At 37.6% G+C, this 230,686-nt stretch carries 206 protein-coding genes, 9 tRNA genes, 2 rRNA genes, 2 pseudogenes, 5 riboswitches and 2 other annotated features (2 of these 226 running past the window's edge); of the genes and pseudogenes, 175 read left to right on the top strand and 44 right to left on the bottom strand.

Annotation, left to right across the window (positions count from 1 at the left end; translation table 11 throughout):
- From MY533_RS20165 to MY533_RS20140, 6 genes are all read left to right on the top strand, one after another.
- Positions 1 to 437, top strand: the 3' portion of a protein-coding gene (locus tag MY533_RS20165) for a M3 family oligoendopeptidase (protein ID WP_248717337.1). The gene continues 1,261 nt to the left of window position 1, outside the view; 437 of the gene's 1,698 nt are visible here — the last part of the coding sequence; the start codon falls outside the window, past its left edge; the stop codon is at positions 435 to 437.
- 235 nt (positions 438 to 672) lie between these two features.
- Entirely contained in the window at positions 673 to 1,752 is a 1,080-nt protein-coding gene (locus MY533_RS20160; protein WP_248717336.1) for an AI-2E family transporter, read from the top strand.
- Between the two features lie 12 nt (positions 1,753 to 1,764).
- Positions 1,765 to 2,388, top strand: coding sequence for an NUDIX hydrolase (locus tag MY533_RS20155; RefSeq protein WP_248717335.1), 624 nt, complete (start codon positions 1,765 to 1,767; stop codon positions 2,386 to 2,388).
- A gap of 841 nt (positions 2,389 to 3,229) precedes the next feature.
- Positions 3,230 to 3,694, top strand: a complete 465-nt coding sequence (locus MY533_RS20150; protein WP_248717334.1) for a hypothetical protein — start codon at positions 3,230 to 3,232, stop codon at positions 3,692 to 3,694.
- Positions 3,695 to 3,716: 22 nt separating this feature from the next.
- Entirely contained in the window at positions 3,717 to 3,908 is a 192-nt protein-coding gene (locus tag MY533_RS20145; RefSeq protein ID WP_248717333.1) for a hypothetical protein, read from the top strand.
- A gap of 18 nt (positions 3,909 to 3,926) precedes the next feature.
- A complete protein-coding gene (locus MY533_RS20140) occupies positions 3,927 to 4,538 on the top strand; it encodes an alpha/beta hydrolase (RefSeq protein WP_248717332.1) in 612 nt (203 codons plus the stop codon).
- 53 nt (positions 4,539 to 4,591) lie between these two features.
- Here MY533_RS20140 and MY533_RS20135 read toward each other — a convergent pair whose 3' ends face one another.
- From MY533_RS20135 to MY533_RS20125, 3 genes are all read right to left on the bottom strand, one after another.
- Positions 4,592 to 6,703, bottom strand: coding sequence for an MMPL family transporter (locus MY533_RS20135; protein WP_248717331.1), 2,112 nt, complete (start codon positions 6,701 to 6,703; stop codon positions 4,592 to 4,594).
- Positions 6,704 to 7,030: 327 nt separating this feature from the next.
- Positions 7,031 to 8,047, bottom strand: coding sequence for an inorganic phosphate transporter (locus MY533_RS20130; protein WP_248717330.1), 1,017 nt, complete (start codon positions 8,045 to 8,047; stop codon positions 7,031 to 7,033).
- A 19-nt stretch (positions 8,048 to 8,066) separates the two neighbouring features.
- Positions 8,067 to 8,687 (bottom strand): DUF47 domain-containing protein, encoded by a 621-nt coding sequence (locus MY533_RS20125; RefSeq protein WP_079562474.1) that lies wholly within the window; start codon positions 8,685 to 8,687, stop codon positions 8,067 to 8,069.
- Between the two features lie 500 nt (positions 8,688 to 9,187).
- On the opposite strand from MY533_RS20125, the gene MY533_RS20120 reads away from it, so the two are divergent.
- The gene (locus MY533_RS20120; protein ID WP_248719262.1) at positions 9,188 to 9,874 is read left to right on the top strand and encodes an ABC transporter ATP-binding protein; all 687 of its coding nucleotides are present in this window, start codon (positions 9,188 to 9,190) and stop codon (positions 9,872 to 9,874) included.
- Between the two features lies 1 nt (position 9,875).
- Entirely contained in the window at positions 9,876 to 11,195 is a 1,320-nt protein-coding gene (locus MY533_RS20115; protein WP_248717329.1) for an ABC transporter permease, read from the top strand.
- Between the two features lie 94 nt (positions 11,196 to 11,289).
- On the opposite strand, the gene MY533_RS20110 is transcribed toward MY533_RS20115, so the two are convergent.
- Positions 11,290 to 12,450, bottom strand: coding sequence for a class I SAM-dependent methyltransferase (locus tag MY533_RS20110; RefSeq protein ID WP_248717328.1), 1,161 nt, complete (start codon positions 12,448 to 12,450; stop codon positions 11,290 to 11,292).
- A 182-nt stretch (positions 12,451 to 12,632) separates the two neighbouring features.
- Here MY533_RS20110 and putP point away from each other — a divergent pair, with 182 nt between their 5' ends.
- From putP to MY533_RS20050, 12 genes are all read left to right on the top strand, one after another.
- Entirely contained in the window at positions 12,633 to 14,120 is a 1,488-nt protein-coding gene (gene putP / locus MY533_RS20105) for a sodium/proline symporter PutP (RefSeq protein ID WP_248717327.1), read from the top strand.
- 133 nt (positions 14,121 to 14,253) lie between these two features.
- Positions 14,254 to 15,540, top strand: a complete 1,287-nt coding sequence (gene hflX / locus MY533_RS20100) for a GTPase HflX (RefSeq protein ID WP_248717326.1) — start codon at positions 14,254 to 14,256, stop codon at positions 15,538 to 15,540.
- Positions 15,541 to 15,946: 406 nt separating this feature from the next.
- Complete coding sequence (locus tag MY533_RS20095; RefSeq protein WP_248717325.1) at positions 15,947 to 17,434, top strand: peptide MFS transporter; 1,488 nt, start codon at positions 15,947 to 15,949, stop codon at positions 17,432 to 17,434.
- Positions 17,435 to 17,909: 475 nt separating this feature from the next.
- Positions 17,910 to 19,055: a M20 peptidase aminoacylase family protein gene (locus MY533_RS20090; protein WP_132361512.1), complete on the top strand. Its 1,146-nt coding sequence runs from the start codon at positions 17,910 to 17,912 to the stop codon at positions 19,053 to 19,055.
- A complete protein-coding gene (locus MY533_RS20085) occupies positions 19,055 to 19,879 on the top strand; it encodes a GNAT family N-acetyltransferase (protein WP_248717324.1) in 825 nt (274 codons plus the stop codon). Before MY533_RS20090 ends, MY533_RS20085 begins: the two co-directional genes overlap by 1 nt.
- A gap of 22 nt (positions 19,880 to 19,901) precedes the next feature.
- Positions 19,902 to 21,008, top strand: a complete 1,107-nt coding sequence (gene menC, locus MY533_RS20080; protein ID WP_132361516.1) for an o-succinylbenzoate synthase — start codon at positions 19,902 to 19,904, stop codon at positions 21,006 to 21,008.
- Positions 21,009 to 21,375: 367 nt separating this feature from the next.
- A complete protein-coding gene (locus MY533_RS20075; protein WP_248717323.1) occupies positions 21,376 to 22,428 on the top strand; it encodes a YkvI family membrane protein in 1,053 nt (350 codons plus the stop codon).
- 426 nt (positions 22,429 to 22,854) lie between these two features.
- A complete protein-coding gene (locus tag MY533_RS20070; RefSeq protein ID WP_248717322.1) occupies positions 22,855 to 23,805 on the top strand; it encodes an ABC transporter permease in 951 nt (316 codons plus the stop codon).
- On the top strand, positions 23,798 to 24,751 hold the full coding sequence (locus tag MY533_RS20065) for an iron chelate uptake ABC transporter family permease subunit (RefSeq protein ID WP_248717321.1): 954 nt from the start codon (positions 23,798 to 23,800) through the stop codon (positions 24,749 to 24,751). The genes MY533_RS20070 and MY533_RS20065 overlap by 8 nt, the downstream gene beginning before the upstream one ends.
- Positions 24,748 to 25,509: an iron ABC transporter ATP-binding protein gene (locus MY533_RS20060; RefSeq protein WP_248717320.1), complete on the top strand. Its 762-nt coding sequence runs from the start codon at positions 24,748 to 24,750 to the stop codon at positions 25,507 to 25,509. The genes MY533_RS20065 and MY533_RS20060 overlap by 4 nt, the downstream gene beginning before the upstream one ends.
- Positions 25,510 to 25,558: 49 nt before the next feature.
- A complete protein-coding gene (locus MY533_RS20055) occupies positions 25,559 to 26,566 on the top strand; it encodes a siderophore ABC transporter substrate-binding protein (protein WP_248717319.1) in 1,008 nt (335 codons plus the stop codon).
- Between the two features lies 1 nt (position 26,567).
- The gene (locus MY533_RS20050) at positions 26,568 to 26,882 is read left to right on the top strand and encodes an antibiotic biosynthesis monooxygenase family protein (protein WP_132361528.1); all 315 of its coding nucleotides are present in this window, start codon (positions 26,568 to 26,570) and stop codon (positions 26,880 to 26,882) included.
- 197 nt (positions 26,883 to 27,079) lie between these two features.
- Here MY533_RS20050 and MY533_RS20045 read toward each other — a convergent pair whose 3' ends face one another.
- Positions 27,080 to 27,724: a hypothetical protein gene (locus MY533_RS20045; protein WP_248717318.1), complete on the bottom strand. Its 645-nt coding sequence runs from the start codon at positions 27,722 to 27,724 to the stop codon at positions 27,080 to 27,082.
- Positions 27,725 to 28,219: 495 nt separating this feature from the next.
- Between MY533_RS20045 and MY533_RS20040 the strand changes: the two genes are divergently transcribed.
- The 6 genes from MY533_RS20040 to MY533_RS20015 all read left to right on the top strand — a co-directional run bounded on the left by MY533_RS20040 (position 28,220) and on the right by MY533_RS20015 (position 34,423).
- Positions 28,220 to 29,122 carry a polyprenyl synthetase family protein gene (locus MY533_RS20040; protein WP_248717317.1) on the top strand — a complete coding sequence of 301 codons (903 nt, stop codon included), beginning with the start codon at positions 28,220 to 28,222 and terminating at the stop codon, positions 29,120 to 29,122.
- 12 nt (positions 29,123 to 29,134) lie between these two features.
- Positions 29,135 to 29,293 carry a competence pheromone ComX gene (comX, locus tag MY533_RS20035; protein ID WP_132361534.1) on the top strand — a complete coding sequence of 53 codons (159 nt, stop codon included), beginning with the start codon at positions 29,135 to 29,137 and terminating at the stop codon, positions 29,291 to 29,293.
- A 47-nt stretch (positions 29,294 to 29,340) separates the two neighbouring features.
- The gene (locus MY533_RS20030; protein WP_248719261.1) at positions 29,341 to 31,590 is read left to right on the top strand and encodes a sensor histidine kinase; all 2,250 of its coding nucleotides are present in this window, start codon (positions 29,341 to 29,343) and stop codon (positions 31,588 to 31,590) included.
- Positions 31,574 to 32,188, top strand: coding sequence for a response regulator (locus tag MY533_RS20025; RefSeq protein WP_248719260.1), 615 nt, complete (start codon positions 31,574 to 31,576; stop codon positions 32,186 to 32,188). Before MY533_RS20030 ends, MY533_RS20025 begins: the two co-directional genes overlap by 17 nt.
- 434 nt (positions 32,189 to 32,622) lie before the next feature.
- A complete protein-coding gene (locus MY533_RS20020; protein ID WP_248717316.1) occupies positions 32,623 to 33,522 on the top strand; it encodes a hypothetical protein in 900 nt (299 codons plus the stop codon).
- Between the two features lie 289 nt (positions 33,523 to 33,811).
- Entirely contained in the window at positions 33,812 to 34,423 is a 612-nt protein-coding gene (locus MY533_RS20015; RefSeq protein ID WP_248717315.1) for a phosphatase PAP2 family protein, read from the top strand.
- 409 nt (positions 34,424 to 34,832) lie between these two features.
- Here MY533_RS20015 and MY533_RS20010 read toward each other — a convergent pair whose 3' ends face one another.
- The 3 genes from MY533_RS20010 to thrC are packed head-to-tail and all read right to left on the bottom strand — an operon-like array spanning position 34,833 to position 37,507.
- Positions 34,833 to 35,516, bottom strand: a complete 684-nt coding sequence (locus MY533_RS20010; RefSeq protein WP_248717314.1) for a 2-hydroxy-3-keto-5-methylthiopentenyl-1-phosphate phosphatase — start codon at positions 35,514 to 35,516, stop codon at positions 34,833 to 34,835.
- Positions 35,517 to 35,543: 27 nt separating this feature from the next.
- A complete protein-coding gene (gene thrB / locus MY533_RS20005) occupies positions 35,544 to 36,458 on the bottom strand; it encodes a homoserine kinase (RefSeq protein WP_248717313.1) in 915 nt (304 codons plus the stop codon).
- A complete protein-coding gene (gene thrC / locus MY533_RS20000; protein ID WP_248717312.1) occupies positions 36,455 to 37,507 on the bottom strand; it encodes a threonine synthase in 1,053 nt (350 codons plus the stop codon). The genes thrB and thrC overlap by 4 nt, the downstream gene beginning before the upstream one ends.
- A 205-nt stretch (positions 37,508 to 37,712) precedes the next feature.
- Between thrC and MY533_RS19995 the strand changes: the two genes are divergently transcribed.
- On the top strand, positions 37,713 to 38,942 hold the full coding sequence (locus MY533_RS19995) for an MFS transporter (protein WP_248717311.1): 1,230 nt from the start codon (positions 37,713 to 37,715) through the stop codon (positions 38,940 to 38,942).
- 755 nt (positions 38,943 to 39,697) lie between these two features.
- Positions 39,698 to 40,564 carry a MurR/RpiR family transcriptional regulator gene (locus MY533_RS19990; protein WP_248717310.1) on the top strand — a complete coding sequence of 289 codons (867 nt, stop codon included), beginning with the start codon at positions 39,698 to 39,700 and terminating at the stop codon, positions 40,562 to 40,564.
- A gap of 87 nt (positions 40,565 to 40,651) precedes the next feature.
- Here the strand turns inward: MY533_RS19990 and MY533_RS19985 are convergent, their stop codons facing one another.
- A complete protein-coding gene (locus MY533_RS19985; RefSeq protein WP_248717309.1) occupies positions 40,652 to 41,452 on the bottom strand; it encodes a GNAT family N-acetyltransferase in 801 nt (266 codons plus the stop codon).
- A gap of 889 nt (positions 41,453 to 42,341) precedes the next feature.
- Between MY533_RS19985 and MY533_RS19980 the strand changes: the two genes are divergently transcribed.
- Positions 42,342 to 43,268, top strand: coding sequence for a manganese-dependent inorganic pyrophosphatase (locus MY533_RS19980; RefSeq protein WP_132361553.1), 927 nt, complete (start codon positions 42,342 to 42,344; stop codon positions 43,266 to 43,268).
- 37 nt (positions 43,269 to 43,305) lie between these two features.
- Here MY533_RS19980 and MY533_RS19975 read toward each other — a convergent pair whose 3' ends face one another.
- On the bottom strand, positions 43,306 to 44,685 hold the full coding sequence (locus MY533_RS19975) for an FAD-dependent oxidoreductase (RefSeq protein ID WP_248717308.1): 1,380 nt from the start codon (positions 44,683 to 44,685) through the stop codon (positions 43,306 to 43,308).
- Between the two features lie 126 nt (positions 44,686 to 44,811).
- Here MY533_RS19975 and MY533_RS19970 point away from each other — a divergent pair, with 126 nt between their 5' ends.
- The 3 genes from MY533_RS19970 to MY533_RS19960 all read left to right on the top strand — a co-directional run bounded on the left by MY533_RS19970 (position 44,812) and on the right by MY533_RS19960 (position 49,370).
- Positions 44,812 to 45,519 carry a DsbA family oxidoreductase gene (locus tag MY533_RS19970; protein WP_248717307.1) on the top strand — a complete coding sequence of 236 codons (708 nt, stop codon included), beginning with the start codon at positions 44,812 to 44,814 and terminating at the stop codon, positions 45,517 to 45,519.
- A 561-nt stretch (positions 45,520 to 46,080) separates the two neighbouring features.
- The gene (locus tag MY533_RS19965; protein WP_132361560.1) at positions 46,081 to 46,704 is read left to right on the top strand and encodes an FMN-dependent NADH-azoreductase; all 624 of its coding nucleotides are present in this window, start codon (positions 46,081 to 46,083) and stop codon (positions 46,702 to 46,704) included.
- 305 nt (positions 46,705 to 47,009) lie between these two features.
- Positions 47,010 to 49,370 carry a bifunctional 2',3'-cyclic-nucleotide 2'-phosphodiesterase/3'-nucleotidase gene (locus MY533_RS19960; protein ID WP_248717306.1) on the top strand — a complete coding sequence of 787 codons (2,361 nt, stop codon included), beginning with the start codon at positions 47,010 to 47,012 and terminating at the stop codon, positions 49,368 to 49,370.
- 29 nt (positions 49,371 to 49,399) lie between these two features.
- Here the strand turns inward: MY533_RS19960 and MY533_RS19955 are convergent, their stop codons facing one another.
- A complete protein-coding gene (locus MY533_RS19955) occupies positions 49,400 to 49,768 on the bottom strand; it encodes a DUF2500 domain-containing protein (protein WP_248717305.1) in 369 nt (122 codons plus the stop codon).
- Between the two features lie 752 nt (positions 49,769 to 50,520).
- Here MY533_RS19955 and MY533_RS19950 point away from each other — a divergent pair.
- The 12 genes from MY533_RS19950 (at position 50,521) to MY533_RS19895 (ending at position 63,440) form a co-directional block, all read left to right on the top strand.
- The gene (locus MY533_RS19950) at positions 50,521 to 50,826 is read left to right on the top strand and encodes a winged helix-turn-helix transcriptional regulator (RefSeq protein WP_142508525.1); all 306 of its coding nucleotides are present in this window, start codon (positions 50,521 to 50,523) and stop codon (positions 50,824 to 50,826) included.
- A 212-nt stretch (positions 50,827 to 51,038) separates the two neighbouring features.
- Positions 51,039 to 51,953, top strand: coding sequence for a UDP-N-acetylmuramate dehydrogenase (gene murB, locus MY533_RS19945; RefSeq protein ID WP_132361568.1), 915 nt, complete (start codon positions 51,039 to 51,041; stop codon positions 51,951 to 51,953).
- A 57-nt stretch (positions 51,954 to 52,010) separates the two neighbouring features.
- Positions 52,011 to 52,766 (top strand): exodeoxyribonuclease III, encoded by a 756-nt coding sequence (locus MY533_RS19940; RefSeq protein WP_248717304.1) that lies wholly within the window; start codon positions 52,011 to 52,013, stop codon positions 52,764 to 52,766.
- A 140-nt stretch (positions 52,767 to 52,906) separates the two neighbouring features.
- The gene (locus tag MY533_RS19935) at positions 52,907 to 55,270 is read left to right on the top strand and encodes a penicillin acylase family protein (RefSeq protein WP_248717303.1); all 2,364 of its coding nucleotides are present in this window, start codon (positions 52,907 to 52,909) and stop codon (positions 55,268 to 55,270) included.
- 261 nt (positions 55,271 to 55,531) lie between these two features.
- The gene (locus tag MY533_RS19930) at positions 55,532 to 55,903 is read left to right on the top strand and encodes an ArsR/SmtB family transcription factor (RefSeq protein WP_248717302.1); all 372 of its coding nucleotides are present in this window, start codon (positions 55,532 to 55,534) and stop codon (positions 55,901 to 55,903) included.
- Positions 55,884 to 58,010: a heavy metal translocating P-type ATPase gene (locus tag MY533_RS19925; protein ID WP_248717301.1), complete on the top strand. Its 2,127-nt coding sequence runs from the start codon at positions 55,884 to 55,886 to the stop codon at positions 58,008 to 58,010. Before MY533_RS19930 ends, MY533_RS19925 begins: the two co-directional genes overlap by 20 nt.
- 169 nt (positions 58,011 to 58,179) lie before the next feature.
- Positions 58,180 to 58,479 (top strand): late competence development ComFB family protein, encoded by a 300-nt coding sequence (locus tag MY533_RS19920; RefSeq protein ID WP_371873368.1) that lies wholly within the window; start codon positions 58,180 to 58,182, stop codon positions 58,477 to 58,479.
- Between the two features lie 864 nt (positions 58,480 to 59,343).
- Entirely contained in the window at positions 59,344 to 59,763 is a 420-nt protein-coding gene (gene mntR / locus MY533_RS19915) for a transcriptional regulator MntR (RefSeq protein ID WP_132361580.1), read from the top strand.
- A gap of 41 nt (positions 59,764 to 59,804) precedes the next feature.
- Positions 59,805 to 60,662, top strand: a complete 858-nt coding sequence (locus tag MY533_RS19910; protein ID WP_132361582.1) for a CvfB family protein — start codon at positions 59,805 to 59,807, stop codon at positions 60,660 to 60,662.
- A 377-nt stretch (positions 60,663 to 61,039) separates the two neighbouring features.
- Positions 61,040 to 61,954, top strand: a complete 915-nt coding sequence (locus MY533_RS19905) for a DUF1002 domain-containing protein (RefSeq protein ID WP_132361584.1) — start codon at positions 61,040 to 61,042, stop codon at positions 61,952 to 61,954.
- A 132-nt stretch (positions 61,955 to 62,086) separates the two neighbouring features.
- Positions 62,087 to 62,368, top strand: coding sequence for a GNAT family N-acetyltransferase (locus MY533_RS19900; protein ID WP_248717300.1), 282 nt, complete (start codon positions 62,087 to 62,089; stop codon positions 62,366 to 62,368).
- Between the two features lie 763 nt (positions 62,369 to 63,131).
- Positions 63,132 to 63,440 (top strand): hypothetical protein, encoded by a 309-nt coding sequence (locus MY533_RS19895; protein WP_248717299.1) that lies wholly within the window; start codon positions 63,132 to 63,134, stop codon positions 63,438 to 63,440.
- A 12-nt stretch (positions 63,441 to 63,452) separates the two neighbouring features.
- Here MY533_RS19895 and MY533_RS19890 read toward each other — a convergent pair whose 3' ends face one another.
- From MY533_RS19890 to MY533_RS19880, 3 genes are all read right to left on the bottom strand, one after another.
- Entirely contained in the window at positions 63,453 to 64,598 is a 1,146-nt protein-coding gene (locus tag MY533_RS19890) for an MFS transporter (RefSeq protein WP_248717298.1), read from the bottom strand.
- Between the two features lie 116 nt (positions 64,599 to 64,714).
- Positions 64,715 to 66,235 carry a succinyl-CoA:acetate CoA-transferase ScpC gene (locus MY533_RS19885; RefSeq protein ID WP_132361592.1) on the bottom strand — a complete coding sequence of 507 codons (1,521 nt, stop codon included), beginning with the start codon at positions 66,233 to 66,235 and terminating at the stop codon, positions 64,715 to 64,717.
- A gap of 485 nt (positions 66,236 to 66,720) precedes the next feature.
- Positions 66,721 to 67,371 (bottom strand): LytTR family DNA-binding domain-containing protein, encoded by a 651-nt coding sequence (locus MY533_RS19880; RefSeq protein WP_132361594.1) that lies wholly within the window; start codon positions 67,369 to 67,371, stop codon positions 66,721 to 66,723.
- Positions 67,372 to 67,876: 505 nt separating this feature from the next.
- Here MY533_RS19880 and MY533_RS19875 point away from each other — a divergent pair.
- From MY533_RS19875 to MY533_RS19860, 4 genes are all read left to right on the top strand, one after another.
- Positions 67,877 to 68,671: a helix-turn-helix transcriptional regulator gene (locus MY533_RS19875; RefSeq protein WP_132361596.1), complete on the top strand. Its 795-nt coding sequence runs from the start codon at positions 67,877 to 67,879 to the stop codon at positions 68,669 to 68,671.
- Between the two features lie 174 nt (positions 68,672 to 68,845).
- Complete coding sequence (yidC, locus tag MY533_RS19870; RefSeq protein WP_132361598.1) at positions 68,846 to 69,601, top strand: membrane protein insertase YidC; 756 nt, start codon at positions 68,846 to 68,848, stop codon at positions 69,599 to 69,601.
- Positions 69,602 to 69,659: 58 nt separating this feature from the next.
- The gene (locus tag MY533_RS19865; RefSeq protein WP_132361600.1) at positions 69,660 to 69,908 is read left to right on the top strand and encodes a hypothetical protein; all 249 of its coding nucleotides are present in this window, start codon (positions 69,660 to 69,662) and stop codon (positions 69,906 to 69,908) included.
- Positions 69,909 to 70,189: 281 nt separating this feature from the next.
- Positions 70,190 to 70,966 (top strand): M15 family metallopeptidase, encoded by a 777-nt coding sequence (locus MY533_RS19860; protein ID WP_248717297.1) that lies wholly within the window; start codon positions 70,190 to 70,192, stop codon positions 70,964 to 70,966.
- A 56-nt stretch (positions 70,967 to 71,022) separates the two neighbouring features.
- Here MY533_RS19860 and cls read toward each other — a convergent pair whose 3' ends face one another.
- The 3 genes from cls to MY533_RS19845 form a co-directional block, all read right to left on the bottom strand.
- Entirely contained in the window at positions 71,023 to 72,480 is a 1,458-nt protein-coding gene (gene cls / locus MY533_RS19855) for a cardiolipin synthase (RefSeq protein WP_248717296.1), read from the bottom strand.
- A gap of 187 nt (positions 72,481 to 72,667) precedes the next feature.
- Entirely contained in the window at positions 72,668 to 73,459 is a 792-nt protein-coding gene (locus tag MY533_RS19850) for a YwqG family protein (protein ID WP_248717295.1), read from the bottom strand.
- A 304-nt stretch (positions 73,460 to 73,763) separates the two neighbouring features.
- Positions 73,764 to 74,924 carry an MFS transporter gene (locus tag MY533_RS19845; protein ID WP_248717294.1) on the bottom strand — a complete coding sequence of 387 codons (1,161 nt, stop codon included), beginning with the start codon at positions 74,922 to 74,924 and terminating at the stop codon, positions 73,764 to 73,766.
- 611 nt (positions 74,925 to 75,535) lie between these two features.
- On the opposite strand from MY533_RS19845, the gene MY533_RS19840 reads away from it, so the two are divergent.
- Positions 75,536 to 75,673 (top strand): Lmo0850 family protein, encoded by a 138-nt coding sequence (locus MY533_RS19840; protein WP_166672133.1) that lies wholly within the window; start codon positions 75,536 to 75,538, stop codon positions 75,671 to 75,673.
- 61 nt (positions 75,674 to 75,734) lie between these two features.
- On the opposite strand, the gene MY533_RS19835 is transcribed toward MY533_RS19840, so the two are convergent.
- Positions 75,735 to 76,922, bottom strand: coding sequence for an FtsW/RodA/SpoVE family cell cycle protein (locus MY533_RS19835; protein ID WP_248717293.1), 1,188 nt, complete (start codon positions 76,920 to 76,922; stop codon positions 75,735 to 75,737).
- Between the two features lie 551 nt (positions 76,923 to 77,473).
- Here MY533_RS19835 and MY533_RS19830 point away from each other — a divergent pair.
- The 8 genes from MY533_RS19830 to MY533_RS19795 all read left to right on the top strand — a co-directional run bounded on the left by MY533_RS19830 (position 77,474) and on the right by MY533_RS19795 (position 86,745).
- On the top strand, positions 77,474 to 78,226 hold the full coding sequence (locus MY533_RS19830; RefSeq protein WP_132361612.1) for a hypothetical protein: 753 nt from the start codon (positions 77,474 to 77,476) through the stop codon (positions 78,224 to 78,226).
- Positions 78,227 to 78,804: 578 nt separating this feature from the next.
- The gene (locus tag MY533_RS19825; RefSeq protein ID WP_248717292.1) at positions 78,805 to 79,884 is read left to right on the top strand and encodes a D-alanine--D-alanine ligase; all 1,080 of its coding nucleotides are present in this window, start codon (positions 78,805 to 78,807) and stop codon (positions 79,882 to 79,884) included.
- 11 nt (positions 79,885 to 79,895) lie between these two features.
- Positions 79,896 to 81,263 carry a UDP-N-acetylmuramoyl-tripeptide--D-alanyl-D-alanine ligase gene (gene murF / locus MY533_RS19820; RefSeq protein ID WP_248717291.1) on the top strand — a complete coding sequence of 456 codons (1,368 nt, stop codon included), beginning with the start codon at positions 79,896 to 79,898 and terminating at the stop codon, positions 81,261 to 81,263.
- An 85-nt stretch (positions 81,264 to 81,348) separates the two neighbouring features.
- Positions 81,349 to 82,041: an alpha/beta hydrolase gene (locus MY533_RS19815; protein WP_248717290.1), complete on the top strand. Its 693-nt coding sequence runs from the start codon at positions 81,349 to 81,351 to the stop codon at positions 82,039 to 82,041.
- A gap of 351 nt (positions 82,042 to 82,392) precedes the next feature.
- The gene (locus MY533_RS19810) at positions 82,393 to 83,913 is read left to right on the top strand and encodes a degradosome RNA helicase CshA (protein WP_132361620.1); all 1,521 of its coding nucleotides are present in this window, start codon (positions 82,393 to 82,395) and stop codon (positions 83,911 to 83,913) included.
- A gap of 211 nt (positions 83,914 to 84,124) precedes the next feature.
- A complete protein-coding gene (locus MY533_RS19805; RefSeq protein ID WP_248717289.1) occupies positions 84,125 to 84,604 on the top strand; it encodes a PH domain-containing protein in 480 nt (159 codons plus the stop codon).
- Positions 84,597 to 86,063: a PH domain-containing protein gene (locus tag MY533_RS19800; RefSeq protein WP_248719259.1), complete on the top strand. Its 1,467-nt coding sequence runs from the start codon at positions 84,597 to 84,599 to the stop codon at positions 86,061 to 86,063. The genes MY533_RS19805 and MY533_RS19800 overlap by 8 nt, the downstream gene beginning before the upstream one ends.
- Positions 86,064 to 86,169: 106 nt before the next feature.
- Positions 86,170 to 86,745 carry a GNAT family N-acetyltransferase gene (locus MY533_RS19795; RefSeq protein WP_248717288.1) on the top strand — a complete coding sequence of 192 codons (576 nt, stop codon included), beginning with the start codon at positions 86,170 to 86,172 and terminating at the stop codon, positions 86,743 to 86,745.
- Positions 86,746 to 86,841: 96 nt separating this feature from the next.
- On the opposite strand, the gene MY533_RS19790 is transcribed toward MY533_RS19795, so the two are convergent.
- Entirely contained in the window at positions 86,842 to 87,462 is a 621-nt protein-coding gene (locus tag MY533_RS19790; protein WP_248717287.1) for a rhomboid family intramembrane serine protease, read from the bottom strand.
- Between the two features lie 64 nt (positions 87,463 to 87,526).
- Here MY533_RS19790 and acpS point away from each other — a divergent pair, with 64 nt between their 5' ends.
- The 27 genes from acpS to tsaD all read left to right on the top strand — a co-directional run bounded on the left by acpS (position 87,527) and on the right by tsaD (position 103,760).
- Positions 87,527 to 87,880 (top strand): holo-ACP synthase, encoded by a 354-nt coding sequence (gene acpS, locus MY533_RS19785; protein WP_248717286.1) that lies wholly within the window; start codon positions 87,527 to 87,529, stop codon positions 87,878 to 87,880.
- Between the two features lie 332 nt (positions 87,881 to 88,212).
- Entirely contained in the window at positions 88,213 to 89,331 is a 1,119-nt protein-coding gene (locus MY533_RS19780) for a LolA family protein (protein ID WP_248717285.1), read from the top strand.
- A 219-nt stretch (positions 89,332 to 89,550) separates the two neighbouring features.
- Complete coding sequence (gene alr, locus MY533_RS19775; RefSeq protein ID WP_248717284.1) at positions 89,551 to 90,672, top strand: alanine racemase; 1,122 nt, start codon at positions 89,551 to 89,553, stop codon at positions 90,670 to 90,672.
- 310 nt (positions 90,673 to 90,982) lie between these two features.
- Complete coding sequence (locus MY533_RS19770) at positions 90,983 to 91,246, top strand: hypothetical protein (RefSeq protein WP_049663444.1); 264 nt, start codon at positions 90,983 to 90,985, stop codon at positions 91,244 to 91,246.
- A gap of 4 nt (positions 91,247 to 91,250) precedes the next feature.
- Positions 91,251 to 91,601 carry a type II toxin-antitoxin system PemK/MazF family toxin gene (locus MY533_RS19765; RefSeq protein ID WP_049663446.1) on the top strand — a complete coding sequence of 117 codons (351 nt, stop codon included), beginning with the start codon at positions 91,251 to 91,253 and terminating at the stop codon, positions 91,599 to 91,601.
- Positions 91,602 to 92,086: 485 nt separating this feature from the next.
- Positions 92,087 to 92,488, top strand: a complete 402-nt coding sequence (locus MY533_RS19760; protein WP_248717283.1) for an anti-sigma regulatory factor — start codon at positions 92,087 to 92,089, stop codon at positions 92,486 to 92,488.
- 12 nt (positions 92,489 to 92,500) lie between these two features.
- On the top strand, positions 92,501 to 93,496 hold the full coding sequence (locus MY533_RS19755; protein ID WP_256469486.1) for a PP2C family protein-serine/threonine phosphatase: 996 nt from the start codon (positions 92,501 to 92,503) through the stop codon (positions 93,494 to 93,496).
- A 59-nt stretch (positions 93,497 to 93,555) separates the two neighbouring features.
- The gene (locus MY533_RS19750) at positions 93,556 to 93,891 is read left to right on the top strand and encodes an STAS domain-containing protein (protein WP_248717282.1); all 336 of its coding nucleotides are present in this window, start codon (positions 93,556 to 93,558) and stop codon (positions 93,889 to 93,891) included.
- Positions 93,888 to 94,358: an anti-sigma B factor RsbW gene (rsbW, locus tag MY533_RS19745; protein ID WP_248717281.1), complete on the top strand. Its 471-nt coding sequence runs from the start codon at positions 93,888 to 93,890 to the stop codon at positions 94,356 to 94,358. The genes MY533_RS19750 and rsbW overlap by 4 nt, the downstream gene beginning before the upstream one ends.
- The gene (gene sigB / locus MY533_RS19740) at positions 94,336 to 95,121 is read left to right on the top strand and encodes an RNA polymerase sigma factor SigB (protein ID WP_248717280.1); all 786 of its coding nucleotides are present in this window, start codon (positions 94,336 to 94,338) and stop codon (positions 95,119 to 95,121) included. The genes rsbW and sigB overlap by 23 nt, the downstream gene beginning before the upstream one ends.
- Before the next feature lie 146 nt (positions 95,122 to 95,267).
- Positions 95,268 to 97,436, top strand: a complete 2,169-nt coding sequence (locus MY533_RS19735; protein WP_248717279.1) for a Tex family protein — start codon at positions 95,268 to 95,270, stop codon at positions 97,434 to 97,436.
- 135 nt (positions 97,437 to 97,571) lie between these two features.
- On the top strand, positions 97,572 to 98,033 hold the full coding sequence (locus MY533_RS19730) for a SprT family protein (protein ID WP_248717278.1): 462 nt from the start codon (positions 97,572 to 97,574) through the stop codon (positions 98,031 to 98,033).
- Between the two features lie 89 nt (positions 98,034 to 98,122).
- Positions 98,123 to 98,199, top strand: a tRNA-Asn gene (locus MY533_RS19725).
- 1 nt (position 98,200) lies between these two features.
- Positions 98,201 to 98,272 (top strand) — tRNA-Glu (locus MY533_RS19720).
- Between the two features lie 36 nt (positions 98,273 to 98,308).
- Positions 98,309 to 98,384 (top strand) — tRNA-Asp (locus MY533_RS19715).
- A 5-nt stretch (positions 98,385 to 98,389) separates the two neighbouring features.
- Positions 98,390 to 98,464, top strand: a tRNA-Gln gene (locus tag MY533_RS19710).
- A 15-nt stretch (positions 98,465 to 98,479) separates the two neighbouring features.
- Positions 98,480 to 98,552, top strand: a tRNA-Lys gene (locus MY533_RS19705).
- A gap of 67 nt (positions 98,553 to 98,619) precedes the next feature.
- A tRNA-Leu gene (locus MY533_RS19700) sits at positions 98,620 to 98,705 on the top strand.
- Positions 98,706 to 98,731: 26 nt separating this feature from the next.
- Positions 98,732 to 98,808 (top strand) — tRNA-Arg (locus MY533_RS19695).
- Positions 98,809 to 98,832: 24 nt separating this feature from the next.
- Positions 98,833 to 98,906, top strand: a tRNA-Gly gene (locus tag MY533_RS19690).
- Positions 98,907 to 99,161: 255 nt separating this feature from the next.
- Positions 99,162 to 99,550, top strand: a sequence feature (most likely nonfunctional fraction of RNA operon).
- A 193-nt stretch (positions 99,551 to 99,743) separates the two neighbouring features.
- Positions 99,744 to 99,859 (top strand): 5S ribosomal RNA (gene rrf / locus MY533_RS19685).
- A 225-nt stretch (positions 99,860 to 100,084) separates the two neighbouring features.
- A tRNA-Asp gene (locus MY533_RS19680) sits at positions 100,085 to 100,160 on the top strand.
- 332 nt (positions 100,161 to 100,492) lie between these two features.
- Entirely contained in the window at positions 100,493 to 100,828 is a 336-nt protein-coding gene (locus MY533_RS19675; protein ID WP_248717277.1) for a hypothetical protein, read from the top strand.
- Positions 100,829 to 101,145: 317 nt separating this feature from the next.
- On the top strand, positions 101,146 to 101,595 hold the full coding sequence (tsaE, locus tag MY533_RS19670; RefSeq protein ID WP_248719257.1) for a tRNA (adenosine(37)-N6)-threonylcarbamoyltransferase complex ATPase subunit type 1 TsaE: 450 nt from the start codon (positions 101,146 to 101,148) through the stop codon (positions 101,593 to 101,595).
- Positions 101,592 to 102,299, top strand: coding sequence for a tRNA (adenosine(37)-N6)-threonylcarbamoyltransferase complex dimerization subunit type 1 TsaB (gene tsaB / locus MY533_RS19665; RefSeq protein ID WP_248717276.1), 708 nt, complete (start codon positions 101,592 to 101,594; stop codon positions 102,297 to 102,299). The genes tsaE and tsaB overlap by 4 nt, the downstream gene beginning before the upstream one ends.
- Positions 102,292 to 102,744 carry a ribosomal protein S18-alanine N-acetyltransferase gene (gene rimI, locus MY533_RS19660; protein WP_132364242.1) on the top strand — a complete coding sequence of 151 codons (453 nt, stop codon included), beginning with the start codon at positions 102,292 to 102,294 and terminating at the stop codon, positions 102,742 to 102,744. The genes tsaB and rimI overlap by 8 nt, the downstream gene beginning before the upstream one ends.
- Positions 102,744 to 103,760, top strand: a complete 1,017-nt coding sequence (tsaD, locus tag MY533_RS19655) for a tRNA (adenosine(37)-N6)-threonylcarbamoyltransferase complex transferase subunit TsaD (protein ID WP_371873367.1) — start codon at positions 102,744 to 102,746, stop codon at positions 103,758 to 103,760. Before rimI ends, tsaD begins: the two co-directional genes overlap by 1 nt.
- Positions 103,761 to 104,393: 633 nt before the next feature.
- On the opposite strand, the gene MY533_RS19650 is transcribed toward tsaD, so the two are convergent.
- On the bottom strand, positions 104,394 to 106,337 hold the full coding sequence (locus tag MY533_RS19650) for an ABC transporter ATP-binding protein (RefSeq protein WP_248717274.1): 1,944 nt from the start codon (positions 106,335 to 106,337) through the stop codon (positions 104,394 to 104,396).
- Positions 106,338 to 107,063: 726 nt separating this feature from the next.
- Between MY533_RS19650 and MY533_RS19645 the strand changes: the two genes are divergently transcribed.
- From MY533_RS19645 to tatC, 3 genes are all read left to right on the top strand, one after another.
- Positions 107,064 to 107,699 carry a redox-sensing transcriptional repressor Rex gene (locus MY533_RS19645; RefSeq protein WP_132364235.1) on the top strand — a complete coding sequence of 212 codons (636 nt, stop codon included), beginning with the start codon at positions 107,064 to 107,066 and terminating at the stop codon, positions 107,697 to 107,699.
- A 152-nt stretch (positions 107,700 to 107,851) separates the two neighbouring features.
- Entirely contained in the window at positions 107,852 to 108,037 is a 186-nt protein-coding gene (locus tag MY533_RS19640; protein ID WP_132364233.1) for a twin-arginine translocase TatA/TatE family subunit, read from the top strand.
- 18 nt (positions 108,038 to 108,055) lie between these two features.
- Positions 108,056 to 108,877, top strand: a complete 822-nt coding sequence (tatC, locus tag MY533_RS19635) for a twin-arginine translocase subunit TatC (protein ID WP_132364231.1) — start codon at positions 108,056 to 108,058, stop codon at positions 108,875 to 108,877.
- 101 nt (positions 108,878 to 108,978) lie between these two features.
- Here tatC and MY533_RS19630 read toward each other — a convergent pair whose 3' ends face one another.
- A complete protein-coding gene (locus MY533_RS19630) occupies positions 108,979 to 109,743 on the bottom strand; it encodes a CPBP family intramembrane glutamic endopeptidase (RefSeq protein WP_248717273.1) in 765 nt (254 codons plus the stop codon).
- A gap of 173 nt (positions 109,744 to 109,916) precedes the next feature.
- On the opposite strand from MY533_RS19630, the gene groES reads away from it, so the two are divergent.
- The 3 genes from groES to MY533_RS19615 all read left to right on the top strand — a co-directional run bounded on the left by groES (position 109,917) and on the right by MY533_RS19615 (position 112,326).
- Positions 109,917 to 110,201 (top strand): co-chaperone GroES, encoded by a 285-nt coding sequence (gene groES / locus MY533_RS19625; RefSeq protein ID WP_049667833.1) that lies wholly within the window; start codon positions 109,917 to 109,919, stop codon positions 110,199 to 110,201.
- Between the two features lie 285 nt (positions 110,202 to 110,486).
- On the top strand, positions 110,487 to 112,118 hold the full coding sequence (gene groL / locus MY533_RS19620; protein WP_132364227.1) for a chaperonin GroEL: 1,632 nt from the start codon (positions 110,487 to 110,489) through the stop codon (positions 112,116 to 112,118).
- A 52-nt stretch (positions 112,119 to 112,170) separates the two neighbouring features.
- On the top strand, positions 112,171 to 112,326 hold the full coding sequence (locus MY533_RS19615) for a hypothetical protein (RefSeq protein ID WP_248717272.1): 156 nt from the start codon (positions 112,171 to 112,173) through the stop codon (positions 112,324 to 112,326).
- Between the two features lie 32 nt (positions 112,327 to 112,358).
- On the opposite strand, the gene MY533_RS19610 is transcribed toward MY533_RS19615, so the two are convergent.
- On the bottom strand, positions 112,359 to 113,051 hold the full coding sequence (locus MY533_RS19610) for a hypothetical protein (protein WP_248717271.1): 693 nt from the start codon (positions 113,049 to 113,051) through the stop codon (positions 112,359 to 112,361).
- Positions 113,052 to 113,226: 175 nt separating this feature from the next.
- Between MY533_RS19610 and MY533_RS19605 the strand changes: the two genes are divergently transcribed.
- The 6 genes from MY533_RS19605 to MY533_RS19580 all read left to right on the top strand — a co-directional run bounded on the left by MY533_RS19605 (position 113,227) and on the right by MY533_RS19580 (position 119,939).
- On the top strand, positions 113,227 to 113,400 hold the full coding sequence (locus MY533_RS19605) for a hypothetical protein (protein WP_248717270.1): 174 nt from the start codon (positions 113,227 to 113,229) through the stop codon (positions 113,398 to 113,400).
- Positions 113,393 to 113,656 (top strand): hypothetical protein, encoded by a 264-nt coding sequence (locus MY533_RS19600; RefSeq protein WP_248717269.1) that lies wholly within the window; start codon positions 113,393 to 113,395, stop codon positions 113,654 to 113,656. The genes MY533_RS19605 and MY533_RS19600 overlap by 8 nt, the downstream gene beginning before the upstream one ends.
- A 231-nt stretch (positions 113,657 to 113,887) precedes the next feature.
- Positions 113,888 to 115,225: an AAA family ATPase gene (locus tag MY533_RS19595; protein ID WP_248717268.1), complete on the top strand. Its 1,338-nt coding sequence runs from the start codon at positions 113,888 to 113,890 to the stop codon at positions 115,223 to 115,225.
- Positions 115,218 to 115,949, top strand: a complete 732-nt coding sequence (locus MY533_RS19590; protein WP_248717267.1) for a hypothetical protein — start codon at positions 115,218 to 115,220, stop codon at positions 115,947 to 115,949. Before MY533_RS19595 ends, MY533_RS19590 begins: the two co-directional genes overlap by 8 nt.
- Before the next feature lie 218 nt (positions 115,950 to 116,167).
- Positions 116,168 to 117,457, top strand: a complete 1,290-nt coding sequence (locus MY533_RS19585; RefSeq protein WP_248719256.1) for a glycoside hydrolase family 18 protein — start codon at positions 116,168 to 116,170, stop codon at positions 117,455 to 117,457.
- Positions 117,458 to 117,707: 250 nt separating this feature from the next.
- Positions 117,708 to 119,939 carry an S-layer homology domain-containing protein gene (locus MY533_RS19580; protein WP_248717266.1) on the top strand — a complete coding sequence of 744 codons (2,232 nt, stop codon included), beginning with the start codon at positions 117,708 to 117,710 and terminating at the stop codon, positions 119,937 to 119,939.
- Positions 119,940 to 120,098: 159 nt separating this feature from the next.
- Here the strand turns inward: MY533_RS19580 and MY533_RS19575 are convergent.
- Positions 120,099 to 120,549: pseudogene (locus MY533_RS19575) on the bottom strand (transposase); the annotation flags it as partial.
- Between the two features lie 452 nt (positions 120,550 to 121,001).
- Here MY533_RS19575 and MY533_RS19570 point away from each other — a divergent pair.
- From MY533_RS19570 to MY533_RS19555, 4 genes are all read left to right on the top strand, one after another.
- Entirely contained in the window at positions 121,002 to 121,436 is a 435-nt protein-coding gene (locus MY533_RS19570; protein WP_248717265.1) for a MarR family winged helix-turn-helix transcriptional regulator, read from the top strand.
- A gap of 49 nt (positions 121,437 to 121,485) precedes the next feature.
- Positions 121,486 to 122,469 (top strand): ring-cleaving dioxygenase, encoded by a 984-nt coding sequence (locus tag MY533_RS19565; protein WP_248717264.1) that lies wholly within the window; start codon positions 121,486 to 121,488, stop codon positions 122,467 to 122,469.
- 75 nt (positions 122,470 to 122,544) lie between these two features.
- On the top strand, positions 122,545 to 123,162 hold the full coding sequence (locus tag MY533_RS19560) for a nitroreductase family protein (RefSeq protein WP_248717263.1): 618 nt from the start codon (positions 122,545 to 122,547) through the stop codon (positions 123,160 to 123,162).
- A gap of 61 nt (positions 123,163 to 123,223) precedes the next feature.
- On the top strand, positions 123,224 to 123,766 hold the full coding sequence (locus MY533_RS19555; protein WP_248717262.1) for an NADPH-dependent FMN reductase: 543 nt from the start codon (positions 123,224 to 123,226) through the stop codon (positions 123,764 to 123,766).
- A 166-nt stretch (positions 123,767 to 123,932) separates the two neighbouring features.
- Here the strand turns inward: MY533_RS19555 and MY533_RS19550 are convergent, their stop codons facing one another.
- The 4 genes from MY533_RS19550 to MY533_RS19535 form a co-directional block, all read right to left on the bottom strand.
- Positions 123,933 to 124,529 carry a biotin transporter BioY gene (locus tag MY533_RS19550; RefSeq protein ID WP_248717261.1) on the bottom strand — a complete coding sequence of 199 codons (597 nt, stop codon included), beginning with the start codon at positions 124,527 to 124,529 and terminating at the stop codon, positions 123,933 to 123,935.
- Positions 124,530 to 124,788: 259 nt separating this feature from the next.
- A complete protein-coding gene (locus tag MY533_RS19545; RefSeq protein WP_248717260.1) occupies positions 124,789 to 125,103 on the bottom strand; it encodes a DMT family transporter in 315 nt (104 codons plus the stop codon).
- Entirely contained in the window at positions 125,103 to 125,456 is a 354-nt protein-coding gene (locus MY533_RS19540; RefSeq protein WP_248717259.1) for a DMT family transporter, read from the bottom strand. Before MY533_RS19540 ends, MY533_RS19545 begins: the two co-directional genes overlap by 1 nt.
- A 65-nt stretch (positions 125,457 to 125,521) precedes the next feature.
- A complete protein-coding gene (locus tag MY533_RS19535) occupies positions 125,522 to 126,100 on the bottom strand; it encodes a TetR/AcrR family transcriptional regulator (RefSeq protein WP_248717258.1) in 579 nt (192 codons plus the stop codon).
- A 148-nt stretch (positions 126,101 to 126,248) separates the two neighbouring features.
- On the opposite strand from MY533_RS19535, the gene MY533_RS19530 reads away from it, so the two are divergent.
- The 3 genes from MY533_RS19530 to MY533_RS19520 all read left to right on the top strand — a co-directional run bounded on the left by MY533_RS19530 (position 126,249) and on the right by MY533_RS19520 (position 129,483).
- Complete coding sequence (locus tag MY533_RS19530) at positions 126,249 to 126,419, top strand: hypothetical protein (protein WP_248717257.1); 171 nt, start codon at positions 126,249 to 126,251, stop codon at positions 126,417 to 126,419.
- Positions 126,420 to 126,491: 72 nt separating this feature from the next.
- Complete coding sequence (locus MY533_RS19525; protein ID WP_248719255.1) at positions 126,492 to 127,658, top strand: endonuclease Q family protein; 1,167 nt, start codon at positions 126,492 to 126,494, stop codon at positions 127,656 to 127,658.
- A gap of 199 nt (positions 127,659 to 127,857) precedes the next feature.
- The gene (locus tag MY533_RS19520) at positions 127,858 to 129,483 is read left to right on the top strand and encodes an S-layer homology domain-containing protein (RefSeq protein WP_248717256.1); all 1,626 of its coding nucleotides are present in this window, start codon (positions 127,858 to 127,860) and stop codon (positions 129,481 to 129,483) included.
- 185 nt (positions 129,484 to 129,668) lie between these two features.
- On the opposite strand, the gene MY533_RS19515 is transcribed toward MY533_RS19520, so the two are convergent.
- Positions 129,669 to 129,956 (bottom strand): DUF2653 family protein, encoded by a 288-nt coding sequence (locus MY533_RS19515; RefSeq protein WP_132364200.1) that lies wholly within the window; start codon positions 129,954 to 129,956, stop codon positions 129,669 to 129,671.
- Positions 129,944 to 130,417, bottom strand: a complete 474-nt coding sequence (locus tag MY533_RS19510; RefSeq protein WP_248717255.1) for a hypothetical protein — start codon at positions 130,415 to 130,417, stop codon at positions 129,944 to 129,946. Before MY533_RS19510 ends, MY533_RS19515 begins: the two co-directional genes overlap by 13 nt.
- 258 nt (positions 130,418 to 130,675) lie before the next feature.
- Here MY533_RS19510 and MY533_RS19505 point away from each other — a divergent pair, with 258 nt between their 5' ends.
- The 11 genes from MY533_RS19505 (at position 130,676) to MY533_RS19455 (ending at position 147,212) form a co-directional block, all read left to right on the top strand.
- Entirely contained in the window at positions 130,676 to 131,692 is a 1,017-nt protein-coding gene (locus MY533_RS19505; protein WP_248717254.1) for a YdcF family protein, read from the top strand.
- 59 nt (positions 131,693 to 131,751) lie between these two features.
- Positions 131,752 to 133,038, top strand: a complete 1,287-nt coding sequence (locus MY533_RS19500; protein ID WP_248717253.1) for a tetratricopeptide repeat protein — start codon at positions 131,752 to 131,754, stop codon at positions 133,036 to 133,038.
- A gap of 544 nt (positions 133,039 to 133,582) precedes the next feature.
- Complete coding sequence (locus tag MY533_RS19495; protein WP_248717252.1) at positions 133,583 to 134,875, top strand: globin-coupled sensor protein; 1,293 nt, start codon at positions 133,583 to 133,585, stop codon at positions 134,873 to 134,875.
- Positions 134,876 to 135,102: 227 nt separating this feature from the next.
- Positions 135,103 to 136,491 (top strand): protoporphyrinogen oxidase, encoded by a 1,389-nt coding sequence (locus tag MY533_RS19490; protein WP_248717251.1) that lies wholly within the window; start codon positions 135,103 to 135,105, stop codon positions 136,489 to 136,491.
- Positions 136,492 to 136,616: 125 nt separating this feature from the next.
- A riboswitch (SAM riboswitch) is annotated at positions 136,617 to 136,715 on the top strand.
- A gap of 310 nt (positions 136,716 to 137,025) precedes the next feature.
- Entirely contained in the window at positions 137,026 to 138,873 is a 1,848-nt protein-coding gene (locus MY533_RS19485; RefSeq protein WP_248717250.1) for a bifunctional homocysteine S-methyltransferase/methylenetetrahydrofolate reductase, read from the top strand.
- Positions 138,866 to 142,297, top strand: coding sequence for a methionine synthase (gene metH, locus MY533_RS19480; RefSeq protein ID WP_248717249.1), 3,432 nt, complete (start codon positions 138,866 to 138,868; stop codon positions 142,295 to 142,297). The genes MY533_RS19485 and metH overlap by 8 nt, the downstream gene beginning before the upstream one ends.
- Positions 142,298 to 142,375: 78 nt before the next feature.
- Positions 142,376 to 142,876 carry a GNAT family N-acetyltransferase gene (locus MY533_RS19475; protein WP_248719254.1) on the top strand — a complete coding sequence of 167 codons (501 nt, stop codon included), beginning with the start codon at positions 142,376 to 142,378 and terminating at the stop codon, positions 142,874 to 142,876.
- A gap of 534 nt (positions 142,877 to 143,410) precedes the next feature.
- Positions 143,411 to 144,442, top strand: a complete 1,032-nt coding sequence (locus MY533_RS19470) for a Delta(5) desaturase DesA (RefSeq protein ID WP_248717248.1) — start codon at positions 143,411 to 143,413, stop codon at positions 144,440 to 144,442.
- A gap of 420 nt (positions 144,443 to 144,862) precedes the next feature.
- Entirely contained in the window at positions 144,863 to 145,870 is a 1,008-nt protein-coding gene (locus MY533_RS19465) for a sensor histidine kinase (RefSeq protein WP_248719253.1), read from the top strand.
- A gap of 16 nt (positions 145,871 to 145,886) precedes the next feature.
- Positions 145,887 to 146,498, top strand: coding sequence for a response regulator transcription factor (locus MY533_RS19460; RefSeq protein WP_132364182.1), 612 nt, complete (start codon positions 145,887 to 145,889; stop codon positions 146,496 to 146,498).
- A gap of 171 nt (positions 146,499 to 146,669) precedes the next feature.
- Positions 146,670 to 147,212 carry a methyltransferase gene (locus tag MY533_RS19455; protein ID WP_248717247.1) on the top strand — a complete coding sequence of 181 codons (543 nt, stop codon included), beginning with the start codon at positions 146,670 to 146,672 and terminating at the stop codon, positions 147,210 to 147,212.
- Positions 147,213 to 147,384: 172 nt separating this feature from the next.
- On the opposite strand, the gene MY533_RS19450 is transcribed toward MY533_RS19455, so the two are convergent.
- The 3 genes from MY533_RS19450 to MY533_RS19440 form a co-directional block, all read right to left on the bottom strand.
- Positions 147,385 to 148,359 carry a proline dehydrogenase family protein gene (locus tag MY533_RS19450; protein WP_248717246.1) on the bottom strand — a complete coding sequence of 325 codons (975 nt, stop codon included), beginning with the start codon at positions 148,357 to 148,359 and terminating at the stop codon, positions 147,385 to 147,387.
- An 80-nt stretch (positions 148,360 to 148,439) separates the two neighbouring features.
- The gene (gene fetB / locus MY533_RS19445; protein WP_132364175.1) at positions 148,440 to 149,192 is read right to left on the bottom strand and encodes an ABC transporter permease; all 753 of its coding nucleotides are present in this window, start codon (positions 149,190 to 149,192) and stop codon (positions 148,440 to 148,442) included.
- Positions 149,189 to 149,920, bottom strand: a complete 732-nt coding sequence (locus tag MY533_RS19440) for an ABC transporter ATP-binding protein (RefSeq protein ID WP_248717245.1) — start codon at positions 149,918 to 149,920, stop codon at positions 149,189 to 149,191. The genes fetB and MY533_RS19440 overlap by 4 nt, the downstream gene beginning before the upstream one ends.
- Before the next feature lie 110 nt (positions 149,921 to 150,030).
- On the opposite strand from MY533_RS19440, the gene MY533_RS19435 reads away from it, so the two are divergent.
- Positions 150,031 to 150,531 (top strand): methylated-DNA--[protein]-cysteine S-methyltransferase, encoded by a 501-nt coding sequence (locus MY533_RS19435; protein WP_248717244.1) that lies wholly within the window; start codon positions 150,031 to 150,033, stop codon positions 150,529 to 150,531.
- Between the two features lie 86 nt (positions 150,532 to 150,617).
- Here MY533_RS19435 and MY533_RS19430 read toward each other — a convergent pair whose 3' ends face one another.
- Together MY533_RS19430 and MY533_RS19425 are read right to left on the bottom strand one after the other, a co-directional pair.
- Entirely contained in the window at positions 150,618 to 151,913 is a 1,296-nt protein-coding gene (locus tag MY533_RS19430; RefSeq protein WP_248717243.1) for an ammonium transporter, read from the bottom strand.
- A gap of 14 nt (positions 151,914 to 151,927) precedes the next feature.
- Positions 151,928 to 152,269, bottom strand: coding sequence for a P-II family nitrogen regulator (locus MY533_RS19425; protein ID WP_248717242.1), 342 nt, complete (start codon positions 152,267 to 152,269; stop codon positions 151,928 to 151,930).
- 312 nt (positions 152,270 to 152,581) lie between these two features.
- On the opposite strand from MY533_RS19425, the gene MY533_RS19420 reads away from it, so the two are divergent.
- The 12 genes from MY533_RS19420 to guaA all read left to right on the top strand — a co-directional run bounded on the left by MY533_RS19420 (position 152,582) and on the right by guaA (position 166,272).
- Complete coding sequence (locus MY533_RS19420; RefSeq protein ID WP_248717241.1) at positions 152,582 to 154,042, top strand: nicotinate phosphoribosyltransferase; 1,461 nt, start codon at positions 152,582 to 152,584, stop codon at positions 154,040 to 154,042.
- Between the two features lie 22 nt (positions 154,043 to 154,064).
- Complete coding sequence (nadE, locus tag MY533_RS19415; protein ID WP_248717240.1) at positions 154,065 to 154,889, top strand: NAD(+) synthase; 825 nt, start codon at positions 154,065 to 154,067, stop codon at positions 154,887 to 154,889.
- Between the two features lie 232 nt (positions 154,890 to 155,121).
- On the top strand, positions 155,122 to 155,442 hold the full coding sequence (locus MY533_RS19410; protein WP_248717239.1) for an NAD synthetase: 321 nt from the start codon (positions 155,122 to 155,124) through the stop codon (positions 155,440 to 155,442).
- Positions 155,443 to 155,721: 279 nt separating this feature from the next.
- The gene (locus tag MY533_RS19405; protein WP_248717238.1) at positions 155,722 to 156,363 is read left to right on the top strand and encodes a nitrous oxide reductase accessory protein NosL; all 642 of its coding nucleotides are present in this window, start codon (positions 155,722 to 155,724) and stop codon (positions 156,361 to 156,363) included.
- Between the two features lie 60 nt (positions 156,364 to 156,423).
- The gene (locus MY533_RS19400) at positions 156,424 to 157,695 is read left to right on the top strand and encodes a right-handed parallel beta-helix repeat-containing protein (protein ID WP_248717237.1); all 1,272 of its coding nucleotides are present in this window, start codon (positions 156,424 to 156,426) and stop codon (positions 157,693 to 157,695) included.
- The gene (locus MY533_RS19395; RefSeq protein WP_248717236.1) at positions 157,692 to 158,144 is read left to right on the top strand and encodes a nitrous oxide reductase accessory protein NosL; all 453 of its coding nucleotides are present in this window, start codon (positions 157,692 to 157,694) and stop codon (positions 158,142 to 158,144) included. Before MY533_RS19400 ends, MY533_RS19395 begins: the two co-directional genes overlap by 4 nt.
- A complete protein-coding gene (locus tag MY533_RS19390; RefSeq protein WP_248719252.1) occupies positions 158,144 to 158,962 on the top strand; it encodes an ABC transporter permease in 819 nt (272 codons plus the stop codon). The genes MY533_RS19395 and MY533_RS19390 overlap by 1 nt, the downstream gene beginning before the upstream one ends.
- A gap of 242 nt (positions 158,963 to 159,204) precedes the next feature.
- Positions 159,205 to 159,882 carry an ABC transporter ATP-binding protein gene (locus tag MY533_RS19385; protein ID WP_371873275.1) on the top strand — a complete coding sequence of 226 codons (678 nt, stop codon included), beginning with the start codon at positions 159,205 to 159,207 and terminating at the stop codon, positions 159,880 to 159,882.
- A 239-nt stretch (positions 159,883 to 160,121) separates the two neighbouring features.
- The gene (locus tag MY533_RS19380) at positions 160,122 to 161,066 is read left to right on the top strand and encodes an AAA family ATPase (protein ID WP_248717235.1); all 945 of its coding nucleotides are present in this window, start codon (positions 160,122 to 160,124) and stop codon (positions 161,064 to 161,066) included.
- Complete coding sequence (locus MY533_RS19375; protein WP_248717234.1) at positions 161,063 to 162,244, top strand: DUF58 domain-containing protein; 1,182 nt, start codon at positions 161,063 to 161,065, stop codon at positions 162,242 to 162,244. Before MY533_RS19380 ends, MY533_RS19375 begins: the two co-directional genes overlap by 4 nt.
- Positions 162,241 to 164,427, top strand: a complete 2,187-nt coding sequence (locus tag MY533_RS19370) for a transglutaminase TgpA family protein (protein ID WP_248717233.1) — start codon at positions 162,241 to 162,243, stop codon at positions 164,425 to 164,427. The genes MY533_RS19375 and MY533_RS19370 overlap by 4 nt, the downstream gene beginning before the upstream one ends.
- A gap of 35 nt (positions 164,428 to 164,462) precedes the next feature.
- Positions 164,463 to 164,564: riboswitch (purine riboswitch) on the top strand.
- Between the two features lie 157 nt (positions 164,565 to 164,721).
- Positions 164,722 to 166,272: a glutamine-hydrolyzing GMP synthase gene (guaA, locus tag MY533_RS19365; RefSeq protein ID WP_248717232.1), complete on the top strand. Its 1,551-nt coding sequence runs from the start codon at positions 164,722 to 164,724 to the stop codon at positions 166,270 to 166,272.
- A 47-nt stretch (positions 166,273 to 166,319) separates the two neighbouring features.
- Here guaA and MY533_RS19360 read toward each other — a convergent pair whose 3' ends face one another.
- Genes MY533_RS19360 through MY533_RS19350 form a run of 3 tightly spaced genes read right to left on the bottom strand, consistent with a single transcriptional unit; the run spans position 166,320 to position 167,726 of the window.
- A complete protein-coding gene (locus MY533_RS19360) occupies positions 166,320 to 166,862 on the bottom strand; it encodes a DUF7010 family protein (protein WP_248717231.1) in 543 nt (180 codons plus the stop codon).
- A 10-nt stretch (positions 166,863 to 166,872) separates the two neighbouring features.
- Entirely contained in the window at positions 166,873 to 167,289 is a 417-nt protein-coding gene (locus MY533_RS19355; protein WP_248717230.1) for a hypothetical protein, read from the bottom strand.
- Positions 167,286 to 167,726 (bottom strand): LytTR family DNA-binding domain-containing protein, encoded by a 441-nt coding sequence (locus MY533_RS19350; protein ID WP_248717229.1) that lies wholly within the window; start codon positions 167,724 to 167,726, stop codon positions 167,286 to 167,288. Before MY533_RS19350 ends, MY533_RS19355 begins: the two co-directional genes overlap by 4 nt.
- A gap of 411 nt (positions 167,727 to 168,137) precedes the next feature.
- On the opposite strand from MY533_RS19350, the gene MY533_RS19345 reads away from it, so the two are divergent.
- The 18 genes and pseudogenes from MY533_RS19345 to purD all read left to right on the top strand — a co-directional run bounded on the left by MY533_RS19345 (position 168,138) and on the right by purD (position 188,248).
- Positions 168,138 to 168,806, top strand: a complete 669-nt coding sequence (locus MY533_RS19345) for an MOSC domain-containing protein (RefSeq protein WP_248717228.1) — start codon at positions 168,138 to 168,140, stop codon at positions 168,804 to 168,806.
- Positions 168,807 to 169,033: 227 nt separating this feature from the next.
- Positions 169,034 to 169,135: riboswitch (purine riboswitch) on the top strand.
- Between the two features lie 130 nt (positions 169,136 to 169,265).
- A complete protein-coding gene (locus MY533_RS19340; RefSeq protein WP_248717227.1) occupies positions 169,266 to 170,570 on the top strand; it encodes an NCS2 family permease in 1,305 nt (434 codons plus the stop codon).
- 658 nt (positions 170,571 to 171,228) lie between these two features.
- Positions 171,229 to 171,542: a sequence feature (16S ribosomal RNA rRNA prediction is too short), on the top strand.
- Between the two features lie 169 nt (positions 171,543 to 171,711).
- Positions 171,712 to 171,827 (top strand): 5S ribosomal RNA (rrf, locus tag MY533_RS19335).
- A gap of 235 nt (positions 171,828 to 172,062) precedes the next feature.
- Positions 172,063 to 173,276: pseudogene (locus MY533_RS19330) on the top strand (ISL3 family transposase).
- Between the two features lie 365 nt (positions 173,277 to 173,641).
- Positions 173,642 to 173,920: a hypothetical protein gene (locus tag MY533_RS19325; RefSeq protein ID WP_248717226.1), complete on the top strand. Its 279-nt coding sequence runs from the start codon at positions 173,642 to 173,644 to the stop codon at positions 173,918 to 173,920.
- A 432-nt stretch (positions 173,921 to 174,352) separates the two neighbouring features.
- On the top strand, positions 174,353 to 174,547 hold the full coding sequence (locus tag MY533_RS19320; protein WP_132363502.1) for an NETI motif-containing protein: 195 nt from the start codon (positions 174,353 to 174,355) through the stop codon (positions 174,545 to 174,547).
- 92 nt (positions 174,548 to 174,639) lie between these two features.
- Positions 174,640 to 174,738, top strand: a riboswitch (purine riboswitch).
- A gap of 200 nt (positions 174,739 to 174,938) precedes the next feature.
- Positions 174,939 to 175,427, top strand: coding sequence for a 5-(carboxyamino)imidazole ribonucleotide mutase (purE, locus tag MY533_RS19315; protein WP_132363500.1), 489 nt, complete (start codon positions 174,939 to 174,941; stop codon positions 175,425 to 175,427).
- A complete protein-coding gene (gene purK, locus MY533_RS19310) occupies positions 175,424 to 176,548 on the top strand; it encodes a 5-(carboxyamino)imidazole ribonucleotide synthase (RefSeq protein WP_248717225.1) in 1,125 nt (374 codons plus the stop codon). The genes purE and purK overlap by 4 nt, the downstream gene beginning before the upstream one ends.
- Before the next feature lie 13 nt (positions 176,549 to 176,561).
- Positions 176,562 to 177,857 carry an adenylosuccinate lyase gene (purB, locus tag MY533_RS19305; protein WP_248717224.1) on the top strand — a complete coding sequence of 432 codons (1,296 nt, stop codon included), beginning with the start codon at positions 176,562 to 176,564 and terminating at the stop codon, positions 177,855 to 177,857.
- A 171-nt stretch (positions 177,858 to 178,028) separates the two neighbouring features.
- Positions 178,029 to 178,739 (top strand): phosphoribosylaminoimidazolesuccinocarboxamide synthase, encoded by a 711-nt coding sequence (purC, locus tag MY533_RS19300; RefSeq protein WP_248717223.1) that lies wholly within the window; start codon positions 178,029 to 178,031, stop codon positions 178,737 to 178,739.
- A 2-nt stretch (positions 178,740 to 178,741) separates the two neighbouring features.
- Complete coding sequence (gene purS, locus MY533_RS19295) at positions 178,742 to 178,990, top strand: phosphoribosylformylglycinamidine synthase subunit PurS (protein WP_079562648.1); 249 nt, start codon at positions 178,742 to 178,744, stop codon at positions 178,988 to 178,990.
- Positions 178,991 to 178,992: 2 nt separating this feature from the next.
- On the top strand, positions 178,993 to 179,676 hold the full coding sequence (purQ, locus tag MY533_RS19290) for a phosphoribosylformylglycinamidine synthase subunit PurQ (RefSeq protein ID WP_248717222.1): 684 nt from the start codon (positions 178,993 to 178,995) through the stop codon (positions 179,674 to 179,676).
- Entirely contained in the window at positions 179,663 to 181,897 is a 2,235-nt protein-coding gene (purL, locus tag MY533_RS19285) for a phosphoribosylformylglycinamidine synthase subunit PurL (RefSeq protein WP_248717221.1), read from the top strand. Before purQ ends, purL begins: the two co-directional genes overlap by 14 nt.
- Complete coding sequence (purF, locus tag MY533_RS19280) at positions 181,873 to 183,297, top strand: amidophosphoribosyltransferase (protein ID WP_248717220.1); 1,425 nt, start codon at positions 181,873 to 181,875, stop codon at positions 183,295 to 183,297. Before purL ends, purF begins: the two co-directional genes overlap by 25 nt.
- An 87-nt stretch (positions 183,298 to 183,384) precedes the next feature.
- On the top strand, positions 183,385 to 184,440 hold the full coding sequence (gene purM, locus MY533_RS19275) for a phosphoribosylformylglycinamidine cyclo-ligase (RefSeq protein ID WP_248717219.1): 1,056 nt from the start codon (positions 183,385 to 183,387) through the stop codon (positions 184,438 to 184,440).
- Positions 184,440 to 185,009, top strand: coding sequence for a phosphoribosylglycinamide formyltransferase (gene purN, locus MY533_RS19270; RefSeq protein WP_248717218.1), 570 nt, complete (start codon positions 184,440 to 184,442; stop codon positions 185,007 to 185,009). Before purM ends, purN begins: the two co-directional genes overlap by 1 nt.
- A gap of 384 nt (positions 185,010 to 185,393) precedes the next feature.
- The gene (gene purH, locus MY533_RS19265) at positions 185,394 to 186,920 is read left to right on the top strand and encodes a bifunctional phosphoribosylaminoimidazolecarboxamide formyltransferase/IMP cyclohydrolase (protein ID WP_248717217.1); all 1,527 of its coding nucleotides are present in this window, start codon (positions 185,394 to 185,396) and stop codon (positions 186,918 to 186,920) included.
- A gap of 68 nt (positions 186,921 to 186,988) precedes the next feature.
- Complete coding sequence (gene purD / locus MY533_RS19260) at positions 186,989 to 188,248, top strand: phosphoribosylamine--glycine ligase (RefSeq protein WP_248717216.1); 1,260 nt, start codon at positions 186,989 to 186,991, stop codon at positions 188,246 to 188,248.
- 572 nt (positions 188,249 to 188,820) lie between these two features.
- On the opposite strand, the gene MY533_RS19255 is transcribed toward purD, so the two are convergent.
- Positions 188,821 to 189,270, bottom strand: coding sequence for a YgaP-like transmembrane domain (locus MY533_RS19255; RefSeq protein WP_132363478.1), 450 nt, complete (start codon positions 189,268 to 189,270; stop codon positions 188,821 to 188,823).
- 200 nt (positions 189,271 to 189,470) lie between these two features.
- On the opposite strand from MY533_RS19255, the gene MY533_RS19250 reads away from it, so the two are divergent.
- From MY533_RS19250 to MY533_RS19170, 18 genes are all read left to right on the top strand, one after another.
- Positions 189,471 to 191,192: an adenine deaminase C-terminal domain-containing protein gene (locus MY533_RS19250; RefSeq protein ID WP_248717215.1), complete on the top strand. Its 1,722-nt coding sequence runs from the start codon at positions 189,471 to 189,473 to the stop codon at positions 191,190 to 191,192.
- A 49-nt stretch (positions 191,193 to 191,241) separates the two neighbouring features.
- Complete coding sequence (locus tag MY533_RS19245; protein WP_371873271.1) at positions 191,242 to 192,297, top strand: DUF3048 domain-containing protein; 1,056 nt, start codon at positions 191,242 to 191,244, stop codon at positions 192,295 to 192,297.
- Positions 192,298 to 192,312: 15 nt separating this feature from the next.
- Positions 192,313 to 192,633, top strand: a complete 321-nt coding sequence (locus tag MY533_RS19240; RefSeq protein ID WP_004225717.1) for a YerC/YecD family TrpR-related protein — start codon at positions 192,313 to 192,315, stop codon at positions 192,631 to 192,633.
- Between the two features lie 110 nt (positions 192,634 to 192,743).
- Positions 192,744 to 193,433 carry a heptaprenylglyceryl phosphate synthase gene (locus MY533_RS19235; RefSeq protein WP_132363472.1) on the top strand — a complete coding sequence of 230 codons (690 nt, stop codon included), beginning with the start codon at positions 192,744 to 192,746 and terminating at the stop codon, positions 193,431 to 193,433.
- A 32-nt stretch (positions 193,434 to 193,465) separates the two neighbouring features.
- Positions 193,466 to 195,718 carry a DNA helicase PcrA gene (gene pcrA, locus MY533_RS19230; RefSeq protein WP_248717213.1) on the top strand — a complete coding sequence of 751 codons (2,253 nt, stop codon included), beginning with the start codon at positions 193,466 to 193,468 and terminating at the stop codon, positions 195,716 to 195,718.
- A gap of 14 nt (positions 195,719 to 195,732) precedes the next feature.
- Positions 195,733 to 197,739, top strand: coding sequence for an NAD-dependent DNA ligase LigA (gene ligA / locus MY533_RS19225; protein ID WP_248717212.1), 2,007 nt, complete (start codon positions 195,733 to 195,735; stop codon positions 197,737 to 197,739).
- A 147-nt stretch (positions 197,740 to 197,886) separates the two neighbouring features.
- Positions 197,887 to 199,020 carry a CamS family sex pheromone protein gene (locus tag MY533_RS19220; protein ID WP_132363466.1) on the top strand — a complete coding sequence of 378 codons (1,134 nt, stop codon included), beginning with the start codon at positions 197,887 to 197,889 and terminating at the stop codon, positions 199,018 to 199,020.
- Positions 199,021 to 199,841: 821 nt separating this feature from the next.
- Positions 199,842 to 200,129, top strand: coding sequence for an Asp-tRNA(Asn)/Glu-tRNA(Gln) amidotransferase subunit GatC (gatC, locus tag MY533_RS19215; RefSeq protein WP_010857153.1), 288 nt, complete (start codon positions 199,842 to 199,844; stop codon positions 200,127 to 200,129).
- Between the two features lie 24 nt (positions 200,130 to 200,153).
- Positions 200,154 to 201,617 (top strand): Asp-tRNA(Asn)/Glu-tRNA(Gln) amidotransferase subunit GatA, encoded by a 1,464-nt coding sequence (gene gatA / locus MY533_RS19210; protein ID WP_248717211.1) that lies wholly within the window; start codon positions 200,154 to 200,156, stop codon positions 201,615 to 201,617.
- A 1-nt stretch (position 201,618) separates the two neighbouring features.
- Positions 201,619 to 203,046, top strand: coding sequence for an Asp-tRNA(Asn)/Glu-tRNA(Gln) amidotransferase subunit GatB (gene gatB, locus MY533_RS19205; RefSeq protein WP_248717210.1), 1,428 nt, complete (start codon positions 201,619 to 201,621; stop codon positions 203,044 to 203,046).
- A 239-nt stretch (positions 203,047 to 203,285) separates the two neighbouring features.
- The gene (locus tag MY533_RS19200; RefSeq protein ID WP_248717209.1) at positions 203,286 to 203,846 is read left to right on the top strand and encodes a thioredoxin family protein; all 561 of its coding nucleotides are present in this window, start codon (positions 203,286 to 203,288) and stop codon (positions 203,844 to 203,846) included.
- 134 nt (positions 203,847 to 203,980) lie between these two features.
- Positions 203,981 to 204,895, top strand: coding sequence for a diacylglycerol kinase (locus MY533_RS19195; RefSeq protein WP_248717208.1), 915 nt, complete (start codon positions 203,981 to 203,983; stop codon positions 204,893 to 204,895).
- Positions 204,896 to 205,504: 609 nt separating this feature from the next.
- On the top strand, positions 205,505 to 206,851 hold the full coding sequence (locus tag MY533_RS19190) for a cytochrome ubiquinol oxidase subunit I (RefSeq protein WP_248717207.1): 1,347 nt from the start codon (positions 205,505 to 205,507) through the stop codon (positions 206,849 to 206,851).
- Positions 206,848 to 207,873, top strand: a complete 1,026-nt coding sequence (locus tag MY533_RS19185; protein ID WP_248717206.1) for a cytochrome d ubiquinol oxidase subunit II — start codon at positions 206,848 to 206,850, stop codon at positions 207,871 to 207,873. Before MY533_RS19190 ends, MY533_RS19185 begins: the two co-directional genes overlap by 4 nt.
- Positions 207,874 to 207,886: 13 nt before the next feature.
- Positions 207,887 to 208,009, top strand: a complete 123-nt coding sequence (locus MY533_RS22210; protein ID WP_256469478.1) for a cytochrome bd oxidase small subunit CydS family protein — start codon at positions 207,887 to 207,889, stop codon at positions 208,007 to 208,009.
- Positions 208,010 to 208,169: 160 nt separating this feature from the next.
- A complete protein-coding gene (gene rlmD / locus MY533_RS19180) occupies positions 208,170 to 209,543 on the top strand; it encodes a 23S rRNA (uracil(1939)-C(5))-methyltransferase RlmD (protein WP_248717205.1) in 1,374 nt (457 codons plus the stop codon).
- Entirely contained in the window at positions 209,543 to 209,731 is a 189-nt protein-coding gene (locus MY533_RS19175; protein ID WP_248717204.1) for a hypothetical protein, read from the top strand. The genes rlmD and MY533_RS19175 overlap by 1 nt, the downstream gene beginning before the upstream one ends.
- 274 nt (positions 209,732 to 210,005) lie before the next feature.
- Positions 210,006 to 210,983 (top strand): tRNA dihydrouridine synthase, encoded by a 978-nt coding sequence (locus MY533_RS19170; protein WP_248717203.1) that lies wholly within the window; start codon positions 210,006 to 210,008, stop codon positions 210,981 to 210,983.
- Between the two features lie 38 nt (positions 210,984 to 211,021).
- Here the strand turns inward: MY533_RS19170 and MY533_RS19165 are convergent, their stop codons facing one another.
- Entirely contained in the window at positions 211,022 to 211,945 is a 924-nt protein-coding gene (locus MY533_RS19165) for a GNAT family N-acetyltransferase (RefSeq protein WP_248717202.1), read from the bottom strand.
- A 164-nt stretch (positions 211,946 to 212,109) separates the two neighbouring features.
- Here MY533_RS19165 and MY533_RS19160 point away from each other — a divergent pair, with 164 nt between their 5' ends.
- Together MY533_RS19160 and MY533_RS19155 are read left to right on the top strand one after the other, a co-directional pair.
- Positions 212,110 to 212,247: a response regulator gene (locus tag MY533_RS19160; protein ID WP_248717201.1), complete on the top strand. Its 138-nt coding sequence runs from the start codon at positions 212,110 to 212,112 to the stop codon at positions 212,245 to 212,247.
- A 315-nt stretch (positions 212,248 to 212,562) separates the two neighbouring features.
- Positions 212,563 to 213,777, top strand: a complete 1,215-nt coding sequence (locus MY533_RS19155) for an MFS transporter (protein ID WP_248717200.1) — start codon at positions 212,563 to 212,565, stop codon at positions 213,775 to 213,777.
- 243 nt (positions 213,778 to 214,020) lie between these two features.
- On the opposite strand, the gene MY533_RS19150 is transcribed toward MY533_RS19155, so the two are convergent.
- Both MY533_RS19150 and MY533_RS19145 read right to left on the bottom strand, forming a co-directional pair.
- Positions 214,021 to 214,407, bottom strand: a complete 387-nt coding sequence (locus MY533_RS19150) for a transposase (protein WP_248717199.1) — start codon at positions 214,405 to 214,407, stop codon at positions 214,021 to 214,023.
- Between the two features lie 291 nt (positions 214,408 to 214,698).
- Positions 214,699 to 214,896 carry an alpha/beta-type small acid-soluble spore protein gene (locus MY533_RS19145; RefSeq protein ID WP_053483023.1) on the bottom strand — a complete coding sequence of 66 codons (198 nt, stop codon included), beginning with the start codon at positions 214,894 to 214,896 and terminating at the stop codon, positions 214,699 to 214,701.
- Positions 214,897 to 215,101: 205 nt separating this feature from the next.
- On the opposite strand from MY533_RS19145, the gene MY533_RS19140 reads away from it, so the two are divergent.
- From MY533_RS19140 to MY533_RS19115, 6 genes are all read left to right on the top strand, one after another.
- Complete coding sequence (locus MY533_RS19140; protein ID WP_248717198.1) at positions 215,102 to 215,596, top strand: YehS family protein; 495 nt, start codon at positions 215,102 to 215,104, stop codon at positions 215,594 to 215,596.
- Positions 215,597 to 215,858: 262 nt separating this feature from the next.
- On the top strand, positions 215,859 to 216,053 hold the full coding sequence (locus MY533_RS19135; protein WP_132363440.1) for a hypothetical protein: 195 nt from the start codon (positions 215,859 to 215,861) through the stop codon (positions 216,051 to 216,053).
- A gap of 213 nt (positions 216,054 to 216,266) precedes the next feature.
- Positions 216,267 to 216,352, top strand: a riboswitch (cyclic di-GMP riboswitch).
- A 108-nt stretch (positions 216,353 to 216,460) separates the two neighbouring features.
- Positions 216,461 to 218,203 carry a methyl-accepting chemotaxis protein gene (locus MY533_RS19130; RefSeq protein WP_248717197.1) on the top strand — a complete coding sequence of 581 codons (1,743 nt, stop codon included), beginning with the start codon at positions 216,461 to 216,463 and terminating at the stop codon, positions 218,201 to 218,203.
- Positions 218,203 to 218,955, top strand: a complete 753-nt coding sequence (locus MY533_RS19125) for an SDR family NAD(P)-dependent oxidoreductase (RefSeq protein ID WP_248717196.1) — start codon at positions 218,203 to 218,205, stop codon at positions 218,953 to 218,955. Before MY533_RS19130 ends, MY533_RS19125 begins: the two co-directional genes overlap by 1 nt.
- A gap of 24 nt (positions 218,956 to 218,979) precedes the next feature.
- Positions 218,980 to 220,476 carry a sodium:solute symporter family protein gene (locus MY533_RS19120; RefSeq protein ID WP_248717195.1) on the top strand — a complete coding sequence of 499 codons (1,497 nt, stop codon included), beginning with the start codon at positions 218,980 to 218,982 and terminating at the stop codon, positions 220,474 to 220,476.
- A 282-nt stretch (positions 220,477 to 220,758) separates the two neighbouring features.
- Positions 220,759 to 221,442: a hypothetical protein gene (locus MY533_RS19115; protein ID WP_248717194.1), complete on the top strand. Its 684-nt coding sequence runs from the start codon at positions 220,759 to 220,761 to the stop codon at positions 221,440 to 221,442.
- 173 nt (positions 221,443 to 221,615) lie between these two features.
- On the opposite strand, the gene MY533_RS19110 is transcribed toward MY533_RS19115, so the two are convergent.
- Both MY533_RS19110 and MY533_RS19105 read right to left on the bottom strand, forming a co-directional pair.
- Positions 221,616 to 223,310 carry a methyl-accepting chemotaxis protein gene (locus MY533_RS19110; RefSeq protein ID WP_248717193.1) on the bottom strand — a complete coding sequence of 565 codons (1,695 nt, stop codon included), beginning with the start codon at positions 223,308 to 223,310 and terminating at the stop codon, positions 221,616 to 221,618.
- A gap of 305 nt (positions 223,311 to 223,615) precedes the next feature.
- Positions 223,616 to 224,611 (bottom strand): M23 family metallopeptidase, encoded by a 996-nt coding sequence (locus tag MY533_RS19105; RefSeq protein WP_305883965.1) that lies wholly within the window; start codon positions 224,609 to 224,611, stop codon positions 223,616 to 223,618.
- A gap of 418 nt (positions 224,612 to 225,029) precedes the next feature.
- Here MY533_RS19105 and MY533_RS19100 point away from each other — a divergent pair, with 418 nt between their 5' ends.
- The 3 genes from MY533_RS19100 (at position 225,030) to MY533_RS19090 (ending at position 229,669) form a co-directional block, all read left to right on the top strand.
- Complete coding sequence (locus MY533_RS19100; RefSeq protein WP_132363512.1) at positions 225,030 to 226,925, top strand: PrkA family serine protein kinase; 1,896 nt, start codon at positions 225,030 to 225,032, stop codon at positions 226,923 to 226,925.
- A gap of 157 nt (positions 226,926 to 227,082) precedes the next feature.
- Positions 227,083 to 228,240, top strand: a complete 1,158-nt coding sequence (gene yhbH, locus MY533_RS19095) for a sporulation protein YhbH (protein WP_248717192.1) — start codon at positions 227,083 to 227,085, stop codon at positions 228,238 to 228,240.
- Between the two features lie 31 nt (positions 228,241 to 228,271).
- Positions 228,272 to 229,669, top strand: coding sequence for a SpoVR family protein (locus MY533_RS19090; RefSeq protein ID WP_248719249.1), 1,398 nt, complete (start codon positions 228,272 to 228,274; stop codon positions 229,667 to 229,669).
- A 300-nt stretch (positions 229,670 to 229,969) separates the two neighbouring features.
- Here MY533_RS19090 and MY533_RS19085 read toward each other — a convergent pair whose 3' ends face one another.
- Complete coding sequence (locus MY533_RS19085) at positions 229,970 to 230,134, bottom strand: hypothetical protein (RefSeq protein ID WP_248717191.1); 165 nt, start codon at positions 230,132 to 230,134, stop codon at positions 229,970 to 229,972.
- A 187-nt stretch (positions 230,135 to 230,321) separates the two neighbouring features.
- Between MY533_RS19085 and MY533_RS19080 the strand changes: the two genes are divergently transcribed.
- Positions 230,322 to 230,686: the start of a radical SAM/SPASM domain-containing protein gene (locus MY533_RS19080; protein ID WP_132363425.1), read on the top strand. It continues 511 nt past the right edge of the window; 365 of the gene's 876 nt are visible here — the first part of the coding sequence; the start codon lies at positions 230,322 to 230,324; its stop codon lies off the right edge, out of view.

Raw genomic sequence — 230,686 nt, 5'->3', positions numbered from 1 at the left:
TCCTTCCTTACGGTGTTGCAGTTGATGAGTTCCAGCATGTGATTTATGAAAATCCGAATATGACACCAGCTGAACGTAAAGCTGCGTGGAAGAAAATTGAGGAAACCTATTTACCACATCGTGACTATGATCATAACAGCTATCTAGAAGCAGGCGGTATATGGCAACGTCAAGGACATATTTATGCAAGTCCGTTCTATTACATTGATTACACGTTAGCGCAAATTTGTGCATTCCAATTCTGGAAACGTTCACGTGATGAGTTTGAAGCTGCTTGGAAGGACTATGTTCATTTATGTGGCTTAGGTGGCTCTATGTCCTTTACGAAACTTGTGAAAGAAGCAGGCTTAATTTCACCATTTGAGGACGGCTGTGTTGAATCGGTTATTGGTGATATTGAAGACTACTTAAATTCAGTAGAAGATATAAAATTATAAACTGTTACTTTATAGAGCATTAGTGAAAATTTGCGACACTCCTGTTGAAGGCAAGCTATGCAAGCCACCTCAGATGCTTTAGCATTTGGGGGGCTCGCAAAATAGCCTGTTGGAGGGTTGCGAATTTTTTAGTTTCAAAAACTCTTTTGTTTTGACAATAAATACTAGAATACTTGCGAAATGGTTAATATATAAGTAGTATTTTCAGTAACTGTGATAAAAGGAAGTGAAGAAAGTGACGAGGAAAGTTTGGTTTCAAGTAGGGGTAGGGATTTTACTTGCGCTACTAGTCATTAAATATTTTATAGAGATTCAATGGATTTTTTCGCCGCTAGTAATTATTTTAAAGGCTATTTTTATACCTTTGTTACTTGGCGGTGTTTTGTATTATGTTACGGAGCCGATTCAAAGATTTTTAGAGAAGCGTAAATTTCCAAGATGGGCAAGTATATTAACGATAGTCATTGGACTAATAGCACTTGTTGGTGGCTTTGGTTGGATCGTCGGTAATCCGATTGCAGTGCAGGTAAATAATTTAGTGAAAAATGTACCACAGATTAGTGCTAGTATTCAAGATGCAGCTGATTATGTGTTTAAAAACAAGGATAACTTCCCACCCCAGTTAAAAAACTTCATCGACAATATGGCAAATTCTGTGCAGGATATTGCCGTTGTGGCAAGTAAGGGGTTAGTATCGTTTTTACAATCAGTTGTATCTGCATCTTTATTAGCTATTTTAATTCCATTCTTCTTTATTTTTATGTTGAAGGATCATGAAAAGTTTGCACCATCGATTTATAAATATTTTAGTGGTGAACGTCGTGAATGGGTGAAGAAAACGTTAAGTGAAATTGATGGTGTTTTACGTAGCTATATTCAAGGACAGCTGCAAATTAGCTTTTTACTAGCAGCTATTATGTATGTCGGGTATTTAATTATAGGCCTAGACTATTCGTTGCTACTTGTTATATTCGCGTTCTTTATGAATATGATTCCGTTTATTGGACCATGGATTGCCTTTACACCAGCACTGATTGTAGCTATTATTCAGGATCCAGTGCTAGTCATATGGGTGTCTGTTGTCACACTTGTGGCGCAGCAAATTGATAGTAACTTTATTACGCCTAATGTCATGGGGAAATCGCTCGATATCCACCCGTTAACAGTTATTACAGTTATTTTAGCAGCAGGTAATATTGCAGGCTTCATTGGGATTATTATTGCTGTACCATTTTATGCAGTATTAAAAGTGATTGCATCCAATATTTATGATGAACGTAACGTGATTAAGAAAAAGGCTACGAAGTCGGTATAGGAGTCGGAAAAAATGGAACAAGAAATTGTGAAAGTTTTTAATGAGCAGCATGAACAGATTGGGACAGCAACGAGAGCTGAGGTACATGAAAAAGGACTATGGCATGAAACATTCCACTGTTGGCTTGTCAATGAGAACTATATCTATTTCCAAATCCGTAGTTCACAAAAAAAGGACTACCCGGGCTTGCTTGATATTACAGCGGCAGGGCATCTATTAGCTGAAGAGACAGTAGAATCAGGAGTTCGTGAAGTGAAGGAAGAGCTAGGACTCAATGTCGACGTACATGAAGTTGTTAAAATGGGCATGACATCTTGTAGCATCGTTTCGGAAAACATGATCGACAACGAATTTTGCCATGTCTACATATATCCATTTAAACATGATTGGGATGCTTTTGAGCTACAGTATGAGGAAGTGTCAGGGGTGGTTAGAGCTAAGCTAGATGAGGCAGAGGCATTCTTTTTAGGCAAAACAGCTACTCTTAATATCGAGGGTTATGAATACTTCCCTGATGGTCAACGAGTGAAAATTGTGCGCCCAGTAAGTACAGCGCAATTTGTCCCATACCGTGAACTATACGTTGCACATGTTATTCAGTTTGTAAAAGATAAAATGTTTAATAAAACGTTATGAATTGTGGAGGGTGACTGAAAAGCACACCATAAGAATTAAAAGATAAATCCGCTTCGCTTTCCGTGGATAAGGTATGAGTCATATCGGTGCGCTCTTGCTTTTTCCACAGGGAGTTTTAAGCGGATTTTTTTACTTTATAGGAAAAATGATTAGGCTCTGATTTCTTGTCTCATCATCAATTTTGTTAAAGAGTATGTCATGTATATAAGTTGTGTCCTACCTTGGTGCGCTGCCCGCTACGCTTTCGCGTAAAAAACATCCGTTGACCGGACGCCCCAGGGAAGCGTCCAGTCGGAACGGAAACCAACTCTGCGTTATAGTGATGTAATTTTCTAATTGGGTCTCTCATCGTAATTTAGGGATGACATTTTGTTAAAACATATGCTACGCAAATAAGTTGATTGGAGTGGAGATTGGGCGACTCCTCGGGGATTAGCAATAGAGGAACGAAGGCTAAAAGCATCACATCCTGTGATAACGCCTTCGTGACCAACATCGTGCTGCTGTCGCTACGTTGCACTCACGCTTTCGCGCAAAAAACATCTGTTGGCCCGAGACCCTGCAGCGCAGCGGATGTTTTCTGTGCGAAAGCGTAGTGTTAACGTAGCGGCAGCAACAAAAGCGGCTCATCGGACTCCCCCAGGAAGCTCTGCTCTGCGCGAAAGCGAAGCGTCAGCGGCAAAGCGCCCAATCGGAACGAAAATCAACCCACACAATCAATCTACACGTTATAGAAGAGGAAACATTACTTTTACTTTTAGAACTACCTATTTTACTTCGATATAACAGAAAAAATAAGTTATACTGTAAGGTAGATTGAATAGAAAAGGAGCATTTTTATATGCTAACATTTGAACAAAAGCAAGCCATCATCGACTCATTTCCTGAACTTACGAAGAAGGAAATTTCATTAAAACGCTTAAATTATCACTTTATGGATAGCCTTTACGAAAAGACCATTGTTGTGGAAAAGCTACACCCAAATGGCAACGGCTTCGTCTTTGTTGGTGATTTATTGCGCTATGAGGAAGAAGCAAATGATAAAGGCCTAGTCAATATTCGTGACTACGATGAACAACAGCTTCGTGAAATTATTGAAGATGCCATTCAATATTTATCAGAAGAAGTAGAAGAGCAAGAGCCAATCGAAGAGATTTGGCAAAATCGTGAAGGTGCTCAATTAATGCTAGCCTTTGAGCAACGTTCATGGAATGTCTATCATGGTGAAAATTTAGAGGAAGCCTTTGGTACACACGATGCTGCGAAAGAATATTTACTAGAAGAAGGTTTTCGTAAAAAGAAATAAGTAATTCGGGGGATAAGAACGAATGAATGGGAAAAAATTAGTGGGAATAGTTATTGTTGTTGTTATAGCTGCTTGTTTATTTTCTGTATTTACGATTACAAAATTTTATAAAGACCATGAGGAACAGCCAAATCGTGAAAATCGAGAAATTAATAAGTCAAAGAGCTTGAATTTAATTTTGCCACAGGCTACAATTATCTCGAATTCAAGATAATCGAGAGGTGGACTGTAAATGCAGCACGTTTTTCATAAAGGAACAGATGAAACAAAACCGATTTTACTACTGTTACATGGTACAGGTGGAAATGAACAAAGCTTAATAGGCCTTGCAAAGGAAATTGATGATACAGCAAGCATTTTAAGTGTCCGTGGAAATGTCCTTGAAAATGGTATGCCACGCTTTTTCCGTCGTTTAGCGGAAGGTGTTTTTGATATAGAGGATTTAATTTTCCGTACGAAAGAATTAAATGACTTTTTATTAGAAGCAGCACAGCAGTATGGATTTGACCGTAATCGAGTGGTTGCTATCGGCTACTCTAATGGCGCCAATATTGCTGCTAGCCTATTATTCCATTATGAGGATGCTCTGGCAGGTGCAATACTGCATCATCCAATGGTGCCTAGACGTGATATAGAATTGCCGACACTTTCTTCAATCCCTGTCTTTATCGGTGCTGGAACGAATGATCCAATGTGTACTGCTCAGGAATCTGAGGATTTAGAGGCACTTTTATCATCGGCTGGGGCAGATGTGACAACTGTATGGTTTAATTATGGTCATCAGCTAACGATGCCTGAGGTAGAAGCCGCAAAAGAATGGTACGACCGCATTTATTCAAAATAAAAAATCCGCAACCTTGGAGTGAGGGAGAGCTCACGAAAGGTTGCGGATTTTTTTTATTTTTGCTTCTTTGCGAAGGGTAGCCACCAATTCCAATCCCCAAAGAGCTTCATAAGACTTGGAACGAGCATGAGACGAATAATCGTTGCATCGATAGCGACGGCAATAGCTATACCAACTCCAATTTGCTTTACAGGCATTACATCTGTAAATGCGAACGCCCCTGTTATTACAATCATAATAAGCGCTGCTGACGTAATGATACGACTTGTAGAGGTTAGTCCGTCAATCGTAGCACGTGTATTATCTGCCCCTTTTAAATATTCCTCTTGAATACGTGATATTAAAAAGACTTCATAATCCATACTTAAGCCGAATACAAGACAAAATACTATTACCGGGATAATAAGGACAATCGTACCGGCTTCAATCCCCAAATGTCCATATTGGAAAATGTAGACGAGCATACCGAATGCTGAAGAAAGTCCGATAATATTCATAATAATCGCTTTTAGTGGGATTAAAATAGAGCGGAAAGCGAGCATTAAAATAAAGAACGTTGAAACGATAATAATGGATACAGCCAAGAAAATTTTACTAGAAATTTCATCGAAAATTTCTTGATTAAATTTCGCTTGACCTCCAAGAGCAAAATCGACGCCTAAATCTTTATCCTGCCATGTTCGAGCAAATTGTTGGGCGGTAGTTGATGAACCTGCTGCATCCAATGTAATTGGGATAAAGAGCTGCTTATCTTTAGAAAATGTATTTAATATTGGTTTTAATTGTTCTGCCGCTTGAGGATTTTTCAAAGAAGCCGACAGTTCCTCAGGGGACTTCATGTTAGCTGTCGTATAAATGGTTGATACATGACTCACTAAAGGGTCATCAAGTAATTGTTCTTGAATATTGAAAATCAGCTCTCTTGCCTCAAGATCCTCCCAACCTTCCTTACGTTCTGCTAGCAAATATAAAGTTGAGGTGTCGCCAAGTCCGAATGTTTTATCCAACTGATCATAAGCTGCACGTGCATCATATTTTGTTGGTAATGAATCCACCTGAGGAATTGTAAGTTTAATATCCTTTAACGGAACCATACCAATACCTAGTAATAAGAATGCCACAATAACGATGGTCACTGGATGTTTCATGACAAAGCCAGCAAAGCCACGCCAACGATTTGCTCCACCAGGCATTACACGTAATAAGCGCCATTTATTTAGGTTATCTCCTATTAGCATCATTGTAGCAGGAAGCAAGGTTAAGCCAGAAAGCACTGCAAGAAATACGACGATTGTGCCTCCTAAAGCGATATTGTGAAAAATTTCGACGTCAATGACAATCATGGCACCTAAGCCGATCATGACACAAACAGCAGAAAAAATGATCGAACGGCCAGCTGTCTCTATCGCTGTTTGAATCGCCTGTACAATGGATGTATGGGCACGTTCTTCACGATATCGATTAATAAACAGCAAGGCAAAATCTATGCTTAATGCAAGTCCAAGCATTGGTACTATATTTAACACAAAAATTGATAAATTGATATGACCACTAAACAAAGTCAAAATTCCAAACGCAGTTACAACAGTGACAATGCCGATAATGATAGGTAAGATTGAGGCTACGACAGTACCGAAAGCAAGTAATAGCACTATGATAGCGATTGGTAAGCCTATAGCTTCCGCTGATGCTAAATCCTTTTGACTTGCTGTATTGATGTCTGCTGAAATAACAGGACCGCCTGTAATGCTCACACCGTCATCCTCTATTAATGAACGGATGTCTGTCACAACGTCAGGTAGATGATCAACATTATTTTTCATATGAACCATGGCATAAGCTATACCATTCTTTTGTAAAGAAGCATCATCAAGTGGTGACTGGATGGAATGAATTTCCTTAACGTTCTCTAATTTTTTTAATGTATCTTGAATTTTCTTATCGTCGGCTGGATTGAAGACGACCAAAATTGTATCAGAAGGCAAATCAAATGTTTTTGCAAGCTCATTTGTTACGTAAGTATGATCGCCTTTAACAAAAAAGCCATCTCCATGAAGCTTACTTGGAAGCTGTATGGCAAACATAGCCATGGTAATAAAAATAACGAACCATAAGGCGACGATAGCTTTAGCATGGGCTGTTATAAAAGCTGAAAAAGTTTTCATTGTAGGTACTATCCTCCTTTTAGAATAGTGTAAAGGATGTGTTACATTTTGTCGTGTGACAATGTAAAGACTCCTGTCCAACAAGTGAACAGGAGTCTTAGTATGCGATCAAATTCAATTATGCCTTGGCGTAATTCCGTGACATCCGCCAGAGAATTTGGGCCAACGTGATGTTGGTCACTCAGTCGTCGCCACAGGACTTGGCGTTCCTAGACTAACTTCTCTATTTCAGCAGATGTCCGAAAGCTAAGCGCCAGGTGCAGATGTTTGAACCACTGATAAGTAGCTTAAATCCGCGTTCATCTCACTATCTAAAGGTAGAAGGAGTTAAAAGAATAACGATAACAAAAAGTAAATAACAGCTGCCATAACTGCAGAAATTGGCATTGTAATAACCCAAGTAGTGACAATTTTACGCGCCATCCCCCAGTTCACACCACGTACACGTTGTGCAGAGCCAACACCCATGATAGAGGAAGAAATAACGTGTGTTGTAGATACTGGTAGGTGAATTAATGTAGCACCGAAGATTACTGTTGCAGATGCTAAATCTGCTGCAACGCCGTTTACAGGACGGATTTTCATAATTTTACCGCCGACCGTTTTAATAATTTTATAGCCACCGATAGAAGTACCAAGCCCCATTGCAGTTGCCGCTGCAGCTCGTATCCAGAACGGAATTTCATCTCCCGAATGCAAACCCCCAGCAATTAACGCCATCGTCATAATCCCCATTGCCTTTTGTGCATCGTTCGTACCATGTGTAAAAGATTGAATTGCGGCAGTGAAAATTTGCATTGTACGGAAACCTTTATTCGTACGATATAAATTTAAGTTTTTAAACCATAATTTAAACAGTGTCATCATAATAAAGCCGGCGCAAATCGCAAGAATTGGTGATAGCACTAAGGCCATAATGATTTTCGTAAAACCGCCATAGTTTAGAACGTCGAAGCCAGTAGAAGCAACTGCTGCACCAGCAATGGACCCAATCAGAGTATGTGAAGAACTCGATGGAATACCGAAATACCATGTTAGTAAGTTCCAAATAATAGCGGAGATTAGTGCTGCTAAAATAACGACTGAGCCGGTCGTGTCTCCCTCAAATGCATTTAAAGAGAAAGGATCTACAATGTCTTTTGTTAAAGCTTTTGCAACACCGACAAAGGTAATAGCTCCGATAAAGTTCATCGTCGCAGCCATCATGATCGCTACACGAGGTTTCAATGCTCTAGTGGAAACTGAGGTTGCGATAGCATTTGCTGTATCATGGAAGCCATTGATAAAGTCAAATGTTAGGGCAAAGATAACGACCAGTACAGTTAGTATAATGATTGTGTTCATTGTAAGTGCCCTCTCCTAATTACGCGTTACGCATGATAATTGTTTCCATTGTATTTGCAACATTTTGGCAATGATCAGCGATGTCTTCAAGTTGTTCATATATATCTTTATATTTAATAAGTCGAATTGGATCTTTTTCATTTAAAAATAGTTGTTTAATGGACGAACGTTGCACCTCATCACATTCACGTTCATAGTCCTTAATAAGAATTGCGTGTGGGCGCATGCCAATAAGATTCTTTTTCTTTAACTCTTCTGTTGCTTTAACAATTTCATCAGCACTTTTTGAAATATAGCCTAGGAAAGTACGCATTGATTCATCAACCTCAGTTAGAGAGAACATTTCAAAATGAGCGATACAATGCTCCGTACCATCTAATACATCGTCCATACGAATGGCGAATTCTAGAATGTCTTCGCGTTCGATAGGTGTCATAAATGATTTGTTTAGCATCACGATTAGTTCATGAATGAGCTTATCACCAGCTGTTTCGTAATTTTTCATAGTAATGCTAATCTCTTTTAGGTCAGCCACACTGTTAATACGAAAATCATTTGCGTAATGTACGGCCTCTCTCATATTCTCGGCAATTTTATGCAAAGCTATAAAGAAAGGGTCTTGTTTTTTTGAGTTAAGCATGTAAATCGAATCCTCCTGGATATAAATAAATTGGCCTCTAAACTTTACTATCATAACAAAATCTTTAAATTATCTACATAAAATTCTTTAATTCTACAGAAAACTTTACAATCTTGTAATATACAATTTGTTCACAAAATAATAAAGTTATCGCTGTATTTGTTTTTATTAATACAGAAAAATGCCTTAAAGATAGGTTTTATAAAGAGATTTCTCTCTGTTTAATACAAAAAGATACTATTTGACCATAAAGTTTCGAAAAAATTTTCGAATGAATTGTAAAGCGAATGTAAAGAAAATGTTTTGCTTGTAGTTTCCATTTTCTTAAGAATATCTTCATTTTTATCCTTCAACTTTATTAAGATTTATATTCTACAATGGGGAAGTAAAGGCTCATAACCTAAAATTTAGGATGACTTTTGTAGGGAAGCAACTAGTAGGGACGTAAATTAACCCTACGTTATGAGTCAGAAGAAGGTGAAAGGGGAGTATATTTGAAGATGATTCAAGTCGAGAACTTACAACATACATTTTTAATTGGAAAGAAAGGCAAGGAAAAACAGGTTCCGGTATTAAAGGGTGTCAATTTTGAGGTGAAAAAAGGAGAGGTTGTTGCAATTGTTGGGAAAAGTGGCTCTGGGAAATCAACCTTATTACAAATATTAGCCGGATATATGAAATCTGAACAAGGATCTATTAAGGTAAACGGAATGGAAACAGCTCATCTCACTGAAGTAGAAAGTGCTGCATTTCGCCTGCAACAGTTCGGATTTATCTTTCAAAACTTTCAACTGATGCCAGGCTTAACGGCATTTGAAAACATTGAGTTACCCTTGAAGTTACAGGGTATCAAGAAAGCTATGCGTATAGAAAAGGTAAAAAAATTAATGGACAAGGTTGGGTTAACAGAGGTGGCAGACCATTATCCAAATGAATTATCGGGTGGTCAGCAACAGCGTGTAAGTATTGCAAGAGCCTTAATTACAAATCCTCCTATTTTGTTGGCGGATGAGCCGACAGGAAGTCTTGATTCGGAAACAGAGCAAGATATATTGCTGCTCATTCAAAGCCTAAACCGTGAGCTTGGCTTAACATTTGTCATCATTACTCACGACGAGGAAGTAGCGACGATAGCGCATCGACGTTTCCGCATGTACGATGGGGAACTTGTAAAGGAGGAAGCATAATATGTTATTTAAAGATCAACTAGATTTTGTTAAACAGCATATAAAGAAAAATAAATTACGTGTGTTTATGACCGTGCTAGCGGCAACAATGGGCTGTGCATTTTTGATTGTCCTCGCATCAGTTGGGTTTGGATTGCAGGATTCTTTACGTAATGAAATATTATCGGATGAAAAAGTGACGAAAATTCAAGTGCATGGGAATGATCAATTTACAGAGGAACAAATTAATGAAATAAAAAGTATAGATCATGTAGAAACCGTACTCGAAACGATTACTGTCAATGCATCCGCACAGTCAATTTTTGAGGATCGTGATACACAATCTGATTTATATGTTGCAAATATGCATGATTTTGAGCAAGTAAATGGCAAGCTTGCAGAAGGAAAGTATCCAACAAAACCAAACGAAATTGTTGTAGGCTACCATTTTGCTCAAACATTAGTCAATGATGCTGAGCGCAAAATTATTGAAGAAAAGAATAAAAAAGCTGAATTAGAAGGCACGTTTTATAATGGTAGTGAGGAAGGTTATAAGGACTCATTAATTGGTAAAGAGATCGAATTATCATTAATGCCACATACTGATGGGGCAAAAGAGACAGAAAAAATGAAATATACGATTGTCGGTGTTATGAAGAAGCCTTCCTATGACTGGATGATCAACAACTCAATTTATATGGGTACAGAGCAAAAGCCAATGCTAGCTACCAAGTTAGCAGCAACAGGTAATATTAAAGAGGATGACATGTTTTATTCGGAGTTTAATATTTTTGCTGACAGCATGGAAAATGTAAAGCCGATATTAGACAAACTAAAAGACAAAGGTTATAGCGTTTATTCAATTACTGAGCAATTGGATCAAATGAATGTATTTTTCCTAGTTTTAAAAATCGGTTTAATATTTGTAGGAACAATTGCTGTATTGATTGCCTCGATTGGTATTTTTAATACAATGACTATGGCGGTTACAGAGCGTACTCGTGAAATCGGTGTTTTAAAGGCAATCGGAGCAAGTCCAAAGCTTATTCAACGATTGTTCTTAATGGAAAGTACGTTCATCGGTATTATTGGGACTTTGATAGCTGTAGCTATTTCATATGTTATTAGCTTTGCAGCAAATGCTGCATTACCTTTAATTCTAGAAGCAGCAACAGGGGAAGATGCATTTAGTAAAAATGATATTACATTTTCACTTATTCCTTGGCAGCTCGTTCTTATTGCATCAGCGATTAGTATTGGTGTAGCGATGATTTCAGGCTATCGTCCAGCACGTAAGGCCACGAAAATTGACGTTATTCAAGCATTACGACAAGAACTATAATAGACAGGGCGGTCCAAAAGTTATTGGACCGCCCTTTTCATTTGCTTAAGTAAATTCAAAATACCCGCACTGCACTTACAAATAACGCGGCATTTTATAGGTAAGCTTGTAACTCCTTCGCTAAAAACGGCTTGGCATTTAGCATCTTTATAAAGGCATCATAGTTAGCTCGCTGTTCAGAGCTTGGCTTTTTATCTGTATGATAAGCTCGTATTAAAATGTTTTTCGGTGTATTTTCCATATCTATAAACTCTAGCAATTGTGCCTCATAGCCAACGAGTGATAAGATTTCTGCTCGGACTGCATCTGTTGCGAGCGCTGCAAAACGTTCGCGTACGAGACCGTGTTGAAGCATGATATCCAGTGCTGGTGTGTTAAGCTGACGATTTAGCTCATGCTGGCAACAAGGGACACTTAAAATAACGCTTGCTCCCCATTTCACAGCACGGGCTAATGCCATATCAGTGGCAACATCACAAGCGTGTAGAGTCACCACCATGTCCACAGCAGACTCCTCATTATAATCATTAATATCTCCTACTAGAAATTCGAGCTGCTCATAGCCTAAATCCTGTGCAATTCGTGAGCATTCTTCAATAACTTCCTTCTTTAAATCCAAACCAGTAACACGAATGTCTAAGCCCTTTTCGATTTTTAAGTAATGGTATAGGGCGAATGTTAAATAGGATTTGCCTGAACCAAAATCTAAAATACGAACTTGACGATCCTTTGGCAAATAGGTTAATGCATCATCAATAAATTCGATGAAGCGGTTGATTTGTTTAAACTTATCGTATTTTTGTTTCTTTATTTTTCCTTCTTCTGTTTGCACACCGAGACGAATTAAAAACGGGTATGGCTTATCCTCTGCCAGTAAATAGTTTTTCTTCCGATTATGCGCTAAATTAACTTGCTTTGGCGTTGAGGATTTATCAGATTTCCATAGTACTTTGTTCTTTTTTGATAGCTGTACTTGTATATTTTCATCAATAAAATCAATATGCGCTTGACGATAATCGTTAAAAAATGCTGCTAGTTTCTCAGGGAAATTTGCTAATAGAACATTTTCGTGTTTTAAAATACGTTCAAATTGATATTCAACTTGTATATGGTAAGTATCCTTCAGTAATAAAGGTTTTAGCTTTATACGCTTTACTTCGTTTGATTTCATACGAGGTTGACTGATCGTAGCAGTAACGAGTTGCTGCTGTAAAATCCGCTCCGTAAGCTGAGTTTTCATTTCTTCAAATGTCATACATTTCGCCTTCTTTATCGTGTTATAGATGGCACTAGTTTAACACATTTTATGAATTGCATTGCTATTATAAATTTTAGAAGTCGCTCCTTGAATAATTATAGGTTATCTTGTATATTTGTGGTATTTTAAATATAGGGAATTTTTAATAAAAAGACTCAAGGGGAAAAAGGGGGAAAAGTATGTCTGAAAACATGTATCAATTACTTGCGATTATTATTTATATGATCGCCATGCTAGGAATCGGTTGGTATGCATTTAGGAAAACATCAAATTTAACAGATTATATGCTAGGGGGGCGTTCGCTAGGCCCTGCTGTTACAGCGCTGAGCGCAGGTGCAGCAGATATGTCTGGCTGGCTATTAATGGGTCTACCAGGCGCGATCTATTTAGCCGGACTTTCCAAGGCTTGGATTGCCATTGGCTTAACAATTGGCGCATATTTGAATTGGCTATTGGTAGCACCGAGGCTACGTGTGTATACACAAGTTGCTAATGACTCAATTACTATTCCGAGTTATTTAGATAATCGTTTACGTGACAACACTAAGCTAATAAGAATTGCGTCAGGTATCATTATTTTAATCTTCTTTACATTTTATGTTTCTTCAGGAATGGTTGCAGGGGGTAAGTTTTTTGATAGCTCATTTGGCTATGAATACCATACTGGCTTATTAATTGTATCTGCTGTAGTTGTAGCATACACATTATTTGGAGGATTTTTAGCGGTTAGTTATACAGACTTTTTACAGGGACTTATTATGTTTTTAGCACTTATAAGTGTACCGTTATTCGGCTTGTTTTTGACAGGTGGAATTGGCGATACAATAGCATCCATTAAAGCTGTAAATCCGGAACACCTAAGCTTATTGTCTTCCAATGCAACTGCTGCAGTAATTATTTCATCACTTGCATGGGGACTTGGTTATTTTGGACAACCACATATTATCGTACGCTTTATGGCAATAAGCTCAGTAAAAGAAACAACGCAGGCTCGTCGTATCGGTATTGGCTGGATGATGTTAAGTTTATTCGGAGCGATTGCAACAGCTTTAGTAGGTGTGGCTTATTATGAACAAAATGCAGGTGAATTAAAGGACGCTGAAACAGTATTTATTGTACTTGGCCAAATTTTATTCCATCCATTTATTGCAGGTATAATGCTAGCTGCCATTTTAGCAGCGGTAATGAGTACCATTTCATCGCAATTAATTGTTACTTCGTCAGCGCTTGTGGAAGATATTTACAAAGCTCTATTTAATAAAACAGCCGATGATCAGCATTATGTCTTTGTTGGTCGTGTTGCTGTTTTAGTTGTAGCTATCGTTGCAGGGATTTTAGCATGGAATCCAGATAGTTCTATTTTAGACTTAGTGGGCTTTGCATGGGCTGGCTTCGGTGCAGCGTTCGGTCCTGTAATATTGCTGTCACTGTATTGGAGAAAATTAACGAATTACGGCGCGCTAAGTGGGATGGTAGCTGGTGCTGCAACTGCCTTTGTTTGGGGGAAAATAAAGTTCTTAGCTGATACATTATATGAAATTGTTCCAGGCTTCTTAGTATGCTTAATCGTTGCGGTTATTGTTAGTGCTTTGACATATAGACCGAATAAAGATATTGAAGACGAATTCAATCGCACAGAAGTATTACTAAAAGAAGAACGTAAGTAAACATGAAATGCGCCTTTTGCATAAGGGCGCATTTTTTACGATATATATGTTAAATGACACGAATTAGGACATTATATGGTAAGATGAAGAAAATTTGTCGTAGTAGCACCATAGTTTGGTGGGAGGTTTGTGGATGGATAGAATTAAAGAAGTAGATATATTGTTAGAAAAAGCTGTTTTAGTTGGTGTAAATCTACGGAATGATGAGCATTTTGATTATTCAATGGAGGAGCTAAAAAATTTAGCTGAAGCGTTGAATGTTGAAGTGGTAGGCATCGTCACACAAAATTTAGAGCGCATTACACCATCTCATTATGTCGGTACTGGAAAAATTGAAGAAATAAAAAACTTTTATGATGAAGCACAAGCAAATTTAGTCATCTTTAATGATGAATTATCACCTTCGCAAATCCGTAATTTAGAACGTGATTTAGAGACGAAGGTTATTGATAGAACGATGTTGATTTTAGATATTTTTGGACGTCGTGCTAAAACACGTGAAGCACAGATGCAAGTCGAGTTAGCGCAGTTGCAATATATGCTACCTCGTTTAGTCGGCTTGCATGCATCTCTCAGCCGTCAAGGTGGTGGCACAGGGGGTGGCTTTAAAAACCGTGGTGCTGGTGAGACAAAGCTCGAGCTCGACCGTCGGAAAATTGAGGATCAGATTTCGAAAATAAAGAAGGAGCTAGAGCATGTAAAGGAGCAACGAGAGACGCAGCGTAAACAACGACGTAAAAATGCGATCCCTGTCGTATCCATTGTCGGCTATACGAATGCTGGTAAGTCAACTATTATGAATCAGCTCCTTTCGAAAATAGGGCAAGAAGATCATAAACAGGTGTTTGAGAAGGACATGCTTTTCGCCACACTTGAAACATCCGTCCGTCAAATCGAATTATCTGATAAAAAGACATTCCTATTAACAGACACAGTTGGTTTCGTTAGTAAATTACCGCATCATTTAGTAAAGGCATTCCGCTCGACGTTGGAAGAGGCTCGTGATGCCGACTTACTGCTACATGTTGTAGATGTTTCCAATTCTGAGCACGGCTTTATGATGGATGTAACAAATGAAACGCTTAAGGCAGTTGGCGTTGAAGGGATTCCGACAATTTATGTGTATAATAAAGCTGATATAGCAAACGTTCCTTATCCTGTTATTAGTGGTGATAATATTTGGATTTCTGCGAAGCAAGGGATAGGGTTAGAGGAATTATTGCAAATGGTGCGTCAGCATATTTTCTCTGCTTATGTAACATGTAATATGCTTATTCCGTATGAACAGGGGAATATTGTCTCTTATTTAAATGAACATGCTTCCGTCTATGAAACAGCGTATGAAGAAAATGGTACGCTTCTAACAATAGAGGTAAAAGAAGCGGATTACGCAAAATTCCAACAATATGTCATTAAATAAGCAATCACATCATTGTTCTAAAAGCATGCTAGAAGCTCTCCCTGCTTCTAGCATGCTTTTTTGTAATCGTAAAGCAAATTTATATCGTTGTGAACGAAATTATAGATAATGCTAGCTTATTTGTTAATAAAATAAATAATCTGACTATAAAATATTTTAGAATAATTTTGCGGTAGTTTGTAATTCCGTGGATATAAAAAAGCGAGAAAATGTAGGAATAGCAACAGGTTTGCTATAATTCTATGAAAATCATTCTGAATTTAGAGAAAAGGTGTAATATTTCAACATTTTTTAAAACTCTTGAAAAAGTTTTTTAAACACTTTAGTATGGTGAAATAAAGTTTTTATCCTTACTATTGGGTAATAATATTATTATTGAATAATGAAATCGGGAGAGGATATTTTTATGTCTACTAAAGATGAAATTGTAAAATCCGTCCCTCAAAATGGCTTTGTTGGACACCCTAAAGGGCTCTTTACATTATTTTTCACTGAATTTTGGGAACGATTCTCATACTACGGTATGCGAGCAATTCTGATTTTCTTTATGTATTATGAATTGCATGAAGGCGGCTTAGGCCTAGATCGTGGACTAGCGAATTCCATTATGGCTATCTACGGATCATTGGTTTACATGTCCGGGATTATCGGTGGTTGGATTGCCGACCGATTACTGGGTACCCGTAGAACAATTTTTTATGGCGGCGTGTTCATTATGTTTGGACATTTCCTGCTAGCGTTACCTGGTGGCGCAAGTATTTTATTTGTTTCAATGTTCTTTATTGTCATTGGGACAGGCTTATTAAAACCGAACGTTTCAAGCATTGTCGGAGATATGTATGCTGATACAGATAGTCGTCGTGATGCAGGTTTTTCAATTTTCTATATGAGCATTAACATGGGATCATTCCTTGCACCATTAATTGTCGGAACAATTGGACAACAGTATAACTTCCACCTAGGCTTTGGTGCAGCGGGGATCGGGATGTTATTTGGTTTAATTATTTTTAAATTAACAGGAAAAAAATATTTAGGATTAGCGGGGTTACAGGTAAACAACCCGTTACTGCCTGAAGAGCGTAAAAAAGTCTTTACACGATTTGGGATTTTAGCGCTACTTATAATTATTGCTGGGGCAATAGGTATTAAAACTGGCGTACTAACAGTGAATGTTTTTGGTTTAATTATTACGGTGCTAGGTATCGCAATTCCAACGATATACTTTATTTATATGTATCGCAGTGAGAAAACAACGAAGGACGAGAAGTCTCGCGTGCTCGCTTATATTCCTTTGTTTTTATCGGCTGTAATGTTTTGGGCAATCCAAGAACAAGGGGCGACTATTTTAGCAACGTATGCAGATAGTCGTACACGATTGGATATTGGTAGTTTCCATATTCCATCTTCTTGGTTCCAATCGTTAAATCCGTTATTCGTCGTTACAATGGCTCCATTATTCGCCATGTTATGGATGAAGTGGGGAGATAAGCAACCATCTACACCTCGTAAATTTGCTTATGCATTATTCTTTGCAGGAATGTCATTCTTAGTGATGATGCTTCCAGCGTATTTATCTGGTGGTACAGATTTAGTAAGTCCATTGTGGTTAGTATTATCATTCTTTTTAGTTGTAGTTGGGGAGTTATTATTATCACCAGTAGGGTTGTCAGTTACTACAAAGTTGGCGCCAAAGGCTTTTGCTGCACAAACGATGTCACTTTGGTTTTTAACAAGCGCAGCAGCGCAAGCAATCAACGCACAACTTGTAAAAGTTTATGAAGTGGTGAGTGAATTCACATACTTCGGTTTCTTAGGCTCATTATCAATTGTTTTCGGGATAATAATTTTAGTACTTTCGCCAATTATTTCAAAAGCTATGCGAGGTATTAATTAATCAAATGATGCGAGTACAGTTATTCAAATAACTGTACTTGCATTTTTTTGTATGAAGAGAAATCTTGTTAATACTTTGCATATCACATAACGTGTAGTTGATTTTCGTTCCGGTTGGCGCTTAGGCGTTGCCGCAACGCTTTCGCACAAAGCCGATTTCGGACGCAATTATGCCAAGCCATAATTGATCAAATATCATCTTTTATCTTCGATGATGAGCCTTAAATTTAACTTATGTAGGCAGATCATTGTAGCCTTTAGCGAAAATCAGCATCTTCTAATTATTAAAAGTGGCTAAAAGATAAAATTAATCAATGTGCTTTATGTCTCGGTGCAATAAATTATCTACAATCTGAACGTAATTAACTGTATCATGTAGTTAATCTCCTAAACGTGACAATATGTTTTCTGTGTGAAAAGATTTCAATTTCGTTATAATAATCTTAATAGTATGAAAATTTAAGGGGTTGGATGCTATGAAGGAAGCTTTAAGTCGTTTGAGGCCAAGATTAATGGAGATTTTCACGTATTTACACGCGAATCCAGAAATAAGCTGGCATGAGGTAGAAACAACAAATTATATTGTTGATTTACTAACGCGGGAAGGTTTTTCACCAATACGCTTTAAAAACAGTACTGGACTTTATGTTGACGTAGGAAGTGGAAGTCCTAAAGTCGGTTTGCGTACGGACATTGATGCGTTATGGCAGGAAGTAGATGGTGAATTTCGTGCGAATCACTCCTGTGGCCATGACGGACATATGACGATGGCAATCGGTGCACTATTACTTTTGAAAGAGCTTGCTCCATCATTCAACGGTACAATTCGTGTGATTTTTCAACCAGCTGAAGAAAAAGGAACTGGTGCTTTATCGGTTTTAAAAGAAGGAATCATTGATGATTTAGACTTTTTATTTGGTGTCCATGTAAGACCTGTTCATGAGCTCGAAGACGGTACTTATTGTGCCGCATTGCATCATGGAGCCTCTCGAATGCTTGAGGGGGAAATCATTGGAGAAGATGCCCACGCAGCAAGACCGCATCTAGGCGTGAACGCCATTGAAGTAGGAGCAACTATTATCGAAGATTTAAGAACACTTCATACAGATCCAATGGTTCCTGTATCAATTAAGATGACCAAATTCCATGCTGGAGGAGAATCCGGCAATATTATTCCTGGAAGTGCAGCGTTTACTATTGATATACGAGCTCAGCAAAATGATGTAATGGATACCCTTGCACAGGGAATAAAAAGGGTTATTGATTCTTCTAAGATCTTGCATAAAGTGCAGATTGAATTACGTACAGTAGCAAATGTAGTAGCAGCTGAAGTAGATCCAACTGCTCAATATATTATGGAGCAGGCAATCGTGCAAGCAACTGGGTTGTCGAATTTAAGAAAGCCAGTTCATACACCTGGAGGAGAAGACTTTCATCACTATGCTGTTCAACGCCCGCATTTAAAATCTACGATGTTAGGATTAGGTTGTGGGGTGACACCAGGCCTACATCATCCAAAGATGAAATTTAAGCAGGCGAGGCTTGTGACGGGAGTTGAAATTCTTACAAGAGCGGTATTGTTAGCATTGGAGTCGGGGAACTCAAAGGAGGGATCAGCATAATGCTAGAGAAAGTACGTATTGAAAAAATAATAGCACCTACTGAAATTGCAGAAGTACAAATTTTGAACGAAGCTATATGGGGGAGTCAGGCTATTCCCTCACATCAATTGTTAGCAGCTGTACAAAATGGTGGATTAATCCTTGGAGCATATTTAGAAGAAAAGCTGATTGGCTTTAACTACTGCTTTGTTGGCTATCGACATGGAAAAATGTATTTACACTCACACATGATTGGCGTGGAGAAATCATATCGTGAACAAGGTGTAGGTGAATTATTAAAGCATGCCCAACAGGAATATGCAAAAGAACATGGGTTTCAGCTTGTGATTTGGCTATTTGATCCGCTAGAAGCGCGTATGGCTAATTTATCATTTTTAAAGCTCAATGCCTTTAGTTTTCAGTACGAAAATGATTACTATGGTCCGCTCGAGGATGACTTTAACGATGGGCTACCTTCAGATCGAATCGTTGTTGAATGGTGGATTGAACGCGATCGAGTGGAGGATTCCCTAGATGAACTAGAAGAAGAAGCTGACGAAATTGTACCGTGGTCTTTAACGGTAGATGGCTTACCGGTGCTCGATGTTGATGGTGAATTTCAGCAAGAGCAATCGTATTATAAGGAAGCCTATTTATTACCCATTCCTCAATTTTTACAAAAGATGAAAGTAGAGAGTCCTAAGCTTGCGGAGGACTGGCGTTATAAAGTACGTACTATTTTAACGACATTGTTTGCACAAAATTATGCAATTGTTCGAGTGAAAAAGAATAAGGAATATGTTCATAGCTATCTATTAGTCAGACGCTCCTTATTAGCTTTATAATAAGGATAAGGAGTGAAATCGTGTGAAACTAGAACAGATTACAGTGAGACATATAAAAATGCCTATGAAAGCACCATTTACAACGAGTTTTGGCACAATTGATGAAAAAGAGCTCTTACTTATAGAAGCAATAGATCAATCAGGAACTGTAGGATGGGGAGAAGCTGTTGCCTTTGTAGCGCCGTGGTATACAGAGGAGACGTTAACAACAACATGGCATATGCTTGAGGACTTCTTAATCCCCATCTTGTTACATAAAGAGGTCGGGCATCCAGATGAAGTCAGTGCTTTGTTCTCTGCTATTCGTCGTAATTGCATGGCGAAATCCTCTATTGAAGGGGCTATTTGGGATATTTATGCTCAACAAACGAAGCAATCACTTGCTCAAGCGTTAGGTGGAGTTAAGGAACAAATAGAGGTAGGCGTTAGCGTAGGTATTCAATCTTCCACAGATGCATTAATCGATTTAGTAAAAGGCCATGTAAATAAAGGCTATAAACGAGTAAAAGTGAAAATTAAGCCCGGTCACGATGTAGGAGTTATTCGTGCTATTCGTGCTGAAATGCCAGAACTACCATTGATGGTAGATGCTAATTCTGCGTATACATTGAACGATATGGATGTATTGCAGCAACTGGATGCATTTAATCTATTAATGATTGAGCAGCCGTTAGCAGTTGATGATATTGTCGATCATGCTAAGCTACAGCGAAAGTTAAAAACGCCAATTTGCTTAGATGAAAGCATCACCTCCTATGAAGATGCTCGAAAAGCTATAGAGCTAGGTAGTTGTGGTGTTATTAATATAAAAATAGGACGTGTAGGCGGTTTAACGGAAGCAAGAAGAATTCATGATTTATGTAAGGAACATAATATCCCTGTTTGGTGTGGCGGTATGTTAGAGGCAGGAATCGGACGAGCACATAATATTGCATTAACATCGCTCTCTAATTTTGTGTTGCCTGGGGATACTGCAGGCTCTAGTCATTATTGGTATGAGGATATCATTACACCTGAAGTAATTGTAGAGGATGGTTATATTCGTGTGCCACAAACGGCTGGAATTGGATATACACCTAATATGAAGGTAATTAATAAGCAAACAATCAGTAAGAAGGTCTATCAATAATAGGTTCATCACCAAAATGTTGAGGATGACTTTTGGTAAAACGTCTACTATGTAAATAAGTTGATTGGAGTGGGGGCTGGGGGCATCGTGTTGCTGCCGCTACGTTACACTACGCTTTCGCACAAAAAACATCGTGTTGCTGCCGCTACGTTACACTACGCTTTCGCACAAAAAACATCGTGTTGCTGCCGCTACGTTGGTACTACGCTTTCGCGTAAAAAACATCCCAAGCGGCTCATCGGACGCCTCAAGGAAGCTCTGCTCTGTGCAAAAGCGAAGCGGCAGCGGAAAGCGCTCAGTCGGAACGGAAATCAACCACACGTTTTGGTGATGACCCCAATAATAGGATAAACAGGGAGAGAACTGATTGAAAAAAAGTTTGCAAATCGGTGGTGCCTATGTAGGGATTATTGTCGGTGCGGGATTTGCATCAGGACAGGAAATCGTACTATATTTTACGAGCTATGGCTTTCAAGGGATTTATGGTGCACTTATTGCTACAGTTGGGTTTGCCTTAGTAGGAATGTGCATTGCTCAAATTAGCTCAAGATTACGAACGACATCGCACAAGGATTTAATTTATCAAATTTCAGGTAATGCTGTAGGTTTAGTGATGGATTATTTACTGTCGCTCTTCTTATTCGGTGTAGCAGTAATCATGTTTGCAGGAGCGGGAGCTACGTTACATCAAATGTTTGGACTACCCGTATGGCTTGGGAGCATTTGTATGATTGTACTTACTATAGCGACGGTTATGATGGATGTGAAGAGCATTATAAACGTTATTGCAATTGCTACTCCCTATCTGTTAGCCATTGTCTCGATAATAGCGATCTATTCATTAGCTACGATGGATTTAACCTTTGTCGAACAAGCTGTTATTGCACAACAAGCACAGGTAAGTTCTAAAAGCTGGTGGGTTACTGCCTTACTGTATTTGTCTTTTAATATCGGTGTATGTTTTTCTCTTTTAACTGTTATGTGTGGGTCTATACGCAATGAAAAAGTGGCAGGGCTGGGAGGTATTATTGGTGGGATTTTGCTTGGCGCTTTAATTCTACTAATTAACCTGTCTCTTCTTGCAAAAATGAATGTTATCGTTGGCATTGATATACCAATGCTAGCTTTGGCAAATGAAATTCATCCTCTTATTGGTCTATTGATGTCCTTTTCTTTATTAGGGATGATTTATAATACAGCGGTGGGGATGTTCTATTCATTTATGGTGAGATTTTTAAACCCTAATAAGGCCAGTTTTAAGGTAACTGCCGTTTTTATCGGTAGTTTGGCCTTTTTAGCAAGTCTCGCGGGTTTTACAACGCTTGTAGCTAAGCTATATGCTGTAATGGGATATGTCGGTTTTGTCTTAATCGTGTTAATTATTTTTGCGTGGCTAAAAGGCGGTCGACGAATAACTTAACTTTTTAGCACATCTCCCACTTGTACGGTGGTGTGATGAATGTGGTTTTAAGTCACTTTTTAGTGGTGTCCAAACATCCGCTTAAATAGAGGAACCTAAGAACGCCACATCCCCTGTGGTAATCTCCCATTGGCCCAAAGCCTCTAAACGCAATTATATAATTGGTAAGGTAATTGAGAAGGAATCAGTATTTTATTCTCAATTACCTTTTTATTTGTGCAAAAAATGTAGGGATTTTAACTTTAGAAATAACACTGATAGCAAATATCCCTTGAGAACTCTTGTTTTTACGGATTCTCAAATAAAGCGAGAATAATTCTCAGTTGTAGGTTGACTGAGAATAGAAACACGCTTATAATGAGAATCGTGAGTAATGATAATCATTTTCAATGATTACGAGCAAAAATGAATCTACCGGGGATTACAATGAAAAAAAGATATCTTTTTACAGCAACTGTTGTTCTGTCTATAGTTTCACTATTTATCGGTGTAGTTGATATAAAACCGAGTGATCTATTAGATTTTGAATCAGAAGAAACTAGACTATTTTTTATTAGTCGTATACCGAGACTTGTAGCAATTTTGTTAGCAGGTGCAGGTATGAGTATTGCTGGTTTAATTATGCAAAGCTTAAGTAGGAATAAGTTCGTGTCACCAACGACAGCAGGTACATTAGATGCTACAAAGTTGGGGGTACTAATTTCGATGATGTTTTTCACAAATGTCACGTACTTTCAAAAAATTTCCTTCGCTTTCATATTTGCTTTAGCCGGCACATTATTGTTTATGCAAATATTAAATCGAATAAAGTTTAAAGATGCGATCTTTATACCGCTTATTGGCTTAATGTTTGGGAATATCCTTTCGTCAATTACGACGTTTTTTGCGTATAAGGCGGATATTATCCAAAACATTTCTGCATGGTTACAGGGAGATTTCTCATTAATGATGAAAGGTCGTTATGAGCTTTTATACATAAGTGTACCCGTGCTGATTTTAGCTTACATTTATGCGAACCGCTTCACAGTGGCAGGAATGGGTGAGGATTTTGCAAAAAACCTTGGTCTTTCTTATAAATTCGTTGTGAATTTAGGTTTAGTGTTAGTAGCACTTATTTCGACGACAGTGGTGCTAACAGTTGGTGTGATACCGTTCCTTGGTTTAATCATTCCAAATATAGTTTCGCTGTTCAAAGGGGATAACCTTGCTAAGACATTGCCGCATACAGCATTACTAGGTATGTCGTTCTTATTATTTTGCGACATTGTAGGGCGTGTACTGATTTTCCCTTATGAAATTCCGATTAGTATGACGGTCGGTGTCATCGGAAGTGCGATCTTCCTAATTATGTTGTTTAGGGGGAGAGCATATGCGTAACCTTACAAAAATGTTGATTTTACTAGGTTTGGCAGTAGCATCTATTTTACTGTATATATTTTATGAACTTAATGGTAACTATCATTATGCGTTTCCACGCCGCCTTATTAAAGTGGTAGCGATGTCGTTAACAGGAATTGCAATTGCATATTCAACTGTAGTATTCCAAACGATTACACACAACCGTATTTTAACACCAAGTGTAATGGGGCTTGATGCATTATATATGATGGTTCAAACATTCATCTATTTCTTCTTTGGCTCTATGTCGATATTCGTTATTAACGCCAAATACAATTTCTTACTAGCTGTTTTAGCGATGGTTGTCTTTGCGGTAATATTTTATCGAGTATTGTTCAAGGAAGGAAAACGTCCGATTTATTTCTTGCTGCTTGTCGGTATGATTGTCGGAACGTTTTTAGGAAGCGTAACTACGTTCTTCCAAGTTCTAATAGACCCGAATGAGTTTTTAAGCTTACAAAGTAAAATGTTTGCAAGCTTCAACAATGTCAATTCAGATTTAGTATGGCTTGCTGGTGTTGTCATAATCATTACCTTTGTTTATGGCTGGCGTCACATGAACCAATTGGATGTAATGTCTCTTGGACGTGATACAGCAATTAATTTAGGGGTACCGTATGACAAGCTTGTACAGCGTATGCTCATATTATCTTCAGTATTAATTGCCGTTTCTACAGCTCTTGTTGGGCCTATTACTTTCTTTGGCTTAATCGTGGCAAATTTATCATATCAATTTTTCAAGACGTACAAGCACTCTGTGATAATCGCAGGTTCTTGTGTAATGAGTATTGTAGCTTTGGTCGGTGGACAGTGGGTGGTCGAACGTATTTTTAATTTCGATACAACACTAAGCGTTATTATAAACTTCGTAGGTGGCGTGTACTTCATCTACTTATTATTGAAGGAAAGTAGGTCAGCAGGATGATCCAAGTAAAAGAAATCTCTAAGTTTTTTGGGAAAAAACCGGTCATTCAAGATGTCAGTGTCGACGTTGCACCAGGGAAAATTACGTCTTTTATTGGACCGAATGGCGCAGGTAAATCAACATTGCTTTCAATGGTAAGCCGTTTACTTAATGCAGACACTGGAGAAGTATTACTCGATAAAGCAGATGTACGTCGTTGGAAATCGGATGATTTTGCGAAGCGAGTATCTATTTTAAAACAGTCAAACTATATGAATGTTCGCCTAACAATTCGTGAGCTTGTTTCATTTGGGCGTTTCCCTTATTCGAAAGGCAATTTGAAGCCTGAGGATGAGCTAAAGATAGATGAAGCCATTCAATATATGAATTTAGGGGATATTCAGCACAATTATTTGGATGAATTATCTGGTGGTCAACGTCAACGTGCATTTATTGCAATGGTTATTGCGCAGGATACAGACTATATTTTGCTTGATGAGCCGCTTAACAATTTAGACATGAAGCACTCTGTGCAAATCATGAAAATTTTGCGCAAGCTCGTTGATGAGCTGGGGAAAACAGTTGTCATTGTATTACATGATATTAACTTTGCTTCTGTATACTCTGATCATATTGTCGCATTAAAAAATGGACGTGTTGTTAAAGACGGTCCAACAAATGACATCATCAATTCTGATGCGCTTAAGGAAATTTATGATATGGATATCCCGGTTCAAGAACAGGATGGTTGTCGCATTTGTGTATATTTTAACTCTTAAAAAAATAATAGATGGAAATCCATCTAAAAAATAAAGGAGCAATTTTACAATGAAAAATTGGAAATTACTTACTGTGTTAATGGCAATGATGCTATTAGTACTAGCTGCTTGCGGTTCTAAAGACGAAGCAAAAAAAGAAGATAAAGGTTCTTCAACTGATAAGCCAGCTGAAGAGCAAAAGGAAGAAGCTACAGCTTACCCACTAACAATCCCAGCTATTAAAGATGGTGAAGATACTTTTAAAGAAGTAACGCTTAAAGAGCAACCAAAGAATGTTGTTGTATTTGACTATGGTTTCCTTGATACTTTAGATGCTTTAGGTGTTGAAGTTGCAGGTGTTCCACAAAAATCAGTTCCAAAATACTTAAGTAAATATGCTGGTAAAGATTATGTTAATGTTGGTGCTTTAAAAGAGCCTGACTTTGAAGCAATCTCTTCTATGAATCCAGACGTTATTTTCATCTCTGGTCGTCAAGCATCTGCTTACGATGAATTATCTAAAATTGCGCCAACTGTCTATGTAGGTGTAGATGATCAAAATTTCGTGGAATCATTCAAAGAAAAAACAGAATTAGCTGGTAAGATCTTTGGTAAAGAAAAAGAAGCTGCTGATGCATTTGCTGCATACGAAGCAAAAGTAGAGGAAGTTAAAGCTAAAACAACTTCAGCTAAAGAAAAAGCTTTAATCGTTCTAGGTTCTGAAGGTTCATTATCTGCATATGGTCCTGGTTCACGTTTCGGTGTGATCCATGATGTATTTGGTGTAAAACCTGCTGATGAAAAAATTGAAGTTTCTACACATGGTTCTAACGCATCATTTGAATATGTACGTGACACAAACCCAGATGTTTTATTCGTAGTTGATCGTGATGCTGCTGTAAATCCAGAAGGCGAGTCTGGTACAAAAGCTGCTATTGAAAACGAAATCGTTGGTGCTACTAACGCTGCGAAAAATGGTAAAATCTTTTATCTAGATCCACAAGTTTGGTATTTATCTGGTGGCGGTTTAACTTCTGAAACTCAAAAAGCTGAAGACGTTTTAAAGGCGTTTAAATAATATGTTTGTACAAATTAAACGTATTGTCGTTACGGAAGGGAATTCGGATAAAGTTGTTGAACGTTTTGGCGCCAAAGAAGATGGTCCATCATTGCTTGAGCAACAGCCAGGCTTTATCGATAAGCAAGTGCTTGTAAAAAAAGTACGACGTGGTGATGAGGAAGTGCTAATTGTGGTTCGATGGGAATCAGAAGAAGCGTGGAAAAACTGGGAGAAGAGTCCCGAACATATTGCTGGTCATAAAGCAAATGCGGGTAAACCTAAGCCTGATCATATCATCGAAAGCGGCCAAGAAGTTTATTATGTAAAAGGTTAATAATTAAAGGTGTCTCAAAATTCATTTGAGGCACCTTTTTCTTATGAATAGGACTACACATTATTGCATTGTCCGATAAATGCAATGATAGTCAAAGCGACGGAAAAAATCATAGAACTATTAAAATGGCATAAAGAACGATATTAAGGAAGAAGGGCAAGGTACAAAACTATATCTGTGCCATACCCAGTCTAGTATTAATGCTTAATGGACGTTCTATTCCATGAATTTAATGTTGTAGTAATATTTAGAGAAAAACCATTGTCATTAATGGAAACCCCGGTGAAAGTGGCCGTCGATTGTTGTGGTACCCAATTTGCTTTTTTTACAGCAGTAACGTCCCTTAAAGAGGACATTGCCATTTCTGAATTAAAAAGAAAAGTAGGTAAACCGACTGTTTCTCCGATTTTAATAGGATTTCCAATGGACGAAGTGCTAGAACAATTGCCTCTTGCATATATAATACTAAAGCTTGGTGACATATAGAGTACAGGTGTATGTATGTTTAATTCAGAGGTAAATGGACTTACTAAAGGCAATATAGACAGGCATTCTTCGGATACTCTTATAATTCCGTATTGTTCTATAAAACTGTCTAGCCTTTGCTGAAAAGCATCTTCAAATCCAGGAATATTGCAAATAAAATTTGAAAATGTAGATTTGCTTTTATACTCTGCTAATGTTTCTTTAAAAACCTGTTGCTCAGCATCAATAATAATTTGCTCAATATATTGTTGTTCTTTCGAAGGTTTTTTAATAGTGATTTCTTCTTCAGAGATTAAAATTGTACAGGAAAAATTAGCTGTAAGTAATAAAACGTTTTCATTTACTTCATTTTTCATTTCAATCACTCCCAGGTTTCGAGAATTTCCTTGTTAATAGATTATGCGAAATGGCACATCACGATAAACGTAGGGGATTTCCATTCTAAATAGGCATTCAATGTAACTCTAAGCCCGAGAAGCGGCCGTCTTCTCCCCAATCAACTTATATACATAGTATCCAATCTAGTTTCTCATGAACTTTATAACTCAAAGAAATTAGTATACGAACAGAATACAAATTGATCTTAGCTTACTATAAGCGTATCATCAGTGAGGACGCCATTTCAATGGTGAGTTTACGCCAAAAAATGGCGGTCAATCATATGACTCCGCCATTTATTTTACTATCCCTAAATAAAGAAATGGCGTGCTTTCTACAAATACCGCCACTTTTTGGCGGTATATTGTGCTAATGATACAATGTAAAAAATTCCCTGGTGATCTCAGTGTCTAGTATTATTTCCCATTAATCTGTATAATATTTATTAACATATTTAAGGGAGGAGAGGACTATTGCAGGAGCTTGACGAACAAATTAATGAAGCATTGGACATTCTAATTAAAAACGAGACATTGATCAGTCATGAATTACGGTCGATGCTAAAAAAATTTAAAGAAGAAAAAAAGGCAGTTGGCTATTCATTTGGTAAGCTTTGTTATTGGCATTATGAAGCGTTTACAGATTGTTTGAACGAGGACATTTATAATGTTGCCGCAGCTATCGAACTTTTAATTTTATCGTTTGATATAATCGACGACTTGCAGGACAAGGATTCTGACTATAGTTGGACTAAAACACCTGAATTATCATTAAATGTTGCTTTAGCTATGCTAGTTATGGCTTCTAGAACTATACGTAAGTCTACCTTTGAACACAAAAGTATTGCTATTCAAATACTGGAGGATTATGCATTACGAAGTATAAACGGTCAGCAATTAGATTTACTCAATACTTGTAGGGATGAGCAATCGTATATACAAATGATCGAACAAAAGTCAGGTTCTTTAACAGCAATGAGTTGCTTAATTGGCGAAGTGCTTGCAAAGGGAGCGATATCTTCTGAGATTGAGGAGTACGGGAAATATATAGGTATTATCCAACAAATTAAAAACGATATTCAAAGTTTAAAAACTTGGGGACCTAAAAATGATCTACTAAATAAAAGATATTCATTGCCTATTATTTATCTTTTATCACAGGGAAATGATGTTTCAAATTCTGTTGTAAACTATTATAATGATGATATAGATGCATTTTTAGATAATAATGCTACGGAAAATGAGTTGACAAATGGTGGCGCAATACGGTATGCAATTACGATTAAGAATGTTTACAAGTTTAGAGCATTAGATACTCTTGAAAATGTAGCTATAAATGAAGTATGTAAAGATTACCTAAAAAAACTAATAAATTAAGGAGAGGTTAATATGATTAATGTAATTCAACATCTAGAAAAAAACCCTGACTTAGTTGCACTCTTAAAAGAACAAAAAGCTTCATTAATTGGAGTTTCAGCTATGGAGCAAAGAGCGATACTTAATTCGTTTGAAGAAGACGTACGCTTAGAAAATGGATTTTGGAACTAAAAAAATTTAAACGTGTATGGTTTCTGCTTGCTGTAAGTACTTACATATTGCTGGGATCTTACCTACTGTACATTACTTACAGCAAGCATTATTTGGGTATAGATTTAAAAGAAGAGAATGGGGAATGGGTAGTAACTAGTTCGTACTCTAAACAATTAGAGGGCGGAATTCGAATTTCTGAAGGAGATGTTATTTTAAGTGTAAATAACCTTCATACAGAGGATATCCCTAATGTAAAACATGATCATTTATTACGTACGGCAAGCTTGCTAACAATTATGAAACCTAACGGACAAATAATGGATGTGAGCGTTAGTAGATTTGATTTACCAGAGCAATATTTTCATTACATATTGGTAATACCTTCTTGTTACTTTTTTTTAACATTAATTATTGTGTTTTACTTATATTTTAAACAAAAAAATACATCTCTTTTATGTTTACTTATTTTATTTATGCTCACTGTTTCCCTGGCTTATGTTAGCATTGGTGCATCCGGCAGTCTAAACAGTCTTGGTGTAATCGTTAATCGTGGTAGCATGTTACTATGCTTAGTGTTATTACTCCACTTCTTAAGGAATTATTACACATTTTTAAAAACAAATTGGTTGCTTTCTAATAATATAAAATTATTTTATATACTTCCTGTGATAGCGATGATATTGGGCGGTATTGGTATTATATACCCTGCTGTTAATAATTTACTTTCGAATATTGTACTAGCTATGTTCTTCGTTTTCCTTATTATCATACTTAGTATTTTATTGCTAAGCTATTTCAAATATAAATCGCCTCAGTTAAAAATTTTATTAATTAGTATAATGATTCCGTTTCTGCCATTCCTTTTTCTATATGCGCTCCCTTACATTTTATTTCATCAATATATACTTTCTGCTGAGATTAGTGCCCTTTTTTTATTGTTAATTCCGTTTAGTTTTATTTTTACACAGTTAGCAGATCGGCTATTTGATATCGAATATCATATTACTAGATTACGTTATTATGTAATCTTTTCATTGATTTTTACGTTGTGGTTTATAGTTGGATTGTATTGGATTGCAGGAAAATATTTAACGATGACCGTCATATCAGGTGTGTCATTCTTTACTTTTACATCGTTAGTTGTTCTTTTTTACATAAAAGAGAAAGTCGATTATCGAAAACGGAAAATTTTATTTTCGACAAAAGGGGATTATATACATCAGTTATATACAGCTGTAGATAAGGTTGGTAAAACAATAAAAATAGATAATCTTCTAGAAAAATTTGTGCAAGAGGTTTCTCTCCATCTTGAGCTCGAACATGTATTTGTATTAACTTATGACTATGACACAAAGCAATTTACATCAACGGTTGAGGGTAATGTTCCGATTAATCCAATGTTAATGGAAGATTTAAAATTAGGGGAAATTAAAAAATTTGATCAAGTCTATCTCGCTTTCCTCCATCAAGATGCTCATTATAAAAGAGCGTTAGTATTACGACATAATAATTCAATTTATTTGAAAGATGAAGAACTTCTATGGCTTGAATTGCTCTTATTATATGTAAATAATTTTATTGAAAATACAAAGATGGTAGAAGAGTTGTTAGAGGAATTAAAGCATATGAGGCAAGCAGATGATAGTCAATTGCCTTGGTTAAGCAAATTATTATGGTTAAGATTTGAAGAGGAAAAATATCAATTAGCTCAAGAATTACATGATACAAATTTGCAAGAGCAGCTCCATATTGCACGAGAAGTTGATGTCCTAGTCAATAGGAAGGATGTAACAGATATCCAGCCAAAACTTGCGAAAATTCATCAGCAGATGGTTACATCTTTACATGATTTAAGAGCTTATTGCGAAAATTTGAAGCCCCCATTATTAGATACATTAGGATTGAATGCTGCATTAGAAAAGCTAATTCGCAAAGTAATAGAAAGAGCTAGTTTTGTGTTAATTTATACGATCGATCGCCTTTATTTAGAGGATGAGCGTATGAATTTAATGATTTATCGACTATTCCAAGAATTACTCAATAACGCGTTAAAACATTCCTATGCAACAACAGTTGAAATTCATTTGCGGGAAATGGACGATGGTTTCGAAATTATCTATAGGGATGATGGTGTAGGCTGTAATATCGGGGATATAATTGTCGGAGAATCGATGGGAATTCAAGGTATGCAAGAACGTGTAAAGGCCTTTAACGGACAGTTTTACATCGATTCACAGGTTAGTAAAGGGATGTCTATTAGAATTACAGTAAAAGAAGGAAGTGATACACTTGATTACGATGCTCATAGTGGATGATCACCCTATTGTGTTAGAGGGGACAAAAAACCTATTTCAAGAAAATGAAGATATTATAGTTGATACAGAAAGCGATGCAACTCGTGTCATACAGAGAATTAAAAACAAACCATATGATATCTACTTAATTGATATAAATATGCCGTTAGAAAATGGCATTAATGTAGGACGTAACATTAAAGCTATCCAGTCAAATGCTTCAATTATTCTTTATACTGGTGATGATATAACTGATTATTATCCACTTATTTTAGAAAGGAAAATCGAAGGTATTTTAGCTAAAACAGCATCTAAGGAGCAAATTTTACGAACTGTTCGGGCCATTGCAAATGGTGAAATTGTTTTACCTCAAAATTTCTTGGATTTTCTGGATAATAAATTTCAATTGCAAAATGCCAAACTCGATATTCACTTAAATGAAAAAGAAAAGAAAATTTTAAGATTGATTGCGGAAGGGCATACAAATAAAGCAATTGCGATAGAGTTAAATATTCCTCAGCGGACAACCGAAAGATATTTAACTCAGCTATTTTCTTTACTGAATGTAGATTCACGGACAGAGGCAGTAAATCTTGCAGAAAGAATGAATTTACTATAGATTGTCTGTATGTTATACTAACTTTCGTTGGTATATTTTTCAATAAAAAGGGAGAGTTTGGGTGGTTTTCTAACACTATATATTTACCTAGTAAATCATACCTGAATTTTAATTCTAAATACCTATATTTTTAAAATTACACCGCCAAATTATGGCGGTGTTTTTTCTATGTCCGCCAAATCACGCCAAAAATCGGCCTAAAAACCGCCAAAAAATTGGCGTAAACCCAACGTTGAAATGTCGGTGTAAGTACTGGTACGCTTAAGATAATCGTGGTTAAGTAGATTTGCTATAGTAGGTAATACTATATAAGATTTCGTTTAAAATAAGAGCCTGGCTATCTATGAAGAAAGTAGAGATTGTAGATTTTTTAAAAGTTACTAGCTAGTCAACATACTTCACCATAAAACTTTATATAAAGGTAGGCGTGTATTTTGAAAGTAGAACTTGAAAATTTATTTTCTATAGATGAATCTAGTCAAGATCAAGTTATTAATGTTTATAATCGCTATGGTATTTTTATAGGTACACCTAAAATAAGAAAAAGAAATTTAAAGGCATCTTTTAATCCTATTTTTACATTAAATGAAGACGTGACATATGAACATGTAGCAGCACTCTACAAATCATTGGAACACGAATTAGGAATTGTTTCAATCGGAGAACGTTTTTACTTTGACTTTTCGGATAGCGAATATGAGCAAGCACCATTATTCACACTAAACTCAACTGGTAACTCACCTGATATGTTTATAGATGATAGAGGAACTTTATTTTCTATAAACACCCATTGCCAGCATTGTGGACTAATGGAAAAAGAGCAGCTTTCTCCATTAGTGATAGATACAACAGAAATGAAAGACCGTCATCTAGTTCATGTGAGCGGATATTGGGTTGCTTCACAGGAATTAGCGACATTAATGAAGCAAGAGGATATGAAAGGCTATGAACTGTTAGAAGTTATTCATCAAGGACCGAAAGAAGGGAAGCAAAAAGCTTTTCAAATTATACCTACACAAGTATTACCAGAGAGTAGTGCTGAAAGAGTTAAGTTGTATTTTGCGACAGAGCAACCTCCATGTCGTTGTGGATTAAGTGGGGTAATCAATGGTCCGGATATTTATAATCGTAAAGATATCACCAATATAGAAAATGATGTTTTCTTATCAGCAGAATGGAGTCATGACGGTAGATATTTATATCGAAAGACTTTGTTCAGTAGAAAGTTTAGAGAATTAATTTATAAAAACAATATATCTCGTGAAGTAAGAGGAGAGAAGGATAAAAACTTTGGGCCGAAGGATTGGTTATTCGATCCAGTATTATTAAAATAATTTAAACTAAAGATGAGGAAGTGTATATTTTGTTTAGAAAAATAATACCTATCGTTGCAATCTTATTTATCGTTGCATTAGCTCTTTCAAATTATTTTAATAGGGCAGAAGAAAAAACATTTGTCCTACCCCAAGAAAGAGGGGGCACATTGGGTTAGATAAAGATAACCAATCAGACATTTACGGGGAGATAATCTTGTGATAAAAAGTCAAATTCACCTCTAGTAGATGTAAATATGATATGATGTGAAAAATATAACAGCATATTGTTCCTGAGGTGAAGTATTATATGAAAAAATGGGCTTATCCTTTAGCGGTATTAACGCTCATTATCTTTTTTGTGTTACGAGTTACTTTGCAAAGTGAATTCATCAATACTTTTGATACAAAAATGGCAAATTTATTTTTCAAAAATCGTTTTATAGAATTTTTCCACTATATAGGAGAACCGACATTTGTAGTATCCGTAGCAATAGTCTTAATCGTGTATTTAGCGTGGAAAGCAAAAAATAACCGAGGTATATTATTTGTTCTGTTAACGGTTGCAGGTGGGAATGTACTTAACCAATTATTGAAAAAATGGGTGCAGCGGCCAAGACCTGAGATTGAAGAACAATTAACATCCTTTAGTTTTCCTTCTGGACATGCGATGACAGGTATCTTGTATTTATTTACAATAGCTTATATTTTTTCGGAGAACAATAGCAAGGGACGTAAGACATTGCTTTGGCTTGGGGCAATTGTTTTAACTGTATTTATTGGTTTGTCTCGAGTTGCTGGGGCCCGTCATTTTGCTTCAGATGTATTGGCCGGATGGAGTATGGGCTATACGTGGTTTATCATTTGTGTTATTTGGTATGAACGTCGGAAGAGACTTTTTAAAGCGAAAATTAAATCATGACTTTGAATGGGAGCCATCTAATTAAAGAAGGTTCCCTTTGTTATGTAGTAATAAGGGCGATATTTCTGAACATACCGCCCTTATTTCTGGCTCTTCTCCAAATGTTGTGGATGACATTTGGTGAAATGTATGCCAATTATATAAGTTGACCTTCGTTCCGACTGGGCGACTCCTTGGGGATTAGCAAGACCCTGCAGCGAAGCTAAGCGGCTCATCGGACGCCTCCAGGAAGCTCTGCTCTGTAGCGAAAGCGAAGCGTCAGCAACAAATGTTTTGACTGTGCGAAAGCGAAGCGTCAGCAACAAATGTTTTGACTGTGCGAAAGCGAAGCGTCAGCAACAAAGAGCCCAGTCGGAACGGAAATCAACAACACAGTATGGTTATGAGCTTTATTTCTTAAATCTTTCAATTACATTGAAACAATCTTTTCTGCTTCCAAAAGCTTTTTTACAGCTTCTAAGCAATCATAAAATGTTTCAAATGGCTTATAAGGAAGATGAAGGTCTTTACAGCGTTTAATAAGATGATCCCTGGCAAGTACTAAATCTGCCTGTTTTGCTGCCTCAAAATCAGAAAGTGAGTCTCCAATTACGATTTTAAAGTGATTACTCTGTGCAACTTTTCGCATAACGCTTGGCTTGCAACAACCGCAACCTTGAACATCAAATTTCGCACATTCTTCATCACAGCTATTCGGAAAAACGAGCTTAATTTGCTGTCCGGAAAAATCAGCACCGTTACAATATATCCCGGAAAATGGACCGTATTTTTTTAATAATGGCTCAATGAAAAAATCGACACCACCGCTAACAATATAAAACGGAATATGGTTTTCTTGTGCATAGCGAACGAAATCGCCAAAGCCCTCACGTATAATGGCCGTATCCAATAAATATTGGATCACAGCATTCTTTTGTTTAGTTGATAATAGCGCGAACATTGCTGAAATGCCATCTTTAAAGGTTATAGTTTGTTCCATCATTGCTTTAGCAATTTTTTCGGATTCCTCTGGAACAAATTGAGTCATTAGAGAGACGATATTATCTGTTTCTGTTATAGTGCCATCAAAATCACAGAAAATAATTGGTTTCAAGCTACTTCCCCCTTCATGAAAAAACGTCTACTTTTGCAGTAGACGTTTAAATTTTACTTGTACACCGTTTTCATCGGCTTTTGTTAAGATAATTTCATGCTCTGGAAATTGATTTTTCATGGCATTTACGAAATTTTGTGCAATAGCAGTAGGGATGATAGAAATCAGTGTAGGTCCTGCGCCACTTAGAGCTGTTCCAAATGCCCCATTAGCCTTTGCTGCTTCATGAATCTCTTTATATTGTGGAATTAGATTGGCGCGGAAAGGCTCATGGAATAAATCAGCCTCCATATAACGACCTGCACGCTCGAAATCACGAACCATTAATGAAGCAGCTAGCATATTTGCATTTGCAGAGGCCCTCACGGCATAGGTCCGATCAAATTTTTCTGGTAAAACAGAACGGGATTCACTTGTTTTAAGTTCGACATCGGGCACATACACAACGAAGGAAGCATCTAGATTATTAACATGAAATGTATCAACAACGCCATTATCATCCATTGAGGAAATTGTTAATCCACCTAATACCGAGGCTGTTGCATTGTCAGGATGTCCTTCGATTTGTGAGGACAAATTGAGTTTATCCTGTAAAGTTAAGCCTAAGTCACAGACTTGATTAGCTAGTTCAATTCCTGCAACGATGACCGCTGCACTGCTCCCTAAACCACGGGCTAATGGAAGTTCACTTGCCATTTCAACACGGCAGGTAGGTAGTTGCTTTCCGTATTGCTGCGCTATTTTTTGGGCAATGACGTATAGTAAATGCTCTTCCAGTTCAAACTCTTTAGGACCATTATTATCGAGGTGGATAATTTCCCAACTATCCTGTAAAGACACGGTTAACTTTAAATAAAGGGATAAGCCAAGCCCTATTGAATCAAAGCCTGGACCTAGATTAGCTGTGCTCCCAGGAACCGTGATTTCCCACATGTTACTCATAGTACGCCCTCGATATATTTTCGAATTTCTTCTTCATCGTTTTTAAGTGAAACAACATCTACTGTCGAGACATTCATGGCCGTATCAGGATCTTTCAATCCATTCCCCGTAAAAATTGTCACAACTTTAGAGCCCTTTGTAATTTTGCCATTTTCAACGGATTTAATAACGCCAGCTAATGATGCAGCTGAACCTGGTTCAACGAAGATTCCTTCAGTGCCAGCAATTAATTTGTAAGCAGCTAAAATTTCTTCGTCTGTAACTGAGTCAATAATACCACCAGACTCATCGCGTGCTGCTTCTGCAAATTTCCAACTTGCAGGATTACCGATACGTATAGCCGTTGCCACTGTCTCAGGATTAGCAATAGGTTCACCTTTTACAATTGCTGCTGCACCTTTAGCTTCAAAGCCGAACATTTTTGGTAAACCAGAACCCTTTGCTGCATCGTATTCTTTAAAGCCTTTCCAGTACGCAGTAATGTTACCTGCGTTACCAACAGGGATGCAAAGATAGTCTGGAGCTTTTCCTAAAGCATCTACAATTTCAAATGAGGCTGTTTTTTGCCCCTCGATGCGGAATGGATTTACCGAGTTTACAAGTGCCACTGGAGTTGTTTCACTTACTTGACGGACAATATTTAATGCATCATCAAAATTACCGTCGATTTCGATAATCTTTGCACCATACATTGTTGCTTGGGCAAGCTTACCTAGGGCTACTTTTCCTTTAGGGATAACGACTATGGACTGGATTCCAGCGCGAGTTGCATAAGCTGCTGCTGCGGCTGATGTGTTACCAGTTGAAGCACAAATAACGCATTTGCTACCTTCTTCAATCGCTTTTGCAACGGCAAACACCATACCACGGTCTTTAAAGGAACCAGTTGGATTTGCACCTTCAATTTTTCCATAAAGCTCAATGCCTAGTTTTTTAGATAGATTTACTAAATGTATAAGAGGCGTATTGCCTTCGTTTAAAGTTAGAGCAGGTGTATTTTCTGTTACGGGTAAAAATTGTTTATATTCCTCAATTAGGCCTTTCCACATAACGTTTAGATCTCCTTTTGTTCTTATAGGAAGAACAGTTGTTTTTGTATAAAAGACATTTTAACGCAAATTGCCCTATGTTTTCAATAGAATTTCATAAATTGTCTAAACAATTCGGTAATTTGAATTTTTGCTTGTCACTTTCTTGAAACAACTGTATAGTAAACTTATAGTGTAAAGTCAAGTGTAAAGACAGGTGGTTAAAATGACGATCAATACAGTATCAACAGATAAATTTCAACAATCTATTTCGCGTAATAAGCTTTTGGGGGTAGCGGGAGTAGGCTGGCTTTTCGATGCAATGGACGTAGGAATATTATCGTTCGTTATTGCAGCATTAGCAGCTGATTGGGGATTAACGCCAAGTCAGTCGGGTTGGATTGGTAGCATAAACTCAATTGGTATGGCTGTAGGTGCTCTTGTTTTCGGCGTACTTGCCGATAAAGTGGGACGTAAACAAATTTTTATGTGGACGCTTGTATTATTTTCGATTGCGAGTGGCTTGTCTGCATTTACTACTACATTAGCTGCTTTTATGACACTACGCTTTTTAGTAGGTATGGGGCTAGGGGGAGAATTGCCAGTGGCGTCGACGTTAGTTTCTGAGAGTGTAGAAGCTAAAGAGCGTGGGCGCGTAGTTGTTTTGCTAGAAAGTTTTTGGGCGGCGGGGTGGTTAATTGCTGCATTGATATCGTATTTTGTTATTCCTTCATGGGGATGGCGTAGTGCTTTATTGTTAACAGCAATTCCGGCAATATATGCAATTTATCTTCGTTGGAACTTGCCAGATTCACCACAATTTACTGTAAAGGCTGCGTCTAAGAAACGTAGAGTTATGCAAAATATTCAAGAAGTATGGTCGAAAAAATATGTACGCTCGACAGTTATGTTATGGGTGCTATGGTTTACGGTTGTTTTCTCGTATTACGGTATGTTTTTATGGCTACCGAGTGTTATGGTTGGTAAAGGCTTTGATATGATTACGAGCTTTAAATATGTTCTCATTATGACGCTTGCGCAGCTACCAGGTTATTTTACAGCTGCTTGGTTTATAGAAAAATTCGGAAGGAAGTTTGTACTTGTTTCTTATTTAATTGGTACGGCAGTAAGTGCGTTCATTTTTGGTAATGCGGAAACACTAGTAGTGCTATTAACATCTGGGATGTTTTTATCGTTCTTCAACTTAGGGGCATGGGGTGCGCTTTATGCTTATACACCAGAGCAGTATCCTGCAATTATTCGTGGAACGGGTGCAGGGATGGCAGCAGCTGTTGGGCGCATCGGTGGTATTTTTGGACCTTTGTTAGTAGGCTCTTTATTAACAGCAGGTTATGATATTGGTTTTATTTTTGCTATTTTCTGTGGAGCGATTATTATCGGTGTTGTTGGGGTAATATTCTTAGGTCGAGAAACGAAACAAATTGAATTAGAATAACAAAAATAATCATGTCTTGGATGAACTATAATCCAAGACATTTTTATTAATTGATATACATAAAAATTAGAGGTTATTAATTTTTATTCAAATATTTTTAAAAATCTGTTAAAATCACAAAATAAGGTTCGTTACTGAAAATGGGGATGACATTTGGTTAAAAAACGTATAGTACGTGGATCAATTGATTGCAGGCTAGGGGTTTATTGGTAATACCCGTGGCTACAGATGCAACCTTGGAGCGAGCTTCGCTATGAAAGCTTATAGTCGCAACGGAAATCAATTCTTGTCCTAGGTTAATTCAGCGATAAACTATTGATAATAGAACAATTTTTTGTCTCTTTTATATTAGCGAGTTAAAGCATTGAAGATTTTTCAGAAAAGTCATTGTATTCAGATTGTAATCGTGATACTGTATTTTTAACTTCTTTCAGCAATTATTTTCCGTACCGAAAGCGTAGCGACACATACATGTATTTAAACGCCCGATGAAAGAAGTTAAAGCCTTCAGCCGATTACGGATGCATTGTTTATCTAGCGAAAGCGAAGCGACAGCAGCAAATGTTTTCTGTGCGAAAGCGAAGCGACAGCAACAAATGTTTTCTGTGCGAAAGCGAAGCGACAGCAACAAATGTTTTCTGTGCGAAAGCGAAGCGACAGCAACAATTATGTCGAGGCATAATTGATCCGAATTTAGAGTCAGTAGGAAACAATCTCCGTTCGTGATAATTTCATTGAAAGAAAGGTTGTTAGAAATGAGCATTAAAGAAGAAATAGAAAAAAGATTTGTTAGGCTATCAAAAGGCCAGCGTAAAGTTGCACAATTTGTTATGAGTAACCCTACAGTTGTAATTGGTAATGGAGCAGCAGAAGTTGGTAGACAGGCAAATGTTAGTGAATCAACAGTTATTCGTTTCTGTTATGCGATGGATTTGATGGGCTATGTAGAGCTCCAGGACAAGGTTAGAAGCTATTTAATGGCTCAAAATGGTGGTGAGAGTCTTCAACCTACATATTTTTCAAGCAAGCGGGATATTCCGAGATTTGGTAAGGTGATGCAACGCGATATTCAAAATATTCAAGAGACGATTCATTTGATTAACGATAATATGCTTCAAAAAAGCTCAAAGTGGATGCATGAAGCAGAGAACGTTTATATTTTAGGTACTCGTCAAGCTGCGTCCATTGCAAATTGGTTATCGTATACAATGAAAACTTTACGTCCAAATGTAAAACAGCTTCGCTCAGAATCCGACGATATCGTACAACAAATTAACAGTATGGGAGAGCAGACAACATTAATAGTTTTTGCAGGGGACAAGTATTCAAACGACATTCAATCGATTGTAGAAATTGCCAAGAAGAAAAAAGCTAAAATTATTGCTATTACTGGTTCGGCGTTGTCTTCTATTCGGGAATATGCAAGTGCATTATTTACTCTAAGTCTGAAAAAGCAATCTTCATTGGATGTTATTCCAGTAGTATTTTCGTTTTTACATGCGCTAATTGAGGAAATGGTTAGTCAGGATAAAGCACAATATGAGAAATACCAGCAATCATATGAGCAATTAGAAAATAATTTGTTATTTTTAGATGCAGCAAGAGAGAAGCAAGTTTTCTAAACGTTTTACAACGCGTGGAAAACGAAAAATCTGGCTACACATAAAAAAGATGTCCAAATAAGTTTTAGACATCCTTGAAAAAGAAGCTTATAAAATTTTACTTAAGCTATATTCGTTAAAAAAGGTACCATTTAATTTAATAGCGTTTTGTCGGATACCTTCTTGCTGAAAATCTAATTTTTTAAACAGTTGTAAAGCACATTCATTATGTTCCATAACAGATGCTTCTAAGCGCGAAATATCCCGCTGTTTAGACCATTGTTCAACTGCTTTCATCAGCTCGGAACCAATACCTTGTCGTTGATGCTCTTTCTTAACAGCTAGGCGCACTGATGCAACATGCTTAGTTTTAGAATGTTTATAGCCATGGATAACGGCATAACCAGCAAAATTACCATTTAATATACAAAGTAAAATTGTACGGTTTTTTAATTGTTTCCAATTGCTTAAATCTTTACGAAGCTGTTGAACTGTGAGGTCCAATTCATTTTCCATGTTATACATGAAGTCAGTTTGTTGGAAAATTTCTTCTTGCAAATGAATAAAAGATCTGGCATCTGATGCTTCAATTGCTCGAATTATGTATGCAGATGGGTTTTCGTCATCTTTAGAAATATTACTCGTAGTCTTCATTTGTGTACGCGAGAAAGATACACTGGTACCGAGTTTAACATCAATGACATAGTAGCCTGCATTTGTCCATGACAAATAGTGAGAGAGAGGGGGCTTTGTTTTCTTCCACCAGCTCCTATTCAAGTAAGCTGCATTTGGCAAGGCTTGTCCCATAATGTTTTCGAGTTCGCTAAATGATAAAGTAATTTCTTGTTGTAAAGCTACTTCAAAATAATTTGCTAAAGGAATATACTTTTTTTCCATCTTCTTTGTCATCGTGATCCCCATTTCCTGTATATCCTAATATATATATAGACTACCTGATAATAGCATAAAATTATGGTTTCTTAAATATGAAAACACAACTATATATCTATTTATAGTAAATCTTTTTTATAAACTACGTATTATTATCATTAAGTGTTATAAATAGGATGTTATTAACAGATAAATATATTAAATTCATTAATAACTCATAATTGGATCATCACCAAAACATGTGGTTGATTTCCGTTCCGACTGGGCGCTTTGCCGCTGACGCTTCGCTTTCGCGCAGAGCAGAGCTTCCTGGGGGCGTCCGATGAGCCGCTTCACTCGCGTTGCTCGCTCCAGGGTCTCATCTGTGACGCTGATCCCCGAGGAGTCGCCCAGTCGGAACGAAGGTCAACTATTTACATAGTAGACGTTTTAACAAAAGTCATCTACAACTTTTGGTGATGAACATCATAATGGGTGATTTTTGTGATTGCCACCGTGAAGTGAGGTTGATTTCCGTTCATGCTGTGCGCTTTCCTCTGGGCGTCCAACTAATTCACATGACATAGATTTCGACACAAGTAATCTCCTAGAGTTTCCGACTTTTGTAGCTTCTTTTATGGTAGGGAAGGTAAGTAAGAGATCAACTATTTTATAATAGTAAATTTTAACTTCTTTCAGCGGTTGTCCAAAACATCCGCTACTGCTGCTACACTTTCGCGCAATAAACATTTGTTGATCTAAAGCCTCTGACGATTGTCACTCCTTGCCGATTCCGAACGCAATTATGCGAGGCTCAATATTGGTAGTAGATCCTTTATAGATAAACTTTCACTTTATATCATGTTTGCTCATAAGGTATGGTAAAATAAAATATAAATGTTATTGCCATTTAGGAGGAATAATTTCAATGAGTAAAGTTTTAGTTTTTGGTCATAAAAATCCAGATACAGACACAATTACATCTGCAATTGTATATGCATATTTAAAACAGCAAATTGGCGTTGATGCTGAAGCGGTACGCCTTGGAGAAGTAAATAACGAAACTCAATTTGCTTTAGATAAATTCGGCTTTGAGGCACCTCGTTTAATTTCATCAGTAGTTGGAGAAGCAGAAAAAGTAATCCTTGTAGACCACAATGAATTCCAGCAATCTGCTGATGGCATTGAAGAGGTACAAATTACGGAGGTTATTGATCATCACCGTATTGCCAACTTCCAAACGGCTGATCCACTATACTACCGTGCAGAACCTGTAGGCTGTACTGCAACGATTTTAAATAAAATCTTCAAAGAGCATGGCGTAGCAATTCCTGCAAACATTGCTGGATTAATGCTTTCTGCTATCGTTTCTGATACATTATTATTCAAATCACCAACTTGCACTGAGCAAGATGTAAAAGCTGGTGAGGAGCTAGCGAAAATTGCAGGTGTTGATGCCGCTGAATACGGTTTAGCAATGCTTAAAGCAGGCGCTGACCTTTCAGATAAATCATTAGAAGATCTTTTATCATTAGATGCAAAAGAATTCCAATTCGGTGAATATAAATCTGTAGTAGCTCAAGTAAACGCTGTCGATATTAACGATGTACTTGGTCGCCAAGAGGAATTAGAAATTTTATTAAATAAAAATGTTGCGGAAAATGGTTTAGATTTATTTTTCTTTGTTGTAACAGATATTTTAAACAATGATTCAACAGCAGTTGCAGTTGGACAAGTAGCAGAGGCTGCAGCAAAAGGATTTGGCGCGGAGCTTGTGAATAATCGCGTTCTTTTACCAGGTGTTGTATCTCGTAAAAAACAAATCGTTCCAGTTTTAACGGATGCATTGAAATAATGAGGAAAGGTTGCCTTGAAAAAGGCAACCTCTTTTTTTAATCTAGTTTTAATGAGTGTACAGCAGGACCTTCAAGAACTTCTCCTTTTGCATTATAACGAGAGCCGTGACACGGACAATCCCATGTTTCGTCGGCTTCATTCCATTTTGTTTTACAACCTAAATGCGTGCAAGTTGGTGTATTTGCGTGTTTTACATAACCCGCTACGAACTCCTTTGCTACAAATCCTCCTACCTTTAGCATTTGCATAAACTGAGCTCCAAATTTCGTGCGTGCTGGAGAATAAAGGGGTACGGCACCCTCCTCATTCCTTGCTCCTGTTATTAGGGATGATAAAATATCCCCCGCTACAAAAGAATTGGAAATTCCCCATTTTCGATAGCCAGTTGCAATGAAAACATTAGGCAATGATGGTGTAATTCTGCCAACATAAGGGACCATATCAGGTGTTTCAATGTCCTGTGCGGACCAGCGATAGACTGCCTCTTGATCGAAATGTGCCTTCATTTCATTTTGAATGGCCTCATAATAGGGTTCCGTATTAGTCGTTTCACCTGCAATATGATTAGCGCCGCCTAACACTAGATAGTGCTCGTTGTTAATAGTAGCTGTCCGAATAGAGCGAGTTGGATTATCTACGCATAAATATTGACCTTGTAGTGTATCGGTAATTTTACTAGCAACCATATAGGAACGACTATTAGAAAGTTTAAAAAGGTGAAGTCCTCTAAAGGCTTCGATTGGATAGTGTGTGCACAAAATAAGCTTGTTGTATTGAACCGACATATTGTTTTCGGTATGTAAGCTATTCTGAGGTATATTTAATTGCTGAACACGGGTATTTGTGTAGATTTTTGCGCCCATTGATAATGCTTCTTTTACAAGGAAATTACAAGCTTCTACAGGGTGTATTTGAGCCTGCTGGGACATACTAAGTGCTTTTGTAACTGGGAAGGGAAGCTCTGTATCAGAAGTAATTTTTGCCTTAATATTTAATACTTTATAGGCATTCCATTCTTTTAATAATTGGGCATAGCCTTCTTTTGTTTGGCAATAAAGCAAGGAATCTACTTGTTGAATACTTTCTTTAGGGAGTAATTGTAATGCATTCTCTACAGCTATTTGGTTGAGCTGATAATAGAGTCGTGCCTCATCAACAGAAAGTTTTTCAATAAGGTTGGCATAAACTAAGCTATGCTGTGCAGTTAATTTTCCTGTTGAATTACCAGTTGTACCATGGCCGATATGGGAATTTGCTTCAAGTAAGACCACATCTACTCCTGATTTTGCTAAGACATATGCTGTATATAGTCCAGTCAATCCTCCACCAATTATACATACATCACAAGTTGTTGATGCAGGGAGCGATGGTAGCGAAATGGGATTAATTGTTCCGAGCCAAAGAGATTGTGTCATACATAACCCTCACATTGTTTTTACGTACAGTATGTAGATTGATTTGAAAATTTATGCAATGAAGCTTAAAAATTGCCTTGCTATATTTACTATCGCTACAATGTAGCAAAGGGAGTGTGACTACTTATGAAAATTGAAATTTGGTCAGATTATGTATGTCCATTTTGTTATATCGGTAAAAAGCAACTAGAGCAGGCGATTCAGGATACGGGTTATGCAGGGCAGGTAGAGCTCGTTTATAAAAGCTATCAGCTTGACCCAACAACACCCGTGGATACGAATGTGTCTACGTATGAGGCATTGGCGAAAAAGTATGGAATGTCGCTAGAAAAAGCGAAGGAAATGACGCAAGGTGTTGTTGCTCGCGCTAAAGAAGTTGGTCTAGATTTTAACTTTGATAATTCAATGGAGGAAAATACATTAAAGGCGCATCGTCTAGTAAAATGGGCACAACAACAAGGCGATATTACAGCACTTGTCGAAGCACTATTATCCAGTTATTTTATTGAAGCAAAGCGTATTGGTCAAGATGATGTATTAATCGATATTGCTGAGCAAGTAGGTCTGAACCGTGAAGAAGTTGCAAAGGTTCTATCTAACGATGATTTTAAAATAGACGTAGAGACTGATATACAAGAAGGGCTACAGCTTGGCGTAAGGGGGGTACCGTTCTTTGTGTTAAATCGTAAGTACGGTATTTCTGGGGCACAACCTCAAGAAGTATTTGAAGAAACTTTACGTAAAGTGGCTGAGGAAGAGGGCTTACTACCAGGATTAAAGATGGCAGGCTCAGAAGATGGAGGAGTTTGTACTGATGATAGTTGTAAATTTTAATTCTGAAGGTAAGTTTTAATAGAATCTGGTCACTTTGAGAAGGAAGGCGATCTGACTATAACAACATTCAGGTTAGGACCTCGAAACACGGTACGCATATCGTGTGGCAAAGATGATTGGAATGGAGATTGGGCGACTCCTTGGGGTCAAATCGTCACAGATAAGAGCCTAAAGCGGCTCATCGGACGCCCCCAAGAAGCTTTGCTCTGTGCGAAAGCGAAGCGACAGCAACAAATGTTTTTATCCGTGCGAAAGCGAAGCGACAGCAACAAATGTTTTTATCTGTGCGAAAGCGAAGCGACAGCAACAAATGTTTTTATCTGTGCGAAAGCGAAGCGACAGCAACAAATGTTTTTATCTGTGCGAAAGCGAAGCGACAGCAACAAAACGTTCAGTTGGAATGGAAAACAACCTTACGTTATGGTGTAAATATTAAATCAACTATATTTCGGTCAAAAGTCTGAGTCTACTAACGTTGACTTTTTTCGTAAATTTTTTTAATATACTTATATATCTTGAATTCGAGATATTAAACTTTGGTTTTAAGGGAGAATTTATATAATGAATGTATTAGTAGTAAAAGCTAACAACCGACCAGATGGTATTTCAACAAAAATGTATGACACATTTATGGAAAATGTACAAGGTGTAGATGTAACGACTTTTGACGTATTTGCAGAAGATATGCCTTATTTCGGTCAAGATCTTTTCAATGCTTTTGGTAAAGTTCAAAGCGGCGAAGCGTTAACTGACATTGAATCACGTCTTTTAGCAGCAAAACAAAAAGCTATGGATGCTTTAACTGCAGCTGATGTTGTTGTATTTGCTTTCCCGCTTTGGAACTTAACAATCCCAGCGAAATTACAAACTTTCATTGACTATGTATTCCAAGCTGGTTATACATTTAAATATAATGAAAACGGTCAATTAGAAGGCTTAATGACTGACAAAAAGGTAGTTATTTTAAATGCCCGTGGTGGTTACTATTCTGCACCTGAAGCACAACCAATGGAAATGTCAGTTAACTACATTAAAAATGTTGTTGGCATGTTCGGTATGGAAATTATCGAAGAGGTTATCATTGAAGGTCATAACGCGTCACAAGATAAAGCACAAGAAATTATTGCAAATGGCCTAGAAGCGGTTAAAAAAGTAGCTCAATCTTTACAAACTGTAAATGCATAATAAAGTATTTTTTAATAAAAGTTCTCTCTAATCTGAGAGAACTTTTTTTATGGCTTTCTTAGAGGTATGGTAATGATGAAGAGGTCTAAAATATTGATATTATGGGCTTATTGTTAATTTACATTTAATAACATCACGTTGTGTGAATAACTATGAAATGATATTAATCTATCGTTTTTGAGTAAAGTGTTTTGCTATTTGGTTAAAAATACATACAATTAGGACTATTCGTTCAGTTAATAAAGCGATTAGTATAATATAATAGGAATCGTAGGAAAATATTAGATTTTTAAGGAGGGTGTTTCATGAACAAGAAATTAATGACTAAATTCTTGGCTATGTTACTTGTTCTATTCACGGTCTTACCATTTGGACTATCCGCCAATGCTGCATCAAACGATGTAACACGCGGGAATTATGTGAAAGAATTAGTAGAAAGCTTGAATGTAGAGCTAGGTGATGGTTCCAAAGTTGCCTTTACTGACGTCTCTAAGGATTTAGCCCCGTATGTAGAAAAAGCAGTAGAATTGAAGCTTATTAAAGGTAAAACTGCGACATTGTTTGGCCCAAATGATAAATTGACACGTCAACAAGCATTTGTTATTTCTGCTCGTGGATTAGTCAATGAAAACGCTCCGCTTTCTGTACTAGATCAATTTAAAGATGCAGCTCAAATTGCAACAACACATAAGCAAGATATAGCAAATGCTGTTGCTGCAAACATATTACAAGGCTTTGAAGATAACACAATTCGTCCTGATGATTATGTAACAACTGAGCAAATGCAAAGTATTATTGAACGATTTGTAGCCGAATACAAATTACCTACAACTACAACTAAAGTAGATCTTCAAATTTTAGGAACAACAGATATTCATACAAACCTTGCAAATTATAATTATTTCTTAGATACTGAATCAGCTGATATAGGTTTAGCAAACACAGCAACATTAATTGAACAAGCCCGTGCTGAGAATCCAAACACATTATTATTTGATAATGGCGATTTAATTCAAGGAACGCCACTTGGATCTTATAAAGCGTTGGAGAGCGTTTTAAAGCCAGGTGAAGTTCATCCAGCGATTGCAGCACTAAATGCGCTGAAATATGATGGTGGAACTTTAGGGAACCATGAGTTCAACTATGGTTTAGAGTTTTTAGATGAAGTATTAAATGATGCAAAATATCCAGTCGTAAATGCAAACACCTACGACGCTAAAACAAAAGAGCGTATGTATACACCTTATGTAATTCTTGATAAAGAGGTTGTCGACAATAAAGGTAAAAAGCACACACTTAAAGTTGGCGTTACAGGTATCGTACCTACGAAAATTGTTGAATGGGATGCTATTCATTTAGCAGGCAAAGTAGAAATGCAAGAACCAGTTGAAGCGGTGAAAGAGGTTGTACCAGAAATGCAAAAAGCAGGTGCAGACGTAATTGTGGTACTTTCTCACTCAGGTATTGGTGAGGATACTTACGTAAAAGGTAACGAGAACGTAGGATACCAAATTTCTGAGATTGAAGGGGTAGACGCTTTAATTACAGGTCACTCTCATTTAACATTCCCTGGTGACTATAAAAATCTTAAAAATGTTGATCAAGAAAAAGGGACAATAAACGGAGTACCTACTGTAATGGCAGGAAGCTATGGTAGCTATCTTGGAGTCATTGATTTAAAACTAGAACAACAAGGCTCTAAATGGGTTGTAGTGAATGGGCAAGGCTCTATCCGTTCTATTAAACAAGAAGGCTTACAACCATCTAAAACAGTTTTAAATGTAATTAAAGAAGCGCATGAAGGTACGTTAAAATATATACGTCAGCCTGTTGGTGAGACAACGGCACCAATTCAAAGCTACTTCTCGATGGTTCAAGATGATCCTTCTATTCAAATTGTGACACAAGCTCAAAAATGGTTTATTGAAAAAGAGTTAAAAGGTACTGCTGATGAAAACACACCAATACTTTCTGCCGGTGCTCCTTTCAAGGCAGGCTCCCGCAATAACCCTACAGATTACACAAACATTCCTGTAGGTCCGCTTGCGATTAAAAATATGGCAGACATCTATTATTACGATAATACTGTTGCAACGATTAAAGTAACAGGTGCACAAGCAGTTGAATGGTTAGAAATGGCTGCTGGTATTTTTGCAACAATTGATCCAAATAAAACGGAAGAACAAAATATTATTGACCCAGAAGCACGTTCTTATAATTTTGATGTATTAGATGGTTTAACATATCAAATCGATGTAACATCTCCGGCGAAATATGATAGTCGAGGTATTCTGAAAGATAAAAAAGCAAATCGTATTAAAAACGTACAATACAACGGTAAACCAATCGATTTAAATCAGGAATTTATCATCATTACGAATAATTACCGCGTGGGTGGTTCTTATGGTACCACATTTAAAAATACAGATGGCTCTAACATAACAAACTATGCTTATGAAAATCGCCAAGCTGTCATTGATTACGTTATGGAAAATAAAACAATTAATCCTGCTGCGGATAACAACTGGTCATTTGTACCGTTCCCAGCCAATACAAAAATAATTTACAACTCTGCTAAGGATGCACAAAAGGCCATTCCTGCAGGTAGTAATATCGAATATTTAGGAGATACTGAAGGCGGCTTTGCTAAATATTTAATTAAGTAATAATGATATGTTAAAAGGAGAGTGCGTTGTTAAACGCTACTCTCCTTTTTTTGTCGCTCAAATGCATGATAACGTGTGCCTTGAAATGACAATAGGCCAAAATCATCTTCTGCAAGCTGTCCATAATTGCGACCATTCATTTTTAATTCTAGACGATCGCCACTTTGTACTTCAAACGTTACATAGTACGATGTATAGGCACTAGAGTTACCAGAACCTCCACTAGTATTCGAACGTTTTGTTACGACTTTAGCGGGTACTGTTAATAATGGTTCATTGTTGTTTTTCGTCCATTGTAAGATATTTTTAATAATAGTAAATGCTATAATACCGAACACGATAATAAACATTATTGAAATAAAACTAGGTACTAAAGAGAATTCATCAAACCCAACCATAAAATGGCCTCCAATCTAAGAAATATTGTGCCTAAAGTCGTTATAAAGGCGGATGTTACAGAATTCAGAAGTTGTTTATCGGTAGCGACAGCTACAATTATGCCGAGGCATAAGTGATTAGTTAAATCTCTCTATATAGCAAACTTCTTATCTTCTGGTTTTCAATATATGTAGACGTAAATAAAGTTTTTTGGCGAAACCCTAGCAACAGCGACCATTGTTTAATGTCTGAAAATATCCTCATATGTCGTACAGAAAAACCAATAGTTGAATGACTAAAATCACCGTTGAAAAAGAACCAATATCTTACAAGAATAATAAAATAAACAATTCAGATATTCAATGAGTTTTTAGAAAAAATGAGAGAATATTACATTGAAAAAAGTTCATTTTGTGAATGTTTAAAATGAAACCTTAAACCGTAAGACAGTTTTGTTAAGATACACAATGGAAGGAGTCATAATAATAAAATCATGCGCATCTATATAGAAGTAAGTTGCCATTTTCATTGCAGATATTAAATGATCCTTATTCACCTCTAATTGAACGGTCACTGCTAATTTCTATGGCATAAGGGCAAAGTTAGATAAGGTACTTTAACGTTGAATCTAAATCAAATCCAAAAATGCCCATAGGTTACAATTAGTAATTAAATTAATAAAAGTAAACAAATTATTGTTAGTAAATAAGTTACTTCAAATTTACTTTTTTAAAAATAATCGTTACAATAGAGTACATAAGAGGTGAAAAAAATGAATGAGTCAAATTTATGTCCTCGTTTAGCTAAAGCAATGGATTTAATTGGGAAACGCTGGACAGGGCTAATTTTATATCAATTATTAGACGGACCACAGCGCTTCAATGAAATAGAATCTTCATTACCTGTAAGCGGCCGTTTATTATCCGAACGTTTAAAAGAGCTAGAAAAAGAAGGGCTTGTTGAACGAAAAGTATATTCAGAGGTACCGGTACGTGTTGAGTATTCTTTGACGGATAAAGGTTGGGCATTAGAAGGAGCAATTCGTAATATCGAATCATGGGCATCGAGTTGGCTTTAATTTTGTGATGGCTATCTCGAAATTTTTGATGGATAGATAAACATTGGACATATGTAATACTAATGACTATGAATTTTCTATTCATCATCTCTGCTGGGACTCTCGCTACCCGTTAAGGCGAGAAAAAAGAACCTTCATTTTACTTGTCAAATTGGGGTTCTAAATCCATACTAGTGTAGAGTAAGAAGGACGTTAGAAAGGAATTAGCTCTCATGACAAAAGAACAATGGGCAGCGGATTTAGCACAGAGCGTTAATCCGGCCAATATTAAGTTAAATGAATCATTACAGCAATATACTATGACAAAATTAGGCGGTAAAGCGGATGTTTTCGTTCTCGTTGAAACTGAGGAAGAGGCAGCAACAGTTATTCGCTATGCCCATAAGAATAATATACCTTTATTAATGTTAGGTAATGGATCTAATATGGTCGTTCGTGATGGCGGTCATCGAGGGATTGTTGTTACATTTTCATTTTTAGATGAGATTCGCATTAATGGTGACCATGTTTACGCGCAAAGTGGTGCGCTTATTAAGGATGTATCAAAACTGGCTGCGGCAGCATCTTTAACAGGTTTTGAATTTGCATGTGGTATCCCCGGTTCAGTTGGGGGAGCTATGGCAATGAATGCAGGTGCTTATGGCGGTGAAATTAAGGATATTATTATTTCTTCGAAAGTATTAACAAAAGAAGGCGAAATTTTAATATTATCGAAAGATGAACTTGAACTTAGTTATCGTCATAGTATCATTGCGAAGAAGGGGTATTATGTATTATCATCAGAATTTCAATTAGCAAAAGGTGTACAGGAAGAAATTGATGCAAAAATTGCTGATTTAACGTTTCAGCGAGAATCTAAGCAACCGTTAGAATACCCATCTGCAGGAAGTGTTTTTAAACGCCCACCAGGTCACTTTGCTGGCAAGCTTATTCAAGATAGTGGCTTACAAGGAAAAGGCGTAGGTGATGCAGAAGTATCAACGAAGCATGCAGGCTTTATTGTTAATAAAGGTAATGCAACGGCTACTGACTATATTGCAACAATCCAAATGGTACAACGAGTAGTGAAAGAAAAGTTTGGCATCGACTTAGAAACAGAAGTAAAAATCGTTGGTGACGACTTATAGGATACTACGCCCTTCGCTAATAGTGGAGGGCGTTTTTTTGAGGAGTGAAACAAAAAAATGAAGTTTATATCATGGAATGTTAATGGAATTAGAGCCTGCCTAGGAAAAGGGTTTTTAGATTTCTTCAATTATGTAGATGCAGATTTTTTCTGTATTCAAGAAACAAAGTGTCAGGCTGAACAAGTGGAGATTTCTCTTGAGGGATATGAGCAATATTGGAATTATGCAGAGAAGAAAGGTTATTCAGGTACAGCGATCTTTACAAAACATACCCCACTTGCAGTACGTTATGGTGTTGGTGACGATGAATCGCAGGGAGAGGGCAGAATTATTACACTAGAGTATGAAGATTTTTACTTAGTGAATGTTTATACCCCGAATTCACAGCGTGATTTAGCTAGACTACCTCTTCGTTTAGAGTGGGAGGATCGATTAGCGTTATATTTAAAAGAGTTAGATTGTAAGAAGCCTATAGTCTACTGCGGTGATTTAAACGTTGCACATATGGACATTGATTTAAAAAATGCGAAGTCTAATGTTGGTAATTCAGGTTTTACATATGAAGAACGTGAAAAAATGACGGAGCTATTGGTAAGTGGTTTTGTAGATTCATTCCGCTACATGTATCCAGATACAACAGATCACTATACATGGTGGTCTTATATGAATAAAGTACGCGAGCGTAATATCGGATGGCGTATTGACTACTTTATTGTTTCTGAGAGACTAAAGAACAACATAAATGAAGCTAGCATTCATTCACATATTATGGGCAGTGATCATTGTCCGATTGAATTACAGCTAAATAACTAGGTTTTAAGAATCGTATTTTCTAAAAGGAGATACGATTTTTTTTACTGCAACGCAATTAATGACACCTGCTTTAAAGAAGTTACTTTTTAAAGGATTTGAAAGCGGGTAAAAGAATATATTGCAAAAAGGGGGGGCAGGATATGAGAAAGTTTACGTGGAAAAAGTGGCTACTGGCTATAGCGGGATTTTTAGCTGTAGTAGCTATTGTTGCATTTATTGGATTTACATGGTTTATGAATAAATCAAAACCGGTAATTGATGGAGAGCTTTCGTTGAGTGTGCTAGATGAAGATGTAACTGTCACAAGGGATGACAAGGGTATCCCTCATATTTTTGCAAAGACAGATGCAGATTTGTATCGTGCACAAGGCTATGTTCAAGCGCAAGATCGACTGTTTCAAATGGATTTAGCGCGAAGACAAGCTAGTGGTCGTTTGTCGGAAATAATCGGTGAGGCAACTATTGATACTGACAAACATTTCCGAACGTTTAGCTTGCGTGAGGCAGCTGAAAAATCATTATCTATCTATGATACAGAAAGTAGACAGGTACTTGAGTGGTTTGCAGATGGCGTCAATGCTTTTATTACACAGGCTAAGGAAAATAATACATTAAGCTATGAATTTGCATTACTAGGCTACGAACCGGAGGAATGGTCCGTTGTAGATTCTCTTACTATTGGTAAATATATGGCCTATGATTTAGGGGGTAATTGGAATACGCTTGCGTTCCGTCATTGGGCTTTACAAAACTTTGGTGAAGAAAAAGCTAAAGAATTATTTATAAAGTATCCTGAAAACGCTTCATCTATTATTACGGCAAATAAAGACAATCCCGTAGCAGTGGCAGGGCATTTTAAGACAGAGCTGTTGCCAAATGAATTTAACGGCAGTAATAACTGGGTTGTATCGGGGAAGAAAACAAAAAACGGTACGCCAATTTTAGCAGATGATCCACATTTAGGGCTGAGTACACCATCTATTTGGTATCAAATGCATCTGCAATCTCCTGAGCAAAATGTGAGTGGCGTAATTTTTGCGGGTGTCCCGGGCATTATTTTAGGTCACAACGATAACATTGCATGGGGTGTAACAAATGTTGGACCTGATGTACAGGATTTATATATTGAAATACCTAATCCGAATAATCCGACACAGTTCCGCTATGATAGTAAGTGGGAGCAAGCAGAGGTGCGTAATGAACCGATAAAGGTAAAGGACGGAGAAACGGTAGATTTTAATGTCGTTGTCACACGTCACGGTCCAATCATGACTGATTTAGCTTTTAAAGATACGGAGCCTACAGCACAGTTTTCGATGCAGTGGACGGCACTGCAACCAACGACAGAACTTCGTGCAGTGTTAGGCTTTAATAAGTCAAAATCCTGGGGTGAATTTGAAAAAGCATTAGAGGATTTTAAGGCACCTGCTCAAAATTTCGTTTTTGCATCAAAGGATGGCACAATTGCGTATAAAGCGAATGGTCAAATTCCGATTCGTAAACAAGGGGACGGGCAACTGCCGGTACCAGGTGATTCTAGTGACTACGGGTGGGAGGGCTTTATCCCGTGGGATGAGCTTCCGACTGTAGTAAACCCAGATGAAGGCTTTATTGCAACAGCGAATAATGAAGTTATTGGGGAAGAATATCCTTATCATATAACAGATTTCTGGGCACAGCCTTATCGTTTTGAACGGATTAAGGAAGTTTTAGCGGCGAATGACTCTTTAACGGTGGAAGACATAAAGAAATTACAAATGGATCAGCATAACTTATATGCTCGTGAGTTTTTACCCTATTTATTAACATCAATAAAAGCACAAGATCAGAATGGGAAATATAAAGATGTAATTAAATTATTAGAGAATTGGGACATGGTAGATGCAAAGGATTCAGGGGCGCCATTAGTTTTCCATACATTAATGGAAAAGTTACAGGAAGTGTTATTTAAGGATCAGATGCCAGAAGATATGTATGAATTAATGTATGGGAAATTTAATATTACAGACCAGCTTTTACGTACAGCTTATGCCGGTAAGAACAGCATATGGATTGATGAGCAGGGTGGTGTAGATGCAACAGTTTACAAGGCGTTAGAGCTCACTGTCGCACAAATAGAAGATCAATTCGGCAAAAACGTATCAAAATGGAAATGGGGTAACTTCCATCAGCTTACCTTTGACCATACATTAGATAAAGCTTCACCGATTCTTGCAGCATATTTTAATGCTAAAAAGATTCCTATTGGTGGTTCAAAGGTTACTGTTCAGGCTGCTGATAATGACTTAGCTGGAAATGTTAATCATGGCGCATCATGGCGCTTTGTTGTTGACGTTGGCGATTTAAGTTCAGCCTATCATATTGTTGGTCCCGGACAGAGTGGACATGTAAAATCAGCATGGTATCAAGATCAAGTAATGGATTGGGCTAATGGAGATTATCATCAAACGTTTGTGAGAAAAGAAGATATTAAAGGTAAGACGTTGCGATTAAAAGCCAAATAGGGTGAATGGCTATAAGAATTAAATGCGTTTTTATATTATGACAATAAAAATTCCTTTCTATTTTCGAGTAGAAAGGAATTTTTTTGTTTTAAATGGGTTTGAAACAATTTAATTGAAGTGCTAGATTTTTTACTTGTATATATAGATATTTTCTAAAGCTGTGATATAAATCATTTACATTCAAATATTCATTTGAATATGATGGAATATTATGTTATATTGAAAACAATCAAACAAACATTTGAATGAGGTGATGAAAAAATGGCAAAAGAAGTATGTGAAATAACACATGTTCATGAAGAAGCTGTCATCAAGGTACAACAGCAAATGCCAGATCTATCAGGTGTAGCAAAATTTTTAAAGGCAATATCTGATGAAACAAGACTTAAAATTGCGTATGCCTTAACGGTCAAAGCTGAATTATGTGTTTGCGATGTTGCTTCCATTATCGGCTCTTCAGTAGCAACGGCATCGCATCATTTACGATATTTGAAAGATAATAATTTAGCGAAATCATATCGGAAAGGAAAGCAAGTGTACTACTCTTTAGCTGATGAGCATGTGTATCAAATTGTAACGATTGCCTATGAACATGTGAAAGAGGGGATTGTAAATGACAGCGACACCAACTAAACAAGAATACAGGCTACAAAACTTATCCTGCGCAAGCTGTGCAGCTAAATTCGAAAAAAATGTGAAGGCTATTCCCGAAGTCCAGGATGCACAAGTGAATTTTGGTGCTTCTAAAATAATGGTTATTGGTAATATTGACGTTGATCAGCTTGAAGAAGCAGGTGCTTTCGATGGCATAAAAGTTTCCCAATCAACAGTAAGAACCATTGAAAAATCAACACCTTTTTATCGAAAAACAGAAAATATATTAGCTGGAATCTCCTTGCTATTCATAGTACTAGGATATGTGTTTGGAGCAATGCGAAGTGAAACTGAGCCACTCACTATTGGGATGTTTATTATCGCGATTCTAGTTGGAGGAATTGGCATTTTCAAAACAGGTTTCCGCAATCTAGCGCGCTTTGAATTTGATATGAAGACGCTGATGACCATTGCGGTAATTGGTGCAGCCATTATAGGAGAATGGGAAGAAGCCGCTGTAGTTGTCTTTTTATTCGCTGTAAGTGAAGCACTTGAAGCGTATTCAATGGATAAGGCGCGTCAATCAATTCGTCAGCTAATGGATATAGCTCCACCAACAGCAACGATAAAGCGAGCACATGGAGAACATTTCCATGAGATGGAGTTACCAACGGAGGAGATTGAGATTGGTGACATTTTAATCGTTAAACCTGGTCAGAAGATCGCTATGGACGGAATTGTAGTTAGTGGATTGTCAGCAGTGAATCAGGCTGCGATAACAGGTGAATCTATTCCGGTCAGTAAAACAGTCGATGACGAAGTATTTGCAGGAACATTAAATGAAGAAGGTGCCCTAGAGGTTCGTGTGACAAAGCGAGTAGAGGACACAACAATTGCTAAAATCATTCATCTAGTTGAAGAAGCCCAGGCAGAAAAAGCACCTTCGCAGCAATTCGTTGATCGCTTTGCGAAATACTACACGCCTGCAATTATGATTGTAGCTTTACTTGTAGCTGTTATCCCTCCTTTATTTATAGGTGATTGGCAACATTGGATTTACCAAGGATTAGCTGTCCTCGTTGTAGGCTGTCCATGTGCATTAGTCGTTTCTACACCAGTTGCTATTGTTACGGCAATCGGGAATGCAGCTAGACAAGGTGTTCTTATTAAAGGCGGAATTTATTTAGAGCAACTTGGTCATATTGAAGCAATAGCATTTGATAAGACAGGAACACTTACAAAAGGTCAACCTGCTGTAACGGATATTTTTACATCGCAAAATATGTCTAAGGATTATGTTTTACAGCTAGTAGCGGCCGTTGAAAAGCAATCACAGCATCCATTAGCTAAAGCAATTTTACAGGCATTACATGAGGAAAATTTAACAGAACTTAAACCAACAGACTTTCAATCCGTAACAGGAAAGGGTGCCTACGCAACAGTAGACGGTCAAATAATCTATGTAGGAAGCTTAAAATGGATTGCTACATTAACGACTGTTGATGAAATGGTAAAAGAACAGGTTGAAAAACTTCAACAACAGGGGAAAACAGTTGTAGCAGCTGTTAGTAATAATCAGTTTATAGGAATGATTGGTATTGCTGATCAATTACGACAAGAAAGTAAAGAAGTGTTGAATAAATTAAATGGTTTAAAAGTGAAACATAAAGTTATGCTAACAGGTGATGCAAAGCCAACAGCACAGGCAATTGCAACTTCCTTAAATATGACAGATGTGCGAGCAAGTTTATTACCAGCAGAAAAATTAATGGCCATTAAAGATTTACGTGCGCAGTATGGTGCAGTAGCGATGGTAGGAGATGGTGTTAATGATGCACCTGCACTTGCCTCAGCCGATGTCGGTATTGCAATGGGAGGTGCTGGGACTGATGCAGCACTAGAAACTGCGGATATCGCATTAATGGGTGATGATTTAACGAAGCTACCTTATACGATTGGCTTAAGTAGGAAAACATTACGCATCATAAAAGAGAACATTATATTTGCCTTAGCCCTAAAATTAGTTGCTTTGTTACTCGTTATCCCGGGATGGCTAACATTATGGATTGCGATCTTTGTAGATATGGGTGCTACGTTACTAGTTGTGTTTAACTCATTGCGATTAATCAAAACTAAGAAATGGTGAATAAGATATAACCTGAAGGAAGGGTGTAGGAAATAAAATCATTCTAAGGAGCTAGTAATTTGTTTTGATATAGATGCTACTAGCGATTCTTGAAAAAAAGCTTCGTTAACGTTATTATGGTTTCAGGAATAATGTAACAATTAAATAAAAATGAGGCGAAGGTTTGAATATGTCAGATCCTATTTTAGTAAATGTTACAGAGGAAATTGTACGTGGTTTAGTAAGTTTTCTACTACGAGGACCGGAATATCAAACATTTTGTAAATGTGAAATCTGTGAACTTGACACAGTGGCACTTACACTAAATGCATTGCCTAGCAAGTATGTTACATCTATGGAAACCCGAGATGAAGCATTTAGAATGATGAATACTCCTGAAAATATTGAACGAATCAATAAAGAGATTATTCATGCATTACATGTGGTAAATAAGCATCCTCGACATAAGGAAGAGCCAACTTCTATATGAAGTTGGCTCTTCATGTTTTTAAAAACTATTGAGTCAATAGAGTATCTTTTACGGCAAAGCGAGGGTGGATTGCCGTCCCAAGCTATTTGCTTTCCAGTGGGGAAGTGACTGACCGGTTCCTCCGCTATTATTGCCGCTGCCACTTCGTTCACATTCCGCCTTCGCGACTAATTTGTTGCTGTCGCTGCGCTTTCGCACAGATAAAACTAATTGTTGCTGTCGCTGCGCTTTCGCACAGATAAAACTAATTGTTGCTGTCGCTGCGCTTTCGCACAGATAAAACTAATTGCTAATGTTTCGTTTTATCTCAATAAAATAGAGTAAAATGCCAGAAAATAAACGCTATGTGTATAGTTGATTGTAGTGGAGACTGGGCGCTTTGTTGCTGACGCTTGGCTTTCGCACAGAGCAGAGCTTCCAGGGGGCGTCTGATGAGCTGCTTTACTCGCGATTTTCGAAAATGATGAGTACCCAAAGTGTTCACTTTTGAAATGCAAGAAATTTATAATAGCGCTACACTATTGTTGATTGGAGTGGAAGGCTACTCGACTCCCGTGGGAAAGCGAGACAGGCGAGACCCTGCACAGAGCGCAGCGGAGGAAGCGGCTCGACGCTCGCCCACAGGAAAGCGAGTAGCCTGGAACGGAAATCACCCCCTTGCTTTGCATAAAGCATACTTTATTTTAAAACGATACCTTAATTTCATCGCCACAAATTTTCCAACTAAACGGAAGCCAACATATGAAGTTGGTTCTTTTTAGGTTGCACAAGTATTGTTTTTCTGGCATATGTATTTTCAGTTAACTTTTAAGGCAAGCTTGTAGTAAACTAGAGAGTAAGAAAAGGAAAGAGAGGGAAAAGGATATGCCAACACCTAGTATGGAGGACCATATCGAACAAATATACTTATTAATCACAAATAAAGGGTATGCTCGTGTGTCTGACATTGCTGAAGCATTATCTGTTCTTCCTTCTTCTGTTACAAAAATGGTTCAAAAATTAGATAAAGATGGTTATTTAGTTTATGAAAAATACCGTGGCCTTACATTGACGCCTAAAGGAGAAAAACTTGGAAAACGTCTTGTACTGCGCCATGAGCTTCTAGAGCAATTTTTGCGAATCATTGGTGTGGATGAAGAGCGAATTTACGATGATGTTGAAGGAATTGAACATCATTTAAGTTGGAATTCAATCGATCGAATTGCGGATCTTGTGCAAGTAATGGAAGAAAATCCGGACATCGTTAAAAAACTAGAGGCATCTAGAACACATCATAATTTCTAAAGGTTTTGTGAAAATGATGGTAAGAGGGAAAGGAAGACAATATGAACGAATTAAAATCAGGTGAAGTTGTTACGTTAACTGTTTTAGAACAACAAGCATCGAAATGGATCTTAACAAATGGAGTTGACGAACTACCCTTAAATGCTTCAGAGGTAACAGAGCCACTTGCAATAGGTGACCGCCTTGAAGTATTTTTATTTGCGGATCGTCGTGGCGATTTAGCAGCTACAACAGCTATTCCGGCTTTCGTACAAGGGGAATATGGCTGGGCTCGAGTGCTAAAAGTAGTCGAGCGCGAGGGGGCTTTTGTAGATATCGGTACTTCACGCGAGGTGCTAGTAAAAGCTGAAGATTTACCTGCAATAAAAGAGCTTTGGCCAGCACCAGGCGACCATTTATTTATGACATTACGCACAGATCGCAATGGTGATTTATTTGGACGTTTAGCAACTGAAGAAAAAATTTCAGAATTATATGAAGGTGCATTTGAAGAAATGCACAATAAAAACATTAAGGCGCGTCCATATCGTTTATTACCAGTGGGCTCATTTTTATTAGGTGTGGAGATCCCGTACCGTATTTTTGTTCATGAGTCAGAGCGTAATGCAGAACCTCGTCTAGGACAAGACGTAGAAGTTCGTATTATTGATGTGAAAGATGATGGTTCAATGAATGGATCACTTTTACCACGTAAACATGAGCGTCTGTCAGATGATGCACAAAGAATTTTAAATTATCTACAAGAGGTAGGGGGCAAAATGCCATTTGGCGATAAATCCTCACCTGATGAAGTGCAAGAAATGTTTAAAATGAGCAAAGGTGCATTTAAACGAGCGTTAGGTACGCTTATGAAAGCTGGTAAGGTAAAACAGCAGGACGGTTGGACAGAGGAAATTTAATTTCTTTCAGCAATTATGTAGCGAAAGCAAAGCGTCAGCTATAGTTGTTTTATGTAACGGCAGTTACAATTGTTTTTGTTACAAGATAAAATTAAAGAAAATGACGAGAGCTGCTGAAACCTTCTCGTCTTTTTTTCGTACTAATTATTGCCTACCTTCTTTTAGTGTGAGATCAACCATCTGCTCCAAAGAAGGTCAAGCCTCTGGCGGATGTCGCGAAATCGGAAAGAAATTCTTTTTGCAGGCATAAAGCCGAATCCGGACGCATTGTTTATCTGTAGCGAAAGCGAAGCGACAGCGGCAAGGATGCCGAGGCAGAATTGATTGGCAAATATTATACAGGCCAATGAGTTTTCTAACGAAAGGGGTCACACAATTTGAAAAACACGTGGATAAAAATACTAACAGCGACTATGTTAGTATTTGGCGTGATGGCGCCATCAACAAGTTTTGCAGCTGATAATACGCCACCTAAAGCAATTGATGAAAAACTAGGAGCACCAATCGTCGTATACGGTGCAAACTTATCAGAGACTGAAAAAGAGTCTGTTAAAAAGTCATTAAAAGTCAATGAAGAGCCTGAAGTTGAAGAAATAACAGTTTCAGGTCAAGACTTAGCCAAATATATTAAAGATAGTAATTCTAGCTCTCGTATGTATTCTTCTGCCAAAATTACGCGCAAAAATGCAGGAGAAGGCTTAGTTATTGAAATTGTTACACCGTCAAATATTACACAGGTTACTTCTGAAATGTATGCAAATGCCATGCTAACTGCAGGTATTGAAGATGCAACAGTACAGGTTGCTGCGCCTAAGGCAGTAACAGGCCATTCAGCGCTAGTGGGAATATATAAAGCTTACGAAGTAACAACAGGTGAAAAGCTAGATACTGATCGTACAGATGTTGCAAATGATGAACTATCAGTAGCAACTACTCTTACGCAATCGGCAGGCGTGGATGATGCTAAGGTTGCGGAATTACTAACGGAAATCAAAAAAGAAATTGCAGAATCGAAGCCAGCAAGTAAAGAAGAAGTTGAAAAGATTGTGCAAGAGCAATTAAACAAGCTTGAAATTAATTTAAGTGACAAGGACCGTCAATTACTAGTTGATTTGATGAATAAAATTAGCAAACTAGACATTGATTTTGGTAAATGGTCTAAACAATTAGATGATATTAGCAATACAATTAAAGATAAATTTGGATCACTGATGGAAGATAAAGGATTCTGGGAAAGTGTGAAAAATTTCTTTGCTAATTTAAAAGATACAATTGCGTCCTGGTTTAATTAATTAAGAAAAGAATCTGTAACACTTTCTCTAGATTACTAGAGAAAGGTAACAGATTCTTTTATTTTCATAGGTGGCTTTTTAGTGTTACGTATAAAAGAGCTATGTTACTATGATAAAAAGGAGTGGTGGGAAATGGAATTTCAATTACAACAACTAGCAGAAAATAAGCTTGCTTTTGTCTATGAGCAAGAAGGGGAAAGATTAGCGGAAATTACATGGCAACAAAAGGGGCAAGTAATGATAATGGATCACACATATGTATCCGATAAGCTCCGTGGCCAAGGTGTGGCAAAAAAATTGTTGGATCATGCTGCAGCTTATGCACGTGAGAAAGGCTATAAAATGGAAGCTGTTTGCTCGTATGTAGTTGCTGCATTTGAAAAATCTAATGATTATCATGATGTAAAACGATAAAGTGAAACGCTAATCAGTGAGGATTTTTTTATTTCACACTGGCAATCGAGCGCATCTATTTGCAAAATGATATGGTGAAACTTACTGCCCGTTAATGCGGGATAAAAAATAAGGCAATTTGCTTGTTAAATAAAGCAGATTGCCTTTTTAGCTCGTAAAACATTCGCTGAAAGCAGTTAAAGCTTCCGGCGGCATTATGTTTATCTGCAAGCGCAAAGCGCCAGCTATACATGTTTTTTTGCAACAACGGAGATTGCGCCGAGTCATAATTGATTTTTGTAAATCATCTATGCTATTCCTTACAGTAAAATACTATAAATTAGTGCAGTTAAGATGCCTGCCCCACCTACTAATGAAGCCATGTCTACCCAATCATATACTGAGTCCAAATCTTTCATAATAATCACTCTCCAATTATTAGTGTTAATAATACATTATTGCCCTTTAACTGCCCTTCGTAATCATTGATATTTACTATAATATGGGGTTTAATTTAGTTTCAATTGGGTACTTTAAATAGCATTCCTTATTTTTACGTGATAAACAAGAAATACCTGTAACTGAATTTAGTAGGAGGTTAATTTGCGATGTCTGAGAACATAAGACTTACTATGAATTTTGTTTATATGCTGGGACGAAGGATTATAGATGATCTCTCTTTTTATATATGCTGTAACGTAAATAAAAATTATGTTTAGTCCTCAAATAATAGGGAAAAGATATAATATAGAGCCAGTTTCTATATTTTTGGGAGGGATTTATAATGGCAAAAGGAAAAAGAACAGGTGTTTTAATTGCAGGGTTAGCTGTAGCAGCATCTTATTTAAGTAAAAAAGAAAATCGTGATAAAGCATTAAGTATGCTCAATAGTACAAAATCTAAATTAGCATCTTATTTGAATACAACAAATATGGAGATGCACCAAGACGTATCAGAGCGTATATCGACTGAAGTAGCGACAGAAGCTGGAACGTCCCCAACAAAAATAGCTTCAAACGAAATGGTTGCTGAAGGTGGGGGACATACAGGTATCCATTACTACAATGGAGAGATTCAGGAAGAAGATAAATAGTAAAAGACCTTCTCATTCAACATGAGAAGGTCTTTTTTGTGTACATATAATAATCGATGCAAATACTAATAATACAATTCCAGTAAATATAAAGCCGCCGCCAATGCCTAATGAGAGCCATCCGAGCAATGAGGAACCTAGGACGACTCCTAGTGAGAAGAAGGCATAAAAGTAACCATAGGCTTTTCCACGGATATCAGCTGTTGTAGAGTCGATTAAAAGTGAATTGACTGATGGGAACAAGAAGCCAAACCCGATACCATAGCAGGCCATTGCAATATAAAGTAACGTACTTGAATCTGCCTGACTAATTAATAATTGACTGATCCCCATTAAACTTATACCAAGTGATAATGTTTTAATTGGTGCCACCCTATCGAAAATACGGTTAGTCGGCAAAATAAATACGAGTACAGCAATTATTCCGAATGTACTCATTAAAGTTCCGCTTAAACGTGAATCAAAGCCTAAAGATTGTACTTTTAAAGGAAGGAGATAGGCAATAACCCCTTGAGAAAACATTAAAAAGAATGCACTAGAGAAGGCTTTTAATGTACCTGTATTAGTAAAAAGTACATGAATAGGAATGCTTGTAATCGGTGCAGATTTTCCTTTTTTAACATGCTTTGATTTTAGTGAAAAGAAGGCAAATACACTCAGCAAGAGCATAAAGCTTGCCGTAATATTAAAAACGAATGGTACGCTAGTACGGCTCGCTAGAATTCCACTAAAGGCAGGGCCGATAATTGCGGCGATGCCAACGAATGCTCCAGAGATAGCACTGCCCTTACCTCTTTTTTCTTGCTCAGTTGCATTTGCTAAAAATGTGAAGGCAGCAGGAACGATAAAGCCCGCCACTAATCCATGTACAAAGCGGACTACTAATAGAACAATAGGATCTTCTACTAAATTATAAAGTGACAGTGAAAGACCTGTTGTTAAAAGACCTAGGATTAAAATAGCAAATGGTCCCTTACGATCCGTTAAAAAACCGGAGATAATATTACCAAATGTATTGGATAGAGAATACATACCTACAGCTAAGCCAGTAATGAAGGCTGATGCCCCTAAGGATTCAGCATATGTACTAATGACAGGAAGCTGGGTAAACAGGTCGAAAAATGACAAGAATATAATCAAATAGATAAGTTTCTTCATTACTCCTCCGATGAAAAATTATGTATTTAGTTAGTGCAACACTGATTATACCATTCCCGATAAAAAAGAACGCTTTATAAGTTTTTCAACTTATAAAGCGTTCCTGAAATATGAAATTAAGCTTTAGCAACTTCTTTTTTCATTGTTTTATTTTTAGCAAGATTTACGTGCCAAGAAAGTGCTTCCTCTAAAATATGAGGCGTTTGATGGCCGCCCGTTGCTTCTAGAGCACGGTTATAGTAATCCCAAAGTTGTTCTTTGTAATCTGGGTGTGCACAGTTTTCGATAATTAAAGGTACACGCTCTTGCGGTGCAAGACCACGTAAGTCAGCAATACCTTGCTCAGTTACGATGACATCAACATCATGCTCAGTGTGGTCTACGTGAGAAACCATTGGCACGATTGAAGAGATAGCGCCGCCTTTTGCATATGATTTAGTAACGAAAATACCTAGACGTGCGTTACGTGCAAAGTCGCCTGAACCACCGATACCGTTCATCATACGAGTACCAGATACGTGTGTTGAGTTTACGTTGCCATAGATATCTAGTTCAAGAGCAGTGTTGATTGAGATTAGACCCAAACGACGGATAAGCTCTGGGTGGTTAGAAATTTCTTGTGGACGTAAGCAAATTTTATCAGCGTATTTCTCTAGGTTGCCATATACTTTTTTCTGTAATTCTTCAGTCAGTGTAATTGAAGTAGCTGCCGCAAATTTAACTTTACCAGCATCAATTAAGTTGAATACAGCATCTTGAAGTACTTCAGAAGCAACAACTAAATCTTCAAATTCTGAATTTGCGAAGCCGTCAAGTACAGCGTTTGCAACAGAACCTACACCAGATTGTAATGGCATTAATTGTTTTGTTAAGCGACCAGCTTTAATTTCATCGCGGAAGAAGTCTAATAAAATGTTCGCCATTGTTTGTGTTTCTTCATCTGGAGGAACGATTAATGAAGGAGCATCTGGCTCTTCAGAAATAACAATTGCTTTAATTTTAGCTGGATCTACTTTAATACCGATGTCACCAATGCGTTGCATAGCATCAGTCATTGGGATTGCTTCACGTTGACCTTGCTCACCTGGAACATAGATATCGTGGATACCTATTAAAGCTTCTGGATGAGAGATATTTAATTCGACAATAATATTTTCAGCGTAATCAGCGAAGATCGGTGAGTTACCTACAGAGTTTGTTGGGATAATAAGTCCATCTTCTGTAATCGCAACAGCTTCAAGAATTAAATATTTAATTGGTCCAATGATTCCTTGACGAACTAATTCAGCGTTATGTGAAAGATGAGCGTCAACATAAAGGACGTCACCAGTGTTAATTAAATTACGGATAGTTGCGTCTCCTTGGAATGGTCCACGTTTGCGGATAACACCAGCATCAGCTAAGTATTTATCTACTTCAGGTCCTAAAGAAGCTCCTGTATATACATCAATTTTGAATTTTTCGTTTTTAGCGCGCTCTACTAAAGCCATAGGAACAACTTTTGCGTCACCCGCACGAGTGAATCCACTCATACCAACTACATCACCATCTGAAATCAGTGCTGCAGCTTCTTCAGCAGTAACAATTTTACTTTCAAGTTCTTTTAAGCCTAGGCGTTTTTGAACATTTGCATCCATAAAAAAATCCTCCCCTAAAATGTTTGATGGAAACCGATTACAAAACTAGAAAAAACGTGTAAGAATTTTCTGTTTATTCAGTTGTAGTATGACTCCAACCATTTGAATAATACTATCACCAAATTGTCACAAAAACTTTAGAAATAGCATTAAATTGAGTAAAAAGAGGAAAAATGAGCATAAAAACGAATTTTCGACAGAGAAAACGGTTTAATGTAGAGTTGCTTTATTTTTAGAGAGTTTATAACAACAATAGGAAAGAAGTGATTTCCGTTCCGGCTAGGCCTTTATTGTTGTTGCTGTCGCTTCGCTTTCGCACAGAAAAAATATTTGTTGCTGCCGCTTCGCTACACTGCGCTTTCGCACAGAGCAAAGCTTTCTGGGGCGTCCGATGAGCTTGAACCAATGTCAATTCAAGCTATTGTGCTGAGGAACTTAAAAAAAGTACAGCGAACAATCAAATTGGCTCGCTGTACTTTACAAAATTAGAAACCTAAAGAACGTCGGAAGTAACTTGCATAGCGTTGGCTAACAGGAATTCGTGTACCGTCTTTCATGATTAATAAAAACGTTGAATGTGAGTCTGGTTGGATTTCATCAATGTAGTCAATGTTAACGATATAAGAGCGGTGACAACGTATAAATGAGTCAGGGGCTAAAAATAGCTCAAGATCACTTAGGTTTAAGCGGTGATATCCTTCACGACTCATTGTTTTAACAAATGTTTTTCGGAGCTGTGTTTCAAGATAAATGACCTGATCATGCTTGATTGGGTACCAACAATCGTCAATTTTGATTGTAATGTAATTCGTTAAAAATGCTGACGGCTTTTGTGGGAAGATCGCAGTGATAGCACCCTTTGTTTCTCCTTCTTCCATTAAAGGAATACTCATGCCGTAATAGGCTACCCCAAATACATCAGGTTCAATATAAGAGCTAATCTTTTGCCCATAGTTTAACGCTTTATGAGCCGCAGAACCTTCTTTAATCGGATCGCCAGGTTTAATTTTTAAATCAACTTTTTTACTCGGTTGGTAGTACAAGTATTCGTTTGTATCGGAAATTGCAATGGAAGTATTCTCAGGGAAGAATTCCTTAATAATCTCCATAATTTCTTCTATTTGTTTTGGTTCCAATTTTAACACCTCGTCTAAACTTTTAAAAATAGTATTATCATCTATTTTACTACATATTCGTATAAATTATATAGAGAAGATTTCGGAATAAAAAAGAGAAATGTCGATTGATGAAATATAAAGTTGTAAAATTCATTACATAATTTGTAACATATTTTAAATAATTACTAATTCATTTTGGTATGAATATGGTAAAATCTAAATATAGGTAAATAAGTTTACGATGTTTCTACTATGTGTATATGATAAATTAGAACTAGTACTAGAGACAAAATGTGGTTGAAAGGAAATCGCAGAATATGGTAAAATTCACTTTATAGTCTATTTTTTTTGTAAACTAGTGGTTTAGTTGGGTTATTTTTAAGTTATATTCAATTATATAATTGTGAAATATGACTCAATTCATACAATTATTAAGGAAATACTATTTTCTTATATATGAAATAGATAGGTGTCAAAAAATGTAAAAGCAATTCGTGCAATCTGAAGAAAGATGGGGAAGATTATGCAACTACATCAACATTCTATGTCAGAAACGATATCCAAAAGATACTTTCAAGAAATCGATAGTATTAATCAATACATCGGTATAGAAGAATTTTTTAATATTGAGTCGAAATTAATATTTGAAATTTACCATTTAGAATCGGCAAAAGCTAAAAAATCTTTGCATGAATTAATTGATATTCTTTCAATACGTTTTGGCAAACAAGTCATTAAAATTGTTCGAAGTTATTTTTCTGTTTTGTCGTCAATTGTTGCTCGTAAATTGCTAGACAATCAAGTTCCTTCGAAGAAAGCATTTGCTTTTAACATTGCTTGTAATGATATGATCGAAAATCAAATGAAAGACGCAGAATTTTTACAATTTGCTGATGATTTAATCGATTTCTTTGTCTATTTTATTGCAGATCGCAAGCAACCGACTTTCCGTCACCAAACAGTTAATAAGGTAATTATGTATATAAATGATGAATTAGAAAATGACTTAACAGTGGAAAGCATCGCAAATAACTTCCATATTAGTACTAGTCACTTATCGCGTATTTTTAGAGAACATGTTGGTATTACACTAGTTGAATATTTAAATGTTCGTCGAGTAGAAGAGTCACAGTACTATTTAAGACACACAAATAAAAGTATTACTTCTATTTCAGATCAATTCCATTTCTGTAACCAAAGTTATTTTACCCGCATCTTTAAAAAATATACTGGGGTAACACCCAAACATTTCCGAGATGAACTACATCACGAGTTTTATCGTTTTGAGATGGCGGAATCAGAGCTTCAAAACGTCTAAAGTCCGAAGTATAAATGGTTAATAAATAAGATTAATAAAAAGATGCGGACGCATTAGCGATGCTAAAGCGCGCATCTTTTTTATATGATCGAATAAGTAGCACTTGCTATTTGATAAAGATAGGCCAGATAATGTATACTTCATTTTAGTTGATAAATAATAGTAGGTGGAAAAATGAAAAATTTGAAGCTATTTTCAATGCTTGGACTCGCCGTTTTTGTTCTTAGTGGCTGTCAAGCTGTGCAAAACAAAGAAGGTTTTTTCTATAGTGTCTTTGTAAAACCAATGGAATTTTTATTAGAATTTTTCGGTAACACGTTTTCAGGTAGCTATGGTTTAGCAATCATTGCTATTACGGTTCTTATTCGTTTAATCTTAATGCCGATTATGTTAAAAAATTACCGTTCCCAGCAAAAGATGAAATTGAAAATGGATGCGTTTAAGCCTGAAATGGAAGCTGTTCAGAAAAAAATGAAGGAAGCAAAGACAAAAGAAGAGCAAACGCAGTATCAACAAGAAATGATGGCATTATATCAAAAACATGGTATCAATCCACTCAACATGGGCTGTTTACCAATGTTAATTCAAATGCCAATTATCATGGGTCTTTATTTCTCCATTTTATATTCTACAGACGTGAAGGCACACGAATTTTTATGGTTTAGCTTAGGTTCACCTGATATCGCTATGACAATTGTCGCGGGTCTTGTCTATTTAGTTCAAGCACGTGTATCATTATGGACAGTACCAGAGCAACAAAAAGCACAAATGAAAATGTTTATTTATATTTCACCAATTATGATTGTCTTTATCTCGATGACATCTATGGCAGCCCTACCACTTTACTGGTCAGTCAGCGGTGCGTTGTTGATTATTCAAACATATATCGGTCGAAAATTTTATTCGGAGCATCCGGAAAAAGTAGACTAATAAAATAATTTTTGTCGAGGCGCCTATGTAGCCTCGATTTTTTTAGGAGGACAGCAAGATGAACATAAAGTTGCTATCATCTATTCTAGTCGCGATTTTTAGTATTGCGGCTATCGTATTTATTATCATGGGTAATTTTAATTTTGCAGTATTGGCAATGACTATTATGTTTGCCGTATCGAATGGCTTTAGGGCAAAAAGTTTTAAAGAGCAAGGCTATGTAAAAGAGGCAAAATGGATGAAGTATATGGCAATCTTTTTCTCAATTGCTTCTATAGTCGTGTTGATTATTATTCTCACAGACTAACAGAGTAACATCAATTTTCCTTGGCATCGGAGGCTTAAACTGCTTTCTGTAATTATCTTTTGTAGCGACAGGTACAAGTGTTTGATTGCGAAAAGAAGTTTAAAAATAATTGGTGAAAACCTCACTCTAAATTGTGAACAGTGGTAAAATGAGACTATATCAATATAGTAAAACTAATATCGGTACTTACTGAAGGACTGCTCTTTCTACAATAGATTTAATTCTTTAAAAGAAAATCCTTACTATGTAGTACTGGATAACTTTAAAAGGGGTAAAAAATAGTGAAAAAGAAACGTTTACCACTCATCCTTGGTGCTGTAATCTCAGTGGCGCTTGTTGTCTCTATTTTCGTAGTGTATAACTATAAAAATAAACAAGTAAGTAATGCATCAGATGAAGAAAAACAACTAACAGCAGAACCATCTAAAAAAGATTCAGCTGCAAAAGAAGAGCCGAAAAAAACAGCAGATAATCCTGTGAAGCCAGAGCAGAAGACAGATGAAAATGGCTATGTACCAAATCAAACATTACCAACTGAGCCGACATATATAAACGGTATTTTATTAGCGAATAAAATATATCCGCTACCATCTACCTTTGCGCCTGGAGAAAATCCTGAGGCACGTCAAGCTCTAAACAAAATGTTTGCGGCTGCAAAACAACAAGGTTTTGATTTAGTGGCATTTAGCGGCTATCGATCTTTTGAATACCAAACAACATTATATAATAACTATGCTAAACGTGATGGGCAAGCTGCTGCTGATCGCTATAGTGCTCGACCAGGTTATTCAGAACATCAAACAGGTTTGGCCTTTGATATAGGGGAAAACGGCAAAAATAGTTTATGGCTAACTGAAGAATTCGGTGAGACGCCAGCTGGACAATGGTTATTTACGCATGCTCAAGACTACGGCTTTATTTTACGATTCCCCAAAAATAAAGAAGATATCACAGGTTATATGTATGAGTCATGGCACTATCGTTATGTTGGTGTAGACATAGCAAAAGACATAAAAAAACAAAATATTACCCTAGAAGAATATTTAGGTGTGAAATAAAAAAGGGAAGAGAGTTGTTCATAATGAATGAACGAGCTCTCTTCCTTTTCTACAGCCTACAAGATAGGTGTTAATAAACGTGAAACTGATTCTTTAAATTTAATCAGTGTAGAACGGTTTTTGTACATTTCCCAAGTTAACTCAGTGCAATCAAAAATATCCTTTTCAAACAGCTCAGCAAGCTGATGTGAAATCGTTGAGTCATAGATAAATGCATTAACTTCAAAATTCAAACTGAAACTTCGTACGTCAAGGTTTGCAGTTCCGACTGTGGATGCTTCATCATCAATAATAATTGCTTTAGCATGAATAAAGCCCTTCTCGTATATATAAACTTTTGCACCTGCACGCAATAATTGTCCTACGTATGAGTATGTAGCCCAATAAACAAACATATGATCAGGCTTATTCGGAATCATAATCCTTACATCTATACCTGAAAGCGTCGCAATTTTAATAGCTTCTAAAAAACTAACATCGGGTATGAAATATGGCGTTTGGATATATATATATTTTTTCGCCATATTAATAAGCTTTAAATAACCAATTTTAATTTGTTCCCATTCAGAGTCTGGACCACTAGATACGATTTGTAAGCCCACATTACCTTTTTTCGGAATAGCGGGGAAGTAACGGTCCGAATACCCCATTTTATGTTGTGCGCAAGCTTGATTCCAATCAAGTAAAAAGCGTGTTTGTAATGGATGCACGGCACTACCCTCAATACGTAAATGTGTATCTCGCCAATATCCAAATTTCTTTTGTAGACCAAGATACTCATCCCCGACATTAAAGCCCCCGATGTAACCAATACGGCCATCAATCACAACAATTTTCCGGTGATTTCTAAAATTTAAACGAGGGTTTATAAGTGGAAAAATAGATGGGAAAAATACTTCGATTTCACCGCCCGCATTAAGCAATTCTTTGAAATGGCGTTTTTTAACGTTGCGTGAGCCCATTTCATCATATAAGATTCTTACCTTAACCCCTTGTTTTGCTTTTTTTATAAGTTTATCGATAATGCTTGTACCTAAGTTATCTAGACGGAAAATATAATATTGAACGTGAATATGATCTTTTGCTACCTCAATATCTTTCAGAAGTTGCTCAAATTTATTTGCACCATCATCAAAAATATCAATGTGGTTGTCCTGTGTTAATACTGCATTATTTGTTTTAAGATGCATATAAATCATTTCTTTATAATTTTCCGCATTTTCTATACGAAACTCGAACGTATCATCTCGGATCGCTTCTGTCTGATAGCTAATGAGGTTATCGATACCAATATCCTTGCGTCCTTCCCAACGGAATAAATGCTTTCTCCGTAATTGTCGTCCGAATAGCAAGTATAAAATAAACCCACCTAAAGGAATGAAAAATAGTACTAGAATCCATGCCCATGTAGAAGTGGCATCTTTACGCTCTAAAAAAATTATGACCATTGCTGCTAAAATATTGATAAACATAATCAAAGATACTAGAAATCCAAAGTCAGTAAACATACTCATTTCTACACCTGCCTTTACTATATTTTCGCAATATATCTAGTATAGCTTACTTTATAGGCGGAAAGAAGATACGAAATTTGTTAGTAAGCATGGAAAAGGATTACCTCCGAAACTAGCGAGGTAATCCACAATCAATTTCGCCTTTCCGTAATTGTTATAAGCTGCCGCTACATTTTTCGAATGAGGATCAATAATGCTCCCATTGAAATAAAATATCAGAAAAATCCCTTTGAAGAAGCTTCTCTCGGTTAATAAAAAACTTCCCAACGCCGCTATCTGCCCACATAATACCGATCTCATCATTAGAGTCGATTTGGAGTAACAATACATCATACCGTTTAAGGAGCTGCGATCCGTGACGGATATCTTCCTCTAAAAAATAGGCATAACCACCGATTTTAGCTCCAGCCCCTAAGAAATATTGTAGATAAATCTCTCGTAAATCAACATCTTGTGATGAAGGAATTAAGTTTGGTAAACAATGTATCGCGCGATAATCTAAAGCAGAAACAGGTTCTTGGATCGCTTGAAATTGTAATGCTAACTCCTGACGAATAGGGAACCTGTCATCTGCTGTTTGTGCTAAAAATTCCTGTCTAGGGACGGTCGCTTCAAAATTTACAGTAGGATAAAAACGTATTTTATAAAATTGCTGAAAAATATCCTCATGATAATGATCAGCATTCACGAAAATATTAGATGAAATAAAAAATTGCAAAATACCCTGAGATGGGAAATCCTTTAGTGGTGGCATTTCTGCAAAGTTAATTTGAGCTAATAGCCGCATAGGCTCGCCTGTAATATCTTTTGGATATGTTTGATAATAGGGTATATAAGGGTCCCCAGCAAATTTACTTTCCGTTAACGTAGTTGAACGTTTATATGGCGTGATAATCATCGCGGAAAGTAGTGTATCTTCAATTTCAAAACGAAACGATTCTAGCTCTTTTGGAAGTAAAAGATTTGTTATTTTGTTCATGCAGAGCCCTCCGATATTCTGCTATAACTTCTTTAAGCAGGATGTCTTTTAACCGAAAGCGTAGCGGCAGGCACAGATGTCTTCCATCTCGATAAGGTGGTAAGTAAATGCGGTTAGCCGGAAATCATCCGCTGAGATAGAGGAACGCCACGTCCGGTGGCAACGACTGAGTGACCAACATCTTGCTGTTACTACCGCTTCGCACAAAGCCGATTTTAGACGCAATTATGCTAAAGCATAATTAATGGGTCCAATCTTTATTGTGTTACGAATTACTATTAAGTTACGGCTTTTTATCAATAAATTATTCAAGTCGTAAAGATTTATTTGATGCTTTAAAAATAAATATTAAAGTTATTGAAATGAATGCTACTGCTGCTGCAGTATAATAGCCTAGACTAGATTGCATCGTAAATAGCCAAGTGAAGAATAGTGGACCTAGTATGCGTCCTAGGTTATCCATTGAATAAGAAAGACCTGCAGCAGTCCCGTATTGACCACCAGATTCTTTGGTCGAAAGAGATACGACACATGTTCTTGCAAGCGCATTTCCTGCTGTGAAAACACAAAGGGCAAAACCTGCCATAATTAAATTAGCTGTTAAAGTGAATAAAAGCATACCCGCGGCTGTGACAATTTGTGCACCTATTAACCAAGTTGTCTCGCTGCCATTTTTAATACGTCTAACAACACCGCCTTGAATAGCTGCATCTACAAAGCCACTAAACATAAACAAATAACCAATTTGTAACGGTGTGATTTGAATTCGGTCAATTTGGAATAACTGGAACGTTGCTTCTACTCCGGCCAGCATAAAAGTTACTAAAAACGAGAACATAAATAAATATCGCACACGGTACTGCAGCATTTTGGCCGCACCCTTTGGCACGATGGCACGTTTATTTGTATCTTTTCGTTTTGTAGGTTCTTTTAAAACAAAACTTGCATAAATAAATAATAGTGTAATTAGTGTTGCAGAAACGACAAATGGTAGTTGCAGACTATAGTGTCCGAGCATACCACCAATTGCAGGACCAAAAATAAAACCGAGCCCGATGGACATGCCCATGAAACCCATATATTTATTGCGATCCTCCTCACTCGACATATCTCCTATAAAGCCTGTCACAGATGTGTATAGTGCGCCTGAGAATAAACCACCTACAACACGTGAGAAGTACAACATTGCTAAATTATCAATAAATAAAGAGAAAATAACAAAGCTTAAGCTAAAACCAGCTAGGCCTATTAATATAAGTTGTTTACGACCTACCTTATCGGACAGCATACCCCAAAGTGGTGCAGTGAAAAAACTTGCAAGCGAGTACACTGTAAGTAGGCCACCTACGTGTAAATCATCCCAATTTTGCTGAACTACAACCTCAGGTAAGATCGGTATAATAATCCCGAATCCTAGGTAGACGAGGAATTGGACAGACATTAATAATAAAATTGCCTTTTTCATACAGTACCCTGCTTTCATACGATATTTTAGTATGTATATTCTACCTCTCTTGTTATTGTTATTACAAGAAAACGGAAGACAAAACAGTTTAAGTACCTATTGGAAAGTAAGGGATGACATTTGCTAAGGTGCATACTATGTAAAGGACAATGCAATAGGGAAACGAGGCTAAACCAATGTATAAAAAACGGCAGACTGTTAATAATGTAATTATATTGATATTAAAAATGAATAACGAGCTTTAAAGTAACTAAATGGACTCATTCCATTTTTAATTTTTTGTATCGATTGACGCATAGTGTATTAAATTATCTCTGGGGTATACTACTAGAGGGTATATTGCTATTTAAATTTTTATGTTTATTTTTGCCAGTTAGTGGTAAATTAGTTTATAGAGAATTACGTTTATTAACACGATATAGTTAATGATGAGATGGTAAATAGTATGTTAAGGAAAAATTTACATTGTAACAGAAATGAAAAATTTTAAAGCAGAGTTAAATGGTATGATAGAAAGAGATTAACTCGTCAGACATCATACACTTGCAAAAATGAAACTTTTTTGGAAATAAAACGTTATATAAATTCGAGGAAAGATTGAGGTGGAATGTATGAAAAAAGAAGTAGATTTGAAAAAGATCGTTTCGAATTTATCTAAGTTGGGTGTAACAGCCACTGTAACAAAGTCTCGACTTGAACTTTTAAAAGTGCTCACACCACCAACGCAAACTCCGCAAGTTCAAGCTTAACTCGTTCAAATTAAAAATGGGTAGTCTCGTAATTGAGACTACCCATTTTTTATATTCATCATTAATCATCGTCGTCGTGGGTAGTAAACATGTAAGTACGATAGTGGAAACGCATACTGAAAACAAGACCGATGGCTAGCGAGTTCCCCATTAATGAACTTCCCCCATAACTGATAAACGGTAGGGGAATACCGGTAATAGGTAAAAGTTGAATAGTCATACCGATATTTTCAAGTACGTGGAAAGTAATCATTGCAATAATACCGGCACATACATATGTTGAGAATGGATCTTTCAATAATAGTGTAGTTTTTGTTAAATGATAGATTAATAAAAAGAACATACAAATAACGATACTAGCACCAATAAAACCCCATTCTTCTCCGATAACCGTAAAAATAAAATCGGTATGATTTTCGGCAACGTAAACCTCACGACCACGGAAACCTTTTCCGAAAATTTCACCTGAACCAATAGCGTTTAAGGAAGTAATTAAATGGTATCCATCACTAGAAGAATATGAATATGGGTCTAGCCAAGAATAGATTCGAGCAAACTGATATGGTTTAAAGCCGAATGTTTTCTCTAAAAAACTCTGCATATAGAGCGCCATCCATAAAAGAGAACCACCTACTAAAGCGCCACCTATAAAAGTCGGTAAAATAATTTTCCACGATATACCTGCTACAATAACAACAGCAGCTGTAATGGCAAAGAATACTAATGCTGAACCAAGGTCAGGCTGCTTCATGATAAGAGCTAAAGGTAGTAACAGTGTAGCAGCGATTTTAGCTAGCAATATGAAGTCTGTTTTTACTGATCTAAAAGAATAAACCTCGTTGTGCTTACTAATAAGTCGGGCAAGTGCTAGAATGTAAAAGGTTTTCATAAACTCAGAGGGTTGAATATTCCCTAGAGGTGTGTGATACCAGCTTTTTGCACCATTAATTTTTTCACCGATTTGTCCTGTTCCTTCTGGCATGAAGATAAGTAGTACTAATAAGGCGATGCCTGCACCGTACATATACCAAGACATTTTTTTATATTGGTCAGGTTCAAAAAACATAACTATTCCAATAATTACTGAGCAAATGACGTACCATCGCAATTGTAAAGGAACATAGTTAACGCCATACTGACCTGATGTTTGCGCCGACGCAATGGCTAACAAACTTATGACTAGGAAGGTTAAAAGTATAAAAGCGAGCGTCCAGTCAAAACGATTCGCGAAATTTCGTTTATTTTCCATACAAGCCACCTAAATTAATATAGTATCTCTTCATGAGTAAATTTGATTTAAATAAATTCCAATTCAATATGCTACCAAATATATTTAACTTCTTTCAACAAAAGTCTCCCGCTTCTTTCGGTGGTGAAATGCATGCGACTTTTTAAGCTACTTTTCAAATACCCGAAAAGAAAGTCGAATCGGAAATGAGCTCTTTGTGCAAGCACAAAGCTGATTCCGAACGTAATTATGCCAAGGCCAAATTGATAAGGAGTTATTCACCTTAGGTCAAGAGGTAAATATGGACGCCGAAGAAAGTTTGTTAACGATGAGGTTCAATGCTTGCCTTTAGCTTAGAATCCTCGCAGTTATTTGTTAAGAATGAATAGAATTATATTCATAAAATTTGTTCATTCAGAGTGGTTAAAAACAGATTTACAACAGCATCTTTAACATTCCTATTATACCTTAAAAAACATTTTTACGCCTATGAATATTGTTATGACGATTATTAGCATAAAATGTTTCAAAAAATTCATGTTTAGTTTTATAATGTAGTGAAGAATGGGGTGATGGTTGTGGCTAAAAAATTGAAGTCGGCTGACGATTTTATGTATCATGTTTATGTTCATATGAATGATGTTGATAAATTTGTTATTTTTAGCGGGCTTAAATTCTCGCAATTTGTGGCTGCACTTGAACCATTGCATCACTTACTGTTATTGAAACATTCCTATGAAGATGGTTCCTTTAATATGCATACACAGTTTGATTATGTACCGGAGGAGGAAGTACCTCAGTTTGTAAAGAAAGCTACTGAATCCAAAGAATTATGTTGGATAGACTTTATGGATGAGAAGAGGCTAGACCAACTAACACCGATGGAACAAGGAGAATTGCTTTACATAAGTCATAAAAAGGAACCGATAACTTCACCATTTTTTAATAAATTGCAAAATCAATTTGTCTACTATTCTTCAGATTTAGAGAAAATGACTAAAATTTATTTTCGCCATTTAAGTGATTTCGATTTACTCATTGCGAATGTTTTGAACAGTTTGATTCGTGAAAAGGAGCGTAGCACTGGTTTTTGGCGACGGAAAGTGAAATCGAGTATTCCTTCTATTTCACCTGAATTTTTGCGTGCCTATCGTTCTTTTACTAAAGACGGAGCACTGTTATCATTGTATCGAATTGAAAAACCTAAAGTAGCTTACGGTATCGAAATTCGCAATCTGTCAGAATACTCCTTTCCTGATGAGGTATGGGATGATTTAAATACAATTTTGAAAAATGAGCACGATGAATTGATTTATATTATTTAACTTCTTTCAGCGGGTATCCTTGAAATAGAGGAACTCTAAGAAGCCACATCCTGTGGTAACGACTGAGTGACCAACATCAGCCGTTGACTCCTTCGCTTTCGCGCAAAAAACATCTGCCCGGCGGATTTCACGAAATCAGATGGGCGTTCACTGAGGGGATGTTAGCCTAAAATCATCGCATCCATGCGATAACGGTTAACTGACGAGGCCTAAGCACAAAGCTGATACCTAATGCAATTATGCCCAGGCAATTGATCTATTCATTTTACGTAGAATGAATATACACTAAATCTCACCGTCAAAATACGGTGAGATTTTTATCTTCAGTCAGTTTTTTTGTAGCGAAAGCAAAGCGTCAGCTACACAAAACACTACCTTTCCCTGGTGGCGAGATGAATGAGGATGTGGTACCTTTTCAAAGGGTATCCAAACACCTAGTAAAATAGAGGATGTTAGGCTAAAAACTTCACATCCTCACAAAATTTGGATGTAATTACACCAAGGTGAAATTGATGTCATTTGTCTAGACGTTTCATGATAAACTAATAGTACTCAAGAAGTATGCGGAGGGCACAAAAATGAAAAAAAGAATCGGTTTATTATACGGTGGAAAGTCGGCGGAGCATGAGGTGTCATTATCGACAGCACGTGCAGTCACTGGAGCTTTGAATTTCGAGGAGTATGAAGTATATCCGATTTTCATTACACTTGAAGGAGAGTGGCGCCGCGGCGAGCGTCTAAATAAACCTGTAAGTACAATTGAAGAATTACAATTTGGTGATGATGCCACTATTTTAGAAAATAATATTACAACTTTTTTAATGGATAAAGATGGTAAAACTGTACAATTCGATGTAATTTTCCCATTACTTCATGGTACTAATGGTGAAGATGGAACTGTTCAAGGTTTACTTGAGGTTCTAAATTTGCCGTATGTAGGAAATGGTGTATTAGCATCAGCAACTGGCATGGATAAAGTAATCATGAAGCAATTATTTGAAATTGCCGGCTTACCACAAGTACCGTATACGTACTTCATTCGTAGCGAATGGGCTAATGAACAGGAGGCAATCCTGGATCGTTGTGAAGAAAAGTTGAAGTGGCCGATGTTTGTGAAACCTGCAAACTTGGGATCAAGTGTCGGAATTAACAAGGCAACAAACCGCGATGAATTAGTGAAGGCAATCGAAATCGCTTTACAGTATGATCGAAAAATTGTAATTGAGCAAGGTATTGTCGCTCGTGAAATTGAACTAGCTGTGCTAGGAAATGACTTCCCGGAAGTTTCTGTACCTGGTGAAATTAAACCTGTTACTGAATTTTATGATTATGACTCTAAATATAAAGATGGCTCAACAGCCCTTATTATTCCAGCAGAGGTTCCTGAAGATACTGTATCAAGCCTACAGGAGCTAGCAAAGTGTGCGTTCAAAGCTATTGATGGAAGCGGTTTAGTTCGTGCGGACTTTTTTGTGACGGCCGATAACAGCATTTATATTAACGAAGTGAATACAATGCCAGGTTTTACACCTGTTAGCATGTATCCTCTTCTATGGCAGCATACAAATGTAAGCTACCCAGAGCTGATTAATCGTCTGATTACATTAGCAATTGAGCGTTTTGAAGAAAAACAACAGCTTCACTATAAAAAAGACTGAGTGGGATTATTGTGAAAAAAACATTAAAACAGTTAGCTACATGGTTAAATGAAGATGTGCCAGCTTTTGGTGATACGGTAGTATCAGGAATTTCCATTGATACACGTACAATTCAACAAGGGGACCTGTTTGTACCATTTCGTGGAGAGACGGCCAATGGGCATAAATTTGTTCTGCAGGCCTTTGAAAAAGGAGCGGGTGCTTCTCTTTGGCAGAAAGATGAACTAAATCCACCACAAGGTGTACCATTACTCTTTGTAGATGATCCAGAAATAGCGCTTCAGCAAATGGCTCGTGCCTATCGTAGTGAGCATAAAGCAAAATTTATTGGCATTACTGGTTCAAACGGTAAAACATCAACGAAAGATATTTTAGCGGGAACGCTAACACCATTTTTTAAAGTACAAAAGACCATTGGGAATTTTAATAATGAACTAGGTTTACCTATTACAGTTTTACAGCTAGATGAAGATACTGATGTTGCTGTGCTTGAAATGGGTATGAGTGGTTTTGGTGAAATAGAATTTTTAACGAAGCTTGCTCGTCCACATATGACGGTTATTACAAACATTGGCGAGGCTCATATGCAAGATTTAGGCTCACGTGCCGGAATCGCTAAAGCCAAGTTTGAAATAATTCAAGGAATGCAATCGGATGGAGTGCTATTTTATGATGGAGATGAACCGCTACTTCAAGAACTAGTTGCGAAAGAGCAGCAGTTAAATGCAGTGGCATTTGGCTTAGAGCACAGCAATCTACTATATGCAGACAATATTGAAGCGACTTCTGATGGTAGTGGCTTCTCTACACATGGTGTAATAGAAGGAGATTTCTTTATTTCCGTTCTTGGGAAGCACCAGGTGAAAAATACATTAGTCGCTATGTTAATTTCTCAAAAGTTAGGTTTAAACGATGATCAAATTCGTGCATCCTTAAAACAAGTAGCTCTAACGGATATGCGCATGCAACAAGTGAATGGATCAAATGGGGCATTGTTTATTAATGATGCATACAATGCTGCACCAACCTCTATGAAGGCGGCTATTCAATTTGTAGCATCGACAACGATTCGCCCAGAAAAATGGCTTGTGTTAGGTGATATGCTGGAGCTTGGCCCAAATGAAAAGCATTTCCATGAAGATTTATCGAAGGATATTCGTGCAGAAGAAATTGCTTATGTATGTTTATTTGGCCCACGAATGGCTTATTTGAATGAAGTCTTAAAAAAGCGTTTTGATGAGGAACATTTACTATATGTTGAGGATGATTATACGCCAATTATCGAAAAACTACAGCAAGCTAATGAGAAGTCTATCGTTTTACTAAAAGGCTCTCGGGGTATGAAATTAGAAACAATTTTACATGCATTCACGTCATAAAATGAAATAGGAATCGGTGGGATACGCTCTCACCGATTCTTTAAATTTTTGATTTAAATGAGTTACACATTTAGAGGTGAAAATAATGTCGGTAGGTGTGTTATGTATACATGGATTTTCAGGAGGACCGTATGAAGTAGAACCTTTTACTACCTATTTACGTACGCATACAAATTGGCTGATTGAAGAACCTACTTTGTCAGGACATGGAGAGGAATTACAAATGCGTGGTTTCACAGCCAAGCATTGGCTAATGGATGCCGAGATCGCTTTTCGTGATCTTGCTAAAAAAGTAGATGAAGTAATAATAGTTGGGTTTTCGATGGGTGGCATTATAGCGCTCTATTTAGCTAAACGTTATAAGGTGAAAAAGCTTGTATTACTAAGCGCAGCTGCCAAGTATGTCAGTCCGAAGCAACTAGTCAAAGATTTTAAAATGCTTGCCACGGAGGCATATCATCGTAATCTGTCTAGTAATGAATTGTATTTACGATACCGGCATAAGTTTAATCATGTGCCACTTTCGTCAACGATAGAATTCATGAAGCTTGTTCGAATGGTGGAGCCGTATTATAAAGATATTAAAATTCCAGTGTATATTGTACAAGGGAAATTAGACGGAATAGTACCATATCACACGGCTCAATTTTTATATGATAAAGTAACCTCAAACGATAAAACTTTGTATATTTCTGATAATGGGAAGCATCATATATGTTATGGTGAAGATTGTTCTGAATGGTTTTCTTGCGTTTTGTCGTTTTTAAAGGGTGTGTAAAGTAGTCAGATAATTACGACTCATGCGTTATCGTTGCATACGTTTTAATCCCATGTTAGACTAGTGTAAGCAATGGATACATTTTGTGCGAAGACTCTTCATATTTGATTGAAGAGTACTTTTTTTTGAACACAACGGTTTTATTCTAAAGTGAATAATTACGACAGAATCGAACCGCTCGGTAAAGACCGGGCTTTCCTTTTCATATAAGAGAGCTCTATGTGACCATCATATAGAGAAAAATTTTAAGTAACGGAAACGTTCCAAAACACAGGCTCGAATTTGCCGACAACTTCATCTGAAAATGTAACCATTTGTCAACTTAAAAGCAAAAAAAGGAGATTGAGAAGTTTGACAAATTTTTCAGAATTAAATATTAGCGAATCTACATTACGCTCAGTAAAGCGTATGGGATTTGAAGAAGCAACACCAATCCAAGAAGGTACTATTCGTTTTGCAATTGAAGGCCGTGATGTATTAGGTCAAGCGCAAACAGGTACAGGTAAAACTGCCGCTTTCGGGATTCCACTTATCGAAAAAATTGACCCAAAAAACCCTAATATCCAAGCATTAGTAATTGCTCCAACTCGTGAATTAGCGATTCAAGTTTCAGAAGAGCTATATAAAATTGGTTATGATAAACGTGTAAAATTGTTATCAGTTTACGGTGGTCAAGAAATCGGCCGTCAAATCCGTGCACTAAAAAATAAACCTCAAATTATTGTAGGTACACCTGGTCGTATAATTGACCATATTAATCGTCGTACTTTAAAATTAGAAGATGTTCAAACATTGGTACTTGATGAAGCTGATGAAATGTTAAACATGGGCTTTATCGATGATATTAATTCAATCTTAGAAAACGTGCCTTCTGAACGTCAAACATTATTGTTCTCAGCAACAATGCCACCAGCAATCCGTAAAATTGCTGAGACATTTATGCGTGATCCAGAAATCGTAAAAATTAAAGCGAAAGAACTAACAGTTGATAACATCGATCAATATTTTGTGAAGTCTGCTGAGCGTGAAAAATTCGACATTTTATCTCGTTTATTAAACGTTCACCAACCAGAACTTGCTATCATCTTTGGACGTACAAAACGTCGTGTGGATGAGCTTGCACAAGCATTATCAATTCGTGGTTATCTTGCTGAAGGAATCCATGGTGACTTAAGCCAAGCGAAACGTATTTCTGTATTACGTCAGTTTAAAGAAAATAAAATTGATATCCTTGTGGCAACAGATGTAGCTGCTCGTGGGCTTGATATTTCTGGTGTAACACATGTTTATAACTTCGATATTCCTCAAGATCCTGAGTCTTATGTTCACCGTATTGGCCGTACAGGTCGTGCAGGTAAATCAGGTCTTGCAGTAACATTTGTAACACCACGCGAAATGGGTTACCTACGTATTGTAGAAGAAACAACGAAAAAACGTATGACACCACTTCGTCCACCAACAACTGACGAAGCGCTAGTAGGTCAACAACGCTTAGCTCTGGAAACACTAGAAGGTCTTATTGCGAACAATAACCTAGGTGACTATCGTACACTTGCGACAGAATTACTTGAAAACCATGATGCAATCGATGTTGTAGCTGCTGCAATTCGTTCATTAACAAAAGAGCCGGATGACACGCCAGTAACAATTACTGAAGAACGTCCATTACCAATGCGTCGTGAGCGTTCTAGCAACCGTGGCGGTGATCGTGGACGCGGCGGTAACCGTAACTTTAACGGACGTCGTGATGGCGGACGTGGCGGAGATCGTCGTGGAGGAAATGGAAATCGTCGAGATGGCGGACGCCGTGATGGAGGTCGCCGTGAAGGTGGACAAGGTCGTTCACGTGCACCACGTCGTCACGAAGACTAATTTTATCTTCATCAAAATGTTTAAACCTTACAGTCAAATGGCTGTAAGGTTTTTTACGTGTGCCCGCTGAAATAGAGGAACTCTTTCTAACAACTCGTGGCAATTTATCTGCGCGACAGCGGTAATTACGTTAAGACGAAAATTACTATAATTTTGAAACAAAATGATAACTGATTACGTATACGTAATTAAGGAAAGAGAGGGAACGACTTTGAGAACAGAACCAATGCATATGATTTCTAGGAAAGGGTTAACAGTGTGGCGTTTATATGGTGTATTACAAACGATATTACTTTTGATTGTAGCGGCGTTTACATGCTACGGCACTTATTATTATGAATGGCCATCATATATTTATTTCATTGCAGTTGCTGTAGTCATTCTTAGTGCTGTCCTATCCACTTATTTATTTCCAAAGATAAGATGGGAACGCTGGCGCTATGAGGTGCGTGACAATGAGATTGAGGTGCAACACGGTTTATTTGTTGTTAAACGTACACTTATTCCAATGGTGCGCGTACAGCATGTTGATACAACACAAGGACCAATATTAAAAAAATATGGTCTAGGTAATATTTCAATATCTACAGCTGCAACTGTACATACAATCCCTGCACTTGTAATGGACGAAGCTGATAGACTTCGTGCACGTATTTCGGAATTAGCAAGGGTGGCGGAAGATGATGTCTAAGGAAATTAATCGTTTACATCCGATATCGGCTATTATTACAAGTGCAAAAGCATTAAAGAGTATGATTTTCCCGTTAATTATTATTATTGCAACTAATGGATTTCACTTCTCTTTGAATTTTCATAGTGATAATTTTTGGCGGACGATTTTCTTATTCGGTATATGGGGAGTAGGGGCAATACTTACACTTGTTAGTGGGATTGTAAAGTGGCGTACTTTTGTATATTGGTTTGAAGATGGAGAATTACGTATAAAGTACGGTTTGTTCGTTAAAAAGAAACGTTACATCCCATTTGAACGTATTCAGAGCTTAAATTACAATGAGGGTATTTTTCATAGAATATTTGGCTTAGTAAAAGTTCAGGTTGAAACTGCGGGGAGTAAGGACAGAAAACCTGAGGTAGAGTTAACGGCTATACGTAAGGCAGCCGCAGATATTATAGAGCTAGAAATGCGTCGTGCTAAAAATCAAGTAAATGAACAGATGAATGATGAACAGTCGCTAATAGAGGAAGTGTCAGTTCCAACTATTTATCATATGTCGTTACGTGATTTGCTTATATTGGCCATAACTTCAGGAGGAATTGGGGTCGTTCTGTCTGGGGTAGCAGCAATCATCTCTCAGTTATCGGATATAATACCGTATGAGGAAATCTTTAGCGAGTTAGCTGATTTTGCGAAAATTGGTGCATTTTTAGTTGCACTAACAGTGATAGTCAGTCTAATTGTGGCATGGTTTGTGTCATTTGTAATTACACTGATCAATTATTACGAATATACAGTCCGAATTGAAGATGAAAAGCTTATTATTACAAAAGGGCTTATTGAGAAAAAACGTATTACTTTACCGTTAAATAGAATTCAAGCGATTCGTATTGTAGAGAATCCGGTACGTCAATTATTTGGCTATGCAACAGTTGTTGTTGAGAGTGCTGGAGGAAATGGCGGAGAGGGAAATGATAAAAAAATTACGCTGTTCCCACTTATTCAGAAGCAAGATTGTTTGGGAACGCTAGAGCAACTTTTCCCACAGTTAAATTGGCGTCCAGAATTCATTTATTCACCAAAACGAGCTCGTCCATTTTTTTACCGAATTGATTTTGTTTGGCTCATACCTATAATTGGTGCATGTAGTTATTTCTTTTATCCGTATGGGTTGCTTTCACTATTATTATTGCCATTAACAATATTAATTGGTATTTGGCAACATAAATCAGCTGGTTATATAATCGATGGAAAGCAACTAACTATGCAATATCGTGTGTTCAGTCGTACTACATTTTTTATGGAGAAAAAACGTATACAATCTATTGAGACTACTCAAACCTATTTCCAAAAAAGAAAGGGTGTTACGTCTGTAAAAGCAACGGTCATGTCGGGCATGACTGGTATGGCAGGGAATGTACGAAACTTAGAGCAGCAAGATGCTGAAACAATATTATCTTGGTATGAACATTGAAAGTAAGAATGTGGCTAATCCTTATAATTAATAGGAGGATTAGCCTTTTTTAACTATAATTATGTAAAAATTCTGTTTATAATAGAGAACAAAAGGGGTGGTAATTTTGTTTAAGTATGATATTAACAAGAACACGTATTTGAAATTGCTGGATTTAAGTGACGTAGATGAATTATTCGCGTTGACGGATCGTTCGAGAGATACGTTGCGTGAATGGCTACCTTTTGTAGATGATGTAAAAACAGTAGAGGATACAGAGCGATTCGTAAGAGGTGCGATGCAACAATATGCACATAATAATGGCTTACAAGCGGGGATATATTATGAGGGGAAGCTTGCGGGAGTGATTGGCTATCATCAAGTGAATTGGCAGCATAAATGGACAAGTATTGGATATTGGTTAGGGAACGAATTTGTTGGTAAGGGCTTAGTGACAAATTCTATGAAAGCATTTATTGATTATGCCTTTAGCTATTTAAAATTAAATCGCATTGAAGTGCGAGTAGCGGTAGGGAATATTCGAAGTCGTACGATTCCAAAAGTGTTAGGTTTTCATGAAGAGGGACGTTTAAGAGATGCAGAGTGGCTTTATGATCATCACGTAGACCAAGTTGTCTATGGCTTAACAGCAGTTGAATGGAAAAAAATAAAGGCAGCGAAAGAGGATACGGTCGCACTTTGAAATAAAATTGACGAATGGCCTATCATTCTAGTATAAAAATAAGAGGAGCAATCCGTGATGATAGCTAATCACAGAGAAGAGCTCCTCTTATACGTATTACTTACCCGCCATCTTTTGTTTACGCCAGCTTATAATTCTTTTTGGATGTAAGTAAACGAGTCCAAGAAGGAATCCTGCTACTAAGCCGCCTAAGTGAGCATAAACATTCACATTTGACTGTAGGAAAGTCATGATAACACTAATCACAATGATGGGCAAAATAAGTTTACGCAGCATTGGCATTGTACGACGTGTATAGTAAACAAGCGCTCCGAAAGCACCGAATATTCCGAAAACAGCTCCACTTGCACCAAGACTTCCATAGCTACTATCATTAAGTAAATAGGTTGCCATATTGCCGACAATACCGGACATTAAATAAATTGTAATAAAACGTACCTTGCCAGCAATTCTTTCAAGCTCTGGCCCGAATAAATACAGTGAAAACATATTAAAGAAAACGTGCAAGAAGCCAGCATGTAAAAACATTGCAGTAAAAACACGCCACCATTCACCAGAGCGTATAAGGAAGTTCGCTTGAACTCCGTAATTCAATACATTTTCGCCTACTCCAGGTAAAATAGTTAGTACATAAACAAATAAATTTACCGCTATTAATGTTGAAACAATCGGATAATACTTTGTATATTGCTTAAAATTTTCTGTTCTACTAAACATAACTCCACCTCAATTTACAATTATTATACATGGCTTTTTAGAAATAGGAAAAGGAGAAGTTCTAATGATTAAAGGAATTGGTCTCGACATTGTAGAAATGGACCGTATTGCAAAAGCAATGAAAAGAACAAATAAATTTAAAGATCGCATTTTAACTGAAAAGGAAAGAGTTTTGTTTGATGCACATTCAGAAACTCGTAAAATAGAATTTTTAGCTGGACGATTCGCTGCAAAAGAAGCATTTTCAAAGGCATTAGGAACTGGTATTGGTGAAGAATGTAAGCTTCATGATATGGAAGTTTTAAGAGGGGAAGCTGGAAATCCGGTTTTATATTTCAAAGGACAGCTTGCGAATGGATTTGTAAGTATAACACATTCTAAGCAATACGCTGCGGCACAAGTAATATTATTACAATAAATAGTGGTTCATCACCAAAAATTGTGGATGACTTTTGTTAAACGTCTACTATGTAAATAAGTTGATTGTAGTGGAGACTGGGCGACTCCTTGGGGATCAGCGTCACAGATGAGACCCTGGAGCGAGCAACGCGAGTGAAGCGGCTCATCGGACGCCCCTAGGAAAGCGCCCAGTCGGAACGGAAATCAACCACATGTTATGGTGATGTGCTATTAAAAAGTAAATAAATTTCTGAGTGAAGATAAATATATTGCCCCTATTCAAATGACATAACTGACAAATACGGTTCATATATTGTCGTAGTGGATTTGAAAGAAGGAAAGGGTGAAAGCGTGGGCAACCGAATAGTTAAATGGCTCGTCTTATTTTGTACGATATTACTTTTATCGGCATGTGGTACAGACTCACAGGAAAAAGTGTTGAAGAAAGTTAATGGGAAATGGGCAGAATCAAATGGTTATGAGTTGAATGCTACGATGGAGATTAAATCTGGTGGAGATCCAAAAAAATATGATGTGAAAGTTTGGCATACGAAACCTGATTTCTATCGTGTAGAAGTAGTCGAAAGTGGGAAAGATGTTTCGCAAATGATAGTGCGAAATGCAGATGGAGTTTTTGTTGTTACGCCTACATTAAACAAAATGTATAAATTCCAAAGTGATTGGCCAAAGAAAAATAGTCAGGCTTATTTAATAGGTGCACTAGCAGAAGATTTAGCTCAAGATAAAAATTTAGTCATGAAAGAGGAGGACAAAGCATATATATTTGAAGCGGCTACTAGAAATAGCTATAAAAATAGTATGCCTCATCAAGTGATAACAGTTGATAAGAAAACAATGCTTCCAACTTCCGTAGTAATTATGAATGATGTAAAAGAAGAACAAATTCGTATCACATTTAAAAATATTAAATTAGGTGTTCAACATGCGGCTAAAGAGTATGCAGTTGAGCAATTTACGGAATCGGATGAAACAAAAGGTGAACAAGCTACACCACCAGAAAAAGATAAGAAAGACAACAAAGACAACAAAGACAACAAAGACGGTAAGGAGAGCAACAATAACCCGAATGGAAATGAAGAGAAAAAGGCTGTAAGTGCAGAAGCCGAAAATAAAGAGTTCCAAACACACTACCCTGTTGTGAATTTAGAAAACACGAAGATGGTGGAAGAGAAAGTTATGCGAGAGGGTGGAATAGATCGTGTTATCTTAACATTCGACGGTGATAAACCATTTACGGTCATGCAACAGCCAGTTACGAAAGAGGCTGCTATGTTGCCAGTATCATCTCCTGGTGATCCGGTAGATTTAGGCTTTACGATTGGTGCAATTACCGATACCTCTATTAGCTGGGAAAAGGATGGCGTTGAATTCTTTGTAGCCTCTAGTAAATTGACTCGTGAAGAAATGGTGCAAGTAGCCACTTCTATGACAAAAGGTAGTATGAAATAATTTTTCTAGCTACAGCTTTCTAGATGGAAAGCTGTAGCTAATTAAGTGAAATAATACAGTTTTGAAGAAAATTAACACTGTTTAGAAGTTGTTAAGTCATATATGATAAAAGTTATGAAGAAAATTAGTTTAAAATAGAATGGTATATGTAAAAATAATTTATAAAAGGAAATTTATTCAATACATAGTGTTTTAATAAAAAATAAAGAGGGTATTCTAATGGAGACACAGCAATATTTTAGACCGACTAAAGCAGTAGTAGACTTACAAGCAATTCAACAAAACGTAAAAAATTTGAAAAAGCTACTTCGACCAAATGTTCAAATTATAGCTGTCGTAAAGGCAAATGCATACGGTCACGGAGATGTAGCCGTTGCAAAAGCAGCGCTTGAGGCAGGTGCAACAATGCTTGCAGTGGCAACACCCGACGAAGCATTACATATTCGAGCACATTTTGAAGAGCCAGACATACTAATATTAGGTGCCTCTCCAATTTCTTTTGCACCATATGCCGCCCAGCAGCGCATTATTCTTACGGCATTTGCAAGTGAATGGGTACGGCAAGCGGCTCCTTTCATAGCTAATGAAGCAAAACCTTTACGACTACATATTAAAGTAGATAGCGGAATGGGCAGAATTGGCGTTCGTTCAGAGCAAGAATTAATGGATCTATATCAAACAATACAGAATACAGTGAATGTAGAGCTTGATGGGATATTTACACATTTTGCGACTGCGGATGAGGAGGATACCTCATACTTCGATCGACAAGTACAATTTTTTGAGAAATGTGTAACTGCATTACCCGAAAAACCTAGACTTGTGCATGCATCAAACACGGCTACATCTTTAGTAAAAGATGCGCATTTACAATTTGATGCTGTTAGATATGGAATATCGATGTATGGATTATCACCATCTTCTTATGTAGAAGGTATTTTACCATTTCCGTTACAGCCAGCGTTTTCGCTTGAGAGTGAGCTTGTTCATGTGAAACAGTTACAAGCAGGTGATTCGGTAGGCTATGGAGCTACTTTTGAGGCTCCTTCGGATATGTGGTTAGGAACAATACCAGTAGGCTATGCTGATGGAGTAATTCGTAAATTAGGTGGACAGGAAGTACTAATTGATGGACAAAGAATGCCGATTGTTGGACGAATTTGTATGGATCAATGTATGGTTGCCTTGCCTAAAGCATATGCTATAGGTGAGAAAGTAACACTCATTGGTCATCAAGGACATGATGCTATTTCAATGAATGAATGGGCAGCAAAGCTTGAAACCATTAATTATGAAGTACCATGCATTATTACAGCGAGAGTTCCTAGAGTATACATTTAATCTGTAGATTCAATCAAAAAGTACTTAAGGTTTTTGTTATAAGTGGTCTTAATAGTTTTGACATTTAAATTAGGATAAATGAATATTAAAAACACTAAACAAGAAGATATACTAAAAAGCTGAGTCATTCATATTTTGTGATGAATTGCAAGGTGAATTAATCGGCATATACCTTCGACAACCTACATATTTTTACAACTTGGACTTTAAATTGTCAGATATTTTGTCATTTCGTGTCTTTTCAACAATATCTTTCAATGGTAGAATGGGTAGTAATGAAAAGTGGATGGTTCCGTTGGAGGTGCTTGCTGTGTACGAGAAAAAGTTAAGAGAAGCTACAATTGCTGTTCAGGATAGACTGTTTCTACAAACAAAGGAAGTAATTGAGAGTGAATCTTTTGCGCGTATTTTGTCGCGCAAAGTTTTAATGCAGGAGCAACCAAATCAAATACGGGAAGCTATGATGAAAGGATATGTTGAAATGTCTCATATAAATCTGAGTATTGCAAGTGAATGCTTGCATGCAGAATATGAAGCACAACATACGGTGGAGCGTCTCGTTAGCGGGGGATGACACTTTGAATGTAAAACGTGGTGACGTTTTTTTTGCAGATTTATCGCCGGTAGTTGGGTCCGAGCAAGGGGGCACAAGGCCGGTGCTGATTATTCAAAATGATATTGGCAATCGATTTAGTCCGACTGTCATCATCGCAGCTATCACTGCACAGATTCAAAAAGCAAAATTACCGACGCACGTTGAAATTAATGCTGAAAAGTATGGTTTTGAACGTGATTCGGTTATTCTGCTTGAGCAGGTGCGGACGATTGATAAGTCAAGATTGACAGATCGTATTACGCAACTTGACCATGCGTTGATGGAAAAAGTTGATGGTGCATTGATGATTAGTTTAGGGCTTGTTAAATTTTGATATACATATGTGTATAGTGGCATCGAGATAGATTTTCATCTCGATGCTTTTTCATTTTTATTTGTAATGTTTTTTTGTGCGACAGCGACAATTAAGCCAAGGCAAAATTGGTACTGTACTCTGAATTACTTTATTACCATAAATTGAAATCGTTATTCAAAAATGGTATTAATAGATTTAAGATATACTCAAGATCTATATTTTGAATAGATTTTTGAAAAAATATCGAGAAATTTAAGAAAATATAAATAGAATTTTATCTTCGTTCAGCAACAGGTGTTTGTTTGTGCGAAAGCGTAGTGTTAACGTAGCGACAGCAACAGGTGTTTGTTTGTGCGAAAGCGTAATGTTAACTTAGCGACGTAACAACAACGATAAATGTTTTTGTAGCAACAGTGCAATTACGCCGTGGTAAAAAATTGATAAGCTAATCTTAATAATTAAAGTGTAAGAGTATAACTCCGAAAGGAATTGGGGGGGCAACAGTGACAATTAAGTCTTCGGTTGAAATTATTACTGAGTGGGATATAGTAGCAGCAAGACAACTGGGGCGTGACGAAGCGAAGGGGCTTGGATTTGACACTGTTGATCAGGCACGAATCACCACAGCTATAAGTGAACTAGCCCGAAATATATATTTATATGCAAGGATAGGTGTCATTGAAATTGAAAAAGTTGAATCAGACACTGGGAAGAAAATAATTGTTATTGCAACTGATCAGGGCCCAGGAATAGAAGATGTTCGGAAAGTGATGGAGGATGGCTACTCCACTTCTGGAGGGCTCGGAGCAGGTTTGCCAGGCGTGAATCGATTGATGGACAATATGGTTATTCAATCGGTTATGGGAGAAGGAACAACGATAAGAGCTGAAAAATGGCTGCGTTAGGATGTGGAATTTTTGGAACAATTAGAATCTCAATATAAAAAGATTTTGGCAGATTATATGACCGATCAAACTGAAAAGAATTTGTATATTGCTCAAAATTTCACTCGCCAATTAATCCAAAAGAATATACCTCCAGAGGATGTTGTAAGTGTTCATAAAAACGCAGTTGAGAAACTATTTCCACGTAGAATGAGTGAAGAACAGCTCGCATATGATTTTCTTATCGAAGTTATGGTGCATTATGGAATGGCTCATAGGGAGCACCAAAGTTTATTGCAAAAACAAGCCGAGTATGAAATGGAAATGAATATCGCTACAAACATTCAGAAAACATTACTTAAAACAGACGTACCACAACTTGCAAGTATTGATATAGGAATGATATCTATCCCCAACCGGAAGATGAATGGAGATTATGTACATTTTTTATACAATCGAGAGGATTATTTGAGTGTAGCTGTGACAGATGTGGTAGGTAAAGGTGTTCCCGCTGCATTATGTATGTCTATGGTGAAATACGGTCTTGAAACATTAGAATATGCATATAAAGATCCTTCATATGTATTAGAGGTTATTAATCGAGTAATTGAAAAGAGTGTAGACGACAGTATGTTCGTTTCTATGTTTTTCGGTTGCTTGGATTTGCGAAAGCGTATTTTTTCTTATGCTTCTGCAGGTCACGAGCCTGCTCTCCATTATTGCGCAAAACATAATCAATTTGTTCCTTTGGAATCGACAGGATTATTACTTGGGGTGTTACCAGAAACGAAATATTCGTACAAAGAAATTGTTTTAGAAGAAAATGATATCGTAATAATGATGACGGATGGTGTTACGGAATTCAGAATGCATGATGAAATGAATTCACGAAAGGTCATTACATCACTAATATTGGAAAATAAACACTTGTCAGCTCAACAATTATGTAATCTCCTTTATAAACAAATTGAAGAAATACAGGATTTTAAACTATTTGATGATTTTACAGTTGTGATTATAAAGAAATAGGGTTTAAACCTTTGTAATTACGGGAATAGAGTTAATCATATATGGTGGAGGTGTGCTGTATGGATATGTCGATACACTTTAAAGAACTAGATAATAAATTATACGGATTTATTGAGGGTGAAATAGATACTTATACTGCTTCACGTCTTAGGGAGGAATTAGAGGCAGTGAAAATTACTGAAGGATTAGAAATAGTACTTAATTTATCCCAAGTCAATTATATGGATAGTACAGGGTTAGGTATTTTTGTTGCCTTTTATAAAAGAACGTTACGTGAAAATGGAAAAGTTAAACTTGTAGGTTTGTCGAATAGATTACAAAGGCTGTTTGAAATTACTGGTTTAAGCGATTTAATGGATATTGAAACTGATAAAAAGGTGGAATTACGAAAATGAAGGAATTTGATTATATTGAGATAAGGGTTCCTGCAAAACCGCAATTTGTCAGTGTGATTCGATTAACGGTTTCTGGCTTAGCTAGTCGGGTTGGGTTTAATTATGATGATATTGAGGATTTAAAAATTGCAACGAGTGAAGCGGTAACGAATGTTGTACACCATGCATATAAGGACGAAGAAGAAGGAGAAATCGTCATTGGTTGCGCTTTGTATGAAAATAAATTAGAAATGATGATTGCAGATTACGGCAATAGTTTTAATTTTGAAGAAATAAAGTCGAAAGTTGGTCCATATCATCCTGAAGAGGGTATTGCGGGTTTACGAGAAGGTGGGTTAGGGCTTTATTTAATGGAAACTTTAATGGATGAGGTGATGATAAATAACGATGGTGGCGTAACTGTTTTCATGACAAAGTATGTTGCTAGAGAGCAGGTGGAAAAAAATGTCGAAAGAATCACCACATAAAACTACGTCCGGGGAAGATATATTAAAGTGGATTGCGTTGTATCAATCAACAGAGGATAATGAAGCACAAACAAATTTAGTGATGCATTATCAATATTTAGTTGAGTCCATTGCACGCAAATATTCGAACGGTAAATCCCATTATGATGATATTGCTCAAGTAGGTATGCTGGGGTTGCTAGGTGCAATTAGACGTTTTAATCCTAATGTTGGCCGGAACTTTGAAGCATTTGCTGTACCAACGATTGTTGGGGAAATTAAGCGCTTTTTACGTGATAAAACTTGGGATGTTCATGTACCAAGGCGAATAAAAGAACTAGGACCGCGCATTAAAACAACAGTGGAAACGTTGACAATTGAGTTGCAGCGTTCTCCATCTATTAAGGAGATCGCGGATCGATTAGAAGTGGAAGAAGAAGAGGTTTTAGAGGCTATGGAGATGAGCCGTAGTTATCATGCTCTTTCTATGGATCACTCAGTAGAGTCAGATTCTGACGATAGCTCAGTAACGTTATTAGATATGATGGGTAAAGAAGATGATGGCTTTGAATTGGCTAATAAAAGAATGATTGTCTCTGATGCTATGAGTATTTTAGATGAGAGAGAAAGGGAGATAGTTCAGCTTACATATTTAGAACAACTCACTCAAAATGAGGTTGGGGAACGATTAGGGATTTCTCAAATGCATGTATCAAGAATACAAAGGAAGGCAATAAAAAAGTTACAGGAATTTATCTTAGTAAGTGATGGTGTTTCGCTTTGAAATTTTTGGGTCGAGGTGGCTGTTCCAGACACAATTTTGCCAAAGTATAATTGATTGAATAGTTTACTCTTCTTTTAGAGTAGACTATTTTTTTGCAGTTTTAGTAAAGTGTAATGGTAAAATGAAAAGAAAAAGGTAGTGATGATGTGGAACAAAAGCAAATATTACAGCTAATTGCAAAGGATGTAGCTATTAAGCCAGGTCAAGCTGATGCTGTTATTAAATTATTAGAAGAAGGAAATACCGTGCCATTTATTGCACGTTATCGAAAAGAAGCTACTGGATCCCTTGATGAAGTACAGATTAAAGCTGTGGAGGATCGTTATCACTACATACAGCAGCTTGAACAACGCAAAGAAGAGGTTATACGATTAATCCAGGAGCAAAATAAACTAACGCCTGAATTAGAACAGGCTATTCAAGCAGCAACTGTTTTACAGCGTGTAGAAGATTTATATCGACCTTATAAACAAAAACGCCGAACAAAGGCAACTATAGCGAAAGAAAAAGGGTTAGAACCTCTAGCAGATCTTCTATTAGAGTATCGTAGTGATGCTTTAGAACAATTAGCAGTGGCTTTCGTAGATGAGGAGAAAGTTGCTAATGTAGAGGATGCTCTAGCTGGGGCTCGAGATATTTTAGCAGAACGCTTTGCTGATGAAGCGGCAATCCGTGAAAAAATTCGTTCGTATTCCTGGAAAGATGGCGTACTCGTAACAAGTGTTAAGAATGCTGAGGCAGACGACAAAAACGTTTTCGAAATGTATTACGAATACGAAGAGCCAGTAAATCGTATTGTTCCACACCGTATTTTAGCTGTAAATCGTGGTGAGAAAGAAGAAATAATAAAAGTAGCAATTCATGTACCAATAGATCGAGTATTGATGATTATGTGGAAGGAATGGATTCCCGCTACAGGTTCTTCACCCGCAATTGCCGAGGTGAAGCTAGCGATTGAGGATTCGTACAAGCGTTTAATTCAGCCTTCTATAGAACGAGAGTTACGAAATGAACTTACTGAAAAGGCAGAGACTCAGGCTATCCACATTTTCTCTGAAAATTTGCGTAATCTTTTATTACAGCCCCCAATGAAAGGAAAGTATGTATTGGGTGTTGATCCGGCGTACCGTACAGGTTGTAAGTTAGCTGTTGTAGATGAAACCGGGAAAATGTTAGAGGTTACAGCCATTTATCCACATCCGCCAAAGCCAGATGTCGCAAAATCGAAAGCGGTTGTGAAAGAGATTTTAGTAAAATACCCAATAACGATAATTGCTATTGGTAATGGTACTGCCTCACGCGAAACAGAACAGTTTATAGCAGATGTATTGAATGAGCTTGAAACTGATACGGCTTACGTTATTGTCAATGAAGCAGGGGCATCTGTTTATTCAGCGTCTGAAATTGCCCGTGCAGAGTTTCCTGATTTACAGGTAGAACAGCGTAGTGCGATTTCTATTGCGCGTCGTTTGCAAGACCCGTTGTCGGAGTTAGTTAAAATTGAGCCTAAAGCAGTTGGAGTAGGTCAGTATCAGCATGATGTTTCTCAAAAGAAATTGACGGAGTCCTTAACATTTATAGTAGAGACAGCTGTAAACCAAGTCGGTGTTGATGTTAATACAGCTTCAGCTTCCCTACTACAATACGTTTCTGGATTATCTAAAACGGTTGCGGAGAATATTGTAAAGGTACGAGAGGAAACTGGACAATTTGCTACACGTGCTCAACTAAAGAAAATTCCACGACTTGGTGCTAAAACATATGAACAAGCAATTGGTTTCTTACGTGTTCCAGGAGCAAAAAATGCATTTGACGCTACGGGCATTCACCCTGAAAGCTATAGTGTAGCCGAGCAGATTTTAAAGGTAGCACAAATTGATAAAAAAGAGCTTGGGATGCAGAAGGCAGAGGAAGCCATTGCAAAACTAGATGTAGAAAAATTAAGTGAAGTTTTAGATATTGGAGTTGTCACAATTCAGGATATCGTGGATACATTAATGAAACCAAGTCGCGATCCACGGGATGCATTCCCTCAGCCACTGCTGAAAACAGATGTATTAAAAATGGAAGATTTACAAGTTGGGATGGAATTGCAAGGTACAGTAAGAAATGTAGTTGATTTTGGAGCGTTTGTAGATATTGGCGTAAAGCAGGATGGGCTTGTGCATATTTCAAAGTTACAAAAAAGACGTATTAAACATCCATTAGAGGTCGTTGCTCTCGGTGACATTGTGACGGTTTGGGTAGAACAAATAGATGTCAAAAAAGGGCGCATTTCACTAACGATGCTCCCTCCTAAAGACCAAACTATTTAATTTCGCATTGGCGTAATTGTAGCACACGCTTCGCTGTCGTTACTGATAAATTACTATCCGTTAATGCGGGATAAATAAATACCACACTGTCTATACTACGCAGTGTGGTATCTTATTGTTAGAGGTGATATAGCTATGAACAATGAGGAACTACAAAGTCTTGTTAGTCGAATATCATTAGAAAGTTTCCAGAAGCCATTCATGCATCGAGCATATTTTAATTCAAGGCTACGTTCAACAGGTGGACGTTATCTTTTGCAATCGCATAATATTGAAGTTAATCCAAAAGCTTATGAAATGTATGGTATTAGCGAAATAGAAGGTATAGTTCGACACGAATTATGTCATTATCATTTACACTTGGAAGGCAAAGGGTATCAGCATCGAGATAAAGATTTTCGAGAGTTATTAGTAAAAGTGAACGCTCCCCGTTTTTGCTCAGTATTGCAAATCTCTAAAATATCTCAAAAAAAACAACATCGCCTTTATACATATACATGTGTAAAATGCCAACAATTATATGTAAGAAAAATTAGAATGAATGTAGGGAAATACTGTTGTAGCAAGTGTCTAGGACGTTTAAAACTAGTGGAATGAAAAAAATAATAAAAAAGGGTTGACGTTTATTATAGATGTCTCTATAATAGTAAAAGTCGACAAGATAACGACGACAAAACATGAATTATTCCGAAGTAGCTCAGTTGGTAGTAGCACCTGACTGTTAATCAGGTTGTCGCAGGTTCGAGTCCTGCCTTCGGAGCCATGGCCCCTTGGTCAAGTGGTTAAGACACCGCCCTTTCACGGCGGTAACACGGGTTCGAATCCCGTAGGGGTCATTTAATTATTTTAATTCATAAAAATATAGTAATATTGGTCCCGTGGTGTAGCGGTTAACATGCCTGCCTGTCACGCAGGAGATCGCCGGTTCGATCCCGGTCGGGACCGCCACTTATTGGGGTATAGCCAAGCGGTAAGGCAACGGATTTTGATTCCGTCATGCCTAGGTTCGAATCCTAGTACCCCAGCCATTCATTTCTTAATTTGAGCCATTAGCTCAGTTGGTAGAGCATCTGACTTTTAATCAGAGGGTCGAAGGTTCGAGTCCTTCATGGCTCATCTTTTTTAAGAAAAAAGGTTGACTTTTTGAATTGTCATAGTATAATGAGAAAGTTCCTAATTGAATGCGGTCGTGGCGGAACGGCAGACGCGCTAGGTTGAGGGCCTAGTGGGGGCAACCCCGTGGAGGTTCAAGTCCTCTCGGCCGCACCAAGTCAATTTATGAATTAATATACTATGCGCCCGTAGCTCAATTGGATAGAGCGTCTGACTACGGATCAGAAGGTTATGGGTTCGACTCCTGTCGGGCGCGCCATTTTAAATAAATACAATTTACCATGCGGGTGTAGTTTAATGGTAAAACCTCAGCCTTCCAAGCTGATGTCGTGAGTTCGATTCTCATCACCCGCTCCATTTCTTTAAAAAACTTGTTGACATACAAAAATTTATATCGTATGATATAAAAGCTGTCACTACAAGATAATGACGTGAACCTTGAAAACTGAACAAGCAAAACGTAATCAATAAAGTTTTTACTAGCTAACCTCGAGTTAGTGAACGAAACAAAATTTTGGACATCAAACATGATGCCAGCAAAACAATTTGAGCTAATCAAATTTCTTTTTATGGAGAGTTTGATCCTGGCTCAGGACGAACGCTGGCGGCGTGCCTAATACATGCAAGTCGAGCGAACAGAAAAGGAGCTTGCTCCTTTGACGTTAGCGGCGGACGGGTGAGTAACACGTGGGCAACCTACCTTATAGTTTGGGATAACTCCGGGAAACCGGGGCTAATACCGAATAATCTATTTCGGAGCTGTCCTTAGTACGAGAGGACCGGGATGGACACACCGCTGGTGTACCAGTTGTCTTGCCAAAGGCATCGCTGGGTAGCTATGTGTGGACGGGATAAGTGCTGAAAGCATCTAAGCATGAAGCCCCCCTCAAGATGAGATTTCCCATTACGCAAGTAAGTAAGATCCCTCAAAGACGATGAGGTAGATAGGTTCGAGGTGGAAGTGTGGTGACACATGGAGCTGACGAATACTAATCGATCGAGGACTTAACCAAAATGTTTGAAGCATTCAATGCGCCGTTTATCCAGTTTTGAAAGAACAATCTTTCAAGGGTTTCAAGATACGAGTAGTTCGAGGAAGCGATGGAGAGAAGGAAGGAGCGTACTCAAGTACGTGACTGACTGAACAACAGAAGCTGACGAAGAAATACGATGTATATTGAAAGCCGAAAATAGTCTAGTGATGATGGCAAAGAGGTCACACCCGTTCCCATACCGAACACGGAAGTTAAGCTCTTTAGCGCCGATGGTAGTTGGGGGCTTCCCCCTGTGAGAGTAGGACGTCGCTAGGCAATGAAGACAGTCAGCTGAGTGCTGGCTGTTTTTTTATTAAAGTAATGATTATTGAAATGAAGCTAAAGCTGATGATAGCAACTACAAAATACAAATATTTGCTTTTTATCTTTGCCATTTCTTACGGTCAGCAAGCAAAGACTATGAAAATATAAAAATGAAAAAATATAAAAAAGTATTGCATATGTTATTTTTCTATGATATATTAATAAATGTCTTAAAGAGGTCCCGTGGTGTAGCGGTTAACATGCCTGCCTGTCACGCAGGAGATCGCCGGTTCGATCCCGGTCGGGACCGCCATTATAAACGATAATATAGTTCTTATGATGCTTTTAAATCATAAGAACTTTTTTTATTGTTAATATAAGGAAATTAGTGAATATCGATAAAATTGGTTCAATAATATGTATTGGGGTATCCATAGATTTTTAGAAATAATTATGCCTCGGTATAATTGCGTTTAGAGTTGGCTTTGTGCTTGTACAAAGAATCCGTTTCCGATTCCGTGAAGCGCCAAAACTTATATCGAAGTCTCGTTAGCGAAGGTCGTTGTGTCAACAAACTGAACGCTATTATAGGGTGACTATTTTTTATCGATATTCCTGTCGTGATGGAATTTGGAGGTGTTTAGCATGCGAAATTATTTTTACATAAAACGTCTGAATATAAGCTTACTCATAGGTGCTATTGTAATATTAGCAGGCTGTGGAGATCCTATTTTAGACATAGAGGAATCCAATGCGTACCACTGGCAAAAAAATATGAATGAAGCCGAATTTGAAAAATTAAAAGAAGGCATGTCATATATGGAAGTAGTAAAGATTGCAGGGGGAGCAGGGGACATGATAAAAAATGATCAATACCGCTGGAATGATGAAATACTTATGACAAAAACCTATATAGTACGATTTAAAGATGATAAATTGGTTGAAAAAAAGATTAATGAGGTAAAGGAGCATAAAAAATAAGCACGTTTTTTAAGCGTGTTTTATTTTTATTTAGCACATAAATTAGTATCGTCAGCGATAATTATGACTAGGCATAATTGTTTCAGGATAATGACGATTTGCTAATTTACATTTTTAGGACTCACCTCATGATGAGCATCAGCTTGAAGTGAAAATCTACTTTGTTTATTTGATACAAAATTTATAATTTTTTGTCGACAACTGCAACAATTACGCTAAGGTGTAATTGTTTTTTTTGAAATCCATTGGATGTTTTGAACATTTACGTTTGTTTCGGTAAACTAGAAGTAATGGAGCTAGGAGAGGAAAAAGAGATGATGTATGAAAAAATAATGAATTCACTTGATGATACTGAGAATTTTGCGTTGAAGCTAGCAAGCTTACTAGAAGCCCAGGATACAATTACATTAGAGGGTGATTTGGGCGCTGGTAAGACGACATTTACGAAAGCATTAGCGAAGGGACTTGGTGTGACGAGAACAGTCAATAGCCCGACATTTACGATTGTTAAGCAATATGAGGGGCGTTTACCATTTAATCATTTAGATGTTTATCGTTTAGCAGAAAGCGATGAGGATCTTGGATGGGACGAACTATTTTATGGTGATGCGGTGTCAGTTATCGAGTGGGCTCATTTGATTGAACAGGATTTACCACAGGAGCGTCTTGGAATAGAAATTTACCGGATCGGAGAAAATCAACGACGATTTGTATTAACACCACTTGGGAAGCGATATGAGGCATTATGTGAGGAGCTAATGAAATGATTTGGTTAGGGATTGAAACAGCGAATGCACCACTTTCTATTGCTGTTATAAAAGATGGGAAAGTAATCGCGGAGATTGTACAAAATATTAAATTAACGCATTCAGCAGGTGCTATGCCAGCTATTGAAGAAGTGCTAGCAAAGGCTGGCATAAAGCCAAGTGAGTTGGATGCTATTGCTGTATCAGAAGGACCTGGTTCTTATACCGGTGTACGAATAGGTGTGACGCTTGCTAAAACATTAGCATGGACATTGAAAAAGCCTTTAGTTGGAATATCTAGCTTAAAGTCATTGGCCGCAAATGCAGCACTATATGATGGGCTTATTTGTCCTATTTTTGATGCGCGAAGAGGCAATGTCTATACGGCTGTTTATAAAGGTTGTGAGCTTGAAACAATTATAGAAGATTATCACGATCATATAGATGGCTTGTTAGAGCGTTTACAAGCATTCGAGGCACCGGTTTTATTTGTGGGAGCCGATGTAGATGTTTTTTGGCATAAAATCGTAGAGGTGCTAGGTGATTATGCACAGCGCACACCATTTAGTAATGACTTACCACGGGCAAGTGAAACAGTTCGATTAGCGACAAAATTGGAGCTACCAAGTGTGGATGCAGTTCATCATTTTGTCCCGCAATACAAACGTATTGCTGAGGCGGAGGCGAATTGGCTGAAGGAACAAAAGGAGAAGGCACATGAGTAATAATGTAACATATCGTAAAATGGTATCTGAAGATGTTCCAGCAGTGTATGAAATTGAGCTTGCTACATTTCCTACGCCATGGACGTTAGATTCTTTTTATTATGAAGTGCATGAAAATCAGTATGCACATTATGTGCTAGCTATAGATGAAGATAATAACATTATCGGTTTTTGCGGAATGTGGATGGTTATAGACGCAGCGCAAATTACAAACGTTGCCGTTATAGAGGCTGCTCGAGGTCGCGGCATTGGTGAAGGATTAATGCGAGAGGTAATGCGTATTGCTAGAGAGCATACTATGGAAGTCATGAGTTTAGAGGTACGAGTAACAAATACAGTTGCGCAAAATCTTTATCGAAAGCTTGATTTCCAAGATGGCGGTATACGTAAAGGCTATTATACAGATAACGGGGAGGATGCCCTTGTCATGTGGGTGAATTTATGATGGAAGATCGAATGATATTAGCAATAGAATCGAGCTGTGATGAAACAGCAGCGGCGATTATTCGAAATGGTTCTGAAATTGTTTCAAATGTAGTTGCATCTCAAATAGAAAGTCATAAACGATTTGGTGGGGTTGTACCTGAAATTGCATCCCGTCATCATGTTGAGCAAATTACAGTAGTTATAGAAGAAGCATTAGCACAGGCAAATATGAAGCCAGCCGATTTAGATGCCGTGGCAGTTACAGAGGGCCCTGGTCTTGTAGGTGCACTGTTAATTGGGATTAATGCCGCGAAGGCCTTTGCGTTTGCAAATAATTTACCGATTGTTGGTGTGCATCATATAGCTGGACATATATATGCTAATGCACTCGTGCAGCCAATGGATTTCCCATTGTTAGCACTTGTTGTATCAGGTGGCCATACAGAGCTAGTTTATATGAAGGAACATGGCTCTTTTGAAGTCATTGGTGAGACGAGAGATGATGCAGCTGGTGAAGCTTACGATAAGGTTGCGCGTGTTTTAGACTTACCATATCCAGGTGGTCCGCGAATTGATAAGTTAGCACATGAGGGAGATGAGGCTGTATCCTTCCCAAGAGTGTGGTTAGAGGAAGATTCTTATGATTTTAGTTTTAGCGGCTTGAAATCAGCGGTTATTAATTATAAGCATAATATGGACCAACGCGGTGAAGAAATTTGTCCGACTGCCGTTGCCAAAGGGTTTCAGGATAGCGTAGTTGAGGTATTAACGGCGAAAACATTACGGGCAGCTCGCGAATATAACGTGAAACAGGTTATCGCAGCGGGTGGTGTAGCGGCAAATAAGGGTTTGCGTACATCACTTGAGATGGTATTTGCTGAAGAAAACATACCATTTTTCGTGCCGCCATTAAAGCTGTGCACAGATAATGCTGCTATGATAGGGGCTGCAGCAACACCTATGTTTGAAGCCGGTATTCGTGGCAATTTATCAATGAACGGTCGCCCTGGAATGGAGTTAAAATCCTGGGCATAACTTTTTCTGGGTGTCACGAAATCGGAAGGGCGTTAATAAAGGATGTTTGCCTAAAATTTATCGCATCCTTGCGATAATGGCTAACTACCTGCATTATGTCGCTGCAGCTGCGTTAGCACTACGCTTTCGCTTTCAGGCCTAAGCACAAAGCCGATTTCGGACTGAGGCATAATTGATTATAGAAAAAGAGGTGTTTTAGATTTGGTTCTAAAATACCTCTTTTTGCTTTTGTGAAAAAATTGTTGAGAAAATAGTGTCTATAAGAAAATTTGAATTCGATCAGTTGACAAATTTTTCAGAAAATTATCCACAGGTAAGGTAGAAATAAAACAGCGAACATCCGTACTTATGCACAAAATGTTGATAACTTGTGCATAACTTGTGATTATTCAATATATAGTAGCCTATTTTGCACAAAATAATGTGAATAAAATATTTTTGAATTGTGGACAATGTGGAAAAGTCTGTTGATATGTTGGTATTACTAGATTTATAGTGTGTATAAAGTTGTGGGCATTTTTTGTCGAAAAATAGCACTTGACCAATATATATGAAAAAACAACGCGAGTAAAGTAAAAAGCCATGCGACAAGGCACATGGCTTTATAAGTTTTATTCCATCTCAAGAGGGATGTTATAAAATAATATTTTCAAGTTCTTCACTTAGCTCGAGCCATTCTATTTCGAATAACTCATACTGTTCCTTAGCAGTTGATAATTCCTCTTGAAGTTGTGTAATTTTTTCGTGGTCTGTGAATATCTCAGGATCGCAAAGAGCTTCTTCTAAGCGAGCTATTTCAAGATTTACTTGCTGCATTTTTCCTTCTAGTTCCTCAAGCGTGCGTCTAATTTGGCGCTCCCGTTTTTTAGCCTCTTTATCAATTTTAGAGGTAGAGATCTTCTCGGATACATCAGCTTGTATTTGCGGTTGAGCGGCAGCCTTCATTTGTGCTATTTCCAGTAGTTCTTGTTTCTTTTCAAGATAATAATCATAGTCACCTAAGTACTCAAAGGAACCATCGCCGGATAGTTCAATTACTTTAGTAGTGATTCGATTGATGAAATACCGGTCATGCGATACAAATAAGAGCGTTCCAGGATAATCGATCAGTGCATTTTCTAGTATCTCTTTACTATCTAAGTCTAAGTGATTGGTAGGCTCATCAAGAATTAAGAAATTTGCCTTTTGCATCATCAACTTAGCTAATGCAAGTCTAGCCTTTTCTCCACCAGATAAAGATGACACAATTTTATCTACATCATCTCCACTGAATAAGAAACGGCCTAGCACCGTGCGAATATCTTTTTCATTCATTAAAGGCCATTCATCCCATAGCTCTTTTAGCACACTTTTATTGCTCGATAGCTTGGCCTGCTCCTGATCGTAATAACCAATTTGAACATTTGTACCATAGCGAATTTCTCCAGAGAGTGGTAGTAAATCTTTGACGATGGTTTTTAATAAAGTTGATTTACCAACACCATTAGGTCCAACAAGTGCAATACGGTCTTCTCGGAAAGTACGCAATGTGATGCCGCTTGATATTTTCTTATCACGATAACCTATAGCTAAGTCATCAATAGATAATACATCGTTTCCACTTTGGCGCTCAATTGTAAAACCGAAGCTTGCTGATTTTTCATCACCATCAGGGGATTCCATCCATTCTGTTCGTTCTAGCATTTTACGACGACTTTGTGCCATTTTAGTAGTAGAAGCACGAGCAATGTTTTTTTGAATAAATTCCTCAAGCTTGGCCTTTTCATCTTGCTGACGTTCATAAAGCTTCAAATCACGCTCATAGTTTTTCGCTTTTTCATCTAAATAGGCACTATAATTGCCGGTATATTTTGTGACGCGATGACGAGAGACTTCGTAGACAATAGAAACAACCTGGTCTAAGAAGTAGCGGTCATGGGAAACAATTAGGATAGCCCCTTCATAGCCTTTTAAATATGATTCCAACCAAGAGAGGGTATCAATATCTAAATGGTTAGTAGGCTCATCGAGTATTAATAGATCAGGTTTACTTAACAGAAGCTTAGCAAGCGCTAACCGAGTCCGTTGTCCCCCTGAGAGTGAGCTAATTGGCTTTTCGTAATCATTAGGATAGAACTGCATGCCATGAAGCACAGAACGTGTATCAGATTCATATTGATAGCCACCTGCATCCTTAAAATTATGCTGCAAATGATCGTATTCAGACATTATTTTTGCATATAAAGTAGGATTTTCATAAACAGCAGGGTCGGCCATTTGTTGTTCTAATGATCGGATTGCCTGTTCCTGGGTAATAAGCGGCTCAAAAATTGTCATCATTTCATCCCAAATCGACAATGTTGAGTTTAATCCAGCATGCTGCTCTAAATACCCAATTTGTATACCTTTAGGGATAATAATATCGCCAGAGTCATAGGACATTTGACCAGCGATTATTTTAAGTAAAGTGGACTTACCAGCACCGTTACGACCTACTAATGCAACGCGGTCACGATGTTGAACCTCTAATTTTACGCCACTTAAAATTTCATCTGCAATAAAGGATTTATATAGTTGATTGACCTGTAAAACAATCATTCTTGACACCTCAATTCTACCTTAGTGTAATAGATGTGCGATTGCCTTGCAATGTCGATGCTTTACTTATTCCAAGCTGTCATGTAAGATTGAAACGATTTCTCTTTAGTTAGTGGCGTAAAAGCGCCATTAACTAAAGAGAAATCCTCCAGTGAATAGTATAAACTTAGAAATATTAAGCATGTATCATAAATGGTTCATCACCAAAAGTTGTGGATGACTTTTGTTAAAACGTCTATAAATAGTTGATTTCCGTTCCGACTGGGCAACTCCTCGGGGATCAGCGATAGAGGAACGAAGGCTAAAAGCATCACATCCTGTCATAACGCCTCCGTGACCAACATCGTGTTGGGCAGAGACCTTGCAGCGCAGTGAATTTTTTCTGTGTGAAAGCGTAGTGTTAACGCAGCGTCAGCAACGAATGTTTTCTGTAGCGAAGCGAAGCGTCAGCAACAAATGTTTTGACTGTGCGAAAGCGAAGCGTCAGCAACAAATGTTTTGACTGTGCGAAAGCGAAGCGTCAGCAACAAATGTTTTGACTGTGCGAAAGCGGAGCGACAGCAACAAATGTTTTGACTGTGCGAAAGCGGAGCGACAGCAACAAATGTTTTGACTGTGCGAAAGCGGAGCGACAGCAACAAAGTGCCCCTCGGAACGGAAAAAAACCACACGTTTTGGTGATGATCCTTATAAAGAGAATTTGATACATTATAAGGAGGAAAAAGTTTGAAACAAGAATTAAAAATTCCACAAGCCACTACGAAAAGACTTCCTCTTTACTATCGATTTATCCAAAACTTTGCACAAGAAGGCATGGAACGTATTTCGTCGAAGGAACTGAGTGAAGCTATGAAAATTGATTCTGCAACTATTCGCCGTGATTTTTCTTATTTCGGTGCTCTTGGGAAAAAGGGATATGGCTATGATGTGCAGCATCTCTTGAAATTCTTTAGTCAAACGCTCGATCAACATGAAGCCACAAAAGTAGCGTTAATTGGTGTAGGGAACTTAGGTAGTGCTTTATTAAAATACAATTTCCAAAAAAATCATAATACCCATATCGTTGTGGCATTTGACTCAAAGGCCCCGAAGGAAGGGAAGATGATTAGCAATATTCCTGTTTTTCATCCTGATTTATTGGAAGAAAAGTATGCAGAATATGGAGCGGAGCTTGCAATTTTAACAGTTTCACCACGCTCTGCACAGAAAATGGCTGATAGATTAGCAGTGATGAATGCAAAAGGAATTTTAAACTTTACGCCAGAGCGTATTACTGTACCAGATAAAATGCAACTTTTAACAATCGATTTGTCAGTAGAATTACAGGCACTCATTTATTTAATTCGTAATCAGGAAGAGTGATAATTGTACATAATTTAACTTCTTTCAGTGAATGTTATTTGTACCGAATATGAGATAAAATGTGAGAATGACGAAAAACTTTCACATATTATTAGTTAGCAAAATGGCGAAATATGCGTTAAAATGATGGATATAAAGAGGAGGTGGCTGTAATGGGTCCAATAGGTCCAATGAGCCTCATTATTATCGGAATTGTCGCATTACTAATTTTTGGTCCTAAGAAGTTACCAGAGCTTGGTAAAGCATTTGGTTCAACATTACGTGAATTCAAAAATGCTACAAAAGGATTAGCCGACGAAGATGATGATGACAAGAAGAAGAAAGAACTAGATAAGTAAAGTTAGGATGTTTGAGGAATGAATCCAAAAGATCTAACTGTCATTGAACATATAGAAGAATTAAGAAAACGGCTTTTCATTGTTGCCGTTTTCTTTGTTCTTGCTATGGTTGCTGGCTTTTTTGTTGCAAAGCCGCTTGTTAAATACCTTCAAAGTACTGGAGCGAATTACAATATAGAACTCCATGCATTTGATGTAGTAACACCACTGGCAATTTATATCCAAGTTATTTTTTTAATATCGTTTATCCTATCTTCGCCGGTATTGATGTACCAATTGTGGGCTTTTATTAGCCCGGGACTTAGGGACGTAGAACGAAAAGCAACCTTAAGCTATATACCGTATTCATTTTTATTATTTTTAGCAGGATTGTCCTTTTCATATTTTTTACTATTCCCTTATGTCATAAAGTTTATGATGAATTTATCAAACGAATTGGAGATTCAACAAACGATTGGCATACATGAATATTTTTCGTTTTTATTTAAGCTTACAATACCATTTGGTTTCCTTTTCCAATTGCCGATAGTAGTCTTGTTCTTTTCACGCATTGGGATTTTATCTCCTGAGCTACTAATTCGTATTCGTAAGTATTCATACTTTGGTTTATTTGTATGTGCTGCTTTAATCGCACCGCCTGAATTAGCTTCACACTTAATGGTTTCAGTACCGTTATTTATTCTTTATGAAATTAGTATTATGATTTCCCGTGTTGGCTATAAGAAATACTTAAAATCAGAAGAAATGCGAATGAAGGAAGAGCAAGAAGCTGAACAAAAACGCCAGGTCGAAGAGGCACTTGAACAGCAACGACGTCAAATCGAAGAATTAAATCAATAATAATAGAAGCTCGATGCCAATTAGCAGCATCGAGCTTTTTCGTCGTTATAAATAGCTAGGTTCAACTAGAAATCGGCGGTATGCAAAAAATTCACTAATTTTTATTGCATTTTTTCTAGTTGTTCAAGAAACTTTTGCAGTGGTTCAGCATACAATTGTACAAGCGTCACAAAACCATTCAGCATGACGTGGGCGATAATGGACGTCCAAATGCGTTTTGTTTTGTGATATAAGAAGGCAAAAATCAATCCGCAAATTGTATAAAGCAAGATATGTGTGAAGTCGAAATGAATAAGTGCAAAGAAAATGGCACTTATTATACCGGCTATCCAGAAATTGGTCGTTTGGACAAGCGATCCGAAAATAACACGGCGGAAGACGAATTCTTCTAATATTGGCCCAAACACGACAATCGCTAATATCGCAATAGGAGCGCCTTTTGCAATAGCTACAATATCAGCTGTGTTTTGCGATCCACCTTGGATACCGAATACAGCCATTTCGATAGCTGCGCCAATCATTTGGCCGAAGAAAACTAAGAAGAAACCGATAATTCCCCACATAATTGACAGTGGTATAGTTTCTTTTTTTCCTTTATAAATATCCCAAAACGCTTTATCGCGGGATGTTAGGATTAAGCTTAAAATTAACGCAATGGCAAAGCTAAGTGCAATATACCAGCCTTGAGTAAGGGGAGCAGCTTGCCCACTAGGTAAACCAGTTGTACTCATAACAAGCTTGTGAAACGGTTTTGCCAGTAAGATCCCCGATATTTGCATGAGGATATAGATCAGTAAAACATAAAGAGCTGTTTTTTTATGTTTATTTATTTTTTGAGAATTGTTCACAGTCAAAATCCTTTCCATTCATTATGCTACCTTTCTATTGTAGAGGAATATGGAAAGAAAACAAAATTTTTCGAAGTTCTGACTTGCAAAAAAAAGTGTGATTGATTATCATAATAATTGTATTAGCACTCGACTAGATAGAGTGCTAATAAACTTTCAAGTATATAATTAATTATAGGAGGTTGTTTCACTTGTTAAGACCACTAGGAGATCGTATTGTAATCGAACTAATCGAGGTAGAAGAAAAATCTGCATTCGGTATTGTACTGCCAGACTCTGCAAAAGAAAAACCGCAAGAAGGTAAAGTTGTAGCAGTTGGGACGGGTCGCATTTTAGAGAACGGGCAACGTGTAGAGCTTGACGTAAAAGTTGACGACCGCATTATTTTCTCTAAATACTCTGGTACAGAAGTTAAATATGAAGGTAATGAATACCTAATTTTACGCGAAAGCGATATTCTTGCAATTATTGAATAAATTAAAACTTTTAAAGATTCATCACATTTTATAAGTTGATTGAAGTGGAGGCTGGGCGACTCCTAGGGGATCGGCAATATAGATTTTAGACCCCGGTGCGAGCAACGCGAGTGAAGTATGCCCAGTCGGAACGAAAATCAACCATACACGTTTTAGTGATAATCCCTTTGAAAGTAAATGCCTAGTAATTGTCACAGATAGATGGCAATGACTGTATGGCGAAAATTTCTTATAAATATATTGATGAAGCTTAACGAATATTCCATTTCAGGAGGGTAAATTCAAATGGCAAAAGATATTAAATTCTCAGAAGACGCTCGTTCATTAATGTTACAAGGTGTAGATAAATTAGCAAACGCAGTAAAAATTACATTAGGGCCTAAAGGTCGTAACGTAGTTTTAGAAAAAAAATTCGGTTCACCACTTATTACAAACGATGGTGTAACAATTGCAAAAGAAATCGAGTTAGAAAACCCATTCGAAAACATGGGGGCAAAATTAGTAGCAGAAGTTGCTTCTAAAACAAATGAAATCGCTGGTGACGGTACAACAACTGCAACAGTATTAGCACAAGCAATTATTCGTGAAGGCTTGAAAAACGTTACAGCTGGTGCAAACCCTGTAGGCATTCGTAAAGGGATCGATAAAGCAGTTGCAGCAGCCCTTACAGAATTACACGCTATTTCTCGTCCAGTTAGCAACAAAGAAGAAATCGCACAAGTTGCGGCAATCTCTGCTGCTGATGATGAAGTAGGGCAATTAATTGCAGAAGCAATGGAACGTGTGGGTAACGATGGTGTTATCACAATTGAAGAATCTAAAGGCTTCACAACAGAGCTTGATGTAGTTGAAGGTATGCAATTCGACCGTGGTTATGCATCACACTACATGGTAACAGATACAGATAAAATGGAAGCGGTATTAGATAACCCATACATTTTAATTACTGATAAAAAAATTACAAACATTCAAGAAGTATTACCATTATTAGAACAAGTGGTACAACAAGGTCGTCCACTATTAATCATCGCTGAAGATGTTGAAGGTGAAGCTCTTGCAACACTTGTAGTGAACAAGCTTCGTGGTACATTCAATGCTGTAGCGGTTAAAGCGCCAGGATTTGGTGACCGTCGTAAAGCAATGCTTGAAGATATCGCAATTTTAACAGGTGGTCAAGTAATTACAGAAGAATTAGGCTTAGACCTTAAATCAGCTGATATTACATCACTTGGTCGCGCTGCGAAAGTTGTTGTTACAAAAGACAATACAACAATCGTAGAAGGTGTTGGCGGTGCAGATGCAATCGAAGGCCGTATTGGTCAAATCCGTGCTCAGCTTGCTGAAACAACTTCAGAATTCGATAAAGAAAAATTACAAGAACGCCTTGCAAAATTAGCAGGTGGTGTAGCAGTAATCAAAGTTGGTGCTGCAACAGAAACAGAACTAAAAGAACGTAAACTACGCATTGAAGATGCTCTGAACTCAACTCGTGCAGCAGTTGAAGAAGGTATCGTATCAGGTGGTGGTACGGCACTTCTTAACGTATATGCAGCAGTTGAAAAAGTGGCAGATGCAGAAGAAGGCGACGTAGCAACTGGTGTGAAAATTGTTCTACGTGCTTTAGAAGAACCAGTCCGTCAAATCGCAAACAACGCTGGTCTTGAAGGCTCAATTATCGTGGATCGCCTAAAACGCGAAGAAATCGGTGTAGGCTTCAATGCTGCAACAGGCGAATGGGTAAACATGATTGAAGCGGGCGTAGTAGACCCAGCGAAAGTAACTCGCTCAGCTCTACAAAACGCAGCATCTGTAGCAGCTCTATTCTTAACAACAGAAGCAGTTGTAGCAGACATCCCAGAAGCAGCTCCAGCAATGCCAGATATGTCTGGTATGGGCGGCATGCCAGGAATGATGTAATCAACGGCTCCAGCCAAAAAAATCACTTCTCCATTTGAGAAGTGATTTTTTTATGTTTAGCGAATATTTTTTAGTAATCGCTGATAAAAACAGCAAAATCGCTGATAAACCTCTGACAATCGCTGATAACCCCCCAACAATCGCTGATAAACCTCCAACAACTGCTGATAAAGATACAAACCTGCTAATAAAAAACTCCGAAAAGTAGCTTAAAGTTACTCTTTTTGCTTCAGCCTAAAATTAGGGGGAAATATAAGAGATTAGAGCATAATCTATTTCTTCTCCTGCTTGAGTTGATAATTGCACAAGTAAAGATTCTTCGTTATTTGAGGGATGTATAGCGCTTGTTTTTATAGTAATCACTTGAACACCGGTTCTTCTCGGGTTTCCAACAACGACCACCTGATTCCCTAATGTATAAACTGCTGTTATATCAGTTTGGAACGCGACAATATATAAATCTAAATCCGTTTTATTTTGAAACATTGGAATCGTGAATCCCATATTTTGTTCAAAGTCGTACCATTCAGAGAGAGCAATATCGTAATTCGTAAATAGTCGATGCAGTGCATAATGAATTCTAGTTGGAACATAGCTCCACCGACCGATTGAGCTATGCCAATATTTTTCATAAGCCGGTCTCTTGTAGCCAGGATTATTGACGATCACTTCATACGGAATTGTATTGCCATTCTCTATCACCTGTGAAAGTGTAACAAATTTTGATGGGGGAGATAATTCTGGAAAAGGAGGATCAGCAATTGTTTGGGGTTTTATCGGCTCAAGGCTTTTTAAACGGTTTTCTAGACCTTTTATTTGCGCTTTAAGTCCATTTGATCTACTCGATTCTTTTGCATCGAAAGAAGCTACAATGCCCAAATTAATTAATATTAGGCTAATCATACATAAAGTTATTTTTTTTACGTTACACATAGTTGCACCTCTCCTATACTGTGCTCATTAAATGAGCGAATATGTAGGATGGCTGAAAATTTTATAGACATGTTTTCACTTCCTGTCCTATTAAACAATAAAAAGGCAATCCATTTGTTCGTATTTGAACTTCTGGATAGCCTTTTTTGCTACAGTCATTTTTTGGACTTCCAATATGCAAATCTACATGCCTGGTAGGTTAAAGCCTGGTAAACCTGGTAAGCCAGGATATTGTCCGCCTGGGAATGGCATCGGACGTGGTGGATATGGTTGTGGCGGATATGGCATCGGACGTGGTGGATATGGTTGTGGCGGATATGGCATCGGAGGACGTGGTGGGTATGGTTGAGGCGGATATGGCATCGGAGGACGTGGTGGGTATGGTTGTGGCGGATATGGCTGCGGAGGACGTGGTGGATATGGTTGTGGTGGGCGTGGTTGCGGAGGACGTGGTGGATATGGTTGTGGTGGGCGTGGTTGCGGAGGACGTGGTGGATATGGTTGTGGTGGACGTGGCTGCGGAGGTCGCGGTGGATATGTCTGCGGAGGTCGTGTCGGAAACTGTGATGGGTTTAAAGATGGATAAGGGCTACCAGAAGGCATAGTAGGGTGAAACGGAATGTTAACATCAAGATCTTCGGGATTAAATCCAGGATTGATCAATGAAACACACCTTTCTTCGTTTTTTTCTAACATATGCCTACTATTAGGATTGTCATAGGCATTAAACTAGAAGAATGATCGATAAAGTATGGTTGATTAAAATAGAAAATGTTATAAAATATATCAAATTTAATTATAATAGAAGAAAATATCATTAAAGGATGTTTATATAAATGCCCATTATAAAAATCAAGAAAATAAAAGTACAAAATTTACGAAATGTCCGTCATGGTGAAATTATATTAGCGGTAAATTTCGAGACATTCCTTAAGCCAAATGTTGTAGGTTTATACGGACAGAACGGTTCTGGAAAAACAACTATTGTTGATGCATTCGGCTTGTTAAAGGCACTTATCTCCGGTTGGATGGCTGAAATTAAATTACCATCTCAGGAAAAGAAATTAATTATGGCAGGGGAGGATACGGCAAGTATTGAGTTCGAGTTTTTAGTAGAAAATCAATTCGGCACATTTTTTCTCAATTATTATGTAGAGTTACAAGAAGATGGAAAAAGACTGTACACAACGCTTGAACGTATAACTTACAGAGAAAACGAGAAAGGGAAGCGTTCAAAGGTTTTAATTAATGTTACAGAGAAAGACATACAACTACGTAAAGTATATCTTTCTGATATGAATGAAAAAATGCGTATCCAATTACTAGTCATACATCAATTGTCTAAAAAACAATATATGTCCTTTGTCTTTCACAAAGATTTAAAGCCGTTATTACAGGATAGGTTGTCGGAGCTAGAAATGCAATTGCTTCATAATTTAGCAATAGATTTTAATCGTGATTTACATGTTGTTAACAATCAAAATATCGCACCATTATTTGAAGAGCGCAGTATGCCTTTTAGCATCCATCTCGAAAAAACTCGTGGTTCTATCCCATACAATTTGAAGGGGCCAGCATTATTGCCAGAGGACGCATTTTACGTGTTATGTGAAGTAATAGAGCAAAGTAATCAAGTATTATCAGCGATTATTCCAGGTCTCTCTATAAAGATTAATGTACTTACAAAACAAACTATGGATAATGGGGAAAAAGGAATACGTTTTGAATTTTTATCGCAACGAGGGGAGCGCGAATTACCATTAAGGACAGAGTCAGAAGGGATTTTGAAAATTATATCTGTACTCAGTGTGCTCATTGGGGTTTATAATAACCCAAATGCTTGTGTCGTAATAGATGAATTAGATTCTGGTGTTTTTGAATATTTGTTAGGCGAGTTGTTAACAGTGATTGATGAGGGCGGAAAAGGTCAACTTATTTTTACGTCTCATAATTTACGTGTGTTAGAGGTGCTAGCTATTAAAAATTTATGGTTTACGACAACGAATGAGGACCGTCGTTATATACAGCTAAAGGGTATTAAAGAGGTAAATAATGCTCGAGATGTTTATTTACGTGCGATTCAGTTGGGCGGACAGGATGAAGATGTTTATAAAGAAACAAAGACATTTAAAATTAAGCGTGCCTTTAGAAAAGCGGGTGTCCAGCGTGACTAAAAAAGTTCTTTTAATTATTGTGGAAGGGCATACGGAGCAAATTATTTTAGAGGATTTTCTAGATGAACATTTTACAAATTCAACGATTCGCTTCGATGTACAACGGGAAGATATTTTAACGAAGTGGGATGCTAATAAACGGATACCTAATATTAAAAATAGTGTGACACGAGTGATTCAGAACTATTTGGAGAAGTATAAGTTTTTAGCGAAGGATTTAACCGCTGTCGTTCATATTACTGATGCAGATGGTTGTTTCATAGCCCCTGAATTTGTCAAGGTAAAGGGAGATATTGAGCAAAATTTATTCTATACAGAAGATGCAATATTAGTGAAATCAGAGAAGCGTAAGGAACAAATCGAACAACGAAATGAAATGAAGGCGAATAATGCTAAAATCCTTATGGCAAATGATCATTTTAGCATTCATCGATTAAGAATACCGTATCAGCTATTCTATTTTTCTACAAACTTAGAGCATGTACTATGGAATGAGCGTAATGAAATAGCGACGGAAAAGGTGCAAAAGGCCGATGAATTTATGGAAAGTTTATCGAGCTCCATAGAAGAATTTTTAAAAGAATATCTCCCAGTTAACCCAGAGCTACCGTATAAAGATAAAATGAAAATGAGTTGGTCATTTTTAATGGAGGGCTGTAATTCGTTACAACGCGGAACGAATGTACCGTTATTATTTGAAATGATTAAATCGGATATACAATAAAGTGAGTGTTGACCAGTAGTGAAAATTGAAGCGTTAGCAACGACAAATATAGAGGAAGTTTAGACGCTTGCTCACCAAAAAAGGTCCTTTCGTTAGAATAAGCGATGGGTCTTTTTTCGTTTTAGAGAATCTATTCTTACTGAGTAATGACATCTTTTCATTTCCTAATTCATAAGCTTTACAGGTGTGATTTTATCAAGCAAGAAGGAGGCATTGACATTCAAATACATGTTGTACGGGCAGGGGAGTCCTTATGGGGTATTGCGAAGTCATATGGGACAACAGTTCAAAATATTGTAGATGCCAATCAAATTCCTGAACCAAATCGATTAGTTATAGGGCAAGCTCTTGTAATACCGATTGTCGGAAATTTCTATTATGTGCAGGCAGGAGATAGTCTATATTCAATCGGCCAACGCTTTGGCATTAATTATTTAACACTTGCTCAGGTGAACAATATTAATCCGAATCAACCGTTATCGATTGGTATGCGACTTTATATTCCACCTCAACCAAAAACAAGAGCTGAAACATTGGCATATTTAGAGCCGAGAGGGACATTCGTTAGTGAGGCATTACTAAGTCAAGCAAGAGAAGCGGGTCCATTTTTAACTTATCTAGCTTTATTTAGCTATGAGGCAAGACGAGATGGAACGCTTAAGGTGCCACCGAGTCAAGGTGTGGCACAAATTGCAAATGATACAGGTGCTTCTCTAGCAATGGTTATCTCGAATTTGGAGAATTTTAGTTTTAGCGGCGATTTAGCGAGAGATATTTTTCAAAGTACAGCCGTACAGGATTTGCTCTTTAATAATATTCTTGAAGAGGCAAAGCGTTTAGGAACTGTTAAAGATATTCATTTTGATTTTGAGAATTTGCCGGGCGATCAACGACAGGCGTATAACAATTTTTTAAGGAGAGCAGTGAGTCGATTCCATCCTCAGGGATATACCGTATCGACAGCGCTAGCTCCGAAAACAAGTGCTACTGAGCGGGGTCCGTGGACGGAGGGGCATGATTATAAAGCACATGGAGAAATAGTGGATTTTGTTATGTTAATGACATATGAATGGGGCTATTCTGCAGGGCCCCCTATGGCAGTATCGCCACTTCCAGAGGTAGAAGCGGTTGTTAAATATGCAGTAAGTGAGATACCTCGGAACAAAATTATACTTGGACAGAATTTATATGGGTATAACTGGACATTGCCTTTTGTGCAGGGGGGGCCTAATGCAGAAGCAGTTAGTCCACAAAGAGCAATCGAGATTGCTAAGAAATATAATGCTGCTATTCAGTTTGATTTGAGATCTCAAGCACCGTTCTTTGAATACTACGATGAGCAAGGTAAAGCACATGTGGTATGGTTCGAAGATGCCAGATCCATTCAAGCGAAGTTCAATTTAATCAAACGGTACAGACTCCGAGGGGTAGGCTATTGGAAGTTAGGTCTACCATTCCCTCAAAATTGGTTATTAATTGGGTCCAACTTTGATGTAGTAAAGAAATGAGGATTTTTTGAGTGAGCAACCAAGCAATTTTGCCTTGGCGTAATTGTAGCTGTCGCTTTGCTTTCGCTACAGAAAATATTTGCGGCTGACGAATCGCTTTCGTACAGAAAACTTTGCTGAATGAAGATAAAATAGCGCTTTCTTTATGTTCATTCTATTTCACGATAAAATCGAATAATCTGAAAATGTCATATCAATTTATGGTAATCTATACTATAATTATGGTAAATGATAATCTAGGAGGGATATTTTGGGTAAATTTAAAAAGTTAGGTATTATATTAACGTCTACTGCATTTTCTGTTAGTGTACTTTCGCCAATGGCACAAGCTTCGGCAAATGTAAAAGAACCACAAGAGAGAGTTGCAATTCAAGTTTCTTCAACAGAAACAAAAGTAACAAAAAGTATGCTTATTAAGCAATTGAATACAATATTCCCAGACAAATTCAATTTTGTAACAGAGAAAGATTTCTCAATGGGGGAAGCGCATTACTTTAATGATGACAAAACGATACGCTATGAATTGAACTTTAATAAAACAATCAATGGCAAAGACGTTTATGGTGATTTTACTTTTAAAGGCGAAGACTTGGAATTAGAAAATTTCTACTATCAGCCTGTTAATATAGCGGAAGCATTGTACCCGGTGAAATATTCAGAGGGTGAAGCAAAGAAAGTTGCCCAAGACTTCCTAAAGAAATTGCCTAGCACTGCGAATTACAAGCTTCGTGAGGACAATAGATTTGGTGACTTTGGTTTTAGTTTTAGTAGACCTTTATCTGAACCAATTTCGTATTCATTTATGTACTCACCTACACACAATGGTGTGTCACTTAGTAATGAGTTTATCCAAATTACAGTTCTAGCAAATGGTGAAGTTACAAATATGTATCGCAATGCTGGACTAACTAGCAAGGCAACTTTTGATAACTTAGATCAGAAAAAGAATGAGTCAGAAATCCTTGCACAGGTTCGTGAAAAACTGTCAGTTGACTTACGTTATATAGTTGACTATAACTACCAAACAGGCGAAGCGATTGCTAAGCTTGTGTATATGCCACCAACAAGCTTTAATGGTGTACATGCAATAAATGGGCAATGGCAAACAATGAATGGTTTTACTTCTCAAGTACCGAAGACAAAAGGTGTAGAAAAACTTGCAGCGCAACCACTTGCACCTAAGAAAAATGGTATTACATTAGCAGAAGTTGAAGAGTTAGCTAAGTCTATTTTAAAAGTTGATACAGACAAAGCAAAGCTACAAATTCATTCGGTTAATGAAAGAGAAAATGAAAATGGCGAAACAATCTATTATGTGAATTATATGTATGATCTCGGTAATTACGGCACAGGTAGTACACTTGAAGTGAACAAGGCAACAGGTGAAATTATAAACTACTGGAATACAAGTAGAGAATTCGTGCAGACAGATGATAAAGTAGAACCAATTTCAAAAGATGCTGCGTTAGCAAAAGCGATAGACTACTTAAAAGAGTGGTCTCCGTCATATATTCATAATTATTCAAAACCACTAGAAGATGCAATATATGATAAAGACAACAAACAGTATTACTTCTCTTTCCCACGTATTGTCAATGGCATTGCCGTAGCAGGGGATGAAATTTCCGTAGGTATCAGTGCTGATGGGAAATTAAGTTCTTTAAATGTTAATTATCGCAAGATTGATAATTGGCCGTCTGTAAACAAAGCTATTTCTGCTGATAAAGCAAAAGCAACATTCAATGAGGGGCTGAAATTGGAGCTACAGTATGCAAAACAGGATGGCGAGGATAATCACCACTATGATTTAGTATACACTCCGGTTTATAATGGAATTTTGTTCAATAGTATTGATGCAACAACGGGTGAATGGCTTCAAAAAGTTGGTGATACGAAAGAAAAACCTGCCATTTCGCATCCAACAGCTGGAGGAGAATTAACTTATTTATTACACCAAAATGTGTTAGAGGTTAAAGATCCAGCAAACTTTAATGCTGATACAGCTGTATCAAGAGGAGAAGCTTTGAAAATTTTAGTTAAATCATTATCATACGGATATGATTTCAATCCGTTTGGAGGAGAAAACGTTAAGCAATCCTTCAAAAATATTGACAAAAAGCATCCATTATACGGAATCGTTGAACAAGCTGTAAGTATGGGCATTTTACAACCGGCGGATCAATTTGCAGTAGATACAGCATTGACTCGTCAAGAGCTTGCCGAATGGTTAGTTCGTGTACTAAATTTAGAGAGTGCTGCTAAGCATAGTGACATTTACAAATTAAACTTTACGGATGCAAGCTCAATTGACCCAGCGTACGCAGGTTATGTTGCTTTAGCGAGTGCAATGGGACTAATTGATGGACAGCAAAATAAATTCAATGCTACTGAGAAAGTGACGTATGCAGATTTGGCTGTATCTACGGTTCGTCTAGCAAAGGCTGCCTTTGAACAAAACGGCAACGGTCGTCATTACTATTAATAGTCGATAATTTATACATGAAAGGGCATCCCCTGATTTTAGGAGGGCATTGAAAAACATACGTTTTCATAAAAGCGAACCTTTCTCAGATAAAAATAAGGCATTTCTTGTTCAATTTTGAACAGGAAGTGCCTTATTTCTGTCTCTATTCCTTATTCCTTATTTATTTTCGTTTAATAGCTTTAATATCCGTTTTAAATTGACAGCGAATATCGTTGTAGCACCTTGAATTTCCATGCCAAATAGACCCGCAGTCGATGCCGTATCGTACCCGTGTCCGTTTTTAATTCACTATTCTTCGCTTCTACTTTGTAGCGATTTGCGGCTAATTGCTTAAATGCTTCCGTATTTTGAAATGCCTCTTGTTCGGCATGTGTATCCGACTTAATTGTGACAGAATATGTTTTACTTTTTGCGCCTTCTTTATAACAGCCATCTCTCATTGGACATACTTTGCATTTTTCAATGTCAAAATAATATGACTCATACTCGATCCTTTTTTGCCCGTACGTGCTTTTCTTGTCGCGGGATGACCGGCCTTACAAACAAACATTCCAGCGTCTTTATTAAACTCAAACTTGTCTTCTTCTTTTCGTGGTCCTTGTGTTAAATTAAGGGTTTCTTGATTTGAAATCATCGGGGGCACTACCTGCACATTAATTCTTTTATTATAAAGGAAAGCGTGACTAAAATAATAGTGTGATACATTGCGTTGTTTGGAGAAGCATCGCTCGACTCCTGCGGGAAAGCGAGACAGACGAGACCCCGCACGAAGCGAAGCGTAGGAGGAGGCTCGGCGCTCGCCCGCGGAAAGCGAGCGGAATGCTTCGGAAAACAACAGTAGAGTCACAGTGCCAAATGAAAAAAGCGAGGTATTCAACGATTTACTCGTTTAATACCTCGCGATGTGAGAAGATATAGACTTTTTCAGTGCCCTCGATTTTAGGGGGATGCCTTTTTGTGTGATTACAGTAAAAAGGATTGCTGATTAGCATCTTATATGTTATTATTATCTCGAATTAGAGATAATTGAATTCGAAGTAAATGAAAAGAGGGAGTCGTATGAGGGAAGACAATCGTAATTTAAAAGCTTTTACGGTCTTGTTCCGAGCATATCAAACGATTCAAGATGCAACTAAGAGAGATTTACTTCAATACGATTTAAATCAAACTGAATTTTCGGTACTTGAGTTTTTATATCATCATGGTGAGCAAGCAATCCAAGTAATTGGCAAGAAAATTTTAATTGCAAGTAGTAGTATTACGTATGTTATTGATAAGCTTGAACAAAAAAACTTTGTGTATCGACGTGCTTGTCCAAGGGATCGTCGTGTCACATATGTTTTATTAACATGCGAAGGACAAGCGTTGATGGAAGATATATTTCCGAAGCATGAACAAAAAATTAACGAGATTTTTGAAGTATTAGATCAACAGGAGATGGACACAATGACCCTGTCTTTGAAAAAGGTTGGTTTGAACGCAGTTAATAAATAAAAAACTTTAGGCAATATCTCGAAATCGAGATAAATAGGAGGGACATAAAATGAATCATTTAAAAGGAATTCACCACGTTACCGCTATTACAAGTAGTGCGGAAGAGAATTATAAATTTTTTACTTATGTATTAGGGATGCGATTAGTGAAAAAAACGGTTAATCAGGATGATATTCAAACATATCATTTATTTTTTGCAGATGATAAAGGTAGCGCAGGCACGGATATGACATTTTTTGATTTTCCAAACATTCCAAAAGGTGTGCATGGAACAAATGAAATTTCTAAAACTTCATTCCGCGTGCCAACAGATGCGGCATTGGACTATTGGGTAAAACGTTTCGATCGATTAAATGTTAAACATTCAGGTATTAAAGAGCAATTTGGCAAGAAAACTTTATCATTCGTCGATTTTGACGATCAGCAATATCAACTTATTTCTGATGAAAACAATACAGGTGTTTCATCAGGCACTCCATGGCAAGATGGACCGATTCCTCTTGAATATGCAATTACAGGCTTAGGTCCGGTTTTTGTAAGAGTTGCTAATTTTAAATATTTTAAAGAGATGCTAGAAAAAGTGATGCTCTTTACAGAAATCGATGAAGAAGGGGATTTCCATCTGTTTGAGGTTGGTGAAGGTGGGAACGGTGCACAAATTGTTGTAGAGCTTAACACAGTTCTACCAGTAGCTCGTCAAGGCTTTGGTACAGTACATCATGCTGCATTCCGCGTAGAGGATCGAACTGTACTAAATGAATGGACTGAACGATTTGAAAGCTTTGGCTTCCATACTTCAGGTTACGTAAATCGTCACTTCTTTGAATCACTTTATGCACGGGTAGCACCCCAAATTTTATTTGAGTTAGCTACTGATGGCCCAGGGTTTATGAGTGATGAGCCTTATGAAACTTTAGGTGAAAAATTGTCGTTGCCACCATTTTTAGAGCCAAAGCGTGCACAAATTGAAGAACTTGTCCGTCCAATTGACACTGTAAGAAGTACGATTACGTTCGATAAAGAATATGAGTAAAACTTTTTATCCCATTCAGCAGAGTGACTCAAGCTTCTGCTGAATGAAAATTACATATGAGTGGAGGTCAGTTAGATGGAATTTTCAAAGCTAATAGATAAGCGTCGCTCTGCGAATAACTTTATAGAGGACATCAAGATGAGCGAAGAAGATATACGTCCCATTTTGGAAGATGTTAAGCTTGCTCCTTCCGCCTTTAATTTACAACATACTAATTATATCGTTGTATTAGATGAAGAAAAAAAAGAAAAAGTACGAGAAGCTGCATACGGGCAATATAAAGTACATTCAGCCTCAGCGGTTATCCTTGTATTAGGAGATAAAGAAGCCTATAAAAATACGGCTAACCTTAATCAAGGGATGGTAGACTTAGGTATTATTAATGCTTGTGAATTAGAAAATATCGTCAATGAAAACGCTAAATTTTATGAAGAACGTGGCCAGGAATTTATGAAGGAGGAAGCAATTCGTAACGCTTCACTTTCAGCTATGTTATTTATGCTGGCAGCCAAAAATCGTGGATGGGATACATGTCCAATGATCGGCTTTGATCAGCAACAAATGAGAGCTCTTTTTAATATTCCAGAAACACATGAGATTGCATTAATGATTACTATAGGTAAAGAAAAAGAAAGTAGTCGCCGTTTGCGTGGTTACCGTAAACCGGTTGAGGAATTTGCAACCTATTATTAGGACGGTATAAAATAAAACTGTCTACAAATAATAAAATTAATGCACATTTAGGAGGAATATTGTGAAAGTAGTAGCAATCGTAGGTAGTATCCGTAAAGAATCTTATAATATGCAATTAGCGAAATTTATCCAAAAGCGTTATACAGGGAAATTTGATCTTGAAATATTAAGTTTGAACGATTTACCAATGTATAATCAAGATATCGAAAATGAAGCACCACAGCCTGTACTTGATTTTAAAGCACAAGTAAAAGCGGCGGATGCGGTTCTTTGGTTAACACCAGAATATAATGGTACAGTGCCAGGTGTTATGGTTAACGCCATCGATTGGTTATCTCGTGTTGATAAAGTAATGATTGGCAAGCCATCATTCATGATGGGGGCATCAATGGGTAACTTAGGTACTGTTAAAGCACAATTACATTTACGAGATATTTTATTCTCACCTGGAGTAAATTCACCATTACTTAGTGGTAATGACGTTTATATTGGAGCGGTACACACTAAATTTGATACAGAAGGCAATTTAACAGATGAAGGTACTATCAAATTCCTAGATGTAGTTATTGATAACTTCTTAAACTGGATGAAAAAATACGTTTAAAAATAAAAAAATGTCCCATAAGTATGCAATAAACTTATGGGACATTTTTTGTTTGTTGGATTTAAAATAGAGCGACGGATAGAAGAGCCAAGCGCTTAAAGCGAAGCGTCAGCTACAAAGCGCCCAGCCGGAACGGAAATCAACCCCTCGTTATGGTGATAAGCCTTTATCTAATCGGAATTATTTTTAATACTTTTTGAAGGCGGTATGCAAAAATGCCTGCAAATATAGCTAAAATAATATCCTTTGGCAAAGGAGGCATCATCCAAAGCCATGCCATTTTATAAGTGAAAGCATCGGGAGCACTAGCCCATAGCTTGTAGGCAAAGTACATCCAATTTGTTCCTAGTAAGTAATTAATGGCTGTTGCCACTAATGCAGCAACCACATAGCTTTTTTTCGTTCCACTACGTTCTACAATAAGCCCCGCGACAAATGCAGCTAATATGAAAGAAACAATGAAACCAAAAGTAGGGCTAATAATTTGACCAAAGCCTCCGTTGAAACGAGCAAATACAGGTGCACCTGCTAACCCTATGCACATATAAACAGTACAAGCAAGTACCCCTTTTCTACTACCAAGAATAAGTCCTGCTAAAATAGCAAAAAACGTTTGCATTGTGAAAGGTACGCCACCAATCATCATGAAAGGTACAATAGACGTGATATTAGCTCCTATCATCATTAATGTTGAAAATAGTCCAATGTATGCAAGATCGACAGCTCTTAATTTGTGATGTGTATGTTCCGCAACTGTTGTCATTATTTCACCCCTAAAAGTAATGCTAATAGTAGTGTAAAAAAATAAACACTTTGTGTCAACTTAATAAAATTGAATGGTTAACACAAAATGTTTATTTTGCTTTGTAAGTTATAGCCTAACGTTTAAAGTATATGATGGAAATCATAATTAAAAAACGAACTGCTGTCTAGTCGGAACGGAGATCAACCTTTCACTTTGCCAAAAAACCATACTAGGCCTTAGCACTCACTCACAATACTTTGAATTAAAATAGCATAAATTAAGATACTGCTTTTAATCCTGCCACACCAATGATGATAGCGATGATACTAATAATTCGGGTCAGGTTTTTAGATTCTCCGAAGAATATAATATTCACAAGAACAGCACCAACTGTACCAATGCCAACCCAAACTACATAGGCAATGCTTAACTGTAAATAGTTAAAGGATGCATATAATAGCATAAAGGACATCCCAAAGCCGCCTAGATAGATTAATAAATTTCGTATACTTTTTTCCTGACTATAAAAACGTAAACCTATGACACCAATAATTTCCGAAATTGCCGCTAATAAAACAAGTATCCAACCCATTATGCATTAGCTCCTTTCTCTTTAACATGATCTTTTGAAGGGTTATCAGCTAAATTAAGACCAATAACACCCAGTACTAAAATAAACATGAAAATTCCTTTAATAGCATTAAACTCACCTTCAAAAATAAAAATGTCCATTAATGTAGTACCAATTGTACCGACCCCAGCAAAAGTCGCGTAAACTGTTCCAGTAGGTAGGTTTTCACAAGCCTTCGATAAGAAGTGAAAATCCAATGCAATTAGGGCCACAATAATAGCCCAATGCCACCAAGAATCGGCAACATTAAAACCAAATATCCAAAACAATTCAAATAAACTAGTTAATCCAACATAAATCCAATCTTTTTGCATAGTTAAATTCCTTCCTATCATTATGACTGACATTCAGTCATTTTTAGTGTAAAAGAGAACGTCACTTATGCGTGACGTAAATCGAGTGCATGATGTAAAAAGTCGAGGAGCTCAAGCTTTTGAAGTCTAATTGTTTCTTCTTCACTATCATCATACAAATAAATTTGTTCAGCGGCAGACTCTACTAGACCGATTATAAGTTTAGAAGAACGAGTAGTATTTAGAGAAGCTCGTATCGTTCCTTGTTGTTGAGCTTCAGTCAAGAAATGATTCATCCATTCGTAATAGGGGGCATATATATTTTCCCATTCTTTCATATGCTCAGTTTGTGTAATACCGGCATAGATAAGTGCAAATACATCTCGATATTCCTCTGTTAGAGAAAAAACAATATCTACTACTTTTTCTAGCTGCTTTGCAAATGGCTCCTGTTTTGAAATCCCATCGTTAATAGCAGCAATAATTTTCTCCACCATAACATTTGCAATGGCTGGCATAACTGAAAGACGTGATGGGAAATAAAGATAAAATGTCCCTTGCGCGATACCTGCAGCTTTTACGATATCTGAAACCTTTGTTTTTTCAATTCCTTTTTCACGGAAAACTTCAATTGCGGCTTGAATAATTTTCTCTTCTTTTGACATGAAATCCCTCGCTTTTGTCCTGCTTATTTACTATGTTACAAAATAGCTGAAATAAAGTCAAAGAATAATGACTGACAATCAGTCATTATTTTTTTAGTATATATGTTTTTTATTTGGGGAACTTTATTCATGAAAGGATTTGATGAAAATGGATGAGATTAAGATTGCACAATTAGATCAACAACAGCTTGAAAAAATTAATGAGCTAGAAAAGAACATTGGAGTGACATTGGTGGCCTATGATTCTTCGTCAATACCATCGCAGGGCTCGGGTGCTTTCGAATCAAACAATAGTACTAACAGCAATCATCCATCATAATTAAGATTAACATGCCTTGCAGCAATGTGAGGCTTTTTTATGTCATCTAAAAGTAGGAGGAGGGAGACAATGATGCAAGATTTTTATGCAGATTTACATATTCATATTGGGCGTACTTCAAGTGGTCGTGCAGTTAAAATTACTGGCAGTAAAACGTTAACGTTAGCAAGAATTTTAGAGTCTTCAAGTTCAAGAAAGGGACTGGATATTATTGGGATTATTGATTGCCATTCACCAGAAGTAATGGATGAAATGTCAGCGATGATCGAACAAGGAGAACTGAAGGAGCTAGAACAAGGAGGGCTTCGTTTTCAAGAAACAACTCTTATTCCAGGTACTGAAATAGAGATTTATGATCATCATTGCCTTGGACCAATCCATGTACTTGCCTATTTTCCTACACTTCTGCATATGAGGGAATTTTCAAAATGGATGTCTAATCATATGAAAAATATTCATTTAAGCTCTCAACGCATTTATTGTGATGGTCGAACATTACAACAAAAAGTTCATGAATTAGGCGGGCTTTTTATTCCTGCTCATGTTTTTACACCATTTAAAAGTTTGTTCGGTAAAGGCGTACATCGTAGTTTAACAGAAGTATTCGACCCTCAACTTATAGATGCAATAGAGCTTGGTTTGAGCTCTGATACCGAAATGGTGAGTAACATTAAAGAACTGCAAGCATATACATTTGTCAGCAACTCTGATGCTCATTCACTTGGAAAAATTGCACGTGAGTATCAAAAATTAAGACTATCTAATGCAAATTTTACAGAATTAAAGATGGCGCTTCATGAACAGCAAGGTCGGGCAGTAACAGCCAATTATGGCTTAAATCCTTTGCTTGGTAAATACCATGAGACTGTCTGTGCGAAATGTGGTGAGCAGCTTAGCAATTGTGCAACAATCTGTACAAACTGTGAAAGCACGCACATTATAAAAGGTGTTGCAACACGGATTAAGGAGCTTTCAGAGCAAGTTACATATAAACGTGCACGACCGCCATATATTCACCAAGTACCACTAGACTTTATTCCAGGATTGGGGCCAAAAATGATGGAACGATTAATACAAGCATTTGGTACAGAGATGAACATCTTGCATCGGGTTACGCTAGAACAACTCGAACAAATCGTGCCGTACAAAATTGCCAAGACGATTGATTTAGCAAGAACAGGGCAATTGGCAATTGAGGTTGGTGGTGGCGGTATTTATGGAAAGGTTCAACTGGAGTGAAAAATGATTTTTAGCTCGTGGATGACATTTGTTACAACGTATGTAGTTTATATAAGTTAAAGACTGGACGCAACGAGGAAAGCGATCAGTCGGAACGGAAATCAACCACACGTTATCGTGAAATATCCCCTCTTGTTTAACCCATTTTTCCCCTATTTATATTAAAATAGTAATTAGTAAAAATTGGAGGAGTGGGTGTATGCTATTATCAAAGAAATTTCGTTTTTTAGCGGCCAGCGTTTTGGCATGTCAATTAGTAGTACTACCAATAGGTGTGAATGCGAAGGAACAAAGAGACAACATAGCGCCAAGTTGGGTAGTTCAAGCTGATTATGTAGCACTGGGCGATTCTTTAGCACACGGTATGAATGACGGTGATATCATCGGGTTAGGTTACACAGATTTTGTTGCACAAGCTTTACAGCAAGATGGTTTCATTACTTCTTATAATAAAGGATTTGCCTATTCGGGCTACACAACGAAAAACATATTAGAAGATATACAAAATAATGTGGAAAAGCCAGTGGTAGGATTTGGTTATCAAAGTGAGAAGGTAAAGCTTCGTACATCTATTAAAGAAGCGGAGATTATTACGCTAACCGCTGGCGCCAATGATATAATACCCATTTTAAAAGAGTCCCAGATAACTGGCATTAATGCAGCAATGATGTTAAAAGCTTCCCAAGAGGCCATAAAAAATATTGCTGCTATTTTAGAAGAAGTGAAGAAGCTTAATCCGAATGCTCAAGTTTATGTCATGGGCTATTATAATTCTTTTCCGTACTATAGCGAGGATTTACAGACACAATTTAAAATGCTATTAAAGGTTATGAATGCGACGATAAAAACAACTGCTGAAAAATCGGGTGCCGTTTTTGTACCGACATACGATATTGTAGCAAAAGATATTCCGAGCTATTTACCAAATCCTGAAAATATTCATTTAAGTGAAGCAGGCTATAAAGCAGTAGCGAACGAGGCATTTCTACCAGCGATTAAAGCAAGTTCTTTATGGGATGTATCAAAATTTATTCAAGCAAGTATGAAAGATAGAACAACTGTCAAAATAAGCTGGCAGGAAGCGAAAGATAATGTAGGGGTCACTAGTTACAACGTATATGTAAATAGTAAGCTAGCATTTACGCAAAATGCCGAGACAACGACGATAACTTTAGATAATTTAACAGAGAATACAGCATACACGATAGCTGTTAAAGCAGTTGATGCAGCTGGTAATGAAAGTGTTCAAAGTCCATCAGTTACTTTTACTACAGGGAGAAATTTAACCTTTACCGATATAGAAAAACATTGGGCAAAGGAGTATATTCTGAAGGCCGCTAAAGAAGGTATTATGAAAGGTTACGCAGATGGTACGTTTAGACCTGAGCAAAATGTTACTCGAGCACAGGCTGCTACGATGCTTGTTAGAAGCCTAGGTTTAACGACGAGGGAACAAGCACCATTTAAAGACATCACAAACTATGACGTTGGTACTCAGTCAGAAATTGCAGCAGCTTATGCGTATGGATTAATTAAGGGAATGAATGGGAAGTTTAACCCAGGACAGCCGGTTACTCGCGCTCAATTAGCATTAATGATAAACAGAGCCTATGAATCTAAACAAAAGCAACATTATGCTGTAAAAAGAAAAGCACCATTTACTGATATTGCTTCCTATAACGAAGAAACAAAACAAGCAATAACGATGTTGTATGAGCTTGATATGGTTAGAGGGAACGAAGGGGAATTTTTACCTGAAGCTCCTACAAAACGTAGCCATGCTGCGAAAATATTTGTGAATTTTAACAGTCTATTAAAAAGGTAAAATAATTTAAGGTAGAGGTTGTGATCAGAAACCTCTACCCTTTGTTATTTTTATTGCGATGAATATCTAGAGGGGTGACAATTGTTTGTAGATAAGTGTTGAAGAACAAGCAAAAAACATCTTAAAAAATAATAAAGCAGTTCAATAAATCTTTAAGATTTATTGAACCGCTATTTTTTACTTATTTACGATAGTTTAGCAATAATACCTTCTTCATCGTCTAGAACGAGTTCGATGCCTGTTGAAAAAGGGTCCCCATGTAGGACATCTTTAATCCATACACGTAGCGCGCCGATCATTGCGGCTGTATCGAACATTTCGATTTGACCATTAACTTCAATTTCTGCACCAAAGCCTGTGTCATCGTCGTATGTTAGTTCTACAAGTACATCCTCAGGGCGAATGTTTTTATAGTAGGACTGTGATAAACAAATTGCATTTATAATATCTTGCTCATTAATTATTTGTGCCATTGTGCTTCCTCTTTACGTTTTTTATCTTTAAACATATTAACAATTTTTATAACAAGCGTTACGATAATCATGATGGCTGCAACGTTAATTAATAAGCCTAAAATATTACCAAGCATACCCATACCGCTGAAAAGACTTCCGAATAATAAACCAGCTAAGCCACCAAGCATTAAGCCTTTCATAAGGCCGCCTGAGAAGAACCCACCTTTCTTAGCTGTTGAATCCGTTTTGTTTGTAGAAGTTGTATTATTTTTATTTGTTGTTGCATTATTTTGGTCTTTAGTTTTATCCTGAGATTTTTGGAAATTTGAGTTGTTGTTATTATTGTTGTTTGAGAAACCTTTTTTACCTGACTTATACGATTTAGCTTCTGCAGTTGGTGTATCTGAGATGAATAACGTTGCTCCAACAGACGCAAACATGAGTGTCGCTGCAAAAATAGCTGCAAGGATTTTTTTCATTTCTTGTATTCCTCCAATATAATTTTTAGTTTTGTCTAAACTAGTTCTTAATAGTAATTTTACATGAATCTTCTCGGAAAATAAAATAAACGCTTCGATCAATTTAGAGATAGCATCAAATTTGACCAAGAAGTGTCTGTATTATCACCCATGCACTACTTATAATGTAGACAGTTGAGCGCTTAGCCGGAACGGAATACAATCGAGCTTTAGAAGGAGAACCTTAAAAATTGTAGATAAAAAGAAAGGAGTGAGACGATGATTTCAACATTATTACTATTAATTTCAATCTTTTTACTGTTATATATAACGGAAAAAAGACGTCTTCTCAATGCAGTAGTTCTTGGCCTTTTAGGGTTGTTTATTTTAAGCACAATAATAATTAGTCATCCTGTAATTCTGCCAAATGAGCAGGGGATTGTGTCGAAGATGGGTATAGTCATTATACTAGGAAGTTTCCCGAGTATGATGTTTATTTTATCGATAGCTACGTTTTTTAATAGTAAAGTTTTACTTGAAAAAGAAGGCCGTAAAGTCCGTAATCTATTGTTAGCTATTTTTGGCTTGTGCTTTTTTATTATGATGATTTGGTATGTATATGTAATTTTTATGAATATCGAACATGAAATTTGGCACATTCTTTTCTTCTATGCGTTTTTGGTTTTTGGCTATACAATGTTTTTATACGCAAGCATAATGGCCTATGCGACTCTCTATCATTTTACGCCGATCCTGTATGAGCCAAACTATATTATTGCATTAGGATCAGGACTAATTGGAGATAAGGTGCCACCACTTTTAGCTAGCCGTTTAGACGAGGCGGTAAAGCAATTTAAAAAATATGGTGAGCGACCTTACATTATCGTCTCAGGTGGACAAGGGCATGATGAAAAAGTATCAGAAGCATATGCCATGAAAAAATATATAGTTGACGAACATCAAATACCAGCTCAAAAAGTATTAATGGAAGATCAATCGACAAATACAGAACAAAATATGGCATTCTCTAAAAAAATTATGGATAAGCATGCTCAAGGAAAGAAATATCGATCCATATTCGTAACGAATAATTTTCATGTTTTTCGTGCAAGTATTTATGCAAAAAAGGCGAAGCTTGATGCACAAGGAGTTGGTTCGAAGACTGCCTTTTACTATGTACCTAATGCATTTACTCGTGAATTTATCGGATTATTAGAAATGTATAAATGGATGAATGTCACTGTCTTTTTGTTTATTACATTGTTTATTGGATTAATCTTGAGAGCATATGTGTAACCAATTTAGAACTGTTTTCCATATAATAGTGGCAAGATAGAGTGCAAGGGGGGAAATGAATGTATGGGCAATTTTTAGCAAAAAAAAATAAAGAGCGAATTGTCTCTCTGCAAAAGCTCACGCAAACAGAAGATACATGGTTTGCGCAAAACATTAATTTAATAACAGTCGAACAAGTACAATTAGCAACCTTGCACAAAATACTATATCAAGTTGTGCAAGGACTGTTGAAAAAGAATCAACAACGACACTTACAAATTATACATCCAGAACAGACAAAGTCAGTACAGGAGAATGTGCTAACGCTTTTAGCTGAATATGATGATTTACTGCGTGATGCAATTCCACTCCCTATCTATATATTTATTTGGCAAATTTCTTCTCTGGAGAGGTTATCCAATTGCAATGAAGTTGTTGATGATGTACTTGATATATTGGAATGGTATTTTATTCACCAAAATGAACAGGTTGAGGCGTTTGATGAAGAAGATCTAGATCATGAGGAAATTATTGACTTATACAAAGATGCCATTGAGGAACAGGATACAGATGCACAATTTCAGCTTGGCGAATATTATAGCGCAATTGACGGCGAATATTTCCGACCAGAAAAATCAATAAAGTGGTTTGAGTTAGCAGCGTCACAAGGAAATGCCGATGCACAATATGCACTTGGTAATTTTTATTTTGAAGGTCTAGGTGTTCAAGAAAACTATAATAGAGCGTTTATATTGTATGAGGCTGCAGCAAAGCAGGGGCATCCAGATGCTGCGAATAATTTAGCAGATATGTATTTTAACGGTGAGGGAGTACCAGAAAATTTGGTACTTGCGAAGAAGTGGTTCGATTTCGCTGCACAACAAGGTGTGGCAGAGGCTATGTTTACCCTCGGAATTATTTACGAGCAGGGACTAGGAATCGACAAAAATGAGGAGCAAGCATGTAGCTACTATAGAAGATCTGCTGAAGCAGGCTATGTCGAAGCGCAATACAGGCTTGGAGGAATCTATTTAGAGGGACGGTTAGGGCAACCTAAAGATGTGAACCGCGGATTATTTTGGTATGAAAAAGCTGCAGAGCAATATCACATCGATGCCTTTTATGATTTGGGCTTTATTTGGAGCCAAGGGTTAACAGGTATACGTAATATTGAAAAGGGTATTCATTGGTTTAAACAGGCCGCTCTTCAAGGAGATCTGGAAGCTAAATTACAATTAGGGCACATTTACAATAAAGGTGAGGGAATAGCTAGAAATATTAAAGAGGCTATTAAGTGGTATGGACTTGCAGCAGAAGCAGGAAGTGAGGAGGCTGCAATTTTACTGCAAGAGTTGAAAGGAAAATAAGTATTTTTCATTAAAAAATAATAGGTATTTAGAATTTATTATGAACGTTTTCTACACAGGTCTTAAGTGCTTATTTATGGGTATTTCATAGGTTTATATCACTATGAACGAATGATTGTAAAAATATTAATATAACAAAGAGGTAATTACTTCAAACTAAAACGAGGAAAAAATAAGGATAAAAAAATAGAGATGATGTAAATTGGCTACCCAAAAGTATTGTGGTAGCTTTTTTATTGCTTTAGATAACAGGGACTTTTTATATAATTTAAGGGAAAAAATGTATATCCGAAAATTGACAGCTATTTATAAAATGTATAATGTATATGAGTGATTCTGAAAGAGTAGTTAGTAGTAATAGCTAGTCATAAGATTGCTATTTTTAGCTGATGGTAGCCCGTAGCAGAAATCAGCGTCATAAGTAATGTGATGGCATATCGCCAAAAGTTGGGGATGAATCTTCCTGATCTTTTATATTTTTGGTAGACGAAATTAGATTTTTCTCAGCTTTTCAAAAGTACACGGCATGAAAGAGGGTAAATGTGTGATTTTTCAAAAAGAGAGAAAGACAACGGCATTAGATTTAAAGCACTACACGGTGAAAATGGATATAGTGAATTGCCAATCAATAAAAAGGCAAATTGATTTGCTTAAATTGACAAAGAAAGATTTACAATATTTAAAAGCCTTTCAACCTTTTGTAGAAGCCAATATTGATAATATTGTTAATCGATTTTATGAAATGATTGGAACTGAACATAGTTTAGTAGATATTATTAATAGACATAGTTCTGTGGAGAAGCTGAAAATTACATTACGACGTCATATTATTGAAATGTTTAATGGTAAGATTGATAATGAATTTTATCAAAGACGCATAAAAATTGCTAAAGTGCATGTCCATATTGGCCTTAAAACACAATGGTATATTTGTGCGTTTCAAGATTTAACTGCGTCATTTATTGACTTGGTTGAAGAACATGTTGTTCATCCAATAGATCAGCTTAATACAATTCGAGCCATCTCGAAAATTTCCAATTTTGAGCAACAATTGGTTTTAGAGGCGTTTGAGCACACAATTGAGCAACTTCATGAAAAAATAGAACGTAGAAAAGAAGCGATAGAGCAAGAAATCGTAAAGTCTTCGGAATGTCTTGCCACAATATCTCAAGAAACGAACAATTCATTTCATCGCTTAAGTGGACAATCAGAGGAAGTTAAACAACTAGCGAAAAAATCACTGCAAGTGTCGACTATGGCTGAGAGTCAGGCATTAGATGGGCGTGAACGCTTAAAGAGTCAATCGCAAAATATGAATACTATTATTTGCTCACTTGATGATATAGCGGAAAATATTGCACAGTTGACAGATATGTCAAAGGAAATGGAATCGATTATGAATGTTGTGACAAATATTGCTAATCAAACGAACTTGTTAGCTTTAAATGCGGCAATAGAAGCTGCTCGTGCTGGAGAAGCGGGTAAAGGCTTTAGTGTTGTTGCAGATGAAGTGAGAAAACTATCGATTCAAACAAAGGAATCTGTCACATCGGTAGCAACGTTACTACATAAAACGAATGAGCGGACAGATAAACTTGTTCATTCGCTTAGTAATATTCAAGAAGAGGTAGCCTCTGGTGAGGAAAATATGGTTCAAACGGAAGGCCAATTTACTAACATATTAGAAGCTATGACCGAGGCGAAAGACCAAAATGGTCGGATGGAAAAAGAAGTACAGGCAATAGCGGAAGTACTAAGTGAATTAGGTATTGCCTTTAACGAAGTGAAAAATTCAGCTGGAAAATTAGCTAGCTTTGCACAAAATTTAAATGAATGAAGAGAAAATTGTTGATACATACATTAGGGCACAAATAACACTATATCAACTGTTAATAGATAATTTCTGTAATGAAGGTAAAAGCCTCTAGCGAATATATGATGAAAAAATGGAGCTGTCCAATATGCTGGATAGCTCCATTTTTGCTAAATTTGTAAAGGGTTTAACGTAATTTTCGATAAAAAAAGTTTATACTAAATAAAGAACTAAAAATAGGGGCGGTTAATATGAAAACAGTTGTTGTATTAGGTGGCGGAATTACGGGATTGTGTACGATGCATTATTTACAACGCCAAGTCCAGGAGAAAAACTTAAATGTAAAACTTGTGCTTGTTGAAAAAAATACATATCTTGGTGGCAAGCTGCACTCTGCATATGAACAAGGATTCATCATGGAAACTGGAGCAGATTCTATTGTAGCGCGTCATAAAGGTGTCATGGAGTTAGTAGAGGAACTGAATTTTGCACAAAATCTTGTATATAACGAAACAGGTATTTCGTATATTTACACAAATAATGAGCTACATGCCATCCCAGCAGACTCAACATTCGGTATTCCTATGAGCTTACAATCTCTTGAGGAAAGCACGCTTGTATCAGAGGAAGGTAAAAAAGAAGCGTTAAAGGATTTAACAATGCCGAATGAAAGGTTTACAAAGGAAAGCTCGATTGGGGAATTTTTAACGTATTATTTAGGTGAAGAGCTTGTTCAAAACCAAATAGCACCGGTACTTGCAGGTGTATATTCTGGAGATTTAAATCAACTTTCAATTGCTTCTACTTTACCGTATTTAATCGATTACAAAAACGATTACGGTAGTATTATTAAAGGTTTCGATGCAAACAGAGAACAATTTGTGAAAGCCGCCAATAAAAAATTTATTTCATTTAAAAATGGTTTATCGTCACTAATTGATCGACTTGAAGAAACATTAACAGATGTAGAAATTATAAAAGGGATTGCTACTACTAGTGTTAAAAAGCAGGAGAATCTATACGCAGTTACGTTAGCAAACGGTAAAATGATTGAAGCAAATCATGTTGTATTGGCACTGCCAAATGAAGCGGTACAAAGCTTATTACAGGATGACTCTTTGAACGGCTATTTTGAACAATTTAATACTGCATCCGCCATTACGATTTATTTAGGATTTGATGTTCCTGATAATAGATTACCTGCAGATGGAACAGGCTATATTGTGTCACATAATTCGGATGTTATCTGTAATGCAGCAACGTGGACAAGCCGCAAGTGGAAACACACTTCAGCAGAAGGAAAATTACTTGTACGACTTTTTTATAAGAGCATTAACCCTGAGTATGAGAAATTGCGTATGATGTCAGATGAAGAATTAGCGGTTGTAGCTCTAGAGGACGTAAGAAAAAGCTTAGGGATTGAAGAAAAACCAACTGTTATTAACGTGACGAAATGGATCGACCAGATGCCGAAGTACGACTTGGCACATCGTGAAGCGTTGCAAGGTCTCTTACAAGAGCTCGAGAAAAACTATCCAAATTTATCAATAGCAGGATGCTCTTATTTTGGAGTAGGCATAGGTGCGTGTATTCAAAATGGTAAAAAAATTGGTGAGGAACTTGTAGAAAAACTATTGTAATTGTTTAATATAAATCAAAATTTTATGAATTTCGTAAAAATTATCCTTTGTTCAGTGAAATAGTCTTGACTCAATCGTTCGTAAACGATATGATTCTTTTAATTATTTAAAAAATTCATACTAAATTCTTATCAAGAGAAGCAGAGGGACTGGCCCTATGAAGCTTCAGCAACCAACTTATTGTCAGGTGCTAAATCCAGAAGACCGTGTGTCGAAGATGAGAAGGAAAACAATTACGAAACGTAAAAGCCTTCTTTTTTTGTGAAAGAAGGCTTTTTTATTTTAACTTTTTTTCGGCTGATGTCCAAACATCAGTCGAAATAGAGGAACTCGGTCTAAGAACGCCACGTCCTGTGGCAACGACTGAGTGACCAACTTCGTGTTGACCTAAAGCCTTCGGCGGATGTCACGGAATCGGCAAGGAGTTCTCAGCGGCTAGTAGTAGGCTAACTAACCTGCAGCCTAAGCCCAAAGCCGATTCAGAACGAATTATGCCGAGGCATAATGATAGAAAAAGAAAGAGAGGTTAGTTTTATGGGATTGCTTGAAAGGTTAAAAACGCATGTTCTTACAGCAGATGGTGCAATTGGTACAGTTTTATACGGCTATGGCTTGGAGTACTGTCATGAGGAAATGAATGTACAGAGACCGGAATTAATTGAAAAGATTCATAGAGAATATATAGCTGCTGGTGCCGATATTATTCAGACGAACACTTACGGAGCTAATGCCATAAAATTAGCCCGCTATGGATTAGAATCTCGTGTACAGCAATATAATGAAGCTGCTATAACGATTGCAAAACGTGCAGCAGCGGATGGTGGGCAATTTGTTTTGGGTACTATTGGGGGAATCCGTGGTATTCGAAAAAGTGATGCAACGTTAGAGGAAATCTTAGCAACTATAGATGAGCAGGCAACGGTTTTACTTGCAGGAAATCCAGATGGCCTTTTACTTGAAACCTATTATGATTTTGAAGAGCTAACAGCGACTTTATCAATGCTACGAGCTAAAACGACATTACCGATTATCGCTCAAGTTTCTATGCACGAACCCGGAGTATTACAAAATGGAATGAGCTTAAATCACGCCTTACATGAACTTGAAGCGTTAGGTGCTGATATCGTAGGTGTTAACTGTCGTTTAGGTCCTCACCATACTATCCAAGCTTTTGAAGGGGTAGAGCTTCCTGAGCAGGCATTTATGTCAGCGTATCCGAACGCCTCTCTTCTTGATTTAGAGGATGGGCGTGTCGTTTATGAGTCGGAGGCTGATTATTTTGGTCGAGCAGCTGTAGAGCTTCGTGATCAAGGGGTGCGTTTAATTGGTGGCTGTTGTGGTACGACACCAAAGCATATTGCTGCAGCGAAAAAGTACTTAGAAGAGTTATCCCCGGTTGAAGAAAAGTATACAAAGCCAGAAAAAATAGAGATTGTGCGTGAGGCAGAGCCAGCAAATTATGAGCCATTACATGAAAAAGTAAAACGTGAACGCTCGGTTATTGTGGAGTTAGATACACCAAGACATTTAGAAATAGAAGGCTTTATTAAAGGGGCAAAGAAAATATATGAGGCGGGCGCGGATGTAGTCATGATGGCAGATAATTCACTTGCTTCTCCAAGGATTAGTAATGTCGCAATGGGTGCCTTACTGAAAGAAACGCACGGGGTACGCCCGTTAACCCATATAACATGCCGAGATCGAAATTTAATTGGTCTTCAATCACATTTAATGGGATTAAATGCACTAGGAATTCATGATGTTTTAGCGGTTACTGGAGATCCGACAAAGGTAGGCGATTTCCCAGGAGCAACTAGCGTTTACGACGTATCGTCAATGGAGCTAATCCAATTAATAAAACAGTTAAATGAAGGTGTTTCGTTCTCAGGGAAACCGCTTCGTAAAAAGGCAAATTTCTCTGTAGCGGCTGCATTTAATCCTAATGTCCGTGTACTAGAACGCGCTGTCTCTCGATTAGAAAAGAAAATTGAACATGGGGCAGATTATTTTATTTCACAGCCTGTTTATACAAAGGAAAAAATCGTGGAAATTTACGAGGCGACAAAGCATTTAGATACGCCAATTTATATTGGTATTATGCCAGTAACGAGCTATAAAAGTGCGGAGTTCTTACATCATGAAGTACCAGGCATCAAACTATCTGATGAAGCGTTAGCACGTATGAAGGCTTGTGGTGATGATAAGGAACGCGCAACAATAGAAGGCATTGCAATTGCTAAAGAATTAGTAGAAGTAGCAGCGGAATATTTCAATGGTATTTACCTCATCACACCATTTTTACGCTATGATATGACGCTAGAATTAATGAAAGTTATTGAGCAATTGGATGAACAGAAAAAAGGGGTAAGTATAAATGGCTAAGCACATGATTGAAGAGCAACTAGAGAAACGAATATTAATTCTTGATGGCGCAATGGGAACAATGCTACAAAATGAAAATTTATCGGCAGAGGATTTTGGCGGCGAGGAATATGATGGCTGTAATGAAAATCTTGTGCTAACTAGACCAGATGTGCTTGAAAAGGTTCATAGAAAATATTTAGAGGCTGGAGCAGATATTATTTGTACAAATACATTTGGGGGTACACCACTTGTATTAAATGAATATGATCTAGGTGCGAAGGCAGAAGAAATTAACAAACGTGCTGTTGAAATTGCACGCAAAGTAGTAGATCAGTTTTCAACATCCGATTGGCCACGTTTTGTAGCGGGAGCGATGGGACCAACTACAAAAACCCTATCTGTTACAGGTGGAATTACATTTGATGAGCTAGAGGAAAACTTTTATGTTCAAGCAAAGTCATTAATCGATGCTGGGGCGGACGTTTTGTTGTTAGAAACTAGTCAGGATATGTTGAATGTTAAGGCGGGAACATTGGGGATATCTCGTGCTTTTAAGGCTACTGAAAAAGAGCTACCTGTGATGATATCCGGAACAATTGAACCGATGGGAACGACACTTGCCGGCCAAACAATTGATGCTTTTTACATTTCCATCGAGCATATTAAGCCATTGTCAGTTGGCTTAAACTGTGCGACTGGACCAGAGTTTATGACTGATCATATTCGTTCACTAGCAGAGCTTTCAACAGGCTATATTAGCTGTTACCCGAATGCGGGCTTACCGGATGAGGAAGGCTGCTATCATGAGTCACCTGAATCATTGTCACAAAAGCTAAAAGGCTTTGCGGAAAAGGGCTGGCTAAATATTGTCGGAGGTTGCTGCGGTACAACGCCAGCACATATTGCGGCTATCAGAGAGGTGCTAAAGGACGAAAAGCCTCGTCAATTACAAGATGTGACGCATGGTCATGTAGTATCAGGGATAGAGCCATTGGTGTATGACGACTCTATGCGTCCATTATTTATTGGAGAACGGACAAATGTCATTGGTTCTCGTAAGTTTAAAAATTTAATTATTGATGGGAAGTTTGAGGAAGCAGCAGAAATCGCCCGTGCTCAGGTGAAAAATGGAGCACATGTGATCGATATTTGTTTAGCAAATCCTGACCGCGATGAACTAGCGGATATGCGTGGCTTTATGCAGGAGGTTGTAAAAAAAGTAAAAGTACCTCTTGTGATTGACTCGACAGATGAAAAAGTAATAGAGGAAGCACTTAAGTTTTCTCAAGGGAAAGCTATCATTAATTCTATTAACTTAGAGGATGGCGAGGAGCGTTTTGACGCTGTTTTACCGCTTGTGAAAAAATATGGAGCTTCTTTAGTTGTAGGTACAATTGATGAGCAAGGCATGGCGGTTGATCGACATCGCAAGCTAGAAATTGCTGAACGTTCATATAAATTGTTAACAGAAAAATGGGGTATTGCTCCTGAAGATATTATTTTTGACCCATTAATGTTCCCAGTAGGTACAGGAGATGAGCAATATATTGGCTCGGCACTTGAAACGGTAGAAGGTATTCGCCTTATTAAGGAGAAAATGCCACGGACATTAACGGTGCTTGGTGTAAGTAATATTTCGTTCGGATTGCCACCAGTAGGTCGTGAAGTACTGAATGCCGTATATTTATATCACTGTACACAGGCTGGTTTAGATTATGCAATTGTGAATACGGAGAAGCTAGAACGTTATGCATCCATTCCTGAGGAGGAAATTAAGCTAGCAAATGATTTACTCTTTAATACAAATGATGAAACTTTAGCTGTCTTTACAGATTTCTATCGTGATAAAAAGAAAGAAAAAACAGAGGCGGATATTCCGAAAACAGTAGAAGGTCGCTTAGCCTACTATATATTAGAGGGTACAAAGGAAGGACTTATTGAAGATTTAGATGCGGCTCGTGAAATTTTCGAAACACCGCTTGAGATTATTAATGGGCCTTTAATGGATGGAATGGCGGAGGTTGGCCGTTTATTTAACGATAATCAGCTGATCGTAGCGGAAGTATTACAATCAGCAGGGGTTATGAAGGCCGCAGTAGCGCATTTAGAGCAATTTATGGAGAAAAATGAAGAGAGTGCTGGTAAGGGGAAAATGGTACTTGCTACTGTAAAGGGCGATGTGCATGATATTGGGAAAAATCTTGTCGATATTATTTTAAGTAATAATGGCTATAAGGTCATTGATTTGGGTATTAAAGTAACACCTACTCAGTTAATAGAAGCGATTCGCAAGGAGAAGCCTGATTTCATCGGGCTTTCAGGCTTACTTGTAAAATCAGCACAGCAAATGGTTATTACTGCTCAGGATTTCAAAGAAGCGGGTATTGACGTACCTATTTTAGTAGGAGGAGCGGCATTATCTCGTCGCTTTACTGAAACAAAAATTGCCGGCGAATATAATGGACCTGTCATTTATTCCAAGGATGCGATGCAAGGCTTAGAGCAGGCAAATCGATTAATGGGGACAGATACACGTGCCGATTTCTTAGCTGAAATTAAGGAATCTCGTGAAAAACGCTTAGAGGCAGACGAAAAAAGAGCGGCTCGCCCTGCAAAAGAAATAATGATAAAGCCTGTACGTACAGTAAAGGAAGCGTCTGTCTTTCTTCCAGCTGATTTACGACGCCATGTAAAGAGAGAATACGCTGTTTCGCATTTGTATCCATATGTTAATATGCGGACATTACTTGGACATCACCTAGGTTTAAAAGGTCAAGTACAGCAGCTGCTTGATGCGGGTGATGAAAGAGCAACAGCGTTAAAAGATTTAGTCGACGACTATTTACAAAGTGACCTATTGAAGCCGTCGGGTGTGTATCAGTTTTTCCCTGCTCAAGCCGATGGGGATGATGTAGTCGTTTATGATCCAACAGATAGCCAAACAGAAATTGAACGATTTACCTTCCCTCGTCAGCAAGTTGAACCGTTTTTATGTCTTGCAGACTTCCTTAAAACAGTAGAAAGCGGTGAAATGGACTATATTGCCTTAATGGTGGTAACAGCAGGACGAGGAGTTATGGCGCAGGCTCGTCAACTAAAAGAGGAAGGGAAATTCCTCGAAAGTCATGCATTACAATCTACTGCCCTTGAGCTTGCGGAAGGTTTCGCGGAACGTATGCACCAAGAAATTCGCGATCAGTGGGGCTTCCCAGATGCGACAGATTTTACAATGCGTGATCGTTTCGCAGCAAAATATCAAGGACAGCGCTTCTCATTCGGTTATCCAGCATGTCCGAACCTAGAAGATCAAGAAAAATTGTTTGGCTTATTAAAACCGGAGGACATTGGTGTACATTTAACGGAAGGCTTTATGATGGAGCCAGAAGCGTCTGTTTCAGCAATGGTCTTTGCACATCCAGATGCTCGATATTTTAATGTGTGATGCTAGAAAAAGTAGTAAAATCTTTTGTAATAGAAGTAATTATGCCGAGGCATAATTGATGGTTAGGACGTAAGCATGATGATTCGATTCATGGAAGAGAAAGATTTACCCGAGATTTTAGATATTTACAATGACATTATTTTAACGAGCAAAGCTGTTTATCGATATGAAACACAATCGTTAGAAGAAAAAAAGCAATGGTTCAAGGAGCAGCAAACGCTCGATAATCCATTGCTAGTTTTTGACGAGAATGGCACAGTAGCCGGCTTTGCAACATATAGTCAGTTCCGTCCATATCCTGGTTACAAGCACACAATGGAGCACTCTGTATATGTGCATAAGGATCATTACCAAAAAGGAATAGCGTCACAATTAATGCAAGAGCTAATTCGAACTGCTAAAGAGCAAGGTGTGAAGACACTTGTAGCGGGCATTGATGGTGAAAACATCGGAAGTATTAAAGTACATGAAAAACTAGGTTTTGAATATGCAGGTACAATTAAAAATGCAGGCTATAAATTTGGACAGTGGCTAGATCTTGTATTTTATCAGCTACAGTTAACTGGACTGAAAGGATAGAAAGGGTATGACATTCATATTCTTTCTTTATAATATGTGAATCCTAGCTATACTTTTTTTGTTCAGCTTGCCTACTCATTTAATGCTATATTTAAAAGCTTATCACCAAAAGTTGGAGATGAAATATGCATTTGTATAATAGGTTGATCTTTGCGGCTGGGCGACTCCTTGGGGATCAGCGATAGGAACGAAGGCTAAAACCATCAAATCCTATGATAACGCCTTCGTGACCAACCTCATGCTGCTGTCGCTACGTTGCACTCACGCTTTCGCGCAAAAAACATCTGTTGGCCCGAGACCCTGCAGCGAAGCGAAGTGGCTCATCGGACGCCCCTAGGAAGCCTGTGCGAAAGACGGAAATCAACTCCACTTTATGGTGAGAAGCCATATTAATTTATTTTTATTCTATTGTACACATGAAAAAGGGTATGACAAATGTCATACCCTTTTTATGATGTTTGCTTCTGTTGTATGATTATACTCTTGTTTTATGATGAGGTCATAAGGAAAAAAGGAAATGAGGGAGTAAAAACGATGGCAACAGATCGAGAAAAAACAAAAAAACTGCGTCAGGATGTAGCACCATTTGCGAAGTCTGATACAGCTAAAAGTATTTTTCAAATGGTAAATACAATTGTACCTTTAATCGCTCTATGGGTAGCTGGCTATATGTTAATGGATATTTCACCATGGCTAACAGTTGGATTAAGTGTAATTTCTGCTGGCTTTGTCGTACGAACATTTATTATTTTCCATGATTGTACACACGGTTCATTTTTCAAAAGTAAAAAAGCAAACGACTGGGTTGGTTTTGTAACTGGAGTGTTAACTTCATTCCCATATGAAAAATGGAAGCGTGAACATACAATTCACCACGCAACTAGCTCGAACTTAGACAAACGTGGTATCGGTGATATAGATATGATGACAGTGGAAGAGTTTTTACAAGCATCTAAAGGACAACGTTTATGGTATCGTTTTTACCGTAATCCATTCGTTATGTTCGGCTTAGGTCCACTATTTATGGTGTTAATATTAAATCGCTTTAATCGTAAAGACGCTAAACAGAAGGAACGCTTTAATACACATTTAACAAATGTCGTTATTGCTGGAATTTGTATAGCATTAATTTACTTTATGGGCTGGCAAGCATTTTTATTAGTACAGGGGATAACACTATTTGTAGCTGGTTCTCTTGGTATTTGGTTATTCTATATCCAACATACGTACGAGGATTCTTATTTTGAGCATGATAAAGAATGGGATTATGTAAAGGCTGCTGTCGAAGGTAGCTCGTATTATAAATTACCAAAGCTATTACAATGGGTTACAGGCAATATTGGCTTCCACCATGTACATCATTTAGCCCCTCGTGTTCCAAACTATAATCTTGAAAAAGCGCATAATGAAACACCGCCATTACACACGGCGACAACAATAACATTGCGTACGAGTTTAGAATCATTACGCTATAAACTATACGATGAAGACCAAGGTAAGTTTATAAGCTTTAAAGAAGTTAATGAAATAATTAAACGAAAAGCAAGGGGCAGTATTGCTGCTTAGTAGAATTTTTTCAGCCATCTCTTCTAAGGGATGGCTGTTTTACGTAAACGGGTTGCATATTGCAGATAAAGCAATTACTGTCCTCACCCAAGCGGCTCATCGGACGCCTGAAGCGTCAGCTATAAAGCACCTAGCCGGAACGGAAATCAACACTACGTTATGAAAATAGCCCATTACTAGGGGAATGTTATTATGTGGATAATGCATTAATAACCATGTACAGGCATAAAATTAATTTTCTTGTTATAATAAGGGAAAAGTAGGAAAGAGCGTGAGATTATAATGAGGAAATGGCCCAGTATTATTCCGAATAGTCCAATGCTCAGTATATATTTATGGATTATTTTCTGTTTCCTACCGTTTTTCTTCATTTTTAGGAAATCATCTTATATAGAAATATCAGTAGGTATTACATTTTTAATGCTATATTTTATTTTCTATCGATTTTCCATGAATTCGAAAAACGGTCTTGTTTATATGTGGATTAGCTTTGAAATGGTCATTAATATTGTTATGACTATATTATATGGCTATGTGTATTTATCGATTTTCACAGCATTTTTTATTGGAAATATTCGTAAACCTGTTGGCTTCTATATTATGTATGGACTACATATTGGCTTTACGGTTATCTCTACAGGTGTTGGCTTTTTCGTTGAGCTACACTTATTTTTATCACAACTACCATTTGTTGTTTTAACGATTCTAGCGGTTGTACTACTTCCACTAACGATTTATGCAAAAAATAAACGCGAAAATTTAGAGGGGCAGCTTGAGACTGCTAATGAACGAATAGCTGAGTTAATTGTTTTTGAGGAACGCCAACGTATTGCGCGGGATTTACATGATACGCTCGGCCAAAAGTTATCGATGATAGGCTTAAAAAGTGACTTAGCTTCAAGATTAATTGAACGTGATCCACAGCAAGCTTTAATAGAGATTAAGGATATTCGTCAAACGGCAAGTATCGCATTAAAAGAGGTACGTGAATTAGTATCGGATATGCGAACAGCTAGGTTTGAGGATGAGCTTATGCGTATTTCTCAAATATTAAAGGCTGCTGAAATGGAATTTGTATTTGAAGGTGATAAAGATAATTTACAAGTTCAACCACTTGTGGAAAATGTATTGTCCATGTGCTTAAAAGAGGCAGTGAATAATGTCGTTAAGCATAGTGGTGCTACAAAATGTGAAATTGCCTTCCATCAAAATTTTAAGGAAGTATATTTAGTTGTTCGTGATAACGGGCAAGGAATTACTAAAAAGCAAGCTTGGAAAACGGGTAACGGTTTAAAGGGAATGCGAGAACGGTTAGAGTTTATAAACGGTTCTTTTAAAATCGAAAGTGAAGAAGGCACTACATTAACCGTGTCGATTCCAGTGGCGATTACGCATCAGAAGGTCAAAGAAAATCTGAAGAACATATAGAAAAGAGGATTGCGACATGATACGAATTGTAATTGCTGAAGATCAGGGTATGCTATTAGGCGCACTGCGTTCATTACTTAGTATGGAGGATGATATGGAGGTCGTTGGATTAGCAAAAAATGGTGAAGAAGCACTGGCGCTTGTTGAAGAGCATCGGCCTGATATTTGTATTATGGATATTGAAATGCCCGTGAAAACGGGATTGGATGCTGCAGAGGAACTGCATAGCACAGGTTCTGATTGTAAAGTGATTATATTAACGACATTTGCAAGGCCAGGTTATTTTGAACGTGCAAGGAAATCCAGCGTTCGTGGCTATTTACTAAAGGATAGTCCGATAGAAGAATTGGTCAGTGCCATTCGTACAATTATGGATGGCAAAAGAATATATGCGCCAGAACTCGTTGATTTTGTCTATGAGGATGATAGTGAAAATCCTTTAACTGACCGAGAGAGCCAAGTACTGACACTTGTTGCAGAGGGAAAGACGACAAAAGAAATTGCTGCAGAATTATTTTTATCGGCAGGGACTGTCCGTAACTACATTTCCACTATTTTAGAAAAATTAAATGTTGGGAATCGTATTGAAGCCATTGCCCGTTTTAAGGAAAAAGGGTGGAATAAGTAAGAATATACTTAGACCTAAGATAAAATTAAAAAAATAGACAAAAGGCATTGAATAAATTTAAATTCAGTGCCTTTTGTCATTATAAAAGAATAATCGGTATTGTATATTTTGACTACTAATGATAATATTTAGTAAATGCAAAACGTTTTAATGGGAAGGATGGAAATGATTATGAGAAAAATCACAAAAATTACTTCAATAGCTTTTTTAGCAACAACATTTGTCGTGACAAGCGCAAATCCTTCAGCGGTTTTTGCTGCAAGCAACGATATAGTTGAGACAGAGTCATCTATTCCATTAGAAAGTAGTATGGATAAAGCGGTTCAGGCAGCATTAGTTGGACCTGAAATCAAAAAACTAGATGTACTAGGTCATGAATTTAATATAAAACCTGTTTCTATTACGAAAAAGGATCACCTAACAGTTGTAAATGGGCAAATCTCTCATCATTTAAGCTGGCGTCCAGATGATCAGTTATACTACCGCATTGAAAAAGAAAATGGAGAAGTAAAACAAGTGGAGATCAAAATTGATCGAGGCGGATGGACAAGTTTATCTGCTCCATTTATTGCTACATTAGCGGAAAAAAATGATATCCCGATTACATTAGAAATGATCCAAGAGCTTGGGCAAAAATTAGGTAGTTTTATTGATGGTAAATGGGAGTATGCAGCAGAAGCCATTGTTTCAACCATTGCATTACATGTTGAATAATATAAAACTTTAATCAGTGGGGCTTTTTCACCCTCACTGATTATTTTTATTACACGTTTTTAAAATTGAGTGAGGAAAAAGCGGTTTAGTGTTGGTCTGTGGGAAGTACGTTCTTGAAAGACTAAAGCCAGAAGCTTATTCAATTAAGCTTCTGGCTTCTTTATGAGGGACCTTATTTTTTACGCTTTGTTAAACGTCCAAGAACGAATGCACCTGCTGCTACAGCAAGCACTGTATTCGTTTTTTTCGTAAATACTTGTTTAGTAACAAGATTAAGATTTTGAGGACGCTCCGCTAAACGGCGCATAAAGTAGCCGTACCAATCTTCGCCGAATGGTACATATACACAGAAGTTATAGCCTTCTTTAGCAAGCTCTTTTTGCATATCTGTACGGAAGCCGTAAAGCATTTGGAATTCGAATTTATCAAGTGGAATATTATTGTCAGCTACAAAACGTTTTACGTGTGCAATAACATTATGGTCATGTGTTGCGATAGACGTAAATTTACCGTGTAGTAAATGATATTCGATTAACTCGATGAAATTTAAATCAATATCTAATTTATCTTGGAAAGCAACTTCTGCAGGCTCTTTATAAGCACCTTTTACGATACGAAGGCGATAGTCATTGAATTTTTCGATATCGTCCTTAGCGCGGTAAAAGTAAGATTGGATAACAGTACCTACATTATTAAACGTTTTGGATAGCTCTTCGACCATATCAAAAGATGTTTGTAAACGACCGTAGTCTTCCATGTCAAAGTTAACGAATATATCATATGCTGCTGCTTTTTCTACAATTTCATATAAATTATCGTAGCAAAAATCAACATCAATATCTAAACCTAATTGAGATGGCTTTAACGAAATATGTGCATCAACGCCGTTTTCATGAATAGCCTCAATTACAGCAAGGATTTGTTCTTTAGCTTTTGTTGCTTCTTCTTCAGTTGAAACAAATTCCCCTAAATTATCTACTGTGCAAGAGATTTTATGTGCGTTAAGCTCTTTGATGCTCGCAATCGTTTCTTCAATATTTGTACCAGCTACTACACTTTGTGCTCCTAATTTTAGTCCGTATTTTTTTGCAGCACTATTTAATAGTTGGTTTTCAGATAAATGGATGAAAAAATCGCGTAATAACATGGTCATTCTCCTCACTGCATTTCTTTTTTTTCTATATTATAGCACAATTTAGAAAATAAATATTGTTTTTACTATAACAATTATTTTACTTCAAGTAGTTGCATGCGCTCATTAAAAAGTGCAGGATAGCTTAAAAAACCTATCATTATGCTTGATAATGTCGCTGCTGTTAGTAGGGCGAAAATGATTAATAGTTGGAATTGCACCGCTTGAATAGGGTCTGCTCCGCCAATTATTTGGCCACTCATCATACCTGGTAATTGAACTAGACCAATTGTTTTTTGGCTTTCAATAGTAGGAATCATACTGGCCTTTATCGCATTCATTAGCTGTCGATGAATTGCCTGTTTTGGTGTGCCGCCTAACGACAAAATTAACTCAATTTCGTTCTGATGACTAGCAATTTCCGATGTAAAACGATTTAAAAATAGAACCGATAATACCATTGAATTTCCAATCATCATGCCGCTAATTGGAATAATATACTGCGCTGTTGCAGGTACAATATTAAAACCTAGCAATACTCCTTGCGTAACAAATTCTACTACAATAAGAGTTAGTGCTATTTTCCATGTAATACCCGTAATACCTTTCCCTTTTTTACGAGCATTTAATGTTGCTACTATAACCATTAAAGTTACCATAAGGAAAATATAAATATAGCTTTGAGCATCAAAGACAAATTTTAAAATGTAACCTACGGCAAGTAGTTGAACAATAGAACGAATAGTAGCGATAAGTGTATCTTTTTCAAGTCCTAGCTTTAAGGTTTTTGACAGTAGAAGAGGAATTAAAACAAAAATTAACGTTAAGGAAAGCGAAGTATACGTCATACATTCACCCCCTGTACAAATTCAGCGACCCGTGGATTTTTAGGTGCGTTAAGTAAGGAACTTTCTCCTGTTTCAATTAGTTCTCCGTCCATCATAACCCAAGTATAGTGTCCGATTGTCAACGCTTGCTGTAAATTATGAGTGATCCAAATGATTGTGACATTAAACTTTTTATGGATTGTAGCAATAAGTGCCTCAATTTCTTGCACGGATTGACGGTCTAGTGCAGATGTGATTTCATCTAGCAATAAAATGGAGGACTGATTAATAAGTGTTCTTGCAATAGAGACTTTTTGTCGTTGTCCACCAGATAATTTATTTGTAGGGCGTTGTAAAAAGCTTTGATCGAGTCCAACGTCTTGTAAATATTGGATAGCTTCTTGCTCTGTAAGTTTTTCTCCTTGTAACGAACGAGGGAGTGCAAGATTGTCAAATACAGTTCCTTCTATCATTGGGGCTGCTTGAAGAGCCATACTCACATACCTTCTTAAAGCGGTTGGCTCGTAAGTAGAAATGGCTTGATTATCAATTAATATTTGACCATCTGTAGGAGATGATAGTCCATTGCACAATTTAAGTAGAGTTGTTTTGCCAGCACCTGAAGGGCCGACTAATGTAGTGATTTTTCCTTTTGGGAATGAACCAGTAATCGATTTTATTATCATCTTGTCATTCGATGAAAAGGTGACCTGTTGAAAGTGAATGGCAGGCTCATATGAAGTATTCATAAAGTTAAAACTCCTTTATACTAATAGGTAAAATAACTGTAGCATGAAACAAAGGGATTCTAAAGTTATTTACAGGCAGTGGATACTAATTAAGTTAAGGGGGGTAGGGAATGGATGTATTGTATGTAGATACATTAACATATGCACAAGGTAATATGTATATTGTTGCTTCAGATGAAGGGCTTGTCTATACAGGAACTCCGAATGCACCATTTGAAGAGGTAGAAGTTTGGGCAAAAAAACCATTTAAAGGCTATCGCTTTGAAGAGAATAAAGAAAAGTTACAGCCATATGCTAAGCAATTAACGGCTTATTTTAAGAAAGAGCTCATTGAATTTGATGTACCAGTACATGTCAAGGGGACACCATTTCAACTAGCGGTTTGGGATGCTTTGAAGGAGCTACCATATGGTACAACGACAACGTACTCAGATATTGCACACCGTATCGGAAATCCGAAAGCAGTAAGAGCTGTAGGCAGTGCAATTGGTGCCAACCCGATATTAGCCATTATTCCTTGTCATCGAGTCATTGGAAAAGATGGCAAGCTAACAGGTTTTCGTAGTGGACTAGCTATGAAAGAATTTTTATTGGAGCTAGAAAGAGCCTAAAACAAGAATCTGCATAATCTTCAGTTTGCCGAAGAAATTGCAGATTCTTGTTTTTTTGTATTTAAGAAGATGAAGTTCATTAAATACTATACATGTTCTTCTTGGACATTGTTATTTGCTTTACCGAAATGAGTTAAACGATGAGCAAATGTTTCTCCCCGCACTGCAGAGCCTTTGAAAATATCCTGAAACTCATAAGCAGGAGCACCGTGTTCAATGACATCTAGGCCAGTGACTTCTTCTTCGGCAGAAACTCGTAATGGCACAAATACTTTTATAATAAGTAAACCGGCTACTACGGAAACGCTAACCCAAGCGAGGGTAGCAAAAATCCCAATAGCTTGCACTCCTAATTGGCTGAAACCTCCTCCATAAAATAATCCTTGACCACCAATATCAAACAAGCCAACAGCTAGAGTACCCCAAATACCACAAATACCATGGACAGCGATTGCACCAACAGGATCATCGACTTTTAACTTCCATTCAATGAAGCGGACACTCTCGACCAATAATGGAGCAGCAATTAATCCGATAATAAGTGAACCAAAAATACTAACATTAGCTGCACCAGCGGTAATGCTCACAAGTCCTGCTAAAGCACCGTTTAATGTGAGTGAGCCATCGATATGACCATATCGAAATTTCGTATAAAAGGCTGTAGCCACAACTCCTGCAGCAGCAGCGAAAAATGTAGTTGCTATTACGCTCGGAACAAGTTTAGGATCAGCAGCTAATGTAGAGGCACCGTTGAACCCAAACCAACCAAACCAAAGTAAAAATACGCCTAAAGCTCCTAATGGAATACTATGTCCTGTAATAATGTTAATACGACCATTTTCATATTTTCCGAGACGTGGACCGACCATTACCGCAGCTACAAATGCCGCCACTGCACCTGTTAAATGGACAACGGTAGATCCAGCGAAGTCGATAAAACCGAGATTTGTTAACCATCCATGACCACTCCAAACCCAGTGACCAACAACAGGATAAACAAGTGACGACATGATAATAATGACACCTATATAAGCAAAAATATTAGTACGTTCTGCTACTGCTCCAGATAAAATCGTTGCTCCAGTTGCTGCAAACATCGTTTGGAAAATAAAGAAGGAAAGATTATCTACACCGTTTAAGGCAAAGCCACTTGTACCGAAGATACCGCCCACTGAATCACCAAACATAATAGCGTAACCACAGAGAAAATAGACAATGCCACCAAGCGATATCGTTAGGAAGTTTTTCATAATAATATTCACTGCGTTTTTTGAGCGTGTAAAGCCCGCTTCAACCATCGCAAATCCTGCATGCATAAAGAATACTAAAATTGTACCGAGCATCATCCAAACTAAATTTATAGATAATGTTATTTCATCCATATATATCGCCCCCCTTATTCGACTGCAATGGATCCGACTTCTTTTGTACGGATACGAATTGCTTGTTCTATTGGATAAATGAAGATTTTACCATCTCCAACCTTACCGGTTGCTGCCTTACGTAATAAAACGTCAACAATGGAATCTACTTTCTCATCATCAACAATCATTTCTAATTTCAACTTTGGCAAAAACTCAATTTCGTAAGTATTTCCACGAAATAATCCTGTACGCCCTAATTGACGACCGCAGCCAGCAATTTCTGAAACACTGAGCCCTGCAATTCCTTCCTGTGCAAGTTCGTCCCTGACCGCGCCGAAAACTTCGGGACGGATAATTGCTTCAATTTTTTTCATCAATATCAGCTCCTTGAATAAATTTAATTTACATGTTAAGGCGCTATGAAAAATGGCGCAATAATTATTTGAATATTCATGTTATATTTTGTTACATGTGATATTTCGACTTTCGTAATAGTTTACTGAAAATGTTTTTAAAAGGGGAATGAAAGCGGTATTAAAAATCGTGTCTAAAATGTGAACGTTTCTAAATTTTCTGATTATTAACGTAAGGAAACCTAACATTAAAGTTGGAGGATGTAATACGCAAGAATTTGGGTATATAGTGTATACTAGGACTAATTATCAAAGCGGAAGAAGGGGTTTCTTGTGAGATCAAACTATGCAGATGATAGCTTAGCGCTACACACTGACTTGTACCAAATCAATATGGCAGAATCGTATTGGGCTGATGGTATACATAATAGAAAAGCGGTTTTCGAACTATATTTTAGAAAATTACCTTTTGGCAATGGTTATGCAATTTTTGCGGGATTAGAGAGAATGCTTGAATATTTACGTAATTTTCGTTTCACGGATTCAGACATAATGTATTTGCGTGAAGAGGTTGGTTATAAAGAGGATTTTATCGAGTATTTAAAAAATATTCGCTTTACAGGGGATATGTATTCTATGGTCGAAGGAGAAACTGTTTTCGCTAATGAACCAATTATTCGCATTGAAGCACCTTTAGTAGAAGCGCAACTAATAGAAACTGCACTACTTAACATTGTGAATTACCAAACCTTAATTGCAACAAAGGCTAGCCGTATTAAACAAATTATAAAAAATGAAGTAGCGATGGAGTTCGGTACACGACGCGCTCAGGAGATGGACGCAGCGATTTGGGGAACGCGTGCGGCGTTTATTGGTGGTTTTGCTTCAACTAGTAATGTGCGAGCAGGTAAACTCTTTAATATTCCAGTATCGGGTACACATGCACATGCACTTGTACAAGCCTATAAAAATGATTATGATGCATTTCACTCCTATGCAAAACGTCATCGTGATTGCGTATTCCTTGTAGATACTTACAATACGTTAAAATCGGGTGTGCCAACAGCGATCCAAGTGGCTAAAGAACTTGGAGACAGAATTAATTTTATTGGCATTCGATTAGACAGTGGGGATATAGCTTTCTTGTCAAAAGAAGCACGTCGTATGTTAGATGAGGCAGGATTTCAAAACGCTAAAATTATCGTATCAAATGACTTAGATGAATATACGATCTTAAACTTAAAGGCTCAAGGTGCAAAAGTTGATGTGTGGGGAATTGGTACAAAGCTCATTACTGCCTATGACCAACCAGCTCTAGGCGCTGTGTATAAAATGGTTGCTATTGAAAATAACGATGGGCAACTAGAAGATACGATTAAAATTTCTGCGAATGCTGAAAAGGTAACGACGCCAGGTCTTAAACACGTATATCGCATTATTGATCGAAAGAATGGCAAGGCAGAGGGAGATTACATCACTATGCAAGATGAAAATCCTCAATCAGAGGAAAGAATTAAAATGTTCCACCCTGTTCATACGTTCGTATCAAAATTTGTAACGAACTTTGAAGCTAAGAATTTACATCATCATGTAATTAAAAATGGTGTAATACATTATCAAAATCCTACTTTGGAAGAAATGCGTGATTATGCAGCTAATAATTTAGAGTTGTTATGGGATGAATATAAACGCGCCATGAATCCTGAGGAATACCCAGTCGATTTAAGCCAAAAATGTTGGAATAATAAAATGCGTAATATTGAAGAAGTAAGTGAAATGGTCAATCGATTGTAAAGTGTAAGGAGTGAAGGACAAAATGACATTACAGCAAGAAATCATTAAGGAATTACGTGTGTTACCTACTATTGATGCGCAGGAAGAGATTCGCAAATCCATTAATTTTTTAAAGGACTATGCGCGTCACTATAGCTTTGTAAAGGGATTTGTTCTTGGGATATCAGGTGGTCAAGACTCCACGTTAACTGGAAAATTAACGCAGCTTGCAGTCGATGAATTAAATGCCGAGGTGGGAGAAGCGAAGTACTCATTTTGGGCTGTTCGTTTACCATATGGTGTGCAAGCGGATGAAAAGGATTGTCAGGATGCGCTTGACTATATAAAACCTACGAAGACTTATACGGTCAACATTAAAGATGCAGTCGATGCAAGTGTTAGAACATTAACGAATGCGGGTATTGAACTAAGCGATTTTGCTAAAGGGAACGAAAAGGCACGTGAGCGAATGAAGGTGCAGTATTCTATTGCTGCTATGAATAATGCTGTTGTGCTAGGTACCGATCATTCTGCGGAGGCCATTACAGGTTTTTACACAAAATTTGGGGATGGTGGCGCGGATTTAATGCCAATCTTCCGTCTCAACAAGCGTCAGGGTAAGCAGTTACTAGCGGCGCTTGATTGCCCGCAGCACTTATATTTAAAGGTACCAACAGCGGATTTAGAGGAAGATCGTCCTTCATTACCAGATGAAGTAGCTCTTGGTTTAACGTATGACCAAATTGATGATTATTTGGAGGGGAAGGAAATCCCTGAGGATGCTCGTAAAACATTGGAAGGGCATTATTTACGTTCACAACACAAACGCCATATGCCAATTACCATTTTTGATGATTTTTGGAAGTAATTTATAGCTATCAACATAGCGTGGGGTTGATTTTTCATTTCTGACTAGGCGGCTTTCCTGGATGAGCCGATAACTATTTGGGAAAAGAGTTATAAGAAAAAGTGTTAACACTTTTTCTTATAGCTCTTTTCACTTTTTTTAAGCAATTTGGTTCTGTAATATTAAGTTCAAGCATATAATGTCGATATAAATACCTACAAAGTTGATAAAAAGTAAAGGAGGGTAATTATATATGAGGACTTCTAGAGTAAGTTCGACGACTAGTAGTATATTTCGTAACGAACAACAGTATTTACATGCTGGGGATTTAAGTCATAATTTCGGACAAAATCCGAAGAAACAGTTTAAAAACAGTTTGCTAAAGAATAAAGATAAAAGGCATTTAAGTAACACTAGCCAAATCCAGCAGCAACGTCCCAATAAAATAGCGGTTAGTTTTGTGGACGATGCTTACGATTTACAAATACGCAATGAATTAAATGAAACTGCCGTTAAGCTAAGTATTGTCAGCAAGCAAAAGAAGCTTCTCAATAGTTACCGCTCTTCTATATAACGTCATAAACTCAAACTCTCTACACATTCAGGATGTAGGGAGTTTTTTTATGTTGAAAACCCAAATGGTGTCAACGGAAATCAACTCCTTGCTTTGCCGACAAGTGTTATAAAAAAATAGGAGTATATATTTTTTATTCAAACTATTTGAAGTCAAGATGTTCAATGAATATTCAAGGTAATTTTTCCAATACTTCACAGCAATTTTTAACTTATTTCACAACTTACCTGTAAAGTATGTAATAGAAACAGAAAAAACGAAATATTGGGGGAAGCAATTGTGAAAAAAATATGGTTACCTGCACTTGCAACATTACTTTTACTTGCGGCGTGTGGTACAGAAAAAGATCAAGTTAAGAAAGAAGAGTCTAAGCAAGAAGATGCTACAACAAGTGAAGCAGAAGCAAAGGATAAAACTACACAAGTCGCTTCTTTAGTGGATCCACGTTTACAAGAGCCAAAAGAAGGTACAATGTGTGAAATGTGTAATATGAAAGTGTATTTGAAGGACGAAGATATGGGGGAATTCTCTACTCAAGCAATAAAAGAGGATGGAACAATCGCCTTTTATGATGACATAGGCTGTTTAGTAAATGCCGAGGTTGCAAATAATGAAAAGAACGAAAAATTTGTACGTGATTATATCACGAAAGATTGGGTAAAGGTTGATGATGCAACGATCGTCAAAACGGACCTAAAATCTCCAATGAATTGGGGATATATTTATTTCAAAGATAAAGCGGATGCAGACAAATATATCGCTGACAATCCAACTGCACATGTAGAGGAATTACAAAAAATTAAAGATGATGCGTTAGAGCGTCGTAACAAGAAAATGAAAGAAAAAGCTGAAAAAGAAGCAAAAGGTGAATCTGATTCTATGCATATGGAAGAAAAGAATCATGATGGTCAAAGTCATTAATCGAATGGACTAGGGGGAAATCCTCTAGTCTTTTCGTGCTGAACTGGGAGGTACGGATTGGTGAAAAAAATAGGGTTTGCCTTATTATTTTTTCTATTTATGAGTCAGACAGTGCACGCCGACTTTAATGTACAGGAGGCCATTAATATAGCAAAGCCTGGGGAAGTCGTTCATATTCCTGCTGGTCGTTACCAAGGTAATTTTATTGTGACAAAACCGATAACGCTACAAGGTGAAGAGGGAACGGAACTTATCGGTGAAAGAGACAACCCCTCACTCCGAATTGAAAACACTACTAATGTCACTGTGGAAAATATAAAGTTATCAGGGAAAAATAAAGCGATCGTAGCTAGTGCTGTAGATGGACTGGAGCTACGAAAGTTACAAATTAAAGATGTTCATACAGGTATCCATATACAACGCTCCAAAAATATACGTATACAAAATATCAATGTGACTGGTAGTGAAGGTCATTATTCCAAAAAAGGTAATGGGGTGGCTGTTTTTAAGAGTGAGGACATCACTATCGAAGGCAATACTGTTGAGCAAGTGCAGGATGGGATATATGTAGAAGAGGTCAAGCATATTGTTGTTCAACATAATAAGGTAACGAGTAGTCGTTACGGTACACACTTTATGTATACAACTGATGCTGAAGCACTTTTCAACACATATGCTCAGAATGTGACTGGCCTTATGATTATGATGACGACAGACATATTCCTGGAACATAATATAGTAGCTAATCATTTTGATTTTAATGGCTACGGTATGCTGCTGTATGATGTACAACAGGCCGAAATTAAACATAACACGATTAAAAATAACCGAACTGGTGTAGCGATGCAGAAAAGTTCAACTATCCAAATTGAAACAAATGATTTTCAGATGAACCAAACAGCCATTGAAGGTACAAAGGTAAGTGACGACACAACGGCTAGTAGTAATAACTTTACAGGTAACATTTTAACGGCTCGCTCTGATAAGCAAGGCTTTCAACTAGTAAGTAATTATTATGATGATTACTCAGGGATTGATTTAAAAGACAATGGTATCGGTGATATTCCATATGTGGCTGTGTCGAGCTTTGGTCAATGGATGGTACGCCAGCCTGTTTACCAATATTTTGTGGCATCTCCGAGCGTCATTTTATTGACATCACTGGATCAGCAAATTAATAAAACTGAAAAGAATATGCTTGTGGATAATACGCCCAAATTGGCGACGAAGCATGTGAACGAGAAGACTAAGATAAATGTGGTGCAAATGTTAGTAGGATTATTCTTGACAGTAAGTAGTTTATGGCTATGGAAAAGAGGAATAACAGAATGAAAAAATGGATGATGATTGTAATGCTATGTTGTGGTGTTTTGATGGGCTGTAGTGAAAAAACATATGAGCCTCGTGAAATAGTTAGTGAAACCGATGTTTGTAAAATTTGCAATATGAGTATCGTTCACAATGCATATGCTGGTCAGATTGCATTGAAAAATGGTGATTATGAAATTTTTGATGATATTGGCTGTCTAATGGAATATATAGAAGCGAATGGGGAAGGTGAGATTGGAGCGGCCTTTATAAAAGATGCAGCAAAAAATGAATGGATTGACGTTTTTAACGCTGTTTATGTATACAACAAGGATTATTGGACTCCGATGAATTATGGGGTAGTTGCGCTCGATTCGAAGGAAGCGGCACGGGCGTGGATGACTAAAGAGGGAGAAGGTCAGCTGCTTGCTTATAAGGATTTACAAGATTTTAAATGGGGGATCCATAAGTGATGTACAGTATGCTTATTAAACTAGAATTAAAGCAAATGCTCAGAAGTCGTTGGATGCAACTTGTAGGCATACTTTTCACATTCGTTTTTACAGCCATCATTGTCATACAGCAAATGGCATTGCCGGATGTAGAGGGTTTTACAAGACAGACAGCTTCGTTTTTAAATGTATTGTTGTTTTTATTGCCGCTGTTTATTTTAACGATCGGTAGTATGAGCATCGCTGGTGATGTGGAATCAGGCTGGTTTTCGTTATTAAAGACATATCCGATGACACGTCTGCAATATATAGCAGGAAAGTATATTGCCTCTGTGCTTGCATTTTTATTAGTCATTGTCGTGGCGTTTGGCGTAATTTTAGCGCTTGGTGGATTTCTTGGCGGAGTGCGTTTGCCATTTATTTTCATTATTCTAAATTTGCTATGTATCTTTATTTTTGTGTCATTGGCTATTGCTGTGGGGGCATTTGCAAAAACAAGATTATTTGCACTATCGTTATCACTTGTATTTTGGTCCATTTTTTTATTGCTAATTTCTTACGCTTTAATGGCTATTGGAACGATCGTGGCGGGGCATATTCTGCAAAAGCTGACGATTATAGCGATACATATTAATCCTGTGGAGTGGCTGCGCTTTGGTTACTTTATATTTACAGATCAGGCTAGTGTGCTTGGACCAGCATTTTATCAAGTAACGCAGTTTTATTCGTCACCACTAGGTTACGTAGTATACGTAGCTGTGACATTGCTTTGGATAGTATGTCCATTAGTATACACTAGCTTACTTTTATCTTCTTCTTCTTTCAGTGAAAGAAGATAAAGCCTCCGGCGGATGTCACAGAATCGGGAAGTGGTTCTTAAAGGATGTTAGCTTAAAAATCATCGTATCCATGCGATAACGGCTAACTGACCTGCATCATGCTGTTGCTGTTGGCTTCGCTTTCGCACAGACAAATCCAGTTGCTGCTTTCGCGCAAAAAAACATTTTGCAGGCCTAAGCACAAAGCCGATTCAAGACGCAATTATGTCGAGGCATAATTGATAGAAAGGGGAAAGAAGCTGATGCTTTTAGAAACAAAGAAGTTATCGAATATTTATGATAATAATAGAGGTCTTCATGAAGCCTCCTTTTCTTTACAGGCGGGGCGTATTTTAGCGCTTGTAGGAGGAAATGGTGCTGGAAAGAGTACTTTAATTCGCCTGCTAACTGGGCAAGAAAAGCAAAAATCTGGAGAAATAATATGGCATAAACCACAAGCTATTCGATATATGCCTGACGATGTGGACTTTCCGTCTATGTTAACAGCTGCAGAAATTTTGCAACTACTTGCCTCTTTAAAGAAAATTGGCAAAAAGGAACAGGAAGATGTACTGAGACGCGTAGCTTTATGGGATGTTCGAAAGCAAAAAGTGAAGCATTTCTCAAAGGGGATGCGTCAACGGCTTAATCTCGCTCAAAGTTTACTTGGTGACGGTTCTTTGCTTATTTTAGATGAGCCTACGAATGGTCTTGATCCTTTTTGGATTGCGGAGCTGAAAAAAATGATGCTCGAGGAAAAAGCAAAGGGCTGTACTGTAATTTTTTCTACGCATTTGCTTGCTTTTGCGGAGGAAATAGCGGACGATGTGTTAGTTTTACATGAAGGACACATACTTATTTCTGGCGAATTAAAGGAAATATTTTTACAAGAAAATTCATCTTCGTTAGAGAATTTATGGTTAAAAAAATTAAATCTGTAACATTTTGATAGGTAATAACGTTATACTAAAAGATAGGTTTGTTTGAATTGTATTCAGACAAGCCTTCTTTTTCATGCTAAAGTAATATTCTTTTTCTCACTACATGCTCGAGCTATAGGGATGAAGTAATAGATGATTGTTTCATACTAATTGTGTTACTGAACATATTTCGTTATTCTTAAAGGAGTTGTCATGCAATTCAAATAATTGCTGAAAATGATAGAGGAGGTTTTTGATTTATGAATTCACAAATACAAGATGTATTAGAAAATATAGAAAAAGTAATGATAGGCAAAAGAGAGGTTGCAGAGCTCAGCATCGTAGCTTTGCTGGCAAGAGGGCATGTCTTGCTTGAGGACGTACCAGGTGTTGGTAAAACGATGATGGTGCGAGCATTGGCAAAATCCTTTGATGCACAGTTTAAAAGGATTCAATTTACACCTGATTTATTACCGTCTGATGTTGTAGGGGTATCTATTTATAATCCAAAAACGTTGGAATTTGAGTTTCGACCTGGTCCGATCATGGGAGATGTCATTTTAGCCGATGAAATTAATCGTACGTCTCCTAAAACACAATCTGCTTTACTTGAGGGGATGGAGGAAGCCTCTGTCACGATTGATGGTAAAACTTTAACAATCAATCAACCATTTTTCGTTATGGCCACTCAAAATCCAATTGAGCATGAAGGAACATATCCGTTACCAGAAGCACAGCTAGACCGTTTCTTACTAAAAATAAAAATGGGCTATCCTTCAAGAGGACAAGAAGTGGAAATTCTCCGTCGTGCTGAACATGGTAAACCAATTGAAAAAATTGAGGCGGTGCTAACAGTTGCGCAATTAAATGAATTGCAGGAGCTTGTACAGGGGGTGTATGTTGAAGATTCGGTCAAAAACTATATGGTCGAGCTTGCGACTCAAACAAGGGAAAATAGCTATGTATATTTAGGCGTAAGTCCTCGCGCAACGATTGCTTTAATGAAAGCTTCACAAGCTTATGCATTTATTAAAGGGCGTAGCTATGTTACGCCTGATGATGTTCAATATTTAGTACCATTTGTTTTTAGCCATCGTTTAGTATTAAAACCCGATGCACGTTACGATAACGTTACGGCAGATGAAATTATTGAGCGAATTATTGCGAAAACACCTGTGCCGACAAAGAGGTTTGCAGAGCAATGAAGAAATGGAAAGCTTTAATTGAGAAAAGTAAACATTTCTTATTAGTATCTTTGTTGATGATCATAACGTTTTGTTATGCCATGTTCCAAGGTGGATTTGTCAGCTGGTTTGTGTTTTTTACAGTTAGTCCGTTTTTGTTATATGCATTTATTTTCTTACTGGTGAAAGAAGATATTTTACTAGTGGAACGTAAAATTGAGCCCTCCCATGTAGAGAGTGGACAATCTGCTAAGGTTACAATTACTGTGGAACGAAAAACACGCTTTCCGTTTGTTTATATGATGATGGAGGAACTTGTGAACAGTGAAGCCCTTGTTCAATCAAGGGTGCAAGGAACGAATAGCATTAAGTTCGTTGGCTTCAGGAAAAAATTTAGCTGGGATTACGTATTGGAAAATATGTCCCGTGGCGAGCATCGTTACTTAGGTGTTACGATTGTATTCTGTGATTTTTTTGGCTGGGCAAAAAAGCGAGTTACGGCAGAAAAGGAACAAGTCATTTTAGTTTACCCGAGAGTACGCGAGATGAGATATGCCGCGCTTCAAACAAAATTTGATGTTGGTACAATGATGTCACCTTATTCAATTGTTAAGGATACATCCATGGCTGTTGGCTTACGTGAGTATGTTCCAGGTGACCGTTTTTCGTGGATTCACTGGAAATCATTTGCGAAAACACAAACATTGCAATCTAAGGAATTTGAAGATCGTCAATCGCAGGAGTTAATGTTAATACTCCATGCTGGAAAATCTCCGTTATTTGAAGAAAAAATTGAGCTTGTAGCTTCGATGCTACAAACAATTGTCGGAGAACGTGGAGATATATCATTTGTTTCAGCTGGTTCGAACACGAAGGTGTTTCCGATTATCCAAGGTAATAAGCAGCTAGATCAAGTAATGCATCATTTAGCTGCTATAAAACCTGCTGAAACGGTCAAATTTCAATTACGAGATCAGCAAGTGTTTAAGCATATTGCAACATTACTGTATGTTACGAGTGAAGTATCGGATGAATTACTTCATTCTCTAGCCAATATGGTGAAAAACTGTATTTGTTTTGTAGTAGCGGAGCAACCACCTATGCAAACAGAATTGGCGAAACGTTATAGACAAATTCATGTTGTACACGTAAATCCAACAGATTATTACAATCTGTTCACGGAGGTGATGAAGCCGTGAAAAAATCACTAGGAAATTTTATAGAATTATCAATAGCATACGTAATAATTTTTCTAATTTTACGTGAATGGCTTATTCCTGTCATGGAGCTGACGAATACAGGCTTGGTTCATTTGTTTTTAGTGTTTATCGGTCTAGCATTGATACTCAGCTTATTTCAAGTACATCCGATATTGTCGGGCTTAGTGAAATTAGGTTATATTACTTGGTTTATAGTGTTTGTTTATAGTGAAAGTCCCTTTTTTTCAGGACAGACAATACCATTTTTAATACATGAGTGGAAATGGAATATGACGACCATTCTTTCGGGCGATGTTGGACAAGTTTCGGATTCATTTAGAACGGTGCTATTCCTTGCGCTTATTTGGATGTTAATATACCTAATTCATCATTGGATAACTGTGCGGAAAAATATATTCTATTTCTTCGCGTTAACTGTATTCTTTATTGCCACACTAGATACGTTTAGTGACTATGATGGAAAGGTAGCGATTGTTAAAGTACTTGTGCTTGGATTAATAATGACTGGTTTACTGTTTGTTAAAAGCTTATGGCTTCAAACAGATGCACCGAGCAATGTAATAGGAAAGTGGAAACTGGTTATTCCGATGATCGTTTCGGTAATGCTCATTAGTTCAGTGGCATTCTTTTTACCTAAGACAGGACCGACCTGGGCTGATCCTGTGCCTTTTATTAAAGGCGTTGCAGGGCAAGGGGACGGTGGAACAGGTGCAAAAACAGTTGGTTACAGCGAGGATGATAGCCGATTAGGAGGACCGTTTCAAGGTGATAATACACTAATTTTTACGGCAACTTCTCGTGATCGCCATTATTGGCGTATAGATACAAAGGACACTTATACTTCGAAGGGCTGGATTCTTTCGAAGGGGAACTTTGGCAAAAATGTTTACCAAACAAATACCCCTATCCAAACTTCGTTACAAGTTGGATCTCTAGAAAAAGAACGTCAAATTCAAATAGACATTGCTACTCCAATGCCATTTTTATTGCAAACGTATGGTATGATATCTGTTTCTGCCCAAGATTCACCGCTGTTTATTCAGGATGAACACACTGAAAAAATAGCAATAGAACAACAGAATGGTGAATCGAAATTATTGTCTAACTATACGATTTCTTATAGTGAGCCAGAATATAGCATGAAGCAGCTTCAAATGTCTAAAACAGCTACGTTAGCAACATTAGATCCTTCCTTTAATCGTTTCTTACAGTTGCCAAATACACTTCCGCCACGTGTAGTGAATTTAGCGAAAGAAATCACACACGATAAGGCTTCCGTATATGATCAAATAAAAGCAATTGAAAGTTATTTTTCATCTCACGGCTTTAGATACGATAAAAAAGAAGTAGCAATTCCTGCTGAGGGACAAGATTATGTGGATCAGTTTTTATTTGATACTAAAGTTGGCTACTGTGATAATTTCTCAACATCAATGGTGGTCCTCTTACGTTCAGCTGGGATACCGGCACGTTGGGTAAAAGGCTTCGCACCGGGCAAGCCTGGTCGAATAACAGATGGTTTACAGGAGTACCAAGTTACAAATGATAATGCACATTCATGGGTCGAAGCATATGTACCTGGAACAGGCTGGATGGAGTTTGAACCGACAATTGGATTTTCTAGAAATATGAATATCAATTATGATATGGAGCAAGACACTCCTCAGGAGGAGCAAGTACTGCAGCCAGAAAAAAAACAAGAACAACCAAAGAAGCAAGAGCAAGAGCCGAAGAAAGAAACATCTAGCTCAACGTCATTTAGTTTTGATTCTGTTTGGACATGGATGAAAAAGCTTACTTATGTATGGATTGCTCTAGGCATTTTGATGGTCATCGCTAGCATTGCTTTGTTTATGCAACGTAAAACGTGGATACCTAAAATGCAAGTACGAGCATTTCGTAAAAAAGAAGCGGACTGGACAAATTTTGATGCTTCCTATCATGTTTTAATGAAGCAATTATCTCGTATTGGGTTACGCCGAAAAGATGGCGAAACATTACGAGCATTTGCTATAAGAGTAGATGAGTCGCTTGAGACAGAAGAGATGCAAAAACTAACTGCTGTATATGAACAGCATATTTATGGTAAAGATAAACAAGAGGTTGATTTCATGGAACTGAAAGAAAGTTGGGAAAATTTAATCAATCGCACTATCAGTTGATTTTGATGGGTACAAAGAGTAAAATGAAAAAAATTATATATGATGAGGATTGCTTTCATATAAGTTCGATAATAAGGTTCGGATGTTTCTACGAAATCACCGTAAATGATTTCTCTATGAAGGTGAATGTTTTGGTTAGGTGAGAAGGTTAGTATTAGTAAATCACTTTTCTTTGCTACGCATTCGCCTTTATAAATTTAGAGCTTATGAACGCGTAGGAAGTTTTTACTTCCATACGCGTTTTTCTTTGAACATATGAAAAGTCCTTTAAAAATAGTAGAAGAGGTGGATATATTGTCAGCAAGCCCTTTATTAGAGCAAGAAAAAATCGTCGTTCTTGATTTCGGTAGCCAATTTAACCAATTGATTACACGTCGTATCCGTGAATTTGGCGTTTTCAGTGAGTTACATCCTCATACGATTACAGCTGAAGAAATTAAAGGTATGAACGCAACAGGTATTATTTTTTCAGGTGGTCCAAACTCAGTTTATGACGAAAATGCCTTCCATGTAGACCCAGCTATTTTCGAATTAGGCTTACCAATCTTAGGTATTTGCTATGGTATGCAATTAATGGCACATACGCAAGGTGGTAAAGTTGAAGGTGCTGAAACACGTGAATATGGTAAAGCAGAAATTAAAGTAACAGCTTCAAACAAGTTATTCGGTAACTTACCAACTGAGCAAATCGTTTGGATGAGCCATGGTGACCATGTAACAGAAGTACCTGCTGGTTTTGAAGTAATCGCAACAAGTGCTGCTTGCCCAATCTCTGCAATGGCAAATGTAGAACGTAAACTATATGCAGTACAATTCCACCCAGAAGTACGTCACTCTGTATACGGTAACGACTTATTACGTCAGTTCGTCTTCGACATTTGTGGAGCAAAAGGCGATTGGTCAATGGCAAACTTCATAGAGCTTGAAATTGCAAAAATCCGCGAAACAGTAGGCGACAAAAAAGTATTATGTGCACTTTCTGGCGGTGTAGACTCATCAGTTGTTGCTGTTCTAATTCATAAAGCAATTGGCGACCAACTAACTTGTATGTTCGTTGACCACAACTTAAACCGTAAAGGTGAAGTTGAGCAAGTTATGAAAACATTCACAGAAGACTTCGACATGAATCTTATTAAAATCGATGCACGTCAACGTTTCATGGATAAACTTGCGGGCGTTTCTGATCCGGAGCAAAAACGTAAAATTATCGGTAACGAATTTATTTACGTATTCGATGAAGAAGCAGCTAAACTTGAAGGAATGGACTTCCTAGCACAAGGTACGCTTTACACAGATATCATTGAATCAGGAACATCAACTGCACAAACTATTAAATCTCACCATAACGTTGGTGGTCTTCCAGAAGACATGCAATTCCAATTAATTGAGCCACTTAACACATTATTTAAAGACGAAGTGCGCGCACTAGGATTAGAGCTTGGCCTTGACGAAAAAATCGTTTGGCGTCAACCATTCCCAGGCCCAGGTCTAGGAATCCGTGTACTTGGTGAAGTAACAGAAGAAAAACTAGAAATCGTACGCGAATCTGATTTCATCCTACGTGAAGAAATCGCAAAAGCTGGTCTTGATCGCGACATCTGGCAATACTTCACGGTATTACCTGACATCCGTTCAGTTGGCGTAATGGGTGATGCACGTACGTATGACTATGCAATCGGTATCCGTGCGGTAACATCTATCGACGGTATGACTTCAGACTGGGCACGCATTCCTTGGGATGTACTAGAGAAAATCTCTGTCCGCCTAGTAAACGAAGTAAAACACGTTAACCGCGTACTGTATGATATTACATCTAAGCCACCTGCAACGATTGAGTGGGAATAATCTCCTCGTTTGATTTTGAATAAAAAGCTAGTCTGATTTTTTTCAGACTAGCTTTTTATTTCTTTTTTCAGCATTAAAAATAAGAAAAGTACACCAATTTCTACGATTAACGAGATAAAAATAACATTTAAATGGAAGAAAATCACACTTATCAAAATAGCTATACAAATAAATATTGAACTATATCGATAATTTTTTGATTGATAAAAGAATGAATATGGTAACAAATGTGCACCGTAAATAATTGCATAAACAGGTAAGACCCACATAGGTGCTTTAAGTAATAAAAGAATGCAAATAAGTAAATATAAAATTTGATTGTTTGTTGCAATCAAAAGTCCATTAATTAATGGATTTTCTTTATAAAATAAATCAACATTTAATAGTTTGGCACAAAGAATTGACACAGGAAACAGCAATGCACCACAAGATAAAATACCAATATTTTTTATCATTAAATCTAAAGGCAGCAACGCGATTACTGTGATAACTCCCCAAATAAATATTGAGGCCATTATAAAAGGAAGCCCCTTCTTTTGTTTCTGAGCAATATCGTTTAATAGTACTTGTAAGCTAGTATTGAGGTTCATTTCAGTCTCCTTAATTTTCAAGCGATCTATTCAAACTATCCGCTATTTTTTTATTTTCATATTTTGAGAAAAAATAAAATCCGATGATATGACCAAGCAACGTTATCACTAAAATTAGCAATAAATAAGGTTTAATAATTGCAAATGCTTTCAGTGAAAAAAGATATACACTTCCTATGCCACAGAAAAAATTCGAAAAGGTACTAATAGTAATTTTAGATGTTACTTTTAATGTTGAGTAGTTCCACAAATATGGATAAGTTATACCAAAAACAATCCCCATCAGAACACTAATACCAATTAAATTCCAAATGTAAAAAAAGTTGACTGTTTCTTCGTGAAGATTAAAAATAGTAATTAAGAAAACAATCCAAATCAACCCCAAAAATGAAACGTATAAAAAGCTGTTTTTTAAGTCTTTTATCATATTAATTTCTCCTTAATAGATTTTGCATAATGTCTACTGACAATATACTTATTTTGTTGTTTTGTAATAACTTCCAATCTAGCGTGACTTCCCGAAGCAAATGAGTGTATTTGATGCAAATTCAAAATCATTGAATTATTGATTCTAACCAATCCGAATGATTCCAAGTAAGATAATTCTTTTAAAATTTTATTCAGCAATAGTTCTGTACCATTTATTAAAAAGATTTTGGTGAAATGACCAGATGCTTCAATTGCCTCGATGTTATTGAGTTCAATCATAACCTGACGATTTGTTTTGAGATCTGTTGCGCTTAATGTTATAGATTGAAAAAATTGCTGTTCAATTGTCGATAGCAATTCTTTATTCGATGGATTACTGATAATCTCAATTTCAGAAGATGATTGATTGTTTTTCCAAATGTAGTTGAATTTCATGTGGATCTCCTTTCTGTTTTAATCGTAGCAACACTTCTCGGAACTTACGACGATTTTTCGTTTTGTTGCAAAATAAATAGGTTTTGTTACAACGTTGATTCAGTAAATTTAAAGCTACAGTTTTTACACCATCCATTTTTCTATAGCGAAAGCGAAGCGACAGGTACAGAAGTCTGCTACCTTTATAGCTGGTAAAGATAAATACATATTTAAGTTACTTTTCTGCAGATGAAGAAGTTAAACAGATTGTATATATTTAAGGAATAAGGAGTTGAGAAAGTAGAGGATGTTAAGCCGCAATAAATTTTGAAATTCTTTATTTTAAGGATAATACTTTCGAAACATTAGGTATAGTAAACTAATAAATATAAATAGGACTCTATGTCGTTGTTTAGTTTAGGAGGGACGGAAATGGAAAAAAATAAAGCGATGATTCACACACTTGCTATTGGTATGCCGAAAGAATTGCATTATAGTAATGGGCGCTCAATGATTACAGGGATTGAAAAACGGAAAGTACAAGAAGTATATTTGTCTGCTCGTGGATTTGAGGGGGACGATGTAGCAGATAAAAAACATCATGGTGGTCCTGACCGTGCTGTTTGTTTATATCCTGCGGAGCATTACATACAATGGGAACAGGAACTTGGTAAACCGTTGCCGACAGCAGCATTCGGTGAAAACTTAACAGTAACGAATATGTTGGAAGCCGATATTTGTATTGGTGATATTTATAAAATAGGTAATGCTATCATCCAAGTTACTCAAGGGCGTGTACCTTGTAGTACGATTGATAAATATGCTGAGGCGAACATTTTACTTAAACGTTTAATTGAAACAGGTTATACGGGCTTCCTTGCTCGTGTACTGGAAGAAGGGACAATCTGTGCAGATTCAAAAATCGAATTAGTAGAAAAGCACCCTGAAGGTATCTCAGTTTTACATTGCAACGAAGTGTATTTTAAAAACAAAGACGCACTTGCGATGAAACGTATACAAGTAGTTGATGCGTTAGCAGAAGATTGGAAACAAAAATTAGAAAAAAGAATTCAGCTCTTGCAAAGTAAAGTGATTAACTAAACATATGTTGCTCAAGGAAGCTCTGTTAAAATCCTCAAGAATTCGAATGAGTTCAAGGGGATTTTTTTATTTTATAACTATCGATAAAACGTTCAGCCTTGACCTATTTATGCAACGATTTCTTAAAACGTGAACATTAAATAAGGATTTTACACGAACTTTCGTGTGTATTTCATAAAAAATGTTCGGAAATAGGGTTGAAATCTGAAAAGTGAAATGATATATTGATTGTAAATTAAATATGTCGTCGTATAATGTCGGGGATAAGGCCCGTGAGTTTCTACCAAGTTACCGTAAATAACTTGACTACGATTTTAGTTATATATACCAATGTATAGACACTAATTGATTTCACGCTAGTAATGGTGAAATGTATCGTAGACATGCGACTAGTAGAGTAGTCAGCGTGTCTTTTTTGTTTTCGATATTGAAGACGACCATACGGAGGATTTCTTTAAAATGAAAAAGTATTTCATGTTCGATGAATTAGGAACTAATTATCGCCGCGAAATAATAGGTGGTATTACAACATTCCTTGCTATGGCTTACATTTTAGCTGTTAACCCTGGTATGTTAGAAAATGCAGGAATGGATAAAGGAGCTGTATTCGTAGCTACAGCATTAGCAGCTGCAGTCGGTTCTCTGATTATGGGTATTTTCGCTAAATTCCCAATTTCACTTGCTCCTGGTATGGGCTTAAACGCATTCTTTGCTTTCACTGTAGTTGGAGCGTACGGTATTCCATGGCAAACTGGTTTAACAGGTGTTTTCTTCTCAGGTGTTATCTTTATCATTCTTTCGTTAACAGGTATTCGTGAAACAGTCATTAATGCAATTCCAGTACAACTTAAATATGCGGTTTCAGCAGGTATTGGTTTATTTATAACATTTGTTGGCTTACAAGGAGCGGGCATTATAACAGATAGCCCAGCTACATTGGTAACTTTAGGAACATTCTCTGGTGCAACTTTACTAGCTGTATTCGGGATTGTCCTGTCAATTATTCTTATTATTAAACTACGAAGTATTGGTATTTTCTTAGGGATGGTTATAACAGCAATTGTTGGTATGATTACAGGTGTCATTGCACCTCCTACAGCAGTTGTTTCAGCAATTCCAAGTGTAGATTCTACGTTTATGGTAGCTTTAAAACCAATTTTCAATGACTTTGATTCATTATTAAACGTTAAATTTTTAGTAGTTGTCTTAACATTCTTGTTTGTAGATTTCTTTGATACAGCAGGTACTTTAATGGCAGTTGCGACACAGGCAGGATTAGTAAAAGATAATAAATTACCACGTGCAAGCCGTGCATTGATGGCTGATGCTCTTGCAACAACAATTGGTTCTTTATTTGGTACATCAACAACAACTGCGTATGTAGAATCAACTTCTGGTGTAGCAGCAGGTGCTCGTTCAGGTTTCTCTGCTGTAGTAACTGCAATGCTATTCCTAGTAGCATTATTCTTCTCACCATTACTAGCTGTAGTAACTCCAGCAGTAACAGCGCCAGCTCTAGTTATTGTAGGTGTTCTGATGGTATCTTCATTACGTTTAATTGATTGGGATAAATTCGAAATTGCCGTACCTGCTTTCTTTACAGTAATCATGATGCCTCTTGGTTACTCAATCGCTACTGGTATTGCAATAGGCTTTGTCTTTTATCCAATAACAATGCTTTTAGCGGGTCGTAAAAAAGAAATTCATCCTATGATGTACGGATTGTTCTTTGTCTTCCTTGCATACTTTATATGGGTACGCTAAATATAAAGATAAACAGCACCTCAATTGTTGACTAACAATTGTAGGTGCTTTTCTTATTGAAGAATTAAAAACTATAAAACTATCTACTGTTTATAATGTAAATATTAGAATGTATAACATTCATGTGTAGTTGAGTTCTATATTATAGAAGAAACTCCCTTTAACTCCATTCAGTTGTAGAGGAAGTCAGTCGTTGTCACGTCCTATTGTAAAGACTGAGAGACCGACCAACATCATGTTTGCCTAAAGCCTCCGATCAATGTCGGACGCAATCAATTATGCTAAGGTATAATTGATTTATTTGGAATAGTTTTACTTTAAAAAATCACTTGCAAACTTAATATTAAGATGATATATTTATAAACGTTGTTACGAAACAATAACAACTAAAAAAACTACTAACATAAATGATTGACATAGAGTCAACACTATGTTAAAGTATAGTAAGTCACTTAAATGTGACGAACTAATGAACCTTGAAAACTGAACATGCAAAACGTAATCAATAAAGTTTTTACTAGCTAACTTCGAGTTAGTGAACGAAACAAAATTTTGGACATCAAACATGATGCCAGCAAAACAATTTGAGCTAATCAAATTTCTTTTTATGGAGAGTTTGATCCTGGCTCAGGACGAACGCTGGCGGCGTGCCTAATACATGCAAGTCGAGCGAACAGAAAAGGAGCTTGCTCCTTTGACGTTAGCGGCGGACGGGTGAGTAACACGTGGGCAACCTACCTTATAGTTTGGGATAACTCCGGGAAACCGGGGCTAATACCGAATAATCTATTTCACTTCATGGTGAAATACTGAAAGACGGCATCTCGCTGTCGCTATAAGATGGGCCCGCGGCGCATTAGCTAGTTGGTGAGGTAACGGCTCACCAAGGCGACGATGCGTAGCCGACCTGAGAGGGTGATCGGCCACACTGGGACCTAATCGATCGAGGACTTAACCAAAATGTTTGAAGCATTCAATGCGCCGTTTATCCAGTTTTGAAAGAACAAATCTTTCAAGGGTTTCAAGATACGAGTAGTTCGAGGAAGCGATGGAGAGAAGGAAGGAGCGTACTCAAGTACGTGACTGACTGAACGACAGAAGCTGACGAAGAAATACGATGTATATTGAAAGCCGAAAATAGTCTAGTGATGATGGCAAAGAGGTCACACCCGTTCCCATACCGAACACGGAAGTTAAGCTCTTTAGCGCCGATGGTAGTTGGGGGCTTCCCCCTGTGAGAGTAGGACGTCGCTAGGCACCTAAAAAAGTCGAGGATTTATTCCTCGGCTTTTTTGTTTTATAAAATAAAAATAAAATGATATACTCATTTTAAAATTTACATAATGAATGAACTAATCCCGACATATTCTCCAAAAAAACGGTTCTATAATATTTGTTGGGGTAATCACACAATTTTATGCATAAAAAAGCACAGTATCACCATTTCTTATATACTTGAGTTGTCGAGAAACAAGTAATAGAAAGGTGAACTGTGCAAATGAATTTTAACATGAATATCCCAGGATTAAAAGATGTAGAGATTACAAAAGTAGAAGAAGTAGGTGATCGAATCGCATTGTATGTACAATTGCCTAAATGTACCCATCAATGTCCAGTTTGTAAAAAAGAAACATCGAAGGTTCACGATTATCGTATACAGAAGATAAATCATTTAAAATGGTTTGAACGTTTAACTATTCTTTTCTATAAGCGTCGTCGTTATGTTTGTAATTGTGGAAAGCGTTTCTCTGAAAAATCCCCCTTCGTGGATAAATATCAACGTTACTCAAAGGAATGGAATCAAGTATAAATATACGTGCTATTAAAGCTAAAACATTTAAAGAAGCTGCAGAAGTACTAGGCACATCAACCACGACGGTCATTCGACGTTTTAAAAAGGTAGCGAATAAACAATTAGTAGAGGGTGTACGTTTACCAAAAGCGATTGCGATTGATGAGTATAAAGGCGATACAGATGCAGGTACTTATCAGCTAATAATTGCGAATGCGGAGACGCGCGAACCGATTGACATTTTACCGAATCGTAAAAAAGAAACCATAAAAAATTACTTAAATCAGTATGGAGCAGATGTTGAAATAGTGGTCATGGATATGAATCCAAGTTTTAAAGCAGCTGTTCGTCAATCATTAGGTCGACCAGTTATTGTGGCAGACCGCTTTCATTTTAGTCGTTATATCTATTGGGCAATGGATGAAGTGCGCCGACAAGTACAAAAAGAATGGGACAAATACAATCGCACAAAGTGTAAACGTATGCGTCATGTATTTTATAAACGTGCATCTAAATTATCACCAAAACAACAGTGGTACTTACAGCGCTATACAGAAATGTCTAAAACATTAAAAGTAGCTCATGAATTAAAGGAAGCCTATTGTGAATGGTTTGATTGGGCAAAGACAAAGAATGATGTCGTAGAAGTAAAGAAGCGATTATTAGCTTTTTACCGTAAGGTGGAAGAGACAAAATTACCAGCTTTCTTAAAAGCAATTCAAACATTTAAAAACTGGCAAGTAGAAATCTTAAATAGCTTTAGTTTTGGTTATTCCAATGGCTTCTTAGAAGGTATTAATAACAAAACAAAAGTGATGAAACGGAATGCATTTGGCTTTCGACGCTTCGATCACTTTCGAGCAAAAATCTTATTAAATTTAAAGTATAAAGAAATCGGAGTTCATCTGGGTTAAGGTGTTGAAAGAATATAGACCCCAACATTTGACTTAGAACCAAAAAAACGAGCAAAGCAAACTGTTTGTGGAATGTTTCGAGGGGAGAACACATTTGTGCCCGTAGAAACAAAAACGACTGATAGAATTGACGAACAGGAGAATAGAACGCCATCAAGAGAGATTCTTACATCTTGCTGGAATGTCTAAAAATAGGAAGAGGCGGCGCTAGAACAGGCGATGCTTCACATTGTATATTGCCTCAACATTTGATATATCCATCACTTATTGCTCAAAGAGTAAAGTCGGACGAGCATTATTAGCGAATTTTAAATTGAAATTAGATCTATAACACATATCATGCTTTAATAAGGGGGAATTAAAAAATGAGGCGTAACATTTTTTCTGCTTTATCAATATTTTCCTTAATAATTACACTCTTTATGTTTGGCTATGATTCATCAAAATGGTATGGTAGTTTTTTTAATTACCTTTATGATCTAAGTATATTTACGCCATTTGTGTTGGGAGTATTAGGAATAATTAGCGCAATTTTGGGTATTAAAGGCGATATTCGTATAGTTTTGATTGTACTCAATGCTTTTTTAATGTTTCTGTTCCTAGGTGCATATTTAATTGGAATCTACGGATTTCAAAATCCTTAATAAAGAACTGCAGTTATTTTTCTGCAGTTCTTTTAATTTGTCTTCGATTAGTAACAATAATTTCTTTTTAATAGCTGTCAGTTAAGTAAAGGGGGGACGACTTTTTGAGGGATAACGTCACAGATAGACCCTGGAGCGAGCAAGTTGAGGAAAGAAGGTTAAAAATATTACATCCAATAATTACGCCTTCGTGACCAACATCGTGCCGCTGTCGTTACATTGCACTTACGCTTTCACATAAAAAACATTCGCTTGCCCAAGCAGCTCATCGGACGCCCTTCAGGAAAATGCCTAGTCGGAACGAAAATCTACTTCACGTTTTGGCGAAGAGCATTTTATTAATACATCATACATACTAAAGGAACAAACTAAAGGTATAATGGAATTCATACTGGGAAAATAATTGGAAACAAGATTGAAAGGAAGAAAGATTTGGGGAAAAAACAAATTTGGTATGAAGTAGAAGAAAACGAGTCAATTGAAGATTGTTTGGCAAGAATGCGTCGAGATGGTTATATGGCAGTGGGAAGAAAAGAAGAACCGATTTTTCACGTAGTCAATGGAGAACCAACGTATTTACGTCAAAAAATACAATTTAAAGCGATGTTATGGCAAGATTCCGAGTAATTTTTGCTTAAATCCGAACGTTTGCAAATGGCTAAAATAAAATGTTCGCATTTTTGGTTGACTACAATGAAATGACTTGTTAAAATATGAGAAGGAAAAACAAATAAATCCCACATATATGCTAGAGGATTGGCTCTAGTGTCTCTACCCGGCACCGTAAATGCTGGACTATGCGGGAAAGCACTTTTGGCATGTTACGGGAAGGTTTATGTGCAGAAATGTCCATTTGCATATTCTTTTCATAATAAGTCCTCAAGTAAACTGCTTTCACGTGTATGGTAGGGAGTAGTTTATTTGAGGATTTTCTTTGTTATGAAAAAGAAAAAGTAAAGAATTGTAGTAGCTATAAAATATTTGATCATTTTTCTAACGTTAAAAAGGAGCGACAATCATGAATCCGAAAATCGGTGTCATTATGGGGAGTTCAAGTGACTGGGAAACAATGAAATATGCATGTGATATTTTAGATGAATTACAGGTACCGTACGAGAAAAAAGTAGTGTCTGCACATCGTACTCCCGATTTAATGTTTGAGTATGCACAATCAGCACGTGAGCGAGGTATTCAAGTAATTATTGCTGGTGCAGGTGGAGCTGCGCATTTACCTGGAATGGTAGCAGCTAAAACAACGTTACCGGTCATTGGTGTACCTGTGCAATCACGTGCTCTTAACGGTCTTGATTCTTTATTATCAATTGTTCAAATGCCTGGCGGTGTACCTGTAGCAACAGTAGCGATTGGCAAAGCGGGAGCGACGAATGCAGGCTTGCTAGCAGCGCAAATTTTATCGACAACAGATACAGAGCTGGCTAATAAACTAGATGCTAGACGTGAAGCCACGAAGCAACAAGTACTGGAAAGCACAGGTGACTTAGTGTGACAAAGATAATTTATCCCGGGCAGACGATAGGCATTATCGGAGGAGGTCAGCTTGGCCGTATGATGGCACTTGCTGCTAAAGAAGCAGGCTTTAAAATCGCCGTTCTTGAACCATCAATGGATTCACCAGGTGGACAGGTTGCGGATGTACGTATTGTAGCCCCATATGATGATGAGTCAGCTTTAGAAGAACTTGCAGAGGTAAGTGACGTTATAACGTATGAATTTGAAAATATCGATTATGAAGGCTTAAAACGTTTAACACAAATGGCTTACGTCCCACAAGGAGCAGAGCTAGTACGCATCACACAAGACCGTGTGACTGAAAAAGAAGCGATAGTGAACGCAGGTTGTCCAGTAGCCCCTTATTTGGTTGTAAATACATATGAAGAATTACTAGCCAATATTGATAGGATTAGTTATCCTTGTATAGTCAAAACAGCAAGAGGTGGCTATGATGGCAAGGGGCAGCAGCTTTTAAAATCTACAGAAGACTTACCGTTAGCAAAAGGGCTTTTCTCCCATTCACAATGTATTGTTGAGGGATTTGTACCTTTCGTTAAAGAGGTGTCTGTCATTGTTCAAAGAAACGGGAATGGTGAATCATATTGTCAGCCAGTTGGAGAAAATATTCATGTTCATCAAATTTTACATGAAACGATCGTACCAGCTCGTATAAAAGAGGAAACATCTTTGTCTGCAGAACGAGAAGCCTTGAAAATTGCTGATTATTTAAATTTAGTAGGGACATTAGCTGTAGAAATGTTTGTATTAGAAGACGGTGGAATCGTTATAAATGAATTAGCACCAAGACCTCATAATTCAGGTCACTATTCTATAGAAGCATGTAACGTTTCACAGTTCCATCAGCATATACGTGCAATTTGTGGTTGGCCATTATGTAAACCACAACTTTGGGCACCATCTATTATGGTAAATGTTTTAGGGCAGCATGTCATGCCACTTAGTAACTCAATTGCTAAATATCCTGAATGGTCTATACATCTTTATGGGAAAGCTGAAGCTAAGGTGAACCGTAAGATGGGCCACGTAACGATTATGACAAAAAACTTAGAAGAAACACTACAACAAATCGAGAGTTCTGGCATTTGGTCAGAATAGAAGGAGAAACGCAATGATCGAACGTTACACAAGACCCGAAATGGGCGCAATCTGGACAGAACAAAATAAATATCAAGCTTGGTTAGAAGTTGAAATTTTAGCATGTGAGGCTTGGGCAGAAATTGGAGACATCCCAAAAGAGGATGTAGCTAAAATTCGTGAAAATGCTTCATTTGATGTTAATCGCATTTTAGAGATTGAGAAAGAAACACGTCATGATGTTGTAGCATTTACTCGTGCCGTTTCTGAGACACTTGGTGAAGAGCGAAAATGGGTGCACTATGGTTTAACTTCTACGGACGTAGTTGATACAGCTCTTTCTTATTTAATTAAACAAGCGAATGATATTTTACGCAAAGACATCGTGAATTTCATTGATATTATTGCAGCAAAAGCGAAAGAGCATAAGCATACGGTTATGATGGGACGTACACATGGTGTTCATGCTGAGCCAACAACTTTCGGTTTAAAACTAGGCTTATGGTATGAAGAAATGAAGCGTAACCTAGAACGCTTTGAAGCAGCAGCAAAAGTAATTGAAACAGGAAAAATGTCTGGAGCAGTTGGAACATATGCCAATATTGATCCTAAAGTTGAGCAATATGTATGCGATAAATTAGGCCTTACAGCATCACCTATTTCAACTCAAACATTACAACGTGATCGTCATGCTCAATATTTAGGTGCGTTGGCATTAATCGCAACATCCATTGAGAAATTTGCAACAGAGATTCGCGGCTTGCAAAAATCAGAAACACGTGAAGTTGAGGAAGCATTTGCAAAAGGTCAAAAAGGCTCGTCAGCAATGCCTCATAAACGTAATCCAATCGGCTCTGAAAATATGGTTGGTATGTCACGTTTAATGCGTGGCTATATGGTAACGGCTTATGAAAACGTAGCATTATGGCATGAGCGTGATATTTCACATTCATCTGCAGAGCGCGTTATTTTACCGGATGCAACGATTACACTTAACTATATGTTAAATCGCTTCGGTAACATTGTGAAAAACTTAACAGTATTCCCTGAAAACATGAAACGTAATATGGGTCGCACTTTTGGTCTAATTTACTCTCAACGTATCTTATTAGCACTGATCGATAAAGGGTTAGTGCGTGAGGAAGCATATGATACAGTACAACCTTTAGCGATGCAGGCATGGGACGAGCAAGTTCAGTTCCGTACGTTAGTCGATGCAAGTGAAAAAATTACATCGTATTTAACGAAGGAAGAGCTAGATGATTGCTTCGACTACAACTACCATTTACAGCATGTAGATATGATTTTTGAACGTCTTGGTCTTAACTAACAATCTTCACGCTTTGTTTATCTATGCGAAAGCAAAGCGACAGCTACAATTACGCCAAGGCGAAATGGATTGAGTAGAGTCACTAGCGGATGTTACAGAATTGAATCGTATACGTACGATTCAATTCTGAACAATACGCGTGTATTTCATAATATCAGGGGGAGTAACGAAATGACTAAAGGTCAACTTTTGTATGAAGGTAAAGCAAAAAAATTGTACTCAACAGAGGAGCCTAATGTGTTACTCGTTGAATACAAGGATAGTGCAACAGCGTTTAATGGTGAGAAAAAAGAAGAAATTGAAGGCAAAGGCGTATTAAATAATCGCATTACATCTTTAATTTTCGAAAAATTACAAGCAAACGGAATTGCGTCACATTTCGTAAAACAATTATCTGATACGCAGCAGCTTGTAAAAAAGGTAGATATTATTCCAATTGAAGTCGTAGTTCGCAATATAGCGGCAGGTAGCTTAGCGAAACGTCTTGGCATTAAGGAAGGTACACCATTAAAACGCCCAATCGTTGAATTTTATTATAAAGATGATGAGCTAGGCGATCCGCTCATTTCAACGGAGCATATTGACGTACTTGATCTTGCAACACCTGAGGAAGTGACAGCCATTTATGATGGTGCACTTGTAGTGAACAAAGTTTTACAGCCTATTTTTGCAGATGTCAACGTTACACTAATTGACTTTAAATTAGAGTTTGGACGTGACAATGACGGAAATGTACTACTGGCAGATGAAATATCACCAGATACATGTAGACTTTGGGATGCAACTACAAAGCAAAAGTTAGACAAAGATGTCTTTCGTAGAGACCTGGGTAATTTAACTGAAGTTTATACTATTATACTTTCTAGACTCGGAGGCAAATAACAATGAAAAAAGTTAAAATTTACGTGACATTACGTGAGAGCATTCTTGATCCACAAGGTTCAGCTGTACAAGGTTCTTTAGTGAAAATGGGTTACGCTGAAGTAGAAGATTTACGAATCGGTAAATATCTTGAACTAGCAATTAAAGATACAGAACGTGATATTGATACTCTAGTAAAAGAAATGTGTGAAAAGGTTTTAACTAACGTTGTAATCGAAGACTATCGCTACGAAGTCGAGGAGGCTAACTAATCATGAAATTCGCAGTACTCGTTTTCCCTGGGTCAAACTGTGATATCGATATGTATCATGTGATTAAAGACGAGCTAGGTGAAGAAGTAGAATATGTATGGCATACAGCAACAGATTTAAGTGGCTTTGATGGCATTTTAGTACCAGGAGGCTTCTCATACGGGGATTATCTTCGCTGTGGTGCGATGGCCAACCAATCTAATATTATGGCAGAGGTTAAGAAGGCAGCAGATGCTGGTAAGCCGGTATTGGGCGTATGTAATGGCTTCCAAATCTTAACTGAAGCAGGCTTATTACCAGGCGCATTACTTCGTAACAAAAATTTGAAATTCATGTGCCGTACAATCCAGCTTAAAGTTGAAAACAATAATACATTATTCACAAACCAATATGAGCTAGGTCAAATAATCAATATCCCAATCGCTCACGGTGAAGGTAACTACTACTGTGACGAGGAAACTTTACAACAATTAAAAGATAACAATCAAATCGTGTTCACATATTCAGGCGAAAATCCAAACGGTTCTTTAGAAGATATCGCAGGGATTACAAACGAGCGTGGCAATGTACTAGGGATGATGCCTCACCCAGAGCGAGCTGTTGATGCACTGGTGGGCGGAGCAGACGGTCTAGCAGTATTTAAATCAATTGTGAAGCAGTGGAGGGAAAATCATGTCAACAACTAAGTTTGAGCCAACAGCACAGCAAATTAAAGAGCAAAAGTTATACGCTGGTATGGGGATGTCAGACGAAGAATTTGCAATGGTAGAAGGTATTTTAGGACGTCTACCAAACTGGACAGAGACAGGTCTTTTCTCCGTAATGTGGTCTGAGCACTGCTCATACAAAAATTCAAAACCAGTGTTACGTAAATTCCCTACAAAGGGTCCACAAGTTTTACAAGGTCCAGGTGAAGGTGCTGGTATCGTTGATATTGGTGACGAACAAGCAGTTGTATTTAAAATGGAATCACATAACCACCCATCAGCAATTGAGCCTTATCAAGGTGCTGCTACAGGAGTTGGTGGTATTATCCGTGACGTTTTCTCAATGGGTGCACGTCCAATTGCGATGCTAAACTCACTACGCTTTGGCGAATTAAAATCAGCACGTGGTAAATATTTATTTGAAGAAGTAGTTGCTGGTATCGCTGGTTACGGTAACTGTATCGGGATTCCTACAGTCGGTGGCGAAATTCAATTCGATCCTTGCTATGAAGGTAACCCACTAGTGAATGCAATGTGTGTAGGTTTAATCGACCACAAAGATATTCAACGTGGAATCGCGGCTGGTGTAGGGAATACAGTCATGTATGTGGGTGCTAAAACAGGCCGTGACGGTATCCACGGTGCAACATTTGCATCTGAAGAGTTAACAGAAGAATCTGAGAACCAACGTCCAGCAGTTCAAGTAGGAGATCCATTTATGGAGAAACTTTTACTTGAAGCATGTTTAGAAGTTGTAAAATCTGACGCGCTAGTAGGTATTCAAGATATGGGTGCTGCTGGTCTAACTTCTTCATCAGCAGAAATGGCTTCGAAGGCTGGCTCTGGTGTAGAAATGAACTTAGACTTAGTACCTCAACGTGAGACAGGCATGACAGCATATGAAATGATGCTATCTGAATCTCAGGAGCGTATGCTACTTGTTGTGAAAAAAGGTCGCGAAGATGAAATTAAAGCGATTTTCGAGAAATATGACTTAGATGCTGTGGCAATTGGTCGCGTGACGGATGATAAAATGCTACGCCTATTACATAATGGCGAAGTTGTAGCTGAAGTACCTGCTGATGCACTTGCAGAAGATGCACCAGTTTATCATAAACCATCTGCAGAGCCTGCTTACTATGCTGAGTTCCAAGCGATGGAAAACACAGAGCCAGTAGTAACAGACTACAAAGAAACATTAAATGCACTTTTAAAAGCACCAACAGTTGCTTCAAAAGAGTGGGTTTACGATCAATATGATTATCAAGTACGTACATCAACAGTCGTTGCACCAGGTTCTGATGCGGCCGTTATCCGCGTACGCGGTACGAACAAAGGATTAGCGATGACTACTGACTGTAACTCTCGTTATATTTTCCTAGATCCAGAGGTAGGCGGTGCCATTGCTGTAGCAGAGGCAGCTCGTAATATCGTGGCAACGGGTGGTACACCATTAGCAATTACTGACTGCTTAAACTTCGGTAATCCTGAGAAACCAGAAATTTTCTGGCAAATTGAAAAATCAGCTGATGGTATTTCAGCCGCTTGTACAGCATTGAATTCACCAGTAATCGGCGGTAACGTCTCTCTTTATAACGAGCGTTCTGGCGAAGCGGTTTATCCAACACCAACAATCGGTATGGTTGGACTAATTGAAGATTTAGCACATGTGACAACTCAAGAAGTAAAGGCTGCTGGTGATGTAGTATTTGTGATCGGCGATACAAAAACTGAGTTCGGTGGTTCGGAGCTTCAAAAATTATTAAATAATGGGGTTATTTCAGGGAAAGCACCAGCGATTGACCTACAGATTGAAGCCGCACGTCAAGAAGCATTGCTTAAAGCGATTAAAGCAGGCATCGTACAATCTGCACATGATGTAGCAGAAGGCGGTCTTGCAGTAGCGCTTGCTGAAACAACATTTGGCGCAAATGGCTTAGGTCTTGATGTAACATTAACAGGCTCTGCTACAACAGCATTATTCAGTGAAACACAATCTCGTTTTGTTGTAACAGTGAAAGAAGAAAATGTAGCTGCATTTGTAGAAATTGTAAAAGACGCAATGAAAATCGGTGTCGTAACAAACGATGCGCTTGTTAAAATCGACGGTGACAACGGTGTGCTTGTAGAAGGTACAGTGGAGGAATTCCGTTCTAATTGGAAAGGAGCAATCCCATGCTTGCTGAACTCAGAGGCTTAAACGAAGAATGTGGGGTGTTTGGTATTTGGGGTAACTCAAATCCAGCACACCTTAGTTATTACGGGCTTCATGCTCTTCAACACCGTGGCCAAGAAGGCGCTGGGATCGTCGTTTCTGACGGTCAGCATCTTCGCGCGGTGAAAGGCGAAGGACTAGTGAATGATGTTTTCAACGAAGAGAAATTAAAGGCAGTGGACGGAAAAGCAGCAATTGCTCATGTCCGTTATACGACTGCTGGAGGGGGCGGTATTGAAAATGTACAGCCGTTATTATTTCACTCCTCAACTGGTAGCCTTTCAATTGCTCATAACGGTAATTTAGTCAATGCCACGCACTTAAAACAGTATTTAGAGCGTCAAGGTAGTATTTTCCATTCTAGCTCTGATACTGAAGTGCTAGCGCATCTTATTAAGAAAAGCTCGCATTCACCATTCCGTGGGAAGGTGAAAAATGCCCTATCTTTATTAAAGGGCGCATATTCGTTCTTAATTATGACTAAAGATGAAATGCTTGTTGCACGTGATCCACATGGTTTACGTCCATTATCTCTTGGGAAGCTAGGAGATGGCTGGGTTGTAGCTTCTGAAACTTGTGCATTTGATTTAATAGGTGCAGAATTTGTTCGATCTGTTGAACCTGGTGAGTTATTAATTATTAACGATGAGGGTGTAAAATCTGATCGTTTTGTAGAGATGGATAAACGGGCAATGTGCGCGATGGAGTACGTTTATTTAGCACGTCCCGATTCTGATATTGATGGTATAAACGTCCACATGGCGCGTAAACGTATGGGCAAACAGCTTGCTCGAGAATGTGCACATATTGAAGCTGATGTTGTAACAGGTGTCCCTGATTCAAGTATTTCAGCGGCAATTGGCTTTGCAGAGGAAAGTGGCATTCCATATGAGCTAGGTCTTATTAAAAATCGTTATGTAGGGCGTACATTTATCCAACCAACACAGGAATTACGTGAACGCGGTGTGAAAATGAAGCTTTCTCCTGTTGTTCAAGTCGTAAAAGGTAAACGTGTAGTGATGGTGGACGATTCAATCGTTCGCGGTACAACTTCAAGACGTATTGTAAAAATGTTAAAAGATGCAGGGGCGGCAGAAGTACATGTTGTCATTTCTTCACCACCGATGACGGATCCTTGCTATTACGGTATTGATACTTCCACACATGAAGAATTGATTGCATCTAGCCACAATGTAGATGAAATCCGTGATGCTATAGGAGCTGATTCCCTAACATTCCTTTCTGTTGAAGGTATGGTGGAGACGATTGCAAGACCATATGAGGATGAAAACCGTGGATTATGCTTAGCATGTTTTACAGGTAAATATCCTACAGAAATTTTTCCAGATACAATCTTACCACATGAAAAAGAACTATTACGTTAAGAAAAACATCTAAACACGTCTAGCTATAAATAACAAAATCTAGATTCAGATGTGCCAAGGCGATTTGATGATAAGGAGGAACTCTGCGTGTCAAAAGCATATGAACAAGCAGGTGTAAATATAGAAGCAGGCTACGAAGCCGTAAAACGAATGAAGTCTCACGTTGAACGAACAAACCGTCTAGGTGTGATGGGCACGTTTGGTGGTTTTGGCGGTATGTTTGACTTGTCAGAACTAAATCTTCAGGAACCTGTACTAATTTCAGGTACTGATGGCGTTGGGACAAAACTAAAGCTAGCGTTTATGGTGGACAAGCACGACACGATTGGTGTGGACTGTGTAGCGATGTGTGTCAATGATATCGTAGCGCAAGGGGCTGAACCATTGTACTTTTTAGATTATGTAGCCCTTGGCAAGGCAGAGCCAGCGAAAATTGAGCAAATCGTAAAGGGCGTTGCAGATGGCTGTGTGCAATCTGGTGCGGCATTAATCGGTGGAGAAACTGCAGAGATGCCAGGTCTTTACGAAGAAGATGAGTATGATTTAGCTGGTTTTGCGGTAGGAGCTTGTGAAAAATCAGCTATCGTAACAGGTGAGAAAATCGTAGAGGGTGACGTGCTTGTTGGTATTGCTTCAAGTGGGGTGCATTCAAACGGTTACTCATTAGTGCGAAAAATTGTTTTTGCAGATAATCATTACGCTGTTGATTCGATTGTGGAAGGCTACGAGGATCTTGGTCCTATAGGGGAAGCCCTGTTAGTGCCAACAAAATTATATGCAAGACCTGTACTTGGAGCTTTAAAAGTAGCAGACGTTCATGGCTGTGCCCATGTAACTGGCGGTGGTTTTTATGAAAACCTACCACGTATGATGCCAGAAGGTTTAGCAACTGAAATTAACTTAGGTTCTTGGCCTATCTTACGTATTTTTGAGTTTTTAAAAGAAAAAGGCCAGTTAGAGGACAAGGATTTATATAATGTCTTTAACATGGGGATTGGCTTCGTGTTAGCTGTACCTGCAGATGAAGTAGATAAAGTACTTGCTACAGTAGAAGCAAATGGTGAAAAAGCATACAAAATCGGTCGCGTTGTGAAAGGCGAGGGTGTTGTATTCAATGGCTCACATGATGGGAGTTTAGTGTAATGACTGCACCAACTAAAATTGCCGTTTTTGCTTCAGGTAGCGGCAGTAACTTTCAAGCTATTCAAGAGGCAATTGAACGTAGTGAACTACATGCAAAAATTGAACTTGTTGTCACAGACAAGCCTAGTGCATTTGTAGTGACACGTGCTGAGAACTATAGTATTCCGGTGCTAGCTTTAAGTCCGAAAGAGTTTTCTTCAAAAGCAGATTATGAGACGGCTATTATCGAGGCACTCCATAACTGTCATGTAGAATGGATTGTGCTTGCAGGTTATATGCGCCTAATTAGTGAAGTATTACTAACTGCATACCCACAGCGCATCGTGAATATTCACCCTTCACTATTACCGGCTTTCCCTGGTAAAGATGCTATTGGTCAAGCGATGGAACACGGAGTCAAAATAACAGGTGTAACCGTCCATTTTGTAGATGAAGGTATGGACACGGGACCTATTATTGCCCAATCGGCAGTTCAAGTTGTTGAAGGTGACCGTGAGGCAACAGAAAAGGCCATTCATAAGGAAGAGCATGAACTTTATACAAAAGCTTTACAGCAATTATTAAAATAATGGATTGATGAGAGAGAGTTAGGTCTACTACAAAAGATCAAAACCTAACTCTGTCCCACCAATACTAGCAAGACATATTCGTGGCAAACACGATAAAAATTGGTTCACCACCAAAAGTTGTAAATGACTTTTAAATTAAAACGTCTACTATGTAAATAAGTTGATTGGAGTGGGGGATGGGCGACTCCTTAGGGATTAGCGATAGAGGAACGAAGGCTAAAAGCATCACATCCTGTGATAACGCCTTCGAGTGAAGCGGCTCATCGGACGCCCTCAGGAAGCTTTGCTATTTAGCGAAAGCGAAGCGACGGTGGAACGCGCCCAGCCGGAGCCGAAATCAACTACCGTTTTAGTGGTGATCCTAAAAATTAGGAGGATTTCGTTGTGACAAAACGTGCATTAATCAGTGTTTCCAATAAAGATGGTATTTTAGAATTTGCAAATGAACTAGTAGCATTAGGTTATGAAATTTTATCAACTGGTGGTACGAAAAAAATGTTACAAGACAATAATGTTGCCGTAACAGCAGTAGATGAAGTAACTAAATTCCCGGAAATTTTAGATGGTCGTGTAAAAACTTTAAATCCAATGATTCACGGTGGACTATTAGGAAAGTTTGACGATGCTTCTCATCAAGCACAAATGAATGAGCATGGAATTGAGCCAATTGAGATTGTTTGTGTCAATCTTTACCCGTTTGTTGAAACAATTTCAAAGCCTAATGTAACATGGGATGACGCTATCGAAAATATTGATATCGGTGGTCCAACAATGTTACGTTCTGCAGCAAAAAACCATCAATATGTAACAGTAATTGTGGATAGCAATGACTATGCGAACGTATTAGAGGAGCTTAAAGCTAATGGTGCAACGACAATTGAAACACGTAGTAAGTTAGCTGCAAAAGTTTTCCGTCACACAGCCGCTTATGATTCATATATATCAAACTACTTAACAGAAGAAGAGTTCCCAGAGAGCTTAACAATGACATTTGAATTAAAACAAAACTTACGCTATGGTGAAAATCCTCATCAAAAAGCAGCGTTCTATCAAAAACGACTAGGCTCAGATTTTTCATTAGCCTATGCTACGCAATTACATGGTAAAGAATTATCATACAACAATATTCAAGACGGGAATGCCGCGTTGCAAATTGTCAAAGAGTTTGAAATGCCCGCAGCAGTAGCTGTAAAGCATATGAACCCTTGTGGCGTTGGAACGGGCGCAACATTAGAGGAAGCGTTTGATAAAGCGTATGAAGCAGATCCAACATCTATTTTCGGTGGTATTATTGCTTTAAATATGGAAGTAGACGCAGCAACTGCTGAAAAATTAAGCCATATCTTTTTAGAAATTATCATTGCGCCTGCTTTCTCTCAAGAAGCACTTGATATTTTAACGAAGAAGAAAAATATTCGCTTATTAACAATTCCTTTTGAGCAAGCAAAACAAGACAAATTCAATGTTGTATCAGTTGAAGGTGGCCTTCTTGTACAAGAACCAGATCGCTACGGCTTTTCTAATGCAGATATTAAAGTTGTCACAGACCGTGAACCAACAGCACAAGAATGGGAAGCATTACAGCTTGGCTGGGCAGTTGTGAAGCACGTTAAATCTAATGCAATCGTCGTTACAGATTCTCAAATGACACTTGGCGTTGGTGCTGGTCAAATGAACCGTGTTGGCGCAGCTAAAATCGCATTTGAGCAAGCAGGCGAAAAAGCAAAAGGCGCAGCACTAGCCTCAGATGCATTCTTCCCAATGAGCGATACTGTTGAAGCAGCTGCAGCGGCCGGTATTACAGCCATTATTCAACCTGGTGGCTCTATCAAAGATCAGGATTCAGTCGATAAGGCAAATGAATACGGCATTGCGATGGTATTCACTGGCGTACGTCATTTCAAGCACTAATATATTCAAAAACTTGACCGAGATGGGCAACATCTCGGTTTTACGCACAAAGAGGAGGATTCTCTAAAATGAAAGTAATGGTCATTGGAAGCGGCGGTCGAGAGCACGCTATCGCCAAACAATTTAGTATGTCACCATCTGTTAGTAAAGTATTTGTAGCACCTGGTAATGATGGCATGAAAAGCGATGCAGAAATCGTTGCTATTGATACTATGGATTTTGCAGGTCTTGCACAATTTGCAAAGGAAAATGCAGTAGATTTAACTTTTGTAGGACCTGAGCAACCACTTGCAGAAGGCATAGTGGATTTCTTTACTGCTATTGGTTTACGAGTATTTGGTCCAACAAAGGCAGCAGCACAAATCGAAAGCAGTAAATCATATGCGAAAGAAATTATGAATAAATACAAAATCCCAACTGCTGTCCATGAAACGTTTACTGAAGCTGCCAAGGCTATTATATATATTAAAGAGCAAGGTGCACCAATCGTTATCAAAGCAGACGGCTTGGCGGCTGGTAAAGGTGTAGTTGTAGCAATGACCGAAGATGAAGCAATTGAAGCTGTAGAGGATATGATTGGGAACCAACGTTTTGGTGAATCCTCTTCTCGAGTTGTCATTGAAGAATTCTTAGACGGTGAAGAATTCTCCTTTATGTCCTTTGTCCATAAAGGCCAGATTTATCCAATGGTGATTGCTCAAGACCATAAACGTGCTTATGACGGCGATCAAGGACCAAATACAGGGGGGATGGGAGCTTATTCGCCAGTACCCCAAATCTCTCAAGAAGTAGTGGATGATGCATATAAAACGATTGTTGAACCGACAGTGAAAGGTATGGAGGCAGATGGAGTATCGTTTACCGGTATTTTATATGCAGGCTTGATATTAACGAAAAATGGTCCTAAAGTGATTGAGTTTAATGCACGCTTTGGAGATCCTGAAACGCAAGTAGTTTTACCACGTATGGCATCCGATTTTGGCGCATTTATGACTGCATTGATGGATGAAAAGCCATTTGATTTGCAATGGTCTGAAGAAGCAATGCTAGGTGTAGTAATCGCCGCTGAAGGCTATCCAGGGGATGTTGAAAAAGGAAATGCATTACCTAACCTAGAAGCTCTATCAGCTTCACACGCGGTATTCCATGCAGGTACAAAGCTTGTAGATGAGAACTTTGTTGGTAACGGTGGCCGAGTTTTATTAGTTGGAGCAAAGGCATCTACTTTACAAGAAGCACAAGAAAAAGTATACGCAGGCATTGCAACTGAAAAATGGGACAAATTCTTCTACCGCAAAGATATCGGCTGGCGTACGTTTAAGAAGTAATTGCGTAACTGATAAAACAAATATCAGGCGGATGGAGTAGGGCAATATAGAAATTAATAATTGCCCGATAAAAGGATAATTTATTTACATTTTGCTTTATCACCATAGCGTGGGGTTGATTTCCGTTCCGACTGGGCGCATTGTAGCTGCCGCTTCGCTTTCGCTACAGAAAACATTTGTAGCTGCCGCTTCGCTTTCGCACAGAGCAAAGCTTCCTGGGGGCGTCCGATGAGCCGCCCAGTCTCCACTCCAATCAACTTATTTACATAGCGAATGTTTTAATAAATGTCGTCCCAAACTTTTAGTATAAATCCTAATTAGAAGAACCTCGGTTGCATTTTAGACTACTAAATAACGCACTTTCATTAAATTACGGAGCGTAGCGAAGGAAGCGGCTCGACGCTCGCCCGCAGGAAAGCGAGTAGCCCGTAGCGGAAATCAGAGCCTTCGAATTGGGTAGAGTACCTAAATTAAATAATTTAATCATACTGTGAAACTTCTTATTGTTTTCAAACGTATGAATGAAAAGGGTGAGAGCCGTCTCAACAATACAGTTGAGACGGCTCCTTTGACTAAGAAGGATTTTGTGCTTTAGTTGTAGAATTTTTACTTTCTGAGGAATGTTGATTTGAAGTGCTGGAGTCAGATTGCTTTGATGCTGTTGCGTTTGATCCTGACGTATTTCCAGAAATAGCAGAGGAGAAATCCTTCATGAGTTTATCGATTTGTTCAGATGACATAGAATTTTGGCCGCTGAACATACTTTGCATAGAAGAGTTGCTGGTGCTATTGTTGTTGCTGTTGCCCATAGCACTCTCCAGACTAGAGCCCAGTAAAGCTTTGGTTGGGCAATACTTAAAGATACCTTCAGCCATTTTTAAGGCACCAAATGCAATCATCAATCGACCTTTCGTACATTCAGGATTTCTTGAGATTTTAGCGATACCGAATGCCGTTAAACCTGCCCCCATGGCAAAGCGACAAAAGGCATTTTTTTCGCTTAAATTTGATTCTTGCATCATAATATTTCCTCCTTTAGTCATTGTGGGAAAAATAAAGCGGGGTGCACTTTGTTTTATGAAAGTGCTGTGTTACGATTGAAACAAGATGATTGCATAAAGCATTAATTTCATGAAAAATTGCGTTTATGCAGTAGTAGTATGTGATTTCACGTAGGATTTACACAATGAAATTTTACGTAATTTAGGAAGGGGCGAATAGAATGGATCCAGTATGGAAAATTACAGAATTACGTCAGCAATTAGCAGTAATTGATGGAAAAAAAGCACCGGATATTGTATTAACAAATGCACGTTATTTACATAGCATGCTCAAAAAATGGATAGTAGGGAACATTTGGATTTTAGGAGATCGTATTGTCTATGCTGGTGATAGAATGCCTCCGTTATTAGAAGGGACAGAAGTGGTTGATTGTACGAATAAAACAATTGTACCGGGATATATTGAGCCGCATGTTCATCCGTTCCAGTTATACCATCCGCAATCCTTTGCTGATTTTTGTGGACAGCTAGGTACTACAACTTTTATTTCAGATAATTTAAGCTTCGTTTTATCTTTAGAAAATAAGAAAGCGTTTTCAATACTAGATGATTTGAAAAAGCTACCGTTTTCATTTTATTGGTGGACTCGTTTTGATTCGCAAACTGAAATGGAACAGGAGGAAGAGATTTTTTCTAATACGTCCATTTTAGAATGGCTAGAACGTGATGATGTTTTACTTGGAGGAGAATTAACGGGCTGGCCAAGATTGTTACATGGGGATGACCAAATGCTCTATCGTATGCAAATGGCTAAGGGCTACGGGAAAAAAATAGAAGGGCATTTCCCTGGAGCATCGGAACGAACTTTAGCACGTATGAAGCTACTTGGTGCAGATGGTGATCATGAAGCTATGACAGTGGAAGAGGTAGAGCGACGTATTATGCAAGGATATGCTGTAACACTACGTCATTCTTCAATACGTCCAGACCTACCTAATTTATTAAAGGGAATAGTTGAAAAAGAACTACCTATTTTTGATCATTTAATGATGACAACAGATGGCTCACCACCTTCTTTCCATGAGGATGGTGTGATGGATAAATGTATTCAAGTAGCTTTAGATGCAGGTGTAGCACCGCTAGATGCTTATCAAATGGCTTCTTATAATGTTGCACGCTATTATAATATGTCCAACTTACATGGCTTTATCGCAACGGGTCGATTTGCTTCCCTAAATATTTTGCAAGATGAATGGCACCCAGTTCCTGAAAGTGTATTATCGAAGGGTGTTTGGTTAAAACGTGATGGTATACAAGTGCAGAAACTTGCGACAATTGATTATTCAGCGTTACCTGCATTTGACTTAGATTTTTCATTAACGTCTCATGATTTTCAATTCTCGATGCCGTTTGGAATTGAGTTAGTCAATGATGTTATTACGAAACCATATAACTCATTCATTACTAGAGAAGGGCAGCTTGCAGATCATGATGAATGTTATTTAATGCTTTTGAATAGAGACGGTAATTGGCATGTTAACACGATGATTAAAGGTTTTGCTACTAGTGTTCAAGGGTTTGCCTCATCTTATTCGAATACAGGCGATATTTTACTAATCGGAAAAAATAAAGACGATATGATTAAAGCCTTTGAGGAAATGAAGGCAATGCGTGGTGGTATTGTCCTCGTTGAAAAAGGCGAGGTAATTGCTGCTGTTCCTTTAACAATTGGCGGTCTTTTATATGATGGAGATGTAAAGGAGCTAGCAGAAAAAGAGAAGTTCTTAAAACAAGCATTAGCGGAACGTGGTTACCACTTAGGGGACGCAATTTACTCTTTACTATTCTTACAATCGACACATTTACCATATATCCGTATTACGCCAAAAGGGATTTTTGATGTTATGAAGAATAAGTTATTATTACCAGCAGTGATGCGTTAATTAAAGTTTCCCTATGGTAGATGTAATTGATAAAAGGAGAGTAATGCTTGTGTTCAAATCGAAGAAATTATTTATCGCAATGGCTTTTAGTACCTTACTGATAGGAGGATGTTCAAAAGATTCGTCGGAAGGAAAGAATGATGATACGAGCAAAGTTGACGATGGAACTGCTATTGAAGAGCCAGTTAAAGAAGGCGCGTTTGTTGCACCGCTAACAGGTGAAGCTGTGAAGGAAGAAATTACGCAGCGTCCAATAATTGTTACAGTTAATAATCACCCGAAAGCACGTCCGCAATCAGGGATAGAAGCAGCAGATATTGTTTATGAAATGCTAGCAGAAGGCAATGTTACACGTTTATTAGCAGTTTATCAAAGTGAACTGCCAGAAAATGTAGGGCCTGTTCGTAGTGCTCGATCTTATTTTGTAGATCTTGCGAAAGGCTATGGTGCATTTTACGTAGCACATGGTTATAGCCCGGAGGCCAAATCGATGCTTACTAATAATGTAGTCGACAATATAAATGGTATGGATTATGATGGCACACTTTTTAAACGTTCAAAAGACCGTGTTGCCCCACACAACTCGTATATTACGTCTGAAAGTATATTAAATGGTGCGAAAAAAGTGGGCGCTTCAATGAGTTACCATGAAAAAGTACATGAGGCTTTTTATGAACCCGATGAACGTGGTAAAATAGGCAATGAAACAAGTCGAGTTGACATTTACTACGGAAATAGTGAGTATTTCCATAATTCGTATTTGTATGATAAGCAAAGTAATCGTTATGGACGACAATCGGCTGGCGTTGACACAAAGGATATGTTAACAGGCGACACATTATCATTTTCAAATGTGCTATTTTTTGAAATGAAACATCGAACGATTGATAATGAGGGGCGCCAAGAAATTGATTTAACTTCTGGTGGAAATGCGTATGTATTTCAAAATGGCAATATGAGAGAAGTCAAATGGGCTAATATTGATGGAATACCAATGGCTGTAGAAGAGACTGGGGAGCTTGTGAAGCTAGTACCAGGGAAGTCTTGGGTAAATTTCGTACCAACTTCACCAGGGTTACAAGCAATGGTGAAAACGCAGCCTTAAAGGGAGGAAGATTGCATGCAAATCGAAAAAATTCGAGGGCATCAAACAGATCAATTATTTAAAGCAGTGTTAGAGCTGAAAGACATCGAAGAATGTTATAAATTTTTTGATGATTTATGTACGATTAGTGAAATTCAATCGCTGGCACAACGCTTTGAGGTCGCGCATTTACTACGTTTAAAGAAAACCTACGAATCTATTAAGAAGGAAACAGGTGCAAGTACAGCAACTATTTCACGTGTACGTCGTTGCTTTGATTACGGGAATGATACATATGATGAAATGTTAGGTCGTTTGTATCCAGATGAAAAGCCGTTTCAAGCACCAAAAGAATAGTAGGTAAAAGGGCTGGGTAGAGCTATTACCCAGTCTTTTTCATTTTTTTGTAGACAGTCATAAGCTATACTTGTAAACGAATAGATAGAAAATGATAGGTGGTAAAATAGATGGATTATTTAGAATGGAGACATGTGTTCAAGCTAGACCCAGCTAAAGATTTATCAGATGAGGCGCTAGAAAAAATTTGTGAATCAGGTACAGATGTTATTATAGTTGGCGGAACAGACGGTGTAACTTTGGATGGTGTATTAGATTTACTTGTTCGTGTAAGACGTTTTGAAGTGCCAATAGCGCTTGAAATTTCTGCGATTGATTCAGTAACACCAGGCTATGACTATTATTTCATTCCAACCGTGTTGAATAGTGATGATCCAAAGTGGATTAAAAATTTACACCATGAAGCAATTAAAGAATATGGAGATATTATGGTATGGGATGAATTAGTCGCTGAAGGTTATTGTATTTTAAACCCGAATTGTAAAGTAGCTGAAGTAACGAATGCGAAAACGGATTTATCCATTGATGATGTTGTTGCTTACGCACGTATGGCTGAAAATTTCTTTAGACTACCTGTATTTTATGTAGAGTATAGCGGTACTTATGGCGATATTGAGGTTGTAAGTGCTGTGAAAAATGAACTGAAAAATACGCGACTGTTTTACGGTGGCGGCATTACATCTGCTCAGCAAGCAGCAGAAATGGCAAAATATGCAGATACAGTAGTAGTTGGTAATATTATATACGAAGATTTAAAAGCTGCACTTGCGACTGTTAAGGCTGTAAAAAATACGATATAATTTAAGAACAAACGTTTGTAAGGCGGTGCGAAATGGAGCAATTAACGAAAAACTTATTAGCAGGTATGAATCCTGAGCAGGAAAATGCGGTTAAAACAACTGAGGGACCGCTTCTAATTATGGCGGGTGCTGGATCAGGAAAGACACGTGTATTGACACATCGTATAGCATATTTAGTAATCGAAAAAGAAGTATACCCATCAAAGATTTTAGCTATCACATTTACAAATAAAGCTGCACGTGAAATGCGTGAGCGTATAGATGGCATACTAGGTAACGGAGCTGGCGATAGTATGTGGGTATCTACATTCCACTCAATGTGTGTGCGTATTTTGCGACGCAATATTGATCAGCTTGGGATATCACGTAACTTTTCAATTTTAGATTCTACTGATCAGCTATCAGTTATTAAAAATGTTATGAAGGATGAAAATATTGATACGAAGCGTTTTGAACCTCGTGCGATTTTAAATGCGATTAGTTCAGCAAAAAACGAATGTAAAACTGCGGACGATTATGCAGGTCAAATCAATGAAAATAATCCTTACGAAAAAACGATTGCCCGTGTTTATAAAGGTTATGAAAAAAGACTACGCCGCAATCAGTCACTCGATTTTGATGATTTAATTATGACAACTATTACATTATTCAATCGTGTACCAGAAGTGCTTGAATACTACCAAAATAAATTCCAATATATTCATGTGGACGAATATCAGGATACGAATAAATCCCAATATTTACTCGTTCAGTTGCTTGCCAAGAAATTTAAAAATATTTGTGTTGTAGGGGATTCAGACCAATCGATTTATCGTTGGCGTGGAGCAGATATTGGCAATATTCTTTCATTCGAAAAGGATTATCCAAATGCTAAGGCCATTATGCTTGAGCAAAATTATCGTTCAACAAAACGCATCCTACAAGCGGCAAACGACGTCATTCAAAATAATACAACACGTTATCCGAAAGAACTGCGGACAGAAAATGCAGAAGGTGAAAAAATCGTGTTGTACAAAGCTTATAACGAGCAAGAGGAAGCGCAATTCGTTGTACAAACAATCCAACAGCTTATTGAAAAGGATAATCGTTCATTTGATGACTTTGCGATATTATATCGTACAAATGCTCAGTCCCGTGTGATGGAGGAAGTGCTTGTTAAGTCCAATATGGCTTATCAAATAGTTGGTGGTACTAAGTTCTATGATCGTAAAGAGATTAAGGATTTACTTGCCTACTTGCGTCTTATTGCCAATAATGATGATGATTTATCACTCGCACGTATTATTAATGAGCCAAAGCGTAGTATCGGTGCAACTTCCTTTGAAAAAATGGCGCGCTATGCGATTGAACAGGAGCGCTCTATTTTTGATGCTATGAATGATCTTATATTCATGGGTCTTTCAGGGAAGGCTGCTAATTCAGCTGAGCAATTTTATGCAATGATTAAAGGCTTTACAGAGATGCAAGAATATTTATCGGTGACAGAAATTGTAGAGCAGGTCATTGACAAATCTGGTTATCGAGCAATGCTACAAAATGAAAAGACGATTGAAGCGGAAAGCCGCTTAGAAAATATTGAAGAGTTTTTATCAGTAACAAAGGCTTTTGAAGAGCGCAGTGAAGATAAAAGCTTAATTGCCTTTTTAACAGATTTAGCGCTAATTGCAGATATTGATGCACTTGATAAAGATGACACATCAAAGGGCAACATTATTTTGATGACGATGCATGCTGCAAAGGGCTTAGAATTCCCTATCGTCTTTATCATTGGAATGGAGGAAAATATTTTCCCACATTCTCGTTCACTTGATGATATGGATGAAATGGAAGAAGAAAGACGATTAATGTATGTCGGCGTGACGCGGGCCGAGGAACGTTTATATTTAACGAGTGCACAAAGCCGTACGATTTTTGGTCGTTCTAGCTTTAATAATGTTTCTCGTTTCCTAGGTGAAATTTCAGAAGATATTACAGAATCAATATCCAAAGGTGGTTCGAAGCCTGAGGTTCCGTTTGCCTCAAGTAATCGTTCTACAGGTGGCTATCAAAAACGTACACTTGGAGCGGTTCAGAAAACACAGCCTGCAACTGCTCGTTTACAAACAACAGGTGGTGACCAATTTGGCTGGAAAGCTGGAGACAAAGCAATCCATAAAAAATGGGGAACAGGTATGGTTGTTAGTGTAAAAGGTGAGGGTGATAGTACAGAGCTAGATATTGCCTTTCCACAACCTATTGGTATTAAGCGATTGCTAGCACAATTTGCCCCTATTGAAAAAGGGTAAGCGGAGGAACTTAAATGAACGAAATTGAACAGCGCGTTATGGAGTTAAATAAATTATTACACGAATACGGTCATGCCTATTACGTGTTGGATAAACCTATCGTAGCAGATAGTGTTTATGACCAATTATTGCATGAGCTTATTGCATTAGAGGAAGCGAATCCGTCACTTATTTACCCAGATTCACCTACGCAGCGTGTTGGCGGAGCAGTGGTAGAAGGCTTTAAGAAGGTGACTCACGATTATCCGATGCTAAGTCTATCAAACGCTTTTAATGAAGAAGATTTACGTGAATTTGACCGTAAAGTACGTCAAGCAATCGGTGATAACTTTTCCTATGTTTGTGAGTTGAAAATTGATGGTCTTGCCATTTCATTAAAATACGAAAATGGCGTTTTTGTACAAGGAGCAACGCGAGGAGATGGTGTTGTAGGGGAAGATATTACAGCAAATTTAAAAACAATTCGAGCAATACCTCTTCGATTGAAGGAGCCACTTACAATTGAAGTACGTGGCGAGGCGTATATGCCTAAAAAATCATTTGAAAAATTGAATACCCTTCGTACTGAGAATGGAGAAGAACTATTTGCTAATCCGAGAAATGCGGCTGCTGGTTCTTTACGCCAGTTAGATCCTAAAATAGCAGCGAGTCGTCAGCTATCAACCTTTATTTATGCAATTGGGGGAGATGGCGAGGCATATGGTATTGACGGTCATGCAGAGATGCTCGATTATTTAGAGGGACTAGGCTTCCCGTCAAACAAAGAGCGTCAACGCTGCTCAACGATTGAAGAAGTACTAGCCTTTATCGAAAAATGGACTGATAACCGTCCGAATTTAGCCTATGAAATTGACGGTATTGTTATTAAGGTAGATCGCTATGCGCAACAGGATGAGCTTGGTTATACAGCAAAGAGTCCACGTTGGGCAATTGCCTATAAATTCCCTGCTGAGGAAGTAGTGACAACATTACTTGATATTGATTTAACGGTTGGGCGTACAGGTGTTGTTACACCAACTGCTATTTTAACGCCTGTTCAAGTGGCAGGTACGACAGTTCAACGTGCGTCCTTACACAATGAGGATTTAATTCGAGAGAAAGATATTCGACTAGGAGATACTGTCATTATCCGAAAAGCCGGAGATATTATTCCTCAAGTTGTAGGTGTAATACTGGAGCAGCGCCCTGAGGACTCAGTGCCATATGTAATGCCTGAACATTGTCCAGTTTGTGATAGCGAGCTTATTCGTATTGAAGGAGAAGTGGCATTACGTTGTGTAAATCCAGCATGCTTTGCACAAATTGCGGAGAGCATTAAATATTTCGTATCGCGTAATGCTATGAATATTGACGGTCTTGGTGATAAAGTCGTTGAGCAATTATTACGTGCAGATTTAATTCATGATATCTCTGATTTGTATCACTTAACTGTAGAACAGCTTGTTGAGCTTGAGCGTATGGGAGAAAAATCAGCGACGAATTTAGTCAGTGCTATTCAGGCTTCTAAAGAAAATTCGATGGAGCGTTTACTAATTGGATTAGGGATACGACATGTTGGTGAAAAAGCAGCAAAAATTGTTTCAGAGGAGTTTGAAACGATGGAAGCGGTGATGGCAGCAACAGAGGAGCAACTAGTGGCGATTCATGAAATCGGCGATAAAATGGCTTCATCGCTAGTCGAGTATTTTTCAAATGAGGATGCTCGTGCAGTCATTGGGCGCCTTGCTGAAGTAGGCGTCAATATGACGTATAAAGGTAAAAAAATAGAAGTAGCTGTAGGGGATAATCCTTTTGCAGGTAAAACAATCGTATTAACTGGTAAACTTGAGCAATTGACACGTAACGAAGCAAAGGCGAAAATAGAAGAGTTAGGTGGTATTGTTACAGGTAGTGTCAGCAAAAAAACTGACCTTGTCATTGCAGGAGCAGAGGCGGGTTCTAAACTAGCAAAAGCCGAGCAATTAGGTATTAAAGTTTGGAATGAAGACAGCCTGATCGAACAACTTAACCTCGTCCAATAAAGAATAGTAGTGAAGATAAGTATGATGAATTGTCCTAGCCACTTGGTGGAATGAAGAGGCATTTTATAAATGTCTCTTCGTTCCACAGGTAAGGTATGAACAATTCGTCGAGCACAATTTGATTTACAGTAAAGGAGTACAAACATAATGAAGTCATTTCGACTCATTCCAGCAATTGTCGCTGCTGCAATGCTAGTCGGCTGTGTGCCTTCTAATAAGAAGGAAACAGAGCTTACACAGGAGACGCAACAGGAAAAAGCGGAAACAACGATTATTCCAAGCATACAGATTGATGATTCATACTATAGGACGCTAACACCATATAAACAAAGTGCTAGCAGAGGATTAGTAGTTTCAAATATTTTTACGAAATATGATATGAAGGAAGTAGAAACAGGTTTAATGCGTCTTTCTCAAAATGAGTTTGACACAGAAAACTACTTCTTCCAAGAGGGGCAGTATTTAGCTGAAAGCACAGTGACAGATTGGCTTGCACGTAGTTCACAAACGAAGGATGGTTTAAATCCTCCAACGACGGACTCAATGCCAGCAGAAGAACGTGCAACGAAGGCCCCAATCTATTTATCACATATTGTTGAGCAAAATTATTTAACAAAAACTAGTGATAATAAAGTGAAATTAGGCGGTATTTCAATAGGACTTTCCTTAAACTCTATTTATTACTATCAAAAAGAAAAATATGGAGAGTACTATGAGGAACCAATTCCGGAGGCAAAACTCGTTGAGCAAGGAAAGAAAATGGCCGCTGAAATTGTGTCTCGCTTAAGAACCCGTGATGAATTGAAAGATATACCGATTGTAGTAGGCTTGTTTAAACAAAAAGCTCGCAATGATATTATTCCAGGAACGTATTTTAGCTATGGCGTAGCAAAAGCAGGACAAAACGACGTAGCTGATTGGAAAGGTATTGACGAAGAATATGTACTATTCCCAACTAGTGAATCACAGGATGTATACAGGGATGTTAGCAATAACTTTAAGAATTTTAAACAAGATGTAGATAAATACTTTTCGAATTATACTAGTGTAATAGGAAAAGGCTTCTATCAAAATAAAAAAATTCAAAAGCTAACGATTGAAGTGCCAATCCAATTTTACGGCAAGTCTGAAATTATAGGATTTACTCAATATTTAACAGGGGTTCTGATCAATCAATTTGATAACATCAATGTTGAAGTAAATATTACCTCAATAAACGGTCCAGAGGCATTGATCGTTAAAAATGCCAGCGAAAAGGAACCATACGTCCATATCTATTAACATATAGTCAGCCTCGAGCTGACTATTTTTTGTGGAAAGAAAAATGAGCTTTGATCATATACGTTGGAAGAATTAATCAGAAGGATAGATAGACTCTTTAGAGTGACGGATAGAAGAGCAAAAGCTAAGGATAGTTTCCTAGGATCGACGAATAGAAGAAAAGGCGACGGATAGAGAAGCGAAAGCGACGGAAGGATTCCCCTGAGCGACGGATAAAGTCTTCGAAACGACGGAAAGAAACAAAGGTGACGGATAGCCCATCGGAAGTGACGGATAAAAGAGCGAAAGCGACGGAAGGATTCCCCTGAGCGACGGATAAAGTCTTCGAAACGACGGAAAGAAACGATGGCGACGGATAGCCGATCGGAAGTGACGGATAAAAAAAGCGAAAGCGACGGAAGGATTCCTCGAAGCGACGGATAAAGTCTTCGAAACGACGGAAAGAAACAAGGGCGACGGATAGCCCAACGGAAGTGATGGATAGAGAAGCAAAAACGACGGAAGGATTCCTCGGAACGACGGATAAAGTCTTCGAAACGACGGAAAGCCTCTGAAGTGACGGAAAGCATCTTGGCCCGAGAGCCGAGAGCATGGCACACAATCCATGCCCTACTCCCGAAAAGCAAAGTCTATATGAAGGACTTTAAAGACAGTCCCTAAAGACAACACTTCGTCATAGTAGTGAAAGTTTCTTTATTTTTGGTGAAAGTTGTGATTTTTAATATGAAAAATGTTATGATAATTTGCATGGTTAACTTTATTCAACCCTATTGTCATCGACAAAAACAATGAATTGAATGAGTATTCGGAGGTGTGGAAAAATGGCAAAATTAACAAAAGAAGAAGTTAAACACGTTGCAAATTTAGCACGTCTTGCAATTACGGAAGAGGAAGCAGAGAAATTTGCTGAACAGCTTGGTAAAATTACAGACTTCGCAGAGCAACTAAACGAGTTAGATACAACGAATGTTGAACCAACAACTCATGTTTTACCACTAGTAAATGTAATGCGTGAAGATGTGGCAACAAAAGGCTTAGACCGTGAAGTAATGATGTTAAACGTAAAAGAACAAGAAGATGGTCAAGTAAAAGTACCAGCTATCATGTAATACTAAAACATAGGAGGATTCCTCATGACGTTATTTGAACGTTCAGCAAAAGAGCTACAAGCTGACATTAAAGCGGGTAAGCTAACAATCGCTGATTTAACAAAAGAAGCATACGAACGTGTGGCAAAGCTTGACGGCGATGTACAAGCTTTCCTTGCTTTAAACGAAGAAAAAGCAACTGCACAAGCAGTTGAAATGGACAAAGTGCCATTTGAAGAGCGTGGACCACTTTTCGGTCTTCCTATCGGTGTTAAAGATAACATCGTAACAGAAGGTTTAGAAACAACTTGTGCTTCTAAAATTCTAGAAGGCTTTATGCCAATTTACGATGCAACAGTAGTTAAGAAGCTACGTGAAGCAGGTATGGTCACTATCGGTAAATTAAACATGGACGAGTTTGCAATGGGTTCTTCAAATGAAAACTCGTACTATAAAACGACAAAAAATCCATGGAACTTAAACCACGTACCAGGTGGATCTTCAGGTGCGTCTGCAGCAGCAGTAGCAGCAGGTGAAGTACCATTCTCACTTGGTTCTGATACAGGTGGTTCAATCCGTCAACCAGCAGCATATTGCGGTGTTGTAGGGATGAAACCTACATATGGTCGTGTATCTCGCTTTGGTTTAGTTGCATTTGCATCTTCTTTAGATCAAATCGGGCCAATTACTCGTAATGTTGAAGACAACGCTCTTTTACTTGAAGCCATTGCAGGATTAGATTCAAACGATTCAACTTCTGCAAACGTAGAAGTTCCAAACTACGCAGCAGCACTTACAGGCGACGTAAAAGGCTTACGTATCGCTGTGCCAAAAGAGTTCCTTGGTGAAGGTGTTGGCGAAGCAGCACGCCAATCAGTGCTTGAAGCATTAGAAGTATTAAAAGGCTTAGGTGCTACAGTAGAAGAAGTATCACTTCCACATTCGAAATACGCACTTGCAGCATACTATATTCTTTCTTCTTCAGAAGCGTCTTCTAACCTTTCTCGTTTTGACGGTATCCGTTATGGTTTCCGTGCAGAAAATGTTAATAATTTGATGGACCTTTATAAAGAAACACGTGCACAAGGCTTCGGTGATGAAGTAAAACGTCGTATCATGCTTGGTACTTACTCATTAAGCGCAGGTACGTATGATGCTTACTACAAAAAAGCGCAACAAGCACGTACACTTATCAAAGCAGACTATGACAAAGTATTTGAAGACTTTGATGTAATCATTGGACCAACTTCTCCAACACCAGCATTTAAAATTGGTGAAAACGTTAATGATCCAATGACGATGTATGCAAATGATATTTTAACAATTCCTATGAACTTAGCTGGTGTGCCAGCCATTTCAATTCCATGTGGCTTTGAAAATGAGCTGCCATTAGGCTTACAAATTATCGGTAAATACTTCGACGAAGCAACAATTTACCGTGTAGCTCATGCTTTTGAACAAGCAACCGAGTTCCATAAACAAGTTCCTCAAATTTGGGAGGGAAAATAACATGAACTTTGAAACAGTCATTGGTTTAGAAGTACACGTTGAGTTAAAAACGAACTCAAAAATCTTCTCATCAGCACCAGCTCATTTCGGTGCTGAACCAAATACAAATACTACAGTAATCGATTTAGGTTATCCTGGTGTTCTACCAGTACTAAATAAAAATGTTGTTGATTTCGCAATGCGTGCAGCACTTGCACTTAACATGGAAATCGAACAAGAAACAAAATTTGACCGTAAAAACTACTTCTATCCAGATAATCCGAAAGCCTATCAAATTTCTCAATTCGATAAGCCAATCGGTAAAAACGGCTGGATTGATATCGAGGTAGACGGTTATACAAAACGTATCGGTATTACGCGTCTTCATATGGAAGAAGATGCAGGGAAGCTTTCTCACTCTGGTGACCACTCTTTAGTTGACTTTAACCGTCAAGGTACACCACTTGTAGAAATCGTTTCTGAGCCAGATATTCGTACAGCAAACGAAGCGTATGCTTACTTAGAAAAATTAAAATCAATTATCCAATATACAGATGTCTCTGACTGTAAAATGGAAGAAGGTTCACTTCGTTGTGACGCCAACATTTCTATTCGTCCATATGGTCAAGAAGAATTTGGTACAAAGACAGAGCTTAAAAACCTTAACTCTTTCAACTATGTTCGCCGTGGTATAGAGCACGAGGAATTACGCCAAGCTGATGTTCTTCTTTCAGGTGGGGTAATTGAGCAAGAAACTCGTCGCTTCGATGAAAAAACAGGCAAAACAATTCTTATGCGTGTAAAAGAAGGAACTGACGATTACCGCTACTTCCCAGAGCCAGACTTAGTTCGTCTATCGATCTCTGATGAATGGTTAGAGCGAGTAAAATCAGAAATTCCTGAGCTTCCAGATGCTCGTAAAAAACGCTATGCTGATGAATTAGGCTTAACACCATATGATGCAGGAGTTCTTGTTATTTCAAAAGAAATCTCAGACTTCTTCGAGGCTATGGTAGCTAAAGGTGCAGATGCAAAGCTTTCAGCAAACTGGCTTATGGGTGATGTTTCTGCATACTTAAATGCAGAACAAAAAGACCTTAAAGATACTGCATTAACGCCAGAAAACCTTGCGGAAATGGTGAAATTAATCACTGAAGGAACTATTTCTTCTAAAATCGGAAAAAAAGTATTTGCTGAATTAGTAGAAAATGGTGGTTCCGCAGCAGAAATCGTTAAAGCAAAAGGTTTAGTTCAAATTTCTGATGAAGGTGCATTACTTGCTATCGTTACAGAAGTTTTAGACAACAATGCACAATCAATTGAAGACTTCAAAAACGGTAAAGATCGCGCTATCGGCTTCTTAGTTGGTCAAATTATGAAAGCTACTAAAGGTCAAGCGAACCCACCAATGGTCAATAAATTATTACAACAAGAGATTGCAAAACGTTAATTGCAATTATTATAGAAGGCCAAGAGAGCAAATTCGTTTTCTTGGCTTTTTATTTTAAAAAATATACATACAAAAGACTCTTTAGGGTATCTATACAAAGATAAATGCCTTGCCAAGTAAAACGATATTTGCTGTAAATCGACACTAAAAAATACCAAATTAACACTTAATAGTTGTCTTCAAAGAGTATTCATAGCAAAATATAGTATAGAACATGATATAGCTTTAGGAGGTAATCAATGAAAACTGAACAACAATATTTCGATGATGCGATTTCGATTCAACAATATATGGATAATATGACGACGTTAAAAGAGGAAAGCTTCCGTATTTATGATGGCTTCGAAGTGCCATTAAACGATGGTTTTATCGAACTACTAAAGGACAAGCAACCAAAAATTCTAACAATTACTGAGGATTGGTGCGGGGACGCCATGTTAAACAATCCAGTTATTCGTCGAGTTGCAGAGGCAGCAGGGTTAGCTATGCGCGCAGTATTACGTGATGCTGATACAGATTTAATTGATCGCTATTTAACAAACGGTGGCCGTGCAATTCCGATTTATATTTTATTAGATGATGCTGGGCAGGTTGTTGGGAAATGGGGACCGCGTGCACCGGAATTACAGGAACTAGTAGTGAGTAAGCGAGCTACTTTACCTGATAAAGAAGATCCTACATTTGAAGATGCACAAAAAGCACTATATGCTGAAATTCGTGAAGAGAATATTACGAATAAAGCATATTGGACATTTGTCTATGAGGATTTCAAAAAGCAAGTAACAGCTGCATTACAATAATTATAAATCGTAAGGCTGCATATCAGAGAATAAGGACATGCCTTACTTTTGTTGACTATTGAAAGCTTAATGCAACATTTAAACGAATAGTTCGTTGAAAGAAATAGAATCTTATGAAGCAAAGAAGGTATGTTATGAAACGAGCAAGAATCATTTATAATCCTACATCTGGGCGTGAAGTGTTTAAAAAGCATCTACCAGAAGTATTGGCAAAATTAGAGGTAGCAGGCTATGAGACATCTTGTCACGCTACAACTTGTGAAGGCGATGCAACCATTGCAGCAAAAAATGCAGTTGAACGTGGCTTTGATATCATCATTGCAGTTGGTGGAGATGGCACATTAAATGAAGTTGTTTCAGGTGTGAGTTCATTTGAGAACCGCCCGAAAGTAGGTTTAATTCCGATGGGCACTACGAATGACTTTGCCCGTGCCGTGCATATTCCGCGAAATATTGAAGCTGCAGTTGACATCATTATTAAAGGCGAAACGTTGCCGGTTGATGTTGGTTTATTAAATGGGGAACGCTATTTCATTAATATTGCCGCTGGCGGACGTATTACAGAGTTAACTTATGAAGTGCCAAGTAAAATGAAAACAATGCTAGGGCAGCTAGCTTATTACTTAAAAGCAGTAGAAATGATCCCATCGATTAAAGCTTCCCATATGCGTATCGAATACGATGGGGAAGTATTTGATGGGGATGCCATGATGTTTTTATGCGGCTTAACAAATTCAGTGGGTGGCTTTGAAAAGCTAGCACCTGATGCAAGTATTAATGATGGCTACTTTACTTTATTAGTATTGAAAAAAGTAAGCTTACCTGAATTTATTCAGCTTGCTGCAATGGCATTAAGAGGCGAGCATTTAAATGATGATCGTGTAATTTATAAAAAGGCAAGTGTTGTAAAAGTATCTACTGAAGATGAAATACATTTAAACTTAGATGGTGAGTATGGTGGGGATGCACCTGCTACATTTGAAAACTTAAAGCGCCATATTGAGATTTTTGTTCCACTAGCAGATATTCGTGAAGAAGACCGTATATAATGAACATAAAAAAGAGCTCTGCTTAATTTAGGTGGAGCTCTGTTTAATTTAAGGTGAGAGCCTGTTTAATCGAATTTTTTGGTGATTAATGGTTCATCACCAAAAGTTGTGGAGGATTTTTGTTAAAAAGTCTACTATGTAAATAAGTTGATTGGAGTGGAGGCTGGGCGACTCCTTGGGGATTAGCGTCACAGATGAGACCCTGCAGCGTAGCGAAGCGGCTCATCGGACGCCCCCAGGAAAGCGGCCAGCCGGAACGGAAATCAACCACACGTTTTGGTGATGGTCCATATTAATGGGTTAATCACCATATATATGAATATTTTCATCCTTTAATTGGTATTGTGAATGAATTAAGAAAAATGTTTGGCAAATGTGCGTATATTACTTGAACAAAATTTGAAACCTTTATAATAGGCCGAAATTCCGGTCCATTATAAAGGTTTTTTTCGTTGCAATAGTGGAAAATGGGGTAGAGATAAGGGAAAGGAAGTGTTGCCTTTGTATAAATCACAGGAAAGAAAGCTCATTTGGCTAAGCTTTGGTGTTGCAATTATTATGCTACTTTCCATACTTGGGAGAATATTTGGAGGTTAGGGGGGCAATGACATGGTGAATGAATCAGCAGTCTTTTGGAGTAGAGCATTAACGGAACTAACTTTATCCTTCCATATTATTTATGCAACGATTGGTGTTGGTGTCCCATTAATGATTATGATCGCACAATGGACTGGGTATAAAAAGAATGATGAGCACTATATTTTAATGGCAAGACGTTGGGCACGAGGTTTTGTTATTACGGTTGCAGTTGGAGTCGTCACAGGGACAGCAATTGGCTTACAGTTATCCTTACTATGGCCGAATTTCATGCAGCTTGCCGGTCAGACAATTGCCTTACCACTTTTCATGGAAACGTTCGCATTTTTCTTTGAAGCCATCTTTTTAGGCATCTACCTATATACTTGGGATCGCTTCGATAGTCAGAAGAAGCATATGCTACTGTTAATCCCAGTTGCTGTCGGTGCATCGATGTCAGCTGTGTTTATAACAATTGTCAATGCGTTTATGAATGCGCCACAAGGATTTGATATTGTGGACGGCCAGCTAGTGAATATACAACCATTTTTAGCAATGTTTAATCCAGCAATGCCGACAAAGGTAGCGCATGTTCTCGTTACAGCTTATATGACATCCGCATTTGTGTTAGCAGCAATTGCAGGATATCGTATGCTTAGAGGCTCTAAGCATATATATCATAAAAAATCTTTATTACTACTTATGAAGATTGGTCTGATTTTCTCCATTGCTTCAGCAATTATTGGAGACTTTTCAGGAAAATATTTAGCAGAATATCAGCCAGAAAAACTAGCTGCGGCTGAGTGGCATTTTGAAACGACAGACAAAGCTTCCCTTATACTATTTGGTGTATTAGAGGGGGAAGAAGTAAAATATGCTATTAAAGTACCTTATGCTTTGAGTGTTTTAGCACATAATAATCCAAATGCAGAGGTAATTGGCTTAGATCAATTTGCAGAAGAAGATAGACCACCACTATATATCCATTACCTCTTTAATATCATGGTGTTTATCGGCATGTTTATGGCACTCGTTTCACTAGTTTATGTATGCGGGAAAGCACGTGATTGGCAGTTTATTCATTCACGTTGGTTTAGATGGATTGTTGTTGCAGGTGGACCACTTTCTATTATTGCGATTGAAGCAGGATGGTGGCTTGCTGAAGTTGGACGACAGCCTTGGATCTTATATGGATTAATGCGAACACCAGAAGGGGCCACGACGAGTGACCATGTAGATTTAATGATGCTGTTGTTTACAGGTGTGTATGCCGTATTAGGAGTAGGAAGTATGGTCGTGTTAATTCGTATGTTCAAAAAGAATCCAATTGAGCGAGAGTTAGAAGATCGCCATGCTGAAAAAGGCGGTGACATCCTATGACATTAGAGATTTTAGGTATTTCAGTTTTATGGATTTTCCTATTTGGTTATGTCATTGTAGCTTCAATCGATTTTGGTGCAGGCTTTTTTAATGCCTACAGCCTACTAATCGGAAAAAATCACATTTTAACAAATATTATTAAACGTTATTTATCACCAGTTTGGGAAGTAACCAATGTCTTTTTAGTATTCTTCTTTGTTGGGATTGTTGGATTTTTCCCACAAACAGCTTTCTATTATGGAACGATTTTACTCGTTCCAGTTAGTATTTCGCTAGTACTTCTTGCAATACGAGGCTCCTATTATGCATTTGAATCATATGGAGCACGTGGGCATATTGGTTACACGTTGACGTATGGTATAGCAGGCTTACTTATTCCAGCCTCACTCTCTGTTGTATTTGCGATTGCGGCTGGCGGCTATGTGGATATTACTGACGGGCAACCGGTCTTGAATTATTGGACGTTGTATACGAGCCCGTTTGCTTGGAGTATTGTCGTGCTAAGCATTGCAGCGGTACTGTATATTTCAGCCGTGTTTTTAACTTGGTATGCACATAAAGCTAAGGATCGAGAAGCTACAAATTTAATGCGAAAATACGCACTTGCCTGGGCGATACCATTAATGTTGAGTGCGCTCGGCATTATGTACGAAATGAAATTCATTAACCCTGAAAGTTACAATAACTTGGTTAATTTATGGTGGATGTTTGCCATATCTGCCGTGCTATTTATTATTACTGTAGTGCTACTATGGATGCGAAAAAATTACGGTCTTGCGGTTAGTTTATTGATTGCCCAATTTGCAGTGGCATTCTTTGCATATGGAATTGCCCAATACCCATATTTACTGTATCCGTATTTAACAATTTACGATAGCTTTACAAGCACACAAATGGCGATTGCACTCGTCATTGCGTTTATTTTGGGACTATGTCTGCTTATTCCATCACTGTTCTTGTTGTTGAAATTATTCCTTTTCAACAAAAATTATGTGACAGGAAAAGAAGATAATCACGCATAGGAGGGATACAACTATGACAAGCTTTTTGATTTTTTATGCACCATTTATAGTCGTCATCCTAGGTGTAGTTGCTGCTTTCTGGTGGGCACCTAGAGATTACCATACAGTAAGGAAAGAGGGGAAGAGTCGCGAATAGCGGCTCTTTTTTCTACTCGTGTAAAGGTGATCAGTTGGAAGAGATTTCTGATCAGTTAGAAGAGGAGTCGACCACATTTGGGCCATTAATATGAAGCCTTGTTCTTTTTTCATCCGCCTCAACATGCTACAATAAAGAGATTGAAATGGAGGATGTACGAATGTCAGCACCCGTGAAAAAGAATGACCGACTAACAGTTTATATAGAAGATTTAACACATGATGGCAATGGCGTCGCAAAGGTCGATGGCTATCCATTATTTATCCAAGGTGCACTTCCTAGTGAAACGGCGGAAATACATGTTGTAAAAACGTTAAAAAACTACGGCTTTGCAAAGATCGTAGAAATTCTCGAGCCTTCATCAGATCGTGTAGATGCGCCTTGTGAATATTTTAAACAATGTGGCGGCTGCCAATTACAGCACCTGTCTTATGAAGGACAGTTAAAATGGAAAGAAAACATGGTGCGTAATGTCATGCAGCGCATTGGTAAAATTGATGCGCCTGTTCTACCAGTAAAGGGCATGGAAGAGCCATGGCATTACCGTAATAAAGCGCAAATACCTTTCTCCTCAAATGAAGCAGGGCAAGCAATTGCTGGTTTCTACAAAACGAAGTCTCATAGCATTGTGGATATGGAGCGATGCTTAATTCAGACTGGAGAAGCGGACGCTATTCTTGCAGGTTTGAAAAAGGAATTAGCGGCAATCGGTGTTCGACCATACAACGAGCAAACACATGAAGGAATGCTACGCCACGTAGTTATTCGTAAAGCACGAGCAACTGGTGAAGTGATGGTTGTCGTCGTAACTAAAAAGAAAAAATTCCCGCAAAAAGAAGCCGCTGTTGCGACAATCCAAAAGCTTGTCCCGAATGTTACATCCATTATGCAAAACGTTAATAGCGACAAAACGAACGTTATTTTCGGTGATGAAACCGTAAATCTGTGGGGCAAGGACGTTATTATTGATACAATTGGCGATGTTCGCTTTGAAATTTCAGCCCGTTCATTTTACCAAGTAAACCCTGAGCAAACGGAAGTTCTATACAAACAAGCATTAGACTACGCTAACTTGCAGGGTGATGAACGAGTAATTGATGCATACTGTGGTATCGGCACAATTTCTTTATTCCTTGCACAAAAAGCAAAGGCTGTTATGGGGGTTGAAATTGTCCCACAAGCGATTGAAGATGCAAAACGCAATGCAGCACTAAATGGCTTTACGAACACGTATTTCGAGGCTGGGCCAGCAGAGGAAGTTATTCCACGCTGGTATAAGGAAGGTAAAGAAGCGGATGTTTTAGTAGTTGACCCACCACGCAAAGGCTGCGATGAGGCGCTTCTTCAGACGATTTTAGAGCAACGTCCTAAGCGTGTTGTGTATGTGTCCTGTAACCCAGCTACATTAGCTCGTGACCTTCGAATTTTAGAGGATGGGGGCTATCAAACGCAGGAGATTCAACCTGTAGATATGTTCCCACATTCGACGCATGTGGAGGTTGTTACGGAACTAACTCTAAAGGAGCGATCATAATGGACGCAGCAAAAAAATGGCTCTCTATCCCGAAAGATAGTAGAGAAATGCTCGTGAAAAACGTATTTTGTGGCAATTGTGGTGTAACGACAATTGTGAAGTACACGATACAAGAGGGAGAATATGCCCCTGTATTGAAGGGGAAATGCAAGACTTGTGGTAGGGATGTTGCTCGGGTGATTGATTAGTAAATGATAGAACTCTGAAAGGATGGAGTGAATATTCCATCCTTTTTGTGTAAGCATGGAAGGGTTTTGGTTGAATTTTATGCTTGAATAGAAGAGGTATCTTTTGATATATATGAATGAAAATAAACATTACCGACTTTCACAAATTATAAATGCCAAATGTATTTGTGTTTGATAATCAGTTATTGAGCATGATATAAGTGTAAAAGAAGTAGAACATTTGGCTTCATATATTTTGATCGAGAGCTTGAAGTTGAGAGGATTTGAGTTTGACATGATAGATAATTTTTGGCGTGACTTACCGCGACCATTTTTTGTACTTGCACCAATGGAAGATGTGACGGATGTTGTTTTTCGTCATGTAGTAAGTGAAGCCGGTCGACCGGACGTATTTTTCACAGAGTTTACAAACTCGGATAGCTATTGTCATCCAGAGGGCATGAAAAGTGTGCGTGGTCGTTTAATTTTTACAGAAGATGAACAGCCAATGGTGGCACATATTTGGGGGGATAATCCCGAATATTTTCGTCAAATGAGTATTGGTATGGCGGAGCTAGGTTTTAAAGGTATCGATATTAATATGGGTTGTCCTGTACCGAATGTGGCATCGAGAGGGAAAGGTAGTGGCCTTATTCTGCGTCCAGACGTTGCGGCAGAGCTTATTCAAGCGGCAAAAGCAGGAGGACTACCTGTCAGCGTGAAAACACGACTTGGCTTTAAAGAGGTAGATGAGTGGGAGGAGTGGCTAACGCATATTTTAAAGCAGGATATTGCGAACCTTTCTATTCATTTACGTACAAGAAAGGAAATGAGCCAAGTAGATGCGCATTGGGAGCTAATTCCGGAAATCAAAAAATTGCGTGACCGTATTGCACCAAATACGTTGCTAACAATCAATGGAGACATTCCTGACCGTCAAACTGGGCTACAGCTTGCTGAACAATATGGTATTGATGGCGTTATGATTGGACGAGGTATTTTTAAAAATCCTTTTGCTTTTGAAAAAGAGCCGAAAGAGCATAGTAGTAAAGAGTATCTTGATCTTTTAAGACTGCAGCTTGATCTTCAAGATCAATATGCAGAAGTACTACCACGTTCAATCTCTGGGCTGCATCGCTTTTTCAAAATTTATGTTAAAGGTTTCCGTGGAGCTGGTGAATTAAGAAATCAATTGATGAACACGAAATCAACAGATGAAGTGCGTGCATTGCTTGATAACTTTGAATCAAATGTTGATGATGATGAACGGTAGATAAAAAAGAGGGGAAAAGAACCCCTCTTTTTTGTTGCCTAATTCAGTTTTGTAAAGTATCTTATCTCTTCTTTATTCGTATAAAAGCCAACAGATTCGTATAGAGATAAAGCTGACTTATTTGTTGTTAATACCATGAGAGTAGCATTTTGTAACTGATGAGATTTAAGATATTTTAAAGCCTGTGTAAGTAAATACTTGGCTATACCTCGCTTCCTCCATGGTTCACGAACAAAAACGTCCTCTATTACACCATAGTCTTCTTCTTGCCATGCCATCAGTCCGCCAATTATAACGTCTGTTTGACGTATGATCATGGATGTCCATAGCTTGTTGTTCTTGTATTCAGATAACCTATTTAGACCAAGTGGAGTGTCTGGCCAAATTTCGGCTTCTATATCGAGATAATCTCTTTCCTCGCTAGATGTCTCCATCTTCCAGTGTGAGAATTGGAACTCCTCTTGAAGTTTTAACTCAGGAATCGGTTCATTCAAATCGCGATTCATACTATACAAACTATTCAGGGGGAGGTATCCTTTTTGGATAAAAAACTGATTGTTTGCAGTTTCTTCTGAGTCGTTACCAACGCAAAGAATTGTTCCATATTCTTTAGGCAAAGTTTCCTTTAATTGTTGTGCTCTTGTGAAAAGATATTGATAAACTTTATCGAGCAGAGCAATGTCATGTTCTCTGTCAGAAATGGTTTTAAGATTAACGTATATTGAGTGGTTATTCTCTATTGAACGACCGGGGGGTACAACGTTAATGATGCTAACTTGCCCCTTAGCGACCATTTTCCCATTTTCAAATGCGCAATAAACGTTAAGCCAATTATCTTCGTCTCCGACCCACCAAAATGTCGCATTTTCTTTTGCTGTTACGGATTGGTACAATTCTCTAAGTAAAGGCATGTCTTCATGTTCGAAATTACGTATGAAAATTTCTGTTGATGATTGGCTCAAAATAATCCTCCTCGTAGTATAGGATTTCGCAGTTTAGAAGGTTGCTATGCGATATCTATACATTATATATCATGAAATGGTATTATATGTAATAATATTTTTGGTGCTTTAAATAACTCTTTCTAAAATAGCCTGCTACCCATTGCCCAAAAGGAGAATTAACGATGTACAAACTTATGCTTATTGAAGACGATACTGAATTAAGTGCGCTTACTCAAGAAAACTTGGAGCGCTATGGGTATACTGTTGTACAGTCTGAAAACTTTTTGAATATAGGTGAAAATGGCCTCCTATCTAACTAAGAAGGTAATTTTTTCTACTATAAAGCATTGCTTTTTTAATCATAATCTTATAGAATGTAGAACGATATAAATGAACGAAATAAATTTCCTTTAATATGGTCCAGAGAGGCTGAAAAGGGCTACTTGATATTTTAAGGCTAATAATATCTTTGATTTGGCATGCCCTTTTGTCCTCTGTGACAGGAGGGCTTTTATTTTGCATTCAACCTCTTTTAATGGAGTCCCGTGAGGCTTCAAAAGAGAATGGACAAGAATTGTATAATCCATTCCCTCAAAAAGAGCTTTTTATCAACAAGAAACTGGAGGATTGTAAAGATGGATTATCGTAAGAAAACAGTGGTAGCTTCAGTAGCTGGTTTAACGTTGGAAGGGATGGACATTATGTTTATCTCCTTTGCGATGACAATGATTATTTCGGAATTTAACATTGATTTCACAACGGGTGGGCTCATTTCTTCCGTAACGAATATTGGTATGCTGTTAGGCGGCATTATTTTCGGGGTTTTAGCTGATAAGTATGGGCGAGTAAAAGTATTTACTTATACCGTCTTGTTGTTTGCGCTTGGTACAGCTTTAACTGGATTGGCAACAAATATTGAACAAATTTATATGTATAGATTTATCGCTGGTCTTGGTGCAGGGGGCGAATACGGTATTGGTATGGCACTTGTTGCCGAGGCTTGGCCGAAGAATAAGCAAGGAAGAGCCTCTTCCTATGTTAGTGTAGGTGCTCAATATGGAGTTATTTTAGCAGCGTTACTAAGTGCCGTTATTCTTCCTACTTTAGGATGGAGAGCTTTATTCTTTGTGGGAGTGTTACCTGTCATTTTCGCATTCATTGTGCGAAAAAATCTTGAGGAATCACCGGAGTGGCTGGCTGCTCAGAAAAATAAAAAAATCGATAAGCAACATGAAAAAGGTAAGTTGGAGCAGCTATTTGAAACGCCTCGAACTTCGATGACGACAATTTCATTAATCGTTATGGCAACTGTTCAAATTGCTGGTTACAATGGCTTAATGATTTGGTTGCCATCTATGTTGCAAAAATCTCAAGGTCTATCCGTTTCAAGCTCGGCACTTTGGACAATTAGCACAGCAGTTGGCATGATTATTGGGATGCTAACATTTGGACGATTTATGGACCGATATGGTGCAAAGCGTGCTTTCGGAATCTTTTTACTTGCCTCTGCATGTGCTGTGTTTTTATACTCTTATGCCACAGGAAGTGTTGCAATTTTATTAGGTGGTGCGATTGTCGGCTTCTTCTCAAATGGCATGTTCGCAGGGTATGGAGCTTTAATTAGTAGCTTCTATCCGGTGCAAATTCGAAGTACTGCAACAAATACGATTTTTAACTTCGGTAGAGCAATTGGAGGATTTTCACCAATCTTTGTCGGCTATATTCTTCAAAGTTATGATATGACGGTCGTTATGATCTATTTAGCTGCCTTATATTGTATTTCCTTTATCGTGATGCTTACTCTAAAAAAAGGGGCAAGCGAGGCTTTACAACCGGTTGGAATTAAATAAATCACTTATGCCTCGGTATAATTGTGTCCGGAATAAGCTTTTTGTTTAAGCCTGCAGATGTTTTTGCGCGAAAGCGTAGTACTAACGCAGTGTCAGCAACAGCACGATGCAGGTAGTTAGCCGTTATCGCATGGATGCAATGACATCCTTTAAGAACTTCTTTCCGATTCCGTGACATCCGCCGGAGGCTTTAATTCTTTCAGTGGATGTTTTTGACCGGAAGCGTGCGACGGGTACAGATGTTTAAAGACACCCGCTTAAAGAAGTTAAAACATAGTCAAGTCCTTGCCCACGCGATTTGAGACTTTGGAAAAACCGACTCCAACTCTCATAACTTTCAGCGTGGTCCACACTTAAACCTAGTATTTCACGTTTGTTGTTCTCCGTAATAGCTGTGGCAATATAAACAGCCTTAGAGACTATACGATGATGTTCACGTACTTTTATATACATCGCATCTACAAAGAGAAAAGGATAATAAGTTGTATTTAATGGACGCTTGGCCCAAGCATTTACAATCGGATCTAGCTTTTGTGTAAGTGAAGACACAAAGGATTTAGAAACGTTTTCTCCGCAAAGTTGTTCCACAATATGAGTAACTTTGCGTGTTGAAACACCGTTTATCACCATTTCTAACTTTTTCCATAAATTCGTTTAATACTAAAACTATAGCTGATTTAACAACTGTATCAATATTAGAATTGATAATCGAATCTTTTAAAAGATCCATGTCTAGGTTAAACTGTAATTGGGTCATTTTATATTCCTCACTTTACTTTATTTTCGTGGTTGAAAACATTGTAACCAAGAGGAAAGAAAATGACCCCTTTTCTTTTTACACAATTATACGGACTCAATCTAAAACATGAAAGAACGAATGCCAATTTAAAAAAAGCGATTCGTTCTTTTTTAATTTTATTATTATAATAAACCTTTTGAACGTTTTTCAGCCATTTCTACGAGGCGTTTTGTTATTTCTCCCCCGACTGAACCGTTTGCACGAGAAGAGGCTTCTGGCCCTAATTGTACATTAAATTCTTGTGCGATTTCATATTTCAATTGATTAACAGCTTCATGTACACCGGGAACTAGAAGCTTATTTGAACTACGATTAGCCATTTATCTCACCTCCTTGTGATTAGAATGGTCGAGAGTTAGCTAATCATACATGTTAAAAAATAAAATGCACATTCTAAATACTATAGTAAAGTAACTTTTGGAAAGCTAACTAAAATTGTGAATGTCTCTGCTATAATAAAGTAATGCTTCAATTAGGATAGGATTATTAGAAGCGCTTTTACAGTTAAAAATGGAGGTTTTTAAAATGACGAACAATGATATTTTAATTCGTTTAAGATATGCATTAGATATCAAAAATACAGATATGGTAAAAATTTTTCAGCTAGGTGGCATGGACTATACGAAAGAAGAAGTATTGAACATGCTTATTAAAGTTTATGATGAGGAAGAAGCACCAGAAGAATACATTAAATGTAATAATAAAATGTTAGAGGCTTTTTTAAATGGATTTATTACATTTAAACGAGGTCCGCAAAAGCCTATGCCAGGTCAATCAGAAGGACCACTACCTGTTTCAGGAAAAGAAAGCCCTAATAATATGCTATTAAAGAAAGTAAAGATTGCGTTAGCCTTAACGAGTGAGGAGATGCTCGATATTTTATATGATGGAGGCGTTAGCGTTTCGAAAGGCGAATTAGGTGCCATTTTAAGAAATCCAAGTCATCGTAACTATAAAGAATGTGGCGATCGCTTTGTGAGAAATTTTTTAAGAGGGCTGACAGATAAGTATAGAAATTAAAATAACATTCACTGTGGATTGTCAAGTGTGAATTTTGAAGAAAAACTATAGGTTAATGATTAACAAAGCAACTGCCATTTTGCAGTTGTTTTTTTGTGAAAAAATTACGTAAAAAACTCGTTGTGATAAAAATATTCTGCAAAAATCGCGTTTTTCTTAGTTAAATACAATTGACAATTTGTGACGGAATTGTGTACACTAAAAATACATAAAGTTGTCACAAAGAGGAAAAATAAATGTTCACGAACAGAGGGGTGCTTTTATGTTTGGATTAAACATTTTATTAGTTGCTTTCGCATGTGTTACGATTCCGCTTGTTGTTGCTTCAGTAATGTTAGACATTTTTTATGCAGAAAAGAAACAAGTTCGTTTTTCATTACGCCGTACATCTATGTGGTATTCCTGCATGTTTGCTTTAGCATTTATACCGTCGGTTTTATACATGACACTAAAATAATAATCATTTAGGGGTAATTGATTATTTAAAAATTATAGTAGCAGCTACAATTTTGCGTTGTAGCTGTTTTTTATTTCCCTGAAGAGAATTGTGGATGTGCCGAGAAAATTGTGTAATATTATTCATTTTATTGAATTGGTAAAATAGTAAATATTATGTGTTTTTTTATCTAGTTACATTGACTACTTTTACCCATTGTGTTAATTTGAGGAGGAAAAAGATGGGCAAATCTGCTGAAAGGTAGAGACGCAAAGCTACAGGTCTAAGGTAATGAATACTATGATGGCTGAGCTGCAAAGGAGTACTAGTTAAGTACATCTATAGCTAGTCATATTCTTTGATGCCTATTTCTTTTGAAATAGGTTATTTTTTTTGCCCAAAATACGATCAAGGAGGAAGTAATAATCATGAAGTTGTTTAAAAATGTTTCATTAAAAAGCAAACTTTTACTAACGGTTTCTATTATTGTTTTGCTTCTAATTGCTATTATTACTACACAAAGTATTAGAGAATTAAACAATCGAATGTCTGTTGATTTAGAGCAAGAGTTGAAAAGTGTTGGTTTATTGACAGCTATGAATCTTGATAGGAATGATGTTAAAGATTTATTGACTGAAAAGGGAGAGACGAATGCTAAATTTAAAAAAATTCAAAAGCAACTCGATAAGATTCAAGAAGAACAAGGTATTATGAGTTGGAGCTATATTTGGGATGTGAAGGACGCAGATGGCGTTAACCCGATCGGCTATACATCTAATTTGAACGAGGTCTATGAAGCGGGTGAAATCTTTACTGATTTAGCAGATGAACATGTAAAAACGGCTAAATTGGCAATTAAAAATAATAGCACTGCTGTAACTGATATTTTCGAAGATCCTTATGGTTCATGGCGAACTGTGTTTACCCCTATTAATGATGACAATGGCAAGCTCATTGCTTTATTAGGTATTGATTATTCTGCGGACTACATAAATACGATCATTAAAACAAGTGTCATAAAACAAATCGTTCTAGCTGTTATTGGAATTTTACTTCTATTAGTTTTACTCTACATAATTATTGATCGTCTATTAAAACCACTTAAGAAAGTAGTGAACGCTGCAAATCAAGTAGCGAATGGACAATTGATAAATGTAGATTTAGAAATAACGAAGGACGAAATCGGAAATTTATCTAAATCTATTCAAACGATGGTTTCCAATTTACAACATATTATTTTAAATATTAGAAATACATCTGACAACGTTTCTTCAGCTGCTAATCAGCTAACTATTAATGCAGCAGAAACATATAACAGCTCAACAATTATTGCCCAAGACATGGGACAAATCACGCAAAACGCTGAGGCTTCAATGGTTATGACTGAGGAAACGGCTGCTGCTATGGAGGAAACAGCGACAGGCATCCAGCAAATTGCTGACTCTGCTAATACGGCAGCCGAATCATCTATTGCTGCTTCTCAAGCTTCAGAACGTGGAAATCAAGTTGTTCAGCAGGTCATTGCACAAATGGAGTTGATTAATGATTCTGTTGAACAAATCGGTACAACAATAAATGGATTACATATCAATACGAAAAAAATTAGTGATATCGTAAATCTTATTACAGCCATAGCCGATCAAACAAATTTACTAGCTTTGAATGCGGCAATCGAAGCTGCTAGAGCAGGAGAGCATGGCAAAGGCTTCGCGGTTGTCGCTGATGAGGTTAGACGATTAGCGGAACAATCATCACAGTCTGCAACGGAAATATACAATTTAATTAGTACAATACAAGCTGATTCAAATGCCTCGATCACTGTTATGGAAAAAGGGAAAGAAGATGTAAAGGCTGGTATGGAGTTTACAAACGAAGTAGGGGAAATCTTTAAAGAAATTCTCACTTCATCAGAAGAAGTTGCTAGTCAGATACGCGAAATTTCAGCTGCATCTCAACAAATTTCAGCTTCTTCGGAGGAAGTAGCAGCATCTGTCAATAATATTAAGCAATCTGCGGAGCAGTCTTCTGAATTCTCGGCGAATGTGTCAAGTGCAACGCAAGAGCAATTGACGACCATGCAAGAGGTGAAAGAAGCATCTTCTTCATTAGGAAAAACAGCAGAAGAATTGCAGGTACTTGTAGCAAAATTCAAATTGGAGAATGATCAATAATGGACATTAATTTTAAAGGAAAAAATGTACTAATTACGGGTTCAAGTAAAGGAATCGGTAAAGCCATTGCTTTGGGCTTTGCCGAGCATGGGGCCAATATATGTATCAATTATATTGGTGATGAAAATGAAGCAGAGGAGGTTCGTGCGCAAGCAGAAAAGTTTGGTGTACAGGCTATAAAATATAAAGCAGATGTATCGAATTCTCAACAAGTTCAAGCTATGTATCAATATATGGACAAACAGTTAGGCGAAATTGATGTTCTTGTCAATAATGCTGGGTTCGCGCAGGCTTCAAGCATTACGGATTTAACAGATGAGCAGTGGGATAAAATGATCAAAGTTCATCTATATGGTTGTTTCTACAATTGTCGAGAAGCAGCAAAAAGAATGAAAGAACGAAACAACGGAAAAATGATTAATATTTCTTCAGATATTGGTAGTTTAGGTTGTGAGGAATTTACGCATTATTCTGCTGCAAAGGGTGGTATTAATGCATTTACGAAGGCTTTGGCACGAGAGTTAGCACCTTCGATACTAGTCAATGCAGTAGCTCCTAGTGGTACATTTACAGACATTCTGAAGGAATTTGGAGAGAATTATATAGAGGAAGAGTCTGCTAAATATCCGTTAAAACGATTGGCTCAACCAGAAGAAATCGCAAAGACCGTATTATTTTTAGCTTCAGAAAATGCGAATTTCTATACGGGTCAAGTATTAACACCAAATGGCGGAGTCGTTATGAACGGTTAATGTGAAAAACTGAGGAGCAATACTATGTTAAATATAATGATCTTTAGCTTATACTTAATTTTTATTTATTACATTGGATATAAAGGATACAAACGAGTTAATACTGCGGAGGATTTAATTGTTGCTGGGTGGAGCATGCCTTTATCTGTTGTCACAGGAAGTCTAGTGGCTGCCTTATTAGCAGCCCCATTCTTCTTTGCAGCAGTAGGCTCTGGTTATACAAGTGGCGGCTTTGAAGGTTCAGCGACAATGGGTGGTTTAGGGACTTGTATGATTCTTGGAGCACTCATTTGGACGAAGCCATTACGTAGATTAAAGGGCTGGACATTAGCAGATTACTATGGATTAAGATATGGCAGTAAAAAGCTCGGGGCTTATACAGGCGTCGTAATGGCGATTGCCTTTGGTGTCTTTAATGCTGCTGCGTTAACAGTTGGTGGCACGTATATTATTCAGCAGCTATTACAAATTGATTTCGTACCAGCAGCATTACTTTTTGTATCATTAACTGCCTTATATTCTGTAATTGGGGGCCTTTGGGCTGTAGCCTATACGGAAATTGTTCAAGGGGCACTGGCAGTAGCGGGTATAGTAGGGATCACAATTTTTATCTTATTCTATTACCCAGATGTAACATTTAACCCGGAGTGGTGGAATATTAGTGAACTCTTCAATAAGGCTGGAGCAGAGTTTTGGACATTATATCTTGTGTTAGCACTTGGTGATATTCCGGCAGTGGACTTAGGACAACGGGTAGCCGCGGCTAAAAGTCCAAAAGTAGCTCAGCGCAGTATGATTATAGCTGGGACTATTATTATCGCGATTAGCTGGATTCCGGGTATGCTAGGAGAAGCGTTCAAAACGATTTATCCTGGTAGTACAAATCCAGAGACATTGATGCTTGCCTTTGCTCAAGGATATTTCCCACCGTTATTAGCAGCTATCTTTTTAACAGCAATGGCAGCGATGGGAATGTCTACGGTAGCCGCGTGTTATGTTGCAACTTCAGGAATTGTCACAAAAAACATTTATTTAGACTTTATTAATCGTAACCCAGATCCTAAAAAACTATTAAAATTTTCAAGACTTATTATTATTTTAAGTGCTTTGCTTGGTTTAGTTTTAGCGGTCAGCTTCCAGAAAGTCATTGATTTAGCCTACTTGGCATGGGATATTATATTCGTAACAATTTTCTGGCCAATCGTTTTAGGGCCGTTTTGGAAGCGAGTAAGTACACCTGCAGTTTGGGCGAGTATATCTGTCGGGTTAGTTTATTACATTCTTACATCTTTAACACATGTGCCTAGTCTTCCTATCCAATCAGAGGGATTTTTAGGTTTATTAAATGAGCTGTGGCAGGCACCTGTTTTCTCAGGCGTTGTGATCACAGGTATTACAATTGTTATTGTTAGTTTGATTATTCCACCTTCACAACATGTTCTCGAGATGCATAAAATTGAAAAAGATAAGACTTTAGACAATGTAGGCAGTAAAGAGGAATTAAAGGAACATTCAAATTGATATTTATGATAAATAAAAACGGAAATAAGAGGGCATTGATTTTCAATGCCCTCATGTTTTTTATGCGGAAAATAACACTAGCTTGTTTTGGCCAAAAAAAAGTAAGTTTTCACATAGATAATAAGGCTGTACGTGATGGGGCAATCAAGATATCCTCCATTCTAATGACAGAAGAACGGATTCCCGCAGAAATTAAGAATGAAAAGATAATCATTAGAATAAAATTTCTATTAACATGGATGAAATAAACCTATCGATTATCTTTTTGAGGGTGGGATATGGATGAAAACCATTTTTCTTGTATTTCTAGGAATGACCTATTTATTACTAGCAAAGTTAGTCGAAGCGGCTATCTTTAGCAACATCTATTTTTTAATTGGTTTAGGAGTATTAATAGCAGGAATTATGCGATATGTTAAAGAATGGTATATCTATAACGATAGATTAAATGAAATGAAAGAGGCGAGTGAGGAGGAGCTTATGGCTATCCCTCATACGCATTGCATCATCTCAAATGATTGTTTAAATGCTTTATTACTAAATGAACCAACAAATACACTTTTTCTCGTAAGTAGAGAAAATTTAGAAGAAGATTTGATTAAAAAAGAAATCTCATTCAATAAAATATATGAAGTTGCTATAGTAGAGGACGACATATATATTGCTAGGACTAGCAACAGTTTAATAGGTGGTTCATTACTTGGTGAAGATCTGGATATAGAAGAGGAGTTCGATGATGAGGACCTTGAGGATAACGCTGTGTCTCAATTGACGTTGAAAATTGTCGCTGATAACTTATCTGATCCTATTCTAGAATATGATTTTCTGGATAATGGTGAGCCTATATCAAGAGAAGAGGATGAGTATCAAGAAGCGTTACAGTTATGTGAGGAATGGTTTCAGAAGATCAGTGTTATTATCAAACGTTATGAGCTTGAAAGGGTACCCATTAGACAGTGGCAATAAATTAATATGTAGAAATGAAAGCTATCTCGAACGTAATGTCGAGATAGCTTTTTTATAGCTTGATATTTTAAACGTTAAGTAGTGAACCGAAGTGTACCAAACTGCTCGGGGTACAAAGAAATCTCTGTTAAAGACCTAACACGTTCACGTTCTCCAAATTAAGAACCTGTACTTTAAATTTTAAATTGCTGTAATTGGATATTTAGCTCTTCAGCCATACTAGCGAGTTGATTTGCACTTCTTGAAATTTCCTCCATAGTAGCGGCAGTTTCCTCTATTGTTGCTGTTGTTTGTTCTACACCAGCTGCAGACTCTTGAGAAATAGAAGCCATTTCATCAATAGAGACATTGATAGACTCGGAATTTTGAGCAACTTTATTAAGATTGCCTGAAATGGTATTTATGTTAAGGATCATTTCTTCAACGGCTTCCGAAATTTGGTCAAATGTTTCGTTTGTTTGATTTAGTTGGGCGTTTCCTCTTTTTACTTCCTCATAGCCGGATTGCAGAGCAGCTGTTACATTGCCAGTTTCTCCTTGAATACGGTTGACGATTGTTGAAATATCAGTGACAGAGAATTGTACTTGTTCTGCCAGTTTACGAACTTCATCGGCTACAACTGCAAAACCTTTACCATGCTCTCCTGCGCGAGCCGCTTCGATGGCAGCGTTTAAGGCAAGTAAATTTGTTTGATTTGAAATGTCATCAATGACAGAAACAAGTTTGGAAATTTCAGCCGACTGCACATTCAAGCCTTCAACTTTTTTCACTGAATTTAACACAATCTCATTAATAGCTGCCATTTGTTGTGTTGACTGTATCATTAAGTCTTTACCAGTTGTTGTTAGTTCTTGTACATGACTTGAATGTTCTTTTAATTTAATGCCTTCCTGTGTTGTTTCGTGAATACTACGTTGGAAAGAAGACATTGTTCCGGCTAAATCACCTGCTGTAGATGCTTGCGTTTCTGTGCCAGAGGCTAGCTCCTGCATAGTCACGGTAATTTGTTCTGTACCTGTTTGCACTTCATTCGAAGATTGGGCCAGCTCCTCGCTACTAGAAGCTACTGTTTCGGAAACGGTATAGATTGAGCTAATCGTTTGCTTTAATTTTTCATTCATTTCATTGGCGGAAAGCATTAATTGACCAATCTCATCACGATGAGTTACTGGAAGTAGTTCATGTTGCAAATTGCCATCCGCTAATTCACTCATACGCTTTGTGACAATTGTAATAGGCTTAGAAATATCTCTAGCAGTGACAATAGCGATTAGGACACCCGCGATTGTCAATACGATGCTAACAATCAGTCCAACTGTTTTATTGCTTAAACTTGTTGATACAACGTCATCACCTACCGTAGTAATGGCATCCGAGCGTTTATTGGCTAAGTCTTCATAACCAATACGAACTTCGGTTACAAGATTATTCATAGCTGTTAAATTTTTTAATGCTAATTCTCTATCACCTTTTTTATAAACATCGAATACTTCGGTGTTAACGCGATTGCTCCATGTACGTGCCATTTCTACTAGCGCATCACGCTCAGGTGTATTTTCGTATTGCTCTACAATACTGTTATTTTCCTCTGCGATTTTACGATATTCATTAAACGTTTCTATGTATTTTTCATCACCAGATACTACATAACTTAAAGCTGATGAGAGACGAACGCTCATAGACATTGCTAAATTTTTACTTGCCGTTAAGACTTGTAAATCTTCTTTTACTAAACCTTCTGCTTGTTCTTCCATCTTATTATTAGAAATATAAGAATAGGCTGTAAAACAAACCACTAATACTAATAAAAGAAGAAATGCACTTAATATTCGAGCTTTAAGTGTTTTAAACTGAAAAATACCTTTCATCTTTTCCCACCCTTTGCTAAATGGTCTATAAAATATAATTGTTGTTATAGTACAAATATTATTTTATAACTAATTCTTTAGATAAATAAGCCCTTTTATTGGAAAAGTGAAAAATAGTTTTTTAGTACAATAATATTTTGGTGTTAATGGGGGAGGTAGTTAAAAATATAGTGTCTTATGCGCAATTATGGATATTTTTTATTGTTTTTATGTATTTTTTCCTATTTAAAAAAAGCACTTGCTGCACAAGTGCACCAAGCGCTCTCAAATCAGAAAAGAAAACACATCTTCATCTCGCCATTTTATTATTGTTGTTTTGCTTTTTTAGCTAGTCGTTCCCATTGTAGTAATGAAGGATATGGATCAAATGCCCATTCTGTACGTCCATTGAACTTATAAATGCCATAGTGAAGATGAGGCGGGAATTTTCCGGACGTTCCTTCTTTACCGTAACCAGAACTACCAACATAACCGAGAACAGTTCCAGGCTCGACAAAGTCGCCTACATTAATCTTCTTATTATAACTACCAAGATGGGCATAATAATGATATGAGTTATGATTATCGCGAACTCCTATGCGCCAACCACCAAATTGGTTCCAGCCCTTTATTTCCACTACTCCATAAGAGGTAGAAAGTACGGGAGTACCATAGCTGGCGAAAATATCTGTTCCTTCATGAATACGGCGTCCACCCCAGCCCCTATTGTCTCCCCATGTACTCCGATAACTGTAATCGTAATTAGTAGGAATTGGGAATGTGTGGTCATCGAGCTCAGTTGATTTGAAATGACTATACATTTTGGAAATGGTGAAGATTTGATTTACGGCCTGTTCACTTCCGTAATATTCCCATAAAGCTAATTTAAAGTCCTCATCAGTTGTTCCAAATTTACTTAAAAATGTAGCCATGGAGAAAATTATATCGGCATCATCCTTTGGGCTAGCAACTCCGTCACCATTGCCATCTAGTCCCATCCCGCCAAAGTAACTAATTGTTTCTGGGCGAGTATCATCTCGTACAGGATTTAAAGCACCTGACCAATATTCATCAGAAAATTGAATGGCAATGATACCATCCCGTTTCGGAATATCTTTGCGAACGGATTGTAAATTTCGTTCATATTGATCAATGGCTGCTAAGAAATGCCATGGGATAAGTAATTCATCAAATTGTACGTAATGGGCCATACGTTGTTGCACAATTTCTTCTTGGGTTGGTTCTTCTTTTGCTAAAGCGACAGAGGGAGTAAAACTCCATAATAACATCCATAATAAAAGGAATATAAAATGGCGATTCAAATAGTGGACCTCCTTTCTAACGTTAGAATAACCGAATTTTTTATCTTCATTCAGCACTTTTTGTGGGAAAATGAAGCGGTAGAAATGAGCAATTTTTGTGAAAGACGAGCGGCAGCAATGTTTTTTGTGCGAAAGCGAAGTGTAACGTAGCGGCAGCAACAGGATGTAAGCCTTCATTCCATTATGCTGATCCCCAAAAAGTCACACACTCCACTCCAATCAACTAATAAGCCGAAAAACGAAAGGCGATACGTTTAAAGTTTTCATTCTTTTTATCGTTAGCGTTTAAATTCCTGTTTTTCAGAGGAAAAAATTAAAGGCAATAAGAAGAAATTCAGACAAAGAAAAAGTAATGGGTATCATAATGTCATTTCCTTCATACTATGTTATAAATCAAGCCCTGAATGGAGGGAAGGCTATCAACATTTTAGATAAAGTGAAAAGCTATCGCGAAGAAGAAAATCGGCTAAAGTGGGAAGGTACATTTGCAGATTACTTAAACATCATCAAGGAAAGACCTGAAGTTGCTCAAACGGCCCATTCACGCGTCTACAATATGATAAAAAGTGCTGGTGTAGAGGAACGCGATGGGCAAAAAATGTATGAATTTTTTGGGCAAGAAATTTTTGGGCTTGAAACAGCAATTGAAAGACTGGTGGAGGAATATTTCCATCCAGCAGCGCGAAGATTGGATGTTAGAAAACGTATTTTGTTATTAATGGGACCAGTAAGTGGTGGTAAATCAACAATAGTAACCTTGTTGAAACGTGGACTCGAGCATTTTTCGAGAACAGACGAAGGTGCAGTTTTCGCAATTAAGGGATGCCCAATGCATGAGGATCCCCTACATTTAATTCCACATCATTTGCGTAATGATTTTTATGAGGAGTATGGAATACGAATTGAAGGAAGCTTATCGCCTTTAAATACGATGCGTCTTGAAAAAGAGTACGATGGACGTATTGAAAATGTGATGATTGAACGTATTACTTTTTCTGAAGACAAACGTGTGGGCATAGGAACATTTACGCCGTCAGATCCAAAATCGCAAGATATTGCCGATTTAACAGGTAGTATTGATTTCTCTACAATTGGAGAATTCGGTTCAGAATCTGACCCTCGTGCTTATCGCTTTGATGGTGAGTTAAATAAGGCAAACAGAGGCATGATGGAGTTCCAAGAAATGCTAAAGCTTGATGAAAAATTCTTATGGAATTTATTGTCTTTAACACAGGAAGGTAATTTTAAAGCGGGACGATTTGCATTGATTAGTGCAGATGAGTTAATTGTTGCGCATACAAACGAAACGGAATATCGTTCATTTATTTCAAATAAAAAGAATGAGGCGTTACATTCACGTATTATTGTCATGCCGATTCCGTATAACTTAAAAGTTAGTCAGGAAGAATTGATTTACGAAAAAATGATTAAAGAAAGCGATATGTCACATGTGCATATTGCGCCGCATGCATTGAAGGCCGCAGCAATCTTTTCGGTTCTAACAAGGCTGGAAGTACCGAAAAAACAAGGTGTGGATCTTATTAAAAAAATGCGACTGTACGACGGAGAAAATGTGGAGGGATTTAATTCCGTTGACTTAGAGGAGCTTAAAAAAGAGTTTCCGAACGAAGGCATGAACGGTATTGATCCACGGTATATTATTAATCGTATTTCTTCTGCTATTATTCGAAAAGAGATACCATCTATTAATGCGTTAGATGTTCTACGTGCACTAAAGGATGGGCTTGACCAGCATGCTTCCATTTCTCAGGAAGATCGAGAAAAATATATGAACTATATTGCAGTTGCTCGAAGAGAGTACGATGAAATTGCCAAGAATGAAGTGCAAAAAGCATTCGTTTATTCGTATGAAGAGTCTGCGAAAACATTGATGAATAATTACCTCGATAATGTAGAGGCGTTTTGTAATAAAAATAAAATTTTCGATCCACTGACTGGTGAGGAAATGAATCCTGATGAAAAGTTAATGCGCTCTATTGAAGAGCAAATAGGCATTTCGGAAAATGCCAAAAAAGCATTCCGTGAGGAGATATTAATCCGTATTTCTGCTTATGCTCGAAAAGGTAAGCGTTTTGACTATAATTCTCATGAAAGATTACGGGAAGCAATACAGAAAAAATTATTTGCGGATCTTAAGGATGTCGTAAAAATTACAACATCTTCAAAAATGCCGGATGAATCACAGCTGAAAAAGATTAATGAGGTTGTGGCAAGACTTGTTGATGAGCATGGCTATAATACAACGTCTGCTAATGAATTATTGCAGTATGTTGGTAGTCTGTTAAATCGTTAGTGCTTTGACCTATTCAGTGGAAACTATAAGACTATTGATAGGAATGAATAGGAGTGTCCCATTTTAGGGCACTCCTTTTATCTTCATATAAGTTCAAGAAAGCGCATGACTAGCATAGTATAGAAAAAGCGAATTTGATAGATGGGTGAGGATAAAAATGACTGAAAACGATCATAAACGTTTTGCCATTTCTCAGGAAAATTGGTCCCTCCATCGTAAAGGGCACCAGGACCAGCAACGGCATATGGAAAAAGTAAAAGATGCTATTAAGAATAATTTACCTGATTTAGTTAGTGAAGAAAGTATTGTCATGTCCAATGGTCGCGAGGTAATTAAAATACCGATACGTTCACTTGATGAATATAAAATTCGATATAACTATGATAATTCCAAGCATGTTGGGCAAGGTCAAGGAGACAGTAATGTAGGTGATGTAGTTGCACGTGATCCCAGCAAAGGTAATCAGGCTAATGGTAAAGGAAAAGAAGCTGGTGACAAGCCAGGTCAGGATTATTATGAAGCTGAAGTAAGCATTGAAGAGGTTCAAAATGTGTTATTTAACGAGCTTGAGCTACCAAACCTACAGCAAAAAGAAAAAGCGGATATTAAGACGGAAAAAATTGAGTTTAACGATATTCGGAAAAAAGGTTTAATGGGAAATGTCGATAAAAAGCGCACAATCCTTAATGCGCTAAAGCGTAATGCTATGCAAGGAAAACCAGACATTACGCCAATTCATAATGATGATCTGCGTTTTAAAACGTGGGATGAAGTGGAAAAACCTGAATCGAAGGCAGTGGTCCTTGCCATGATGGATACAAGTGGCTCCATGGGCTCCTTCGAAAAATATTGCGCAAGGAGCTTCTTCTTTTGGATGACCAAATTTTTGCGCTCCAAGTATGAAACAGTGGAAATTGAGTTTATTGCGCATCATACTGAGGCGAAAGTAGTAACAGAAGAGGAGTTTTTTACGAAGGGAGAAAGCGGTGGAACGATTTGTTCATCTGCTTATATAAAGGCATTGGAACTAATTCGGGATAAGTATAATCCCGCTCGCTATAATATTTATCCAGTACATTTTTCAGATGGTGAAAATATATCGATGGATAATGAAAAGTGCTTGAAGCTAGTAGGAGAGTTAATGGATGTATCGAGCATGTTTGGATATGGTGAAGTCAATCAGCATAACCGCTTTTCTACACTTATGTACACTTACAAAAAAATAGATGATCCTAAATTTAGATATCATATTTTGAGAAAAAAAGGCGATGTATATGATGCCTTAAAGAGCTTTTTCAAAAAAGATGAATCTTAAATCATGTTAAGGAGGAGGCGGAAAAGTGGAGATGAACGAGCTTGAACGAGCAATTGATGAAATCACAGAAATTGCCTCAAGCTTTGGCTTAGATTTCTTTCCAATGCGCTATGAAATTTGTCCAGCAGATATTATTTATACATTTGGCGCATATGGTATGCCTACTCGATTTTCACATTGGAGCTTCGGTAAACAATTCCACAAAATGAAGCTTCAATATGATTTAGGGCTAAGTCAAATCTATGAGCTAGTGATTAACTCTAACCCTTGTTATGCATTTTTACTTGATACTAATACGTTAACACAAAATAAATTGATTATTGCGCATGTATTGGCGCACTGCGATTTCTTTAAAAATAATGTACGCTTCTCCAATACTAGAAGAGATATGGTGGAGAGTATGACTGCAACAGCTGAACGGATAGCTGGCTATGAAAGAGAATATGGAAAGGAAGAGGTCGAACAGTTTTTAGATGCGGTTTTAGCGATTCAGGAGCATATCGATCCTTCCCTTTTACGACCAAAATTGTCTTGGGATACCGAAGATGACCTTGAAGAGGAAAATCCTCAAGTAAAGTCACCGTATGATGATCTTTGGCGTTTAGACGATAAGGAAAGTGAGTATAGATCGGTAAGGCGAAAAATAAAGCACTTCCCGCCAAAGCCAGAAAAAGATATATTGCTATTTTTAGAGGAGCATAGTCGAGAGCTCGAGGACTGGCAGCGAGATATATTAACGATGATGCGTGAGGAAATGCTTTATTTTTGGCCACAATTAGAGACAAAAATAATGAATGAGGGCTGGGCTTCATTTTGGCATCAACGCATCATGCGTGAGCTTAAGCTAACAACAGCGGAAACGATTGAATATGCGAAATTAAATGCAGGTGTTGTGCAGCCTTCAAAAACATCCATTAATCCTTATTACCTTGGTGTGAAAATTTTTGAGGATATTGAGAACCGCTATAATCATCCAACGGAAGAGATGAGAAAGCAAGGTGTTCAGCCAAACTCTGGTCGAGAGAAAATGTTTGAGGTTAGAGAGATAGAATCGGATATATCTTTTATCCGTAACTATTTAACGAAGGATTTAGCAAAACGTGAAGATCTATATTTGTTCCAGAAAAAGGGCAGTGAATACCGTATTACAGATAAGGAGCATGAAATGGTACGAGATCAGCTCGTATCGATGCGTGTAAACGGGGGATTCCCATATATCGTCGTTAAAAATGGAGATTACCTTCGAAACGGAGAGCTTTATTTAGTACATGGCTATGAAGGGATGGAGCTCGATCCACACTATTTAGAAAACGTTTTGCCATATATTTATCAGCTATGGGGTCGTCCTGTACATCTAGAAACAAATGTAGATGGAAAGCCAATGCTTTATTCATATGATGGGACAAAAAATTATAAACGCAATGTGTGAGGTATTACGAAAAAACTTCTATCTGTGGTATGAAATATCCCGGCAGATAGAAGTTTTTTGCAGTCCAGAATCAAGGTTCATCGCCTATGTTCCGCCAAGGCGTTTTCCTGGAGGCGTTCGATGAGAGCGGTAAACTTTATTTGTTGTTATTTTCATCTACACTACTTTTACTATGAAGCACCCTACTGTCTCTTACTTTTATGCCTTGTTGTCCGCCAGCTTCATCGTTATTGTCACCAGCAATACCGCTTCAGCCGTTCCCATCAGCAAATTTGGGGTTTGTATTTCTAGTACTGCCATTTATGCATTTTGACCGCCTTCATTGGCCTTAGTACCGACATCCTTATTTATTTGTCCTCCACCTTCAGCCCTTTCAAAATGGATTTCTTTATTGCCAATATTAATAGTAAGATGGATGGTAATATGATTTTTAGATGGATCTTTTGATTGTTCTTTATCAGGCATAATTTTCACCTCCTTTATTTTAGCATTACTATTATGTTATTAATCTTTCTTTAGCTTACTTGTTCATGTAGCCCTAAAAAGTATAAATAATGTGAGGGGATGGAGACTGAAAAACTGTTCCTTATCGTAAAATTTGATAAAATGAATAGGATTTGAATATAAGAAGAACTGGAACGGTGAAATAACGTTGAGAACATTTAAAAAGGTTTATATAGAAATAACGAGTGTCTGTAATTTAGCATGTAGCTTTTGTCCACCAACCGCTCGTGCAAAGGGGCTTATTAAAGTAGAACAATTTAATAAAATATTGGATGAAATACGGCCTCATACGAAATATATTTATTTGCATGTAAAAGGAGAGCCACTTTTACACCCACGTATTGATCAGCTACTTGACGCAGCACATGAGAAAGGTTTTAAAGTTAACATTACAACGAACGGTACACTGATTAAAAAGAATCGTGAAAAGATACTAGGGAAACCAGCCTTACGCCAAATCAATTTTTCTTTGCATAGCTTCGACGGTCATGAGGGATCAGAAAATCGTGAGAA

This window comes from Lysinibacillus sp. Ag94, assembly GCF_023242215.1.
Lineage (GTDB): Bacteria > Bacillota > Bacilli > Bacillales_A > Planococcaceae > Lysinibacillus.
Note: the sequence above shows the minus strand (reverse complement) of the source record. Positions and strands in the feature narration are given on the sequence as shown.

Excerpts from the sequence above, each read along its gene's own strand:
- MY533_RS19545 (WP_248717260.1), bottom strand. The coding sequence starts at position 125,103 with ATGGGTTGGATACTTGTTTTATTAGCGGCAATTTCGGAAATTATTGGT.
- MY533_RS19135 (WP_132363440.1), top strand. The coding sequence starts at position 215,859 with ATGTTTGGATTAAACATTTTATTAGTTGCTTTCGCATGTGTTACGATT.
- MY533_RS19240 (WP_004225717.1), top strand. The coding sequence starts at position 192,313 with ATGCAAATCGAAAAAATTCGAGGGCATCAAACAGATCAATTATTTAAA.
- MY533_RS19540 (WP_248717259.1), bottom strand. The coding sequence starts at position 125,456 with ATGCAAAAAGATTGGATTTATGTTGGATTAACTAGTTTATTTGAATTG.
- purS (WP_079562648.1), top strand. The coding sequence starts at position 178,742 with ATGAAAAAAGTTAAAATTTACGTGACATTACGTGAGAGCATTCTTGAT.
- MY533_RS19530 (WP_248717257.1), top strand. The coding sequence starts at position 126,249 with ATGGATGAGATTAAGATTGCACAATTAGATCAACAACAGCTTGAAAAA.
- MY533_RS19925 (WP_248717301.1), top strand. The coding sequence starts at position 55,884 with ATGACAGCGACACCAACTAAACAAGAATACAGGCTACAAAACTTATCC.
- MY533_RS19750 (WP_248717282.1), top strand. The coding sequence starts at position 93,556 with ATGGATATGTCGATACACTTTAAAGAACTAGATAATAAATTATACGGA.
- putP (WP_248717327.1), top strand. The coding sequence starts at position 12,633 with ATGTCTGAAAACATGTATCAATTACTTGCGATTATTATTTATATGATC.
- MY533_RS20065 (WP_248717321.1), top strand. The coding sequence starts at position 23,798 with ATGCGTAACCTTACAAAAATGTTGATTTTACTAGGTTTGGCAGTAGCA.
- MY533_RS19155 (WP_248717200.1), top strand. The coding sequence starts at position 212,563 with ATGGATTATCGTAAGAAAACAGTGGTAGCTTCAGTAGCTGGTTTAACG.
- MY533_RS19435 (WP_248717244.1), top strand. The coding sequence starts at position 150,031 with ATGGATGTATTGTATGTAGATACATTAACATATGCACAAGGTAATATG.
- MY533_RS19675 (WP_248717277.1), top strand. The coding sequence starts at position 100,493 with ATGCGAAATTATTTTTACATAAAACGTCTGAATATAAGCTTACTCATA.
- purF (WP_248717220.1), top strand. The coding sequence starts at position 181,873 with ATGCTTGCTGAACTCAGAGGCTTAAACGAAGAATGTGGGGTGTTTGGT.
- rsbW (WP_248717281.1), top strand. The coding sequence starts at position 93,888 with ATGAAGGAATTTGATTATATTGAGATAAGGGTTCCTGCAAAACCGCAA.
- MY533_RS19395 (WP_248717236.1), top strand. The coding sequence starts at position 157,692 with ATGAAAAAATGGATGATGATTGTAATGCTATGTTGTGGTGTTTTGATG.
- MY533_RS19835 (WP_248717293.1), bottom strand. The coding sequence starts at position 76,922 with ATGGAAAATAAACGAAATTTCGCGAATCGTTTTGACTGGACGCTCGCT.
- MY533_RS19650 (WP_248717274.1), bottom strand. The coding sequence starts at position 106,337 with ATGATTGTTTTACAGGTCAATCAACTATATAAATCCTTTATTGCAGAT.
- thrC (WP_248717312.1), bottom strand. The coding sequence starts at position 37,507 with ATGTGGAAAGGCCTAATTGAGGAATATAAACAATTTTTACCCGTAACA.
- MY533_RS19160 (WP_248717201.1), top strand. The coding sequence starts at position 212,110 with ATGTACAAACTTATGCTTATTGAAGACGATACTGAATTAAGTGCGCTT.
- MY533_RS19940 (WP_248717304.1), top strand. The coding sequence starts at position 52,011 with ATGAAGTTTATATCATGGAATGTTAATGGAATTAGAGCCTGCCTAGGA.
- MY533_RS20140 (WP_248717332.1), top strand. The coding sequence starts at position 3,927 with ATGCAGCACGTTTTTCATAAAGGAACAGATGAAACAAAACCGATTTTA.
- mntR (WP_132361580.1), top strand. The coding sequence starts at position 59,344 with ATGCCAACACCTAGTATGGAGGACCATATCGAACAAATATACTTATTA.
- MY533_RS19890 (WP_248717298.1), bottom strand. The coding sequence starts at position 64,598 with ATGAAGAAACTTATCTATTTGATTATATTCTTGTCATTTTTCGACCTG.
- MY533_RS19825 (WP_248717292.1), top strand. The coding sequence starts at position 78,805 with ATGAAAAAAAGAATCGGTTTATTATACGGTGGAAAGTCGGCGGAGCAT.
- MY533_RS19935 (WP_248717303.1), top strand. The coding sequence starts at position 52,907 with ATGAGAAAGTTTACGTGGAAAAAGTGGCTACTGGCTATAGCGGGATTT.
- MY533_RS19800 (WP_248719259.1), top strand. The coding sequence starts at position 84,597 with ATGTCTAAGGAAATTAATCGTTTACATCCGATATCGGCTATTATTACA.
- MY533_RS19865 (WP_132361600.1), top strand. The coding sequence starts at position 69,660 with ATGAACATAAAGTTGCTATCATCTATTCTAGTCGCGATTTTTAGTATT.
- yidC (WP_132361598.1), top strand. The coding sequence starts at position 68,846 with ATGAAAAATTTGAAGCTATTTTCAATGCTTGGACTCGCCGTTTTTGTT.
- MY533_RS19090 (WP_248719249.1), top strand. The coding sequence starts at position 228,272 with ATGAACGAGCTTGAACGAGCAATTGATGAAATCACAGAAATTGCCTCA.
- MY533_RS19875 (WP_132361596.1), top strand. The coding sequence starts at position 67,877 with ATGCAACTACATCAACATTCTATGTCAGAAACGATATCCAAAAGATAC.
- MY533_RS19130 (WP_248717197.1), top strand. The coding sequence starts at position 216,461 with ATGAAGTTGTTTAAAAATGTTTCATTAAAAAGCAAACTTTTACTAACG.
- yhbH (WP_248717192.1), top strand. The coding sequence starts at position 227,083 with ATGACTGAAAACGATCATAAACGTTTTGCCATTTCTCAGGAAAATTGG.
- MY533_RS19510 (WP_248717255.1), bottom strand. The coding sequence starts at position 130,417 with ATGAAAAAAATCCTTGCAGCTATTTTTGCAGCGACACTCATGTTTGCG.
- gatC (WP_010857153.1), top strand. The coding sequence starts at position 199,842 with ATGGCAAAATTAACAAAAGAAGAAGTTAAACACGTTGCAAATTTAGCA.
- MY533_RS20145 (WP_248717333.1), top strand. The coding sequence starts at position 3,717 with ATGAATGGGAAAAAATTAGTGGGAATAGTTATTGTTGTTGTTATAGCT.
- MY533_RS19910 (WP_132361582.1), top strand. The coding sequence starts at position 59,805 with ATGAACGAATTAAAATCAGGTGAAGTTGTTACGTTAACTGTTTTAGAA.
- MY533_RS19560 (WP_248717263.1), top strand. The coding sequence starts at position 122,545 with ATGGAATTTTCAAAGCTAATAGATAAGCGTCGCTCTGCGAATAACTTT.
- MY533_RS19950 (WP_142508525.1), top strand. The coding sequence starts at position 50,521 with ATGAATGAGTCAAATTTATGTCCTCGTTTAGCTAAAGCAATGGATTTA.
- MY533_RS19515 (WP_132364200.1), bottom strand. The coding sequence starts at position 129,956 with ATGGCACAAATAATTAATGAGCAAGATATTATAAATGCAATTTGTTTA.
- MY533_RS19175 (WP_248717204.1), top strand. The coding sequence starts at position 209,543 with ATGGACGCAGCAAAAAAATGGCTCTCTATCCCGAAAGATAGTAGAGAA.
- MY533_RS19965 (WP_132361560.1), top strand. The coding sequence starts at position 46,081 with ATGAATGTATTAGTAGTAAAAGCTAACAACCGACCAGATGGTATTTCA.
- metH (WP_248717249.1), top strand. The coding sequence starts at position 138,866 with ATGGCTAAGCACATGATTGAAGAGCAACTAGAGAAACGAATATTAATT.
- MY533_RS20155 (WP_248717335.1), top strand. The coding sequence starts at position 1,765 with ATGGAACAAGAAATTGTGAAAGTTTTTAATGAGCAGCATGAACAGATT.
- MY533_RS19790 (WP_248717287.1), bottom strand. The coding sequence starts at position 87,462 with ATGTTTAGTAGAACAGAAAATTTTAAGCAATATACAAAGTATTATCCG.
- purQ (WP_248717222.1), top strand. The coding sequence starts at position 178,993 with ATGAAATTCGCAGTACTCGTTTTCCCTGGGTCAAACTGTGATATCGAT.
- MY533_RS19085 (WP_248717191.1), bottom strand. The coding sequence starts at position 230,134 with ATGCCTGATAAAGAACAATCAAAAGATCCATCTAAAAATCATATTACC.
- tsaE (WP_248719257.1), top strand. The coding sequence starts at position 101,146 with ATGTATGAAAAAATAATGAATTCACTTGATGATACTGAGAATTTTGCG.
- ligA (WP_248717212.1), top strand. The coding sequence starts at position 195,733 with ATGAACGAAATTGAACAGCGCGTTATGGAGTTAAATAAATTATTACAC.
- MY533_RS19385 (WP_371873275.1), top strand. The coding sequence starts at position 159,205 with ATGCTTTTAGAAACAAAGAAGTTATCGAATATTTATGATAATAATAGA.
- MY533_RS19145 (WP_053483023.1), bottom strand. The coding sequence starts at position 214,896 with ATGGCTAATCGTAGTTCAAATAAGCTTCTAGTTCCCGGTGTACATGAA.
- MY533_RS19190 (WP_248717207.1), top strand. The coding sequence starts at position 205,505 with ATGGTGAATGAATCAGCAGTCTTTTGGAGTAGAGCATTAACGGAACTA.
- groL (WP_132364227.1), top strand. The coding sequence starts at position 110,487 with ATGGCAAAAGATATTAAATTCTCAGAAGACGCTCGTTCATTAATGTTA.
- purN (WP_248717218.1), top strand. The coding sequence starts at position 184,440 with ATGACTGCACCAACTAAAATTGCCGTTTTTGCTTCAGGTAGCGGCAGT.
- tatC (WP_132364231.1), top strand. The coding sequence starts at position 108,056 with ATGAATCCAAAAGATCTAACTGTCATTGAACATATAGAAGAATTAAGA.
- MY533_RS20150 (WP_248717334.1), top strand. The coding sequence starts at position 3,230 with ATGCTAACATTTGAACAAAAGCAAGCCATCATCGACTCATTTCCTGAA.
- MY533_RS19500 (WP_248717253.1), top strand. The coding sequence starts at position 131,752 with ATGTATGGGCAATTTTTAGCAAAAAAAAATAAAGAGCGAATTGTCTCT.
- MY533_RS19380 (WP_248717235.1), top strand. The coding sequence starts at position 160,122 with ATGAATTCACAAATACAAGATGTATTAGAAAATATAGAAAAAGTAATG.
- MY533_RS19840 (WP_166672133.1), top strand. The coding sequence starts at position 75,536 with ATGAAAAAAGAAGTAGATTTGAAAAAGATCGTTTCGAATTTATCTAAG.
- MY533_RS19930 (WP_248717302.1), top strand. The coding sequence starts at position 55,532 with ATGGCAAAAGAAGTATGTGAAATAACACATGTTCATGAAGAAGCTGTC.
- MY533_RS19615 (WP_248717272.1), top strand. The coding sequence starts at position 112,171 with ATGTTTAGCGAATATTTTTTAGTAATCGCTGATAAAAACAGCAAAATC.
- MY533_RS19730 (WP_248717278.1), top strand. The coding sequence starts at position 97,572 with ATGAACAATGAGGAACTACAAAGTCTTGTTAGTCGAATATCATTAGAA.
- MY533_RS20070 (WP_248717322.1), top strand. The coding sequence starts at position 22,855 with ATGAAAAAAAGATATCTTTTTACAGCAACTGTTGTTCTGTCTATAGTT.
- MY533_RS19605 (WP_248717270.1), top strand. The coding sequence starts at position 113,227 with ATGCAAATCTACATGCCTGGTAGGTTAAAGCCTGGTAAACCTGGTAAG.
- MY533_RS19140 (WP_248717198.1), top strand. The coding sequence starts at position 215,102 with ATGACGAACAATGATATTTTAATTCGTTTAAGATATGCATTAGATATC.
- MY533_RS19970 (WP_248717307.1), top strand. The coding sequence starts at position 44,812 with ATGAAAATTGAAATTTGGTCAGATTATGTATGTCCATTTTGTTATATC.
- MY533_RS20090 (WP_132361512.1), top strand. The coding sequence starts at position 17,910 with ATGAAGGAAGCTTTAAGTCGTTTGAGGCCAAGATTAATGGAGATTTTC.
- MY533_RS20120 (WP_248719262.1), top strand. The coding sequence starts at position 9,188 with ATGATTCAAGTCGAGAACTTACAACATACATTTTTAATTGGAAAGAAA.
- MY533_RS19550 (WP_248717261.1), bottom strand. The coding sequence starts at position 124,529 with ATGACAACAGTTGCGGAACATACACATCACAAATTAAGAGCTGTCGAT.
- purC (WP_248717223.1), top strand. The coding sequence starts at position 178,029 with ATGACTAAAGGTCAACTTTTGTATGAAGGTAAAGCAAAAAAATTGTAC.
- MY533_RS20130 (WP_248717330.1), bottom strand. The coding sequence starts at position 8,047 with ATGAACACAATCATTATACTAACTGTACTGGTCGTTATCTTTGCCCTA.
- comX (WP_132361534.1), top strand. The coding sequence starts at position 29,135 with ATGATTAATGTAATTCAACATCTAGAAAAAAACCCTGACTTAGTTGCA.
- MY533_RS20045 (WP_248717318.1), bottom strand. The coding sequence starts at position 27,724 with ATGAAAAATGAAGTAAATGAAAACGTTTTATTACTTACAGCTAATTTT.
- MY533_RS19640 (WP_132364233.1), top strand. The coding sequence starts at position 107,852 with ATGGGTCCAATAGGTCCAATGAGCCTCATTATTATCGGAATTGTCGCA.
- MY533_RS19170 (WP_248717203.1), top strand. The coding sequence starts at position 210,006 with ATGATAGATAATTTTTGGCGTGACTTACCGCGACCATTTTTTGTACTT.
- MY533_RS20125 (WP_079562474.1), bottom strand. The coding sequence starts at position 8,687 with ATGCTTAACTCAAAAAAACAAGACCCTTTCTTTATAGCTTTGCATAAA.
- MY533_RS19220 (WP_132363466.1), top strand. The coding sequence starts at position 197,887 with ATGAAGTCATTTCGACTCATTCCAGCAATTGTCGCTGCTGCAATGCTA.
- MY533_RS19250 (WP_248717215.1), top strand. The coding sequence starts at position 189,471 with ATGGATCCAGTATGGAAAATTACAGAATTACGTCAGCAATTAGCAGTA.
- MY533_RS19565 (WP_248717264.1), top strand. The coding sequence starts at position 121,486 with ATGAATCATTTAAAAGGAATTCACCACGTTACCGCTATTACAAGTAGT.
- MY533_RS19125 (WP_248717196.1), top strand. The coding sequence starts at position 218,203 with ATGGACATTAATTTTAAAGGAAAAAATGTACTAATTACGGGTTCAAGT.
- purE (WP_132363500.1), top strand. The coding sequence starts at position 174,939 with ATGAATCCGAAAATCGGTGTCATTATGGGGAGTTCAAGTGACTGGGAA.
- MY533_RS19595 (WP_248717268.1), top strand. The coding sequence starts at position 113,888 with ATGCCCATTATAAAAATCAAGAAAATAAAAGTACAAAATTTACGAAAT.
- MY533_RS19600 (WP_248717269.1), top strand. The coding sequence starts at position 113,393 with ATGGTTGAGGCGGATATGGCATCGGAGGACGTGGTGGGTATGGTTGTG.
- purB (WP_248717224.1), top strand. The coding sequence starts at position 176,562 with ATGATCGAACGTTACACAAGACCCGAAATGGGCGCAATCTGGACAGAA.
- MY533_RS20115 (WP_248717329.1), top strand. The coding sequence starts at position 9,876 with ATGTTATTTAAAGATCAACTAGATTTTGTTAAACAGCATATAAAGAAA.
- MY533_RS19920 (WP_371873368.1), top strand. The coding sequence starts at position 58,180 with ATGTCAGATCCTATTTTAGTAAATGTTACAGAGGAAATTGTACGTGGT.
- MY533_RS19955 (WP_248717305.1), bottom strand. The coding sequence starts at position 49,768 with ATGGTTGGGTTTGATGAATTCTCTTTAGTACCTAGTTTTATTTCAATA.
- pcrA (WP_248717213.1), top strand. The coding sequence starts at position 193,466 with ATGGAGCAATTAACGAAAAACTTATTAGCAGGTATGAATCCTGAGCAG.
- MY533_RS19815 (WP_248717290.1), top strand. The coding sequence starts at position 81,349 with ATGTCGGTAGGTGTGTTATGTATACATGGATTTTCAGGAGGACCGTAT.
- MY533_RS19485 (WP_248717250.1), top strand. The coding sequence starts at position 137,026 with ATGGGATTGCTTGAAAGGTTAAAAACGCATGTTCTTACAGCAGATGGT.
- MY533_RS19490 (WP_248717251.1), top strand. The coding sequence starts at position 135,103 with ATGAAAACAGTTGTTGTATTAGGTGGCGGAATTACGGGATTGTGTACG.
- MY533_RS19535 (WP_248717258.1), bottom strand. The coding sequence starts at position 126,100 with ATGTCAAAAGAAGAGAAAATTATTCAAGCCGCAATTGAAGTTTTCCGT.
- tsaB (WP_248717276.1), top strand. The coding sequence starts at position 101,592 with ATGATTTGGTTAGGGATTGAAACAGCGAATGCACCACTTTCTATTGCT.
- MY533_RS19355 (WP_248717230.1), bottom strand. The coding sequence starts at position 167,289 with ATGATAAAAGACTTAAAAAACAGCTTTTTATACGTTTCATTTTTGGGG.
- purD (WP_248717216.1), top strand. The coding sequence starts at position 186,989 with ATGAAAGTAATGGTCATTGGAAGCGGCGGTCGAGAGCACGCTATCGCC.
- MY533_RS19985 (WP_248717309.1), bottom strand. The coding sequence starts at position 41,452 with ATGACAAAGAAGATGGAAAAAAAGTATATTCCTTTAGCAAATTATTTT.
- MY533_RS19375 (WP_248717234.1), top strand. The coding sequence starts at position 161,063 with ATGAAGAAATGGAAAGCTTTAATTGAGAAAAGTAAACATTTCTTATTA.
- MY533_RS19465 (WP_248719253.1), top strand. The coding sequence starts at position 144,863 with ATGCTATATTTTATTTTCTATCGATTTTCCATGAATTCGAAAAACGGT.
- rlmD (WP_248717205.1), top strand. The coding sequence starts at position 208,170 with ATGTCAGCACCCGTGAAAAAGAATGACCGACTAACAGTTTATATAGAA.
- MY533_RS19470 (WP_248717248.1), top strand. The coding sequence starts at position 143,411 with ATGGCAACAGATCGAGAAAAAACAAAAAAACTGCGTCAGGATGTAGCA.
- MY533_RS19390 (WP_248719252.1), top strand. The coding sequence starts at position 158,144 with ATGTACAGTATGCTTATTAAACTAGAATTAAAGCAAATGCTCAGAAGT.
- MY533_RS19850 (WP_248717295.1), bottom strand. The coding sequence starts at position 73,459 with ATGAACAAAATAACAAATCTTTTACTTCCAAAAGAGCTAGAATCGTTT.
- MY533_RS19430 (WP_248717243.1), bottom strand. The coding sequence starts at position 151,913 with ATGGATGAAATAACATTATCTATAAATTTAGTTTGGATGATGCTCGGT.
- MY533_RS19960 (WP_248717306.1), top strand. The coding sequence starts at position 47,010 with ATGAACAAGAAATTAATGACTAAATTCTTGGCTATGTTACTTGTTCTA.
- MY533_RS19325 (WP_248717226.1), top strand. The coding sequence starts at position 173,642 with ATGAGGCGTAACATTTTTTCTGCTTTATCAATATTTTCCTTAATAATT.
- MY533_RS19475 (WP_248719254.1), top strand. The coding sequence starts at position 142,376 with ATGATTCGATTCATGGAAGAGAAAGATTTACCCGAGATTTTAGATATT.
- rimI (WP_132364242.1), top strand. The coding sequence starts at position 102,292 with ATGAGTAATAATGTAACATATCGTAAAATGGTATCTGAAGATGTTCCA.
- MY533_RS22210 (WP_256469478.1), top strand. The coding sequence starts at position 207,887 with ATGACAAGCTTTTTGATTTTTTATGCACCATTTATAGTCGTCATCCTA.
- MY533_RS20015 (WP_248717315.1), top strand. The coding sequence starts at position 33,812 with ATGAAAAAATGGGCTTATCCTTTAGCGGTATTAACGCTCATTATCTTT.
- MY533_RS19185 (WP_248717206.1), top strand. The coding sequence starts at position 206,848 with ATGACATTAGAGATTTTAGGTATTTCAGTTTTATGGATTTTCCTATTT.
- MY533_RS20025 (WP_248719260.1), top strand. The coding sequence starts at position 31,574 with ATGCTCATAGTGGATGATCACCCTATTGTGTTAGAGGGGACAAAAAAC.
- MY533_RS19980 (WP_132361553.1), top strand. The coding sequence starts at position 42,342 with ATGAGTAAAGTTTTAGTTTTTGGTCATAAAAATCCAGATACAGACACA.
- murB (WP_132361568.1), top strand. The coding sequence starts at position 51,039 with ATGACAAAAGAACAATGGGCAGCGGATTTAGCACAGAGCGTTAATCCG.
- MY533_RS19505 (WP_248717254.1), top strand. The coding sequence starts at position 130,676 with ATGATTTCAACATTATTACTATTAATTTCAATCTTTTTACTGTTATAT.
- MY533_RS19520 (WP_248717256.1), top strand. The coding sequence starts at position 127,858 with ATGCTATTATCAAAGAAATTTCGTTTTTTAGCGGCCAGCGTTTTGGCA.
- MY533_RS20060 (WP_248717320.1), top strand. The coding sequence starts at position 24,748 with ATGATCCAAGTAAAAGAAATCTCTAAGTTTTTTGGGAAAAAACCGGTC.
- MY533_RS20095 (WP_248717325.1), top strand. The coding sequence starts at position 15,947 with ATGTCTACTAAAGATGAAATTGTAAAATCCGTCCCTCAAAATGGCTTT.
- gatB (WP_248717210.1), top strand. The coding sequence starts at position 201,619 with ATGAACTTTGAAACAGTCATTGGTTTAGAAGTACACGTTGAGTTAAAA.
- MY533_RS20085 (WP_248717324.1), top strand. The coding sequence starts at position 19,055 with ATGCTAGAGAAAGTACGTATTGAAAAAATAATAGCACCTACTGAAATT.
- MY533_RS19200 (WP_248717209.1), top strand. The coding sequence starts at position 203,286 with ATGAAAACTGAACAACAATATTTCGATGATGCGATTTCGATTCAACAA.
- MY533_RS19345 (WP_248717228.1), top strand. The coding sequence starts at position 168,138 with ATGGAAAAAAATAAAGCGATGATTCACACACTTGCTATTGGTATGCCG.
- MY533_RS19340 (WP_248717227.1), top strand. The coding sequence starts at position 169,266 with ATGAAAAAGTATTTCATGTTCGATGAATTAGGAACTAATTATCGCCGC.
- MY533_RS19525 (WP_248719255.1), top strand. The coding sequence starts at position 126,492 with ATGCAAGATTTTTATGCAGATTTACATATTCATATTGGGCGTACTTCA.
- MY533_RS19410 (WP_248717239.1), top strand. The coding sequence starts at position 155,122 with ATGAGGACTTCTAGAGTAAGTTCGACGACTAGTAGTATATTTCGTAAC.
- MY533_RS19235 (WP_132363472.1), top strand. The coding sequence starts at position 192,744 with ATGGATTATTTAGAATGGAGACATGTGTTCAAGCTAGACCCAGCTAAA.
- MY533_RS20050 (WP_132361528.1), top strand. The coding sequence starts at position 26,568 with ATGTTTGTACAAATTAAACGTATTGTCGTTACGGAAGGGAATTCGGAT.
- thrB (WP_248717313.1), bottom strand. The coding sequence starts at position 36,458 with ATGAGTAACATGTGGGAAATCACGGTTCCTGGGAGCACAGCTAATCTA.
- MY533_RS19195 (WP_248717208.1), top strand. The coding sequence starts at position 203,981 with ATGAAACGAGCAAGAATCATTTATAATCCTACATCTGGGCGTGAAGTG.
- MY533_RS19440 (WP_248717245.1), bottom strand. The coding sequence starts at position 149,920 with ATGAATACTTCATATGAGCCTGCCATTCACTTTCAACAGGTCACCTTT.
- MY533_RS20110 (WP_248717328.1), bottom strand. The coding sequence starts at position 12,450 with ATGACATTTGAAGAAATGAAAACTCAGCTTACGGAGCGGATTTTACAG.
- MY533_RS19350 (WP_248717229.1), bottom strand. The coding sequence starts at position 167,726 with ATGAAATTCAACTACATTTGGAAAAACAATCAATCATCTTCTGAAATT.
- acpS (WP_248717286.1), top strand. The coding sequence starts at position 87,527 with ATGATTAAAGGAATTGGTCTCGACATTGTAGAAATGGACCGTATTGCA.
- MY533_RS20135 (WP_248717331.1), bottom strand. The coding sequence starts at position 6,703 with ATGAAAACTTTTTCAGCTTTTATAACAGCCCATGCTAAAGCTATCGTC.
- MY533_RS19360 (WP_248717231.1), bottom strand. The coding sequence starts at position 166,862 with ATGAACCTCAATACTAGCTTACAAGTACTATTAAACGATATTGCTCAG.
- MY533_RS19830 (WP_132361612.1), top strand. The coding sequence starts at position 77,474 with ATGGTTGTGGCTAAAAAATTGAAGTCGGCTGACGATTTTATGTATCAT.
- MY533_RS19455 (WP_248717247.1), top strand. The coding sequence starts at position 146,670 with ATGAGAAAAATCACAAAAATTACTTCAATAGCTTTTTTAGCAACAACA.
- MY533_RS19110 (WP_248717193.1), bottom strand. The coding sequence starts at position 223,310 with ATGAAAGGTATTTTTCAGTTTAAAACACTTAAAGCTCGAATATTAAGT.
- MY533_RS19115 (WP_248717194.1), top strand. The coding sequence starts at position 220,759 with ATGAAAACCATTTTTCTTGTATTTCTAGGAATGACCTATTTATTACTA.
- tsaD (WP_371873367.1), top strand. The coding sequence starts at position 102,744 with ATGGAAGATCGAATGATATTAGCAATAGAATCGAGCTGTGATGAAACA.
- cls (WP_248717296.1), bottom strand. The coding sequence starts at position 72,480 with ATGAGTATGTTTACTGACTTTGGATTTCTAGTATCTTTGATTATGTTT.
- MY533_RS19120 (WP_248717195.1), top strand. The coding sequence starts at position 218,980 with ATGTTAAATATAATGATCTTTAGCTTATACTTAATTTTTATTTATTAC.
- MY533_RS19885 (WP_132361592.1), bottom strand. The coding sequence starts at position 66,235 with ATGGATGCAAATGTTCAAAAACGCCTAGGCTTAAAAGAACTTGAAAGT.
- MY533_RS19450 (WP_248717246.1), bottom strand. The coding sequence starts at position 148,359 with ATGTTATTACGCGATTTTTTCATCCATTTATCTGAAAACCAACTATTA.
- MY533_RS19570 (WP_248717265.1), top strand. The coding sequence starts at position 121,002 with ATGAGGGAAGACAATCGTAATTTAAAAGCTTTTACGGTCTTGTTCCGA.
- MY533_RS19995 (WP_248717311.1), top strand. The coding sequence starts at position 37,713 with ATGACGATCAATACAGTATCAACAGATAAATTTCAACAATCTATTTCG.
- MY533_RS19900 (WP_248717300.1), top strand. The coding sequence starts at position 62,087 with ATGGAATTTCAATTACAACAACTAGCAGAAAATAAGCTTGCTTTTGTC.
- alr (WP_248717284.1), top strand. The coding sequence starts at position 89,551 with ATGGAGACACAGCAATATTTTAGACCGACTAAAGCAGTAGTAGACTTA.
- MY533_RS19255 (WP_132363478.1), bottom strand. The coding sequence starts at position 189,270 with ATGATGCAAGAATCAAATTTAAGCGAAAAAAATGCCTTTTGTCGCTTT.
- MY533_RS20055 (WP_248717319.1), top strand. The coding sequence starts at position 25,559 with ATGAAAAATTGGAAATTACTTACTGTGTTAATGGCAATGATGCTATTA.
- MY533_RS19895 (WP_248717299.1), top strand. The coding sequence starts at position 63,132 with ATGGCAAAAGGAAAAAGAACAGGTGTTTTAATTGCAGGGTTAGCTGTA.
- MY533_RS19845 (WP_248717294.1), bottom strand. The coding sequence starts at position 74,924 with ATGAAAAAGGCAATTTTATTATTAATGTCTGTCCAATTCCTCGTCTAC.
- gatA (WP_248717211.1), top strand. The coding sequence starts at position 200,154 with ATGACGTTATTTGAACGTTCAGCAAAAGAGCTACAAGCTGACATTAAA.
- MY533_RS19975 (WP_248717308.1), bottom strand. The coding sequence starts at position 44,685 with ATGACACAATCTCTTTGGCTCGGAACAATTAATCCCATTTCGCTACCA.
- hflX (WP_248717326.1), top strand. The coding sequence starts at position 14,254 with ATGGATAGAATTAAAGAAGTAGATATATTGTTAGAAAAAGCTGTTTTA.
- nadE (WP_248717240.1), top strand. The coding sequence starts at position 154,065 with ATGACATTACAGCAAGAAATCATTAAGGAATTACGTGTGTTACCTACT.
- fetB (WP_132364175.1), bottom strand. The coding sequence starts at position 149,192 with ATGACGTATACTTCGCTTTCCTTAACGTTAATTTTTGTTTTAATTCCT.
- MY533_RS19425 (WP_248717242.1), bottom strand. The coding sequence starts at position 152,269 with ATGAAAAAAATTGAAGCAATTATCCGTCCCGAAGTTTTCGGCGCGGTC.
- sigB (WP_248717280.1), top strand. The coding sequence starts at position 94,336 with ATGTCGAAAGAATCACCACATAAAACTACGTCCGGGGAAGATATATTA.
- MY533_RS19150 (WP_248717199.1), bottom strand. The coding sequence starts at position 214,407 with ATGGTGATAAACGGTGTTTCAACACGCAAAGTTACTCATATTGTGGAA.
- MY533_RS19990 (WP_248717310.1), top strand. The coding sequence starts at position 39,698 with ATGAGCATTAAAGAAGAAATAGAAAAAAGATTTGTTAGGCTATCAAAA.
- purL (WP_248717221.1), top strand. The coding sequence starts at position 179,663 with ATGTCAACAACTAAGTTTGAGCCAACAGCACAGCAAATTAAAGAGCAA.
- MY533_RS19610 (WP_248717271.1), bottom strand. The coding sequence starts at position 113,051 with ATGTGTAACGTAAAAAAAATAACTTTATGTATGATTAGCCTAATATTA.
- MY533_RS19630 (WP_248717273.1), bottom strand. The coding sequence starts at position 109,743 with ATGGAAAGGATTTTGACTGTGAACAATTCTCAAAAAATAAATAAACAT.
- MY533_RS19460 (WP_132364182.1), top strand. The coding sequence starts at position 145,887 with ATGATACGAATTGTAATTGCTGAAGATCAGGGTATGCTATTAGGCGCA.